Genomic DNA, 230,686 nt, shown 5'->3' on the forward strand with positions numbered 1-230,686 from the left:
TCACCCGGTGGACAATCACTGGGACAGCCTCAGCGATGAGCAGCGTCAGCGGTCGGCGCGGTCGATGGAGGTTTACGCAGCGATGGTCGAGCGCATGGACTGGAACATCGGCCGGGTCCTCGACTACCTGCGCAACCAGGGCCAGCTGGACAACACCCTGGTGCTGTTCATGTCCGACAACGGTGCCGAAGGGGCACTGCTCGAAGCCTTCCCCAAGTTCGGCCCGCACCTGGCCAGCTACCTCGACCAGCATTACGACAACAGCCTGGAAAACATTGGCCGGGCCAACTCCTACGTCTGGTATGGCCCACAGTGGGCGCAGGCCGCCACTGCGCCATCGCGGCTGTACAAAGCCTTTACCAGCGAAGGCGGCATTCGCGTGCCGGCGCTGGTGCACTACCCTGCCCTGGCCCGTCAGGGGCAGATCAGCCACCAGTTCAGCACGGTGATGGACATCACCCCGACCCTGCTCGACCTCGCCGGGGTCCGCCATCCCGGCACGCGCTGGCGTGGACGCGATGTCGCCGCCCTGCGCGGCAAGTCATGGCTGGGTTACCTGTCCGGCGAGACTGAACAGGTGCATGACGACAACACCGTCACGGGCTGGGAACTGTTCGGGCGGCGGGCGATTCGCCAGGGGCAGTGGAAGGCCGTGTACATTCCTGGACCGGTGGGCCCGGCGACCTGGCAACTGTATGACCTGGCCAGCGATCCGGGCGAAATCGACGACCTGGCCCAGGCGCAACCGGCCAGACTTCAGGCACTGCTGGGCGAATGGCAGAAGTATGTCGAGGAAACCGGGGTAATCCTCAGCGAGTCGCCGTTCCAGCCGGACTAGCCAGGGCTTGCAGACGGGCGAGGTCGAGAATCTCGATCTCGCCATAGCCCAGGCGTAGCGCGCCTTCCTGCTGCAACGACTTGAGGATCTGGTTGGTGGTCTGGCGCGACAGCGACAGCATCAGTGCCAGTTGCTCCTGAGACAGTTGCAACACACGCCGGGTGCCGTCCATCTCGCCGTAACCGGCGGCGATCTGCAGCAGCCGGTGAGCAACCCGCGGCGCGGCGGCCAGCAGGCTCTGCTGCTCCAGGGCGACGAATACCCAGCGCAGTTTCTGGCTCATCAGCAAGGCGAAGTCGCGCCAATATTCGGGTTGCTGCGCCAGCAATGACAGCAGCGCAGCCTGCGGTATCCACAACAGGCGCACCGCCCCTTCAGCCTGGGCATCATGGGTGCGCGGCTGGCCGTCGAACAGGCTGATTTCACCGAACCAGTGTGGCGCTTCGACCAGCGTCAGCAACGCCTCCTTGCCTTCGCTGCTGACCGCCCCGACGCGCATGCTGCCCGACAGCACCGCGTACAAACCGCAGGGCGCATCGCCGCGCTGGAACAGGTACTGCCCCGGCGCCAGCTCACGAAGGCGCGCCAAGCCCGGCAGGCTATCCTGAAGGGACAGGGGCAGATGCTTGAACCAGTGGCCCTGGAGCAGGGTCTGGCGCCAGGCGGGATCGCTGGTCATAACGCCTCGAAGGTCAACTCTGTCGGCTAGCCGACAGACAGCCGGAATGTCTGCAGGGCAAGCTCACGTCACCCTTCAGGAGGAACAATAATGAAAAACCTCGTCGAACACCTCAGTCAATATGCGGCCTACCACCGTGACCCGCGCAATATCGCCACGCACTTCGTCGGTATCCCGATGATCGTGGTTGCGGTGACGGTGTTGTTGTCACGTCCGGGGCTGGAGCTGGCCGGGGTGTGGCTGTCGCCGGCCTTGTTAGTGGCGCTGGCGACGGGGTGGTTCTACCTGCGCCTGGACCAGCAGTTTGGCTTGATCATGGCCCTGTTGCTCGGCCTGTGTCTGTGGGCCGGCCAGGTGCTGGCCGTGCAAAGCACGCTGGTGTGGTTGAGTGCGGGGCTGGGGCTGTTCGTGGTCGGCTGGGTGATCCAGTTTGTCGGGCACCACTATGAAGGGCGCAAGCCGGCCTTTGTCGATGATCTGAGCGGGTTGATCATCGGGCCGTTGTTCGTGGTGGCGGAACTGGGGTTTCTGCTGGGCATGCGGGCGGAGTTGAAGCAGGCCATCGAGCGTAATGCCGGACCAGTGGCGATTCGGCAGAAGAAAGCGGCGGTCTGATCCGAAAGCGCAGCGGCCTTATCGCCGGCAAGGCCGGCTCCCACAGGGCTCGGTATATGCAGTCCATGTGGGAGCCGGCCTTGCCGGCGATGGGGCCCGAAGGTCAGCCTCTGGACTCAACCCCCAACTCATCCCACACCGACTCGGCCAGGTGGAAGGTCGCATTGGCTGCCGGAATGCCGCAGTAGATCGCGCTCTGCATCAGCACTTCCTTGATCTCCTCACGGGTCACGCCATTGCTGGCGGCCGCGCGCAGGTGCAACTTCAGCTCTTCATTGCGGTTCATGCCGATCAGCATGGCGATGGTGATCAGGCTGCGGGTATGCCGTGGCAGACCCGGACGCGTCCAGATATCACCCCAGGCATGGCGGGTGATCATTTCCTGGAACTCGCTGTTGAACGCCGTCAGGTTGTTCAGGCTGCGGTCGACGTGGGCATCGCCGAGCACTGCGCGACGAACCTTCATGCCTTCTTCGTAACGTTGTTTTTCGTCCACGAATCGCTCCTCAGCGGGCCAGCAGAAAGTCGATCACCCGGCGGCTGAACGGCTCGCCGACTTCGACGTTGGACAGGTGCGCGGCATGGAACTCGGCGTATTCGGCGCCCGCCACGTTTTCCTGGATGAACAGCCCGCCCGCAGGCGGCGTCACCGCGTCGTGACTGCCGGAGATGACCAGCAACGGCGCCTTGATCTCACCCAGTTGATCACGGAAGTCGGCATCGCGTACCGCCCCACAGTTGGCCGCATAGCCTTGCGGTGAAGTGCTGGCGAGCATGTCGGTGATGCGCTTGGCCTGGCCGGGGTTGGTCGAGGAATAGCCCGGAGTGAACCAGCGCTCGATCGACGCATCGCGCAGGCCGACCATCGCGGCTTTGCCATCGCGCAAGACCATTTCGATGCGCGGGTTCCAGGTGTCCGGCGAGCCGATCTTGGCGGCGGTGTTGCAGACGATCAGGCGGTTCAAGCGTTCACCTGCATTGATCCCCAGCCACTGACCGATCAGGCCGCCCATGGACAGGCCACAGAAGTGCGCACGCTCGATCTTCAGGGCATCGAGCAACGCCAGCACGTCCTGGCCCAGCTGCTCGATGCTGTAAGGCCCCTCGGTTACCAGCGAAGCGCCATGGCCACGGGTGTCGTAGCGCAGCACGCGAAAGTGCGCAGCGAAGGCCGGCACCTGGGTATCCCACATGTGCAGGTCAGTGCCCAGGGAGTTGGACAGCACCAACACCGGCGCGCCTTCAGGGCCGTCGAGTTGATAATTGAGTGCGCCATCGGCGAGTTGTACCTGTGCCACTGCAGCCTCCTTCAGGCATTGAAACGGTGATGTTCGGCCAGCGCCCGCTCGACCCAGACACGGGCCTGACCGAGGTAATGGGCCGGATCAAGCAGGCGATCGAGTTCGTCTGCCGAGAGTTCGCCGCTCACCTGCGGATCGTCGCCGAGCACGGCGCGCAGATGGCGTTGTTCGGCTACTGCACGCTTGCAGCAGGTTTCCAGCAAATGATGCGCGGTGTCGCGACCCAGGCGCTGGGCCAGGACGATACTGACCGCTTCGGCCAGCACCAGGCCCTGGGTCAGGTCGAGGTTATCGCGCATACGCGCGGCATCGACCTGCAGGCCGTCGGCGATGATCTGCGCCTGGCGCAACGCACCGGAAACCAGGCAGCAGATTTCCGGCAGGGTCTCCCACTCGGCGTGCCACAGCCCCAGGCTACGTTCATGCTCCTGCGGCATGGCGGCAAACAGGGTCGACAGCAGCCCCGGTACCCGCGTCGCCGCCCCGATCAGCACCGCAGCGCCGACCGGGTTGCGTTTGTGCGGCATCGTCGATGAACCACCTTTGCCCGGCGCTGCGGGTTCGAATACTTCCGCTGCTTCGGTCTGCATCAACAGGCTGATATCACGCCCCATCTTGCCCAGGCTGCCGGCGACCAGAGCGAGCACCGAGGCGAACTCCACCAAACGGTCGCGCTGGGTGTGCCAGGGTTGCTCCGGCAGTTGCAGGTCGAGCTGCACCGCCAGGGCTTCGGCTACCGGCAGGGCCTGCTCACCGAGCGCCGCCAGGGTCCCCGAGGCACCGCCGAACTGCAGGGTGAGCAAGCGTGGTTTGAGTTCCTCCAGGCGCTGACGGTGGCGGGTCAAAGCACCCAGCCAACCGGCGATCTTCATGCCCAGAGTGACCGGCGTTGCATGTTGCAGCCAGGTGCGCCCGGCCAACGGCGTATCGGCATGCGCCTCGGCCTGACGCGCCAGTGAGTCGGCCAGCCGTTGCAGGTCGCTCTCAATCAGGCTCAGGGCGGCACGCAGTTGCAGGACCAGGCCGGTGTCCATCGCATCCTGGCTGGTGGCGCCCAGATGCACATATCGCTCGGCTTCCGGCACGCCACTGGCAATCACCTTGCCCAGCGCCTTGACCAGCGGAATCGCCGAATTGCCAGCAATGCCGATGGCTTCGGCCAGCGCGGCAAAGTCGTAACGCTCGGCCTGACAGGCGGCGACGATAGGCGCCACCGCCACCTGCGGAATCACCCCCACGGCCGCTTCGGCGCGCGCCAGGGCCGCTTCGAAATCAAGCATGCCCTGCACCCGGCCACGGTCGGAAAACACCTCGCGCATGGCGGGTGCAGTGAAGTAGGCATCGAACAGCTGATTGCCCGGTCGCGGGTTCATTTCCTAGTCCTTCAACAGGTCAATGATCGTGGTGCAGGTACGCCGCCTGTTTTGGCAAGCGCAGGCTGAACAGGAAGGCGATCGCCATCATGGCGGTAACGTACCAGTAAAAGGTGTTCTCCATGCCCATCGACTTCAACCCCAGGGCCACATATTCGGCCGAACCGCCAAACATCGCGTTGGCCACCGCATACGCCAGCCCCACACCCAGGGCACGCACCTGCGGCGGGAACATCTCGGCTTTGACCAGGCCACTGATCGAGGTATAGAAACTGACGATACACAGCGCCAGGGTGATCAGCACGAAAGCCAGGAACGGGCTGGTGACGGTTTTCAGCGCCATCAGGATCGGCACGGTGAACACGGTGCCCAAGGCGCCGAACAGCAGCATCGAATTACGCCGGCCGATACGGTCGGAAAGCATGCCGAAGAACGGCTGCATGCACATGTACAGAAACAGCGCGCCGGTCATGATGAAGCTGGCGGTCTTGGCACTCATGCCAGCGGTGTTCACCAGGTACTTCTGCATGTAGGTGGTGAAGGTGTAGAAAATCAGCGAGCCACCCGCGGTGTAACCCAGCACGGTGATGAAGGCTGCGGTGTGGTGGCGGAACAGCCCGGCGACACTGCCGGCCTCTTTGTCGTTACGGGTTTCGGCGCTGCTGGTCTCTTCCAGCGAGCGGCGCAGGAACAGCGAAATCACCGCCGCAACCGCACCCACCACGAACGGAATCCGCCAGCCCCAGGCGCGCAGTTCATCTTCGCTGAGCAGTTGCTGAAGAATCACCACTACCAGTACCGCCAGCAGTTGCCCGCCAATCAGCGTCACGTACTGGAACGAGGCAAAGAAACCGCGCTGACCGCGCAAGGCGACCTCGCTCATGTAGGTCGCAGTGGTGCCGTATTCGCCGCCCACCGACAGGCCCTGGAACAGCCGCGCCAGCAACAGCAGCGCCGGCGCCCAGGCGCCGATCGAGGCGTAGGTCGGCAGACAGGCGATGACCAGGGAGCCGGCACACATCATCAGCACCGAGATCATCATCGAATTCTTGCGGCCATGCCGATCGGCCACCCGGCCAAACAGCCAACCCCCAATCGGGCGCATCAGAAAACCAGCGGCAAACACCCCGGCGGTATTGAGCAACTGCACCGTCGGATCGTCAGAAGGGAAAAACGCCGGGGCAAAGTAAATGGCGCAGAAGGCATAGACATAGAAGTCGAACCATTCCACCAGGTTGCCCGAGGAGGCACCGACGATGGCGAAGATACGCTTGCTGCGCTCCTCACCAGTGTAATAGGCAGTTGTCATGGCAATTCACTCTAGGAGGGTTACTGGAGTCTAGACACAATCAGTAACACTCTCGTTCCACAAACAATCCCCCCGGCCCCGCAACCCTGCGTGGGAGCCGCGTGTCCGGGGGTATTGGCTTACACCCGCTCGATGGCCAGCGCCAGGCCCTGCCCTACCCCGACGCACATGGTCGCCAGGCCCTTGCGACCGCCGGATTTCTCCAGCTGATGCAAGGCGGTGAGGATCAGCCGCGCACCGCTCATGCCCAGCGGATGGCCCAGCGCGATGGCGCCACCATTGGGGTTGACCTGCGGCGCGTCGTCGGCCAGGCCGAGTTCGCGCAGCACCGCCAGGCCCTGGCTGGCGAAGGCTTCGTTGAGCTCGATGACATCGAAATCACTCACCGCCACACCGAGGCGCTCGGTCAGCTTGCGTACCGCCGGTACCGGACCGATGCCCATGACCCGCGGCGCAACACCGGCGCTGGCCATGCCGAGGACCCGGGCACGTGGGGTCAGGCCGTGTTTTTTCACTGCTTCAGCCGAGGCCAGGATCAATGCCGCGGCACCGTCGTTGACCCCCGAGGCATTGCCTGCGGTGACGGTCTTGTCCGGGCCATTGACCGGCTTCAGGCGGGTCAGGGCTTCCAGGGTGGTATCGGCGCGTGGATGCTCGTCGTGCTCGACAACGGTTTCGCCTTTTTTGTGGGCGATGCGCACCGGCACGATCTCTTCAGCGAAGAAACCTGCGGCCTGGGCGGCTGCGGTACGTTGCTGGCTACGCAGGGCGAAGGCGTCCTGATCGGCACGCGAGACCTGGTAATCGTCGGCGACGTTGTCGGCAGTCTGCGGCATGGCATCGACGCCGTACTGGGCTTTCATCAACGGGTTGATGAAGCGCCAGCCGATGGTGGTGTCTTCCAGTTTCATGTTGCGCGAATAGGCGTTGTCGGCCTTGCCCATGACGAACGGCGCACGCGACATCGACTCGACGCCGCCGGCAATCGCCAGCTCCATCTCGCCGCTGGCGATGGCGCGAAAGGCGGTGCCGACAGCGTCCATGCCCGAGGCGCAGAGGCGGTTCAAGGTCACACCCGGCACGCTGTCCGGCAGGCCTGCCAACAGCAGCGCCATGCGCGCGACGTTGCGGTTGTCTTCGCCGGCCTGGTTGGCGCAGCCGAGGAACACCTCGTCCAGCAGATCCCATTGCACCTGCGGGTTGCGCTCGATCAGCGCCTTGATCGGTACCGCGGCCAGGTCATCGGCGCGCACACCGGCCAGGGCGCCGCCGAAGCGGCCGATGGGGGTACGAATGGCATCGCAGATAAATACGTCACGCATCAGGCTTCTCCTGGCGCTTGGCCGTGGGCGGCGGCGGTGCGCGCTTCCAGGTCACGCAGGGCGCTGAGCTCGACTTCGCTTGGCTCGGCGGTGGTCTGCACGCTGTCGGCAAAGCGAATCGCCCAGCCCGTCGCGGCAATGATCTGCTCGCGGGTCACGCCCGGATGGATCGAGGTCACGACAAACTCGTGAGTGCCAGCTTCCGGCTCCATGATGCACAGGTCGGTGATGATCCCCACCGGCCCTTCGCCTGGCAGGCCCAGACGTTTGCGCGAATCACCGCCCTCGCCGTGGCCGACCGAGGTGATGAAGTCGAGTTTGTCGACGAAAGCGCGGTTCGACTGCTTGAGGATGATCAGCACCTGCTTGGCGGAACCGGCAATCTCCGGGGCGCCACCGGCACCGGGCAGGCGTACTTTCGGGTTGTGGTAGTCACCGACCACGGTGGTGTTGATGTTGCCGAAACGGTCGACCTGGGCGGCGCCGAGGAAGCCGACGTCGATACGCCCGCCTTGCAGCCAGTAGCGGAAAATCTCGCCGGTCGGCACCACGGTGTCGGCGGTTTCCGCCAGCTCACCGTCACCGATCGACAGCGGCAGCACGCTCGGCTTGGCACCGATCGGGCCGGATTCGTAGATCAGCACCACGTCGGGCGAGGACGTCAGACGCGCCAGGTTGGCGGCCTTGGAAGGCAGGCCGATGCCGACGAAGCACACTGCACCGTTGCGCAGACGACGGGCTGCGGCGACGGTCATCATTTCATTGGTGGAGTAGCTCATTGTGCAGCCTCCGAAGCGCTGGCCAGTTTTGCCTTGAATTCATTGAAGTCGGCGGTGCCGCGAATGTATTCGTCGATCCAGGCAGTAAAGGCTTCGCGATTGCGGGCAATCGGGTCCCAGGCCTGGTAGAAACGGTTGTCACGCTCGTAGTAGCCATGGGCGTAGGACGGATGCGCGCCGCCCGGCACCAGGCACACCGCCGACAGTGCCCAGGTAGGCAGCACGCAGGCGTTCATCGGGGCATTGAGGTCGTCGACGATTTCTTCGACGGTGACGATGCAGCGCTTGGCCGCCAGGGCCGCTTCTTTCTGCACACCGAGAATGCCCCAGAGCAGCACGTTGCCCTTGCGGTCAGCCTTCTGTGCGTGAATCACGGTGACATCCGGGCGTACCGAAGGCACGGCGGCGAGTACTTCACCGGTGAACGGGCAAGTGACGCTCTTGATCAGCGGGTTGACCTTGGGCAGGTCGGAACCGGCGTAAGCGCGCAGCACCGCAAAAGGCAGGCCCGAGGCGCCGGCAACATAGGCGTTGGCAAGGTCGGCGTGGCTGTGTTCTTCAATCTCCATGGCCTGCGGCCATTGTTTTTCCACGGCATCACGCAGGCGGTGCAGCGAGCCTACACCGGGGTTACCGCCCCAGGAGAAAATCAGTTTGCGGGCGCAACCGGCACCGATCAGCTGATCGTAGATCAGGTCAGGAGTCATACGTACCAGGGTCAGCTCTTTCTTGCCCTGACGAATGATTTCATGCCCGGCGGCAGTCGGAATCAAGTGCGTGAAGCCTTCGAGGGCGACGCTGTCACCGTCGTGGACGAACTGCTTCACGGCATCGTGGAGCGAGAGGATTTCAGCCATTGCAGACTCCTGGATATGCTGAGTCGAGGTCGGTTGCATGGCGCCTTGGGTGGCGCCGGTAGGACTTCAGATTAAGGCGGGGCTGAGGGCGGTACAATCCGATAATCGACTATCTGTTCGATTATCGAACAAATTGTTGTCTTGCTAAGCAAGGTTAGCTCGATCCTTGTGGGAGCTGGCCTTGCCAGCGATACAGACACCGCGCAGTCACAGGTAACCCGCTGATCCCATCGCCGGCAAGGCCGGCTCCCACAAGGAGTTTTCCTCAGGCCTACGACTCAGGTCGCGTCTGCGTGACTGACCATACCTTTGATCACCACCGCCACCGTAGCCAGCCCGGCCGGGATCACCAGCGCCGTCAGCACCTGCTCGAAGTTCCAGCCCAGGCCCAACAGGGTTGCGCCCATCCAGGCACCGAGAATGGCGCCGAAGCGGCCAATACCGAGCATCCACGACACGCCCGTGGCACGCCCCTGAGTCGGATAGAAACGCGCCGCCAGAGAAGGCATGGCCGACTGCGCACCGTTGACGCACATACCGGCAATCAGTACCAGAGTCGCCAGCACGGTGATGTTGCCCAGGCTCTGACCCACCGCGTAGGCAAACACCCCGGCCAACAGATAGAAAGTGCCGATTACCTTGTGCGGGTTGTAGCGGTCCATGGCCCAGCCCACCGCCACGGCGCTGAGTACCCCGCCAAACTGGAACAAGGCACCAATAAAGGCGGCCTGTTCCATGCTCGCGCCACTGTCACGCATCAGCGTCGGCAGCCAGCTGGTCAGTAGGTAGACAATCACCAGACCCATGAAATAGGTCAGCCACAGCAACAAGGTGCCGACGCTGTAGGTACCGGAAAAGATCACCGCAAAGACATTGCGTGCCTTCACCGTTTTTTGCTCCGGCACGCTGAAACTCGAGGCCTGGCCGACAATGGCAGGATCAATCGGCGCCAGGGCCTGGCGCACTTTGTCTGTGCCGCGATTGCGCACCACCAGAAAACGCGCCGACTCCGGCAACCACAGCAGCAGCACCACGGCCAGTACCAGCGGCAACACGCCACCGATCAACAGCAGGCTGTGCCAGCCGAACGCCGGGATCAGCTTGGCGGAAATGAAACCACCACCGGCCATACCCAGGTTGAAGCCACAGAACATGCTGGTGACCAGCAACGACTTGAGGCGCTCCGGGGTGTACTCGGAGAGCAGCGTGGTGGCATTGGGCATACCGGCGCCAAGACCCAGGCCGGTCAGAAAGCGCAGCACCAGCAACTGGTCGACGTTGCTGCTGTAGGCCGAGGCCAGGCTGAAGGCGCCAAACACCAGCACCGCCCCCACCAGCACCACCTTGCGCCCGAAACGGTCGGCCAAGGGTCCCGAGCCCAGGGCGCCGAAGACCATACCGATCAGCGCCGCGCTCATCACCGGGCCGAGGCTGGCGCGGTCGATCCCCCAATCCTGGGACAGCGCCGGGGCGATAAAGCCCATGGCAGCGGTATCCAGGCCATCAAGAAAGACAATCAGGAAACACAGGATCACTACGCGCCATTGATAGCGCGACAGCGGTTGCGAATTGATAAAGGACTGCACATCAAGGCAGTTCCCGACAGCAGCTTGCGGACTGTTCATTATTTTTATCCAGTTGGAGCGCGCTTATGTGCGGGGCGCGCGTGAGCAACACAATCGATCCAGGCAGATCGATCGGTGCGAAGGACATTAATAACAGGTCGAAAACTGCGCAATTCGATAAACACAACACTGTGCGTTTATCGAACAGGAACGTGCAGGCTCAGACAAACAGCTGGGCACTGAGGTCGCGGCTGGCCGCCAGCATGATCGGCAAGAAGCGTTGCTCAAGCTCGGTGCGGCTGACCCGGCCGGCATGGGTACTGACGTTCAGTGCTGCCAGCACCTGGCCGGAGGCATCGTAGACCGGCACGGCAATCGAACGCAGGCCCTGCTCCAGCTCCTGATCGACCACGCACCAGCCCTGTTGGCGGACCTGTTGCAGGCATTCGAGCAACGCCACCGGGTCGTGAATGGTGCGACTGGTCTTGGCCTGCAGGTCGGCATGCTCCAGGTATTCATGCAGGGTCGCGTCGTCCAGCGCCGCCAGAAGGATCCGCCCCATGGAAGTGCAATAGGCCGGCAACCGGCCACCTACCGAAAGGTCCACCGAGATCAGGCGCTGCACCGTGGCCGAGCGGGCTATATAAAGGATGTCATCGCCTTCCAGAGTGGCCATGTTGCAGGCCTCGTGCAACTGATCACTCATACGGTCCAGGTAGGGCTGGGCCGACACTGCCAATGGCGTGGATGACAGGTAGGCGTGACCCAGCGTCAGCACCTTGGGCAGCAGCGAATAGGTCCGCCCGTCGGTGGTGGCGTAACCCAGCTTGATCAGGGTATGCAGGCAACGGCGCACCGCAGCCCGAGGAATTTCCGTGCGGTGGCTGATCTGCGCGATGGTCAGGTGGCGCTTGCGTTCCTGAAACGCCTGGACCACCGCCAGGCCGCGGGCCAGCGAGGTCATGAAGTCAGGATCACCGGTGAAGGCCTGGATACGCCTGGCCGGTGACGCGACGATGGGCGGTGCCAGCGACGCAAACGAACTGCGCACCTGATCGTTCAATCCGGGCCCTTTGGGCGTTGTTTCTTCTGTCATGGCTCACCTCGACAACACAGTCACTGGGGCGATTATCGAACCAACGACCGATAATCGCAATTGACCGCTACCCTCAATTGCTTATACCTTTCTACCGCCACCATGTGGCTTCTTGGAGAGACTGGTCAGGTACCCACCGTAGAAGTCCCAGGCACGGCCTTGCCCACGAAGCGAGGCCGTTTTTTCTCCCTCCTTGCCTGATCAACTTCAGTTACCCATTTTGCTGAAGAACTTTGCGTCTCAAGCAGGCGCTTAAGCGAAACGCCAGGCGAACTTAACAAACCGGTAACAAAAGCCCATCTTTGTTGTCATTAGAGAAACAACAGAGTGGTACGCTGATGAAACTTGCTTGCTATAATCAAGTTCCGTTGCCGCGACCCAGCAGGCTTTTGCCGGATCCAATCCGCACGCGCCAGAAGTCGCAGGGAACGAGCCTGAAGCAAGTGGCACAAGATTGAACACCCTGTTGTTCGTATCGACTTGTCTAATCAGAATTTACTGTTGCTGCGACAGTAATCATGCTCTGGCAGCGTAGCCACGTGCACGTTGCGCGAATGCGCAACCCCACGCGTTAACGCCAGAGTTTATTCAAACCAACAGGTAGCACTGTGACGAAAGACGAACTGCGCGCGGAACTTGAGCGTCAGGAACAACGTTACAAGGAAGTTTACGGCGGGGAAGTCACCACCTACGCCGCCCAGCCCGACCCGGAGCGCAAGCCCTGGCGCAAACGGGCAAGCATTCTTGATCAGGCATTTGCCCAGGAACTGCAAAAGATCGAGAAAGAACTCAAGAGCGACGAGCCCTAGGCTACGAGCATGACGCCAGCTTGTGGCGGTCGGATGACCGGTACTTGAGAAAAGTCCGGGTGGCTGATCGTTACAGCTCCTCACGCATGTCGTAACGGTTTCTCACAAATTTCATACAAACGTTTGAATTTTTAATGTGAGCTGATGGTTGTCGTAAACCCTTATATTTTCTCGATTTTTACCGATTTTAGCCGACATTTGTTTAATCATTCCCGACACATGCCACCCCGGGAAAGCACCTCCTCGGCCAGAACCGGTCAGCGGCAGGTGCATCGATTAACAGGGATTTCTGGCATAATCGCGCCCCCTTATGACCGGGTCAGAAAACCTTCATGATCGATTTATTCAGCGGACTTGATGCCTGGGTACTGGTGAGCCTGTTGCTCGCTTTGACCTTCGTACTCGCCTTCGAGTTCATCAATGGCTTTCATGACACCGCTAACGCGGTTGCTACAGTCATTTATACCAAAGCCATGCCCCCGCACCTGGCGGTGTTCTTCTCCGGGGTGTTCAACTTCCTTGGCGTGCTGCTCGGCGGTGTCGGCGTGGCTTATGCCATCGTTCACCTGTTGCCGGTGGAGATGCTGATCAATGTGAACACCGGTCATGGATTGGCCATGGTTTTCTCCTTGCTCGCCGCCGCCATTGCCTGGAACCTGGGCACCTGGTACTTCGGCATTCCGGCGTCCAGCTCCCACACCCTGATCGGTTCGATCCTCGGGGTTGGCCTGGCCAACGCCCTGATCAGCGACATCCCGTTGGGTGAAGGGGTCAACTGGCAGAAGGCAATCGACATCGGCATGTCCCTGGTGCTCTCGCCGATGGCTGGCTTTGCCGTCGCGGCACTGGTGCTGCTGGGCCTTAAATGGTGGCGCCCGCTGTCGAAGATGCACAAGACGCCGGAACAGCGCCGCAAGCTCGACGACAAGAAGCACCCGCCGTTCTGGAACCGCCTGGTACTGGTGATGTCGGCCATGGGCGTGAGCTTCGTGCACGGCTCCAACGATGGCCAGAAAGGCATCGGCCTGATCATGCTGGTGTTGATCGGTATCGTCCCGGCACAGTTCGTACTCGACCTGAACAGCACCACCTACCAGATCGAGCGGACCCGCGACGCCACCCTGCACCTGAGCCAGTTCTACCAGCGTAACCAGGCTACCCTGGGCGAGTTCCTGGCCCTGGGCAAAGCCAAAAATGGCGACCTGCCGGAACAGTTCAGTTGCAACCCGCAGCAGACCGAGCCGACCATCAATGCCCTGCTCGACTCGCTCAAGGGCGTAACCGAGTACCGCTCGCTGACGCCAGAGAAACGCGTTGAAGTACGTCGTTACCTGCTCTGCCTGGACGACACTGCGAAGAAAGTCGGCAAGCTCCCAGGCCTGCAGCCTCGCGAGAAGGCTGACCTGGACAAACTGCGCAAAGACCTGACCGCCACCACCGAGTACGCACCGTTCTGGGTGATCCTCGCGGTTGCCCTGGCATTGGGCCTGGGTACCATGGTCGGCTGGAAGCGTGTGGTCCTGACCATCGGTGAGAAAATCGGCAAGCAGGGCATGACTTATGCCCAGGGCATGTCGGCGCAGATCACCGCAGCCTGCGCCATCGGCATGGCCAACATCTTCAGCCTGCCGGTATCGACCACCCACGTACTGTCCTCGGGTGTGGCCGGTACCATGGTCGCGAACAAGAGCGGCCTGCAAGGCGGCACCGTCAAGACCATCCTGCTGGCCTGGGTCCTGACCCTGCCGGCAACTGTGGGCCTGTCGGCCGGTTTGTTCTGGCTGGCGACCAGGTTCATTGGTTGATCCATGCTGCATTGAAAAAGGCGCCTTCGGGCGCCTTTTTTTGTAGCTGTTGTGGGAGCAACTGTCTGTCACCTGGTTAACTGTGGGAGCTGGCCTTGTCAGCGATGCAGGCGCCGCGCAACTGCAGCGACCTCATCGCCGGCAAGGCCGGCTCCCACAGGGACACTGGGAACTAAAGTATCCCTGACCTTCCAGTTACCGGCGCTTGCTACCGCCGAGCAACGAGCCCATCAAGCCACGCACCAACTGCCGTCCGAACTGGTTGGCCGCCTGACGCACCGCCGACTTGATCGCCTGCCCGGCAGCGCTCTGGAGGAATTCCCCAGCCTGGTCAGCAAAGCTTGGCTCGGCAGCTGCCGGCGCCTGTTCGGGCTGCGCTACTCCGCCTTTTCGGGCGTTAAGCATCTCATAGGCCGACTCGCGATCCACCGGCTTGTCGTAGCGCCCGGCCAACGGTGAGGCGGCAATCAGGGCGGCGCGCTCAGCGTCGCTCAACGGCCCGATGCGTGACTGCGGCGGAGCGATCAGCACCCGCTGGACCATGCCCGGCGTACCCTTGTCCTGCAGGGTACCGACCAACGCCTCACCGATGCCAAGCTCGGTCAGTACGCTCAGGGTGTCAATGTCGGGGTTGGGACGGAAACCATCGGCCACTGCCTTCAACGACTTCTGCTCTTTGGCCGTGAAGGCACGCAGGCCGTGCTGGATACGCAAACCCAGTTGCGCCAGGACATCATCCGGCAGGTCGCCCGGCGACTGGGTGACGAAATACACCCCGACTCCCTTGGAGCGAATCAACCGGACAACCTGCTCCAGGCGATCCTGCAATGCCTTCGGCGTGCCGTTGAACAGCAGGTGCGCTTCATCGAAGAACAGTGCCAGCAAGGGCTTGTCGGCATCGCCGCGCTCGGGCAACTGCTCGAACAACTCGGCCAGCAACCACAACAGGAAGGTCGCGTAGACCTTCGGCGCCTCGTGTACCAGACGGCTGGCATCCAGCAGATGGATTCGCCCGCGGCCATCGGCATCCGCACGCAGCAGATCTTCCAGCTGCAACGCCGGCTCGCCGAACAACGCCTCGGCACCCTGCTGTTCCAGGGTGGCCAGGCGCCGTAGCAGGGCCTGGCTGGAGCCGGTGGTCATCAGCGCACTGTCTTCACCGAGCAATTGCGGGTTGTCTTTGAGGTGCGCCAGCAGCGCCTTGAGGTCTTTGATATCGAGCAGCAACAGGCCTTCGCGATCGGCCACCTTGAACGCGGCGTACAACGCGGCCTGCTGACTGTCGGTCAGCTCCAGCAGGTTGCCCAGCAACAACGGGCCCATTTCACTGAGGGTGGTTCGCAATGGATGACCGGATTGTCCATGGACATCCCACAGACTGACCGGATAAGCCTGCGGCCGATGTTCAAGCCAGGGCATCCCGGCGATGCGTTCGGCGACTTTGCCCTGAGGGTTGCCCACCGCGCCCAGGCCACACAGGTCGCCTTTGACGTCGGCGGCGAATACTGCCACCCCGGCATCGCTGAACGCCTCAGCCATGTGCTGCAGGGTTACGGTCTTGCCGGTACCGGTAGCACCGGCGACCAGGCCGTGGCGGTTGGCCAGGCGCATGGCCTGGGCAACCGCTTGTCCGGCCGGATCGGCACCGAGAATGAACTGCGAAGAGTCAGGCATGTTTTTTCACCCTCTGTTTAAGCTTTGGCTCGAATCGGCCGATATCTCATGAGCGATAGACCACCAGAAAGACAGGAAAAGCCCGACAAGGAAAGGGGACCTGCACTGCTTTCAAACTGTTCTTTGTGCGAACGACCCGGATAACAAAACCTTAGCGGACCGACACGTTATGAACAAAAACCTCCGATTCAGCCACAAGATCCTTTTGGCCGCTTCTCTGATCGTCATGATCGCCTTCACGTTGTTCACTTTGTACAACGATTTCCTGCAGCGCAATGCGATTCGTGAGGATCTGGAAAGTTATCTCGCCGAGATGGGCGATACCACCTCAACCAATATTAAAAACCTGTTTGATGGACGCATCTTGTTGGTGCAAAACGTCGCACAGAACATTGCCGCGTTCCCCGCCGCTGAAAACATCGGCACCTTGCTCGGGCAACAAGCCCTGGTCTCAAGTTTCCTGACTATTTACCTGGGTGACGTCAACGGTGGTTTCACCATTCGCCCGCAAACCAAGATGCCTGACGGTTATGACCCACGCGTGCGGCCCTGGTACAAAGACGGGATGGCCGCCAACGGTCCGATCCTGACCGAACCTTATATTGACGTCAGCACCGGCAAAATGGTGATTTCGGTGGTGGCCACCGCCGCACGCAATATTGGCGTGGTCGGCGGCGATCTGGCGCTGGATGGCCTGGTGGAAATCATCAACTCGCTGAACTTCGGCGGTATGGGTTATGCCTTCCTGGTCAACGACCAAGGCAAGATTCTGGTGCACCCGGACAAAAACCTGGTGATGAAGTCGCTGTCGGACCTGTACCCACAAAATACCCCGCGCCTGAGCAAAGACCTGAGTGAAGTCCAGGTCGACGGTCAGACCCGCCTGCTGACCTTCGCCCCGGTCAAGGGCCTGCCTTCGGCCAACTGGTACATCGGCCTGTCCGTCGACAAGGACAAAGCCTTCTCGATGCTCAGCAAGTTCCGCACCTCGGCAGTGATCGCCACCCTGGTTGCCGTGGTCATCATCATCGCCCTGCTCGGCCTGTTGATCCGCGTTCTGCTGCAGCCGCTGCACACCATGACCCGGGCCATGGAAGACATCGCCGAAGGCGAAGGTGACCTGACCAAGCGTCTGACCCTGCACAGCCAGGACGAATTCGGCATCCTCGGCACCGCGTTCAACCGTTTCGTCGAACGTATTCATACCTCGATCCGCGAGGTGTCGTCGGCCACCGAGCAGGTCAACGAAGTGGCATTGCGGGTGGTGAGCGCGTCCAACTCGTCGATGGTCAACTCCGACGAACAGTCCAACCGCACCAACAGCGTCGCGGCTGCCATCAACCAGCTCGGCGCCGCGGCCCAGGAGATCGCCCATAACGCCGCCCAGGCTTCGCAACAGGCAAGCTCGGCGCGTCACCTGGCCGAAGAAGGCCAGCAAGTGGTCGATCGCAGCATTGCCGCGATGAACCGTCTGTCGGATCTGATCTGCACCTCCAGCTCGCACATCGAGACGCTCAACAGCAAGACCGTAAACATCGGCCAGATCCTCGAAGTGATCACCAGCATCTCGCAGCAGACCAACCTGCTGGCGCTCAACGCCGCGATCGAAGCCGCCCGCGCCGGTGAGGCCGGGCGCGGTTTCGCGGTGGTCGCCGATGAAGTGCGTAACCTCGCGCACCGTACCCAGGAGTCGGCACAGCAGGTGCAGAACATGATCGAGGAGCTGCAGGTCGGCGCCCGCGAGTCGGTCGACACCATGGGCCAGAGCCAGCGCCACAGCCAGGACAGCGTCGAGATCGCCAACCAGGCCGGCGAGCGCCTGGGCAGTGTGACCCTGCGCATCGGCGAGATCGACGGCATGAACCAGTCGGTGGCCACCGCCACCGAGGAGCAGACTGCCGTGGTTGACTCGATCAACATGGACATCAACGAGATCAACATGCTCAACCAGGAAGGCGTCGAAAACCTGCAATCGACCCTGCGCGCCTGCGCCGACCTGGAACAACAGGCCAGCCGCCTGAAACAGCTGGTCGGCAGCTTCCGCATCTGACTGTCAGCGGGCAGCGGCGCACGCCGCTGCCCCTCCCCTCGTTACGCGATCGAACAAACTATCCTTTATAGAGGTCAACCTTAGGGCGCGTCATCCGTTGCCAGCCAAAGCCGGATGACACACTCGCAAGACGATCTCGGAGGGATGCTGATCGTGCACATTGCCGACATCACCATGTTCTACGCCCCCGCCAGTGGCGGTGTGCGTACCTATCTTGATGCCAAACACCGCCGCCTGGGCCACACCCCCGGCGTCCGTCACAGTCTGTTGATCCCCGGCGCCAGCCGCCAACACGCCAACGGCATCTACCAGGTGCCGGCACCGGCCCTGCCGTTCGGCAATGGCTATCGCTTTCCGTTACGCCTGGCCCCCTGGCGCAATGTGCTGGAGGACCTGCAACCGGACCTGATCGAGGTCGGCGACCCTTACCTGACCGCCTGGGCGGCCCTGGAGGCACGCCGCCTGCTCGATGTACCGGTCATCGGTTTCTACCACTCCGACCTGCCGTTGCTGGTCAGCAATCGCATGGGCAACTGGTTCACCCCCAATGTCGAGGCCTACGTCAGCAGGTTGTACGGCAATTTCGACCGGGTCCTGGCGCCAAGCCTGGTGATGGCCAACAAACTGCGCCGCTTGGGTATCGGCAATGTGCATGTTCAGCGTCTTGGCGTCGATCTGAGCACCTTTCATCCGCAACACCGTGATCCGGCGTTGCGCCGGCAATTGCACATCGCCGACAACACGCACCTGCTGGTGTTTGCCGGCCGTGGCTCGCGAGAGAAAAACCTGCCGGTGCTGCTCGACTGCATGCAGCGCCTGGGCAGGCACTACCACTTGTTGCTGGTGGGCTCGCACATGCCCGGCAATGTACCGGCCAATGTCACGGTGATTAATCACTTCTGCCCGCCCCACGAAGTCGCCCGCCTGCTGGCCAGCGCCGACGCCCTGGTGCATGCGGGTGATCAGGAGACCTTTGGCCTGGTCATCCTAGAAGCCATGGCCAGTGCAATCCCGGTCGTAGCCGTCGCCGCCGGTGCTTTCGAGGAAATCCTCGACCAGCGCTTTGGCCGCCTGTGCCCGCCCAATGACGGCGCGGCAATGGCCAGGGCGGTGCGCGAAGTGTTCGAAGAAGGCGCAGCACAGCTTGGTTCGCAGGCGCGCCGGCATGTCGAGCAGCGCTACGCCTGGGACAGCGTGGTCAATGGCCTGCTGGCCCACTACCGGGCAGTGCTTGGCCATGAGCTGCCGGTACGGGCTCATGCCTGAGCCCGGCGTCACCCCATGCAGCGGGCAAAGCCTGCTGCTGGTATTGCATGACGTAGCCCCGCACACCTGGCCGGACTACCAACCATTCGTCGAGGCAGTCGATGCCCTGGGCGAGATCCCCATGACCTGGCTGGTGGTACCGGATTTCCACAAGCAGCATCCGCTGGCGTCGGCAACGGGCTTTCGGCACATGCTTGACCAGCGCCTGCGTCGTGGCGACGAGTTGGTCCTGCACGGCTATTACCATGTCGATGACAGCCCGCCGCCGCACTCGGCGCGGGATTACTTTCTCCGCCGCGTCTACACCTTCGAAGGCGAGTTCTGCAGCCTTGAGCGAGCCTGCGCGCTGGAGCGCCTGGAGGCGGGTATGGCACTGTTTCGGCGCTTCGACTGGCCGTTGGCGGGCTTCGTCGCTCCGGCCTGGCTGATGAGCGAAGGCACCCGTCAGGCGTTGAGCACCCTGTCCTTGCAGTACACCAGCGATCCGCGGCACTTCTATCGCCTGCCCGACTTTACCCCGGTCGCCGCCCCCTGCCTGGTCTGGAGCGCACGCAGTGCCTGGCGCCGGGGCCTGTCGAAGGTCGTTTGCGAACTGCAGGCTGCCCGCCTGCAACGGGCGCCGGTGATACGCCTGGGCTTGCACCCGGTGGATATGCGCCATGAGTTTTCTCGCAACTACTGGATGCAGACCTTGCAACAGTTGCTGCGCCAGGGCCGCACACCCCTGACCAAATCCGCCTGGCTGACCGACAGGCAACGGCGGTGAATCGCCTGCTCTGGCTGCTCCTGGCCCTGGTCATGGCGCTGCTGGTGCCAGCCCTGCTCGGTGGCAGCGACCTGCTGGAGCGCCTGCGCGCCTTCGCTCCCGGCCTGATGCTGGGCCTGCTGGGGATGATCCTGCTGTGCTGGATCATCAATGCCCTTCGTCTGCGTCTGCTGCTGGGCAGTCAGGGCGAACACCTCGGGCGCATGCGTAGCCTCGGCGTGATCATCGCCACCGAATTCGCCATCTGCACCACCCCCGGCGGCAGCGGCGGCCCCTTGGCGTTGATGGCATTGCTGGCACGCCACCGCATCGGACCGGCACGCAGTAGCGCGGTGTTCGCCGCCGACCAGCTCAATGACCTGCTGTTTTTCCTCTGTGCCATGCTCGGCATCGCTGGCTACGCCCTGCTGCACAGCCTCAACCGCAACCTGGAAGGCATGCTGCTGAGCAGCGCCGCGCTAATGTTCGGGGCAGTCACTGGGGTTGTCGCACTGCTGGCTTATCGGCGCCTGTTGCTCCGGCTCAGTGGTCGACTGCTACGCAGGCTCAGGATCTCCACCTCGCGGCGACGACGCTGGACACACAAGACACTGCACTTTCTTCGCGCCCTGGGCGAGACCTGGAAACTGCCCAAGCGCACGCTGGCCCTGGTGTTTGCCTTGACCTGCGTACATTGGGGATTGCGCTACAGCGTGCTGTACCTGGCCCTGCGCGGACTCGGCGTGGATGTGCAGTGGATGCTCAGCTTTCTGGTGCAGATGCTTTCGCTCAGCGCCGGGCAATTCAGCCTGCTACCCGGTGGCGCCGGTGCCGCCGAACTGACTTCGGCCGCGCTGCTGACGCCGCTGGTGGGCAGCACCACGGCCGCCGCAGCCATTCTGATCTGGCGGCTGGTGACTTATTACTTCTACCTGATTGCCGGTGGCCCGGTGTTCCTGTGCTTGCTGGGACGACCGCTACTGGAGCGCCTCAATCAGGCGCGGGCACGTCGCTAGAATGCTGCAACTGTTCCCAGAGTTCGGCGGCACCGGGGAAATCGGTACCATCCTCACTGTCCAGTGCATCAGGATCATAACGGCTCAAACACCCCTCACCGAGGGTTGGTGGGGCTTTGGAGGTTGCCTTGTCGAGGGGATCGGCCATGCTGCAACCTCCTGCCTTGAGCGTGGTTAGTTGAACACCACGGTCTTGTTGCCGTGCACCAGCACACGGTCTTCCAGGTGATAGCGCAAGCCACGCGCCAGCACCATCTTCTCGACGTCACGGCCGAATCGCACCATGTCTTCGATGCTGTCACTGTGGCTGACCCGCACCACGTCCTGCTCGATGATCGGGCCGGCGTCGAGCTCTTCGGTTACATAGTGGCACGTCGCGCCGATCAGCTTCACACCGCGCAACGAGGCCTGGTGATAAGGCTTGGCACCGACGAACGAAGGCAGGAAGCTGTGGTGAATGTTGATCACCTGCTGGGCATATTCCTGGCACAGCTGCGGTGGCAGGATCTGCATGTAACGCGCCAGCACCACGACATCGGCACCGTGTTCCTTGACCAGGCGCGAAACCTCGGCAAATGCCGGTTGCTTGTCCTGCGGATCGACCGGTACATGGAAGAACGGAATGCCATGCCACTCGACCATGCTGCGCAGATCGTTGTGGTTGGAAATCACGCAAGGAATATCGCAGTCGAGTTCCTTGGCGTGCCAGCGGTGCAACAGGTCAGCCAGGCAGTGGGACTCACGGCTGGCCATGAGCACGACGCGTTTTTTCTGGTCGGTGTCGGTAATACGCCAGACCATGGAAAATTCTTCAGCAATCGGTGCGAACGCTTCGCGAAAAGCCTCAATGCCAAATGGCAAGGTTTCTGCGCGGATTTCGTGACGCATGAAGAACCAACCGCTCTGCTCATCGGAATGATGGCTCGCTTCGTTGATCCAGCCGTTATGGGACGCCAGGAAATTACTGACTTTGGCGACGATGCCAACGCGGTCGGGGCAAGCAATCACCAGCCGGTAGGTGCGCATGAAAGGGACTCCAGATACTTCGCAAAGGCGCTTATTCTAACGAGTGCCCGGAAAAACTGCAGTAGGCAATGCACACATCCTGTCACCTGGACCCGCAGCACCTGAGAACAGGACAACGCCACGCGACACACGGCGTGGCGCCGAATTAATGTGTTCTGCCAGTCTTAGTTTGTAAATTATTTTTAATAAAATTTATCGGTTCGATTTAACCACGCCCGCATTTATTGCCAAGTTTAATGTTTACTTGGCAGTAAGCTCTGACTATTATTGCCCCACTGTCTACCTGATTCCCCCCATTTCCAAGGATCACCCAATGTCCCTGATTAACGAATACCGCGCCACCGAAGAAGCCATCAAAGAACTGCAGGCTCGCCTGGCCAACCTGTCGAATGACGACAAGCTGAAGAAAGAGCTGGAGTTCGAAGGCAAACTGCGCAACCTGATGGGCGAATATCAGAAGTCGCTGCGCGATATCATTGCACTGCTCGACCCTGAAGCAAAATCGAGCAAAACCCCACGTGGTGCTGTTAAAACCACCGGCACCAAGCGCGCGCGCAAGGTCAAGCAATACAAGAACCCGCACAACGGTGAAGTCATCGAAACCAAAGGCGGCAACCACAAAACCCTGAAAGAGTGGAAAGCCAAGTGGGGTGGCGATGTGGTTGAAGGCTGGGCAACCCTGCTGGGTTAATTGCCAGTCACTGCAACGCGTTTGCACTGATGAAAAAACGCCAGCTTGCTGGCGTTTTTTTTCGACCCGGGTTTAGCGCCGCTTATAATCCCAACTGCAACTTCAAGGCCTGGACATGCGCTTGCCACTGCCCGAGCAATTCCCGCTGGGTGGCGTCGGCCTTGGCCCAGCAGTCCTGCAGCGCCTGCTCAAAATCACCAACGGTATTCGGCGCGCCCATGTGTGGATCGCTAAGACGCTGCTGACAGAACAGCTGCCAGCGCTGCAGCTCCTGCTCATTCAAGGTTTCGATGAAGTTACGGGCGCGATAGCGAAACAGCAATTCAGGTAAACGTTCATCGTCAAACATCCAGTGTCCCTGTCCCAATTGCCGGGGCTCGACACTGCGTACTTGCTCGCACAGGCGCCGGTCGCGATCACCGATAAAGCCGTCATACAATTGCTGCTCCGGATCGTCACAAGGGGCAAACTCTTCCTCGCTGTAGAGGGTTTGCAACTTATCCTGCCAACTCGCCTGAGCGGCTATCAGGCTTGATGCCCGCGCTTGCAACAAGGACATATCCAGCCCCAGGCGTTGCTGATCCTGCACACGCAATACATTGAGCGGAGCAACCACCGGGCAACGATTGATATGCAGCAACTTCAAGGGAACCGGTAATTGCCCTTCAGGCATGTCTTCGCGCCGTGTGTATAAACGCTGGCGTAACGACTCGCCCTCCTCTTGCAGCAAAGGTTGGGGATCCATGCCCAAGTCACAGACAATCAAGGCATTACGATTACGCGGGTGCCAGGCAAGTGGCAGGACCACACCCAGATAGTTGCGCGCCGCCGAGAAGCGTCCGGAAATATGTACCAGGGGCTGCAGCAAACGGATTTGATCCAGCACTTTGTGTTTATTACGTAATTGAAACAACCAGTCATACAGCTTCGGTTGTTTCTCTCGAATCAATCGTGCAAGCGCAATAGTGGCCCGCACATCACTGAGTGCCTCATGAGCCTGGCCGTGGTCGATACCATTGGCCGCCGTCAGCAGTTCCAGGCGCAAGCTGACACGCCCCTCCTGCTGCGGCCAGACAATGCCATCCGGGCGCAGCGCATAAGCGGCGCGCACTACATCGATCAGGTCCCAGCGACTGTTGCCGCCTTGCCACTCGCGGGCGTACGGATCGAAGAAATTGCGATACAGGCTGTAGCGGGTGACTTCATCGTCAAAGCGCAGGCTGTTATAGCCCGCACCACAGGTGCCCGGACGGGCCAGCTCGGCGTGTACACGGGTCATGAATTCGGCTTCGAGCAGGCCCTTGCTGGCCAACTGCGCCGGGGTGATGCCGGTGACCAGGCAAGCCGCCGGGTGCGGCAGGATGTCATCACTGGGTTGGCAGTAGAAATTGATCGGCTCCTCGATCTCGTTGAGCTCGAGATCGGTGCGCACGCCCGCTACCTGCAAGGGCCGGTCATTGCGTGGATTGATACCGGTGGTTTCGTAGTCGTGCCAGAAAATGCTGGTGCTCACGGGGTCGTCCTGAACATAAGATCGACCAGAGTCTAGGGCTACTCGTCCACTACCACCAGCCTCAGACCGAGGCTTCCAGCGGATGAAAGCTGAAATAGTTGCGCAGGGCGCGCACCAGTTGCGCGTATTCCTGTGGTGCCTGCAACAGCATGAACCCGGAGTCGTAGTGCCCCGGCGTCTGATCTTCATGGCACCACAGGCAACTGGCGGTCAGGTTGATCAGATGCATACCGCCACTGCGGCCGACGATTTTCAATTGCAACTCGAAATCCGGGCCGACCAGCATCGGCAGCTGGCTGATCAGCATCAGGCCGTCTTCGGACACATTACCCAGGTAGCCGATCGGCTGATCGGTATGGCGGTTGAAGACTTTGAGGAAGTAAGGGAGCTGATGACGCTCGATGCGGCGCTCGTCAAACATGATCGCAATCGCTGTCGGAGACCCTTGAGCAGGGCCGCGCTAGTGCTGCTGAATTACGTATGTCTCAGCAACAAGATTAGCGCAGCCTGACCCTCGCGTCACAATCAGACCCGAATACTTTAGTATTAACGCCAAGGCGTGGTGGTGGCCGGGCGGGCAATGGCCGTCCCGCCGCTGCGGTAGTGACCCAGTTGCTCCAGGGTCTGCAGGCGGGCGCGGGCGCGGTAGGCGTATTCGTTCTGCGGGTAGCGCTCAATCAGGTACTGATAGGTCTGCGCGGCATCGACGTAGAGCTTTTGACGTTCCAGACACTGACCGCGCAGAATCGATACTTCAGGATGGATGAATGGCCGCGCGCGGCTGGTCCGGTCGACCTGCGACAGCTCGAGCATGACCTTCTCGCAGTCGCCGCGGTCATAGGCGCGGTAGGCATTGTTCAGATGATGGTCCATCGACCAACGGGTGCAGCCGACGACACTGGTCGCCAGGGCTAGAACGATCAAGGCTCGCATGGGGAATCTCCTGTATTGCGCAGCTTATCGGCATTGTCGGGGAAATCTGTAGACAGGGCCTCTCCCCGTTCAAACGCCACCCGCCCAACGGGCTAGGTAGTGCAAAGGAACAATGACTACAGCGAAATTCCAGAGTAGCCTTTCGCTGCGCTTCACTATAGGAGTCTGTGCATGACCATCCGCCGTACCAAAATCGTCGCCACCCTTGGCCCCGCCAGCAACTCGCCGGAAGTTATCGAACAACTGATTCTTGCCGGCCTGGATGTCGCTCGCCTGAACTTCTCCCACGGCACGCCCGATGAGCATAAAGCCCGCGCGCGCCTGATCCGTGAGATCGCGGCAAAGCTGGGTCGCCATGTAGCGCTGCTCGGCGACCTGCAAGGTCCGAAGATTCGTATCGCCAAATTCGCCAACAAGCGCATCGAACTGAAAGTCGGTGACCGCTTCACCTTCTCCACCGCCCACCCGCTGACCGAAGGCACCCAGGACATCGTCGGTATCGACTACCCGGACCTGGTCAAGGATTGCGGCGTCGGTGACGAGCTGCTGCTCGATGACGGCCGCGTGGTAATGCGCGTCGAAACCGCCACCAGCGATTCGCTGCACTGCTCGGTACTGATCGGCGGCCCGCTGTCCGACCACAAGGGCATCAACCGCAAAGGCGGCGGCCTGACCGCCCCGGCCTTGACCGAAAAAGACAAGGCTGACATCAAGCTGGCTGCCGAGATGGACCTGGACTACCTGGCCGTGTCGTTCCCGCGTGATGCCAGCGACATGGAGTACGCCCGTCGCCTGCGTGACGAAGCCGGCGGCAGCGCCTGGCTGGTGGCCAAGATCGAACGCGCCGAAGCCGTGGCCGACGACGAGACCCTCGACGGTCTGATCGCCGCTTCCGACGCAGTGATGGTTGCCCGTGGTGACCTGGGTGTGGAAATCGGCGATGCCGAGCTGATCGCGATCCAGAAAAAGATCATCCAGCACGCCCGTCGCAACAACAAGGCCGTGATCGTCGCTACCCAGATGATGGAGTCGATGATCCAGAACCCGATGCCGACCCGTGCCGAAGTGTCCGACGTGGCCAACGCCGTGCTCGACAACACCGACGCGGTCATGCTCTCGGCCGAGAGCGCCGCCGGTGCTTACCCGATCGAAGCGGTCCAGGCCATGGCGCGCATCTGCCTGGGTGCGGAAAAGCATCCGACCAGCCAGAAGTCCAGCCACCGTCTGCACACCACCTTCGAGCGCTGCGACGAAAGCATCGCCCTGGCGGCCATGTACACCGCCAACCACTTCCCGGGCGTCAAGGCGATCATCGCCCTCACCGAGAGTGGCTACACCCCGCTGATCATGTCGCGCCTGCGTTCCTCGGTGCCGATCTACGCCTTTTCGCCGCACCGCGCCACCCTGGCCCGCGCCGCGATGTTCCGCGGCGTGTACCCGGTGGCTTTCGATCCGGCAGCCCTGCCGGCGGAAAAAGTCAGCGAGGCGGCAGTCGACGAGCTGCTCAAACGCGAAGTGGTCGAACCAGGCGACTGGGCAATCCTGACCAAAGGCGACAGCTACCACACCATCGGTGGCACCAACGGCATGAAGATCCTGCATGTCGGTGATTCGCTGGTCTGATCCAGACCTGCAATGAAAAAACCGCAGCCTGTGCTGCGGTTTTTTTATGCGTGCCCGGTGAAGATATCGGCAAACAGCTGATTGCGCGGTAGTCCGGCCAGAAACAGCCGTCGGGAAAACTGCTCGACGCTGGCCGGCGAGCCGCAGGCCAGGGCAATCGTCTGGCGTGATTGCACACGCAGCGCGGCCAGTGCCTGGGGCAATGCCTGCGGGGTCAGCAGCTCGACCTGAAGGTGCGGATGACGCTCGGCAAGCGCGGTCAGTTCGCTGGCCAGATAGTGTTCCTGACTGTCATGGGCCAGGTGCAGCACACGAATCGGACCCTGGTGCTCCTGACGCAAGGCCTCACGCAGAATGCCCCATAAGGGCGCCAGCCCCGTGCCTGCCGCCAGCAACCACAACGGGCGCTCCTGCCAGTCGGCATCATAGTGCAACGCCCCGCCACGCAACTCGCCCAAACGCAGGGCATCGCCCAATTGCAGCTGGCGTGCCGCATCGCAGAAGGCGCCCGCCTGGCGACAGTCGAGGTGAAACTCGAGAAACCGCTCCTCGTCGGGCAAGCTGGCCAACGAATAAGGGCGTGCCACACCGCTGTTGCTCCACAACACCAGGTGCTGGCCTGCCCGATAACGCAGCCTGCGCTCGGCATGCAGGCGCAAGCGCAGCACCGTCGGGCTCAGCCAGTCGAGCCCGAGCACAGTTGCCCCGATACCGTCCTGCTGCGGGTCGAACAGGGCAACCTGCAAGTTCTCTTCGACCTGACACTGGCAGGACAATCGCCAGCCCAGCTGGCGCTGTTCCTCGCTCAGGGCGTCTGGTCGGGCATCCAGCGGTTGCCCGTGCAGACAGCGCACCAGACAGGCATGACAACTGCCGGCGCGGCAGCTGTACGGCACCGAAAAACCCGCGTCATTGAGCACATCAAGCAAATTGCTGCCCGGCGCCACCGTCCACTGCTGCTCACCTACCCGCAATTCAGGCATCAATGGTCTCCCAGGCCTTCAGGCAGTCAGTTTTGCACAAACCACCGCTACGCAAAAACAATGCCTGGCGCTTACCGACCTTCGTCAGACCACTGATACGTGTACCCAAGGCCGATGCACGCTATACTGCCGCGCCTTTTTGCGCCGCCAGCCTGACCGTCGGCGCGCCGTGAAAGGTCGTTTCGACACCTCGGCCTGTCCGCGTCGGAATACCTTATTGAATGTTCCCGTCTTTAAGAGGAGCGCGCTGCATGACCGTGATCAAGCAAGACGACCTGATTCAGAGCGTTGCCGACGCCCTGCAGTTCATTTCGTACTACCACCCCGTTGACTTCATCCAGGCCATGCACGAGGCCTATCTGCGTGAAGAGTCGCCCGCCGCGCGCGACTCCATCGCCCAGATCCTGATCAACTCGCGCATGTGCGCCACTGGCCACCGCCCGATCTGCCAGGACACCGGTATCGTTACCGTGTTCGTGCGCGTCGGTATGGATGTGCGCTGGGATGGCGCGACCATGAGCCTGGACGACATGATCAACGAAGGCGTGCGCCGCGCCTACAACCTGCCGGAAAACGTCCTGCGTGCCTCGATCCTGGCCGACCCGGCAGGCGCTCGTAAAAACACCAAGGACAACACCCCGGCGGTCATCCACTACTCCATCGTCCCGGGTAACACCGTGGAAGTGGACGTGGCAGCCAAAGGCGGCGGTTCCGAGAACAAGTCGAAGATGGCCATGCTCAACCCGTCCGACTCGATCGTTGACTGGGTGTTGAAGACCGTGCCGACCATGGGCGCTGGCTGGTGCCCGCCTGGCATGCTCGGCATCGGCATCGGCGGTACTGCCGAAAAAGCCGCAGTAATGGCCAAGGAAGTGTTGATGGAATCCATCGACATTCACGAACTCAAGGCCCGTGGCCCGCAGAACCGTATCGAAGAGATCCGTCTGGAGCTGTTCGAGAAGGTCAACCAGCTGGGCATCGGTGCTCAGGGTCTGGGCGGTCTGACCACCGTGCTCGACGTCAAGATCATGGACTACCCGACCCATGCCGCGTCCCTGCCGGTGTGCATGATCCCGAACTGCGCCGCCACCCGTCACGCGCACTTCGTGCTCGACGGTTCCGGCCCGGCCGACCTCGAAGCGCCGTCGCTCGACGCCTACCCGGAAATCGTCTGGGAAGCCGGCCCATCGGCCCGCCGTGTCGACCTCGACACCCTGACCCCGGAAGACGTGCAGAGCTGGAAGCCGGGTGAGACCATCCTGCTCAACGGCAAGATGCTCACCGGCCGCGACGCCGCGCACAAGCGCATGGTCGAAATGCTCAACCGTGGCGAAGAGCTGCCGGTCGATCTGAAAGGCCGCTTCATCTACTACGTCGGCCCGGTTGATCCGGTACGCGAAGAAGTGGTTGGCCCTGCCGGCCCGACCACCGCAACGCGGATGGACAAGTTCACCCGTCAGATCCTCGAGCAGACCGGTCTGCTGGGCATGATCGGTAAGTCCGAGCGCGGCCCGACCGCGATCGACGCGATCAAGGACAACAAGGCCGTGTACCTGATGGCTGTCGGCGGTGCCGCCTACCTGGTGGCCCAGGCGATCAAGAAGTCCAAGGTCCTGGCCTTTGCCGAACTGGGCATGGAAGCGATCTACGAGTTCGAAGTCAAGGACATGCCAGTCACCGTTGCGGTCGACAGCAATGGCGAGTCGGTGCACATCACCGGTCCTGCACTGTGGCAGAGCAAGATCGCTGAAAGTCTGGCGGTGGAGGTGAAGTGATCCACTCCCTGGCTTGATCGAGACGCCCGGCATTTGCCGGGCGTTTTTGTTTGTGCTGCGCGCCCCGCCAATGCCTGAAGGATCAGTCCAGCCACGGCAAAAACAGCTCAACGGACCATTCAATCTGCGAATCGCTTGCTTCAGCAAGGCGGCGTACCTAGTAATTTTGTCAGGTGTGCTTTTACTGTGTTGGGATTATCTTCGGGCCACTGATACTTCAGTTACCTAGAGGCCCGTAATGTGAACAGTCAGCAAACATCACCCCAGTCGTGGTTGTCCAACCTGCAAATTATCATCGGCTCCCCCATACCACTCTTACACGATAACGATAAACAACAATTCCCCATCGTACTTATCGCCGATCCCGCATCAGGGCAGGAAATAAGCCGTGAACAGCGTGATAGCCTGACACTTGTCGAGTTGACGCAGGATGGCTACAAGGCGCTTCCTACGGAACCCAATGCGCAAGGTTGGCGATACTCACTTGAACGAGACCCTCGCTTCGATTTACACCCTCACGGTCTGGATCCCGTAAGGGAAGATGCTGATTGGGCCAAACCCGATGGTCGGAAAGAAATTAAAACAGTTTATGTACACGCCGATGCACCTGCGAATCACGCCATAAGGTTAGTGGCGAAGATCACGAAGACCAATGGAGACAAAGATACCGAATATTATTCTGACCATGATGCATACCGCTCTTCGGTCATCGTGTTCGCCAGCGCCGCACCCGAGTGCCGATATCCCCAGGACTATAAATGGAAAAGAACCAAAACCGATGAACCTGATGTAAACGGAAGCTTCATAAATGAGTATTCACTTGAAGCAAATTTTCGAAAATTTGTGGCCGTCACACTCCCTGACCCAGCCTCAAAATTACTTGTGCATGAGTACTCTGGCCCAGCCAGTGGCAAGATCACCGCGCAGGTAGGCCTGCCCGATAGTTTCAAGAGCAGTGGCCTGAGACTACACCAGCCTGACATTACCGAGGGTATCGTGGTGCGCCTACAGAGCGACGGCCAACTGGCCGGTGGAGCAGCCCTCACTAATGACGAGACACCGTTTGCATTCACCGCATTGGATAATTATGGAAACGTGCATCAGATCAGCCTCCGTCTTGAACCTGATCAGCCCAACCTATTGTCCGTCACCGCCATTGCCGGCATCAATGATCATTCATTGGAAGCGTGGTTAAGTCGATTCACCATTGAAGCTGGCGCTGACGGCAATCAAGTGGACAACAACGGCGAACCGCACATAGCGATCAAGGTAATAGTCGAACCTGCGGCTGGCCAGCAAATCACCGATGAGCAGTTCGACAGCCTGGTGCTTTATGAAGTGAAACCAGACGGTGTCTATCGGCCGCTTCCTGCATCGCCGAAGGCCGAAGGCTGGCGATACTCTCATGCGATCGAAGTCGAGCCTGATGTCCAGTCTAAGTCTACTGGAGCAGCCAGGTGCAAGGAGTTCCACATTCACAGCAAAGCGCCTGCGGGTACCTTTATCGACTTGGTAGCGAGAATCAGCACAGACGAGATGACCCATCATTACTCGGATCATGCCGACTGGGGCACCAGACTGAGCGTGTACGCCAGATCCGCACCGGGGCAGTTGACGCCTGATGCCGAAACGCACCTGCAAGATTGGTTGAGTGAATTCTCGATTCACGTCACCTCTGCCAATGAGCAGCTCTACAACAATGACGAACAAAAAGCACTGATTGAGCTTTTCGTTGAAGCTAATAAAGGCGAGATAATCACCGAAGAACAACTGAACAGCTTGACGCTTGCCGAGTTGACCCCAGACGGTACCTATAGACCGCTCCTCGAAGACTCGACCGCAGCGTGGCGCTATTCTAAACCTGTAGAAAAATCAGACCTAAATAAGGCAAGCGCTTGCTGCACGGTGGCCTGTAAGAAGTTCTACGTTCATACCCAAGCTGCGGCTTACAGCAGCATCGACCTAGTGGGCAGGATCACTAAGAACAAAGACAACGTTTGTCACTCCGTGGGCAACACCTTTCATTCGATGGTTACCCTCACGGCCAAGCCTGAGCCGAAAGCCACCAAGACCACGGATACAGCGTTCACATCACTTGAATGGTTTCAAGTCAAAGGTATGGGCAGCGAGACTAACAATACCGTGTGCCCGGTCTATACCAATGGCCGACATCAAACCAGAGTGGTAGTGGTAGTAGGTGCTGTTGATGCGCGTAATCAGCCTGTGCAAATTTCCAAGGAGGAGTTAGCACGAAGAGTGGTGCTGATAGATTACGATACAGGTGTAGAGCTATCGACAAAAGGCTATGACATCTCGCCAACCAAGGGTAGATATGACGCCATTGTCGGAAGCTCAGGGCAAAAAAAATCTTCTACCCAGCAGAACTACTCCGCTGTTGAGTTCTGGGTAAGCACGCGAATCTTAAGCCAACAACAGATTGGTGCGAAAATCACTACCAAACAAGGATCGGTCACTGTTACGTTTGCCACACATCAAAAAAATCTTGCGCCTGGTGGGAAAACAGTAAACGGCCAATCCAACAGTTCGGCAACAATTTATGGAATAGCCTCACATTCACGTTTTCTTCCGGAAAGTTTCCTCTTGGTGGCGGAGCAGCATAACGTGACCCGCAACTTCAGCTATATAAATTACAGAATCAGTCTGCCGCAGGGTTACCAAATTTGTTACAGCGACCACCCTGACAATCCAAACGGCAGATTGCATGTCCGCCGCCGAAATGAAATGCCCAAAGGAGAGTGGACTCGATACCAAACCGCCTGGAGTTATGGAAAAACATGGCGTGACTACAACTCTGACTTTCATCCCGCGTGGGTCGGCCGCATACGCGCCAATCCAATTAAGGGCCAAGCCAATGCGTTTAGGTTTGCAGCCCATGTCGTTTATGGGGAACAAGGTGAATCAGTTCAGGTTACGTACCACGATACCTGTGGCGTCCTACACCCTGTTTGGGTGAGGCACCTGCGCCGAGCGATAGATTTGGACTTAAGCAGTACTGCCGGTCCCAATTGAAAGGCACACCAAGCACGCCCAATATTACGCCCTTACTCAAAGGCTAAAATTATTTAAGCACAAGAGGCAGTATGCCATGAGCAAAAACAACCCGCCGATCAGGGATTGGTTGACTGAGTTCAAAATAGAGCTTGGATCTGCCTCTAATTACCTTTATAACAACACTCGACAGCCAGTAAAAATCAACCTTACTGTCGAGGCGAAAGGCGATCTGACTTTTTTGGATGAGGAGGTGGAGAGTCTTGTAATTGTGTACATAAATAATAAGGGTGAGCACATTGAAATCCCCACTAATCCAGGTGAATTAAAATGGCATTGCACTGACTCAAAGGACCCGCTTTACGACTATTTCGAGGGTGCTGCTGAGGACAACAAAGAGAGTCTCGGCGCCGTACCTGCTGCGCTGAAGTCAATAACCAAGAGCTACTATATTTATACCGGCGATAACCATGGAGCAGTGCTCAAGCTGTACGCAAAAATAACAAAACATGAAAAAGATCCTGGCGAGACTGAACCGAAACCGAAATATACATATACCAGCGATAATACACCTTTTTCGTCGTCTGTTATTTTGGAAGCCAAGAGGCCACCAGCCTTCAATTTTCCTGATCACTATCAGTTCAACCTAGCCCACAGCGATAGTGGCGTGCCGGAAGACTTGTTTGTTCATGAGCACTCGGTATCTCTCAAGCGATTCAGATTTGTCAAGTCAGCTTTTGAGGATAATGATAAAAAAGGTATGATCCGCTGGGACCGAAAGGAGATTGGCCAAACATGGGCTACCCATGTGGGAATCGCCGGCGTAGGTGAACGAAAAGTACAATATCAAGGCTTTACGCTTGGAGACTCATTTACAGCAAGAGAGAACGTAACTTCCAGCACCCAAGATAAAGTGGTAATCCTTCTGCAAGGCGCAAATAATATCGAATATTATTATGATGGTAACCCGCCATCCGGGCGCGAAGGCCCGTGCACAATTCGCGCTTATGACAGCCAAGGCAACAAGCACACATTGAGTTTTAGATTCGAAGACGGGCAAAGGGTAAATGTGCTACTTGACGTTACCGTCAATGCAGCAGACTGAAGTCTAGTTTGCATGTCAAATGCGTTCGAGGAAAATGTTTCACTAGCGTATTGGCTGTAACGCTTGCGAGCGCTTATTACACTCATAGGGCGGTGAAGAAACATGTCTGAATCCATCGAAGCCATTAAATATTCTCCGCCCACTGCAGCTACTGCTGGAGGTATTTACTCGCAGGCAAATAACTTCCTCAGCGTTGTTCAGTCCGCCGTGGATCCTCGGACTGGGCAGTTCAACCTTGCAATCAGCTTGCCGTCCCTGCTGGCTAACAACCTCTCGGGCCCGTCACTGGCCGTCACCTGGGGCTTTAGTTCACTAAGCTCCCAGCGAGACCAAGGATACGGCTTGGGTTGGTCGATATTGCTTTCGATGTTGGTGAATGACGGCAACGTTCCTTCATTGCGCCTGACCTCAGGTGAGCAGTTCGCTATCGATGCTGAAAAATCGAATTGGGGGGTAGGCGGTGAATTGGTGTTCAGCGACCAAAAGCTCAAGGTATTAAAGGTTACGGTTCTAAGTGGGGAACGTTTCAGGGTGGAACATAAGTCCGGGGAAGTCGAGATCCTAAAGAGAGCGGGAAAAACAGGCCGCTACCTACTAGACGAACTGCGCTCCCCTGAAGGTCGCCGACTTACACTGGACTGGTTATCGACTCAAGACTCCGACATGCTACGCGAGATAAAGGATGAAACCCGCACCCTGATGAGAGTTGAAGTGGCCCAACATGAATTCGTGGTCTATCTCACACTTGACGATTTAAAAGAAACGTCGGTTCGCTTCAGTTTGTTTAATGATGTACTGGAGTCTGTCTATCTGCAAGGTATCGACAAGCCGTTCAGATTTTCGTATGAGTCACTGCCTGTCGGGCATGAGCAGCAGCTGATTTTCCCCATATCGATAACTGGGCCGCTGGGCGCAGAGGATACAATCGACTGGTCGCAATTTGGTCACGAACTTAGCGAGGGGGCGCCTTACCAATGGCTGCCGCGAGTCACAGGCTGGAGCCATCGGTCTGGCGGAGCAGATTCAACGCTTTATCGAACTTATGAATGGTTGGGTAATTCTAACTTCCTTGGATTCGGTAGCTCCGTTGGTTTCATTTGGGAAGATGGACGGGACAACCTATACCAAGTCAACAAGGACTATGAATATTCCGTCACTGAAATGCAGCAAGACCGCACAGGTCGGGTGCTGAGCACTATCACCCGAACCTGGAACAGGTTTCACCTACAGACACTCGAAACGACCGTTGCGGGTGATTGTGAGGTGAAAGTCGAAACCACATACGGCATCGACCCGGAAGAAAGCTGGGATAATCAGAAACCCTCGTGTCAGTTACCCCACGATGTCAAAACCACCTGGATCAATGGTAAAACCAAGGCTGAGCGAAGCCAGCAGGTGACATACGAATACGACGACTACGGCAACATTTTGCACACCCGCTACCCGACCGGCGTTGAGGAACGCAGTGAGTACTACCCGGTTGCAGGCGAGCCCGGTAAATGCCCGCGCGACGCTTCGGGGATGGTGCGGCGCCTGAAAAAGAAAACCGTGACCCCTTCCAGCCTGGAAAAAATCAACCAGTTAGTAGCCGACCAGGCAGACCACGGGAAGGATGCGCAACTGAAGGCGATCATCGAGCAACGCGGAGTGCACGGTGGCGCACCAACGCTCTCGACGAACTATGTCTATGTGGACCTGCCCTCGCTGATCGCAGGTGAACCTCCATTTTCCCTGGTCACCGTGGAAGAGTTGTGGGATGACACCAACCTTCTGGAAAAAACCTCCCAGGACTATGAACTCGACGCGAAAAGTCCACACTACGGCAGGCAAACCACAGCAAGCACTACTGTGGGTGGAAAAACCACTGTCACGCAATTCGACTATGAGTTTCTTGCTGCGCGGCTGCGCACAAGCGTAACCATCAAAGGCTTTGAAGCTAACGAACTGAACAGCTCGTGTACCCAGGATGAACGCTCACTGATCACCGGCCTCACTGTACTGGAACTGAGCCCCGCCGGCGTCAAGACCCAGTATGAATACGATGAGCTTGGTCGCGTCGTCCACACCAAGATTGCCCCAGACACCGACTTCAAAGCCGAGCGCACTTGTAATTACCACCTGCAGGACAGCTTCGTCGAGGACAACGCCCCGACGATCATTGGCGCCGATCCGAGCAAGCCTAGCGTCGGCCTGGAGGAACGGGACGCTACCAAACAGCGCAAGAGATCCTGGCTAGATGGCCGCGGTCGGGTCGTTCTGGTACAGATGGAAGACATCGACAACCCGCCAGAAAACCCTGCCGATCCAGCGAAATTCTTTGATGTGGCAGCCAGCGTCTACGATGCGTTGGGGCGGGAGAAGGAAAAAACCACCTGGGACTGGTGCGCGGGCCAGACCGAGCCGCTGCTGAAGCTGACCATTACCACCGATTACGACGACTGGGGCAGCGTCAAGAAACAGGTAGGCCCGACCGGTGTGATCAGCCATAGCCTCCACGACCCGATTGCGTTGCGCACTGAACAGTGGCAAGAAAGCCCAACAGGCAAACTCAGCAGCAAACAAGTCACTTTCAGCAACGTGGCAGGCAGCCCTCTGCGAGAAGAACTCTACGACGACAACGGGCGACTGGTCCGAACTACCCACTACACGCGGGATGGGCTCGACCGGGTTATCGAACAATGTGTCGAACCCACTGTGGGTGCGCAAATCAAAACAGTCTTCGAGTACGACGCCTACTCGCGCATCATTCGACGAACAATGCCCGACGGCACTGCAGTGGTCTGGAAGTATCTGGCACACAGCGATGGCGATCATCCTGAATCGATAACGGTCGAGCCGGCATCGGCTGGCGGGAAGGAGTTGTCGTGAATAGTTCAAGCTTGGCAAAACTTGCATATTTGCTGGGCAGCCAGACCTTTGACGGCCTCGGCCGTCAACTCAGCGTCGACGTTGGCGGACGGACTACGACCTTCGAGTACCAGCCCGGCCAAATGCCACCTAGCGCCAATACGCTCCCTGATGGCAAGCGCATCGACTTCACCTATGTGCCTGAACTGGACCATCAGGTAGAGAGGATCCACCCCGTCGGTGAGGCGGCCAACAGCTTCACCTACGACAAAGTTCTGGGCCTGATCGCATCCGTCAGTGGCCCGCTCGGCATGCAGAAATTGACCTACACCACCTCAGGCAAGCCCTTGAGCGACACCTGGACTGTCGACGGCAAGGACCACGCCACCACCTGGCGCCACTCCCTCGGCGGCCTACTGCTCGGCTTCGTCGATGCCAACGGCACTGACCACCAGCGCCACCACGACGCGTTGGGTCGACTGGTAAAAGTGGTAACGGGCAACGTCACCGCCGCGTTTACCTACGACGACTTCTCCCGCCCCGAGGTGCTCACCACCACCGACAGCAGCAACCGCCTGACCCTGACCCTGACCTACGACAGCCTTGGCCGCGAGCACACCCGCACCTTCGCCGCGACCGTCGGCAGTGCCACCCGGACCAGCGTACAGACCCTCACCTACACCGACCTCGATCAGCTCGAATCGCGTCATTGGCAGGACGCTACCCGCCAGGGCAAGGAAACCTTCGCCTATGACCTGCGCGGACGACTCACAACCTACACCGCCGAGCCAGGCGTGGCGCCCGAAGACCCGTTCGGCAACCGCATCATCAAACAGGTCTTCACCCTCAACCTCCTCGATGGCTACGACGAGGTGGTCAGTACCTTTGCCGACGACAGCGAAGACACCGCGCAATACACTTACAGCAACGCCAAGGATCCGACCCAGGTCAGCGCCATCAGCCACACCCATCCTACCTGGCCAAAACGCATCGAGCTGACCTACGACGCCTGCGGTCGGGTCATCGCAGACAGTCTTGGCCGCCGCATGACCTGGGACGCCCAGGACCGCCTGATCCGCGTCGACTACCTGGGCAAGGTCTGCCGTTACGCTTACGACCCCAGCGGCAACCTCAGCGACCGTGTGCTCGACGGCGACCTCAGCCGCAGCTTTTTCAGCGGTGGCCAACCGACCCATGAACAGACCGCTAACCAGGTGTTCGAGCGCATTGGCGACGGCGGTACCCTGTTCGCCTTGAACAGGATCACCAACGGCGTGCGCCAGCGCACCACCCTGCTCGGCAGCGACGCCCAGGGCAGCGTGCGTATCGAAGCCGACAGCAAGGTGCGTAGCCGCCATTACTCGGCGCATGGCGTCGAGCCCGAAGCTGAGGCCAACAGCCCCTATGGCTACACCGGCGAACGCCGCGAACCACTCAGCGGCTGGTACATTCCCGCCGGCTACCGGCCCTATGACCCGTTGCTGATGATCTTCCTCAGCCCCGACAGCGAAAGCCCGTTCGGCCGCGGCGGCCTCAACCCCTATGCCTACTGCGGGGGCGACCCGGTCAACCGCGTCGATCCAGACGGGCATGCTTGGTGGACTTGGGTGCTAGCCGGCGTCGGTACGGCCCTCGGCATTGCCGCTGTCGTCGCCAGCTTCGGTGCCGCTGCCCCGGCCTTTGCGGCGATTGCCGTTGGCAATTTCGCTGCCCTTACCGCCAGCGGCGTCATCGCCATGGGCGTCACCACCCTGGGTGCCATTTCCGCGGCCAGTGGCGCGGCCGGGGCTTTGATGGAAGCCACCGGCAAGGATGAAAAGGCTGCCAGCGCCCTAGGCTGGATTTCCTTAGGAACAGGATTGGCAGGCAGTGCACTGGAGATGGCGCCGATGGCGGTGGCGAAGCTAGCGGGGAAACTGAACAAGGTTCCCGGGCGAGGGATGTCGAAACTCAGCAAACCTGCCAAAGGCCCCCGCGGGCCTGATACAACATTCGAGAATTCCTGGGTCGCAGAGCACGTACGATTTCACGACGATTTCCTAGGCCAGAACATCGCGGCATTTGAAACCCATGGATTAAGATCGGGTAAACTAATGAGCACCAAAGGAACATATAAAAGTGCAGAAAAAGTTGCCGCGGAAAGTATCAAACCATGGCTGGACGACATAAATTACCCGCAAGACAAAGGCATCATTTTGTTGGCCTGCAGGGGAGGTACTTCGGGTGCCGCTAAACGCGTCTCCCAAGTAGTGAAACGCACAGTTCAAGGGTATGACAACTCGATATATCTTGCTAAACGGCCGTACAATACAAAACTTTCGGTATCACCCTACTATAACTCAAACACGCTACCAACCGAGCGGCTCCCTCTTTGGGACAGACTACTCGGCGCAAAAAGTCCGTTTTTTGATAAATCGAATAGGCGATATGCCACCAGCCGATTGTACTTTCACTAGCGCTTGACCGCCCCCACCTATTCTGCACCATGCCATAGATAATGGAGCTAGAAATTGAACCTGCGCATGGCTAACCAAACCCTCCACCCCTCGGCCGCCAGCCCAGTGTCGAGGGCGGCGGGCGGTAATCACTACCGGTTAGTCACGCCGATCAAGCAGATTGACCACCAGCCGATCCAGCCAGCCCCACAAACGCTGCTGCAGCCGCTTCCACAACGGCCGCGCATGCCAATGGGCCAGGTCGATGCACAGGCTCTGGGCGAAATCGCGCTCGAAGCTCGCAGCCACCGCCGCCGTCAGCGGCGGATCGAGCGCCTCAACGTTGGCTTCAAGGTTGAAGCGCAGGTTCCAGTGGTCGAAATTGCACGAACCGATGCTCACCCAGTCGTCGACCAGCACCATCTTCAGGTGCAAAAAGCACGGCTGATACTCGAAAATTTTCACTCCTGCACGCATCAGCCTCGGGTAATAGCGATGCCCGGCATAGCGCACCGAAGGATGATCGGTACGCGGGCCGGTCAGCAGCAGGCGCACATCAACACCGTTGGCAGCAGCCCGGCGCAGGGAGCGGCGGACTTTCCAGGTCGGTAAAAAGTACGGTGTGGCCAGCCAGATCCGCCGTTGCCCGCTGTTCAACGCGCGCACCAGCGATTGCAGGATATCCCGGTGCTGGCGGGCATCGGCATAGGCCACCCGGCCCATGCCCTCGCCGCTATCGGGTACATGAGGCAGGCGCGGCAGGCCAAAATGCGTCGGTGGCCGCCAGGCCGTACGCCGCAGGTTGGCGCGCCACTGACGATCGAAAAGCATCTGCCAGTCGGCCACCAGCGGCCCCTGCATCTGCACCATCACCTCGTGCCATTCGCTGATTGCCTCGTCAGGCACCCAGAACTGGTCGGTAACGCCGGTACCGCCGACCACCGCCCAGCTCTGGTCGACCACCAGCAATTTGCGGTGGTCACGGTACAGGTTGCGAAAACCCCGGCGCCAGCGCAGGCGGTTGTACCAGCGCAGTTCGATGCCAGCGGCGATCAGGCGCTGGCGCAGATTCAGGGTGAACGCCAGCGAACCGTAGTCATCGAACAGGCAGCGCACCTGCACACCGCGCCCGGCGGCCTGCACCAGCGCCTGGACCATGGCTTCGGCGCAGGCGCCGGCCTCCACCAGGTACAGCTCCAGGTCGACCTGCTGTTCGGCCCGCACAATGGCGGTGAGCATGCGCGGAAAAAATTCGGGGCCGTCGATCAATAACTCGAACCGGTTGCCATCTCGCCAGGGAAAGACCGGTCCGGCCATATCAACGCGCCGTGAAGATCAATACCGCAGACACCGGCACCGACGGGCTGATGGACTTGAGCCCGGCCAGCTTGCGCAAAGTCTCCAGGCCCGGCAGTAGATCAAAGTCTTCGGCCCGCAACATCAATGGCTCCAGGGTCACCACCTGGAAGCGTCGCTCGTCCAGACGCGTGGCCAACAGCAAGGCGCTGTAGCTATGTTCCTTGCCACGCAGCTCAACCGTCACGGGCAAGCGCAATTCGACCTGTGCACCGTTAGCCAGATCATTGATCGGCCGCAGATCGATCTGGGCACGAACCTTGGCCTCCGGATAGCCGGCAAAATCAAACAGCTCCTTGCGCATGCGCTCATCGCGCAGCGGCACGCTGCTGTTGTTCGAATCCATCTCGATCATCAGCTCGGCCGCGCCCTTGCGATCGACCTTGCCGTGTAGCACCAGGAAACGATGGACTTCGGCGGTATCGCCATTTTTGCTGGAGATGAACGACAGTCGTGACGACTCGCCATCAAGGTGCCAGTTGGCCTGGGCGGAAAAGCTCAGCAGCACGAGCAAGGCCAGGAGAAGACGGGGCAGAGAGAACATGAGAAATCCTGTAACACAGAAGCCGTCAACCTTACCCGGCTGCCTTCACGGCAGCAAGCCGCAGCCCTCACGTGCACCCTGCCAGCGCGCACGACGCTCAACGCCCAGCCCCACGGCGGTGACCTGGCGGGATTGGGCATTTTCCTCAAGCCGGCTCAGTGGCAGGTACTGGCGTACATAGGCCTGGCAGTAAGGCGCGTCGAAGCCCATGACAAAACGGCAGGAACAATACTCCTTGGCCGAATAAGCGCTGAGAATCCCGGTAAAGTCCGCCAGGGCCTGGCGCTCGTACCAGCTCCAGGCGCCCGCCAGCAACAGCAGCCCCAGCAGCAAGCGCATCATGGGCGCCCTCCGGCCTGCGCCGCCAGTATCCGCTTGAGCAGTTCGTTATGCTGGAAGCGGCCATCACGATCATCGGCGTAGCGCACCACTACCAGTTGTTCATCAGGCAGCATATACAAGGCCTGGCCCCAATGCCCCAAGGCCGCAAAGGTGTCGGCCGGCGCATCAGGCCAGGGCCGCGCTGCGCCGGGCAACGGCTGGTTGAGCCACCAATGCCCGCCGGGATTGGCCTCACCAGGTTGCGCGGCAGCCTTGGCAAACAGGCTGCGGTTGAACGCCACCCAGTCCCTGGGCAGCAGTTGCCGAGCCTGCCAGCGACCGTCGCGCAGCATCAGCAAGCCGATGCGCGCCAGGTCGCGGGCGCTCATGTAGAGATAGGAGGAGCCGACCAGCGTACCGCTGGCATCCCGCTCCCAGACCGCCGAGGTGATGCCCAACGGCGTGAACAGCGCATCCCAGGGATACTGCCGGTACCGCTCAGGCCCGACCATCGCTCGCAAGGCTGCCGCCAGGACATTGCTGTCGCCACTGGAATAGAGAAAGCGCTGGCCCGGCTCAGCCGCTGCCGGCCGGGCAGCGGTGTATGCGGCCATATCGGCGCGGCCCCGGGTGTAGAGCATGGCCACCACCGAGGAATGCAGCGGCGCGTATTCGTAGTCTTCCTGCCAGTCCAGGCCGCTGGCCCAGTGCAGCAGGTCTTGCAGACGAACCTGGGGATGGGCCTGCATGGGCGGGTAATAGCGCGCGACCGGGTCATTGAGGGCAAAGCGCGCCTCACCATGAGCTACCCCCAAAAGCGCAGCCAGCACGCTCTTGCTGATGGACCAGGCCAGGTGTGGCGTCTGTGCGGTCGTCGGAGCAGCGTAGTGCTCGTAAACAATATGCCCTGCCTTGATCACCACCAGAGCGTCGGTGCGCACACCTTCACGGCTGCTGTCGTCACGCGGAGCAAAGGCGTAGGCCTGCACCTGGCGCCAGGCCGGGTTGTTGGTATCAGCTGCGCGCGGCCAGTCTGGATCTGGCCAGGTCTCCTGACCAAGCGCCGGGACACTGGTGAAAACCAGGCTGAGCAACACCCCCAGCAGCACTTTGTTCATCCGCCGTCTCACAAGACCAAGTCTGCCCAGACTAGCTCTATTTCATGACAATCCGGCGCTGGCCCAGGCCTTGGCCAGGCGCTTGGCCCTGGCGGCGCTGGCGATCTCCAGCAGTCCCTGGTCACGCTGCCACAGCGTCGCCCACTCGCCGGAACTGTTGCTCAAAGCCTGGTTGATTTCGTCCTTGAGCGCGCTGAACTGGGCAAACAGGCCGCCGAGCAGCAAATGACACGCCGTGGAGTCGGCACATTGCCGACTGCCTTCGGCGCAGCCACCGAGCAATCCGATCAGGCGCAACTGTAAGCCCTGCGGCCAGGCGTTGTCCTGGCCGACGCCATACAACCAGGCACACAGGGCGCTGAGCACATAAAGGTCTTCAAGGGTGCGGAACGGTTTGACGTAGGCATCCCAGCCATCGCCGGCCAAACGCTCGCACAGTGCCTGGTCCAGGTGCAGGCGGGCATGAGTGACTTCCGGCATCAGCGGCAAGGCCGGTAATGGCTCCAGGCGCACGCCGGGTTCACCGGGATAGACCACCGCCAGACTCACTTGCGGCGCCTCACCCGCAGGCTCGCTGCGCGCCGCCACCAACAGCCAGTCGGCATCCAGCCCGGCGGTGACGAAATCCTTGCTGCCGGTCAGGCGCAGGTCATCCAGGCGCACCTGCATGTCGGCCGGGCGCACGCTGCGCCGCTCACTGGCGCACAAGGCACCAATACTGGCCGGGGCACTCGGCCAGAGCATGCGCAAGGCCGCCTGGTAGCCAAGCAGAAACGCCAACCCCGGGGTCGGCATGGCGCGCCCGCCGAGTACCGCCAGCTCGAACGGGCTGACCGGGCCCAGACACGCCAGCAGGCTGCTGTAGGTCTCGCCCAGATCATCTGAGAGGGGATGCCGCTGTGGGTCGTTGAGTCGTTGCAGCCAGACCATCGCCGTGCTCCTTGAGGGCTGTCATACAAGCATCACCAAAGATTCATGGGGGTGACACCGCGTCTACCTAGGCTGAGCTTGCACAACAAAGTCGACCGGCCGCAACCCCATGGCTGGCTTATGGAGACTCGTAATGACTCGGATCGCTCGCTCTAGCGACAACAGCACTGAACGCCGTCTGCAAGCCGAACGCCTGGTCGGGCCAAGCGCCCTGCAGGAAGCACAGGCCCTTCGTTTCAGCGTCTTCAGCGGTGAATTCAAGGCCAAGCTCAAGGGTGCCGAGCTGGGCCTGGACATGGATGACTACGACATTCACTGCCGTCACATCGGCGTGCGCGACCTCAATAGCGGTCGCCTGGTCGCCACCACTCGCCTGCTCGACCACCAGGCCGCCAGCAGCCTGGGGCGTTTCTACAGTGAAGAAGAGTTCAGCCTGCATGGCCTTGGCCACCTGCAGGGGCCGATCCTCGAACTGGGGCGCACCTGTGTCGACCCGGCCTACCGCAATGGCGGCACCATCGCCGTGCTCTGGGCGGAACTGGCCGAAGTGCTCAATGAAGGGCGCTACAGCTACCTGATGGGTTGCGCCAGCATTCCCATGCAGGACGGCGGCGTCCAGGCCCATGCGATCATGCAACGTCTGCGCGAACGCTACCTGTGCACCGAACACCTGCGTGCCGAACCGAAAAAGCCGCTGCCGAGCCTGGCCCTGCCCGGCAATGTCATCGCCGAAATGCCGCCGCTGCTCAAGGCCTACATGCGCCTGGGCGCGAAGATCTGCGGCGAGCCGTGCTGGGATGAAGACTTCCAGGTCGCCGACGTATTCATCCTGCTCAAGCGCGACGAACTCTGCCCGCGCTACGCCCGCCACTTCAAGGCGGCGGTCTGATGCGGGGCCTGCGCGTCTTCGCACGCGTCCTGCGGGTAGTGCTGGTGGTGCTGTTCGGCCTGGGTATGGCGGCATTGTTCAGCCTGTATGAACGCCTGCATATTCCAGCCTCGGCCGAACGCCGTCAGCGCTGGTCGCAACTGTTCATGCGCCAGTTGAGCAACGCCCTGCCCTTCAAGGTCCGGGTGCTTGGCCAGGTGCCGCACCAGCCGATGCTGTGGGTCAGCAACCATGTGTCCTGGACCGACATTCCGCTGCTGGGCATGCTCACCCCGCTGTCGTTCCTGTCCAAGGCCGAAGTGCGCAGCTGGCCGGTGGCCGGCTGGCTGGCGCTCAAGGCCGGCACGCTGTTCATCCGCCGTGGCGGCAACGACAGTCAGTTACTGCGCAAACAGATCAGCCAGCACCTGCAACAGGCCGGCGCGTTGTTGATCTTTCCGGAAGGTACCACCACCGATGGCCGCAGCCTGCGCACTTTCCACGGCCGCCTGCTGGCCAGCGCCATCGATACCCAGGTGCCGCTGCAACCGGTGGCCGTGCGTTACCTGCGCGATGGCCAGGCCGATGCAATCGCGCCGTTCATCGGTGACGACGACCTGCTCTCGCACTTGATGCGGCTGTTTGCCAATGACTGTGGCGAAGTGGAAATCAAGCTGTTGCAGCCGATCCCAAGTGCTGGCGAAGAACGCGCTGCCCTGGCGTTCAAGGCCCAGCAAGCCATTCAGGTGGCGCTGTTTGGCGCCGAGCAGCCGCTTGCTCAACCACAACGCCGGGCCAAAGCCGCCTAAACCCGAGCCAGGGCCTTGCCGGCGAAGGCCTGCAGCTCGGGATAAAAGCTGCGAAAGTCATCCATCAACGGCGCATACAGCGCATCGACCAGCTCGAGGGCGCCGTCCATCCCTTCGGGGCGTGACAAGCGCCTGGCGATGCCGCGGAACACCTGCTCCAGCACCGCAAAATCACGGTACGAACCCAGCCAGTCATCTGCCGCCATAGACGGCGCGATCTGCGCCAGCCGGCCAGGCAGGTCCGCCTGCGCCGCCAGCACCTGATAGACCCGGCCGGTGAACTGCTCCAGAGGTTGTTCGGCATAGTCCTGCCAATGGGCCGCCAGGCAATGGTCGAAGAACACATCGAGGATGATCCCGGCATAGCGCCGCCGCTCCCGCGGGAAGCGCCCGAGAGACTGCAACACCAGCGGATGGCTGTCGGTGAATACATCGATCTGCCGGTGCAGGCGGATCGCCGCTTCCAGCGGCAAGGGAAAACGCCCGGCCAACGGCCCTTTGACGAAATCCCCATAGAGGCTGCCGAGCAGTTGCTCGGGTTGTTGGCCGCCCAGGTGAAGGTGTGCGAGGTAGTTCATCCATGCAGTCTAGCACTGGCTCTGCCCATATCGTTATAACCCGATATAGCGATTTACGCGGGTCCAAGAACATCTTCATATTTGTATATCGCGAAATACCGATTTATATTTCGCTCCATCGCGATATACCGCTACACAACCATGAGCCCAACCATGCCTCTCGATCTCGACGAAATAATAAAAGCCCTGGCCCACCCAGTACGGCGAGAAATCCTCAACTGGCTGAAAGACCCGGACGTGCAATTCCCTGACCAGCACCACAGCACCGAGCACGGTGTCTGCGCCGGGCAGATCGACCAACGCTGCGGCTTGTCGCAGTCCACGGTCTCGGCCCACCTGGCTACCTTGCAACGCGCGGGGCTGATCAGCAGCCAGAAGATCGGACAGTGGCATTTTTTCAAACGCAATGAGGAAACCATCCAGGCCTTCCTCAAGCAGATGAGCCAAGAGCTCTGACAAGGACCTTGCAATGCCCCTTTCGCTAATCATCCTGGCGCTCAGCGCCTTCGCCATCGGCACCACCGAGTTCGTCATCATGGGCCTGCTGCCCGATGTCGCGGCGGACCTCGGGGTGTCGATTCCCGGTGCCGGCTGGCTGGTCACCGGTTACGCCCTGGGCGTGGCCATCGGTGCGCCATTCATGGCCCTGGCCACCTCAAAGCTGCCGCGCAAAGCCGCCCTGATCGCGCTGATGGGCGTGTTCATCGTCGGCAACCTGCTGTGTGCGGTGGCCAGCGACTACAACCTGCTGATGTTCGCCCGGGTGGTCACCGCCCTCTGTCACGGCGCCTTCTTCGGCATCGGCTCGGTGGTTGCCGCCAGCCTGGTACCGGCCAATCGCCGTGCCTCGGCGGTGGCCCTGATGTTCACCGGCCTGACCCTGGCCAACGTGCTCGGTGTACCGCTGGGCACTGCGCTGGGTCAGGAGTACGGCTGGCGTTCGACCTTCTGGGCAGTGACGGTGATCGGTGTCATCGCCCTGATCGGCCTGATCCGTTTCCTGCCGTTTCGCCATGACGAGGAAAAACTCGACATGCGCGCCGAACTGGCGGCGCTCAAGGGCGCTGGAATCTGGCTGTCGCTGTCGATGACCGTGCTGTTCTCGGCCTCGATGTTTGCCCTGTTCACCTACGTCGCACCGCTGCTCGGCGATGTCACCGGTGTTTCGCCGCGGGGCGTGACCTGGACCCTGCTGTTGATCGGCGTCGGCCTGACCCTGGGCAACATCGTTGGCGGCAAGCTGGCCGACAAGCGCCTGGGCGCCACCCTGGTGGGTGTGTTCGCCAGCATGGCGGTGGTCTCCACCGTACTGAGCTGGACCAGCGCTGCCCTGATCCCCGCCGAGATCACCCTGTTCCTCTGGGCCACGGCCGCCTTCGCCGCGGTACCGGCCCTGCAAGTCAACGTGGTGACCTTCGGCAAGGCCGCTCCGAACCTGGTGTCGACCCTGAACATCGGCGCTTTCAACCTGGGTAACGCCCTCGGCGCCTGGGTCGGCGGCACGGTCATCGCGCAAGGACTGGGCCTGACCCGCGTTCCGCTGGCCGCCGCCGCACTGGCCGTGCTGGCCCTGATCGTCACCCTGATTACCTTCAGCCAGCGCGGCAACAACGCCGAACTGGCACCTGCCACTCACTGATCAGCCTTGAGGTTTATATGACGACTATTTTCGATCCGATCACCCTCGGCGACCTCGAATTGCCGAACCGCATCATCATGGCTCCGCTGACCCGCTGCCGCGCCGATGAAGGCCGGGTACCCAACGCGTTGATGGCCGAGTACTACGTGCAACGTGCCAGCGCCGGCCTGATCCTCAGCGAAGCCACTTCGGTGACGCCAATGGGCGTCGGTTATCCGGACACTCCGGGTATCTGGTCCGATGACCAGGTGCGCGGCTGGACCAACGTCACCAAGGCCATCCATGGCGCCGGCGGGCGGATCTTCCTGCAGCTGTGGCATGTCGGACGCATCTCGCATCCGCTCTACCTCAACGGTGAGACCCCGGTGGCTCCGAGCGCAATCCAGCCTAAAGGCCACGTCAGCCTGGTCCGCCCACTGGCCGACTACCCGACGCCACGGGCCCTGGAAACGGAAGAAATCGCCGATATCGTCGAGGCCTACCGCACCGGTGCCGAGAACGCCAAGGCTGCCGGTTTTGACGGTGTCGAAGTGCATGCCGCGAACGGCTACCTGCTCGATCAGTTCCTGCAGAGCAGCACCAACCAGCGCAGCGACCAGTACGGTGGTTCGCTGGAAAACCGTGCACGGCTGCTGCTGGAAGTGACCGATGCGGTGATCGACGTGTGGGGTGCGCAACGCGTGGGCGTGCATCTGGCGCCACGTGCCGATTCCCATGACATGGGTGACGCCAATCGCGCCGAAACCTTTACTTATGTAGCCCGTGAACTGGGTAAGCGCGGAATTGCCTTTATCTGCTCGCGGGAGAAGGAAGCTGACGACAGCATCGGGCCGTTGATCAAGGAAGCCTTCGCTGGCCCTTACATCGTCAACGAACGCTTCACCAAGGCCAGTGCCAATGCTTCGCTGGCCAGCGGCCGGGCGGATGCGGTGGCCTTCGGTGTGCCGTTCATCGCCAACCCGGACCTGCCGGCCCGCCTGGCAGCGGATGCACCGTTGAACGCCGCGCATCCTGAGACCTTCTATAGCAAAGGGCCGGTCGGTTACATCGACTATCCGCGGATGTAGGAATCCTGGGGCTGCTACGCACCCCATCGCCGGCAAGGCCGGCTCCCACAGATTGTGTTGTGGGAGCCGGCCTTGCCGGCGATGGGGCGCAAAGCGGCCCTATTCAAACTCAATCAACGCTGCGCATTGATCTGCTGTTGCAGGTTCTGCACCTGGCTTTGCAAGGTATTGAGACTGCGCGTCATCTGCCGGCGAAACGCATCGAACTCGGCAACCGAGGCACCACTGGCTGCCGGCGTCGCCGGACGATTCTCCTGCTCGCTCTTGAGCACCAGCAGATCCTGTTCCAGGCGCTCGATGGCCGCACTCGGATTGCCCTGTTTCTTCAACGCGGCAACCTCGCCAGCAAGGCTGTTGATCTGGGTGTCGAGCTTGCCGCCGTCCACCTGAGCCGCCCTCAAGGCCGCCAGTTCGCTATTCACCGCTTTCAGTTGGGTCTGCAATTCAGCCTGCAGCCTGGCAGTCGCTGCCTGCTGCTCGGTGGCCTGCGCCAATACTTGCTCAAGGCGCTTGCCCAGATCCCCCGCCTGCCCGGCAACGCCCTGTTGCTGCTTGCTCTGCTCGACAAGGTTGGCCTGCAGCTGCTTGATCTGCAGCTTCAAGGCTTCGCTGCCGCTGTTGACGTTGGACTCACTGGCATCGACCTTGCCACTGATAGCCTGCAGGCGTCCCGCGGCTTCTTCGCTGATCCGGGCAAAACTCTCCTGGGTCGCTACCAGCTGCTGCTCCATCAACGACACCTGCTGGAAGCTCCACCAGCCAAGCCCGGCCAGGGCAATGAAGGACGCCCCCAACAGCGCCCACAATGGCCCGGTGCTGGCCGCCCGCGGGGCTTTGCGCGCACCACCGGCAATCAGGCCAGCGCCTGGCGGCAAGGGGTCAAAGTCATCGTCATCCCGGGTACCGGCACGCAGAGTCGGGACATTGTCGAAATCGTCTTGAGCATCGTTACGCATGAGAGCCTTCAACCGCAGTAATAGCAAATGGGCACTAGTATAAACCGCTTACACCGCGCACTGATCGACCGCAAACCCGCGTGCCGGTTCACTGTTGCAGGTCTTGAGCCTTCCACCAGCCACAGAACTCGTCCAGCGCGGTCCACAGGCTGACCGTGGGCCGGTAGTCCAATAGCTGCCGGGCGCGATTGATGTCCAGGGTGAAATCCTTGCTCATCACCTGCATACCCAGGCGCGACAAGGTCGGCTGTGGGCGCCCAGGCCAAAGCATACAGGCTCCCTCGTTGAGCGCCGCCAGGCTGTAGGCCAGGCCAAACGAGCGGTAACGGGTGACTTGCGGTAACTGCATCTGGCGCATCACATAGTTGACCACATCCCACAACGGCAGTGGATGACCGTTACTGATGTTGTAGGCCTGACCCAGCGCCTGTTCATCGGCGAACAACGCGCTCAGCAGCGCCTCGTTGAGATTCTGCACACTGGTGAAATCGACCTTGTTCAGGCCGTTGCCGATAATGGCCAGGCGGCGCTTGCGCTGCATCTGCAACAAACGCGGAAAAATACTGACGTCACCGGCCCCGGTGACGAAGCGCGGGCGCAAAGCCAGGACTTCGAGACCGAACTCCTGGGCGCCGAAGACTTTCTGTTCGGCCAGGTACTTGGTGGCCCCGTAGTGATCATAAAAGCGTCGCGGCACCTGCTCTTCATGGATGTTCTGCTGCGAACGCCCGTTGAAGTAGATCGACGGTGACGACAGGTGCACCAGGCGCCGTACATGCTCTTTAAGGCACGCTTCGACCACATTTTCAGTGACCACCACATTGCCCTGGTAGAAGTCCTGGTAGCGCCCCCAGTTACCCACGGCCCCGGCGCAGTGCACGACGGCATCGACGCCCTGACACAGGCGTCTGGCCAGTTCCGCGTCGCCAAGGTCGCCGGGGATGAACTGTGCCCCGCGCCGCACCAGGTGCTCGACCCCTTCGGCGCGCCGGCCGTTGACCCGGACCTCAAGGCCCTGCTCCAGGGCAAAGCGCGCAAAGCGCCCGCCAATGAAGCCGCTTGCGCCGGTGACCAGAATTCGCATGTACCACTCCGCCTTACCAATTTTCAGATGCTGCTGACGCTGCCAGACCTTACAACGGCACTAGCCACTGCCGGGCGGTCTGATGCAGGTGTTCGGTCAATTGCCCGAGCAGTTGTCCGCCGTTACGCCAATGATGCCAGTACAAAGGCACGTCGATGGGTTTATCCGCTGAAATTTCTACCAGACGTCCGCTGGCCAGTTGCTCACGCACCTGCAACTCCGGCACCAGTCCCCAGCCCAGACCGGCCTCGGTCATGCGCAAAAAACCCTCGGAAGAAGGGCACAGGTGATGCAGGAAGCCGTCTTCGATACCCAGCGATGCCAGATAGCGATGCTGAAGAAAATCATCCGGGCCGAACACCAGTGCCGGCGTGCGCGGCAAACGCCTGGCATCAAAGCCTTCGGCAAAGTAACGGGCCATGAACGCCGGGCTGGCCAGGGCACGGTAACGCATGGCCCCCAAAAGTATGCTGCGCGCACCGGCGACCGGACGCTCGCTACCACACAGGCACGCCGCCACCTCACCCGCCCGCATACGCTTGAGACCGACCTCCTGATCCTCGACCACCAGGTCCAGCAAAACCTGTTGGTCGGCGCAAAACCTACCGACCGCCCCTGCCCACCAGGTGGCCAGGCTGTCGGCGTTGAGGGCGATGCGCAAACGTTCGGGCATGCCCTCCTCGTCCAGCGCCGGCACCTGGCTTTGCAGATCGCGCTCCAACAGCCGCACCTGCTGTACATGGTTGAGCAGGCGCCGGCCGACATCCGTCGGGCTGGGCGGATTGGCGCGTATCAGCACCGGTTGCCCGACCCGTGCTTCGAGCAGCTTGATGCGTTGCGAAATCGCCGATTGCGACAACCCCAGCACCTGCGCCGCACGTTCGAAACCGGCCTGTTCGATGACCGCGGCGAGGGCGGCAAGCAGTTTGTAGTCGAACATTATTTTTCCTAATGCCAGATCAGGTTTATTTGTTTTTCTTATACAGATTCACCCCCCAGAATCGCCAGCATCTTTTTTGGTTTTATCCGCCAGCGCCCTGCTGGTGTCTGTGGAGCGTCTCCTATGTGGCAAAGCTACCTGAACGGCCTGCTGGTCGCCTTCGGCCTGATCATGGCGATCGGCACCCAGAACGCATTCGTCCTGGCGCAAAGCCTGCGCCGTGAACATCATTTGCCGGTAGCCGCACTTTGTGTGTTCTGCGATGCCATTCTGGTGGCGGCCGGGGTATTCGGCCTGGCCTCGGTGCTGGCGCAAAACCCGACCTTGCTGGCGGTGGCACGCTGGGGCGGCGCGGTGTTCCTGATCTGGTACGGCAGCAAGGCGTTGCTGCGCGCCTGTTCGCAACAGAGCCTACAACAGGGTGAAGGCCAGGGCCTGCGTTCGCGCCGGGCGGTGCTGCTCAGCGCCCTGGCGGTGACCCTGCTCAACCCCCATGTGTATCTGGACACGGTGTTGCTGATCGGCTCGCTGGGTGCCCAGCAGACCGAGCCCGGTGCCTACGTGGCCGGTGCGGCCAGCGCCTCGCTGCTGTGGTTCTTCACCCTCGCCCTCGGCGCCGCCTGGCTTGCGCCCTGGCTGGCACGCCCCGGCACCTGGCGTCTGCTCGACCTGATGGTGGCGGTAATGATGTTCGCCGTGGCGGCGCAGCTGATCTTCACCTGAGCACCGCTGGTCTGGCGCTGGCAAAGGCTCTGGAACCTCTTTCCCGTACACTTGTTGCGTGGTTAAGCACAGGGCCGGGTGCTATGATCCAGCCCTTGCGTCGCAAAGAGTACAAACTCCCCGACGCACACCGGCCGCCCGTGATCGGCCTTGCGCTCACCGCAACAGACCTGATTAGGAGAATCACCATGGCTTTTGAATTGCCGCCGCTGCCTTACCCACACGACGCCCTGCAGCCGCACATTTCCAAGGAAACCTTGGAGTACCACCACGACAAGCACCACAACACCTATGTCGTGAACCTGAACAACCTGGTGCCAGGCACCGAGTTTGAAGGCAAAACCCTGGAAGAGATCGTCAAGTCCTCTTCGGGCGGTATCTTCAACAACGCCGCTCAGGTCTGGAACCACACCTTCTACTGGAACTGCCTGGCGCCAAACGCCGGTGGCCAGCCTACCGGCGCCCTGGCTGATGCCATCAACGCTGCGTTCGGCTCCTTCGACAAGTTCAAGGAAGAGTTCACCAAGACTTCCGTCGGCACCTTCGGTTCCGGCTGGGGCTGGCTGGTGAAAAAGGCTGACGGTTCCCTGGCCCTGGCCAGCACCATCGGCGCCGGCTGCCCGCTGACCAGCGGCGACACCCCGCTGCTGACCTGCGACGTCTGGGAACACGCCTACTACATCGACTACCGCAACCTGCGTCCAAAATACGTCGAGGCGTTCTGGAACCTGGTCAACTGGAAGTTCGTTGCCGAGCAGTTCGAAGGCAAGACCTTCACCGCTTAAGCAAACTGCGGCAAAAAAACCCGGCTTGTCCGGGTTTTTTTTCGCCTGTCTCACGCGGTCCGGCTCTTGCCCGAAACTGATACCGCGCTAACATCAAACCTTGGGAAGTTTGCTTCCAGGATTAAAGTCGCAAGGCCGGGCAACCGATACAGTGATAGCAGCAATACCATCACCTCGCGGGTGGGGTATGTTCTGTCAGCGGCCGATAGTGGATTGCCAAGAATGATGGCAAAATGATGCCATGCGCATGGATTAAGGAAACCCCATTGAAGCTGGAACTCAAAAACAGCTTATCGGTCAAGTTGCTCAGGGTCGTACTGCTCTCGGCACTGGTGGTTGGTGTCGTTCTCAGTTGTGCGCAGATCGTCTTTGATGCCTACAAGACCCGTCAGGCAGTGGCCAGTGACGCCCAGCGAATCCTCGACATGTTCCGCGACCCTTCCACCCAGGCGGTCTATAGCCTGGACAAGGAAATGGGCATGCAGGTCATGGAGGGGTTGTTCCAGGACGAATCAGTGCGCATGGCCTCCATCGGCCATCCCAACGAAACCATGCTCGCGGAGAAATCCCGGCCATTGCAGGAGTCGAGCACGCGCTGGTTGACCGACCTGATCCTCGGCCAGGAGCGCACCTTCAACACACAACTGGTCGGCCGTGGTCCCTACAGCGAATATTACGGCGACCTGAGCATCACCCTCGACACGGCGTCCTACGGCGCAGGTTTCCTGGTCAATTCGGTAATCATCTTTATTTCCGGGGTTCTGCGCGCCCTGGCCATGGGCCTGGTGCTGTACCTGGTCTATCACTGGATGTTGACCAAGCCGCTGTCGAAGATCATTGAACACCTTACCCAGATCAATCCCGACCGCCCCAGCCAGCACCAGTTGCCGTTGATCAAGGGCCACGAGCGCAACGAACTGGGCGTGTGGGTCAATACCGCCAACCAGTTGCTGGCATCGATCGAGCGCAACACACACTTGCGTCACGAGGCCGAAAACAGCCTGCAGCGCATGGCCCAGTACGATTTCCTGACCGGCCTGCCCAATCGCCAGCAACTGCAACAGCAACTGGACAAGATCCTGGTCGATGCCGGTCGCCTGCAGCGCCGGGTCGCGGTGCTGTGCGTCGGCCTTGACGACTTCAAGGGGATCAACGAGCAATTCAGTTACCAGGCCGGCGATCAATTGCTGCTGGCCCTGGCCGATCGTCTGCGCGCCCACAGTGGACGGCTCGGCGCCCTGGCGCGCCTGGGCGGCGATCAGTTCGCCCTGGTCCAGGCCGATATCGAGCAACCGTACGAAGCGGCGGAACTGGCCCAGAGCATTCTCGACGACCTGGAAGCCCCCTTCGCCCTCGACCACCAGGAAATCCGCCTGCGCGCCACCATCGGCATCACCTTGTTCCCGGAAGACGGCGACAGCACCGAGAAGCTGCTGCAAAAAGCCGAGCAGACCATGACCCTGGCCAAGACCCGCTCGCGCAACCGCTACCAGTTCTACATCGCCAGCGTCGACAGCGAAATGCGCCGCCGCCGCGAGCTGGAAAAAGACCTGCGCGAAGCCCTGCCGCGCAATCAGCTGTACCTGGTCTACCAGCCACAGATCAGCTATCGCGACCACCGTGTGGTCGGTGTCGAAGCGTTGCTGCGCTGGCAGCATCCGGAACTGGGCATGGTCCCGCCGGACCAGTTCATCCCCCTCGCCGAGCAGAACGGCAACATCATTGCCATCGGCGAATGGGTGCTCGACCAGGCCTGTCGGCAACTGCGCGAATGGCACGACCAGGGCTTCAGCGAATTGCGCATGGCGGTCAACCTGTCGACCGTGCAACTGCACCACAATGAACTGCCGCGGGTGGTCAACAACCTGCTGCAAATCTATCGTCTGCCGCCGCGCAGCCTGGAGCTGGAGGTGACCGAAACCGGCCTGATGGAAGACATCAGCACCGCCGCCCAGCACCTGCTGAGCCTGCGTCGGTCCGGTGCGCTGATCGCCATTGACGACTTCGGTACCGGCTATTCCTCGCTCAGTTACCTGAAATCACTGCCGCTGGACAAGATCAAGATCGACAAGAGCTTTGTCCAGGACCTGCTCGATGACGACGACGATGCGACCATCGTTCGCGCCATCATCCAGCTGGGCAAGAGCCTGGGCATGCAGGTTATCGCCGAAGGCGTGGAAACCGCAGAGCAGGAGGCCTACATCATCGCCCAGGGCTGTCATGAAGGTCAGGGCTACCACTACAGCAAACCGCTACCGGCGCGCGAGCTGACGGTGTTCCTCAAGCAAGCGCAACGCAATCAGGTTTCGATTCTCTAAACCCCTGAAGACATTGAACCAAGCGGCGAAAACACGCATTTGAATATTTACGTGACTGCCTCTTTACACAAAATGCAAATCTTTCGCATTATGTTGCAGCTTTGCGTACCCCGGTACGCCTGTCCAACCTCTCGACGCAGGAATTCACCATGATTCGTATGCCTCTGGCCACCGCCAGTCTGTTGGCCATTGCCATCTCTCTCGCCGGTTGCGGCGACGACAAGGACAAGGCCGCCGCACCGCAAGCCCAGGCCCCGGCTACCAGCGCAGCAGCCCCGGCTGCGGCAGGCGCCGTCGACGAGGCCGCTGCCAAGGCGGTGGTCAAGCATTACGCCGACATGGTTCACGCCGTCTACAGCGACTCGCTGAGCACCGCCAAGACCCTGCAGACCGCTATCGACGCGTTCCTCGCCAAACCCAACGACGAAACCCTGAAAGCCGCCAAGGCTGCCTGGGTGGCCTCTCGCGTACCTTACCTGCAGAGCGAAGTGTTCCGTTTCGGCAATACCATCGTCGACGACTGGGAAGGTCAGGTGAACGCCTGGCCGCTGGACGAAGGCCTGATCGACTACGTCGACGCCAGCTACGAGCACGCCCTGGGCAACCCGGGTGCTTCGGCCAACATCATCGCCAACACCGAGATCCAGGTCGGCGAAGACAAGATCGACGTCAAGGAAATCACCCCGGAAAAACTCGCCAGCCTGAATGAGCTGGGCGGTTCCGAAGCCAACGTCGCCACCGGCTACCACGCCATCGAATTCCTGCTCTGGGGCCAGGACCTCAACGGCACCGGCCCAGGCGCTGGCGCCCGTCCGGCCTCCGACTACCTGGAAGGCAAAGGCGCCACTGGCGGTCACAACGAACGTCGCCGCGCCTACCTCAAGGCTGTGACCCAGTTGCTGGTCAAAGACCTCGAAGACATGGTCGGCAACTGGGCACCAAACGTCGCCACCAACTATCGCGCCACGCTTGAAGCCGAGCCTGTGACCGATGGCCTGCGCAAAATGCTGTTCGGCATGGGCAGCCTGTCGCTGGGTGAACTGGCGGGTGAGCGCATGAAGGTTTCCCTGGAAGCCAACTCGCCTGAAGACGAGCACGACTGCTTCAGCGACAACACCCACTACTCGCACTTCTACGACGCCAAGGGCATCCGCAACGTCTACCTCGGCGAGTACACCCGTCCTGACGGTACCAAGCTGACCGGCCCGAGCCTGTCGTCGCTGGTGGCCAAGATCGATCCGGCCACCGACGCAACCCTCAAGGCCGACCTTGAAGCCACTGAAGCGAAGATCCAGGTCATTGTCGACCACGCGCTCAAGGGCGAGCACTACGACCAGCTGATCGCTGCCGACAACACCGCCGGCAACCAGATCGTCCGCGACGCCATCGCTTCGCTGGTCAAGCAGACCGGCGCAATCGAACAGGCTGCCGGCAAGCTGGGTATTGCCAACCTCAACCCGGATACTGCTGATCACGAATTCTGATTCAGCGGCTGGGCCAAAAAAGGCGACCTGCGGGTCGCCTTTTTTTATGCGTCAATTTATCGCGGGGCCAGCAGCCGCAAACAGATTTCATCTAGCAAACGCAAATCCCTCTTATTCCATGATCCTGAGCCTGCTAAGCTTGCACGCCGGTTTTTTGCTCAAGCTCAGGATTCTTGATGTCTTCGTTGCTGCTCCGTCTCAGCCCCTTGCTTCTGGCCATGACCCTGGTCGCCTGTGACGACGCCCCGCGTTTCACCCAGGCCGAACCTGGCGAAGCCTTCGCCGGTGGCAAGACGACGGTCAACAAGCGCGACCAGAACGCCTATTCCATGCCCTCGGCCAACCTCGCGCCGAGCCGCCGCCTGGACTTCAGTGTCGGCAACAGTTTCTTTCGCAATCCTTGGGTGATCGCCCCGGCGACCACCACAGCCCGCGATGGCCTGGGGCCGCTGTTCAACGCCAACGCCTGCCAGAACTGTCATATCAAGGATGGCCGTGGCCATCCGCCCGGCCCCAGCGCCAAACATGCCGTGTCGATGATCGTGCGCCTGTCGATTCCTGACCAACCGCACTACGCCAAAGTCATCGAGCAACTGGGCATCGTGCCCGAGCCGGTCTATGGCGGTCAGTTCCAGGACATGGCCGTACCCGGCGTCACCCCCGAAGGCAAAGTCCGTGTCGAGTACACGCCGGTGCCGGTGACCTTCAAGGACGGCACCCAGGTCGAGCTGCGCCAGCCAACGCTGCAGATCAGCCAGCTCGGTTACGGTCCGATGCACCCCGATACACGTTTCTCCGCCCGTGTTGCCCCGCCGATGATCGGCCTGGGCCTGCTTGAAGCCATCCCCGAAGCGGCGATTCTGGCCAATGCCGATCCCGACGACCGCAACGGCGACGGCATCCGTGGCCGGCCCAACCAGGTCTGGGACGATGCCCTGGGCAAGACCGTCCTTGGCCGTTTCGGCTGGAAGGCCGGGCAACCGAACATCAACCAGCAGAACGTGCATGCGTTTTCCGGCGATATGGGCCTGACCAGCAGCCTGCGGCCGCTGGACGACTGCACCCCGGCACAGGTTGACTGTCTGAAAGCCCCCAATGGCAACGGTGCCAATGGCGAGCAAGAAGTCAGCGACAACATTGCCCGCCTGGTGCTGTTCTACGCCCGCAACCTGGCGGTACCGATCCGCCAGGACGTCGACTCGCCCCAGGTGCTGGCCGGCAAGAACCTGTTCCACCAGGCCGGCTGCCAGAGCTGCCATACCCCAAGCTTCACCACGGCCGCCGACGCTGCCGAGCCGGAGCTGGCCAACCAGCTGATCCGCCCGTACAGCGACTTGCTGTTGCACGACATGGGCCCGGGCCTTGCCGACAACCGCAGCGAGTTCGCCGCCAGCGGCCAGGACTGGCGCACTCCACCGCTGTGGGGCATCGGCCTGGCCCAGACCGTCAGCGCCCAAGCCGGATTCCTTCACGATGGCCGCGCCCGCAACCTGCTTGAAGCCGTGCTCTGGCACGGTGGCGAAGCCGAAGCGGCCAGGCAGCACGTCTTGACCTTCAATGCCGAGCAACGCACCGCGTTGCTGGCGTTCCTGAATTCACTTTAAGAGAGAGGAGCCGGGCATGTTCCGTCCTAAACTGTTGTTCACCAGCCTTGCCGCCCTCGCCCTCGGCGCCTGCTCGCCGCAGGACCCGCAGGCAGTGACCTCCGCCGCCATTGCCAAGCAGGTGATCCTGCCGACCTACAGCCGCTGGGTCGAAGCCGACCGCCAACTGGCCGTCAGCGCCCTGGCCTACTGCGAAGGCAAGGCCGACCTGGCAACCGCCCGCGCCGATTTCCTGCATGCACAAAAAGCCTGGGCCGAACTGCAACCGCTGCTGATCGGCCCGCTGGCTGAAGGCAACCGCGCCTGGCAGGTACAGTTCTGGCCAGACAAGAAGAACCTGGTCGGCCGTCAGGTCGAACAACTGGTCAGCGCCGACAAGCCGATCGATGCCGCGAGCCTGGCCAAGTCCAGCGTGGTAGTGCGCGGTCTGTCCGCCTACGAGTACATCCTCTTCGACAGCAAGCCAGACGTCGCCAGCGCTGAACAGAAAGCCCGTTACTGCCCACTGCTGGTGGCCATCGGCGAGCACCAGAAAGCCCTGGCCGAAGACATCCTCAAAGGCTGGAACAACACCGACGGCATGCTTGCGCAGATGACCAAGTTCCCCAACCAGCGCTACGCCGACTCCCACGAGGCGATCGCCGATTTGCTGCGGGCCCAGGTCACTGCCCTCGATACCCTGAAGAAAAAACTTGGCGCCCCCATGGGCCGCCTGAGCAAAGGTATCCCGCAGCCGCTGCAGGCCGAAGCCTGGCGTAGCCATTCCTCGCTGAAAAGCCTGGAAGCCAGCCTGACCGCAGCGCAAACCGTCTGGGTCGGTGTCGACAACCAGGGCCTGCGCGGCCTGCTGGGCAAAGACCAGAAAGCCCTGGCCGACAAGATCGATGCCGCCTACGCCAATGCCCTCAAGCTGCTGAGCGCCAATCAGAAGCCGCTGGGCGAACTGCTCGATGACGAAGCCGGACGCCAGCAGCTCAACGACATCTACGACAGCCTCAACGTCGTCCACCGCCTGCACGAAGGCGAGCTGGCCAAGGCGCTGGGCATTCAGCTGGGCTTCAATGCCAACGACGGTGACTGATCATGTTGCGACGCCAGGCTCTCAAATTCGGTAGCGTCCTGCTCAGCGCCCTGACCCTGGGCGGCTGGACCCTGTTCCGCGGCAAAGACAGCGGCCCCCTGCTGCTTTCGGCGCGCGACGACGGCGATGGCAAACACTACGCCGTCGGCTATCGCCTGGACGGCACCCAGGTGTTCGCCACCGAAGTGGCCCAGCGTTGCCACGACATCATCAACCACCCCGAGCAGCCGCTTGCCCTGTTCGTTGCCCGGCGTCCCGGTACCGAGAGTTACCTGATCGACCTGCGCGATGGTCGTTTGCTGCAGACCATCGCCTCGCAGCCGAACCGGCACTTCTATGGTCACGCGGTGATCCACAAGAGCGGCGAATGGCTGTACGCCACCGAGAACGACACCACCGATCCCGGCCGTGGCGTACTCGGTGTGTACCGCTTCGATGGCGAGCGCCTGGTTCATAGCGGCGAGATTTCCACCCACGGCATCGGTCCGCATCAGGTGTCGTGGATGCCGGATGGCGAAACCCTGGTGGTCGCCAATGGCGGCATTCGCACCGAGGCCGAGAGTCGCGTCGAGATGAACCTCGATGCCATGCAGCCAAGCCTGGTGCTGATGCAGCGCGACGGTACGCTGCTGAGCAAAGAGGTGTTGCCGCAGCAGATGAACAGCGTGCGCCACCTGGCGATTGCCAGCGATGGCACCATCGTCGCCGGGCAACAGTTCATGGGCAGCGGTGATGAAACCGCCGAACTGTTGGCGATCAAGCGGCCCGGCCAGGCTTTCCAGGCCTTCCCGGTGCCCGAACAGCAATTGCAGTCGATGGCCAACTACACCGCCAGCGTGGCCATTCATAGCGAATTGCGCCTGGTCGCCCTGACCGCGCCACGGGCCAATCGTCTGTTCATCTGGGATCTGGATAGCGCGCAAGTGCGCCTGGATGCACCGATGCCTGACTGCGCCGGCGTCGGTGCGGTGGCCGATGGTTTTGTCGTCACCTCCGGCCAGGGTCGTTGCCGTCTCTATGATTGCCGCAACAGCGAATTGATCGGCCAACCGCTACAACTGCCCTCCGGTCTGTGGGACAACCACCTGCACCTGGCCTGACGGCCTCACCTGATAAATAGCCGGGAACACAGGGTTCCCTGGCCCGGTCAAACGAGTAATATTCGGCTACAGCGCACGTGGGCAGGATCGCCCGCAGTCGTGCCAAACGAACAATAAATCGTATCCAAGGAACTGGACTATGCTGCGCCGGCGCATGCTCATCATGTTAGGTGTTGTTTTGCTGCTCGTGCTGATTCTGGGGGGCTACAAGGCGTTCTCCATCTATCAGCAGGTCCAGATGTTCTCGGCCCCCAAGCCACCGATTGCCGTGGCCGCAGCCGAGTCCAGCGAGCGCGCCTGGCAAAATCGCCTGCCTGCAGTCGGCAGTCTCACGGCCTTGCAGGGCGTCGACCTGCGGCTGGAAACCGACGGTACGGTGAAAACCCTGCAGTTCGAGTCCGGGCAGAAGGTCAGCAAGGGCCAACCGCTGCTGCAACTGGACAGCGATGTCGAGACCGCCTTGCTCGGTACCGCCCTGGCCGACCTCGGCCTTGCCCAGGTGGACTTCAATCGCGGCAGCCAGCTGGTCGGCAGCCAGGCGATTTCGCGTGGCGAGTTCGACCGTCTGAACGCGCAATACAAGCGTAACAAGGCGGTGGTCGATCAGCTCAAGGCCGCCCTGGCCAAGAAGAGCATCAGCGCGCCCTTCAGTGGCACCATCGGCATCCGTCAGGTGGACGTCGGCGACTACTTGGCCAGCGGCACGGTGATCGCTACCCTGCAGGACCTGAGCAGCCTGTATGTCGACTTCTTTGTCGCCGAACAGGCAGTGCCCAAGCTGAGCATCGGCCAGCAGGTGCTGGTCAGTGTCGCCGCCTATCCGCAACAGACCTTCCCCGGCACCATCAGCGCCATCAACCCCAAAGTCGAAGACAGCACCCGCAACGTACAGGTACGCGCCACCCTGGCCAATCCTGATGGCAAGCTGTTGCCGGGGATGTTCAGCAGCTTGCAGATCCTGCTGCCAAGCCCGCAACCCCAGGTGGTGGTGCCAGAAAGTGCGGTGACCTACACCCTTTACGGCAACTCGGTGTACGTCGCCGTGCCGAAAAAGACCGAAGACGGCCAGATAATGAAAAACGCCGAGGGTCAGCCGGAGCTGATCGCCGAACGCCGTTTTGTCGACACCGGCGAGCGCCGCGATGGCCTGGTGGTGATCAGCAAGGGACTCAAGGCCGGTGAGCAGGTGGTGACCGCAGGGCAGCTGAAACTGACCCAGGGTGCGTCAATCAGCATCAGCCCGGACAAGACCCTGCAAGCCCCAGAGAACAACCACCAGTCGCGCGCCAACTGATCGAGGATGCGTCATGGCCTTTACCGATCCGTTCATCCGCCGCCCGGTGCTGGCCAGCGTGGTCAGCCTGTTGATCGTGCTGCTGGGCTTCCAGGCCTGGAGCAAACTGCCGATCCGTCAGTATCCGCAGATGGAAAACGCCCTGATCACGGTAACCACCGCCTACCCCGGGGCCAACGCCGAAACCATCCAGGGCTACATCACCCAACCCATGCAGCAGAGCCTGGCGAGTGCCGAAGGCATCGACTACATGACCTCGGTGAGCCGGCAGAATTTTTCCGTGATCTCGATCTATGCGCGGATCGGTGCCGACAGCGACCGGCTGTTCACCGAACTGCTGGCCAAGGCCAACGAGGTCAAGAACAAGCTGCCGCAAGATGCCGAAGACCCGGTGCTGAGCAAAGAAGCCGCCGACGCTTCGGCGCTGATGTACATCAGCTTCTACAGCAGTGAATTGAGCAATCCGCAGATCACTGACTACCTGTCGCGGGTGATCCAGCCCAAACTGGCCACCCTGCCCGGCATGGCCGAAGCGGAGATCCTCGGCAACCAGCTGTTTGCCATGCGCCTGTGGATCGACCCGGTGAAACTCGCCGGCTACGGCCTGAGCGCCAATGAGGTGACCGACGCGGTACGCCGCTACAACTTCCTTTCGGCCGCCGGCGAGGTCAAGGGCGAGTACATCGTCACCAGCATCAACGCCACCACCGAACTGAAATCCGCCGAGGCCTTCGCCAACATCCCGCTAAAGACCAGCGGCGACAGCCGGGTGCTGCTTGGCGACGTGGCACGGGTCGAGATGGGCGCGGAAAACTACGACACCGTCAGTTCCTTCGATGGCACCCCTTCGGTCTACATCGGTATCAAGGCCACGCCCGGCGCCAACCCGCTGGATGTGATCAAGGAGGTGCGCAAGCTGCTGCCCGACCTGCGAAGCCAGCTGCCGCCCAACCTCAAGGCCTCGATCGCCTACGACGCCACCTTGTTTATCCAGGCGTCGATCGATGAGGTGGTGAAGACCCTGGTCGAAGCGGTGTTGATCGTCATCGTCGTGGTCTTCCTGTTCCTCGGCGCCTTGCGTTCGGTACTGATCCCGGTGATCACCATTCCGCTGTCGATGATCGGCGTACTGTTTTTCATGCAACTGATGGGCTACTCGCTCAATCTGTTGACCTTGCTGGCGATGGTCCTGGCCATCGGCCTGGTGGTGGACGATGCCATCGTCGTGGTGGAAAACATCCACCGCCATATCGAAGAAGGCAAGACGCCGTTCGACGCGGCGCTGGAAGGCGCCAGGGAGATCGCCATGCCGGTGGTGTCGATGACCATCACCCTGGCCGCGGTGTATGCCCCCATCGGCTTTCTCGAGGGCCTGACCGGCGCGCTGTTCAAGGAGTTCGCCCTGACCCTGGCCGGCGCGGTAATCATTTCCGGCATCGTCGCCCTGACCCTGTCACCGATGATGTGCGCCCTGCTTTTGCGCCATGACGCTAACCCCAGCGGCCTGGCCCATCGCCTCGACATGCTGTTCGAAGGCCTCAAGGTGCGCTACCAGAAACTCTTGCACGGCACCCTCAACACCCGGCCGGTGGTGCTGGTGTTCGCGGTGATCGTGCTGTGCCTGATCCCGGTGTTCCTGATGTTCACCAAGAGCGAACTGGCTCCGGATGAAGATCAGGGCGTGATTTTCATGATGGCCACGGCGCCACAGCCGACCAACCTTGACTACCTGAGCGCCTACACCGACGAGTTCGTTGACATCTTCAAGGCGTTTCCCGAGTACTACTCCTCGTTCCAGATCAACGGTTTCAACGGCGTGCAGTCGGGTATCGGCGGCTTCCTGCTCAAGCCTTGGAGCGAGCGTGAGCGCACCCAGATGGAACTGCTGCCGCTGGTGCAAAGCAAACTCGAAGGCATCGCCGGCCTGCAGATCTTCGGCTTCAACCTGCCCTCATTGCCGGGCACCGGTGAGGGCCTGCCGTTCCAGTTCGTGATCAACACCGCCAACGACTACGCGTCCCTGCTGGAAGTGGCCGAACGGGTCAAGGAACGCGCCCAGGCCTCAGGCAAGTTTGCCTTCCTCGACATTGACCTGGCCTTCGACAAACCCGAGGTGGTGGTCGACATCGATCGGGCCAAGGCTGCGCAGATGGGGGTGTCCATGGATGCCCTCGGTGGCACCCTGGCGACCCTGCTCGGCGAAGCGGAAATCAACCGTTTCACTATCGAAGGCCGCAGTTACAAAGTCATTGCCCAGGTCGAACGACCGTATCGCGACAACCCCGACTGGCTGAGCAATTACTACGTGAAAAACCAGCAAGGGCAGATGCTGCCGCTGGCGACCCTGATCACCATCAGCGACCGCGCCAGGCCGCGTCAGCTCAACCAGTTCCAGCAACTGAACGCCGCCATGATCCAGGGTGTGCCAATGGTCAGCATGGGCGAGGCGCTGGAGACCGTGCGCAACATCGCCCGCGAGGAAGCGCCACAAGGCTACGCCTTCGACTATGCCGGTGTCGCGCGGCAGTTCGTCCAGGAGGGCAGTGCGCTATGGGTGACCTTCGGCCTGGCCCTGGCGATCATCTTCCTGGTGCTGGCAGCGCAGTTCGAGAGTTTTCGCGACCCACTGGTGATCCTGGTGACCGTGCCGCTGTCGATCTGCGGGGCGCTGATTCCGCTGTTCCTCGGTATTTCGAGCATGAACATCTACACCCAGGTTGGCCTGGTGACGCTGATTGGCCTGATCAGCAAGCACGGCATTCTTGTTGTCGAATTCGCCAATCAGTTGCGCCTGCAAAAGGGCTTGAGCGCCCGCGAGGCGGTGGAAGAAGCCGCTGCGATCCGCCTGCGCCCGGTGTTGATGACCACGGCGGCGATGGTGTTCGGCATGGTACCGCTGATTCTGGCCAGCGGCGCCGGGGCGGTGAGTCGCTTTGACATCGGTACGGTGATTGCCACCGGCATGTCGGTGGGCACCCTGTTCACCCTGTTCGTTCTGCCGTGTGTCTATACCCTGCTGGCGCGGGCTGATGTGCCTCAGGTGCAAACACAAACGATCTGATCGCGGATAAACAAAAAGGCCTCGTCACTGACGAGGCCTTTCCGTTCATACCGTTGATGCATCAACCCGGCGCACGCCCACCCTGACTGAGACCGAACAGCAGCAACAGCAGGTCATGGTCCGGCTTGGCCTCCACCTGCGGTTTGATCAGCCGTGGCAGCGGGCACTGTGCAGCGTTGGCGGCATGGCTCAACACCTCTGGCCCGGGCTCTTCCCAAGCCGCCACAGCAGCAGTGGCCGCCGCCAGGGCAGCCACCAGAAACAAACCTCGAGCGATTTCTAGTTTCATTGCTCTAAACCTTTGACAGCGCTGCCAAACGCCATCTGGTAAAAATACAGCAGCTTTTGCCACTCTGCGTCGTTGAATGACGAGTGGCGGCGCAATTGCTTCAGGTCATTGGCTGCAGCGCGCTGACAGCTGATGCGGCGGCGGCACTTTTCCAGGTCCAGCAGCGCTACTTCGGCTCGCGCTTCGTCGCCTTCACCGATCACCTTGATGAACACATGCTTGCCGTACAGGCAGCCATGCTGCCAATGGCCACGGTGCATACGCGCCAGGTTCTCGGCCAGGTCCTGCAGCATGCGCTCATGCAGGGCCGGGCTGTAACGCTCGCGCGCACCGTTGGCGTACCAGTTGTCGCAATCCTCGAAGCCGTCCAGGGCCTCGCTGACCAGCAGGGCGCGCCACTGATGCTCGGCATCACGCTCGACCCCGCAATAAACGATATGCGGCACCCGCACGCCCAATTGCTCGAAGCTGTTGAGCGCATCATATTCACGCAACACGGTCGGGCGGCCGAACGGGTGCATCAAACTGCGGTAGATATGGCCAATCTGACGTTTGGAATACAGCACCTGACCATTTTCACCGCTCAGCCGCTGTACCCCGCTTTCCCCACCCCGGCGCTGGTTGGGAGCTTCGACCCACTCACCCTGCTGTTGCCAGAAGTGGTCGAACCGGTTGTTCCCCGTCATTGTTCCTGAGCGCTCTACCGCCATGCCCTGCTACCCCTTACGCAATACGTATACTCGCCACATGGCATAGAACGGTAAAAAGTCCAATCGTTCCTGAATGCGGAAACCGGCAGCCTGAAATTCTTCTTCGACCGTAGCAACCGGTAACACAAAACGGTTCTGATAACTGCCCTTTCCGGTCTCAGCGTAACGACGCTGTTCCAGCTTTTTCCGGCGCCAGGCTTTGAAGTTGCCGTCGACCCACAACGACAAAATCACACTGTCGCGGGTAACGCGTTGAAATTCAGAGAGAATTTCTTTGCGGTGGGCGGCCTCACCAATGTGATGCATCAGTCGCATACAGAAAATGCTATCGACCGAGTTATCCGGCAAGTCGATAGCGAAGGCTGAGGTTTGCAAGGTCCGTACCCGCTCGACGATATGCGCAGGTTGAGACTTGGTGGCAGTTTCCAGCATGGCCTCGGAGTTGTCCGCCCCGATGATCACCCGATTGGGCTTTTCCGCCAGCATCGGCCAGAAGCGACCGGCACCACACGGCAAGTCGAGTACCAGACCAGGCTCGCCGGCCAACGCCAGGGCACGCCGGGCCAGTTGTTCATCACGTTGATGAGACAAGCGCCGAGCCAGGCCGTCTTGATGCTTGAGGAAGTACTCCTGGGCATGCTGCTGGTCGTACTTTTCGGAAAATTCGAGTTTGATGGGGCTACGCATGGTGCATCTCCTGACTCCAATTTACCCACCATAAGCAGGCAAGCGTTGGCGTCAGGTCATGCGCATGTGAAAAATTCGTTAGCCGCCCCGATAAAAGTTACAAAATATTTCACTACTGCTCGAGCGGACGTTCCAGAGCACCGTTCAGGTCAACACGAAAGCGGCAGCCATGGGGCACCATCGCGGTCAGGCTAACGGCCCAGTTCTGGTCATCGCAAATCCGTTGCACCAGCGAAAGGCCCAGGCCAAGTCCCTCCCCGCGCCGCTCATCGCCGCGAACAAACGGCCGGAACATCGCTTCACGCTGCTCCTCGGGAATACCCACGCCACTGTCCTCGACCGTAAAACCCGCAGGCTCCAGGGTCAGGCGGATAAAGCCATAGTCCGTGTAATGCGCGGCATTGCGCAGCAGATTACCCATTACCGCCTGCAGGAAGGTGGCGTTGTACAACGTCGGTAATCCCCCCTTGGCGTCATAAAGCAGCGTCAGACCTTTCTGCTCGATGGTGTCGCGCCAGACACCGACCAGATCATCCGCCACCTCCTTGAGGCTCGCCTGCGAGGCCACCGCGCCTTCATCGCGCTGGGCCCTGGCCAGCATCAGGAAGGTTTTCACCAGTTCCTGCATCTCTTCCGTGGCCCTGGCGATCCGCTCGACCTGCGAGCGCGCGCGCGGGTCGATGTTCGGGTTGACCAGCAACAGCTCGCAGGAGCTGGCCAGTACCATCAAGGGCGTCCGCAATTCGTGGCTGACATCGCTGGTGAACAGGCGCTCACGCGTCAAGGCATCGCGCAAACGTCCCAGGGTATCGTCAAAGGCCATGGCCAGCTGACCCACCTCGTCGGCAGCGTAATCCGGTGCCAGTGGCGGCGCCAGGCCGAGCAACTGGTCGCGATGACGCACCTGTTGCGCCAAGCGGATCACCGGTGCCATTACCCGACGCGCCAGGACCCAGCCGAGGAACACGGCCAGGGCCAGGCTGAGCACAAAGCCCACCACGACCACGGCAAACAGCACCCGCTCACGTTCTTCGAAATCACTCTGGTCTTGCAGCAGGACATAACGCCGACCGTCCACCACTTCGACCATGGCGTGATAGGACAATTGTTCGCGGAATACTTCATGAAAACCCGGGTTAAGGTGACGCAAGTCCTTGGGCAGTTCAAAGTCGTCACGTCCGCCGCTGTAGTAGAACAGCTGGTCCGGTCGCGGACGGTGGCTCCAGTCATTGACGCTGTCCATGCGCAGCAGGCGCTGCAGGTCTCCTCCCAGCACAGCCGAGATCAAGCGCTCTTCAACCAGATGCACGGTGGCCACAATGCCGAAGGCGAAGGCGCCAGCCACCAGCGCACTCATCAAGGCAAAGGCGATGATGATCCGCTGGGCAAGGCTTTGCTTAAACTCCATCACGGCCCTCGGCAAGGCGGTAGCCGACGCCGTGGACGGTATGTAGCAGGGCCTTTTCGAACGGCTTGTCGATCACCTGACGCAGTTGATGAACGTGGCTGCGCAGACTGTCGCTGTCCGGGCAGTCATCCCCCCAGAGCGCCTCTTCCAGCACTTCACGGCGCAGTACATGGGGGCTCTTCTGCATCAGCACCGCCAGCAGTTTCAAACCCACAGGGTTGAGCTTGAGCAGTTTGCCGTCGCGGGTGACTTCCAGGGTATCGAGGTCATACACCAGATCGCTGACCTGCAAGGTCCGCCGGCCACCGCCCTGGGCCCGACGCAGTACCGCTTCGATACGCGCAGCCAGCTCCGACAGGGCAAAAGGCTTGAGCAGGTAGTCATCGGCGCCCGAACGAAAGCCTTGCAGGCGGTCATCGAGCTGATCGCGGGCAGTGAGCATGATCACCGGGGTGTCTCGCCGGGCGTCTTCGCGCAGACGCTTGCACAGGGTGTAGCCATCGATCCCCGGCAGCATGATGTCGAGCACGATCAGGTCGTAGTGTTCAGTGGCGGCCAGGTGCAATCCCGACAGTCCATCCTGGGCACAATCGACCGTATAGCCTTTGAGGCCCAGGTAGTCGGCCAGATTGGCGAGGATATCGCGGTTGTCTTCAACCAGTAGAATTCGCATGGGGGGTTCTCCCGTCCGGGGCATTTGCCTGCTTGGCAGGCGCAGCTTACGGCCATCGGTCACGCACGGCTAGGTCGGCGCGACTTTATTGCAGGCTAACGTTTTTTTCACTCAGTCTTCACGGACAGGTTATAGCCGCTACCCGAGAATTGCCGGTTGGGACTGTCCCTTCGACCTGCCTGGACCTGCCATGCCGCTAACTGCCCCTTCTCGCCCGCTCAACCTGTGGATTGCCCTCGGCATCCCCGCAGCCGCCGCACTGACACTCATCCTGCTGGAACTGACCTCACTGGACATGGACCTGGCCAAGCTGGCGTTCGACCCGGTTGCCGGCCAGTTCATCGGTCGGCATAGCTACTTCCTCGAAGACATCCTGCATGACCGCGCCAAACAAGTGGTGATCGCCCTCAGCGTAGGAGCCATTGTGGCCTTCATCGGCAGTTTCTTCTGGCAGCGCCTCAAAGGCTGGCGTCGGGAGCTGGGCTATCTGGTCCTGGCCATGGGCTTGTCGACCAGTTTCGTCACCCCGGTCAAAGCGGTTACCGCCGTGCAGTGCCCCTGGAGCCTGAAGGAGTTCGGTGGCAAGGAAACCTACAGCGAACTGCTCAGCCCTCGCCCGGCCACCGATAAACCAGGTCGTTGCTGGCCGGGCGGCCATGCAGCCACCGGTTTCACCCTGTTTGCGTTGTTCTTCGCCCTGCGTGACCGCCGCCCACGCCTGGCCCGTGCCACCCTGCTGTTCGCGTTTGCTCTGGGCACTGTGTTTTCGATAGGACGCATGCTGCAAGGCGCGCACTTTTTCTCGCACAACGTGTGGACCGCGGTGTTCTGCTGGCTGATCAGTTTAGGCTGCTATTACTGGGTGCTGTATCGCAAACCTGTGACGGTGGGAGCGGGCTTGCCCCGCGATGCGCTAGTGACTGAAAGCCGGTAATCGCGGGGCAAGTCGAATCGTCGCACCACCGGGGATGCTCCGAAAAGGCAGGCACAAAAAAGCCCCGCATAGAGCGGGGCTTTTTCTCAAGCGGGTAAGGCTGGCTTACATCATGCCGCCCATGCCGCCCATACCACCCATGCCGCCCATGTCTGGCATACCGCCGCCAGCAGAAGCTTCAACAGGTGCATCAGCAACCATGGCTTCGGTAGTGATCATCAGACCACCGATCGAAGCGGCAGCTTGCAGTGCCGAACGGGTTACTTTGGCTGGGTCCAGGATACCCATTTCGATCATGTCGCCGTACTCACCGGTAGCAGCGTTGTAACCGAAGTTGCCCGAACCTTGCTTGACCTTGTCGACCACTACGCTTGGCTCGTCGCCGGCGTTGGCAACGATCTGGCGCAGCGGCGCTTCAACAGCGCGACGCAGCAGCTGGATACCGACGTTCTGGTCTTCGTTGTCGCCTTTGAGCTCGGAGATGGCCTGCAGCGAGCGAACCAGCGCAACACCACCGCCAGGCACCACGCCTTCTTCAACGGCTGCACGGGTAGCGTGCAGGGCGTCTTCAACGCGGGCTTTCTTCTCTTTCATTTCGACTTCGGTGCCAGCACCGACCTTGATCACGGCAACACCGCCAGCCAGTTTGGCCAGACGCTCTTGCAGTTTTTCACGGTCGTAGTCCGAGGAAGTCTCGGCAACCTGAGTGCGGATCTGGGCGATACGCGCTTCGATGTCGCCTTGTACACCAGCGCCGTCGACGATGATGGTGTTTTCCTTGGACAGGGTCACGCGCTTGGCGTTACCCAGGTGCTCCAGGGTAGCGGACTCCAGGCTCAGGCCGATTTCTTCGGAGATCACGGTACCGCCGGTCAGGACAGCGATGTCCTGCAGCATGGCCTTGCGGCGGTCGCCGAAGCCAGGTGCCTTGACCGCAGCAACCTTGACGATGCCGCGCATGTTGTTGACCACCAGGGTAGCCAGCGCTTCGCCTTCAACGTCTTCAGCGACGATCAGCAGCGGACGACCGGCCTTGGCAACGGCTTCCAGAACTGGCAGCAGTTCGCGGATGTTGGAGATCTTCTTGTCAACCAGCAGCAGCAGTGGGCCATCCAGCTCGGCAACCATGGTGTCTGGCTTGTTGACGAAGTAAGGGGACAGGTAGCCACGGTCGAACTGCATGCCTTCTACGACCGACAGTTCGTTTTCCAGGCCCGAGCCTTCTTCAACGGTGATCACGCCTTCTTTACCGACTTTTTCCATGGCTTCGGCGATGATGTCACCGATGGAGTTGTCGGAGTTGGCGGAGATGGTGCCTACCTGAGCGATGGCCTTGGAATCGGCGCATGGCTTGGACAGGGACTTCAGCTCTTTGACGATGGCGATGGTGGCTTTGTCGATACCACGCTTGAGGTCCATCGGGTTCATGCCGGCAGCAACGGCTTTCAGGCCTTCGCTGACGATGGCCTGAGCCAGAACGGTGGCGGTGGTGGTGCCGTCGCCAGCTTCGTCGTTGGCCTTGGAGGCAACGTCTTTGAGCAGCTGGGCGCCCATGTTTTCGAAGGCGTCTTTGAGTTCGATTTCTTTGGCAACCGACACACCGTCTTTGGTGATGGTCGGAGCGCCGAAGCTCTTGGCCAGAACAACGTTACGGCCTTTCGGGCCCAGGGTGGCTTTTACAGCGTCAGCCAGAACGTTGACACCAACGAGCATTTTCTTGCGGGCGGAGTCGCCGAATTTTACGTCTTTAGCAGCCATGATCGTTTAATCCTTGAATACTTTGGAGTAACGGGAAACCAGCGGAATCAGCCTTCGATAACAGCGAGAATCTCGTTCTCAGCCATTACCAGCAGGTCTTCGCCGTCAACTTTCACAGTGTTGCTGCCCGAGTAAGGGCCGAAAACCACCTTGTCACCCACTTTCACGGCCAGCGCACGCACTTCACCGTTGTCCAGGATGCGACCGGTACCTACAGCGACGACTTCGCCACGGTTAGGTTTTTCAGCGGCCGAACCTGGCAGAACGATACCGCCAGCGGTTTTCGATTCTTCTTCGCTGCGACGGATAACGACGCGGTCATGCAGAGGACGAAGCTTCATTGTCGATCTCTCCTAATTGTGGTTTTCATCGGCCGGTATCGACACCGGCGGGTTGATGCTTGCGGCGTAGCCGCTCGTAGCTCGCGGTGCGAACCACGCATGTAATGTCCGGGGCATTTCCCCGGAAACCTTGCGGTAACCCCTACATGAGGTCGCCAAGATCAATTACAAGGCTTGCTGATGAAAATTTTTAGCAATCCGCCCGCGCAAAGCAGAACGGCCCCATCAGGGACCGTTCAGTCTAGCGCTTGCAGGGTTACAGATTGCGGGGGTCGCGTGGTTCACGGGGATCGTGATGCTCGTACTCGCCCTCGATCACGTTCGGCTGCCGAGGCTGGCCGCCAGGGCTGCCCGGGCGGGTCATGAACGGGTCATCGCCAAACGCCCGCTGGCGCATGGCCTGGGCTTCGGCACGCTCACGCATCTTGCGCCCGAGCAGGCGGCGGGTGAACGGCAGCAGGCAGATCAGGCCGATCACGTCACTGATAAAGCCTGGCAACAGCAGCAGGCCGCCACCGAGGGCCAGCATCAGGCCCTGGAACATGTCCTCCGCGGGCAGTTCGCCACGCTGCAGGCTCTCGCGGGCACGCAGGGCGGTGGCCAGACCGGCCACCCGCACCACCAGCACACCCAGGGCAGAGCCGGCAATGATCAGCAGCAGCGCCGGGAAGAAGCCGATCGCGGTGCTGACCTTGAAGAACACATACAGCTCCAGCACCGGAAAAATCAGAAACAGCAATAGAAAAGCACGCATCAATGGTTCCTCTGCGCAAGATGTCCTTGCAGTACACCTTTAATGGATGCGCTCAATCGCTATTTCAACCCTGAACGCTTTCACGCGCCGGCCATTGATCGGCGCGAGCCAGAAAAACCAGGGCTTCGCGCACTTGTATCGGCGTATTGCAAGGCACTGCGAAGGGCAGCCAGTACACTCCCTGGCCGATGCGCAGGTGCATGCCCTCGCTGTCGATGCCGACCATCTGCGCCGCGGTCCCCTGCGGCAGGCCGCTGAGCTGGACGTAATGCGCGATGGCATTGGCATGGTCGCTGTTCATGTGCTCGATCATGCTCAGCTCGGCCTTGCCGGCAAACGGATTGGCCAGGCTCAGGTGGTCGACCCAATGGATCGCGCCAAAGCCGCCAATATAGCGGTGGCGTACCGGCTTGAGCACCCAGAAGTCGAAATCATGCGCCTTGTGATAATTGCTCGATTCGGGGAAATAGCGGTAGTAGCGCTCGGCGGCGGCTTCGATCTGCGCCGGTTCCTCAAGCTTGTGGGCGTGGGCCAGTACGGTCAGGCGACCCACGGCCTGCACATCTTCCGCGTCACGCTCACCGACCAGCAGCGAGCACTTGGGATCTTTCTGCAGGTTGTGGGTGTGCTGGGCGATGCGGCTGATCAGGATCAGCGGGTTGCCGTCGGCATCCAGGCAGTACGGCACCACCGAACCGAAGGGAAAGCCCGGCATCGACTTGGAATGGGTCGACAGGACTCCACGGTATTCCTTGAGCAGCAGCTCCCGGGCCTGTTGTGCGACTTTAGCGCTCACTGTGTGACTCCCGACGCGAGATCGTTTTGAAGGCTGGCCGCAGGTGAAGCGCGGCCATGAAGGTAACCGTCAAAATAATCATTATCGCCGGTGGTTGCCAGCAGACTTACCAGGTCACGCCAAAGCCTGCGGTGTAACGGGTCTTGTCCAGGTCGCTGTCGTGGGTGCCACTGATGACATCCTTCTCGGCCTTGAGGTTGAGCGAAGCCCATTCGGTGACCTTGTAGCGCAGGCCGACCTCGGCATCCAGGGCATAGTTGGCCACGCCGTCCAGCGGTTTGCCGACTTCACCGTTGGTGAAGAATTCGACCCGCTTGCCGATCAGGTAACGGTTGTAGTCCCACTTCATGGCCAGGGAGTAGAAGTTGTCCTTGCCACCATCGGCATATTCATAGTCGGTACGGTTGACCAGGGAGCCCAGGGAGAAGGCACCCAGCTCATCATCCCAGAACTGGTAACCTGGGCCGGTACCCACGGTGCGCTGGCGGGCCAGGTCTTCGATGTGATCGCGCTTGTACTCGAGACGCCCTTGCCAGAACCACTTTTCGGTGAGGAAGCGGTCCAGCGCGTATTCGGCGCTCCAGTTGTTGGTGGTGGTGACGTCGTCCTTGCTCTCGCGGTTGTATTCGCCTTCGGCCTGGTGGCGCCAGCGGCCATGGCGGGCGGTGGTCTTGAAGTCGATGTCATAGTCATCGCTGTCGGACTCGGCGCGCTTGTAGTCCATGGCCAGGTCGACATTGCCCTTCCACGACAGGTCTTCGATCACAGGCTTGGGCTTCATGATCTGCTGGATGCTGGCCAGCTCGACGGTCTTGGGCGCCTCGCCATTGGCCAGGGTGACCTTGCCATCTTCGGCGGCACTCAGCGATTTGGCTTTCTCGCCGGTGTAGGCGTCCTGCTTGACCAGCAATTCCTGGTCGCTTTCCAGCGTCTTGACCTGCTTCCAGTCCAGCGCGACCGAGCCTGCGTACTCAGTCTTGAGCAACAACTTGCCACCATCAAACACGGTGATCTTGCCGCTGAGCCGGTCACCATTTTTCATCCACACCGTATCAGCTACAGCCGTGGAACAGGCGAAAACGGCGACAAGGCTCAACAAGACTCTAGAAAACATAAGCAAGGACGGACTCTGGTTTGCAAAAAAGTCGGGCATTATCCAGATACCCGCCCGTAGAGCAAGGACTGACCCACCCCATGCCAATGAGTTCAATTGCTGCTTACCCGGTAAACACACCCGTTTCGGCGCTAACGCCTGCGAGGCTGCAATGAAGCCGACGCCTGGCGATCCGACAGAAAACGCGCAAGCCCGACGAATGGCACTCTATCTGGTGCTTGGCCAAGTGCCAGCGGGCAAGGTCGTCAGCTACGGCCAGCTTGCCGAACTGGCCGGGCTGGGACGCGCAGCGCGCTGGGTCGGGCGTACCCTCAGTCAGTTGCCGGCCGACACCCAATTGCCCTGGCACCGGGTCCTGGGCGCAGGTGGACGATTGAGCCTGGCACTGGGCACACCCTCAGGCGACGAGCAGCGTGCACGCCTGCGCGCAGAAGGTGTCACTCTGCACAATAATCGTGTGGATATGTTGCGCCATGGCTGGCGCCCGATGGAGCACAGCGGTTAGAGTGCGCGCTTTGTTTTCGTAAACTTGAGGCAGATGTTGGCCCATGCCCCGTAAAACCTGGCGCGCTGCGCTCGCTGCCTATGCCAGCCCGTCTACCTTGGTGCTGTTGCTGCTTGGCTTTGCCACCGGCTTGCCCTACATGCTGGTGTTTTCGACCCTGTCGGTGTGGTTGCGTGAGGCCGGGGTGGCCCGCGAGACCATCGGTTATGCCAGCCTGATCGGCCTGGCCTATGCCTTTAAATGGGTCTGGTCGCCACTGCTCGACCAATGGCGCCTGCCGTTGCTCGGCAAGCTTGGTCGACGCCGCTCATGGTTGGTGCTGTCGCAGGTTCTGGTGGTAGTGGGACTCGTCGGCATGGGCTTTTGTGATCCGCAAAAACACCTGTCCTGGTTGATTGCCCTGGCTGTGCTGGTCGCCTTTGCCTCGGCCACCCAGGATATCGCCGTCGACGCCTACCGCCTGGAAATCGCCGACGATCAGCGCCAGGCCGCCCTCGCTGCCAGCTACATGGCCGGTTATCGGGTCGCCGCGCTGCTGGCCACCGCTGGCGCGCTGTTCTTTGCCGAGGGTTTCGGTTCTACCGGCTTCAGTTATCTGCATAGCGCCTGGACCGGCACCTACGTGCTGTTCGGCGTGCTGATGCTGCCTGCGGTGATTACCACCCTGATGATGCGTGAGCCGCCGGTCCCGCTGCGCACGCAGTTGTCGGCTGCCCGTTATGGCCTGGTGCATCAGCTGGTCTCGGTGTTCGTGCTGATCGTTCTACTGGTGTCGGTACCGGCGACCTTCACCCAGCTGTACAACACCGATTTCGCCAGCGTGCTGTTCGACGGCACCAGCCTGCTCGACCTGCTGCTCGAAGACCGCGCCTTCCTGCGCGCGATCCTCTACATCACCCTGACCGCTCTGTGCCTGTCGTCCATGGGCCGCCGTGGCCTGGCGCCGGTGCTGACGCCGGTCAACGACTTCATCCTGCGCTACCGCTGGCAGGCCCTGTTGCTGCTCGGACTGATCGCCACCTACCGGATGTCCGATACGGTCATGGGCGTGATGGCCAACGTGTTCTATATCGACCAGGGATTCACCAAGGATCAGATCGCCAGTGTCAGCAAGATCTTTGGCCTGATCATGACCCTGGTCGGTGCCGGCATGGGCGGCTTGCTGATCGTACGCTTCGGCATTTTGCCGATCCTGTTCATCGGCGGCGCGGCCTCGGCGGCCACCAATATCCTGTTCCTGATGCTGGCGGACATGGGCCCGAACCTGCAGATGCTGGTGGTGACCATCTCCCTCGACAACTTCAGTTCGGGCCTGGCCACCTCGGCATTCGTCGCCTACCTGTCGAGCCTGACCAACCTGAAGTTCTCCGCCACTCAATACGCGCTGCTGAGCTCGATCATGCTGCTCCTGCCGCGCCTGATCGGCGGCTACTCCGGGGTCATGGTGGAGAAGTTCGGCTATCACGACTTCTTCCTGATCACTGCCCTGCTCGGCGTGCCGACCCTGATCCTGATTGCCCTGCACTGGCATCAGGAAACGGGCAAGGGCAAACAGATACCGGACGACAACCCGATCGCCGAGCAGCAGCGCCCCTGAGCCTTTCTGAGGCGGTTGCCGGCGCTATTCCGGCATCGCCTCGGCTTGCTCGACGCAAGCCCCCAGAACGATCCTCAACGGCCATAGCGCCAGAATACCCGCCAGCCCCGCCGCCAGGGCGAAACTCAACAGGCTGGCACCGGCACCGAGCATCGCCAGCAAAGCGCCGCCCAGCCCCAGCAGGGCAATGGTAATCATCCCCAGCATGGCCGAAACCAGGCCCTTGCTCTGCTCGCTGGAGAACAGCGTCATGCGGTACAGCACGGCGTTGGCAATGCCCAGGCCCAGGGCGTAGACCGACAGCCCCGCCACCAGGCTGGGTACGCCGGGCACCAGCCAGGTGGCCAGCATCATGCCCAGCAGCCCCGCCAGGAAAGGCCAGAGCGCTCGCCGCACCAGGCTCTTGAGCGGGTAACGATCAGCAATGCGGTTGATGATCAGGTTGCCCAGGATCAGGCCACCAAACACCGGCAACTGCCACAGGGCATAGTCCAGGGTACTCAAGCCTTCATCGTGAATAAGCAGCACCGGCGACAGCCCGATCCAGCCGATCAATGGCAGGCCGACCAGGCCGAGGGCCGCGCTTCCCGCCACAAACTGGCGGTTGCCGAGCAATTGCACATAGCCGGCCAACAATGATTTGAGGTGGATCGGCTGGCACGCCAGGCGCGAACCATCGCGGCGCTCGACGCCCAGCGTCTCTGGCATGAAGCGGTACAGCGCCAGCCACGACAGCACTGCGCAAGCGCCGAAGATCACGAACAGCCAACGCCACGACACCCACTCCAGCAACAAAGTGCCAACCAGCGGCCCGAGCAGTGGCGAAAGCAGTGCGATATTGGCCAGTAGCGCCATCATCCGCACCGCGTCGGCTTCGCTGAAGGCCTCGTTCAAGGCCGGGTAACTGACCGTCACCACAAAGCCCAGGCCGATGCCCTGCAACAGCCGCAGCAGGTTGAACAGTTCGATGCCCTGAACCCAGAAGGCCGCCAGGCAGGTCACACAGAAAATCGCACAGCCCACCAGCAACAGCGGCCTGCGGCCATAGCGATCAGCCAGCGGACCGATCAGCCATTGCAGCAGCACACCGCCAAGCAGGTACAGGTTGAGGGCGTGGGGAATGTACGCAGGGCTGGCATCGAGATCGGCGACCACCACGGGCATGGCAGGCATCACCACATCGCTGGCGAGGTAGGTCAGCAGCTCGAAAAGCGCCAGGGTCATGGCGAAGCAGAAGGCTCGCAATGGCGTGATGTTGATCAGGGGGGTAAGCATGATAAGACCGGGCAAACAGAAATAAGCCAGCCTGTATGCCAGAAAGCCTGGGGCGCAGGTAGCGCGAAGACGTGAACAAGTGTAATGAGGGGGAAAGCATCGCGGGGCAAGCCCGCTCCCACCGGCATTCTGTGGGAGCGGGCTTGCCCCGCGATTGGCAAAGGTACTTACTGCACCGCCGCTTCCTGCACTACGCGGATCACCCGCTGCGGGAAGGGAATGTCGATACCCTCTTCCTTCAGACGATCACGCGCATGCTCGTTGAGCATGAACAGCACATCCCAGTAGTCAGCAGTGTTCACCCAGATCCGCAAGGACAGCGTGATCGAGCTGTCACCCAGCAGCGAGACCACGGCCTGTGGCGCCGGGTCCTGGTGAACGCGTGGATCTTTGGCCAGCTCCAGCAACACCTGACGGGCCTTCTGCAGATCGGCCTCGTAATTGACCCCGACATCGAACACCACCTTGCGGGTCGGCTGACGGTTGGTGTTGGTAATGATGCCGTTGGACAGGCTGCCGTTGGGCAGGATCACTGTCTTGTTGTCACCGGTACGCAGCACAGTGTGGAAGATCTGGATGCTGTCCACAGTACCGGCCACACCCTGGGCTTCGATCCAGTCACCCAGGCGGAACGGACGGAACAGCAGGATCAGCACACCACCGGCGAAGTTCGCCAGGCTGCCTTGCAGGGCCAGACCGATGGCCAGGCCGGCAGCACCGATAGCGGCGACAAACGAGGTGGTCTCGATGCCGATCATCGAGGCAACACTGACCACCAGCAGAATCTTCAGAATGATGTTCGCCAGGCTGCTGATAAAGCCTTGCAGCGCCAGGTCGGCATTACGCAAGGCAAGCAATTTGCCCAGACGGTAGGTCACCTTGTTGATCACCCACCAGCCAATGGCCAGGGTCAGCAGCGCCAGCAACAGGCGGCTGCCGTACTCCATGATCAAGGGAATCCAGCTTTGCGACGTTTTAACCAGCTGATCGACTTCAGCACTCAAATCCATAATGTTCTCCTGATGCCGAAGCAAAAACTGTAAAGATCACGCCGCAATCGTTTCAGCGGCCATAGAAACCTCGGACGCCAAAACGGCGCCAAGGTTCCCGAAATGCTTCGATCAGTCGCGGAAGTTGTTGAACTGCAGCGGCATGCCGAACTCTTTGCCACGCAGTGCGGCAATGGCTTCCTGCAGATCGTCACGCTTCTTGCCGGTGACGCGTACCTGCTCGCCCTGGATGGCGGCCTGGACCTTGAGCTTGGCATCTTTGATGTGAGCGACGATCTTCTTCGCCAGCTCCTTGTCGATGCCTTCCTTGAGGGTGGCGTCCTGCTTCATCACTTTGCCCGAAGCGTAGGCGTCCTTCACTTCCAGGCACTGCACGTCGATCTTGCGCTTGACCAGAGCCAGCTTGAGGATCTCGATCATCGCTTCGAGCTGGAATTCGGCTTCGGCAGTCAGGGTGACGGTCAGGTCCTTTTCCTTGAACTCGAAGCTGCCCTTGCCCTTGAGGTCATAGCGACGGTCCAGATCCTTGACCGCGTTTTCCACGGCGTTGGTGACTTCGTGCTTGTCCAGTTCCGATACCACGTCGAACGACGGCATACCTTCTCTCCATAAAATAAACGCACGCTCGCGGCTCTGCTGAAAGAGCGCGATGGAGCGCGCAGGGTTTGACGGTTAAAATACCGGCTCATTATAACGGTTGCGAAACGCTGATGAGCAGCACCTGGCATATTCTCGGCGCCGGCAGTCTGGGCAGCCTCTGGGCTTGCCGTCTGGCCCGTGCGGGCAAAGCGGTCCGGCTGATCCTGCGCGATGCAGAGCGCCTCAAGGCCTATGAAGCGGCGGGCGGCCTGACCCTGATCGAAAAGGACCAGGCCCAACTGCATGCGATACCGGCGCAAACCGCACACGACACCACGCCCATTCATCGCCTGCTGGTCGCCTGCAAGGCCTATGATGCCGAGCACGCCGTGGCGCAACTGGCGCCACGCCTGGTCCACGGCGCCGAACTGATCCTGCTGCAGAACGGCCTGGGTAGCCAGGACGCGGTCGCCAATCAGGTCCCTCACGCCCGCTGCATCTTCGCCTCCAGCACCGAAGGCGCGTTTCGCCAGGCCGATTGGCAGGTCAATTTCGCCGGACACGGCTTCAACTGGCTGGGTGACCAGGCCAACCCGCTGGCCCCGGAGTGGCTCGATGACCTGAGCGATGCCGGTATCCCCCATGAGTGGACGCCTGACATCCTCACCCGGCTGTGGCGCAAGCTGGCGCTCAACTGCGCAATCAACCCGCTGACCGTGTTGCACGACTGCCGCAATGGCGGCCTCGAAGCGCACCACTGTGAAGTGGCCACGCTCTGCGCCGAACTCAGCGAGCTGCTGCAATGCTGCGGCCAGCCCGAAGCCGCCGACGGCTTGAGCGAGGAAGTGGAACGGGTGATCAAGGCCACCGCCGCCAACTACTCTTCCATGTACCAGGATGTTCGCCAGGGCCGACGCACCGAAATCCACTACCTGCTTGGCCACGCCTGCCGCGTCGCCAGCCGCCACAGCCTTGAGCTGCCGCACCTGGAACGACTCTACCGGCGCCTGCTCGAACACCTGAGTGCACGCGGATTGCCCTGCGACTGAACGCAGCGTTACCCTGCCCTTTCACCCACAGACCGGGATCCCGCTATCACATGACGCTGCGCGAACGCCTGGAAAACCTGCCGGTCGGCCAGAAACTGCTGGCCGCCCTGCTGGTGCTGTTGATCACCATTTTGCTGGTGGCCAACCTGACTTTCATCAGCGCCGCTTACTGGATCTCCCAGGAGAGCATGGCGCCGCAGGCGCTACAGACCATCGGTCGACTGGTGGCCAATCCACAGCTTGCCTCACAGGCAGCCGACTCACCCGAATCCGCCAAGGCCCTGCTCAAAGAGCTCGACAGCTATACCCCGTTGCGGGCGGCCGCAGTGTACGGCAGCGATGGCAAACTGCTCGCGCAGTTGCAGCATGGTGAGCAACTGCCATTGCCTACCCGCTATCGCCATATCGAGAACTGGCGCCTGACCGAGTTTCGCAGTACCCAGTTGACCAAACTGCCCCGCCCGGGCAGCCCGCCTGGCTACCTGTTGATGGTGGCCAGCAGTGAACTGCCGATGGCCTTCTACACCGGTATTCTCACCGCCAGTCTGGGCATTCTGGTGTTCAGTATCCTGTTGTGGATGATCATCGCCCGGCAGATCAAGCGCCTGATTACCCAGCCGATCAACCAGCTCGAACAACTGTCACGCCAGGTTACCCGCGAGGAAAACTACTCCCTGCGCGCCCAACGCGGCAACGACGATGAAATCGGCAGCCTGGCCGAAGCCTTCAATACCATGCTCACGCGCATCGAAGCGCGTGAACAGCAGCTCAAACGCGCTCGTGACGAGTTTCAGGATGCCTATGACCAGGCTCAGGGCCTGGCCGAGGAAACCCGCCATACCAACCGCAAGCTCGAGCTGGAAGTCCAGGTACGCAGCAAGATCGAGAAAAAACTCACCGGCTTTCAGAACTACCTCAACAGCATCATCGACTCCATGCCCTCGGCATTGATCGCTCTCGACGAGCAACTCTACGTGACCCAGTGGAATCAGGAAGCCAGCGCCCTGTCCGGCACGCCGCTCGACGAAGCACTGAACCAGCCGATCTTCCTCGCCTTCGAGCCGCTCAAACCGTTCCTGCCGCAACTCAAGGAAAGTGTCGAGAAACACCGGGTGGCGAAAATCGAACGGGTGACCTGGACCAAAGACGACGATGCCCGGCATTACGCCCTGACCTTCTATCCACTGATGGGCGGCGGCGGACGTGGCGTGGTTATCCGTATCGACGACATCACCCAGCGCCTGTCCCTGGAAGAAATGATGGTGCAGTCGGAGAAGATGCTCTCGGTCGGCGGCCTGGCCGCTGGCATGGCCCATGAAATCAACAATCCGCTGGGAGCGATCCTGCACAACGTGCAGAACATTCGCCGGCGCCTGTCACCGGACCTGGCGAAGAACCAGGAACAGGCCAGCGAACTTGGCATCGACCTGCCCATCGTCAACCGCTACCTGGAAAGCCGCGAAGTGCCGCAGCTGCTGGACGGCATCCAGCAGGCCGGGGCCCGCGCCGCCAAGATCGTCACCCATATGCTCAGTTTCAGCCGGCGCAGCAACCGCCAGCTGGCTCCCTGCGACTTGCCGGCACTGATCGACCAGGCGGTGGAGATTGCCGGCAACGATTTCGACCTGACCATCGGCTTCGACTTCAAGGGTCAGGCAATCATCCGCCAGTTCGATCCCAACCTGGGACCGGTGCCATGCACCGCGAACGAACTCGAACAAGTGCTGCTCAACCTGCTGAAGAACGCCGCCCAGGCCATCCACCTGCGTGAAGACGACAGCGAGCCAGGGCGCATTATCCTGCGCACCCGGCTCAATCCGCCTTGGGCGGAGATCCAGGTGGAAGACAACGGTGTCGGCATGCCGGAAGCAGTGCGCAAACGCACTTTCGAACCGTTTTTCACCACCAAGGAAATCGGCCAGGGCACGGGCCTGGGCCTGTCGGTGTCGTATTTCATCATCACCAACAACCACAAGGGCCAGATGGAGGTGCAATCGGCACCGGGGCAAGGCACCTGCTTTACCTTGCGCCTGCCACTGGCCAACAGCTCGCCGACCGCGGTCGAGCCCCACAAAATGGAGTCATGAACATGGGCTTTCGCTTGTCGAAGATCTACACCCGTACCGGCGACAAAGGCGAAACCGGCCTGGGTGACGGCCGTCGGGTGCCCAAGGATCATCCGCGGATCGAGGCCATTGGTGAGGTCGACAGCCTTAACAGCCAGTTGGGGCTGCTGCTGGCCGGGTTGGCCGAGCACAAGCTGGAAGAAGTGATCGAGGTTCTGGCGCCTTGCCAACACCGCTTGTTCGATCTCGGTGGTGAGCTGGCCATGCCCAGTTATCAGGCGCTGAGCGCGGCAGAAGTGGAACGCCTGGAAGCGGCTATTGACCGCTGGAACGAGGAGCTGGGGCCGCTTGAGAATTTCATCCTGCCCAGTGGCTCGGCGCTGATTGCTCAAGCTCATGTGTGCCGCAGCCTGGCACGTAGTGCCGAGCGGCGCTGCCAGCAACTGAACAGTGTCGAGCCGTTGGCTGGGGTTGGGTTGGCGTATATCAACCGGTTGTCGGATTTGCTGTTTGTCGCGGCGCGCTTGATTGGCCGGCGACAAGGGGTTGCCGAGGTGCTATGGCAGGCTGCAGCTAAACCCTGAGGGCCTCATCGCCGGCAAGGCCGGCTCCCACAGTAGATCTGCATGCACTGCAACCCTGTGTGGGAGCCGGCCTTGCCGGCGATGGCCGCAATGCAGCCCTTGATTCAGACCTCAGGCCAAAACGCGCGAATCCCCGCCACTCCCTGAGCGCCATGCAGCCAGGCCTTCTCGCGCTCGGCAGCACCGACACCACCGAGCAGATACACTGGCTTGCTGAAGCCTTCGATCAACTGCTGTGCCTGCTCCCAGCCAAGCGGCTGCGCCTGAGGATGAGTCTGGGTCGCCTGCACCGGCGACAAGGTGACGAAATCCACCCCCATCTGTTCGGCCAGTGCCAGCTCTTCAGCGTTATGACACGACGCCGCCAACCAGCGCTCCGTCGGAAACGGCCGGCCTTTGCTGGCGTACTTGCGCAATTGTTCCGAGGTCAGGTGCCAGCCCGCAGAGGGGAAATCACCCAGCCACTCCAGCGGTCCCTTGAGCATCAGCTGCGCCTTGCCGGCGCACAGGCCTACAGCGTCCACCGCCACGTCGCGGTACTTGGGGTCGTACATGTTCGGGGCACGCAGTTGCACCAGCTTGATCCCGCCGGCAATGGCCTTCTGGATTCCGCGCAACATCTGCGGGACTTCCAGGCCTTCCGGGGTAATCAGGTATTCACCCGGCAAGCGTGCCGCGGCGACGATCGGCCGATTGGCCTCGGGGAAGTCATACTGCGGCAGTTCACGCGCCGTCACCCAGGCCAGCGGCTGGCCTTCGGCGCCATGGGGCTCACCGGTAAAACCGCTGACTTCCCAGACATCCAGCAACACCTGCTTGTCCGGGTAGTCGTGGTGGATCTTGATCAACGGCCGCGCGGCAGTGACGACAATGCCCAGCTCTTCGTTCAACTCGCGGGCCAGGGCGATATCAACCGCCTCACCATCCTCGACCTTGCCGCCCGGAAACTCCCACAGACCACCTTGATGCTGGGTATCAGCGCGACGGGCAATCAGGATTCGGCCATCCGCACCGCGAATGACCGCTGCGGCTACATGTATGCGTTTCACCCTTCACGCTCCGCCAGGCCAGCCTTCTGCCAGGCCTGGAAGGCCGGCCACTGGTAGATGGTCTCGATGTAGGCTGCCGCTTCGGCAGGCACTTCCACCCGGTAGGTACGCAGGCGTACCGCGACAGGGGCGAAGAAAGCATCCGCCAGGCTCGCCGTGCCGAACAGGAACGGACCGGTTTCTTTGGCGGCCAGACGGCATTCGGACCATAGCGCGACGATGCGGTCGATATCGACCTGCACGTCCAGCGGCATGTTCTCCAGCGCTTCATCACGAGACAGGTCGAACGGCATATTGCCGCGCAAGGCGAAGAAACCGCTGTGCATCTGCGCGCAGGCAGAGCGTGCCTGGGCACGGGCGGCAACGTCGGTCGGCCACAGGTTGGCTTGCGGATGACGCTCGGCCAGGTATTCGGCGATGGCCAGGGAGTCGGCGATGATGCCGTGCTCGCACTTGAGCAATGGCACTTTGGCCGTCGGGGAGTGCTCCAGCAGCCGCGCACGGGTGTCGGGCTGGTTGAGCTTGATCAGGGTTTCTTCATAGGTAGCGCCGGCCAGCTCAAGGGCCAGGGCGGCGCGCAGCGACCAGGAGGAGTACAGCTTGTCGCCGATGATCAGGTGGTAACTCATGGTTCGGCTCCAGAAGGTGTGGAGAGAAAGGTCCTTCGGACCTTATCGCTGGCAAGGCCAGCTCCCACAGGGTTGTACATGCCCCTTGTGGGAGCCGGCCTTGCCGGCGATCAGCCGCACAGCGGCTGCAAAGTCATCAGGTACGGTATTCGGCGTTGATCTTCACGTACTCGTGGGACAGGTCGGTAGTCCAGATGGTTTCGCTGCACTGACCTCGGCCCAGCTCGATACGGATGGTGATTTCCTCTTCGGCCATCACCGCCGCGCCTTGCGCCTCAGTGTAGGTGGCACTGCGGCCGCCTTTACTGGCGATGCAGACATCACCCAGGTAAACGTCGATCAGGCTGACGTCCAGCTCAGGCACACCGGCACGGCCGACAGCAGCCAGGATGCGGCCCCAGTTCGGGTCGGAAGCGAACAGCGCGGTCTTGATCAATGGCGAGTGAGCCACGGCGTAACCGACGTCCAGGCATTCCTGGTGGTTGCCGCCGCCATTGACTTCAACGGTAACGAATTTGGTCGCGCCTTCACCGTCACGAACGATGGCCTGGGCCACTTCCATGCACACCTCGAACACCGCTTTTTTCAGTGCTTCGAACAGTGGACCGCTGGCCTCGGTAACTTCCGCGACATCCGCTTTACCGGTGGCGATCAGCATGCAGCAATCGTTGGTCGAGGTATCGCCATCGATGGTGATGCGGTTGAACGACTTGTTGGCGCCATCGAGCATCAGGTCCTTGAGGATTGCGGGTGCAACCTTGGCGTCGGTGGCGATGTAACCGAGCATGGTCGCCATGTTCGGCCGGATCATCCCGGCGCCCTTGCTGATACCGGTGACGGTGATGGTCACGCCGTCATGCTGGAACTGACGGCTGGCGCCCTTTGGCAGGGTGTCGGTGGTCATGATGCCGGTAGCGGCGGCAGCCCAGTTGTTTTCCGACAGATCGTCCAGCGCGGCCTGCAGCGCACCTTCGATCTTCTCGACGGGCAGCGGCTCGCCAATGACACCGGTGGAGAATGGCAGTACGGCACTGGCATCGACGCCGGTCAGCTCGGCCAGCCTGGCGCAGGTGCGCTCAGCGGCAGCCAGGCCCGGTGCGCCGGTACCGGCGTTGGCATTGCCAGTGTTGGTCAGCAGGTAGCGCACGGTGCCCTGTACGCGCTGTTTGGCAAGGATCACCGGTGCTGCGCAAAAGGCATTGAGGGTGAACACACCGGCGACGCTGGAGCCTTCGGCACAGCGCATGACGACCACGTCCTTGCGCCCCGGGCGCTTGATACCCGCAGAGGCGATGCCGAGTTCAAAACCTGGAACCGGGTGCAACGTTGGCAAAGGACCAAGACCAACAGCCATGTAAGCGCTCCTAGAAAAAATACACCGGGTCGAATAGACCGGTACTTGAGATGGAACAACGCCGCGACGGTACGGGACCGGTCGCGGCGTGGTGTTCGTGAATCAGCGGACTGCCGGGCAGATGAGGTTAGTTGATCTGACCGTGGCAGTGCTTGAACTTCTTGCCCGAACCACACCAGCACAGCTCGTTGCGGCCCAGCTTCTGCTCGTTGCGCACCGGGGCAGCGGCGACGGCGACATCAGCGCCCTCCTCCTGCTCCTCGGTATGCTCCAGGCCCGGGGCTGCAGCGTGCTGGAACTGCATGCGTGCAGCCAGCTCCTCGGCCTCGCGGCGCAGACGGGCTTCTTCTTCGGCAGGATCTTCGCGACGCACCTGAACGTGCGAGAGCACGCGGATGGTATCGCGCTTGATCGAATCGAGCAGTTCCTGGAACAGGTTGAACGACTCGCGCTTGTACTCCTGCTTCGGGTTCTTCTGGGCATAGCCACGCAGGTGGATACCGTGACGCAGGTGGTCCATGGTCGACAGGTGGTCTTTCCACAGGTCGTCCAGTACGCGCAGCAGAATCTGCTTCTCGAAGGTGCGCAGGGCTTCGGCGCTGGCCTGCTCTTCCTTCTCGTTGTAGGCCGCCAGCAGCTCGGTCATGAGCTTCTCGCGCAGGGTTTCTTCGTACAGGTGATCGTCTTCGTCGAGCCACTGCTGAATCGGCAGTTTCACGCCGAAGTCACTGGCCAGCGCCGCTTCCAGACCAGCCACGTCCCACTGCTCAGGCAGCGATTGCGGTGGAATGTGCTGAGCGACGGTGGCATCGAGCACTTCCTGACGGAAGTCGGCGATGGTGTCACCAATGTTGTCGGCTGCCAGCAGGCTGTTACGCATGTGGTAGATGACTTTACGTTGCTCGTTGGCTACGTCGTCGAATTCGAGCAATTGCTTACGAATGTCGAAGTTGCGACCTTCGACCTTGCGTTGAGCTTTCTCGATGGCGTTGGTGACCATGCGGTGCTCGATGGCCTCGCCGGACTGCATGCCCAGCGCCTTCATGAAGTTCTTCACCCGATCGGAGGCGAAGATGCGCATCAGGCTGTCTTCCAGCGACAGGTAGAAACGGCTGGAACCCGGGTCACCCTGACGGCCGGCACGACCACGCAGCTGGTTGTCGATACGGCGCGATTCATGGCGCTCGGAGGCGATCACATGCAGGCCACCGGATTCGATCACCTGCTGGTGACGCTTCTGCCAGTCGGCCTTGATCTGTGCGATCTGCTCAGGCGTCGGGTTCTCCATGGCCGCGACTTCCACTTCCCAGTTACCGCCCAGGAGGATGTCGGTACCACGACCGGCCATGTTGGTAGCGATGGTCAACGCACCCGGGCGACCGGCCTGGGCGATGATCTCGGCTTCTTTTTCGTGGTACTTGGCGTTCAGTACCTTGTGATCGATGCCTTCCTGCTTGAGCAGGTTGGACATGTGCTCGGAGGTCTCGATGGTGGCCGTACCGACCAGCACCGGACGGCCCTGGGCCATGCTTTCCTTGATGTCGGCAATGATTGCGGCGTACTTCTCTTCCGCAGTCAGGTAGACCAGATCGTTGAAATCTTTCCGGGCCAGCGGCTTGTTCGGCGGAATGACCATAACGTTGAGGTTATAGATCTGGGCGAACTCGAAGGCTTCGGTGTCAGCGGTACCGGTCATGCCGGACAGCTTGTTGTACAGACGGAAGTAGTTCTGGAAGGTGGTCGACGCCAGGGTCTGGCTTTCGGCCTGGATATTCAGGTTTTCCTTCGCTTCGATGGCCTGGTGCAGGCCTTCGGACAGACGGCGGCCCGGCATGGTACGGCCGGTGTGCTCGTCGATCAGCAGAATCTGACCGTCCTGGACGATGTACTCGACGTTGCGATGGAACAGCTTGTGCGCGCGCAGGCCAGCATAGACGTGGGTCAGCAGGCCCAGGTTATGCGCCGAATAGAGGCTCTCGCCTTCGGCCAGCAGGCCGACCTGGGCAAGCATCTCTTCGATGAACTGGTGACCGGCTTCGTTGAGCTCGACCTGGCGGCTCTTCTCGTCGATCTTGAAGTGACCTTCCTGGGTGACTTCGCCTTCGACTTCCTCGATGTGCTGCTTGAGGCGCGGGATCAGCTTGTTGATTTCGATGTACAGCTTGGAGCTGTCTTCGGCCTGGCCGGAGATGATCAGCGGGGTCCGCGCTTCGTCGATGAGGATGGAGTCGACTTCGTCGATCACGGCGAAATTCAGCTCGCGCTGGAATTTCTCGTCCAGGCTGAACGCCATGTTGTCGCGCAGGTAGTCGAAACCGAATTCGTTGTTGGTGCCGTAGGTGATGTCGGCAGCATAGGCAGCGCGCTTTTCTTCCGGCGGCTGGAACGGCGTGACGACGCCGACGCTCAGACCGAGGAATTCGTACAGCGGACGCATCCAGTTGGCGTCACGGCGGGCCAGGTAGTCGTTGACCGTGACCACGTGCACGCCCTTGCCGGACAGTGCATTGAGGTACACGCCCAGGGTTGCGACCAAGGTCTTGCCTTCACCGGTGCGCATTTCTGCGATAGTGCCTTCGTGCAAGGCCATGCCGCCGATCAGCTGGACATCGAAGTGGCGCATGCCCATGACCCGCTTGCCGGCCTCACGCGCGACGGCGAAGGCCTCCGGCAGCAGCTGGTCGAGGGTCTCGCCTTTGGCCAGGCGCTCTTTGAACTCTGCGGTCTTGGCACGCAGCTGCTCGTCCGAGAGGGCCACCATCTTCTCTTCGAAGGCATTGACGGACTGCACCGCCTTGAGCAGGCGTTTGACCTCGCGCTCGTTCTTGCTTCCAAAAAGTTTTTTTAACAAAGGCGCAAACATATCGACAGGATCTTCCACACATAGGGATGGAGGGCGGCCCCGTGAGTCGCCCGTGCAGCCCTTATGGCCGCATGCGAACGAGCATTCTACCCGGAAACGACGGTGAGGAAAGTGGCGGATTTCCACGATGCTGGCACAGCGCTTTGACGGGGCTTTTTTACAATAAGGGCTTTTTTCACAACTTCAACCCATTGGCTACATGAAGTTTTGCCACAGACACCCGGATAAGGCGTGCGTCGGGGGATCTGCTAAGATGCCGCTACTGTAACTTCAGGTGTCCTTTCATGGCTTTTCGCCCCTTGCCAGCCCGCGCGCCCGCTGTACTGTTGCGCGAAGCCCGGCCGCTCAAAGCCCTGTTCAGCCAGGCCCAGCGCCTGGCACAACTGCAAAAACTGCTCGACAGCCAGCTGCAGCCTGCTGCGCGTGAACATTGCCATATCGCCTCCTGGCGCGAAGGTACCCTGCTGCTGATCGTCACCGACGGCCACTGGGCGACCCGCCTGCGCTACCAGCAAAAGCGCCTGCAGCGCCAGTTGCAGACCCTGGAAGCCTTCGCCAGCCTGACCCGGATCCTCTTCAAGGTGCAGCCACCCACCACCCAGAGCCGGGCCGCCCCGCATACCGCCGATCTGTCCACGCGTGCCGCCGAGAGCATTCAGGCGACCGCCGACGGTATCAGCGATCCGAAACTGCGCGCGGCGCTGGAACGCCTGGCCAGCCATGCGCGGGACAAGGATGAGCAACCTGGGTAGGAGCGGGCTTGCCCCGCGATGCGATGTGACTGACCGATTGCTATCGCGGGGCAAGCCCGCTCCCACAACCACGCATAAAAAAGGCCACCCGAAGGTGGCCTTAATCACTAGAGAGAGTGTTCGAACTTACACTGCCGCAACCGGACGCATGTAAGAGATCGGTGCCGTACTGGCATCTTCGAAAGTCACCACTTCCCAGGCATCTGTTTCCTCGATCAGCTTGCGCAGCAGCTGGTTGTTCAGCGCGTGTCCGGACTTGTAGCCCTTGAACTCGCCGATCAGGCTGTTGCCCAGCAGGTAGAGGTCGCCGATGGCGTCGAGAATCTTGTGCTTGACGAATTCGTCTTCGTAACGAAGGCCGTCTTCATTGAGCACGCCGTCCTTGTCGACCACGATGGCGTTTTCCACGCTGCCGCCGAGCGCGAGGTTGTGCTTGCGCAGGTACTCGATATCGCTCATGAACCCGAAGGTCCGGGCGCGGCTGACTTCCTTCACGAACGAGGTGCTGGAAAAGTCCACGCTGGCACTTTGGGTCCGGTTACGGAACACCGGGTGATCGAAATCGATCTCGAAACTCACCTTGAATCCGTCGAACGGCAGGAAAGTGGCGCGCTTGTCGCCGTCTTCCACTGTCACTTCGCGCAGGATGCGGATGAATTTCTTGGCTGCGTCCTGTTCTTCCAGGCCGGCAGATTGAATCAGGAATACGAAGGGTCCTGCGCTACCGTCCATGATCGGCACTTCGGACGCGGAGAGCTCGACGTAGGCGTTATCGATGCCCAGGCCAGCCATGGCCGAGAGCAAGTGCTCAACCGTGTCTACCTTGGTATCGCCATTGACCAGTGTCGTCGACATGGTGGTCTCGCCGACATTTGCCGCGCGGGCGGGAATTTCCACCACGGGGTCGAGGTCGGCACGGCGAAATACGATGCCGGTATCCACAGGTGCAGGTTTGAGGGTCAGGTAAACCTTTTCCCCGGAGTGCAGGCCGACACCTGTGGCACGGATAATATTCTTCAGGGTGCGTTGTTTAATCATGGCATTGGCCGCTTCAGCGCAAATTGCGAACTGGTATCAACAAAGGCTGAGGATAATACCAGACCCGGCCTTTGCTGAACACCAATCACCCTTATACCCCTGATAAATTTCATCAATCGGCCTGACGACGCAGGAAAGCTGGGATGTCCAGATAGTCCAGATCGTCTTGCGGATTGAGCTTGGCAGCAGCGGCTGCACCGGCATGCGCCTGATTGCGCATTACGGTCGGACGCTCCAGATCACGGTAGTTCACCGACGACTGTTCGTTGCGCACAGGGGCCGGAGCCGGCGTCTGCTGCTGCATCGAAGCGCTCTGCAGGGTGTTGTCGATGACCTTGACCGGCTTCTCGATCTTCGCACCCAGGCCCGTGGCAACCACGGTCACGTGCAGCTCGTCACGCATGTCCGGATCGATAACGGTACCGACCTTGACCATGGCGTGATCGGAAGCGAAGGCTTCGATGATGCTACCAACGTCCGAGTACTCACCCAGCGACAGGTCAGGACCTGCGGTGATGTTGACCAGGATGCCGCGAGCGCCCTGCAGGTTGACGTCTTCGAGCAGCGGGTTGCGGATTGCTGCTTCAGTCGCTTCACGTGCACGGTTCGGACCGCTGGCGCAGCCAGTGCCCATCATCGCCATGCCCATTTCGCTCATCACCGTCCGTACGTCGGCAAAGTCGACGTTGATCATGCCCGGACGCTTGATGATGTCGGAGATACCGCGAACGGCACCGGCCAGAACGTCGTCAGCCTTGGCGAAGGCGGACAGCAGGCTGGCGTCTTTACCGAGGATGGTCAGCAGTTTTTCGTTCGGGATGGTAATCAGCGAGTCGACGCTGTCTGCCAGTGCACGGATGCCTTCATCGGCGATCTGCATGCGCTTGCGGCCTTCGAACGGGAACGGACGGGTCACCACCGCAACGGTGAGGATACCCAGTTCCTTGGCCACTTCGGCGATGATCGGCGCAGCACCGGTACCGGTACCGCCGCCCATGCCGGTGGTGATGAACACCATGTTGGTGCCCTGCAGTACTTCGGCGATGCGCTCACGGTCTTCCAGCGCGGCCTGACGGCCGACTTCCGGATTGGCACCGGCACCCAGTCCCTTGGTGACACCAGTACCCAGTTGCAGAATGGTCCGCGCGCCGATGTTTTTCAGCGCTTGAGCATCGGTGTTGGCGCAGATGAACTCAACGCCCTCGATGTTGCTCTTGACCATGTGATTGACGGCGTTGCCACCGCCGCCACCGACGCCGATCACTTTGATGACCGGGCTTTGCGGGACGTTGTCTACGAGCTCGAACATTTTCCCTCTCCTTACAGTTCTCTAGTTTTTGCGCCTACTACTACTGCTTTGAAACTTTTAAAAGTTGCCTTTGACCCAGCGTGTGAAACGCTCGAACGCCGGTGCTTTGGGTTCATCGCCATAGTTGTTGCTGCTGGTACCGGTGAGGCTGACGCCGTCGGACTGTTTTTGCAGACCGTAGGTCAGCAAGCCCACACCAGTGGAATAAATCGGGTTGCGCACGACGTCGCTCAGGCCCCGAACGCTATGCGGTACGCCCAGGCGTACCGGCATGTGGAAAATCTCTTCGGCCAGCTCTACCGCACCTTCCATCTTCGCGGTACCACCGGTCAGGACGATGCCTGCTGGCACCAGGTCCTCGTAGCCGCTGCGGCGCAGCTCGGCCTGGATCAGGGTGAACAGCTCGTCGTAACGCGGCTCGACCACTTCGGCCAGGGCCTGGCGCGACAGCTCGCGCGGCGGGCGGTCACCGACGCTCGGCACCTTGATGGTTTCACCGGCACCGGCCAGCTTGGCCAGGGCGCAGGCGTAACGGATCTTGATCTCTTCGGCGTACTGGGTCGGGGTGCGCAGGGCCATGGCGATGTCGTTGGTCACCTGATCGCCGGCAATCGGGATCACCGCGGTGTGACGAATCGCGCCTTCGGTGAAGATGGCGATGTCAGTGGTACCGCCACCGATGTCCACCAGGCACACGCCCAGCTCTTTCTCGTCATCGGTCAGCACCGAGTAAGCCGAGGCCAGTTGCTCGAGGATGATGTCGTCGATTTCCAGGCCACAGCGGCGCACGCACTTCTCGATGTTCTGTGCGGCATTGACGGCGCAGGTGACCACGTGAACCTTGGCTTCCAGACGCACGCCGGACATGCCCAGCGGCTCGCGCACGCCTTCCTGGTTGTCGATCACGTAGTCCTGCGGCAGGGTGTGCAGGACCCGCTGGTCGGCCGGAATGGCAACTGCCTGAGCGGCGTCGAGGACGCGCTCGAGGTCAGCCGCACTGACTTCACGGTCGCGGATCGCGACGATGCCGTGGGAGTTCAGGCTGCGGATGTGATTGCCGGCGACGCCAACGAACGCCGAGTGGATCCGGCAGCCGGCCATCAGCTGGGCTTCTTCCACCGCACGCTGGATCGACTGCACGGTCGATTCGATATTGACCACCACGCCCTTCTTCAGCCCGCGCGAAGGATGGGTGCCGATACCGACGATTTCCAGGGTACCGTCGGCCGCGACTTCGCCTACCAGCGCCACTACCTTGGAGGTGCCGATATCGAGCCCGACGATCATTTTGCCGCTATGCGCATTTGCCATGGTCCTGCCTCTCTCTAATTCTTCGCAACGGCGGGTTGGGCCGTCGTCGGTGCAATCGGTTCCCGCCAGCCAACGGCCAGGCCATTGGCATAACGCAGATCGATGCGGGCGATGTTCGTGATCTGTTCTTTGAGTGTCTTGTCGTAAATGGCAATGAAACGGCGCATTTTTTCCACCAGATGGTCGCGCCCCAGCAGCAGTTCAACACCTGGCCCGGCGCTGCCGGCGCCAGTGGTCAGGAACCAGCTGCCGCGCTCGCGCACTTCCAGCCGGGCAATCGAAAAGCCCATTGGCCGCAACATCTGGCTCAGTACCTGATATTGCTGCATCACTTGTTGCTGCGCCCGCTGCGGCCCGAACAGCTGCGGGAGGTGCTCGTAGTTGGCCAGTTCGCGCGGGGTGAAGGCCTGGCCCTGGTTATTGAGCAAGGCCTCCTCGCCCCAACGCGCCACCGGCAACTGTTCTTCCAGGCGGATCACCACTTCGTCCGGCCACACCCGGCGCACTTCGGCATGGGCGATCCAGGGCATCTGCTCAAGCTCGGCGCGCATGCTCGCCAGGTCAACGGTGAAGAAGCTGGCCGCCACATAAGGGGCGATCCGCTGCTGCACCGCTTGCTGGCTGATGTAGCTGAGGTCACCCTGCACGGCGATCTTGGTGATCGGCCGGTCAGCGTATGGCATCAGCCGTTGCGCACCTTCATAGGCAGCGAAACCTGCGGCGACCAGCAGCACCGGCCAAAGCAGGCGCTTGAAGACGCTGAAATTGGCCTTGGGCAGGCGCGCCGACAGTGGCTCCTTGGCCACCATCCGGCTGGCACCACGCGGCACCGGCTTGTTGCGGCCGGTGGCGGGTTGCTGATGACGTAACATCGCGCCTTGCATGGGCTTAACCTCGCGCCTCGACGCTGGCCGCCAGGATTGCCAGCACCAATTGCTGGAAGTCCAGACCGGCCGCGCGTGCCGCCATAGGGACCAGGCTGTGATCCGTCATGCCTGGTGCGGTGTTGACTTCGAGCAGCCAGAAACGCCCCTGCTCGTCCTGCATGACGTCCAGCCGTCCCCAGCCAGCGATGCCGATGGCGTCGCAGGCACGGGCGGTCAGGTCGATCAGTTCCTGTTCCTTCTCCGCACTCAAGCCACACGGGATCCGGTACTGGGTATCGGAAGCCAGGTACTTGGCGTCGTAGTCGTAGAAAGTGTGCGGCGTGCCCAGCGCGATCGGTGGCAATACCTGGCCACGCAGGGTCGCGACGGTGAACTCCGGACCGTGAATCCATTGTTCGACCAACACTTGCGAATCGTAGGTAGCGGCGTCTTTCCAGGCGGCGATCAATTCGTCGACACCGTTCACTTTCGCCATACCGATACTGGAACCTTCATGGGCCGGTTTGACGATCAAAGGGAAGCCCAGTTCCGCACCTGCAGAAATACAGTCGGCTTCGCTGGTCAGCACGGCATGACGCGGGGTTGGAATACCCAGGCTGTGCCAGACCTGTTTGGTCCGCAGCTTGTCCATGGCCAGCGCCGAAGCGAGGATGCCACTGCCGGTGTAAGGGATGCCCAGACACTCCAGCAGGCCCTGCATGCTGCCGTCTTCACCGCCACGGCCGTGGAGGATGATGAAGGCGCGGTCGATCTTCTCGCTTTGCAGGCGATCGAGCAGGTCATCGCCCACATCGATGGCGACCACGTCGACACCGGCGCTGGTCAGCGCTTCGATGACTGCGGCCCCGGACTTCAGCGAAACTTCGCGTTCGGCACTCTTGCCGCCGTAAAGCACGGCAACGCGGCCGAAGTCTTTCGCAGCAATGGTCGAGTACAATGTGGCGTATGCGTTATCAGTCATTTCGACTTCCCCTGACTGGCAACAGCACCAGCGAACAACGGACTCTTGAGTAATTGCGGGGCCAGGCCACCGATATCACCGGCACCCTGGCACAGCAGGATGTCGCCGGCGCGCAGCAACGGCTTGACCAGCGGCGCCAGTTCGATGCCGCGCTCGATGTAGATCGGATCAAGCTGGCCGCGCTGACGGATGCTGTGGCACAGCTGACGGCTGTCGGCACCAGGAATCGGCTCTTCGCCGGCCGGGTAGACCTCCATCAGCAGCAGGACGTTGGCATCAGCCAGGACCTGGACGAAATCGTCGTACAGGTCACGGGTGCGGCTGTAACGGTGCGGCTGGTAGACCATCACCAGACGGCGCTCCGGCCAGCCACCGCGCACGGCTTTGATGACCGCGGCCACTTCGGTCGGGTGGTGACCGTAGTCGTCGACCAGCATGACGCTGCCACCGTCTACCGGCAGCTCGCCGTAGACCTGGAAGCGTCGCCCTACCCCCTGGAACCCCGACAGGCCCTGAACGATGGCTTCATCGCTGATGCCTTCGTCGGTAGCGATGGCGATGGTTGCCAGGGCGTTGAGCACATTGTGGTTGCCCGGCATGTTGACCGACACGTCCAGCGGCTCGCGGTCGCGGCGCAGCACGGTGAAGTGGGTCTGCATGCCCGACTGGCGAACATTGATCGCGCGCACGTCGGCTTCTTCGCTGAAGCCGTAGGTGACCGCCGGGCGCTTGACCTGTGGCAGGATCTCGCGCACCACCGGGTCATCCAGGCACATCACGGCCAGGCCGTAGAACGGCAGGTTGTGCAGGAACTCGACGAAGGTTTTCTTCAGCTTGTTGAAGTCGCCTTCGTAGGTCGCCATGTGGTCGGCGTCGATGTTGGTGACCACGGCCACCAGCGGCTGCAGGTGCAGGAAGCTGGCGTCGCTTTCGTCGGCTTCGGCGATCAGGTAGCGGCTGGTGCCGAGCTGGGCATTGGTACCCGCTGCATTCAGACGGCCACCGATGACAAAAGTCGGATCCAGGCCACCCGCGGCAAACACCGAAGCCAGCAGGCTGGTGGTGGTGGTCTTGCCATGGGTACCGGCGACGGCGATGCCGTGGCGGTAGCGCATCAGCTCGGCGAGCATTTCGGCGCGCGGCACTACCGGAATACGCCGTTCAAGGGCGGTGGCGACTTCCGGGTTGGCCGGGTTGATGGCACTGGAAACCACCAGCACATCGGCGCTGGCGGCGTTCTCGGCACGGTGACCGATGAAGATTTGCGCCCCGAAGGATTCCAGGCGCTGAGTAACCGCCGAAGTCTTGAGGTCCGAGCCCGATACCTGGTAACCCAGGTTCAGCAGCACTTCGGCGATTCCGCACATGCCCACGCCGCCGATACCGACGAAGTGGATGCGGCGGATACGGCGCATTTCTGGCTGTGGCATGGCTTTCTTGCTTTCAACCATGGGCCACCTCCAGGCAGATATCGACCACGGTGCGGGTGGCCGCAGGTTTAGCCAGGCGCCGGGCAGTGGCGGCCATGGCGGAGAGTTTTTCCGGTTGCATCAGCACCTCGTTCAGGCGTTCAGCGAGTTGCGCTGCGCCAGTTGTCGCTTGTGGCATCAGGAAGGCAGCGCCTTCACGGGCCAGATAATGGGCGTTGTGAGTCTGGTGATCGTCGATGGCATGGGGCAACGGCACCAGCATCGATGGCAAGCCGGCCGCAGCCAGCTCACTGACGGTCAGCGCGCCTGCGCGGCAGACCACCAGATCGGCCCAGGCGTATGCCTTGGCCATGTCCTTGATAAAGGGCTCTACCTGAGCCTCGACTCCAGCCTCGCGATAGCGCTCGGCGGTAATCTGGTCGTGCTGTTTACCCGCCTGGTGGAACACCTCGGGACGAATGTCCGCGGGCACCTGGGCCAGGGCTTGGGGCAGCAATTTGTTCAACGGTTCGGCGCCCAGGCTTCCGCCCAGCACCAGCAAGCGTGGCCGACGCGCGCCCAGGGGCTCGCGCGGGGTGTCCAGGAACAGCTCACTGCGCACCGGATTGCCGGTGGTGCGCAACTTGTCGGAAGCCGTGAAGGTCCCGGGGAAAGCTTCGCAGACTCGGCCGGCCAACGGCACCAGCAGCCGATTGGCGGTACCGGCGCGGGCATTCTGCTCGTGGACCACTACAGGTACACCACAAAGCCGCGCGGCAACGCCGCCCGGGCCGGTCACGTAACCACCGAAACCGATCACGCAGACTGGCTTGAGCTGGCGAATGATGCGCCGCGCCTGCAGTACCGCCTTGACCAGGGTAAATGGCGCCTTGAGCAGCGACAGCTTGCCCTTGCCGCGCAGGCCGCTGACTTGAATCAGGTGCAACTGCAAACCCGCCTGAGGCACCAGTTCGTTCTCGATGCCACGCGGAGTGCCCAGCCAGTGCACGGTGTAACCACGCGCCTGGAACTCATGGGCACAGGCCAGCGCCGGGAACACGTGGCCCCCGGTACCGCCTGCCATGATCAGTACATTCTTGCCGTCAGCGGCCATGATTCGGCTCCTCGGCAAAATCGCTTTCATTGAATTCGTGTTCTTCGCTACCCAGATGGGTGCGACTTTCCCACTCGATCCGCAGCAGCAGCCCGACACAGGCGCAGCAGATCACCAGCGAGCTACCGCCATAGCTGAGGAACGGCAAGGTCAGACCCTTGGTTGGCAGCAGACCGACGTTCACGCCGATGTTGATCAGGAACTGACCAATCCACAGGAACGCCAGGCCAAAGGCCACATAGGCGGCAAAGAACTGCTTGGCTTTCTCGGCCCACAAACCGATGTACAAGGCGCGTACGGTGACAAATACGAACAGCGCCACGGTAAGCAGCGAACCGACTACACCCAACTCTTCGGCCAGTACCGAAAACACGAAGTCGGTGTGCGCCTCGGGCAGGTAAAACTGCTTTTGCACGCTGTTGCCAAGGCCGACACCCAGCCACTCGCCGCGCCCGAAGGCGATCAGTGCCTGGGTCAGCTGGTAGCCGGAGCCGAACTGGTCGGACCAGGGGTCGGTAAAGGTAACAAGCCGCGCCATCCGGTAGGGCTGGGCCTGGACCAGGACGAACACTGCGCCCACCGCCAGCAGCACCATCAGGCTGAAACGAAACAACCCCACCCCGCCGAGGAAAAGCATCGCCGCCGCCGCGCCCATCATGACCACGGTGGCACCGAAGTCAGGCTCCATCAGCAATAGGCCGGCCATAGGCAACAGCACGATGAACGGCTTGAAGAAACCCATCCAGCTTTCGCGTACTTCCTTCTGGCGACGCACCAGGTAGCCGGCCAGGTAAATGACCACGAAGACCTTGGCGATTTCCGAAGGCTGGACGTTGAAGAAGCTGAAACCGATCCAGCGCATCGAACCGTTCACTTCGCGGCCGATGCCTGGCACCAGTACCAGTACCAGCAAGCCAAAGGCGCCGACCAGCATGGTGAAGCCCATTTTCTGCCAGGTGGCAATCGGCACCATCATGGTGACGATGCAGGCGAACACACCAATGGCCACGTACACCAGGTGACGGAACATGTGGTACAGCGGATTGCCCGACTGCGCCGCAGCCACTTCCGAGGACGCCGAGGTGATCATCACCAGGCCGAGACCGAGCAACGCCAGGCAACCGGCGAGCATGGCGAAATCGAGGTCGATGCCGCGACCGCTGATCAGCGGCGACGGATAGGGCTTGATGATGCCGAAGATCATGCCAGCCCTCCTACGGCCTGGGCGAACAGGCGCCCACGCTCTTCAAAATTCTTGAACATGTCGAGGCTGGCGCAGGCCGGCGACAGCAGCACGGCATCGCCAGGCTGGGCCAGCTCGGCACATTGCTGCACAGCTTCTTCGAGGGTTTTCACCCGGACCAGCGGTACGCTGTCACCCAGCGCTTCGACCAGGCGTTCGGCATCGCGTCCCAGCAGCACGACAGCGCGGCAGTGCGCCGCTACCGGAGCACGCAGAGCGCTGAAATCCGCACCTTTGCCATCGCCGCCAGCAACCAGTACCAGCTTGCCGTCGATATCGGCGCCCAGGCCTTCGATGGCGGCCAGAGCGGCACCGACGTTGGTGGCCTTGGAGTCGTCGTACCAGTTCACGCCGTCGCGTTCACGAAGCCACTGGCAACGGTGCGCCAGACCGGCGAAGGTGCGCAGGCTGGACAGCATGGCGTCCATCGGCAAGCCGACTGCATGCCCCAGGGCCAATGCCGCCAGGGCGTTGGACTGGTTGTGCGAGCCACGGATTTTCAGCTCGCGCACCGGCATCAGGTTCTGGAACTCGAACGCCAGGTACTTTTCGCCATTCTCTTCGCGCAAGCCAAAGGCCTTGAAGTCAGGCGTGTTCAGGCCGAAGGTCCACACCGGCTGGTTCTCGGCCAGCAACGGGCGACTCAGGGCGTCCTGACGATTGACCACCACTTGCCGCGCGCCACGGAAGATCCGGTGCTTGGCCAGGTGATAGGCCGGCAGGCCGCTGTAGCGGTCCATATGGTCTTCGCTGACGTTGAGCACGGTGGCGACTTCAGCGTTGAGCTGGTCGGTGGTTTCCAGCTGGAAACTCGACAGCTCCATCACATACAGCTCAACGTCATCACTGAGCAGGTCCAGCGCCGGGGTACCGAGGTTGCCGCCGACAGCCACGCGCTTACCGGCCGCTGCCGCCATTTCGCCGACCAGCGTGGTCACCGTGCTTTTCGCGTTGGAACCACTGATGGCGATGATCGGCGCCTTGGCGTTACGGGCAAACAGCTCGATATCACCGGACAGCTTCACGCCACGGGCTGCGGCTTGTTGCAGCGCAGGCGTGGCCAGGGCCAGGCCAGGGCTGACATACAGCTCGTCGGCGCGACAGAGAAACTCTACATCCAGCTCGCCACAGCGCACTTCCACCTGCGGGTAATCGCGGCGCAGGGTTTCCAGTTCCGGTGGTTGTTCACGGGTGTCGGCGACCGCAAAGGCAACGCCCCGGTTCGCCAGGAAGCGAACCAGGGACATGCCGCTCTTGCCGAGGCCGACAACGATGCGGAAGTGGTCAGAAGCGATCAGTGACACGCGTTTCTACCTCAGTTTCAGGGTGGCAAGGCCGATCAGCACCAGAATCACGGTGATAATCCAGAAACGGACGATCACCCGCGGCTCGGGCCAACCCTTGAGTTCAAAGTGGTGGTGGATCGGGGCCATGCGGAACACACGCTTGCCGGTCAGCTTGAACGAAGCCACCTGGATCACCACCGACAGGGTCTCCATGACGAACACGCCGCCCATGATGAACAGGACGATTTCCTGACGCACGATGACCGCGATGGTGCCCAGCGCCGCACCCAGTGCCAAGGCACCGACGTCGCCCATGAACACCTGGGCCGGATAGGTGTTGAACCAGAGGAAGCCCAGACCGGCACCGATCAGTGCGCCGCAGAATACGATCAGCTCACCGGCGCCCGGCACGTAAGGAATCAGCAGGTATTCGGCGAATTTCACGTTGCCCGACAGGTAGCAGAAGATACCCAGGGCGCCGCCGACCATGACCGTTGGCATGATTGCCAGGCCATCGAGGCCGTCGGTCAGGTTCACCGCGTTGCTCGAACCGACGATGACGAAGTAGGTCAGCACCACGAAACCGATACCCAGCGGGATGGTGACATCCTTGAGCATCGGCACGATCAGCGTGGTCTCGACGCTGCTCGGAGCAGTCATATACAGGAAGATCGCCGCGCCCAGGCCGAACACCGACTGCCAGAAATACTTCCAGCGGCTTGGCAGGCCACGCGAGTTCTTCTCGATCACCTTGCGGTAGTCATCGACCCAGCCGATGGCGCCGAACAGCAAGGTAACGATCAACACTACCCAGACATAACGGTTGCTCAGGTCGGCCCACAGCAAGGTGCTGATGCCGATAGCCGAAAGAATCAGGGCGCCGCCCATGGTCGGGGTGCCGGATTTGGACAGGTGCGATTGCGGGCCGTCGTTACGAACCGCTTGACCGATCTGGCGAATCTGCAGGGTACGAATCATCCAGGGGCCCAACCACAGGGCCAGCGACAACGCGGTCAGTACACCCAGAATCCCGCGCAGGGACAGGTACTGAAAGACCGCGAAGCCTTTGTAGAACTGTTGCAGATACTCAGCCAGCAGCAGCAGCATTAATGTTTCTCCCCGCTGGAACCGCACAAAGCCGCCACGACGTTTTCCATCGCAGCGCTGCGCGAACCCTTGATCAAAATAGTGGTGTTGGTGGCCTGCTCGCCGCGAACGGCGTCGATCAGGTCAGCTTGATTAGCGAAATGTCGGGCATTGGCGCCAAACGCTGCCACTGCGTGAGCCATGTTCGACCCCACCGCATACAGCGCCGATACTTTATCTTTGGCGTAGTCGCCTACCTGCCGATGCCCTTCCTCAGCCCACTGGCCCAATTCGCCGATATCCCCGAGCACCAGGACGGTGCGTCCGGAAAAGCCGGCGAGTATATCAACGGCAGCGCACATGGAGGTGGGGTTTGCATTGTAAGTGTCGTCAATCACCCGCACACCGTTCGGCGCCATCTGTACGACAGTGCGGCCCTTGACCGGTTGCACGGTATTCAAGCCCTGGACGATTCCGTCCAGCGTCAGACCAAAGGCATGTGCGGCGGCAGCGGCGGCCAGCGCGTTGCTGACGTTATGGGTACCGAGCAGATTGAGCTGGACCCGCGCCACACCCAATGGACTGTGCAGGTCGAAAGACGGGCAACCACGCTCATCCTGGGCGAGATCAGCGGCATGGAAATCTGCGCCAGCGTTGTTCAACGCGAAGGTCAGCACCTGGCGATTACCGGCGCGCTGTTTCCAGATGCCGAAGGCCTTGTCATCAAGGTTCAATACTGCCACGCCATCCTGACCCAAACCTTCGAGGATCTCGCCCTTGGCTTCGACAATCTTCTCCGGGCCGCCGAACTCGCCGACATGCGCAGTGCCGGCATTGTTGATCAACGCCACTTGTGGCTTGGTCAGAGCAACGGTGTAGGCAATCTCGCCAATGCGCGAGGCACCCAGCTCGATGACTGCCGCGGTGTGTTCCGGGGCAATTTCGAGCAGCGTCAGCGGGGCGCCGAGGTCGTTGTTCAGGTTGCCACGCGTGGCCAGGACCGGACCGCGGGTGCGCAGGATGCTGGCGAGCATTTCCTTGACCGTGGTCTTGCCGCTGGAGCCGGTGATGGCAGCGACAGGCTTGTCGAACGCGGCACGGTTCAGCGCACCCAACTGGCCCAAAGCCTGGCGGCAATCGGCAACCAGCAACTGCGGGAGGCTGGTGCCTGGCACTTCTCGTTCGACCAGGGCAGCAACAGCGCCCTTGGCCTGTACTTCATTGAGGTAATCGTGACCGTCAAAACGCGGCCCGGCCAAGGCGACAAACAGTTGCCCGGCAACGATTGCGCGACTGTCGATGCTGACGCCACTGAAGCTGGCATCAGCACCCAACAGGCGGCCTTGCAGCGGCGCGGTCAACTGGCTGAGGGTCAATGGTTTAAGCATGAGGGGCCTCCCAGACTGCAAGCGCTTTCTCGGCTTCAACCAGGTCGGAAAAGTCGTGACGCTGACCGTTGATTTCCTGATAGTCCTCGTGGCCTTTGCCAGCAAGGACGATGACATCATCAACACCGGCGCTGGCAATCAACTGGGCAATGGCAGTACCACGCCCGGCGACGAACTCGACCGCATCAACCTTGACGAAACCTGGACGGATATCAGCAAAGATCTGCTGCGGGTCTTCGCTACGTGGGTTGTCGTCGGTGACCAGCACGCGGTCGGCAAGACGCTCGGCCACTTCGGCCATCAACGGACGCTTGCCGCGATCACGATCGCCACCGCAGCCGAACAGGCACAACAACTGGCCTTTGGCGTGCGGACGCAAGGCCTGGAGCACCTGCTCCAGCGCATCGGGGGTGTGGGCGTAATCGACCACCACCAGCGGCTTACTGCCGCCACCCAGGCGCTGCATGCGGCCGATCGGGCCTTCCAGCGCCGGGGTCACGGCGAGAATTTCATCCAGCGCATAGTCCAGCGCCATCAGGGTACCGACCGCCGCCAGCATGTTGCTCAGGTTGAAGCGGCCAAGCAGGCGGCTGCGCAGGGAATGCTCTCCCTGGGCCGTGACGATCACCGCGCGCACGCCGTCGTCGTCAAAATGCGCTTCGCGGCAGTACAACGAAGCGGCAGGATCCTTGAGGCTGTAGCTGATCAGGCGCGACTCGCCCTTCTCGGCCGCCAGGCGGCGACCAAAGTCATCATCGAGGTTGACCACCCGGCAACGCAGGTTCGGCCAGGCGAACAGACGCGCCTTGGCGTCTTCGTAGGCCTGCATGCTGCCGTGGTAGTCCAGGTGATCGCGCGACAGGTTGGTCATTACCGCGATGTCGAACGCCAGCGCCGCAACCCGGCCCTGATCCAGAGCATGGGAAGAAACCTCCATGGCCACGGCCTTGGCCCCACCCTTCTTCAGGTCGTTTAGGGTCGCTTGCACGGCTATCGGATCCGGCGTGGTCAGACGACCGCTTTGCAACTCGCCATAGAAGCCAGTGCCCAGGGTGCCAATCAGGCCGCAGCGCTGGCCTAGCTTGTCCAAAGCCTGGGCCACTAACTGAGTGACACTGGTCTTGCCGTTGGTGCCAGTGACACCAACCAGATTCAGCTGACGGCTCGGCTCGCCATAAAAGCGCCCGGCAATATCCGACAACTGAGCAATCAGGCCCTTGACCGGAATAAGCGGTACTTCGGTGATCGGTAGCACCGTGGCGCCTTGTGCTTCATAGGCAACCGCAGCCGCGCCGCGCTTGAGTGCATCGGCAATGTGATCGCGACCATCGACCAACGCACCAGGCACCGCCAGGAACAGGTCACCCGGACGGATGTTACGGCTGTCCAGAGTCAGCTCGCGGATCAACGGATCGCGGCTGGCCTGGGCGAAAAGCTTACTCAATGGCATTGTCATCAACCGCGCCCTCCTTTGGCGGTCGCAGCATCAACCTGCTGCTGTGGAACCGGCGGCGGAAGGTTATCCGGCGGAATGTTCATCAGGCGCAACGTGCCGGACATGACCTTGCTGAACACCGGCGCCGAGACCAGACCACCGAAGTAGCCGCCTTTGCTCGGCTCGTCGATGACCACCACCACGGCATAACGCGGGTCGCTCATCGGGCCGAATCCGGCAAACAGCGAGCGGTAGGAATTTTCGGTGTAACCCTTGGAGCCGATCGTGGCTTTACGCGCCGTACCACTCTTGCCACCGACGTGATAGAACGGCACCTGGGCACGGAACACGCCGCGCGGCGCTTCGATAACCTGCTGGACCATGCCCTGAATGGTCTTGGCGACTTCTACCGGCACCACCTGGGTGGACTCTGGCGTTTTGTCGACTTTAAGAATGCTCAACGGCACCATCTTGCCGTCGTTGGCCAGCGCAGCATAGGCATGTACCAACTGCAGCGCGGTCACCGACAGGCCGTAGCCGTAGGACAGGGTCGCAGTTTCTGCCTTGCGCCACTCACGGTGGTTCGGCAGGTTACCGACCCGCTCACCCGGGAAGCCCAGGCCGGTGTACTGGCCCAGACCGAGCTGGGACATCACCCGGTAAATGGATTCACCGCCGATATCGAAGGCGATCTTGCTCATGCCGACGTTACTGGAGTTGATCAGAATGCCGGTCAGGTCGAGGATCGGGCCTTCGCTCTTGGACACGTCACGAATGGTGTAACGCCCCAGTTGCAAGGTGCCCGGATAAACCTCGACCTTGTCGGTCGGCTTCCAGCGCCCGCTCTGCAGCGCAGCACTCATCGACAGCGGCTTGACCGTGGAACCGGGCTCAAACACGTCGATGATCGCGCGGTTGCGCATGGCGGCCGGGAACATGCTGCGGCGGTTGTTGGGGTTGTAGGTGGGCTGGTTGACCATGGCCAGCACTTCACCAGTTTTCACATCGAGAATCACCAGGCTGCCGGCCTTGGCTTCCTGCTCGGCAATCGCGTTGCGCAGCTCACGGGTCGCCAGATATTGCAGGCGCAAGTCGATGGACAACGCCAAGGTCTTTCCGGCCTTGGCGTTTTTGGTTACCTGGATGTCTTTGATCAGCCGGCCACGCCGGTCCTTGATGACCTGGCGCTTGCCGGGCACGCCGGCCAGCCACTCATCGTAGGCCAGCTCCACCCCTTCTCGACCGTGGTCATCGAGGTCGGTAAAGCCGACCATGTGCGCGGCGACATCGCCGGCCGGGTAGAAACGACGAAATTCCTCGATGCCGTAGACACCAGGAACCTTCAGATCAAGTACCACCTGCCCCTGCTCCGGGGTCAGGCCGCGGACCAGATAAATGAATTCTTTGTTGGCCTGTTGTTCCAGGCGCTGGGTCAGTTGCTGTGGATTCTGCTTGAGCGCAGCGGCCAGTGCCGGCCAGCGCTCCTTGTAAGCCTGCATTTCCTTGGGGTTGGCCCACAGGGTGGTGACCGGAGTACTGACTGCCAGCGGTTCACCGTTGCGGTCGGTGATGAGCCCGCGGTGTGCAGGAATCGGGATATGGCGCAAGCTGCGGGCATCGCCCTGACCTTTAAGGAAGTCACGGTCAACCACCTGCAGGTCGATGATGCGCCAGGCAATCGCACCGACCATGATGGCCAGCAAGGCGATGACCACGCGAAACCGCCACGGGTAGAGTGCGCCTTCGAGTTTCATCATGGCGCCACCATCCGTACTTCGTCGGCGGCCGGAATGCGCATTTTCAGTTGTTCGCTGGCCAGGTTCTCGATACGGCTGTGCGCGGTCCAGGTGCTTTGCTCAAGGATCAACCGGCCCCACTCGGCCTGGGCCTTGTCGCGCTCGCTGAGTTCGCCGTAAAGGGTGTTGAGCAACTGACGGTTCCAGTGCGCGCTGTACGACACCGCCACCGAAGAAACGAGCACGGCAATGAACAGCAGAAGCATCAGGAAGCTTCCGCCTGGCAAAGGCTTGGCGAACAAGCGGCTCACCGCAGTTTCTCGGCAACGCGCATAACGGCACTGCGCGAACGTGGGTTGGCCTTGAGCTCGGCTTCGGAGGCGAATTGCGCCTTGCCGATCAGCTTGATCTTCGGCTCGAAATGCTTGTGCTGCACAGGCAGGTTGCGTGGCAGGTTGTCGGCTTCGCCCTTGACCAGCTTGCGCATGAAAAGTTTGACGATGCGGTCTTCCAGGGAATGGAAGCTGATCACCACCAGACGACCGCCGACTTCCAGGGCCTCGAGCGCGGCTTCCAGACCGGCCTCCAGGTCACCCAGTTCGTTGTTGACGTGAATGCGCAGCCCCTGGAAGGCACGGGTTGCCGGGTTCTTGCCCTTTTCCCAGGCAGGGTTGGCAACCTTGAGCACTTCAGCCAGGTCGGCAGTGCGCTCAAAAGGCTGAATTTCGCGGCGCGCCACAACAGCATTGGCCATGCGCTTGGCAAAACGCTCTTCGCCATATTCCTTGAACACCCGGGCGATCTCTTCGGCCGGGGCGGTGGCGATAAACTCGGCAGCGCTGATCCCGCGCGACGGGTCCATGCGCATATCCAGCGGGCCGTCGTTGAGAAAGCTGAAACCGCGCTCCGGGTCATCGAGCTGTGGCGAAGAAACGCCCAGGTCCATCAAAATACCGCTGACTTTACCGGCCAGGCCGCGTTGCGCGACTTCATCGCCCAGCTCGGCAAAACTACGCTGCACAATGACAAAGCGGCCGTCTTCGGCCGCCAGCGCTTGCCCGGTGGCAATCGCTTGAGGATCTTTGTCAAAACCCAGCAACCGTCCTTGCGGCCCGAGCTTGCTGAGTATCAAGCGGCTGTGCCCGCCGCGCCCGAAAGTGCCATCCAGATAGCAGCCATCGGCGCGTACGGCGAGAGCCTCGACGGCTTCGTCAAGCAGTACGGTGATGTGGTTAAAGCCGCTATCTATAGTCACAGGATCAAATCACGCAGTTCATCAGGCATGGCGCCCGGTTGTTGGATAGCTGCAAGGTCGGCTGCCGAAACTGCGTTCCAGGCGTCCTCGTCCCACAGCTGAAATTTGTTCAGTTGCCCCACCAGCATCGCCTTCTTGTCGAGCTTGGCGTATTCGCGCAAACGCGGAGGCACCAGGAAACGACCACTGCCATCAAGCTCCAGATCCACCGCATTGCCGATCAGCAAACGCTGCAGGCGACGGTTCTCTTCACGCAATGACGGCAAGGCGCGTAACTTGGCTTCAATCAGTTCCCACTCATCGAGCGGGTATACACACAAGCAGGGATCTACTGCATCGATAGTCACGATCAACTGCCCGGAACTACGCGAATCGAGCTCGTCACGGTACCGGCTCGGCATTGCGAGACGGCCCTTTGCGTCGAGGTTGATAGCGTTGGCTCCGCGGAACACGGCTGCGATTCCCCACTTGTTAGCTTTTTTGTGATCAGAAAACCCACTTCATGCCACTTTCTGCCACTTGCGCACACTATAGGAATCCGCCTACCACACCGTCAAGGCACGCTTATAAGGAAATCCCTTACAGATCGGAGATTTAGCGCATGGAAGGAAGATGAAAGGACAAATCGGAGAGGTTTTTGACAGAAAAAATCAAACTCATTCAGGCAAATAGAGCCCAAAGTTAAAGTGATTTATTAAGAGTAAGATTTTTTTGGTATTACCAAGACACATCTGCTATCGATTCAAGCAGGAGGGGGAAGAGGTGGAGAGTCGATCTGTAAGCCGGGTTTTGTCGAGGACAGTCATTCCTCTACGACGGCCATCACTGGACGCCTCTAGCAACCTACCCGGTTCCAACGCGGGCCGCGCCATATGGAACCCTATTTGGTCTTGCTCCGAGTGGGGTTTACCTAGCCACGAACTGTTGCCAGTCGTGCGGTGCGCTCTTACCGCACCTTTTCACCCTTACCGGCACCGAAGTGCTTAGGCGGTTGTTTTCTGTGGCACTTTCCGTAGGCTCGCGCCTCCCAGGCGTTACCTGGCACTCTGCCCTATGGAGCCCGGACTTTCCTCCCCCCTCTTTTGCGGAACAAAAGAAGGCAGCGACTGTCCGATCGACTCTCCGCCGCAAAGGTTAACGGCAGAGACGCTCAAGAACAAGCGATAAAACAAATCGTAGCACCAAGCCACTATTTGTCTTTCTGTTTTTCCAGAGCCGCCTGATACAACACATTCTTGCGCACGCCGGTAATTTCCGCCGCCAGCGCCGCGGCCCGCTTGAGCGGCATCTCTGCCAGCAACAGGTCGAGCACGCGCATGGCCTCGCTGCTCACCGCCTGCTCATCCTCCGGCGCAGTCCAGCCGGCTACCAGCACCACGCATTCACCGCGCTGCTGATTACTGTCAGCTTCGACGAACGCACGCAGCTCACCCAGCGGCAAACCCTTGAGGGTTTCAAAGGTCTTGGTCAGTTCGCGCGCCAGCAATGCAGGACGCTCGGCACCGAACACTTCCTCCATATCCTGCAGGCATTCAAGGATTCGGTGCGGCGCCTCGTAGAAGATCAGGGTACGCGGCTCTTCCTTGACCTGACTCAAGCGCGCCTTGCGTCCGACCGCCTTGGCCGGCAGAAAGCCTTCAAAGATGAAGCGGTCAGACGGCAGACCCGCAGCCGAAAGCGCTGCAATCAAGGCACAGGCGCCGGGCACCGGTACTACTGCGACCCCGGCGGCACGCGCCTGACGCACCAGGTGGTAGCCGGGGTCCGAGATCAACGGCGTACCGGCATCGGAGATCAGCGCGACGTTATCGCCAGCCAGCAGGCGCGTGAGAAAGCGACTGCCCTCTTCCCGCTCGTTGTGCTCGTGACAGGCCGCCAAGGGGGTATTGATCCCGAAATGCTGCAACAAACGAATGGAATGACGCGTGTCTTCCGCAGCGATCAGGGCCACATCGCTGAGTACTTTCAGCGCCCGCGCACTCATATCATCCAGGTTGCCGATGGGCGTAGCCACCACATAAAGCGTGCCAGCAGTGGAATGGGAAGCCCCTGGAACATCAGTCACAGCACACACCTGTCGTGTTGAACAAAGCGCCATTGTAGCCCGACTGACGGCAACAATGCGTAACCTGCACAGCCTGCAAGGCACGTTCCAGCACCTATATTGAAGGATTAACGCCAGCAACATCGCGCCCCGGCCAGTGCTTGGGTACAATTGCCAGTTAATTTGATCGAGTAACAGGACCCTTACATGATCGCTTGCCTGCGGCTGTTCACAGCCCTTTGCCTCGCCGCCCTGCTGGCAGCCTGCGCCAGCTCGCCTTCGTCGAGCCTCGGCGAACTGCCGCGCACCCCGGACGCCAGCATCGAGCAACTGCTTGAACAGGCCACCACCAGCAAGACACCAGAAGAGGCCGCCCTGCTGCGCCTGAGCGCGGCCGACCTGGCTTACCAGCAAAAAGACAACGTGCGCGCCGCGCACATTCTCGAGCAGGTACCGGTCGAGCAACTCAAACCGGCCCAACAGATCTTCGCCAGCACCCTGAGCGCGGAACTGGCCATGAGCCGCAACCAGCCCAAAGCCGCGCTGACCGCCCTGAGCCATCCAAGTCTGGCACGCCTGGGTGAACTACCGGACGAACAGCAGCGCCGCACTCGCAGCGTTCAGGCCAAGGTGCTGGAAGCCAATGGCCAGAGCCTGGCCGCCGCGCAAGCCCGTGTCGACCTGGCGCCGCTGCTCAGCGGCAACGCCGCCAGCGACAACCAGAATGCCATCTGGAACCTGGTTGCAGCCCTGCCCAGCGATCAACTGCAAAGCGCCAGCACCGGCGATAGCACCCTCGCCGGCTGGGCCAGCCTGGCCCTGGCAGTAAAAAATGCTGGCACCCTGGAACAACAACAGGCCGCCATCGAGACCTGGCGCAGCCAGCACCCGGAGCACCCGGCTGCCCTGCAATTGCCACTGGCGCTGGTCAAGCTCAAGGAAATGGCCAGCCAGCCGCTGACCAAGATTGCCCTGCTGCTGCCACAAGAAGGCCAGCTGGCGGGTGTTGCCCGCGCCCTGCGCGACGGCTTCATGGCTGCGCACTTCCAGGCTCAGCAAGCCGGACAGAAGCCACCAGCGGTCGAAGTATTCGACAGCTCGCGCATTACCTCACTGGATGACTTCTACCGCCAGGCTCAGGCCGCCGGCGTGCAACTGGTTGTTGGCCCGCTGGAAAAACCACTGGTCAAGCAACTGGCCGCACGCCCGCAACTGCCAATCACCACTCTGGCCCTGAACTACAGCGATGCCGGCCAGAGCGGCCCGGCGCAACTGTTCCAGTTCGGCCTGGCTGCCGAAGACGAAGCCCGCGAAGTCTCGCGCCGCGCCCACGCCGACGGCATGGTTCGCGCCGTGGCTCTGGTCCCTCGCGGCGAATGGGGCGATCGCGTCCTCAAGGCATTCCGTCAGGACTGGGAAGCCAAGGGCGGCACCCTGCTTGCCGCCGAGCACGTTGACCAACCCGTAGCGCTGGCCCAGCAGATCGCCGATCTGTTCCAGCTGCGCCAGAGCGAAGGCCGCGCCAAGAGCCTGCAGAACACCGTCGGCGGCAACGTCTCGGCACAGCCGTCGCGTCGCCAGGACATCGACTTCATCTTCCTCGCCGCCACTCCGCAGCAAGGCCAGCAGATCAAGCCGACCCTGAACTTCCAGTACGCGGGTGACGTTCCGGTGTATGCCACTTCACACTTGTACAGCGCCAGCGGTGACGTCAACCAGTACAACGACATGAACGGCATCCGCTTCTGTGAAACCCCGTGGCTGCTCGACACCAACAACGCCCTGCGCCAGCAGGTCGTCAGCCAGTGGCCGCAAGCCAACGGCAGCCTCGGCCGCCTGTACGCCATGGGTATCGACGCCTACAGCCTGGCGCCACGCCTGGGCCAGCTCAAGGCTCTGCCGGACAACCGTATCGAAGGCTTCTCCGGCAGCCTGAGCATGAACCCGAACCAGCGTATCGAGCGTCAGCTGCCGTGGGCCGAGTTCTCTGGCGGACAGATCGTACGCCTGCCTGACACCCCACGCTGATGCCCGACAGTTCACGCCAACACGCAGGCCAGGCCGCCGAGCGGCACGCCCTTGAGTACCTTCAAGGGCAAGGCCTGCGCCTGTTGGCGCAGAACTGGCGATGCAAACGTGGCGAGCTTGATCTGGTCATGCTCGACAGCGATACAGTAGTATTCGTCGAAGTTCGCTATCGGTTGCATGCGGACTTTGGCGGCGCGCTCGGCAGTATCGACGGGCGCAAGCAGGACAAACTGGTGCTCGCCGCCGAGTCTTTTCTGCACAAGGAAACACGCTGGGCCAACCATCCCTGCCGTTTCGATGTGATCGCCGTGCAAGGCAGAGGCCACTCGGGGCAAGCGCTGCAATGGCTGAAGAACGCCTTTGGATGCTGAGCCCGCCCTGACCCTGCACGTTTACCCTTACAACTTTTTTGCTCTTTGCTTCGCGGGCTGCACAGTCATGTGCCGGGACCTTTTCTGTACACTCCCGACACGCCCGGCCAGCCGCCCTACTTAAGGTCTCACTGATGGACATGCAATCCCGAATTCGCCAGCTTTTCCAGGCCAGCATCAACACCAAGCAACAGGCGATGGAAGTCCTTGCACCACACATCGAGCAAGCCAGTCAGGTCATGGTCAACGCGCTGCTCAACGAGGGCAAGATGCTCGCCTGCGGCAACGGCGGCTCGGCCGGCGATGCCCAGCACTTCTCCTCCGAACTGCTCAACCGCTTCGAACGCGAGCGCCCGAGCCTGCCAGCCATCGCCCTGACCACTGACAGCTCGACCATCACCTCGATCGCCAACGACTACAGCTACAACGAAATTTTCTCCAAGCAGATTCGCGCCCTGGGTCAACCCGGTGACGTTCTACTGGCAATTTCGACCAGCGGTAACTCGGCAAACATAATTCAGGCGATCCAGGCCGCACATGATCGCGAAATGATTGTCGTAGCTCTGACCGGACGCGACGGCGGCGGCATGGCCTCGCTGTTGCTGCCTGAAGACGTCGAGATTCGCGTGCCGGCCAACGTCACCGCACGTATCCAGGAAGTCCACCTGCTGGCGATCCACTGCCTCTGCGATCTGATCGACAGCCAATTGTTCGGGAGTGAAGAATGACCCCTAAACGCATCGGCCTGATGGCCCTGACCCTGTGCCTGAGCCTTAGCGGCTGCAGCTCGGTTCTCACCGCCACCCGCGACAAGCCGATCGAAGATGACCGCGGCACCCGCACCTTCGGCAGCAAGATCGATGACTCGCTGATCGAGACCAAGGTAGCGGTCAACGTTGCCAAGGCAAGCCCTGATCTGGACAAGAACTCGCACATCGTTGTCAGCAGCTTCAACGGCATCGTCCTGCTCGCCGGGCAAACCCCGCGCGCCGACCTCAAGAGCATGGCCGAACAGGCCGCAGGCCAGGTCCAGCGGGTGAAAAAGGTGCATAACGAACTGCAGGTACTGCCGCCCTCCTCGATCCTGGCGCGCAACAACGACGCCTGGCTGACCACCAAGATCAAGGCGCAGATGCTCACCGACAGCAACATTCCCGGTTCGCGCATCAAGGTGATCACCGAGAACGGCATTGTTTACATGCTCGGCCTGCTGACCCAACAGGAAGCCACCCGCGCCACCAACCTGGTGCAGGGCGTGTCGGGCGTGCAGAAGATCGTCAAGTTGTTCGAGTACATCGACTGATTTTTTATCCTTTTAAGGAAGTACCCATGAAAAACGGCCTGCTGCCTACCCTGCTGATTGGCGCCTTCGCCACCCTGGCCGGCTGCTCCAGCCCTAGCCTGATCACCCTCAACGACGGCCGCGAGTTCCAGGCAGTCGATGCCCCTCGCTTTGAGCGCAGCTCCGGCTTCTACGAGTTCGAACAGCTGGATGGCAAAGTGACCCGCGTCAACAAGGACCAGATTCGCACCATCACCGAGCTGTAACGCGAATCACGCATACAAAAAAGGCGATCCACCAGGATCGCCTTTTTTGTTACTTCACCACCTTCAGACTCGGACGCCCACTTGGCCGTGGCGGCTGCCCACCAGCAGGCGGGCCGTCGTCGTCCGGCTCGACACCTTCGTCCTCTTCATATTCATCATCCTCAAGCACCGGCGGCTCGAGTTCGAAGACCATGCCCTGACCATTTTCCCGGGCATAAATACCGAGAATCGCACCCGCAGGCACGAACAGGGTATGAGCAACGCCACCAAAGCGCCCCTCGAAGCTCACAGCGTCGTTATCCATGTGCAGGTGACGTACGGCATTGGGTGAGATATTCAGGACGATCTGACCATCACTGGCGAAGCCCTGGGGCACCTGCACCTTCGGGTACTCGGCGTTTACCAGCATGTGCGGGGTGCAGTCGTTATCCACGATCCACTCATAGAGTGCACGTACCAAATAGGGGCGACTGGAGTTCATCGACAGCTCCTTAAAACCTAGCGCATTTCACGTTCAGCAGCGGACAGGCTTGCCTGGAAAGCTTCGCGGGCAAACTGTCGCTCCATGTAATCGAGCAACGGCTTGGCCGGCCGCGGCAGTTCAATACCCAACACTGGCAAGCGCCAGAGTATGGGCAGTAGACAACAATCAACCAGACTTTGCTCCTCACTGAGGAAACACGGCTTGTCGGCAAACAATGGCGACACACCGGTCAGGCTTTCACGCAATTCTTTACGGGCCTGGACGCGAGCGGCTTCCTTGCTGCGCGGATCGAGAATCAGGTCAACCAGCGCACACCAGTCGCGCTGGATACGATGAATCAACAGCCGGCTGTTGGCCCGGGCCACCGGGTAAACCGGCAACAACGGCGGGTGCGGGTAACGTTCGTCGAGGTATTCCATCACCACCGTCGACTCGTACAGCGCCAGGTCACGATCGACCAGGGTCGGCACGCCGCCATAGGGGTTCACTTCGACCAGCTTGGGCGGCAAGCGTCCGGGATCGACATTGATGATCTCGACGCTGACACCCTTCTCGGCGAGAACGATGCGCACCCGATGAGAATAATGGTCAGCGGGGTCGGAGTAGCAGGCTAACCGGTTGGTCACGCCCATAGTGGTCCTCCTCGCAGATGAAATTATAGAAGCTGCAAATGCAAACGCGCCCTGCGGGAACCTCCGTTATCCAGAGGCCCCCCAGGGCGCGTTCAACTACCAGAAACTACTGCGTGATCAGTGCACGTCCTTCCAGTATTCGCGCTTGAGCAGATAAGCGAATATGAAGAAGAAGGCCAGGTACAGCAGCACGTAAGTACCGATGCGCTGACTTTCCAGTTTGACCGGGTTGGCCGAATAGGCCAGGAAGGTCACCAGGTTCTTGACCTTCTCGTCGAACTGCTCTGCGGTCAGGGTACCGGATTTCGGCTCCACGGTCAGCTGGTCACATGCTTCATGGGTCAATGGCGACCCTGTCAGCGGGTCGAATTGCTTCTTGCCGTCGACGACAGTCTGCACCTGCTTGCAGCCAATGACCTGGTTGCCCTGCAGGCCGACCAGCACGTTAGGCATGCCGACGTTCGGGAAAACCTTGTTGTTCACCCCGTACGGACGCGACTTGTCTTCGTAGAAGCTGCGCAGGTAGCTGTACAGCCAGTCGGTGCCACGCACCCGGGCAACCAGGGTCAGGTCAGGCGGCGCGGCGCCAAACCAGGTCTTGGCGTCTTCAGGCTTCATGCCGATCTTCATGTGGTCGCCAATCTTGGCACCAGTGAACACCAGCTTCTCGAGCATCAGCTCGTGAGGGATACCCAGGTCGTCAGCCACCCGCTCATAGCGCTGGAACTTGGCGCTGTGGCAACCCATGCAATAGTTGGCAAAGGTGCGCGCGCCGTCCTGCATGGCGGCCTTGTCGGTCAGATCGATATCAACCTTGTCCAGCTCCAGACCGTGCTCGGCCGCGAAGGTCAACGAGGGCATCACTGCCAGAATCAATACTGCAAATAGCTTTTTCATCAGCCAGTCACCCTTTCCGGAACCGGTTTGGTCTTCTCGAGCCGGGTGTAGAACGGCATCAGAAGGAAGTAGGCGAAATACAGGAAGGTGCATACCTGCGACAGCAGCGTGCGGCCCGGGGTTGGTGCCAGTACGCCAAGCACGCCGAGGATCACGAACGAGATGCAGAACACCACCAGCCACGCTTTGCTCATCCAGCCTTTGTAGCGCATGGACTTGACCGGACTGCGGTCGAGCCATGGCAGGACGAACAGCACGGCAATCGCGGCGCCCATGGCGATAACGCCGAGGAGCTTGTCCGGAACCGCCCGCAGGATCGCGTAGAACGGAGTGAAGTACCAGACCGGGGCAATGTGCTCAGGGGTCTTAAAGGCGTTAGCCTGCTCGAAGTTCGGTTTTTCCAGGAAGTAACCGCCCATTTCCGGGAAGAAGAACACCACTGCACAGAACACGAAGAGGAACACGACGACGCCGACGATATCCTTGACGGTGTAGTACGGGTGGAAGGCGATGCCATCGAGCGGCACACCGTTCTCGTCCTTGTGCTTCTTGATATCAACGCCATCCGGGTTGTTCGAACCCACTTCGTGCAGCGCCAGGATGTGCAGCACCACCAGGCCGAGAATCACGATCGGCAGGGCCACAACGTGCAGGGCGAAGAAGCGGTTCAGGGTGATGCCGGAGATCAGGTAGTCACCACGGATCCACTGGGTCAGGTCATCGCCGATCACCGGAATCGCACCGAACAGCGAGATGATCACCTGGGCACCCCAGTACGACATCTGGCCCCATGGCAGCAGGTAGCCCATGAAGGCTTCGGCCATCAGCGCCAGGTAGATCAGCATGCCGAACACCCAGACCAGTTCACGCGGCTTCTGGTACGAGCCGTAGAGCAGACCGCGGAACATGTGCAGGTAGACGACAATGAAGAACGCCGAAGCGCCGGTGGAGTGCAGATAGCGCAGGATCCAGCCGTACTCGACGTCACGCATGATGTACTCGACCGAGGCGAATGCCTCTTCGGCCGACGGCGTGAAGCTCATGGTCAGCCAGACGCCGGTGACGATCTGGTTGACCAGCACCAGCAGTGCCAGGGAGCCGAAAAAGTAGAAGAAGTTGAAGTTCTTCGGTGCGTAATACTTGCTGAGATGGTCTTCCCACATCTTGGTCGCGGGGAAGCGGGCGTCAACCCAATCCATGAACTTACTCATCACGCGTTCTCCTGATCGACGCCGACGACAATGATGTCGTCCGACTCATAAGAGTGCGGCGGCACTGGCAGATTGAGCGGCGCCGGCTGGGACTTGTAGACGCGGCCAGCCAGGTCGTAGTGGGAACCGTGGCACGGGCAGAAATAACCGCCGACCCACTTGGGCCCCAGGTCGACCGGGGCGACTTCAGGGCGGAAGGTCGGCGAGCAGCCCAGGTGGGTGCACAGACCGACCAGCACCAGGATCTCCGGCTTGATCGCACGGTTTTCCGGGTTGACGTAGGTCGGTTGAACCGATGCCTTGGATTCAGGGTCGGAGAGGTCACCGGCGATCTTCTTGAGGTTGCCAAGGATCTCTTCGGTGCGGCGGACGATGAAGACCGGCTGGCCACGCCATTCAGCAATCATCTGCTGACCTGGCTCTACCTTGGCGATATTGACCTTCACCGGTGCACCTGCGGCTTTCGCCTTGGCACTGGGGAACCATGACCCCACAAACGGGACCGCAGCCCCCACCGCTCCTGCAGCACCCACAACAGATGTGGCTGCTACGAGGAAGCGACGCCGGCCTGCATTGACGCCGTCATTGCTCATTCAGTCCTCTCCCATCAGCTTTATGGCCTGTTACAACAGGCATCTACTAAGTAATTTCTGACCTGCTAAAAACATTTGCTGAACTGCTAAAAATTTGCCGCATGGTAATGAAAAGACCCTTCTCTGACAAGGTGATTAGCCCGCAGCCAAGGCGCAATCCCTTGTAGCTCTTGACCTGCGTCTATGCGGCAAGTTGTCACAGTAAAGAACAGCATAGTTATTCAAGACATAAAAAAAGCCCGGTTCCACCAGGAACCGGGCTTTTTTTTGAACGCCGAAGCGAAATTAACGCTTGGAGTACTGAGGACGCTTACGTGCTTTACGCAGACCCACTTTCTTACGCTCAACTTCACGAGCGTCGCGGGTAACGAAGCCAGCTTTGCGCAGAGCGCTACGCAGGGTTTCGTCGTAGTCCATCAGTGCACGGGTGATACCGTGACGGATTGCACCGGCCTGGCCGCTGACACCACCACCGATAACGGTGACGTAGATGTCGAACTTCTCGGTGGTCTCGGTCAGTTCCAGCGGCTGGCGTACTACCATGCGCGCGGTTTCACGACCGAAGAACACGTCCAGAGAACGGTTGTTGATGGAGATGTTACCGGTACCTGGACGCAGGAAAACGCGAGCGGTTGCGGTCTTGCGACGGCCAGTGCCGTAATTTTGAGTCGCCGACATAATGAACTATTCCGTTAAATCTTCAGTTCTTGGGGCTGCTGAGCAGTATGAGGGTGAGTAGCGCCCGCATAGACTTTCAGCTTACGGTACATGTCGCGACCCAGTGGGTTTTTAGGCAGCATGCCTTTAACCGCGGTCTCGATCACGCGCTCAGGGGCCTTGGCGATCAACTTCTCGAAGTTGATTTCCTTGATACCGCCCGGGAAGCCGGAGTGGGAGTAGTACATTTTGTCCGAAGTCTTGGCACCAGTGACACGGATCTGCTCGGCGTTGATGACGACGATGTAGTCGCCGGTGTCAACGTGAGGAGTGTATTCTGGTTTGTGCTTGCCACGCAGACGGCTAGCGATTTCGGTAGCCAGACGACCCAGGGTCTGACCAGCGGCGTCAACTACGAACCAGTCGCGCTTTACTGTTTCCGGTTTAGCAGTAAAAGTTTTCATTCTTTATAGCCTCAGGGGCCGCCCAAGCGAAAATAAGACGGCGGATCTTACTGGATAGTGCGCACCTTGACAAGTCAAGGACACAGCCGCACACGGACGCTATCGGGGGCTCGGGTCAGCGCGTCCAATATTCGGCAGGGTTCTTCTGTGAGCGGGGCATCACTCCCACCACACCGAGAGGGGCTGAATTATCCAGATTGCGAAAAAAAATTCAACCTGCTTTTATGCTTCTTTTGCCAGGGAGAAGCCGATGGACTATCGCCAGCTGGGCCGCACCGACCTCAACGTCAGCACGTTATGCCTGGGCACCATGACCTGGGGCGAGCAGAATGACCAGGCCGAGGCGTTCACCCAGATCGAACGCGCCAAGGCTGCCGGGATCAATTTCATCGATACCGCCGAGATGTATCCGGTACCGCCGCGCCCGGAAACCTACGCCGCCACCGAGCGCATCATCGGCAACTGGTTCAAGGCCCGCGGTGATCGTGCCGAGTGGATCCTGGCCAGCAAGGTGGCCGGCCCGGGCAATGGCATCAGCCACATCCGCGACGGCCAGCTCAAGCACAACCGCCAGCACATCGTCGCCGCCTTGGACGCTAGCCTCAAGCGCCTGCAGACCGATTGGATCGACCTCTACCAGTTGCACTGGCCCGAACGCAGCACCAACTTCTTCGGCAAGCTGGGTTACCAACACCTGCCCCAGGATCACTTCACGCCGCTGGAAGAAACCCTGGAAGTGCTCGACGAGCAGGTCAAGGCCGGCAAGATCCGCCATATCGGCCTGTCCAACGAAACGCCCTGGGGCACCATGAAGTTCCTGCAGCTCGCTGAAAGCCGGGGCTGGAGCCGCGCCGTGTCGATCCAGAACCCCTACAACCTGCTCAACCGCAGCTTCGAAGTGGGCCTGGCGGAAATTGCAATTCGTGAACAATGCGGTTTGCTCGCCTACTCACCGCTGGCCTTTGGCATGCTCTCGGGTAAATACGAAAACGGTGCACGCCCCGCCAAGGGTCGCCTGACCCTGTTCAGCCGCTTCTCGCGCTACTCCAACCCGCAGACCGTCGCCGCCTGCAGCCGCTACGTGCAGCTGGCCCGCGAGCATGGCCTGGACCCGGCCCAGATGGCCCTGGCGTTTGTCACCCGCCAGCCATTCGTGACCAGCAACATCATCGGCGCAACCACCCTGGAGCAACTCGACAGCAACCTTGCCAGCCTCGACCTCAAGCTCTCTGACGAGCTGCTGGCAGCTATCGAAGCCATTCATCAGGACCAGCCCAACCCGGCGCCATAAGCCTTGTGGGAGCCAGCCTTGCTGGCGATGCCCGGCATAGCCGGGCCAGGAGCGCTATGCGCCCCATCGCCGGCAATGCCGGCCCCCACAGGAACCGAGGGTAGACACAACGGCCAAAAAATAAGACGATCCAGCCGGTGATTGACCACTCTACCCTATAAGAATAACGAAAATGATGTTTACCCAACCCACCGCGTCCTTGCGGCGCGTCAGTATCCTGGCCATCGATAACGTCTTTGCTTCGACAGTGATGCAGGCCAAGGACTTCTTCCACCTGGCCAGCCTGCGCTATGGCAAGCAACTGGGCCTGGGCTTGCAACCGATGTTCGAGACCCGCCTGGTCAGCCCTGACGGGCAGCCTGTGCGCACGTTCAGCGATGTCCTGCTACCGGTGGACAGTGGCCTGGAGCAGGCCGATGTGATCATCCTGCCGGCCTTCTGGGACGATTTCGACGCCCTCTGCCAGCGCTACCCCCAGGTCCTGCCCTGGCTGCGTGAACAGCATGCGCGCGGCGCCGTGCTCTGTGGCGAGGCCAGTGGCGTGTTCTGGCTGGCCGAGTCCGGCTTGCTCGATGGCAAGGAGGCGACCACTTACTGGCGCTTCTTCAACCAGTTCGCCGAACGCTTCCCCAAGGTCAGCCTGAATCAGGACAAGCACCTGACCGACGCCGACAACCTCTACTGCGCCGGCGGCACTACCTCGGCCTGCGACCTGTACATCTATCTGATCGAACGTTTCTGCGGCGCCAACGTCGCCCAGGCGGTCGCCCGCGACATCCTCTACGAGGTGCAGCGCAACTACACCCCAGGGCGCATGGGCTTTGGCGGACAGAAACTGCACCAGGACCTGATCATCCTGCAGATCCAGCAGTGGCTTGAAGAGCACTTTGCCGACAAGTTCCGCTTCGAAGACGTGGCACGCAACCATGGCATGAGCATCCGCAACTTCATGCGCCGCTTTCAGACGGCGACCGGCGACAAGCCGCTGCACTATCTGCAACGGCTACGGATCGAGACGGCCAAAGGCTTGTTGTCGGGCACGCGCAAGAGCATCAAGACCATCAGTTATGAGGTCGGCTATGACGATGCGAGTTTCTTTGCGCGGCTGTTCAGGCAACACACGGAGTTGTCGCCGAACCAGTATCGGCAGCAGTTCATGCAGGAGGCTTGAGGGCCTCATCGCCGGCAAGGCCGGCTCCCACAGGGTATGTACCCGACAATCATTGTGGGAGCTGGCCTTGCCAGCGATGGCAGCGACGCGTTTTAAGGCTTGTGCGCGCGCGCCAGGAATTCGTGGGACTGCATTTCCAGCAAACGGCTGAGGGTACGCTGGAATTCGAAGGTCAGACGACCACCGGTGTACAGATCCTTGAGCTCAACCTCGGCCGAGATGATCAGCTTGACGTTGCGGTCATAGAACTCGTCGACCATGTTGATAAAGCGCCGGGCGATGTCGTCAGTGGCCACACTCATCTGCTCGACGTCGCTGAGCAGCACGGCATGGAAAATCTTGCCCAGTTCAATGTAATCGTTCTGGCTGCGCGGGCCATCGCACAGTTCGCGGAAGTCGAACCAGGCCACGTCGTCACAGGTGCGCAACGCGCGAATCTCGCGGTTTTCGATCATCAGTACGTCGTTTTCCACCGCCTGGGTGCACTCCGGCGTCAGCGCGCGGAAGCTCTTGCGCAGGCTTTCGTGAGCCGCTTCGTCCAGTGGGAAGTGGAACAGCTCGGCTTGCTCCAGATGACGCAAGCGATAGTCGACGCCGCTGTCGACGTTGACGATCTCGGTGTTCTGCTTGATCAGGGCGATGGCCGGCAGGAAGCGCGCACGCTGCAGACCGTCCTTGTACAGACCATCCGGGACGATGTTGGAGGTGGCCACCAGGGTCACACCGTTCTTGAACAGCTCCTCCATCAGGGTGCCGAGGATCATCGCGTCGGTAATATCGGAAACGAAGAACTCGTCGAAGCAGATCACCCGCGCCTCATCGGAGAAACGCTTGGCGATGACCGTCAGCGGGTTCTTCTCACCCTTGAGGGTTTTCATTTCTTCGTGCACGCGCTTCATGAAGCGGTGGAAGTGCGTACGCACCTTCTGCTTGAACGGCAGTGCCTCGAAGAATGTATCGACCAGGTAGGTCTTGCCGCGCCCTACCCCACCCCAGAAGTACAAGCCCTTGACCGGTGCCTGCTCCTTCTTGCCGAACAGCTTGCCGAACACACCCGGCTTGTTGTTCTGCGCCGCGATCAGATCGTCGTACAGGCGCTGCAGATGACGCACCGCAGTTTCCTGCGCCGCATCATGGAAGAATTCGGGACGTTTCAGATCTGCTTGATATCGTTCTAGGGGCGTCATAATTCGTTAGCAAGGTAACAAAAACGGGCCGTCACTGTAGCGACGGCCCTGGATAATGGCAATCAGACTTGCGTCAGACCGTTCAGTCCTGCTGCGGTTGCAAGGCCGCGCGCAGGCTCTCGATCGCGGCATCGCGTGCCGCTTCGTCGGCCAGCTGCGGCCCGTCGGCAACGCACTCACCTTCCAGCCACAGGCTGAAGCCCAGGCCTTCAGTGCGTACGTCCAGCTCGCCGCCCTGCTGCAGTTGCTTGCTCACCGCACCTGCGGTCTTGCCGTCGGCGAAGTTGCGCGACAGCAGCAGTTGCTCACCGTCGGCCGCCAGCAGACGGAAACGGAAACTGCCGTCGTCTTCACGAAAGCTCACAAAGCGTGCGGCCTTGGCGGCCTTCTTCTTGACCTGGGCAGTACCCTGCTCGATGCTGCGGAACGAGCGCAGGCCAACGGCCTCACGCAGCTGTTCGAGGAACGGGGTGGCCACTTTGCGGGCTTTCTGCGCACCGGCCAGCAAGATGTCTTCGAGGTCTGCCGGACGGCTGATCAACTGGTGGTAGCGCTCGCGCGGCTCGCTCAACTGGCCATCGAGCAGTTGGAACAGACGCTGCTTGGCTTCACCCCAACCCAGGCCCTGCAGCAGCTCGCTGCGGAACTCGTCGGCTTGTGCTGGCGTAGCGAAGGCCTGGAACAGAGTGAACAGGTGCGAATTGTCCGGGTCCTTGGCTTCGCCCGGAGCGCGGGAGTCGGTGACGATGCGCGAGATCGCGTCCTTCATGTCCTTGGCGCTGGTGAACAACGGAATGGTGTTGTCATAGCTCTTGGACATCTTGCGGCCATCCAGGCCCGGCAAAGTCGCCACACTTTCTTCGATCAGCGCTTCGGGCATGGCAAAGAATTCCTTGCCCTGACCGAACAGGTGGTTGAAACGCTGGCCGATATCACGGGCCATTTCCACGTGCTGGATCTGGTCGCGGCCGACCGGCACCTTGTTGGCGTTGAACATCAGGATGTCGGCGGCCATCAGTACCGGATAGCTGTACAGGCCCATGCTGATGCCGGCATCCGGGTCTTCACCGTTCTCCAGGTTCTTGTCCACCGAGGCCTTGTAGGCATGCGCGCGGTTGAGCAGGCCCTTGGCCGCCACGCAGGTCAGCAGCCAGGTCAGCTCGGGGATTTCCGGGATGTCGGACTGGCGGTAGAAGGTCACGCGTTCCGGGTCCAGGCCACCGGCCAGCCAGGTCGCGGCGATTTCCAGACGCGAGCGCTGGATGCGCTGCGGGTCATCACATTTGATCAGGGCGTGGTAGTCGGCGAGGAAGTAGAACGAGTCGACACCTGGCTCACGGCTGGCGAGGATCGCCGGGCGGATGGCACCGGCATAGTTGCCCAGGTGAGGCGTGCCCGTGGTGGTGATACCGGTAAGGATGCGCGTAGTCATGGGTAATCGCTTATCAGGCTTGTATCAATTCGAAAGGCGCGGCAGCACCAGTTCCTTGAGGTCGGTGAGCTTGCCATGGAAAAAGTGTCCGCATTCTGCCACTTTCAGCAGCTCATGGGGGCGTGTGAGTGTGTCGGACCAGTCGTAGACCAGCTGCGGATCGATCACTTCGTCGGTTTCCGGCTGGATCACGCTCAGCGCGCAGGCTTGTGGCAAGCTGTCGTGATCCTGCAAGCGCATGACCGCTGGCGCAACCATGAACAGGTGCTTGAGCTTGATGCCCTGTGCTTCCAGACGCCCGCCGAGGCTGGCCGCAACAAAGCCGCCGAATGAAAAACCCATCAGGGTCAGGGGCAGCTGTGGATGCTTTTCCAGCAGCCAGGTCGCCGCTGCCTGGGCGTCATCGACTTCGCCACTGCCCATGTCATGGCTGCCAGCGCTGGCGCCGACGCCACGGTAGTTGAAACGCAGAGTAATGTAACCGGCATCGCGGGCGGTGCGCTGCAGCATCGACACCACCTTGTTGGTCATGGTCCCGCCCTGCACCGGGTTAGGGTGACACAGCAACACCACGCCACGGGCGTCGGCAACATCAAGGTACAAGGCTTCCAGTTGGCCGACCGGGCCATCGATGAATACGGGGGTTTCGCGGATAAGCAAGGATAAACTCCGTGACCTCGGAAAGGGTCGACTCGTCTAGCTGAATGATTCTGTCTGAGATATTTGCGATCGTTCGCGGTATACAGCGCAGGTCCGAGCCGTTAACGTAAAGCAAAGCCGTTTATAGAGGAAGGACTCGTGGAACTCTCGCTCTTAGTTTGGTTGTTGCCGACCCTGGCCCTCGTCGTGGGCGTTGTCGTTGGTTTCCTGGTCGCCCGCCTGCTGCCCAATGCCGCCCCGAGCAGCACTCAGCGCCAGCTGGATGATATCCAGGAACGTTTCGACAGCTACCAGAACGAGGTGGTTACTCACTTCAACAGTACGGCTGCGCTGGTCAAGAAACTGACCCAAAGTTACCAGGAAGTTCAGGACCACCTGGCCGATGGCGCCAACCGCCTGGCCCTGGACGAACTGACCCGCCAGCGCCTGCTGGCCTCTCTGCACTCGGAAGCCGTACAGGCCCCGCGTGATCGCCTGACACCACCAAAGGATACCGAAGTACCGCGTGACTACGCGCCGAAAGCGCCGAACGCACCGGGCATGCTCGATGAGCACTACGGGCTCAAGCGTAACTGACAAAAAGCCCCGCCGATTGGCGGGGCTTTTTATTGGAGATTCGGTGTCGCCCATCGCGGGGCAAGCCCGCTCCCACCAGTGGGAGCGGGCTTGCCCCGCGATAGCTATCTTCAGTTGTACCAGGGAGCCGCCCGCGAGCCGTGCCCATAGCGCTCCAGTGCCTGATCCAGCACCTGGCGCTCCACACTCCCCTGGCGCACCAGACTGTGCAAACTGGCCAACACGATACTGAAGCGATCAACTTCGAAAAACCGTCTTAGCTGCTGCCGTGTGTCGCTGCGGCCAAAGCCATCAGTGCCCAAGGTCACGTAGGGTGCCTGCACATACTCGGCAATCAGCTGCGGCCAGGCCCGCACATAATCGCTGGCGGCGATCACCGGCTCACTGCCTTGCAGGCAACGCTGCAGGTGACTGACACCCGCACCGTCCTGCCCCAGGCGACTGGCGCGATCCATATCCCGCGCCTCGCGCGCCAGCTCGCTGAAGCTGGTGACGCTGAACACCTCGCTCGCAATCTGCCAATCGCGGGCCAGCAGTTCACTGGCAGCGATGACCTCGCGCAGGATCGCCCCGGAACCCAGCAGGCGCACGCGCCCCTGCGCCGCAGCTACGCGTTGTTCGACATAGCGGTACATGCCGCGCAAAACCTCTTCATGCACCTGCGCTGGCAGCGAAGGTTGTGGATAGTTTTCGTTCATCACCGCCACGTAATGGAACTCGTCGCGTTGCTCGCTGAGCATGCGCCGCGCCGCATATTCGAGAATCACCGCCAGCTCACCGGCAAAGCAGGGTTCCCAGGCCCGGCAGTTGGGCACCATCGAGGCCATCACCAGACTCGAACCGTCCTGGTGCTGCAAACCTTCTCCACCCAGGGTCGTGCGACCGGCAGTAGCCCCCAGCAACAGACCACGGGCACGCTGGTCGGCGGCAGCCCAGATCAGATCGCCGACGCGCTGGAAACCGAACATCGAGTAGTAGATGTACACCGGCAGCATCGGTTCGCCGTGCACCGCATAAGACGTTGCCGCCGCCACCCAGGAGGAAATCGCCCCGGCTTCGGTGATCCCCTCCTCCAGCAGTTGACCGTCACGGGCTTCCTTGTAAGACAGCAACGAGCCGGCATCCTCGGGCTCATAGCACTGCCCCTGAGGTGAATAGATGCCGATCTGGCGGAACAGGCTGGCCATGCCGAAGGTGCGCGCCTCATCGGCGACGATCGGCACCACACGCGGCCCCAGCTCCGGGGCTTTGAGCCAGGCACTGAGCATGCGTACCGCCGCCATGGTGGTAGACATTTCCTTGCCGTCAGCCTGCAAGGCAAAACCACCCATGGCTTCCAGCGCGGGCACCGTTATCGGGCGCACGTCGCTGCGCCGTGCGGGTAATGGTCCGCCGAGCGCGGCGCGGCGCTCGCGCAGGTAGCGCAACTCAGCGCTGTCCTCTGCCGGGCGATAGAACTGCAACTGCTCGACCTGAATGTCGCTGAGCGGCAGGTGAAAGCGATCGCGGAAAGCCAGCAAGGCCTGGACATCGAGCTTCTTCGCTTGGTGCGCAGTCATGCGTGACTCACCCGCAGCACTCATCCCGTAGCCTTTCTTGGTTTTCGCCAGGATCACGCTCGGCCGCCCTTTGCAGGCCCTGGCCGCGGCAAAGGCGGCGTACAACTTGCGAAAATCGTGGCCGCCACGCTTGAGCGCGTTAATCTCCTCGGAGCTCATGTGCTCGACCAGTTTCTGCAGGGCCGGTTGCTGGTTGAAGAAGTGTTCAAGGTTGTAGGTGCCGTCTTTGGCCCCCAGGTTCTGGAACTGACCATCCGGGGTAGCCGCCAGCTGACGCAGCAGAACGTGTTCGCTGTCGCGCGCAAACAGGGCGTCCCACTCCGAGCCCCAGAGCACCTTGATCACGTTCCAGCCGGCACCACGGAACAGCGCTTCCAGCTCCTGGATGATCTGGCCATTACCGCGCACCGGCCCATCCAGGCGCTGCAGGTTGCAGTTGACCACAAAGGTGAGGTTATCCAGTTGCTCGCGCGCGGCCAGGGTCAGGCCGGCGATGGACTCTGGCTCGTCCATCTCGCCATCGCCGAACACACCCCAGACATGCCGGGCGCCGGTGTCGAGCAGCTGGCGATTGTGCAGGTAGCGCATGAAGCGCGCCTGGTAGATCGCATTGAGCGGACCGATACCCATGGAACCGGTGGGAAACTGCCAGAAGTCGGGCATCAGCCAGGGGTGTGGATAGGAGCACAAACCATTGCCCGCGACCTCCTGACGGTAGCTGGCCAGTTGCTCTTCACTCAGTCGCCCTTCGAGAAACGCCCGGGCATAGATGCCAGGCGCTGAATGCGGCTGGAAAAACACCAGGTCGGCGCTGCGTTGCTCAGCGCCGGACTCGCCACGAAAGAAGTGCTGGAAACCGACTTCGAAGATTTCCGCTGCCGAGGCGTAACTGGCGATATGCCCGCCCAGGTCGCCATAGGCATGATTGGCCCGTACCACCATGGCCAGCGCGTTCCAGCGCAGCAGGCTGGTGATCCGCTCTTCCAGTTCCAGATCCCCCGGATAGGCCCCCTGCTGCTCTACCGACAAGGTATTGCGGTAGGCCGAGAAGGCCTGGACGCCTTGCTCCAGGCCCAGCTCACGGGCATGCGCCTGCAGTTGCTCAAGGAGAAACCGCGCACGCTGCGGACCACAGTGCTGCAGGGTCGAATCCAGCGCATCGAGCCACTCGGCGGTTTCGCCCGGATCGCTGTCGGCTTGTGGATCATCACCCAGGCGGCGCGGCACACCTTCACCGGGCACAAGGCTCATCATTGCCACCATTGCATTGGCCTCATCCTTGATGGTTTCAGGCGCAGGCCTTCAGTGCCTGCTCGATATCGGCCAGCAGGTCGTCGATATCTTCAAGCCCGACCGACAGCCGCACCAGCCCCTCCGAGATGCCGTACCGGGCACGCTCCTCAGGGGTATAGCTGGAATGGGTCATGCTTGCCGGGTGCTGGGCCAGGGATTCGGCATCGCCCAGACTGACGGCGCGACTGAACAATTGCAGGGCATTCATGAAGCGACGTCCGGCACTGATCCCGCCCTTGAGTTCAAAGGCGATCATGCCGCCGGGCAAACGCATCTGCCGCTGGGCCAGTTCGTACTGAGTAAAGCCAGGCAAGCCGGGATAGTTGATCAACTCCACGGCCGGATGCTGCTGCAGGTACTCGGCGATGGTCTGGGCATTGCTACAATGACGCTCCATGCGCAGGTTCAGGGTCTTCATACCGCGCATCAGCAAGGCGGCATCCTGGGGCGACATTACCGCGCCGGTCATGTCCTTGAGGCCTTCAAGCCGAACCCGGCTCACCAGTGCCTTGCGCCCGACCACCAGGCCAGCGGTGATATCACCATGGCCGCTCAGGTACTTGGTCGCCGAATGCACCACCAGGTCCGCCCCCAGTTCCAGCGGTCGTTGCAGGTACGGTGTGCAGTAGGTGTTATCGACCACCACGGTGATTGCGTGCTTGTGCGCAAGCGTTGCCACGGCAGCGATATCGGCCATCTGCATGTTCGGGTTGGCCGGTGTTTCGAAGTAGATCACCTTGGTTTTCCCGCTGATCGCCGCTTCAAGCGCCTGCAGGTCAGTCATGTCGACATGGCGGACCTTGACCCCGAACTCACCGATGCCGTGGTGCAGAAAGGCAAAGGTGCAGCCGTACAAAGTACGCCCTACCAACACCTCATCACCTGGCCGCAGCAGGGTCCACAAGGTCGCGGTGATTGCGCCCATCCCTGAGGCCAGGGCCAACCCCGCCTCACCGCCTTCAAGCGAGGCCATGCGCTCTTCCAGCAGGGCCAGGGTGGGGTTGGAAATGCGTGTATAGAAATGTCCGCCCTCTTCCCCGGCAAAGCAGGCGGCGCCGTACTCAACCGTAGGAAACGCAAACGTGGCGGTCTGGTAGACCGGTGGCACCAGAGAACCCTGGTGGGCCAATGGGTCGTAACCGTGGTGGATGGCACGGGTAGCGAAACCTGAATCCTTGGTAGAGCCGCTCATGACAACAGCCTCTTGTGGTTTGTTATAAGCTTATGCCACTGAGGTGCTGATTTTTTTCCAAATATGACCACTGCTGACTGTGGTTATTAACAAAAAAACAATGAATTCAGGCTACGGAGGGCAAATCATGCCTACCGCCATCGACCGTACCGACCGCGCCCTGCTCGCCGCCCTGCAGGACAACGCGCGACTGACCATTTCCGAGTTGGCCGACAACGTCGCGCTGACCACCTCGCCGTGCTGGCGACGGGTCAAGCTGCTGGAAGAGAACGGCTACATCACCGGCTACCAGGCCATCCTTTCCCCCAAGGCGCTGGGCTTTGGCGTGACTGCTTTTGTCAGCATCATGATGGACTCGCACTCCAAGGAAATGGCCCGGGCCTTCGAGCAGCGGCTGATGGAGATTCCCGAGATCGTTGCCTGTCACAACATCTCCGGGCGCTATGACTTCCTGCTGGAGATTCTGGCGCGGGATTTGGAGTCGTTTGGCGAGTTCGCGCGGGAGGTGCTGCAGAGATTGCCGGGAGTGAAGGAGATCTATTCGAGCTTTTCGTTCAAGGCGGTGAAGGAGAAGCGGGTGATTCCGGTGTCGGAGAAGCATATCTGACACCGGGGTGAAGCCAATCGCCGGCAATGCCAGCTCCCACAAGGGGCCAATTGTGGGAGCTGGCATTGCCAGCGATGGCTGCAAGCAACAAAAAACCCCACCTGAGTGGGGTTTCTTGTTCATCCGCAATGCTTAGATCGCACCACGCTTACGCAGCAGCTCCAGCACTTGCTTGACGCCGTCTTCCAGGCTGACGTTCTGGGTATCGACCACCAGGTCGGCATCCAGCGGCACGTCGTACGGGAAGCTTTCGCCCGGGATGTTGTCGCCAGCGGCAGCATACAGGCCCTGCGGGTCACGCTCGCGGCAAGCCATTGGCGAGGCCTGGACGTAAACGGTGAGCAAGCGCTCCTTGCCGATCAGCGCCTTGGCCTGTTCACGGCCTTCGGCATCCGGGGCAACGAAGGCTGCCAGGGTCAGCAAGCCGGCTTCGTTGAACTGACGCGCCACATGCGCGGCACGACGCCAGTTCTCGGTACGCCCGGCGCGGTCCTGTGGCAGGCCTTTGTTCAGGTCGTGACGCAGGTTCTGGCCATCGAGCACATAGACCGCACGGCCCATGTCGAACAGCTTGCGCTCCACGGCGTAGGCCAGCGTACTTTTGCCTGCGCCCGACAGGCCGCTGAACAACACGGTCGCTGGCTGCTGACCAAAACGCAGGGCGCGCTCTGCAGTGTCGACGTGAGCCAATTTGCCATGCTGACCGATGGTGCCGTGCGGCACGACCGGCGGCGCGATGATCATGCCGGCGCCAACAGTGCCGTTGGTCAAGCGGTCGATGACGATAAAGGCACCGGTGGTGCGGTTGCTGTCATAGCCGTCGAGGGCAATCGGCGCGTCGAGGCTGACCTTGACCTTGCCGATTTCATTCAACTGCAAAGCACTGGCAGCGCCCTGCTCGAGGGTGTTGACATCGACCTTGTGGGCAATGCTGGCAATCGAGCCCGGCACGTAGCTGGTGGCACGCTTGATGTCGTATTTCTTGCCCGGCAGCATTGGCTCTTCGGCCATCCACACGAGCATGGCGTCGAACTGGTCGGTTACCGGTGGAACGTTGTCGGCATGTACCAGCAGGTCGCCACGGGAGATGTCGATCTCGTCTTCCATGGTCAGGGTCACGGCCTGGCCGGGGCCAGCGTTCTCCAGCTCACCTTCGAAAGTGACGATGGACTTGACCCGGCTGCTCTTGCCCGACGGCAGCACGACGATTTCATCGCCCTTGTGCACCACGCCGCTGGCCAGGGTACCGGCAAAGCCACGGAAGTTCAGGTTCGGCCGGTTGACGTACTGCACCGGGAAGCGCAGGTCGGTGAAGTTGCGGTCGGCCGCCACTTCCACGGTTTCAAGGATTTCCATCAGCGCAGGGCCGGTGTACCACGGCGAACGCTCGCTGCGGTTGACCACGTTGTCGCCCTTGAGCGCCGACATTGGCACGAAGTGCAGGCTGCTCGGGGCCATGTTGATGGCTTCGGCAAACTGCAGATAGTCGGCCTTGATGCTCTCGAACACGCCCTCATCGAAGCCTTTGAGGTCCATCTTGTTGACGGCGACGACGATGTGCTTGATGCCCAGCAAGGAGGCGATGTAGCTGTGGCGACGGGTTTGGGTCTGCACGCCGTAACGGGCATCGACGAGGATGATCGCCAGGTCGCAGGTGGACGCACCGGTGGCCATGTTGCGGGTGTACTGCTCGTGGCCCGGGGTGTCGGCGATGATGAACTTGCGCTTGGCGGTGGAGAAGTAGCGGTAGGCGACATCGATGGTGATGCCCTGCTCGCGCTCGGCCTGCAGGCCGTCAACCAGCAACGCCAGGTCGATGTCGTCGCCAGTGGTGCCGACTTTCTTCGAATCGCGGGTGATGGCTTCCAGATGGTCTTCGTAGATCATCTTCGAGTCGTGCAGCAGGCGCCCGATCAGGGTGCTCTTGCCGTCATCGACGTTACCGCAGGTCAAAAAGCGCAGCAGTTCTTTACGTTCGTGCTGGGCCAGGTAAGCGAGGATGTCCTCGCTGATCAATTCGGATTGGTGCGACATGGTCTGACCCTAACTTAGAAATAGCCTTGACGTTTCTTGTCTTCCATCGAGCCTGCACCATCGTGGTCGATGACGCGGCCCTGGCGCTCGGAAGTGCGCGTCAGGAGCATTTCCTGAATGATGTCGGTCAGGGTTTCAGCCTCAGACTCGACAGCGCCCGTCAGCGGGTAGCAGCCAAGGGTACGGAAACGTACTTTCTTTTTGACGATGCGAGCCTTTTCTTCATCCGAGAGGTGCTCGAGGATGCGCTCGTCATCGATCATGATCAGGGTGCCGTTCTTCTCGATCACATCGCGTTCGGCGGCGAAGTACAGCGGCACGATCGGGATGCCTTCAAGGTAGATGTACTGCCAGATGTCCAGCTCGGTCCAGTTCGACAGCGGGAACACGCGAATCGATTCGCCTTTGTTGACCTTGCCGTTGTAAACGTTCCACAGCTCCGGACGCTGGTTCTTCGGGTCCCAGCGGTGCTTGCTGTCACGGAACGAGTAGACACGTTCCTTGGCCCGCGACTTCTCTTCGTCGCGGCGCGCGCCGCCGAAGGCGGCATCGAAGCCATGCTTGTCGAGTGCCTGTTTGAGGCCCTCGGTCTTCATGATGTCGGTGTGCTTGGCACTGCCGTGGGTGAACGGGTTGATGCCCTGGGCGACGCCGTCCGGGTTGACGTGAGTGATCAGCTCCAGGCCCATTTCCTCGACCATCTTGTCGCGGAAGCTGTACATCTCCTGGAATTTCCACTGGGTGTCGACATGCATCACCGGAAACGGCAATTTGCCCGGGAAGAAGGCTTTGCGCGCCAGATGCAGCATCACGGCCGAATCCTTGCCGATCGAGTACAGCATCACCGGGTTATCGAACTCGGCGGCCACCTCACGAATGATGTGGATGCTTTCCGCCTCCAACTGTTTCAAATGCGTCAGTTTGTCGACCATGGCTACTCACGGAAATACGATCTTATGGACGGCCAGCGGGCCGTGTTCGAGCGGGCCACTTTATCACAGCACTCGATTCTATTTAGGCGCCCGACTAGATCGAAACAGTATAAGAATATGCCTTGCCGTTTTAGTCTCAGATCGGGTTCGGACAGTCGATGAACAGGTGCTCCAGGGCGAAGCGCCGCGCCAGGTAATCACCCAGTGCCTGCACGCCGTAACGCTCGGTGGCATGGTGGCCGGCGGCGATGAAACTGATGCCGTTCTCGCGGGCGCTGTGGAAGGTCTGTTCAGACGCCTCACCACTGAGGAACAGGTCGACACCTGCGGCAATTGCCTGGTCGATGTAACCCTGGCCACCGCCGGTACACCAGCCGACCCGGCGAATGATCTGCTCACCCTCGATCACCAGTGGCTCGCGGCCCATGACCTCCTGCACCTTGCGGGCAAAGTCGCGCGCCGACATGGGCTCGGCCAGCGAACCGACCAGACCGACCACCCGCGGGTTGTCCGGGTCCAGCGGACCTTCGACGGTAATGTCGAGCTGACGGGCCAGCTGCACGTTGTTGCCGACTTCAGGATGCAGGTCCAGTGGCAGGTGGTAGGCGAGCAAGCTCAGGTCATTCTTCAGCAAAGTTTTCAGCCGGCGCTGCTTCATCCCGGTGATGCACGGGTTCTCGCCTTTCCAGAAATAACCGTGGTGCACCAGCACCAGGTCGGCTTCGGCCTCGACTGCCGCGTCCAGCAACGCCTGGCTGGCAGTAACGCCGCTGACGATGCGGGTCACCTGCGGACGCCCTTCAACCTGCAGGCCGTTGGGGCAGTAATCCTGGATTTTTGCGCTGCCAAGGTAGCGTTCGGCTTCCTCGACCAGGGTACTCAGGGCAACAGCCATGAAAAGACTCCTCAATTCAGCAGTTCAGCGCGGCGCAAGGCCCCGTATAATGACCGCCATTATGGGCCGTCGCCGGGTTTGGGGAAACCGACGGCGGTTGCCTGGGGGCCTGCACGCTGTATCCACGGCTCGACTGCGATTTAACAGTTCCTGCACCGCTTCGGTGGCAGTATGATCGCGCGCGCTCGCTCCCACGCAGTTAAGCGGCCCTCTGCCCACTCCCAGGATTCGTTCAATGTTCAAGGCTTTGCGTTACTTTGCCTGGCCGCTGCTGGTCGGCGTGCTGATCGCCCTGCTGATCATCCAGCGCTTTCCACAATGGGTCGGCCTGCCCAGCCAGGACGTCAACCTGCAGCAGGCCCCGCAAACCACGCGGATCATGCAGGGGCCGGTGTCCTACGCCGACGCCGTGAGCATTGCCGCACCGGCGGTGGCCAACCTGTACACCACAAAAGTGGTCAACAAGACCGCGCACCCGCTGTTCGAAGACCCGCAGTTCCGCCGTTTCTTCGGCGACAACCTGCCCAAGCAACGGCGCTGGGAGTCGAGCCTGGGCTCGGCGGTGATCATGAGCCCGGAAGGCTACCTGCTGACCAACAACCACGTGACTTCCGGTGCCGATCAGATCGTGGTGGCCCTCAAGGACGGCCGCGAAACCCTGGCGCGGGTCATCGGCAGCGATCCGGAAACCGATCTGGCGGTGCTCAAGATCGACCTGAAGAACCTGCCGTCGATCACCATCGGCCGCTCCGACAGCATTCACATCGGCGACGTCGCCCTGGCCATCGGCAACCCTTTCGGCGTCGGCCAGACCGTCACCATGGGTATCATCAGTGCCACCGGCCGCAACCAGCTGGGCCTGAACAACTACGAAGACTTCATCCAGACTGACGCGGCGATCAACCCGGGCAACTCCGGTGGCGCCTTGGTCGACGCCAACGGCAACCTGACCGGCATCAACACGGCGATCTTCTCCAAGTCCGGTGGTTCCCAAGGCATCGGCTTCGCTATCCCGACCAAGCTGGCGCTGGAGGTGATGAAGGCGATCATCGAGCACGGTCAGGTGATTCGTGGCTGGCTGGGTATCGAAGTGCAGCCGCTGAGCCAGGAGCTGGCGGAGTCGTTCGGCATGCAGGGGCGTCCGGGGATCGTGGTCGCAGGCATCTTCCGCGACGGTCCGGCGCAAAAGGCCGGCCTGCAACTGGGTGACGTGATCCTCAGTATCAATGGCGAGCCAGCGGGTGACGGTCGTCGCTCGATGAACCAGGTGGCGCGGATCAAGCCCAACGACAAGGTGGCGATCCAGGTGATGCGTAACGGCAAGGAATTGAAGCTGACTGCCGAAATCGGCTTGCGTCCGCCGCCGGCACCGGCAGCCAAAGAAGAAAACTGACCCTCTGCCCTGTTTGTATAGGGCAGCCCCATCGCCGGCAAGGCCGGCTCCCACACGGGTTAAGGGTGAATGCCCTGTCTGTGGGAGCCGGCCTTGCCGGCGAAGCTTTTAGTGCAGAATCTGACTCAGGAACAGTTTGGTCCGCTCATTCTGCGGCCGGTCGAAGAAGTCGTCCGGTGCCGCCTGCTCGACAATCTCCCCCTTGTCCATGAAGATCACCCGGTTCGCCACCGTGCGGGCAAAGCCCATCTCGTGGGTCACGCAGAGCATGGTCATGCCGTCTTCCGCCAGGCTGACCATGGTGTCGAGCACTTCCTTGACCATCTCCGGATCGAGCGCCGAGGTAGGTTCGTCGAACAGCATGATCTTCGGCTTCATGCACAGCGCACGGGCAATCGCCACCCGCTGCTGCTGACCACCGGACAATTGCCCCGGATACTTGTTGGCTTGCTCCGGAATCCGCACCCGCTCCAGGTAGTGCATGGCGATTTCCTCGGCCTTGCGCTTGGGCAGCTTGCGCACCCACATCGGCGCCAGGGTGCAGTTCTGCAGGATGGTCAGGTGCGGGAACAGGTTGAAATGCTGGAACACCATGCCGACTTCACGGCGGATCGCTTCGATCTGCTTGAGGTCGTTGGTCAACTCCACGCCATCGACCACGATGCGGCCCTGCTGGTGCTCTTCCAGACGGTTGAGGCAACGGATGGTGGTGGACTTGCCCGAGCCCGACGGCCCGCACAGGACGATACGCTCGCCCTGGCGCACATTCAGGTTAATGTCCTTGAGCACGTGGAACTGGCCGTACCACTTGTTCACGCCCTGCATCTGAATAATGCCTTCAGGGCTCACAGGCTGTTTGATCGCTTCACTCATGGGAACACTCCTAACGCTTGTGGCCTGTATCCAGCTTGCGCTCCAGATGCATGGAGTAGCGGGACATACCGAAACAGAAAATCCAGAAAACCAGGGCGGCAAACACGTAACCCTCGGTCGCCATGCCCAGCCAGGTCGGGTCGGCAGCGGCCTGCTTGACGCTGTTGAGCAGGTCGAACAGGCCGATGATGATCACCAGGCTGGTGTCCTTGAACAGGGCAATGAAGGTGTTGACGATGCCGGGAATCACCAGCTTTAGGGCTTGCGGCAGGATCACCAGGCCCATTGCGCGCCAGTAACCCAGGCCCATCGCCGCAGCGGCTTCGTACTGGCCTTTTGGGATGGCCTGCAGGCCACCACGCACCACTTCGGCGATATACGCCGACTGGAACAGAATGACCCCGATCATCGCCCGCAGCAGCTTGTCGAAGCTCATGCCCTCAGGCAGGAACAGCGGCAGCATCACCGACGACATGAACAGCACAGTGATCAACGGCACACCGCGCCAGAACTCGATGAAGGTCACGCAGACCACCTTCACCGCCGGCATGTTCGAACGTCGTCCCAGCGCCAGCAGGATGCCCAGCGGCAAGGCACCGACGATGCCCACGGTGGCGATCACCAGGGTCAGCATCAGCCCGCCCCACTGGTTGGTCGGCACCGTACTCAGGCCCAGGTAGCCGCCATGCAGCAAGGTGAAGGCAATGAGCGGATACAGCACCAAAAAGCTCAGACCGTAGATCGCTTTGCGCGGGAAGCGCGCGATAAACAGCGGCGCCGCGCCGATCACCGCCAGCCACACGGTCAGGTCGACGCGCCAGCGCAGTTCGGTCGGATAGTAGCCGTACATGAACTGGCCAAAACGCTGCTGGATGAACACCCAGCAGGCGCCGTCCTTGGTGCAGTCGGCACGGGTGGTGCCAACCCAGTTGGCGTCGAAGATCGACCACTGCAGCAGCGGCGGCACGATCAGCCACACCAGGTACAGGGCAAACAGCGTGAGCAGGGTGTTGAGCCAGCTGGAGAACAGGTTGGCGCGCATCCAGGCCAGCACGCCGACGGTTTTCACCGGCGGCGGCATATCAGGTTTGAAAACATGGGTAGTCATGCGCGTATCCTCACCGCTCGATCAGCGCAATGCGCTTGTTGTACCAGTTCATCAGCAGGGAAATGCTGATGCTGATGGCCAGATAGACGCTCATGGTGATGGCGATCACCTCGATGGCCTGGCCGGTCTGGTTGAGCACGGTGCCGGCGAACAACGAGACCATTTCCGGATAGCCGATACCGGCCGCCAGCGAGGAGTTCTTCGCCAGGTTCAGGTACTGGCTGGTCAGCGGTGGAATGATCACCCGCAACGCCTGGGGAATGATCACCTTGCGCAGGGTCGGGCCTTCGCGCAGCCCCAGGGAGCGGGCCGCTTCGGTCTGGCCGTAGCTGACCGAGCGAATACCCGAACGCACGATTTCGGCGATGAACGCCGCGGTATAGATGGTCAACGCCAGGGTCAGGGCCAGCAATTCGGGGATCAGCACCCAGCCGCCAACGAAGTTGAAACCCTTGAGCTGCGGCATTTCCCAGTGCAGCGGGCTGCCCGCCAGCAACACGCTGAGCGCCGGAATGCCGAAGAACAGGAACAGACCGACCCAGAACTTGTGAAACGGCTCGCCAGTGGCTTCGAAGCGCCGGTTGGCCAGGCGCACCATCACCACAATGGCAACGATGGCCAGCACCAGGCTGACGACGAATGGCCAGAATCCTTCGGCCACAGAAGCACCGGGCATGTTCAGGCCCCGGTTGCTGATAAAGAAGGCGTCGTTGATGTTGATACTGCCCCGCGGTCCCGGCAGGGTCAGGAACACCGCGAAGTACCAGAACAGGATCTGCAACAGCGGCGGAATGTTACGGAAAGTCTCGACATACACGGTGGCCAGCTTGTTGATCATCCAGTTCGGTGACAACCGCGCCACACCGATGATGAACCCCAGCAGGGTCGCCAGAATGATGCCGATAAAGGTCACCAGCAGCGTATTGAGCAAGCCGATGACGAAAACCCGGGCATAACTGTCCTGTTCGGTGTAGGGAATCAGGTGCTGGGCGATGCCGAAACCGGCACTGCGCTCGAGAAAGTCAAAGCCCGAAGTGATCCCGCGATGTTGCAGGTTGGTCTGGGTGTTGTGAAACAGGTACCAGCCCAGAGCCAGCACCGCGACCACGGTGATGATCTGGAACAGCCACGCACGCACACGTGGATCGTTAAGGGATAGCCCCTTAGGTGCGCCGATTTGATTTTGCATGTAATGCCCCGCAAGGAAGGGATGCGAACAGCCTGCGGCGGCATGGGCCGCCGCAGGCCGCAACCGTCAGCGCACTGGTGGCGCGTACTGGATGCCGCCGTTGTTCCACAGGGCGTTCAGGCCGCGGTCGATTTGCAGTGGGGTTTCCTTGCCCAGGTTCTTCTCGAACACTTCACCGTAGTTGCCGACCTGTTTGACGATCTGCACCACCCAGTCCTTCGGCAGTTTCAGGTCCTTGCCGTATTCGCCGTCGGCGCCGAGCATACGGGCCACGTCAGGGTTCTTGGTGGCTTTGGCTTCAGCTTCGACGTTCTTCGAGTTGATGCCCATTTCTTCGGCATTGAGCATGGCGAACAGGGTCCACTTGACGATGCTGAACCACTCTTCATCGCCTTTGCGCACCACTGGGCCCAGCGGTTCCTTGGAAATGGTTTCCGGCAGCACTACGTAATCGGCCGGGGCGGCCAGCTTGGAGCGCTGTGCGTAGAGCTGCGACTTGTCCGAGGTCAGCACGTCGCAACGGCCGGACTCCAGCGACTTGGCGCTTTCGTCGGAGGTGTCGAAGGTGATCGGGGTGTACTTCAGGCCATTGGCGCGGAAGTAGTCGGAGACGTTGAGTTCGGTGGTGGTACCGGCCTGGATGCAGATGGTTGCACCGTCCAGTTCCTTGGCGCTGGAAACACCGAGCTTCTTGTTGACCAGGAAACCGATGCCGTCGTAATAGGTAACACCGGCGAACACCAGGCCCATGCCGGCGTCACGCGAACTGGTCCAGGTGGTGTTACGCGACAGCACGTCGACTTCGCCGGACTGCAGCGCAGTGAAGCGCTCCTTGGCGTTGAGCTGGCTGAACTTGACCTTCTTGGCATCGCCGAACACGGCTGCGGCCACTGCGCGGCAGACGTCTGCGTCGATACCGACGATGTTGCCCTTGGCATCCGGAACCGAGAAGCCCGGCAAGCCGTCACTGACACCACACTGAACGAAGCCCTTCTTCTGCACGGCGTCCAGGGTCGCACCTGCCTGTGCGATACCGCTGATACCGAGCACGGTAGCAGCGGTAACCACTGCCAGGGTGGATTTCAACATCTTCATTCAAACCTCCAGTTTTGCTCTTATTGTGTTGAGCCGGGATTGCACCGCACCCTTATGAGGCGCATCCGACCCGTGTTGGCTTGTTTTTGGGTCAATTGGCGCAATGCGCTGTTCTGTGACAGCCTTGGGGACCGCTAACGGGTGTTACCGTCCAAAACGTGTAACCTCGCATCAGGAGTTTCATAGCAAAGCGCGTACCACACTGAGCGGCTAAAGCGTTTCAGTTAACGTCAATAGGAAAACTTGCAACGTTGCGACAGGTTTTTCCCGGATTTACCCGACGCGCCTTCATTTCATGCACGCAAACAAGAGCGCGCGCACACTTTCGGAGCAGTCATGAGCCACCCGTTGATTCTCGAACCACAAAAAACCGCAGACGCCTGTGTGATCTGGTTGCACGGCCTGGGGGCCGATCGTTACGACTTCATGCCGGTGGCCGAAGCCTTGCAGGAAGTTCTGCTGACCACCCGCTTCGTCATGCCCCAGGCGCCCACCCGTCCGGTGACCATCAACGGTGGCTATGAAATGCCCAGCTGGTACGACATCAAGGCCATGACCCCGGCGCGGGCGATCGATGAAGATCAACTGAAGGCTTCGGCCGAGCAGGTGATCGAGCTGATCAAGGCCGAACAGGCCAAAGGCATCGACCTGGCCCGTATCGTTCTTGCCGGTTTCTCCCAGGGCGGCGCGGTGGTGCTGCACACTGCTTATATAAAGTGGCAGGAAGCCCTGGGCGGGGTGATCGCCCTGTCGACCTATGCGCCGACCTTTACCCAGGAACGTGAACTGAGCGCTTGCCAGCAACGCACCCCGGCCCTGTGCCTGCACGGTGTCTACGACCCGGTGGTGCTACCGGCCATGGGCCGCAGCGCTTATGAACACCTCAAGCACTGGGGCATCAACGTTGAGTGGAAGGAATACCCCATGGAGCACGAAGTGCTGAACGAGGAAATCCGCGATATCGCTGTCTGGCTTACCGAACGCCTGCGTTAAAAGAAGACTTCCCTGTAGTTGTCGGTGCAATCCACTACGCCGCGCCCGATTCTTGCATTACACTGGCCGGCGTACATTCCTTAACCAATTGATGAGATGACCGTGCTCAAAGCACTCAAGAAGATGTTCGGCAAGAGCGAGGTTGAGCAACTCGCCACCGAAAGCGCTGCCCCCGTGATGCAGCCGCCCGCAGCACCCAAGGCCCCTGCCCCGGCCGCCCCGCTCAAGACCGAAGCCGAGGCTGCCCAACCGGCACGCGCCGAAAAGCCGGCCGAGCCCAAACCGCGCCGTGAGCGCAAGCCAAAACCTGCAGCCTCCACCTGGAAGCTGGAAGATTTCGTGGTCGAGCCGCAAGAAGGCAAGACCCGGTTCCATGATTTCAAGCTCTCGCCCGAGCTGATGCATGCGATCCACGACCTGGGCTTTCCTTACTGCACGCCGATCCAGGCACAAGTGCTGGGTCATACCCTGCGCGGCAAGGACGCCATTGGCCGCGCCCAGACCGGCACCGGCAAGACTGCCGCCTTCCTGATCTCGATCATTTCCCAGCTGCAGCAGACCCCGCCGCCGAAAGAGCGCTACATGGGCGAGCCACGGGCACTGATCATCGCCCCGACCCGCGAACTGGTGGTGCAGATCGCCAAGGACGCCGCGGCGCTGACCAAGTACACCGGCCTGAACGTGATGACCTTCGTTGGCGGCATGGACTTCGACAAGCAGCTCAAGGCCCTCGAAGCGCGCCACTGCGACATTCTCGTGGCTACCCCCGGCCGTCTGCTGGACTTCAACCAACGCGGTGAAGCCCACCTGGACATGGTCGAAGTGCTGGTACTGGACGAAGCCGACCGCATGCTCGACATGGGCTTCATCCCGCAGGTACGGCAGATCATCCGCCAGACCCCGCCGAAGAGCGAACGCCAGACCCTGCTGTTCTCCGCGACCTTCACCGAAGACGTGATGAACCTGGCCAAGCAGTGGACCACCGACCCGTCGATCGTCGAGATCGAGCCGGAGAACGTTGCCAGCGAAACCGTCGAACAGCACGTTTATGCCGTAGCCGGCAGCGACAAGTACAAGCTGCTGTACAACCTGGTGACCGAGAACAAGTGGGAACGGGTGATGGTCTTCGCCAACCGCAAGGATGAAGTGCGGCGCATCGAAGAACGCCTGGTACGCGATGGCGTCAACGCCGCCCAGCTGTCGGGGGACGTGCCCCAGCACAAGCGCATCAAGACCCTGGAAAACTTCCGCGAAGGCCGTATTACTGTGCTGGTCGCGACCGACGTCGCCGGTCGCGGTATCCACATCGACGGCATCAGCCATGTGATCAACTTCACCTTGCCGGAAGATCCGGACGATTACGTACACCGTATCGGCCGTACCGGTCGAGCTGGCACCAGCGGTGTGTCGATCAGCTTCGCCGGCGAGGATGACTCCTACCAGCTGCCTGCCATCGAAGAGCTGCTGGGTCGCAAGATCAGCTGCGAGATGCCGCCGACCGAACTGCTCAAGCCAGTGCCGCGCAAGCATCACTGAGTACTGACAGTCGTCTGAAAACGCAGCCCTGGCTGCGTTTTTTTATGTCGCTGATATTGTCCAAATAAACAAAGAGTCCATAATAGACAAAATAGTTTAATTGGAGACTCGTATGTCCACGCCTCTCGTCATCGATCAACAGCTCGCTCGCCAACTGCTGACCCAGGTGGATGTCCCGCAGATCCTGCGCAGCCTGTTCCGTGACCTGGCGGCCGGGCAAGCCGTGCAGCCGCCGCAACAGCTGGTGGAGTTCCCTGCCGGCCAGGGTGACTTCATCAACTACGGCGGGGTACTGGCGCAGGAACGTGTCTACGGTGTGAAAACCTCGCCTTACATCGTTCGCGAGCAAGGCCCGCTGGTCACCGCCTGGACCCTGCTGATGTCCATGGACAGCGGCCAGCCGCTGCTGCTGTGCGATGCTGGCGAACTGACCACCGCGCGTACCGCCGCCACCACCGCTGTCGCGGTCGATGCCCTGGCCGCCGCCAGTGCCCGGCGCCTGACAGTGATCGGCAGCGGCCCGATCGCCCGCGCCCACCTCCACTATGTTCGCGGCCTGCGCGAGTGGCAGGACATTCGCCTGTTCTCACCCAGCCTGGCCGGGCAAAGCGCCGAACAGCGCCAGGCGCTGCTTGACCTCGATCCACGCCTGACGCTCAGCGACAGCCTCGACCAGGCGCTGGAGGATGCCGATGTGATCATGCTGTGCACCTCCTCGGCCAGCCCGGTTATCGACCCGGCCACCTTGAGCAAACCGGCGCTGATCACCTCGATCAGCACCAATGCCGTGCGCGCCCATGAAGTACCGCCCGCCAGCCTCGGCGCCATGGATGTGTATTGCGACTACCGGGTAACCACCCCGGGCAGCGCTGGCGAAATGCGTATCGCGGCGGAGCAACATGGTTGGCAACCGGAAGGCATCGTCGGTGATCTGGCGCAGTTGTTGAGCAACCAGGCCCCTGCCCCGACTTACCAGCGCCACGCGTTCTTCCGTTCCATCGGTCTGGGCCTGGAAGACATCGCCCTGGCCAACGCCCTGTACCGCCTGCAGCGCGCCGACTGAGGAGATATCCATGCAACAGGCTGACTACATCATCATTGGTGCCGGTATCGCGGGCGCTTCCACCGGCTACTGGCTGGCCGCTCACGGCCGGGTGTTGCTGCTCGAACGCGAGTCGCAGCCGGGCTATCACTCCACCGGGCGTTCGGCCGCGCTGTATACCGCTGCTTATGGAACGCCGCAGGTGCGTGCCCTGACCCTGGCCAGCCGGGCGTTTTTCGATCATCCGCCGGCAGGCTTTGCCGAGCATCCGCTGCTCAGTCCGCGCGGGGAGATGACCGTCGACCTCACTGGCGATCCTGAAGAGCTGCAGCGTCAGTATCAAAGCGCCAAGGCCTGTGTGCCGGAAGTCGAACTGCTCAGCGCCGACCAGGCCTGCGCCCGCCTGCCGGTGCTGCGCCGCGACAAAGTCCACGGCGCCCTTTACGACCCGAGCGCCAGCGACATCGACACCGATGCCCTGCACCAGGGCTACCTGCGCGGTATCCGCCGTCAGCAGGGTGAAGTGCACAGCGATTGCGAGGTCCAGCAACTGAGCCGCGACGACAAGGGGCTCTGGCAGGTGCAGACCAACCGTGGCAGCTTCAGCGCACCGGTGCTGATCAACGCCGCTGGCGCCTGGGCCGACCACATCGGTGTACTGGCTGGTGCGCAAGCGCTTGGCCTGCAGCCCAAACGTCGCGCGGCCTTCATCTTCGCCGGCCCCGAGGGCGTCGACAGCCACGCCTGGCCGATGCTGGTCAGTCTCGACGAATCGTTCTACATGAAGCCCGACGCCGGCATGCTGCTCGGCTCGCCCGCCAATGCCGACCCGGTCGAACCCCATGACGTGCAGGCCGAAGAGCTGGACATTGCCATGGGCATCTACCAGATCGAAGAAGCCACCACCCTGAGCATTCGCCGGCCCACCCGCACCTGGGCCGGCCTGCGCAGCTTCGTTACCGACGGTGATCTGGTGGCCGGTTTCGACCCGCAGGTGCCCGGCCTGTTCTGGGTAGCGGCACAAGGTGGTTACGGCATCCAGACCTCGCCCGCCATGGGCCAGGCCAGCGCCGCCCTGGTGCGTGGCGAAGACCTGCCCGAGGCCCTCAAGGGTTTTGGCCTGAACGCCGCGATGCTTTCCCCGCGCCGCCTGCAGGGATGACGCGCCGCCGCGATTGCGGCACACTCGCAGCGCCCTTGTGCCAAGGGCGCTGACACCGCCTGGAGCCTGCCTGAATGTCGACCTCTCGCCCCGACCCTGTCCTGGACAACTACCGGGCCATCGCCGATGCCATTGCCACGCTGTTCTTCCCCCACGCCGAGGTGGTGCTGCACGACCTGCGCAGCCAGAAGATCGACTACATCGCCAACAACCTGTCGAAACGCGAGATCGGTGATGATGCCGCGCTGGAAGACCTGCTCGAGACCGGCACCGATGAAACCAATATCGGCCCCTACGAGAAGCTCAACTGGGACGGGCAGAAGATCCGCTCGCTGAGCACCGTATTGCGCAATGAAGCCGGCACGCCGCTGGCGGTGCTGTGCATCAACCTGAACATTTCCCTGTTCGAAAACGCCAGGGCCGCGCTGGACCTGTTCCTGTCGCCGAGCAAGCTGATTCCCCAGCCCGACGCGCTGTTTCGCGACGACTGGCAGGAGCGTATCAATACCTTCCTCAACAGCTGGCTACGCCAGCGCCAGTTGAGCCTGAACGTACTGACTCGCGAGCATAAACGCGAGCTGGTCCTGGCCCTGCACGCCGAAGGCGCGTTCAAGGGCAAGAGTGCGGCCAACTACGTGGCCAATGTGCTGGGGATGGGACGGGCGACAGTGTACAAGCACCTGAAGGAACTCAAGGCCTGAAGGGCTTCAGGCCTTGAGCGCGGCGATCAATCGCCGTAGATGTCGGTCTTGAAGTACTTCGACTGGATCTTCTGGTACTCGCCGTTGGCGCGGATGTCGTCGATGGCTTTGTTGAGTTTGCTCACCAGCGCCTCGTTACCTTTGCGCACCGCGATCCCGGCGCCTTCACCAACGTATTTCGGGTCCTTCAGCTCTGGACCGACGAAGGCATAGTCAGCCCCGCGCGGCATCGACAGGAAATCATCCAGGGGGATGGTGTCGGCGAAAATCGCATCGACACGCCCGGATGCCAGGTCCATGTAGATCTCTTCGTTATTGCTGTAACGCTTGATGATGATGCCCTTGGGCTCCAGCACTTCGGTGGCGTAGCGATCGGTGGTGGTGGCGCGCTGCACACCTACGGTCTTGCCCTTGAGGCTGGCGTACTGGTCATCGACCGTGGCGCCCTTCTTCATCACCAGCCGCGATGAGGTGAAGTAGTACTTGTGGGTAAAGTCGACCGACTTCTTGCGCTCGTCGGTGATGGTCATCGAAGACAGCGCGGCGTCGATCTTCTTCACTTTCAGCGAAGGTATCAGGCCGTCGAACTCCACCTCGTTCCACACGCATTTGACCTGCATCTGCGCGCACAAGGCATTGCCGATGTCGTAGTCGAAGCCGACGATCTCGCCTTTGTCGTTCTTCGAGGCAAAGGGTGGGTAAGCGGCTTCGATGCCGATGCGCAAGGTGTCTTCGGCGGCGAACAGGCTGCCGGCCATCAGGCTCAGGGCCAGACCACTGATCAGGGTGAAGTTCTTCATGCTGGGTCTCTCTCGCTCGTTATTGGAGGTGTGTTGCAAGACAGAGGGAAAGGGGGGCAGGCACGCGACGGCCTGGAATTATTTTGTACTTATAATTCCATACTGGACTTTATTGTATAAAAACTCAACAGGCAAAAAGCATGTGGGAGCCGGCATTGCCGGCGAGGGGCCAGTATTACCAACAACAAACGGTAAGCAGGTTCTGCGACCGCTTCGCGCTCGATCGCAGGCTACGCCAGCTCCCACAGGGATTCCACCAAGACCTGCAATGCCGCAGGCTACCAACGCCCCGCCGCGTCTTCATCACTCTGCTTGCCCTCGACCCAGCGCGGGCCGTCACCGGTCTGTTCTTTCTTCCAGAACGGTGCGCGGGTCTTGAGGTAGTCCATGATGAAATTGCAGGCATCGAACGCAGCCTGGCGATGAGCACTGGCCACGCCAACGAAGACGATCGGTTCGCCCGGCTCGAGCGCGCCGATGCGATGCAGAACCTCGACCTTGAGCAGCGGCCAGCGCTGCTCGGCCTCAACGACGATCTTGGCCAGGGCCTTTTCGGTCATGCCTGGATAGTGCTCCAGAAACATGCCCGCCACTTCCTGGCCGTCATTGAAGTCGCGCACGTAGCCAACAAAGCCGACCACCGCGCCAACACCGACATTGGCGGCATGCATGGCGTTGACTTCGACGCCCGGATCAAAGGCTGCGGTCTGGACACGAATGCTCATTTCAGCCTCCGGTCACGGGGGGAAAGAACGCCACTTCGTCGCCGTCTGTCACTGGCTCGTCAAGCTTGCACAGCTCTTCGTTACGCGCGCACATCAAGTTCTGTTCGCCCAGAACCTCATGCTTGCCACCCTTGGCGACCAACGCCTTGCGCACGTCGTCCAGGGTAGCGAACGCACCTTCGAGCTTCTCGCTATCGACGCCCAGCGCTTCGCGGTAACGCGCGAAATACATCACCTTGATGCTCATTTCACGTCATCCGCCTGGTAATGGCCGCTCTTGCCGCCGAGCTTTTCCAGCACCCGCACACCGTCGATGATCATGCCGCGGTCAACCGCTTTGCACATGTCGTAGATGGTCAGAGCGGCGACGCTGGCGGCGGTCAGGGCTTCCATTTCCACGCCGGTCTGCCCGGCCAGTTTGCAGCGCGCGACGATATAGACAGTGTCGTTGCCTTCGGCGCTGAGCTCGACCTTGACGCTGGTCAGCATCAGCGGATGGCACAACGGGATCAGGTCGCTGGTCTTCTTCGCCGCCTGGATACCGGCAATGCGGGCCACGGCGAAGACATCACCCTTGGGGTGCTCACCATCGACAATCATCTGCAGGGTTTGCGGGAGCATGCGTACCCGCGCTTCGGCCACAGCCTCACGCGAGGTCACGGCTTTATCGGTAACGTCGACCATAGTGGCCCGACCTTGGGAATCGAGATGAGTCAGCACAGCCTTCCTCCTGTTCAGGAGTAAAGAGTGTAAACCCAAGGGTGCGGATATCGCAGCGAAAAAAACCGGGCGGCAAGGCCGCCCGGTGGTTGTCGGTTACAGGTGCGTTTCGGCGTATTCGGCCAGAATCGAGCGCGGTACGCCCTGCAGGGTGATGTGCACGCCGTTGGGGAAGTCTTTGAAACGCTCGGTCAGGTAGGTCAGGCCCGAGCTGGTAGCGGACAGGTAAGGGGTGTCGATCTGCGCCAGGTTACCCAGGCAGATCACCTTCGAACCGGTACCGGCACGGGTGATGATGGTTTTCATCTGGTGCGGGGTAAGGTTCTGGCATTCGTCAATCAGGATCAGGCTCTGCTGGAAGCTGCGGCCGCGAATGTAGTTCAGCGATTTGAACTGCAGCGGCACCCGTTCAAGGATGTAGTCGACACTGCCATGGGTGTTTTCATCATCCATGTGCAGCGCTTCGAGGTTGTCGGTGATCGCCCCGAGCCATGGCTCCATTTTCTCGGCTTCGGTGCCCGGCAAAAAGCCGATCTCCTGGTCCAGCCCCTGTACGCTGCGGGTGGCGATGATGCGCCGGTAACGCTTGCTGACCATGGTCTGCTCGATGGCCGCGGCCAGGGCGAGGATGGTTTTACCGGAACCGGCGGCACCGGTCAGGTTGACCAGGTGAATGTCCGGATCAAGCAGCGCGAACAAGGCCAGGCTCTGATGGATGTCACGCGGTTTCAGGCCCCAGGCTTCCTGGTGCAGCAGAGGCTCCTGGTGCAGGTCGAGCAACAGCAGCTCGTCGTCCTTGATGCCCTTGATCCAGCCAACGAAACCCTGCTCGTCAATGATGAACTCGTTGATGTGCACCGCCGGCAGGTTGTCGATCATTTGCACCCGGTGCCAGGTGCGGCCACGCTCCTGACGGGTCTCGACCTTGCTGACCCGGTCCCAGAACGACCCGGTGACACTGTGATAGCCCTTGGACAACAGGGACACGTCGTCAACCAGCTGGTCGGTGCTGTAGTCCTCGGCCGCGATCCCACAGGCGCGGGCCTTGAGGCGCATGTTGATGTCTTTGGTCACCAGCACCACATCCATGTCCTTGCGCCGGCTACGCAGCTCAAGCAACTGGTTGATGATGATGTTGTCGTTGAGGGTTTCCGGCAGCAGGCGGTTGGGCTCGTTGCGCGGGCTCATCAGGATGGACAGAAAGCCCTTGGGCCCGCTCTTGCCACGCTGGATTGGCACGCCCTGTTCAACGTCAGCTGGCGTGGCATCGCCCAGGGTCTGGTCGATCAGGCGGATGGCCTGGCGACATTCAGCGGCGATGGTGTGCTTTCCGGTCTTGAGTTTGTCGAGCTCCTCCAGCACCGTCATCGGTATGGCGACGTGGTGCTCCTCGAAATTGAGCAATGCGTTTGGATCGTGGATCAGTACATTGGTATCGAGCACATAAAGGATTGGCTGGTTGGAGGAAGTGGTGCGTCCTTGATCATCCATACTCGGTCACCTTTGTGGAAGCCATACAACGCAATACCTGAACGGTGCTGCGCCGTGAAGTGGCCGCCGGTTCTCCCCTGGTCCGCGTCGTTACGGGTGGGAAGCTGCCCTCACAGAAAATGGTGCCCAATGACGCCACCTGTGATGCAGGGTTCGGCGGTCTGTCTTCTTGATACCGCAAAACCCATGACCGGAAAAAGCATTTTTACGTATTTTTGAAGTTTATTTTTCGTGATGACACTTAGCCCTTGGCGCGGGGTCAAAGCACCGCTACAGTCATAAATCAGGCCCAGTGAATTGCGTGTAACATTTTCTTGCTGGACGCACAGTTCTCACCCTGATTTCAGCTTTTTCCGGCAAAATGCCGGCAATCTTCCCAACCAATACCGCTTTGTGCCGTCTGCTTGAGCAGCCAGGCCACGGCCTCCTGCGCTTTGGGTTGGGCGTCGTGAAACTGGATCAGCCCGCGACGCCAGAGCAGCATCAGGGTCAGCACCCGTTGTGCCGACTGTTCGCCACTCAAGGCGCTCTGGTCCTGGCCATCGATGTTCCACAACACCACCTGTAACCCCTGGCTGGCGAAGAAGTCCTGGCTGTCGGCCCGGCGCTGGCCATAGGGTGGCCTGAACAGCGGCACATACTGATCGGGCAGGTCCGCCTGCACCCGGGCCTGACTGCGCAGCACCGATTGCTGCCAGTCCTGCCATTGCCCGTGGGAGCGGTACTGCCAGCCTTGAATCCCCACGCACTGGCCTTTGTAGAGGGCGCGCAGGTCGGTCAGCGAGGTCTTGTCGCGGCGCATTTGCAGGCTGTTGCCGAGCACAAAGAAGGTGGCGCCGAGTTTCTGCCGGCGCAGGTACTCGGTCAGGCCATCGGTGCCACCGCCGACTGTGCCGGGGCCAGCGTCGAAGGTCAGCATGAACAAGCGGTCATTGAGTTCAGCGCCGTTGCGCTCCAGCGCCGAGTAACGCTCGATCTCGCTGGCGATCTGCGGAAACAGCGCGGCTTTGCGCAACAACTCGTCCAGGTAGCGCTGATGGAACTCGCGGCTCGGTTCAGCCCAGCCGGCATAGAAGGAATCGCTGGCCACGGTGAACTTCGCTGCCTGCTGGCGCAGCTCGGCCTGCCCGTCGATGGCATAACAGAACGAGGCATCCTGTTCGCAACTTTGCTGGGCCAGGTCATAGTTGCGCCACAATTGCTGCCACAGGCGCGCGCGCACCTGGTTGATCGACAGCAGATTGATCTGCTTGAGGCCCAGGCGGGCTGCCAGCGCCGGTTCGTCGAGCGCTTCGCTGGCCGCAAGGGCCTGGGAAAAGCCAAGAATCTCGGCCCGCGAGGCGACATCGAACAGCGCCGGGCTGTCGAGTTGCTCTGGCCAGTGGCTACGGTCGAAGGTTGTCGGCGCCACAGGCGCGGCTTGCACCGCAGCAGCCAACAGTCCGGTCAGTAGTAGAAAAGCAATGCGCACGATCGAGCTCCCCGATTTCCTCGCCGCGCACTATAGCGTCAAGCGTCGGGATGGTCTGTGGCTATCAACGTCATAGCTGGAGATCAGCGCCCCCGCCCCGTAGAATCGGCGCCACGATTTCAGGAGCCCGACCGATGCTGACGGTGATTTCCCCCGCCAAGACCCTCGACTACGACACCCCGCCGGTGACCCAGCGCTACACCCAGCCGCAGTACCTGGATGACTCCCAGGAGCTGATCGTGCAGCTGCGCGAGCTGTCACCCGCGCAGATCAGCGAGCTGATGCACCTCTCCGACAAACTCGCTGGCCTCAATGCCGCGCGCTTCGGCAGCTGGACTCCGGCCTTCACCCCGGAAAACGCCAAGCAGGCGCTGCTGGCCTTCAAGGGTGATGTGTACACCGGGCTGGACGCCGAAAGCCTGAGCGAAGACGACTTCAGCTACGCCCAGGATCACCTGCGCATGCTCTCGGGGCTGTACGGTCTGCTGCGGCCGCTGGACCTGATGCAACCTTACCGCCTGGAAATGGGCACCAAGCTGGCCAATGCCCGCGGCAAGGACCTGTATGCCTTCTGGGGCACGCGCATCAGCGAATGGCTGAACCAGGCCCTGGCCGAGCAAGGCGACGACCTGCTGCTCAACCTTGCCAGCAACGAGTACTTCAGCGCGGTCAAACGCAATGCGCTCAAGGCACGGATCATCAACACCGAGTTCCGCGACTTCAAGAACGGCCAGTACAAGATCATCAGCTTCTACGCCAAGAAAGCCCGCGGGATGATGAGCCGCTTCGTGATCCAGGAACGCATCAACGATCCCGAGCAGCTCAAGCAGTTCGATGTGCAGGGCTACTACTACAGTGCCGAGCAATCGAAGCCGGACAATCTGGTGTTTCTACGCGATCACCCGGACGAGTAAAAGCATCGCGGGGCAAGCCCGCTCCCACAGTAATTATATTGCCCCGGTGGGAGCGGGCTTGCCCCGCGATAACGCCAATATTGCAAAACGCCACCAAGACCATTCGTAATTTTTTGACGAAATTCAAAAAATATTTCCCGATACTGGCAATAAAACATCCCTCCCCGAGTTCGCCCTTTATATACAGGGACGAAACTGCCCAGTGCTATCAAATTGAAAGTAATGGCACTTCAATAATTATTTAAAAATCTTTCACGCTCAGCGAACTGCCCTCGGAACTTATCCCCTCGCCCATCGCTCATAGCACCGGTAACGATTCTCGAGCATCGTGTAAGAGATGACCTACAACGAACCCAGGAGATCCGCGCCCTACAAAACTCGTCCCAGTGGTTGATTTCAAAGGATTTTATCCGCTTGAAAGAGCAAGCACTGCAGTATCCGGACACGGAACTGCAATAAAGACGGCTGCATTTAAGGGCACGTCCATAACTATTGGCCATTGGCTGCCAACTTTGAGTGCAGATTATTTTGCACTCCACATTTATATGCCTGCGCACGGTGAAGTGACATCTTTTTGCCACAACTTCGTTCGCCCGGACATTGCTGGTTAATCAACCCGGCCTGGCTCCGAAAGTTGAGCCGGCATGATAAACACATGAGGTGATAGCGATGCGTATCAGTATCTTTGGTTTGGGTTATGTGGGTGCAGTCTGTGCTGGCTGTCTGTCCGCACGGGGTCATGAAGTGATTGGCGTGGATGTTTCCAGTACCAAGATCGACCTGATCAACCAGGGCAAATCGCCAATTGTCGAACCCGGGCTTGAAGCCCTCTTGCAACAGGGCATCGACACCGGCCGCCTGCGTGGCACCACCGACTTTGCCGCGGCGATCCGCGACAGCGACCTGTCGATGATCTGCGTCGGTACGCCGAGCAAGAAGAACGGTGATCTGGGCCTGGAATACATCGAGTCGGTGTGCCGCGAAATCGGCTTCGTGCTGCGCGAAAAAGCCAGCCGCCACACCATCGTGGTACGCAGCACCGTGCTGCCGGGCACGGTGAAAAACGTGGTGATCCCGATTCTCGAAGACTGCTCCGGGAAAAAAGCCGGCGTCGATTTCGGCGTGGCAGTCAACCCTGAGTTCCTGCGAGAAAGCACCGCAATCAAGGATTACGACCAGCCACCGATGACGGTCATCGGCGAGCTGGACAAGGCCAGCGGCGACGTTCTGCAGTCGCTGTATGAAGAGCTCGACGCACCGATCATCCGCAAGGACATCGAAGTGGCCGAGATGATCAAGTACACCTGCAACGTCTGGCACGCGGCGAAAGTGACCTTCGCCAACGAGATCGGCAACATCGCCAAGGCGGTCGGTGTCGATGGCCGCGAAGTGATGGACGTGGTCTGCCAGGACAAAGCCCTGAACCTGTCGCAGTACTACATGCGCCCGGGCTTTGCCTTCGGCGGTTCGTGCCTGCCCAAGGATGTGCGCGCCCTGACCTACCGCGCCAGCAGCCTGGACGTGAAGGCGCCGCTGCTCAACTCGCTGATGACCAGCAACGAGTCCCAGGTGCAGAACGCCTTCGACATCATCGAAAGCCATGACAAGCGCAAGGTCGCCCTGCTCGGTCTGAGCTTCAAGGCCGGCACCGACGATCTGCGCGAAAGCCCGCTGGTGGAGCTGGCCGAGCGCCTGATCGGCAAGGGCTACGAGCTGAACATCTACGACAGCAACGTTGAGTACGCCCGCGTCCACGGGGCGAACAAGGACTACATCGAGTCGAAGATCCCGCACGTCTCCTCCTTGCTCAACGCCGACTTCGACCAGGTCATCCACCACGCCGACGTGATCGTCCTGGGCAACCGCGACGAGAAGTTCCGCGCCCTCGCCCAGCAAGCGCCGGAAGGCAAACAGGTCATCGACCTGGTCGGGTTCATGAACAAGGCCAGCTCGCCGGCCACCCGCACCGAAGGTATCTGCTGGTAACCCGGCAGGTTGCGCAGGGCCTTCGGGCCTTGCGCACCACCCTATTCCCCTCTCTGGATACGGATGCAGAACATGCAAAGGCTCAAGCACGGCCTGCTACAGGTCGCCGGTTGGCTGTTCTACGTGAGCCTGCTCATGTTGATCGCCCTGGCCTTGCCCAACTCCATTTTCGACCCCGACTCGAAGGACTTCATTTTCCTCGTCGGTGCCGTCGGTATCTGGCGCTATTCCATGGGTGCCACGCACTTTGTGCGCGGCATGCTGTTTCTCTATGTGGTCTATCCGCTGCTGCGGCGCAAGGTGCGCAAGCTCGGCAGCGCCGCTGATCCCTCGCATGTCTACCTGATGGTCACCAGCTTTCGCATCGACGCCCTGACCACCGCCCAGGTCTACAGCTCGGTGATCCGCGAGGCGATCGACTGCGGCTACCCGACCACGGTGGTCTGCTCGCTGGTGGAAATGTCCGACGAGCTGCTGGTGAAAAGCCTCTGGGAAAAATTCAATCCGCCAGACCGTGTCACCCTGGACTTCGTGCGTATCGCCGGGACCGGCAAGCGTGACGGCCTGGCCTACGGTTTTCGTGCCATCTCCCGCCACTTGCCGGACGAGAATGCCGTGGTCGCGGTGATCGACGGCGACACCGTGCTCGGTGAAGGCGTAGTGCGCAAGACCGTGCCGTGGTTCAAGCTGTTCGGCAATGTCGGCGGCCTGACCACCAACGAGTTCTGCGAAGTGCGCGGCGGCTACATCATGAGCGAGTGGCACAAGCTGCGCTTCGCCCAGCGCCACATCAACATGTGTTCGATGGCCCTGTCCAAGCGCGTGCTGACCATGACCGGGCGCATGTCGGTGTTCCGCGCCGCGGTGGTCACCAACCCCGAATTCATCGCCGACGTCGAAAACGACTCGCTGCAGCACTGGCGCCTTGGCCGCTTCAAGTTCCTCACCGGTGACGACAAGTCCAGCTGGTTCAGCCTCATGCGCCTGGGCTACGACACCTTCTACGTACCGGACGCGGCGATCAACACGGTCGAGCACCCGCCGGAAAAAAGCTTCATCAAGGCCAGCCGCAAGCTGATGTACCGCTGGTACGGCAACAACCTGCGGCAGAACTCGCGGGCCCTGGGCCTGGGGATCCGTCGCCTGGGCCTGTTCACCAGCGTGGTGCTGTTCGACCAGCGCGTGTCGATGTGGACCAGTTTGCTTGGCCTGACCGTTGCGCTGATTGCCAGCCTGAAATTCGGCCCGGCGTTCCTGTTGGTGTACCTGCTGTGGATCGGCATCACCCGCCTGATCCTGACGTTCATGCTGCTGTGCTCGGGCCACAACATCGGTCCGGCCTACCCGCTGATCCTTTATTACAACCAGATCGTCGGCGCGATCATGAAGATCTACGTGTTCTTCCGCCTCGACAAGCAGTCCTGGACGCGCCAGCCAACTGCCCTCAAACGCGACCTCGCGAGCTTTCAACAATGGTTCAACACCTGGTCCTCCCGGACCATGACCTTCTCGGCGGCCAGCATCTTCATTGCTGTGCTGTTCATGGTCGTGTGAGCCGGAAACCGATTGGATTAAACAGGAACAAATCGCCATGAATACCGCCGTGAACATCAATGTCGTGCATGAGTCCGAAGCCCAGCGCCAGCACGCCCGGGTGCGTATCCCGGCCAAGTTGCGTTACCTGGGCAGCAGCCGCGAAACCCTGGAAGTGAAGGTCGACGACCTGTCCGCCGGGGGCCTGAGCTTCCATGCCAAGCAGCCGTTGAAAGTCGGCGAGGTGTCACGCGGGCGCTTGCAGTTCACCGTCGACAAGCTCGGCCTGGCCATGGACATCGAGTTCCAGGTGCGCTCCTTCGACCCGTCCAGCGGCCGTACCGGCGTGCAGTTCCAGAACCTTGAGCCGCGCGACATCGCCACCCTGCGCCACATCATCACTTCGCACTTGTCGGGCGAGCTGATCACCGTTGGCGATGTGCTCAGCACCCTGCAACGCGACAACTTCACCAAGGCGCGCAAACACAAAGATGCCAACGGCGGCATGAGCGCCCTTGGCCGCCTGCGTGCGGTGACCTTCAGCCTCGGCGTGTTCGTGGTTGGCGTGGCGGCGTTTGGCTTCATCGCCAAGTCGGTGTACGGCCTGTACTTCGTCAGCCATGCCCAGGCCGGTGTGGTCAGCGTGCCAACCACCAACGTCACCATGCCTCGCGACGGCACCGTGCAAGGCCTGGTCGAGAGTGGTGGGCAGATCGTCAAAGGTGCGCCGCTGGCGTCGTTCAGCACCAGCATGCTGGACATGCTCAAGGGCCACCTGGACGACCAGCAGCTTGAACCGAGCAAGGTCGAAGAGCTGTTCGGCAAACAGATGAGCGGCACCCTGACCAGTCCTTGCGATTGCGTGGTCGCCCACCAACTGGTGGATGACGGCCAGTACGCGAGCAAAGGCCAGGTGATCTTCCAGCTGATTCCGCGCACGGTTAATCCGAGCGTCGAGGCGCGCTTCAGCTATCGCCAGTTCGATGACGTCCAGCCAGGTACCCGGGTCAACTTCCAGATCGCTGGCGAAGACGAATGGCGCACGGGCCAGATCGTCAGCAGCACCAGCCTGAACAGCGAAGACCTGTCTTCGGACATTCGCGTGCAGATCAAACCCGAAGGCGCACTGCCCAGCGAACTGGCTGGCCGCCCGGTGGCAGTGGACAGCAACCGTGGCCCGTCGCTGGACTGGCTGATCGACAAAGCCGTGGCCCGTGGGCTTTAAGGGAGACATTCCGGTGAACGCCAAAATTGCCTCCATCCCCGTGGGAGCCGGCCTTGCCGGCGATGGGTTGCGCAGCAGCCCCAATGGGCAAGGCTACGCCTTGCTTCGCCGGCAAGGCCGGCTCCCACAAAGGACCAGCTATATCCTGAATTTGTGCAGCCTGGCCTTGGCCATCAGCCTGACCGGTTGCGCCGGCCTGCCCGACCAGCGCCTGGCCAACGAAGCCCTCAAGCGCGGCGACACCGCCCTGGCCGAACAGAACTACCGGCAGCTGGCCGACCTCGGTTACAGCGAGGCCCAGGTCGGTCTGGCCGATATCCAGGTGGAAACCCGCGACCCGGCCAAACTCAAGCAAGCCGAAGCGACCTACCGCGCCGCCGCCGATATCTCGCCGCGTGCCCAGGCCCGCCTCGGTCGCCTGCTGGCGGCCAAGCCGGACGCCACCGAAGCCGAGCGCCAGGAAGCCGAAGCCCTGCTCAAGAAAGCCTTCGCCAATGGCGAAGGCAACACCCTGATCCCGCTGGCGATGCTCTACCTGCAATATCCGCAGAGTTTCCCCGGCACCAATGCGCAACAGCAGATCGATCAGTGGCGCACCGCAGGCTACCCGGAAGCGGGCCTGGCCCAGGTGCTGCTGTATCGCACCCAGAACACCTACGACCAGCACCTGGCAGACGTCGAGCGGATCTGCAAAGCCGCGCTGACGACCACCGACATCTGCTACGTCGAGCTGGCCACCGTATACCAGAAACGCGGCCAGGCTGATCAACAAGCCGCGCTGCTCGAACAGCTGAAAAGCGCTTACCAGCGCGGTGCGATTCCGGCCACGCGGGTCGACAGCACGGCCCGCGTACTGGCTGACCGCAGCCTGGGCCAGACCGACGAAAAAACCGCGCAAGCCTTGCTGGAGCAGGTCGCACCGGTCAATCCCGGCTCCTGGGTCAGCCTCGCGCAACTGCTCTATGACTTCCCCGAGCTGGGCGACACCGACAAGCTGATGGCGTACATCGACAAGGGCCGCGCCGCTGAACAGCCTCGCGCCGAACTGTTGCTCGGTCGCCTGTACTACGAAGGCAAGACCGTTCCCACTGATGCACAGCAGGCCGAAACCCACCTGCTCAGCGCCGCCAATGCCGGCGAGATCAGTGCCCATTACTACCTCGGCCAGCTCTATCGCCGTGGTTACCTGGGCAACGTCGATCCGCAGAAAGCCGTCGACCACCTGCTCCGCGCCGCCCGCGGCGGCCAGCTCAGCGCCGACTATGCCCTCGCCCAGTTGTTCAGCGAAGGCCATGGCATCCGCCAGGACCTGGTCAATGCCTGGGTCTTCAGTCAGCTGGCGCAAGCCAACCCCAGCGACCAATCGCGTGAGCTGGCCGCCCAGCTCGACCAGCAACTCACCCCAGCGCAGAAGGCCCAGGCCGAGCGCCTGTTGCAGCAAGAGTGCCAGGCCCGTGGCGCCATTGGCCAGGACGCAGGTGCCCTGGCTTTGCAGGCTGTGCAACAACCCGTAGAAGGCGAGGACTTCCTATGACACTCAACCCGTGGATGAAAGCCGGCCTCGGCCTTGGCTTCGCCCTGCTCTGGTCGTGCCCGACCCTGGCGGCGATGACCGCTGAAAAGAACTTCGGCCTGGACGTGAAAATCACCGCCCAGTCCGAAGACGACCGCGACCTCGGCACCCGCTCCGGCGGTGACGTCAACGGCATGGGTCTGGACCTGCGCCCCTGGGTCTATGGCGAGCGCGGCAACTGGAGCGCCTTCGCCATGGGCCAGGCGGTAGCCGCTACCGACATCATCGAGACCGACACCCTGCGCCAGTCCGGTGACGAAGCCGAATCTGACAACAGCAGTGCCGATGGCCGCGAAGCCGACAAGAGCTACCTGGCGATGCGTGAGTTCTGGGTCGGCTACAGCGGCCTGACCGCCTACCCCGGCGAACAGCTGCGTTTCGGTCGCCAGCGCCTGCGCAACGACGACGGCATGTGGCGCGACACCAACATCGAAGCGCTGAACTGGACCTTCGACACCACCCTGCTGCGCGCCAACCTGGGCGTCGCCGAGCGCTTCAGTGAGTACCGCACCGACCTCACCGAGCTGGCCCCGGAAGACAAGGACCGCCTGCACGTCTACGGCGATGTCGCCAGCCAGTGGACGCCTGGGCACTGGGTCGGTCTGCGCGCCCATCACACCCATGACGACGGCAACCTGAAAAGCCCCGGCAAAACCGTCGATGCGCTGGACAAGACCCGCACCGGCGACCTCACCTGGCTGGGCCTTGAGGCCAACAGCGACGCCTACAACTGGCGCAACCAGAACCGCGTCAACTATTGGGGCAGCGTGACCTGGCTGACCGGCGATCGCGACAGCCTCAACACCACCACCGTCAACGGTGAACAGGTCGCCAGCGGCAAGCAGAGCGGCGACGTCAACGCCTGGGCCACCGACCTCGGTATCCGCTTGCGCCTTGATCCCAACTGGCAAGTCGGCGCCGCCTATGCGCGTGGCAGCGGCGGTGGCGGCAGCGACGGTTCGGGCAATTACGAGCAGACCGGCCTGGAAAGCAACCGCTCCAACTTCACCGGCACCCGCTCGCGCGTGCATCGCTTCGGCGAGGCCTTCCGTGGCGAGCTGGGCAACCTCCAGGCCGCGACCCTGTTCACTTCCTGGCAGCTGCGCGACGACTACGACGCCAGCCTGATCTACCACAAATTCTGGCGCGTCGATGGCGACCAGAACATCGGCAGCAGCGGCATCAACGCGGTGGTCGAGGACAACGGCATCAACCGTCCGCTGATCCAGGGAGAGAAAGACCTCGGCCAGGAAATGGACGTGGTGGTCACCAAGTACTTCAAGCAGGGTCTGTTGCCCGCCTCCTTGAGCCAGTCGGTCGACGAGCCGTCGGCGCTGGTGCGTTTGCGTGCCGGGGTGTTCAAGCCGGGAGATGCCTATGGCAAGGACACCGACTCGTACATGCACCGCGCCTTCGTCGACGTGGTCTGGCGCTTCTGATGCCTGGAGTGCACTGATATGAGCCTTCAATCGAACACCCTGCACGGCTTGCTGGCCGGCACTCTGCTGCTGGCCAGCAGCATCGCCCTGGCCAACAGCCAGGCCCCGGTGCCGGTGGCCAAAGGACTGCAACAAGCCAAGACCTACACGGTCAGCAGTGCGCCGATCGAACCGCTGCAGATTCCGCCGCCGACCCTGCCCGACCTGTCCGGCTATACCGCAGAAGCCGTGCAGAAGAAAATCGAACGCACGCACAAGGGCAAAGTCTCGGTGCGGCGCATGCTGCAGGAAAATGCGCTCAAGGAGTTCATCGGCGGCGACAACAAGATGGCCGAGTGGGTGGCGCGTCAACACGGTATCCCTCAGGCGATCTTCATCGATGACGGCCATGTCGATTTCACCGAGCTGAGCAAGCGCGTGCCCAAGCAGTACCTGAGCGAAACCTCACCAGGCGTGTACCTGGCGCGCCTGCCGATCGTGGTCGGTGCCAAGGGCGTGCTGGAGATCGACGCCAAGGTCAAGGAACTGCGCCTGTCCCAGGAAGGCGGCTCCTTCATCGTCAACGACGGCAAACTGTTCGTCACCGATACCAAAGTGACCGGCTGGCGCGAGAAGGACAACGGTCCGGCGACGTTCCGTTCGCCCAACGAGTTCCGCCCGTTCCTGCTGTCCTGGGGCGGCACCGAGACTTATATCGTCAACAGCCAGATGGCCAGCTTCGGCTACGCCAAGAGCAAGTCCTACGGGGTGAGCATTTCCCAGTACACGCCGAACATGGCCAAGCAGATGGGCCGCGCCGAACCCACCGGCTGGATCATCGGGTCAGAGTTCAGCGACATGTGGTACGGCTTCTACTGCTACGAAACCAGCGACTTCGTGGTCAAGGACAGCACCTACCGCGACAACATCGTCTACGGCATCGACCCGCACGACCGTTCGCATCGGCTGATCATCGCCGGCAACACCGTGTACGGCACCAAGAAAAAGCACGGGATCATCGTCTCCCGCGAGGTCAACGACAGCTGGATCATCAACAACAAGAGCTATGACAACAAGCTCTCGGGCGTGGTGATCGACCGTAACAGCGTCAACAACCTGATCGCCTACAACGAGATTTACCGCAACCACACCGACGGCATCACCCTGTACGAGAGCGGCGACAACCTGATCTGGGGCAACAAGCTGATCAACAACCGCCGCCACGGCATTCGCGTGCGCAACAGCGTCAACATCCGCCTCTACGAAAACGTCGCCATGGCCAACGGCCTGGTCGGGGTGTACGGGCACATCAAGGACCTCTCCGACACCGACCGCGACATTGCCCTCGACCCGTTCGACACCAAGGTCTCGCTGATCGTCGTCGGTGGCGAACTGGCGGCCAACGGCAGCGGCCCGTTGTCGATCGACTCGCCGTTGAGCGTGGAACTGTACCGGGTCTCGATGCTGGCCCCGAGCAAGGCCAGCGGCATCAGCTTTTCCGGGGTGCTGGGTGAGCGTCAGGACGAGATCCTCGACCTGATGGTGCGCCAGCAGAAAGCCGTATTGATCGACCCGGTCGAGCGCCAGACCGAAATGGCGGATTAAGGAAGCCACGACATGACTCCACATCTGATGAAACTGCTTGGCCTGAGCGCTGCCTTACTGGCGATCAACAACAGCGCGCATGCCGACACCGTACAAGCGCCGACCTTCAGCGCCGAACCCTGCTGCCAGTTGTGCCCCGAAGCGCACGACGCCAGCCGCTACACCACGCGCTATCAGCAGAACTTCACCACCCTGGTGCAGGCCCAGGGTGACTGGCTGTTCCGTACCCGCGAAGATCTGCGCACCGAATTCCAGACCACCCCCGCTGGCTACAAACGCCTGCAACAGCTGCATGACGCCTTCAAGGCACGCGGCATCGAATTGGTGGTGGTCTACCAGCCGACCCGTGGCCTGGTGAACCGCAACATGCTCAAGCCAGCCGAGAAAGCCGCGTTCAACTACGAGAAAGCCCTGGGCAACTACCAGGCGATGCTCGCCCGCTTCAGCAAGATGGGCTACAACGTGCCCGACCTGTCGCCGCTGACCAACGAACAACTGGCCGCCGCCGACCAGGGCAAGGACTTCTACTTCCGTGGTGACCAGCACTGGACGCCCTATGGCGCCGAGCGTGCGGCGAAGATCGTCGCCGACACCGTGCACAACATGCCGGCCTTCGCCGACATCCCCCGGCGCGAATTCGAGAGCCACAAGTCCGGACGCATGGGCAAGACCGGCACCCTGCACAACGTCGCCGGGCAACTGTGCGGTACCAGTTATGCGGTGCAGTACATGGACCAGTTCGTCACCGAGCCCAAAGGCGAGAGTGGCAGCGACGACCTGTTCGGCGATTCCGCCAATCCAAAAATCACCCTGGTCGGCACCAGCCACAGCGGCAAGAACTACAACTTCTCCGGTTTCCTCGAACAGTACATCGGTGCCGACGTACTCAACGTCGCCTTCCCTGGCGGTGGCCTGGAAGGCTCGATGATCCAGTACCTGGGCAGCGACGACTTCAAGAACAACCCGCCGAAGATCCTCATCTGGGAGTTCTCGCCGCTGTATCGCCTGGACCAGGAAACCATCTGGCGGCAGATGCTCGCCCTGCTCGACAACGGCTGCGAAGGCAAGCCGGCGCAGTTGCATGCCAGTGCCACGCTCAAGCCGGGCAAGAACGAACTGATGGTCAACGGCAAGGGCGGCGTGATCAAGGACCTGACCAATGGCCGTCACCAGCTGGACTTCAAGTTCGAAGACACCTCGGTCAAGGTGCTGCAGGCCACGCTCTGGTACCTGAACGGCCGTCATGAAGACGTGAAAATCGAAAAGCCGGAAACCTCCGACACCGATGGCCGCTTCGCTTTCCAGCTGCGCGAAGACGAGGACTGGGCCAGCCAGACCCTGCTCGCAGTGGAAGTCCAGGGCCCGGAGAGCGGCACCCAGAAAGTCGAAGCGACGCTCTGCAAACGCAACAACTTCGCCGCTGCGCAACGTACTGCGCAGGCCGGGCAGTGAGGCACACCATGCACATCAGCAAACTGACGGCTCCAGCCCTGCTCGCCCTGGCCCTGTTCGGCCCGGCCGCGCAGGCCGCCGGCCTGGTTCCACCGCAGGGTTACTACGCCGGGATCGAAAAACTCAAGACCGGCCCCAGCGACTACAAGTGCGAGGCCATCCCCAAGCCTTATACCGGCAAGCTGCAATTTCGCAGCAAGTACGAAGGTTCGGACAGCGCTCGCGCAACCTTGAACAAAGCCTCGGAAAAAGCCTTCCGCGACTCCACCGCGAGCATAACCACGCTTGAGCGCGGGGTCAGCAAACAGGTCATGCAATACATGCGCGACGGCCGTCCGCAGCAGCTCGATTGCACCCTGGAATGGTTGAGCAGCTGGGCCCGCGCCGATGCGTTGATGTCGACCGACTACAACCACACCGGCAAGTCCATGCGCAAATGGGCGCTGGGCAGCCTGAGTTCGTCGTGGCTGCACTTGAAATTTTCCAACTCCCAACCCCTGGCCGCGCATCAGCAGGAAGCCGAACTGATCGAAAAATGGTTCGCGCGCCTGGCCGATCAGGTGGTCAAGGACTGGAGCGATCTGCCGCTGGAAAAGATCAACAACCACTCCTACTGGGCCGCCTGGTCGGTGATGGCCACTGCCGTGGCGACCGACCGCCGCGACCTGTTCAACTGGTCGGTGAAGGAATACCGGGTGGCGGCTAACCAGATCGACGCGCAGGGTTTCCTGCCCAACGAGCTCAAGCGCAAGCAACGCGCCCTGGCCTACCACAACTACGCCCTGCCGCCACTGGCGATGATCGCCAGCTTTGCCCAGGCCAATGGTGTCGATGTGCGTCCCGAAAACAACGGCGCACTTGAACGCTTGGGTAAACGAGTGCTGTCCGGGGCGAAAGACCCGAGCCCGTTCAAGGCCAAGAGCGGTGAGAAACAAGCCATGGGCGACCTCAAGGTCGACAGCAAATACGCCTGGCTCGAACCCTGGTGCAGCCTTTACCGCTGCGGTGCCGATGCGCTGAAGAAAAAGCACGACATGCAGCCATTCAGGAATTTCCGCCTCGGCGGTGACCTGACCCGGGTCTACGACCCGCAGGCCGAGCAGAAAAAATAGCGAGCGACGCTAGTCCCTGTGGGAGCTGGCGAAGCCGGCGATGCAAGGCACAGCCTTGCTGGTTTGTGGGGCTGCTGTGCAGCCCATCGCCTGCTCCGCCAGCTCCCACAGTTTAGGTTTCCCCGACGATGTTGCGTGGGGGGTTTGGGGGGCTGCTGCCCCGATTGTGGATAACGACAAGGAGAGATCGGGATGGTGTTCTCGTCCAATGTGTTCCTGTTCCTGTTCCTGCCGATCTTTCTCGGCTTGTACTACTTGAGCGGGCAACGCTATCGCAACGCACTGCTGCTGCTGGCCAGCTACCTGTTCTATGCCTGGTGGCGGGTGGACTTTCTCGCCCTGTTCGCCGGGGTCACCCTGTGGAACTACTGGATCGGCCTGAAAGTCGGCGCCGCCGGCGTGCGCACCCAGTCAGCGCAGCGCTGGCTACTGCTCGGGGTGGTGGTCGACCTGTGCATCCTCGGCTATTTCAAATACGCCAACTTCGGTGTCGACAGCCTCAACGCGATCATGACCTCGTTCGGTCTTGAGCCGTTCATCCTCACCCACGTGCTGTTGCCGATCGGTATCTCGTTCTACATTTTCGAGTCGATCAGCTACATCATCGACGTCTACCGCGGCGACACCCCGGCCACCCGCAACCTGATCGACTTCGCCGCCTTCGTCGCGATCTTCCCGCACCTGATCGCCGGCCCGGTGCTGCGCTTCAAGGACCTGGCCGACCAGTTCAACCACCGCACCCACACCCTCGACAAGTTTTCCGAAGGCTGCACACGGTTCATGCAGGGCTTCATCAAGAAAGTGTTCATCGCCGACACCCTGGCGGTGGTCGCCGACCATTGCTTCGCCCTGCAGAACCCGACCACCGGCGACGCCTGGCTCGGTGCCCTGGCCTACACCGCGCAGCTGTACTTCGACTTCTCCGGCTACAGCGACATGGCCATCGGCCTGGGCCTGATGATGGGTTTCCGCTTCATGGAAAACTTCAAGCAGCCCTACATCAGCCAGTCGATCACCGAGTTCTGGCGGCGCTGGCACATCAGCCTGTCGACCTGGCTGCGCGACTACCTGTACATCACCCTCGGCGGCAACCGCGGCGGCACCTTCGCCACCTACCGCAACCTGTTCCTGACCATGTTGCTGGGCGGCCTGTGGCACGGCGCCAACTTCACTTACATCATCTGGGGTGCGTGGCACGGCATGTGGCTGGCCATCGAGCGAGCCCTGGGCCTGGACACCAACCCACAGCGCTTCAACCCGGTGAAATGGGCCTTCACCTTCCTGCTGGTAGTGATCGGCTGGGTGATCTTCCGCGCCGAAAACCTCGACGTCGCCGCGCGCATGTACGGCGCCATGTTCAGCTTCGCTGACTGGCAGCTGTCCGAGCTCAACCGCGCCAACCTTACCGGCCTGCAAGTGGCAACCCTGCTGGTGGCCTACGCGACCCTGGCGTTCTTCGGCCTGCGCGACTTCTACCGCAACGCCAGACCTGTACCCAAGGCCAGCCCGGTGGCCGTGCAGGCCGACGGCAGCCTGAGCCTGGACTGGGGCCTGTATGCCACCCGCGCGCTGGTGCTGCTGCTGTTTATCGCCTCGATCCTGAAACTCTCGGCGCAAAGCTACTCGCCGTTTCTCTACTTCCAGTTCTGAGTGAGCCGACCATGACCCGATCATTACGCAAACTCTATTCCGTGCTGTTCCTCGCCCTGCTCCTGGGCCTGGGTATCTGGTCGCTGGGCGGCTTGGGCAGCTTCCAGCGCAGCGCGCAGATGAGCGTGCTCGACGGCAAGCTGGCCAAAGCCGCCGAGACCCATTACGACGAGCAGTTCCCGCTCAAGCGCATCGGCACCAACCTGTGGGCGGCGCTGGATTTCAAACTGTTCAACGAAGGCCGCCCCGGCGTGGTGCTGGGGCGCGAGCAGTGGCTGTTCAGCGACGAGGAATTCAAACCGGTCGCCAACAGCGATCAGTTCGAACAGGAAAACCTGGCGCTGATCCGCGGCGTACGCGACACCCTGCAACAGCGCGGCGTGCAGTTGGTGCTGGCGATCGTGCCGGCCAAGGCGCGGCTGTATAGCGAGTACCTCGGCGATCAGACCCCGGCCAGCCTGCACGCTGACCTGTACAACGAGTTCCATGCCCAGGCTCGTCAGGCCGGGGTCTTCGCTCCCGACCTGCTGACCCCGTTGCAGAGCGCCAAGGCCCGTGGCCAGGTGTTCCTGCGCACCGACACGCACTGGACGCCACTGGGCGCCGAAGTGGCGGCCCAGCACCTGGCCGAAGCCGTCAGCCGCCAGAACCTGCTCAACGGCGAACCGCAGCAGTTCATCACCGAACAGCGCCAGAGCGCGCCCTACAAAGGCGACCTGACCAACTTCCTGCCGCTCGACCCGCTGTTCAGCAACCTGCTACCAGCGCCGGACACCCTGCAAAAGCGCAGCACCCGCCCGGCTGCAGCCGAGGGCGAAAGTGGCGACGCCTTGTTCGCCGACAACGAAATCCCGGTGGCGCTGATAGGCACCAGCTACAGCGCCAACCCCAACTGGAACTTCCTCGGCGCGCTGCAGCAGGCCCTGCGCAGTGACGTGGTCAATTACGCCGAAGACGGCCATGGCCCGCTGCTGCCGATGCTCAAGTACCTGCAGAGCGAGGCCTTCAAGGACAGCGCCCCGCAAGTGCTGATCTGGGAGTTCCCGGAACGCTATCTGCCAATGAAAAACGACCTCAGCGACTTCGATCCGCAGTGGATCGCCCAGCTGAAGAAAACCCGTAACGCCAATCATGACCTGGCCCTGTCGTCCAATCGGACGCAACACTGAGAGGTAACGCACATGACCACCAAGCACCGTATTGCCAAAGCCTTTGCCCTGATCGCTGGCATGAGCCTGCTTTCGCTGCAGGCCTGGGCCGGCGCCGATGCCGCCCTGTACGGCCCGAGTGCGCCGAAAGGCTCGACCTTCGTGCGCATCTACAACGCCGGCAACCAGGCGGTCAGCGCCAGTGTCGGCAACACCCAGATCAACGACGTGGCGGCCCAGGCCAGCAGCGATTTCAGCTTCATGCCGCAGGGCGACTACAGCGCCAAACTCGGCAGCCACAGCCTGCCGGTCAAGCTCGCCTCCGACCATTACTACACCCTGGTCAACAACGCCTCGGGCGCCCCGCAACTGGTTGAGGAACCGCCGTTCAAGAACAAGCAGAAATCCCTGGTACGAGTACAGAACCTCAGCGACCAGGCCCTGACCCTGAAAACCGCCGACGGCAAGACCGAAGTGGTCAAGCCGGTGGCCGCCAAGGCCCGCGGCGAGCGCGAGATCAACCCGGTCAAGGTCAGCCTGGCCCTGTATGAAGGCGACAAGAAAGTCAGCGATCTGAAGCCGGTGGCTCTGGAGCGCGGCGAAGCAGCGGTGCTCTACGTCACCGGATCCGGCAGCAACCTGTCGCCGGTCTGGGTCAAGCGCCCGGTATCGACCCGTTAATCAACTGCCCCTTTCAAATTTCGGAGAACACTCATGATTCCAGTCATCCTGTCCGGCGGTAGCGGTTCGCGTCTGTGGCCGCTGTCGCGCAAACAGTTCCCCAAGCAGTTCCTGGCCCTGACCGGTGAACACACCTTGTTCCAGCAAACCCTGTCGCGCCTGGTGTTCGAAGGCATGGACACGCCGATGGTGGTGTGCAACAAGGACCACAAGTTCATCGTCAACGAACAACTGAGCAGCCTGAAACTGCAAACCCAGGCGATCCTCCTCGAACCGTTCGGTCGCAACACCGCACCGGCGGTGGCGCTGGCGGCGATGAAGCTGGTCAATGAAGGCCGTGACGAGCTGATGCTGGTGCTGCCGGCCGATCACGTGATCGACGACCAGAAAGCCCTGCAACGCGCCCTGGCCCTGGCCACGGTGGCTGCCGAGCGTGGCGAGATGGTGTTGTTCGGTGTGCCGGCGACCAAGCCGGAAACCGGTTACGGCTACATCAGGTCGAGCCAGGACGCACTGCTGCCCGAAGGTATCAGCCGGGTCGCCCAGTTCGTCGAAAAGCCGGACGAGAAACGTGCCAACGAATTCGTCCAGGCGGGTGGTTACTTCTGGAACAGCGGCATGTTCCTGTTCCGTGCCAGCCGCTTCCTCGAAGAGCTGAAAAAGCATGACCCGGACATCTACGACACCTGCCTGCTGACCCTGGAGCGCAGCGAGGAAGATGGCGACGAGCTGAGCATCGATGACGCCACCTTTGCCTGCTGCCCGGACAACTCCATCGACTACGCGGTGATGGAAAAAACCCAGCGCGCCTGCGTGGTGCCGCTCAGTGCCGGCTGGAGCGATGTCGGCTGCTGGTCGTCGCTGTGGGACGTGCACGAGAAAGACAGCAACGGCAACGTCACCAAGGGCGACGTCGTCGTCCAGGACAGCCGCAACTGCATGATTCACGGCAACGGCAAGCTGGTGTCGGTGATTGGCCTTGAGAACATCGTCGTGGTCGAGACCAAGGACGCGATGATGATTGCCCACAAAGACAAGGTCCAGGGCGTCAAACAGCTGGTCAACACCCTCAACGAACAGGGCCGCAGCGAAACCCAGAACCACTGCGAAGTGTACCGGCCATGGGGTTCCTATGACTCGGTGGACATGGGCGGGCGTTTCCAGGTCAAGCACATCACCGTCAAGCCGGGCGCTTGCCTGTCGTTGCAGATGCACCACCACCGCGCCGAACACTGGATCGTGGTGTCGGGCACGGCCGAGGTGACCTGCGACGAAAACGTGTTCCTGCTCACCGAAAACCAGTCCACCTACATCCCGATCGCCTCGGTGCACCGCCTGCGCAACCCGGGCAAGATTCCGCTGGAGATCATCGAGGTGCAATCGGGCAGTTACCTGGGTGAAGACGATATCGAGCGTTTTGAAGATATCTATGGGCGCTCGACGCCGATCGAGCGCGGGATTTCGGTGAAGACCATCGCGCAGTAACACCGGGGCTGTTTTAAAGCCCATCGCCGGCAAGGCCGGCTCCCACAGGTTCTGAGTCCGGTTCAGCATTTGAGTCTGACTAAGATCACTGTGGGAGCCGGCCTTGCCGGCGATGCTTTTTGAGGGTGGGCATTTTTGCGGTTAGGATGAAAGCACACCCGCACACAAGGTTTGCTCCATGATCATCGGCGCCCTGCTCGTCCTCACCTGGCTGGTCCTGCTGCTGCGCTACCCGGCCAAGGCCCTGCCGATTTCCCTGTCGGCGCTGTTCGGCCTGGGGCTGGTGGCGCTGTGGGTGGTCTGGCAGGACAACCGTGAAACCCGGCAACTGGCCCGCCTGGACCTGCGTCTGACCTACGCCCCCGAAAGCTGCCCGGCCGACCGCCCCCTGCGCGTGCAGATGAAAAACAGCAACGACGTGCCCCTGCTGACATTGCGCTGGCGAGTAGCGGCTTACGCGCCAGGCGACAGCGTCAACCTCAGCGAAAACACTTACAGCGCTCCACGTTACCGTGGCCCAGGCGAACTGCAGCCGGGAGCGCAATGGAGTGACTGCCTGCCCTTGCCACCCTTGCGCCCGGGTTATCGCCCGCAGTCTGTGGAGTTCAGGGCCGAACAGCTGCGCGGCAGCTTTTCCAACTAACGTTTCGGTGTGCTGGCGAGCTGGGTATGATCGGCCTTCCTTACCCTGTGTCGCGAAGGATCGTCCATGCCCATCGTTCTCATCACCGGTTGTTCCAGCGGCATCGGCCGCGCCCTGGCAGACAGCTTCAAAAAGGCTGGTTATGAGGTCTGGGCCACAGCACGCAAGGCCGAAGATGTAACCCGCCTCGACGCGGCTGGCTTCAAAGGGCGACAGCTTGACGTCAACGACGCGCAAGCCTTGCAACGCTTGAGCGCGGAAATCGAGTCAGCCCATGGCGGTCTCGACATTCTCGTCAACAATGCCGGCTACGGCGCCATGGGCCCGCTGCTCGATGGCGGCGTCGAGGCCATGCAGCGCCAGTTTGAAACCAATGTGTTTGCGCTGGTCGGTGTCACCCGCGCGCTGTTTCCGGCGTTGCGGCGCAGCAAGGGGCTGGTGGTCAACATCGGCAGCGTCTCCGGTGTGCTGGTCACGCCCTTTGCCGGTGCCTACTGCGCCTCCAAAGCCGCCGTGCATGCCCTCAGCGATGCCCTGCGCCTGGAACTGGCGCCGATGGGCATCCGGGTCATGGAGGTCCAGCCGGGGGCGATTGCCACGCAGTTTGCCGACAACGCCCAGACCCAGGCCGAACAGGTGCTGGCTGCCGATTCGCCGTGGTGGCCGTTGCGCGAACAGATACACGCCCGCGCCCGCGCTTCCCAGGACCACCCGACTTCCGCCAGCGACTTCGCCCAAGGCCTGTTGGCTGCTGTGCAAAAGCAGCCTGTGCCGTCCTTGGTGCGCCTGGGCAACGGCAGCCGCGCGCTGCCGCTGCTGGCGCGCTGGTTGCCTCGTGCACTGCTGGATACGGTCCTGAAGAAGCGCTTCGGCCTTAGCCGCCCGCTGTAACCGCAACACTCATGGCCGGGTCGAAAGCCTGCCAGCCTCCCCCCAGCGCCTTGTACAAACCAACCAGGGCTTGAGACACCGCCGCCGAGCTTTCGACCCACTGCTCCTGGCTGGCCAGCAAGGCGCCCTGCACGCTGAGCACATTGAGGAAGTCCACCGCGCCTTCCTCGTATTGTTGCTGCGCAGTCTGCAAGGCAATGCGGTTCTGGCGCACCGCTTCGGCCAGCAGGTCGCGACGCAATTGACTGGCGTTGTACAGGAGCAGCACATCATCGATTTCATGCCAGGCGCGCAGCACTACCTGCTGATAGTGCAAGGCAGCTTCCTGCTGCTGGGCCTCACGCAGTTCGAGCACGCCACGCAAGCGTCCACCTTCAAAGATCGGCAGGCTCAATTGCGGACCGATGCCAAAGCGCCGCGAATCCCAAGCGCCGAAATCAGACAACTGCATCGATTGAAAACCGACATTGCCCGACAAGCGAATGCTCGGGTAGAAATCGGCTTTGGCTACACCAATGCTGGCCGTGGCGGCATGCAGTTGGGCCGAGGCCTGAAGGATGTCCGGGCGACGCTCAGCCAACTCCGAAGGTACGCCAATGGCAAAGCGCTGCTGCGGCGTCGGCATCGCGGCGGGCGCCAGCAGTTCGGCCTGCAGGCTGCGCGGTGGTTCGGCCAGTAACAGGCTCAGGGCGTTGATCAGTTGCGCCTGGCGCTCCTCCAGGGTCGGCAGGCGCGCCTCGATCGAGGCGACCTGAGCACTGGCCTGGGCCACGTCCAGGGCAGTGGCGACACCATCGCGCAAACGCATTTGCGACAGGCGCAGGCTATGCCGCGAGACCTCAAGGTTTTCCCGGGTCACGGCCAGGGTGCTCTGCACCGACCGCAGCTGGATGTAATTGCCGGCCGTCTCGGCCAGCAACGACAACAGCACGCCACGGCGGTCGTTCTCGGCAACTTCAACCACGGCATCGGCGGCTTCGACCTGACGCCGTACCCGGCCCCACAAGTCCAGCTCCCAACTGGCGGTCAGATCGCCCTGCCAGAGATTGAAGGCCGACTTGCCGCCCTTGCCGGATGGGTCACTGAGACCTTCAGCGCTGTTGCGCGCGCGGCTGTAGCCGGCGTCGAGATCGACCGCCGGGGTTTGTTCGGAAGCGATGCTGGTACGCAACGCGCGGCTTTGCAGCAGCCGCGCACTGGCGATCTGCAAGTCGAGGTTACGCTGACTGGCGCGCTCGATCAGGGCACTGAGCCTGGCGTCATCAAAGCTCTGCCACCAGCGTTGCTCGATCGGTTCGGCCAGGGCCTGGCTCGGCGCTGGCGCTTCCTGCAACGGCGCCCAGCTTGCCGGTGCCTGGCTGGAAGGCTGGTGAAAGTCCGGGCCCAGGGTGCAGCCGGCCAGCAGGCCGAGCAACAAAGGGCATAAGGCGAGTGCAGATTTCATCGGGCGCTGACCTCTTTGCCGGAGGTGAGCCTGGCCTCGGTATCGATCTTCGCTACCACCGACATGCCTACCCGCAGACGCTGCAGCAAGGGCTGGTCGGCATCGAAGACAATCTTCACCGGAATGCGCTGTACCACCTTGGTGAAGTTGCCGGTGGCATTGTCCGGCTTGACCGCCGCGAAGGTGACCCCGGTAGCCGGCGCAATACTTTCGACCCGGCCATGCAGGTACTCATCGGCGAAGGTATCGACGCGGATCTGCACCGGTTGCCCGGGCTGCACATGGGTCAGCTGGGTTTCCTGAAAGTTGCCGATCACATAGGCGTGCTCCAGCGGCACCACCGACAGCAGCCGGGCGCCCGGATTGACGTAAGCACCAATACGCACCGCGCGCTCGCCAACCATACCGTCGATGGGCGCAACGATACGGGTATAGGACAGATCCAGCTGAGCCCGCTCAAGGCTCGCCTGGGCATGTTTGAGCCCCCCTTCGGCGCTGTCGACTTGCGCGCTGAGGATATCCACCTGCTTGCGCGCTGCGGCCAGCGCCGCCTGTGAGTTGGCCAGGCGGGCACTGGCCTGATCGACCCGGCTGCGCGCCTGCTGGGCATTTTGCACGGTACCGGCGCCCTGCTCGGCCAGACGGCTGTGGCGGGTCAGCTCATGGTTGGCGAACGCCAGCTCGGCCTGGTCGGCATTCACCGCAGCCTGGGCCTGGGCGATCAGCGATGCCTGGCGCTCGAGCGTTGCCCGCGCATTGTGCTGCTGCGCGGTCGACACCAGCAGTTGCGCCTGCGCCGCCGCCAGGGCCGCCTGATAGTCACGGTCGTCGATCAACGCCAGCACCTGGCCAGCCTTGACCTGCTGGTTGTCTTCGACCAGCACTTGTTTGATAAAGCCCGCCACCTTGGGCGCAATCACCGTGTAATCCGCTGACACATAGGCATCGTTGGTGCTCTGTTCGCCGTTGCTGCCCAGCAGCATCGGGCCAAAGACTCCGGCCAGGCCCGCCAGCACCAAGGCGGCAACGATCAAGGCGGTTTTTCGGTGGGTCGTTATTGTCGTCATGTCGTTCTCTCAGAACCGCAACCTAAGCCACCGCGCGCGGTGGATAGATCCGTGTAGGTACAAAAGGAATCAGCAGGATCAGCGCCGCAGCCAGCACCGCCATGCACAGGTAGAGGTCAGCCGAGGCCAGCACCAGCGCCTGCTCGTGAATACGCTTGGCCAGGCCCGGCACCTGGCCGTCGGCCAGCGGCGAGTTGCCCAGGTTGTCGACCAGGGTGTTGGAATGAAAATGCCGGCGCAGGGTGGTCAGCGCCTCCAGCACCCCGGTGGCGACCACCGAGGCCAGGCCCTTGACGGTGTTGAACCAGGCCGAGGCGAACGGGCCGTCCTGCGGGGTCATGCCGCCGGTGGCGAGCATCAGCAACGGCAACACGGCCATCGGTTGACCGAAGATATGCAGCATCTGCAGCAGGTAGAAGTTGTCGCGAATCCACACGCTGGTGAGCTGGCTACCGAGCACGCAGGACAACGCCAGCATGCCCAGGCCCATGGCCAGAACCCAGCGGCAGTCCACTGCGCGGATATTGCACAGCGCTGCGGTCAACGGCAGCGCGAGTAGCTGCGGCAAGGCCACCAGCAGCAACAATGGCGCGGTCTGCGCGGGGCGGTAACCCTGGATCTGGGCGAGGTAACTGGAGGGGATGAGGATCGCCGCGGTCAGTACGATCAGCACACCAAACAAGGTGACCAGCGCGTGCGTCAGGTTGCGGGTCTTGAGCATCTGCAGCTTGAAGAACGGCAACGGCTCGGACCACTCGTTAAGCAGGAACAACACCAGCAACACCAGGCCACCCCCCAGCAGCCAGCAGATCAATGGCGAGCTGAACCAGCCCATGCGATCGCCCAGGGTCAGGCCGATCACCAGCGCACAGATCGCCGGTAAACCCAGCAGCAGGCCACGCCAGTCGAACTGTTTGAATCGTTCCAGGCGCAGCGGATCCTGAGGCAGGCCCCAGGCCACGCAGGCCATGGCCAGCAATGAAGGCAGGATGATCTGCCAGAACGCCCACTGCCATCCGACATACTCGGTCCACAGGCCTGCCAGCGGTGTGCCCATGTTCGGCCCGAAGGTCGCGGTCAGGGCATAACCGGCAAGGCCATAGACCTTGATCCCCGGTGGCAGAAAGCGCAATGCGACACTCATCAGCATCGGCGGCAAGGCGCCCGAGGCCAACCCTTGCAGGGTACGCAGCACCATCAGGCTGGCGAGGTTCGGGGCATAGGGTTGCAACAGCCCGAGCACGGCGAAGACGCTGATGGCGCAGAGGGTAAAGCGACGCAGGGAAAAGGTCGCGGCCAGCCACGGTGAAAAGGCCATGGCTGAAACCGACGCTGCCGCATACACGGCAATCAGCCAGGCACCTTCATCGGCACCGATAAACATGCCGCCACGGATGTCGGCCAGCGAGGCCTTGGTGACCATCTCGTTGAGGCCGGCACAGAGTACCGCCAGTAACACGCCGAGCAGCCCGACAACGATGCGCGGGGCAAGCCCGCTCCCACCGGGGCTGGCCACAGGCTTGGGCGCGACAGCTGTGGGCAGCGCAGTCAACGAACTCATTAAAAGACATCTCCGGGGGTGAACAACTACCGGCAGAAGTCTATGAAGCGGCAATGATGACGAAAACTGACATATTGGCAGTTTACTAGTGCAGCAAACGCATTCCGCTAATCAAGCGCTCTCGCTGCAACACGCCTTGAGGGTCTGGCGTAGCCAGCGGTGGGCCGGATCGTTGTCGAAACGCGGGTGCCAGGCTTGCATCACCGTCACCCGCTCCATCGGCAGCGGAATGCGGAACGAACGTAACGGCAGCCCCAGCTTGGTCACGCTGGAGAGGATATTGGCCGGCATCGGCAGCAGCAGGTCGGAGTCCGGCAGGGAGAACATCGCCGAGTGAAAACTCGGGGTGATCAGGGCGACACGGCGCTGCACCTTGTAGTTGGCCAGCTCGATATCAATCGGCCCATTGGCGCGGCCACGACGCGACACGCTGATCTGCGGGTAAGCGGCAAAGCGCTCGGGGGTGATCGGCGCATCGAAGATCGGGTGATCCTGGCGGGCCAGGCCGACATAGATAGTGTTGAACAGGCTCTGCACCTTGATCTCGGGGCCCAGGTCAATGGTCGAGCTGACGAGCAAGTCGGTGCGCCCGTCGCGCAGCACCGCATCGTCATCGCCACCGCTTTCCGGGACAAAGCGCAACACGGTACGCGGCGCCTGTTCGTGCATCATGCGCAGCAACTGCGCGCCATACAGGGCGATGAACAGGTCATTAGTGCGAATGTTGAACGCCCGGTCGAGCGTGGCCAGGTCGACCTCCTCACGGCTGCGGAACACCAGCCCGGCCTGCTCGACCAGCGCCCGCACCTGGTCATGCAAGGCCAGCGCCCGGGGTGTCGGCACCAGGCCGCGACCGGCGCGGACCAGAATCGGATCGCCAATCGCCTCGCGGATCCGCCCCAGGGTCCGGCTCATGGCCGCAGGGCTCAGGTTCATGCGCCGTGCAGCGCCGACCACACTGCCCTCATCGAGCAACGCATCGAGGGCGACCAACAGGTTCATATCCGGAATCTGCATTGCCAGGTTTCCATGGGGTAAAAGACATTGATGTTAACAGCTCGGCAGCGAGCACCGGGTTGCGTTGCACACAACTACACAGTGCACGCCGGGCCATGTATCTGCGCCTGGCCTTGGCCAACAATAGTCGGCTCGAAACTGGCCCAGTGGAGCCGTGCATGCTCAGTCCCGTCTTGATCGCCATCGATGGCTCCAGTGCCTCTCACGGTTTGCTGGAGCTTGCGCAACAATACTGTCAGCCCGGCCGCCAGCGCCTGCATGTACTGCTGGCCATCGACAGTGCGTTTTCCTTGAGCGATGGCCCCGGGGCGATCAGCCTGTACGAGCAACAGGAGTATCCGGCTGCCACTGACGAGCAGCGCCATGCCGTTGCTGCCGTGCAACAGGCGCTGCGACGGTTGCGGGAGTTGGGCTTCGAGAGCGAAGGCAAGCTGGCTCAGGATGATCCGGTGACGGCGATTGTCAGCGAAGCCCAGCGGCTCGATTGCGCGTTGATCATCATCGGGCACCGGCACCTGAATCGCTTGGGGCGCTTGCTGGATCCGTCGATCAGCAACAAGGTCATCGATCAGGTGAAATGCCCTGTGCTGGTGGATTCGCGGCAAGCCTGAAGAGCATCGCCGGCAAGGCCGGCTCCCACAGAGTAACGTGCAGCACCAACTTTTGTGGGAGCCGGCCTTGCCGGCGATGGGGTCAACGCTAGCCTTGGTCTTTCGCCGGCTTGACCACCACCGTACAGGTCGTCCCCGCCGCCAGCAAAAAGCCCTCCGGCACTTCATCGATATGAATCCGCACCGGCACCCGCTGGGCCAGGCGCACCCAGTTGAAGGTCGGGTTGACGTCGGCGATCAGCTCACGGCTTTCCGGGTTGTCGCGGTCGTAGATGCCGCGGGAAATACTCTCCACATGGCCCTTGAGCACTTCACCGCTCATCATCTGCAGGTCAGCCTGGTCCCCGACTTTCACATGCGGCAGCTTGGTCTCTTCAAAGAAGCCGTAAACCCAGAACGAATCCTTGTCGACCACTGCCATCTTCGGCTCACCGGTGCGCGCATAGTCGCCGCGGTGCACGTTGAGGTTGGTCACGTAGCCATCGACGGTGGCGAGGATCCTGGTCCGTTTGAGGTCCAGCTCAGCCGCTGCCAGTTGTGCCTGCGCATGCTGATAGTCGGCCAGTGCCGAGTTGGCGATGTTGCTGGCGTCGTCGCGGTTCTCACGGGAGATCACCAGGTTGTCCATGTCCGCACGCCGGTGGGCGTTGACCTTGCGCATTTCCCAGGTGGCCTTGCGTGAGGCGACCAGGGCCTGGGCCTGTTTGACTGCGACTTCATAGTGCTCAGGGTCAATCTGCAGCAACAGGTCGCCCTTTTTCACCAACTGGTTGTCGCGCACCGGTACATCGACCACGTAACCCGGAACATCGGCGGCAACGTTGATGATATCGGCACGCACCCGCCCGTCCCGGGTCCAGGGCGTGTTCATGTAATGCACCCAGAGCTGGCGGCCGATCACCACGGCAGCAGCCAGCACGAGCAAGGTGGCGATCAGGCTGAAAAACTTTTTCATCAACAGGGGTCTCAACGGTAGAGAGTCAGGGCCATGGAACCGAACAAACAGATAAACAGGCACAGGCGCAGCAGCGCCGGGTGCCAGAAAAACCGGTAGCCGTCATAACTTGCGATAAAGCGATCCAGGCCCCAGGCGAGCCCGGCGGCGAACAGGAACATCAGGGTCATGGTCGGCATGTAGACGCCATGGAAGGCGATTTCACGAGGCATGGGGCAGTCCTTGGGCCGGGGCCAGTGCGGCCAGCGGCGACTGGGGGTCGAGCAGCGAAGTACGGATGAAATGCAGGTAGCTCTGCACCCGGCGCAGGGCCGAGGTATCAAAGTGCCGGGCAAAGGGTTCGTCGGTGGCCTGCACGCGGCTGATGGCGTGGTCCACAGCGACCAGGGCGCGCTCGTGGTTGCTCGCGCTCGGCTGCAGGAACAAGCGCGCCAGGGCCCGGCCCATGACCCGGATCGCCTGGCGCCAGGGTTGCGATTCGGCATAACACGGGTGCACCGGCAGGATCGCCTGCTCTTTGCGCAGCTCGATGATCGCGTGCCCGACCTCCAGCACCAGGAACATCCAGCGCAGCAGGTTGCTCTGTACCTGCGGTTTACCGGCGGCCAGACCATAAGCCTGGTGCAGCAGATCGCGGGTGCGGCTTTCAAAGCCCGATCCCAGGCCACGCAAGCGGCCGCTGATGGCGAACAGCACCTGGCTGCGCAAGTCCTGCTCCAGGCGGCTCCACAACCAGCGGCTGTTCGGCGGCAGGATGATCGCCCCGGCCGCGGCACACACCAGCATGCCGATGACCATGGCGATGTAGTCGTTGATGAAGTTGTAAGGGTTGTAGACCGTCAGGTTATCCGGCACGGAACCGGTGGCAAAGAAGATCAGCAGGCCCAGACCGACACCGGCATACGCTGGCCGCGACGCCAGGAATGCGCCCAGCACGAACACCGGCGCCAGCACCAGGCAGAGCAAAGGGAAGCCGTCGATCCAGGGGAACACGAAGAAGGTTTCAAAGAAGCCGATGAACGCCCCGATCAAGGTCCCGCAGGCCATCTGGAACGACATCCGCTTGGGGTTCGGCGAGGCCGCCGACAAGCCCACGGTGGCGGCGGCGATCAAGGTCATCATCGCCCCGCTCGGCCAGGCCGTGAGGATCCAGAAGCTGCCCAGCACCAGCAGGATGAACGAAGCACGCAGCCCTGCCGCCAGCGATACCATCCAGTTGGTCTGCGCCACATAGGGCTCGTCCCACTGCTCACGGGCATGGTTGTGCTCGGCCAGCGAGGCGTGCGTCAGGGCGTAGTTGTGCAGGTCGTCGACAAAGCGGTACAGCAGTTCGTAGGCGGTATGGAAGTCGAGCAGATCGGCATCGCTCGGCCCGGTCTCGACATAGGCGGCGCGCAGGCTGCGCACCCGCTCCGGCAGGCCTTCCTTGTAGGCCGTCAGTTGCTCGGCCAGGCGCGCGGCATCGGCACTGGTCAGCGCCCGCCCGGCATAGGCATCGAGCAGCTCGGTCAAGGCCTTGAGGCCGGGTTCGATCGCCGTGACGATCTGCAACGGGCCGCGCAGGCGCAGGCGCTCAAGCAACTGGTGCAAGGCGTTGAAGCGCGTGGTGATGGCCATGAACTCGCTGTTCATGCGCCCCAGCCGGCCATTGCGTCGGCGCATGTGCGGGTCTTCGAAAGCAGTGACATTGCGCAGGCTTTCCAGGCCAACCGCTTCAGCGACAAAACGTACGTTGCTGCTTTCGAAGCGATCGCGCTGGCTGTCGCCACGCAGGCCTTCGACGACAAAACCGGCGAACACCCCGAAGCGCTGGTACAGGGCATTGCGCATCGCCGCACTGGCCGACTGCGGCAGGATCGCGGCGCTGACCAGGGTCGACACCAGAATCCCCAGGGAGATTTCCAGTACCCGCCAGACTGCCGCCATGAACGCGCCGTCCGGGTGTTCCAGAGCGGGTAACCCGACCATCGCCGCGGTGTAGCCGGCCAGCACGAAACCGTAGGCCTGAAAGGTCCGATAGCGCATGGCACCGGCCGAGCACAGGCCCACCCAGATCGCCAAGCTCGGCAGGAACAGTTCGGTGTTCTGCGGAAACAGGGCGATCAAGGTGACCATCATCGACGAGCCGGCCAAGGTCCCGAGCAAGCGCCAGAAGCTCTTGGCAAACACGTGCCCGCTCTGCGGCTGCATGACGATGAACACGGTGATCATCGCCGTGCGCGGCTGCGGCAACTCCAGGCGCATGGCCAGCCACAGGGTCAGGAACGCGGCGCTGAGGACCTTGATGATGTAGACCCAGGTCACCCCGTCGGTGCGTGCCCACTCAAAGAAACCACGACGCCATTCAAGACTTGCCAACCAGCGAAACGGCAGGGTCAGTGCGCTCATTCGGCACGGTCCGGCTTGTCGAAGATGGCCAGTGTCGCCGGGGTTTTCGGCGCCTGTTGTTTGTCTTCATCCGGTACATCGTTGCCAGCGCCGAGGCCGCCACCCAGGGCGGTGACCAGCTCGGCATGCGCGGTCAGGCGGGCGGCCTGGACCTGCTGCTGGATCTGCTGCTGGCGGAAGAGCAAGGTCTGGGCGTTGAGCACATTGAGGTAATCGGTCAGGCCACGCTGGAAGGCGATCATGGCAATGTCGTAGGTCTTCTGCGCCGACGCCACCGACTCTGCAGCAAAATGCTGCTGCTCGTTCATCGACTCGCGGCGAATCAGCTGATCGGAGATGCCCTTGAGGGCCTCGACCACGGTCTGGTTGTAGCGCGCCACGGCGATGTCATAACCGGCTGAGGCGACACCCAGTTGCGAGCGCAGGCGGCCGCCGTCGAACACCGGCAGGCTGATGGCGGGACCGACGTTGTAATTGAACTTGCGCCCGGTCAGGAACTCCAGCGGACCACCGCCGGTGGCCATGAAGCCGAGCCCGCCAACCAGGTCGACGTTAGGGAAAAAGCCGGCGTGGGCGACGTCGATACCACGCGCCTGGGCCGCGACCTGCCAGCGGCTGGCAACCACGTCCGGACGCTGGCCGACCAGCTCGGCAGGCAACGCCGACGGCAGTTTCAACGCAGCACCAAGGGCCAGTTGCGGACGCTGCAGCTGCGCGCCCTCGCCCGGGCCTTTACCGGCCAACGCCGCCAGCTGGTTACGCGCCAGGGCGATTTCTTCATTCAGCGCATCGAGCTGACGATGGGTTTCTGGCAGCGGCGTCTGCGCCTGGCTGACTTCGAAATGGGTGCCGATACCACCGGCCAGGCGCCGTTCGGCCAGGGCCAGGATCTGCTCCTGCTGTTCGAGTTCGGCCTTGACGATATCGCGCTGGGCGAAATGCAGGGATAGCTGGATGTACACCTTGACGATGTTGTTCTGCAGTTCCAGCTGCGCCTGGCGCAACTGCGCCGCGCTCATGTGGGCCATGTCCACGGCCTGCTCGCTGGCATTGCGCTCGCGACCCCAGAGGTCCAGCGCATAACTGAAGCCAAGGGCAGCGTTGTTGTCCCAGGTGTTGGCCCCGGACAAGGCCCCCGGGCCGTAAAACTGGTCTTCCGGCCAGTTATGGCGTTTGAGCGTCGACTCGCCGTTGACCTGCAGTTTTTCGGCAGACTCGACCACCCCGGCCATGGCTTTGGCCTCACGCACTCGCGCAGCGGCCATGGCCATGCTCGGGCTGTCGTTGACCGCCAGGGCGATCCAGCGGTCCAGTTGTGGGTCGCCATAGGCGCGCCACCACTGCTGGTCAGGCCAGTGGGCATCACGGGCGGCCTCGCGGATCGCCTCGTCGGTGGTCAGGGTATTGGCTTGCAGCGTCTTGCTTTGCGGGGCAATGCCCCAGGTTCCGATACAGCCGCTCAAGGTCAAGCTAAGGGCACAGACACTGAGCGCATTCAGCGCTCTGATGATGCGACGCGGCACAGCTGCGAATTCCCGACGTAGAAGGTGGATGACGCTTGGAGACGCAATTCTAGGGGGCCGCCGCACTGGCGATAAGCGTGTATTACTGCGAATCTTTGTTACGAAAACAGCGATAATCCGGCTTTAGTCTGAAGACCGCCTCGGTTACTTCATGTCACAATTTGTCGTCTACTTTGAGAGCGACCCATGGACACCCTGCAAAACATGCGTGCTTTTAGTTGCGTAGCCCAGGTCGGCAGCTTTACTGCCGCGGCTGTGCACCTGGATACGACCACCGCCAACGTCTCGCGGGCGGTCTCCAATCTTGAAGCCCATCTGCAAACCCGCCTGCTCAACCGCACCACCCGGCGCATTGCCCTGACCGAGGCCGGCAAGCGTTATTTGATGCGTTGCGAACAGATCCTCACCTACGTCGAGGAAGCCGAAGCCGAGGCCAGCGACGCGCATGCTCGTCCGGCCGGGCAGCTGAAGGTGCATTCGATGACCGGCGTCGGCCAGCATTTCGTCATCGATGCCATCGCCCGCTACCGCGAAACCCACCCGGACGTGACCTTCGACCTGACCATGGCCAACCGCGTGCCGGACCTGCTCGACGAGGGCTACGACGTGTCCATCGTGCTGGCCAGCGAGCTGCCGGATTCGGGCTTCGTGTCCCAGCGCCTGGGCATCACCTACAGCATCGTCTGCGCCTCGCCCGACTACGTGAAACGCCACGGCATCGCACACAAGCCCAGCGATCTGCTCAACCATGCCTGCCTGCGCATGGTCAGCCCGGTGATCCCGCTGGAAAAATGGCTGTTCGACGGCCCGGAAGGCCAGGAAGTGGTGAACATCACCCAGGCGCCGTTCCAGGTGAACTCGGCGGATGCGATGAAAACTGCGATCCGCAGTGGCATGGGCGTCGGTGTCTTGCCGATCTACTCGGCCATCGACGGGCTGCGTGACGGCTCGCTGGTACGGGTGATGCCCGATTACCGTTTGCAGGAGCTGAACCTGTACGCGATCTATCCGTCCCGCCAATATCTGGATGCCAAGATCAAGACCTGGGTCGAATACCTGCGCAACTCGTTGCCGGAAATCCTCGCCGCCCATGAGGCGGACCTCAAGACCCACGAGCTGCTGATCGCCAACTGAAATCTTGCTGCACACAGGCGGTGGAGAATGATAGCGTGCTACCCATTCTCCACCGCCCGCAGAGATTTCGCCGATGAAAAAGACCGTCCTTGCCTTCAGCCGCATCACGCCGGCGATGGTCGAACGCCTGCAGCAAGACTTCAACGTGATCGTGCCGAACCCCAAGCTCGGCGATATCAGTGCCCAGTTCAACCAAGCCCTGCCCGAGGCCCACGGCCTGATCGGTGTGGGTCGCAAGCTTGGTGAGGCGCAGCTGGCCAACGCCGGTAAACTGGAAGTGGTGTCGAGTGTGTCGGTGGGCTACGACAACTACGATCTGAACTACTTCAATGCGCGTGGCATTGCCCTGACCAACACCCCTGACGTACTGACCGAAAGCACTGCCGACCTGGGCTTCGCCCTGCTCATGGGCAGCGCCCGCCGCGTCGCCGAGCTCGATGCCTGGACCAAGGCCGGGCAATGGCAGGCCACCGTCGGCCCGGCACAGTTCGGTAGCGATGTGCACGGCAAAACCCTGGGGATCGTTGGCCTGGGCAACATCGGCGCGGCCATTGCCCGTCGTGGGCGCTTCGGCTTCAACATGTCGGTCATCTATAGCGGCAACTCGCGCAAGACTGCGCTGGAGCAGGAGCTCGGCGCCCAGTTCCGCAGCCTGGATGAATTGCTGGCTGAAGCCGATTTCGTCTGCCTGGTGGTGCCGCTTGGCGCCCAGACCAAACATTTGATCAGCAGCCGTGAACTGCAGCTGATGAAACCCAGCGCCTTCCTGATCAACGTATCGCGTGGGCCGGTGGTGGATGAGGCGGCGCTGGTGGAGGCCCTGCGCAATGGCACCATTCGTGGCGCCGGGCTGGACGTGTATGAGAAGGAACCGCTGACTGAATCCCCCCTCTTCCAGCTGCCCAACGCCCTGACCCTGCCGCATGTCGGTTCGGCCACCGCCGAAACCCGCGACGCCATGGCCAACCGGGCCATCGATAACCTGCGCAGTGCCCTGCTCGGTGAGCGACCGAAGGACCTGGTGAATCCGCAGGTGTGGAAGTAATCCTGCTGTTACTACCGGCCTCATCGCCGGCAAGGCCGGCTCCCACAGAGCCAGTGCAAACCCTGTGGGAGCCGGCCTTGCCGGCGATGAGGCCATAACAAACAACCGCTACCTCAAGACTACAGCCGGTGTAGCCACCTTGGCCTTGGGCTTCCTGAACACCAGCACATTCCCCAGCATCACCAGCACCAGTCCAGACAGCGCAGGCGCCGTCCACTGATAGCCCTCGTAGAACGCCGACACATTCAACGCCACCAGCGGGAACAACACCGTGCAATACGCCGCACGCTCCGGTCCCATGCGCCCGACCAGGGTCAGGTAGGCGGTAAAGCCGATCACCGAGCCCGGAACCACCAGATACAGTAGCGAGCCGATGTAGCGCGCATTCCATTCCATATCGAAAGGAATGCCGCTGAACAGGCAGTACGCCGCAAGCATCCCGGCACCATAAAGCATGCCCCAGGCATTGGTGGTCATAGGCCGCAGACCGGCCTTTTGCTGCAAGCTGGAGAGCATATTGCCCGCCGAAAAACACAAGGTGCCCAGCAGCGCCAACGCCAGGCCAATCAGGGTTTCACGGCTCGCCGCATGGCCCGACAGTTCCGGCCAGAACAGCAGGCCCAGCCCGCACAAGCCCAGCGCACCGCCACCAAGGACATTGGCGGCGATCCTCTGGCCGAAGAACACCCGGGCATTCAGCGCGTTCCACAAGGTTGCAGTGGAGAACACCACGGCGATAAGACCGCTGGGGATCCATTGGCTGGCTGTGAGGAAACACATGAAGTTGACGCAGAACAGACAAAAGCCCTGGGCCAGGCAGATGCCATGACCGCGCCGGTTCATCGGTTGCAGGCGACGGCTGAGCAGCAGAATGGCGAACAGGATCAGCCCGGCCAACGCAAAGCGATAGACAATCGACACCGGAATGGCGACCACGCCCAGTTGCAGTTTCAGGGCGATCCAGGTGGTGCCCCAGATCAATACGGTCAGCAGGTACAACGACAGGTTCATGGCAGCGCTCCTCGCATCCAGGCCGCCAGTCTCCGGGCGAACGGGCCGAGCGCGCTTGCAGATTCTTGCGCTTTTGCTGCGCCTGCTGCTGTCAGCCGTTGTGCAGCGGAGTAGGATGACGGCCAGAGGTAGCGCACATGAACGCGTTGGACCAGCTGCAAGTTTTCAAAGCCATGCACGACTCACCCCATGCCCGTCTGGAGCACAGCGCGCACCTGGGTGACGGCCTGGCAGCAGCCTTGTGGAACAACCGTCACGACGCCCGCGACTACGAAGCACCGACCCACCACACCCTGTCCTGCTACATCGCCGACGGCACCGGCACCTTCCGCCGTGACCAGCCCAGCCACAAAGGCGCGCCCGACAAACTGTGCATCATGCCTGCAGGGTCGGCGTCGCATTGGGTGGTCAATGGCTCGATCCGTTTGGCGCACCTGTATATCAGCCAGGAGCAGTTCGCCCTCGGTTGCATCAGCCTGCTCGACCGCGAACCGCGTGAACTGCAATTGCAGGAAGCAACGTTCCTCGACGACCCCGAGCAAGCGCGCCGCTTTCGCCAATTGATCGCAATGGACTGGGACGAGCCGGGGGAACGTTTGCTGACCAGCACGCTGGCGCATGAAATTCTCGACCACGCCGTCCTCAGCCAGGTCGGCCTGCGTCAGGGCTTGCGCCTCAAAGGTGGCCTGGCTGCGCATCAGCGCCGACAGTTGAGCGACTACATCGAAGGGCATCTGGATCAGGCCATAAGCCTGGGTGAACTGGCTGCTCTGTGCAATTTGTCCGAGTACCACTTCGCGCGGATGTTCCGCGAAAGCTTCGGCTTGCCACCGCACCAATACCTGCTGGCCCGGCGCCTGGCCACGGCACGTAAACTACTGCGCTTTGGCGAACTGCCTTTGGGCGAAGTCGCCTTGCAGTGCGGTTTTGCCAGCGCCAGCCACTTCAGCAACCGCTTTCGCCAGGCATTGGGGGCGACGCCCGGTGCCTACCGGGCGGCCTTCAGGTGCTAAATCAGCCTAGCCGGGCAACATCAACAACACTGGCCCCAGTACCAGGCTAAGCCCAAGCAGCCCAAGCAACAGCCGTGGTTGATAAGGCAGCAGGAACACCCAAAGGGTAACGCCCGCCATCAGCACCGCAATCAGCTCGACCAGGCCCATGGCCCAGCCACTGTTATGCACGGCCAGGGACAGCGCCAGCAACTGCAACAACCAGCCAGCGATTCGCAGGATGCGCAAACGCGCCGCGCTGGGCGCGCTGCCGAGCAGGTCCTTGTAGTGTTTCTCCATGGCCAGGCACAGGCAGGCGAAGCCGGCAAAACCAAACAGGGTAACGGCCAGCATCAGCTCACCTCACTTTCGATCAGGTTGGCGCTGGCTGCTTTCGCCGCCTTCGGCGCACGCTTGGCGACCACCACCGGCGGGCGCCACATCTTGCGCGCGCCCCAGGCGAAGAACAGGCCGCAGCCCAGCGCCGTCAGGTCGAATCCGGCCATGGCCCAGTCACCGGCCGTAATCGAATGAATCAACCCCTGCCCTGTGGTCAATTGATTGAGCAGCGGCAAGCCGGCCCACAACAGTGCAGCCAGTCCCAGTTGCTCGGCCCAGGCGCGACGCCCCGGCCGCAGCATGGCGTGCATCAGCGACAGCGCCCAGAGCAGGAAGAAACTGTTCACTTCCCACCCGGCGCGGCCTTCCAGACCCACCGGCAGCAAGCGGTTGGCCCAGAAGAAGGCCGCCACACCCAGCAACAAACCGCTCATGCTGGCGATGTTCAACACCTCCACCAGACGAAGCTCGAAGGGCTGTGTGCCGCTCTTGGCGTGTTTGAGCTGACGCTTGCCCAGCCACAGCACCAGACCGGTACCGATCACCGCCGTGCCGGCGACGCCGAAGAAGAAGTACAGCCAGCGCAGCCAGGGGCCGGCGAACATGCCCATGTGCAGGCCGTACATACCGCCGGCAATCACCACCGGGACAGCTTCGGTTTTGCTGTCGTTTTGCAGCGTGCCATTGACGCCATCGAACACCCAGCCACCACCACGCTGATAGGCAATGCCATCACCGCCATGCCGGGAGAAACGCACGCGGGCATTCTGATCACCCGGGTTTTGCACTTCGATCCAGCCGTGGCGGCTGCCCGGCGCCTGTTCCTGGAACGCCTGGTAAAGCGCCGGCAGCGGCAGCAACGGCGCGGCAACACCGGCCACCTTGACCTCTTCGGACGCACCGAACAGATCATTGAAGTAAGCCCGGGTGTTATCGCCATAGCTGGCAATGATGCTGGCCGGCATCACCAGCGACATGAAGATCACCAGGCTGCTGTAGCTGATCATCAAGTGAAACGGCAACACCAGCACACCGATGGCATTGTGGCCATCCAGCCAGGAGCGCTGGCCTTTGCCTGGGCGGAAAGTGAAGAACTCCTTGAAGATCTTCTTGTGGGTAATGATGCCGGTCACCAGCCCCAGGAGCATGATGAACGCGGCGAAAGTCGACAGCCAGCGGCCCCAGGGATGAGGCATCTCCAGCTGAAAGTGGAAGCGGTAGAAGAAATCGCCGCCGCGAGTCTCGCGGGCCTGGACCTCTGCGCCAGTGGCAGGGTCGAGGTTTTTTTCAATGAAGCCTCGGCGCCCGGCGCCCTCTGCCCGCCAGCCGACACTCAGGCCCGGCTCGCGTGCTTCCGGCAGGCGAATGAACCAGCTGCCGGCATTGGGTGCGTGCTCCTGCAGGTAGTTCTGCGCCAGCGTCAGGCTGGCCAGCGGATCATGCGCTCGAACCGGTACCTCGGGCTGGGCCCAGTGATTGATCTCCTCCTTGAAGTAGGACATGGTCCCGGTGAGGAAAATCGCAAACAACAGCCAGCCGAAGATCAGCCCGGTCCAGGTGTGCAGCCAGGCCATGGCCTGGCGAAAGCCCTCTTTCATCAGTTTTTCATCCAGTAGGCCAGTCCATTGATCACGCCCAGCACCAGGCTCGGCAGCAACACACCCAGCCAGGCCTGCCAGGCGCTACGACTGGCAAAGCACCAGAGAAAGGCCACCAGGTAGAACAGAAACGACAGCATCATGCCGCTGACCACCGCTTCAGCCTTGGGCATCGGCGCCAGCAGGGTGATACAAACGCTGGCCATCGCCGCCAGCAGATAGCCACCGAATACGGCGGCCAGGCAACGTGAGGTCACGGCCAGGCGATAACTGAGGGGCAGCCCGGCGGCTTTGCTTTTCATGGCATCCATTCCTGGTGAAGAGCCACCAATAGTAATGATTTATATTCTCATAGGCAAAGCCGCTGGCCTCATCCTCAGAACGACAGGTCGACGCCCACGGTGTAGCGGCGGCCATCCAGCACGGTCTGGTAGTTCTCGTAGTCGACTTCCTTGTTGAACACGTTGTAGACACCGGCCAGTAGTTTCACGTTCTTGGTCACCCGGTAGGTGCCGCCGAGGTCGACGAAGGTGTAGGACGGCGTGCCATCGGACATGGTGGTGCGACCCAGGTAGTCAGAGGTCTTGCCGCGGTAGTTCAGGCGCGCCCAGGTACCCAGTTGGTCGGTGGTCTGCCAGTCCAGGGTGGCGTTGACCATGTGCCGTGGCATCTGGTTCAGGGCCTTGCCCTTTTGCGGGCCGCTCTTCTGTTCGGAGTCGGTGAAGGTGTAGTTGGTGGCAAGCTTCAGGGCCTGGGTAATTTCCCAGTCCAGGGTCGCTTCAATACCACGCATCTGCGCTTCATCAACGTTCACCCGGTCACTGATGAACTTGTACGAGGTGCCGCCGATCTGGCACTGACCCGAGGCTCCGCCAGTGCTGTCGGTGCAGCGACGGGTTTCGGTGATCTTGTCTTTGAAGTCGGTGTTGAACACAGTCAGACCGGTGGAGACCCCTTCCAGGCTGTCCCAGATCACGCCGATCTCCTGACTGACGCTCTTCTCCGGCTTGAGATTGGAGTTACCGACGATGATCGCCGGGTCACCACCGCCACCGGTGATCTGGCCCCAGTCATTCACTGCGGCACGGATGTCCGGCGAACGGTAGCCAGTGGAGACACCACCTTTGACGGTCCAGTGCTCGGTCGGGTGGTACACGCCGTACAAGCGTGGCGACCAATGCGTACCGTAGTTTTCGTCTTCGTCCATGCGAATACCGCCGGTCAAAGCGAAGGACTCGGTCAGGCGCCATTCATCTTCGGCAAACAGTGCCCACGACCAGCGCGTCAGCTGGTTAACGTCGGACGCCGCAGCCAACTGGTTACCTTCATCGCTCAGGTCTTCGTATTTATACGAGCCGCCAATGGTGGTGATGTGCGAATCGCTGAAGAACGACACCTGCGAGTTGAGCACGGTGTTTTCCAGCTCCATACGTCGGCCCGGGTTTTCGATTTTCTCGCGCTGGATGTAGGTGTCAGTGGTGATGGTTTCCCAACGCCCGGAGTGGCTGATCGCGAAGTTGGTGCGCTCATAGTCACTGAAGCTGTCGGAAGATCGCGCCGACTTGCCTTTGTGGGCGTAACGGTCCTGCTCGGACTTGCCTGCCTCGAAGGTGATGTCGTTGTGCTCATCAGGCGTAAACGACAGCTTGGCCGTACCACTGTCGGTGTGTTGTTCGTTGAAGCCGTTGGTAAAGTCGTCTTCGTCACGATTCGACGTTTGCCCATAGAGCTGCAAGCCGACCAGGTTCTCGATCAGCGGCCCGGAGACGAAGGCGCTGGTACTGTTGTAGTCGCCCGAATCGGAGCGGTCCTGGAAGGTCGCTTCGCTGCGCACGCCGCCATACCAGTTGGGGGTCACTTTGCGGGTGATGATGTTGATCACCCCGCCCATGGCGTCGGAGCCGTACAGCGACGACATTGGCCCACGGACCACCTCAATGCGTTCGATCGCCTCAAGCGGCGGCATCCAGCCTTGCTCGATCCCGGCACCGTCACTGTTCGGACGGGTCGCCCGCGAGTCCTGGCGCTTGCCGTCGACCAGCATCAGCGTGTACTTGGAGGCCATGCCGCGGATGCTGATGTCGCTGGAACTGGCGCCACCGGTCACCACTACACCCGGCACATCCTTCAGGGCATCGGTCACATCACGGTAGGACTTGTTCTCGATCTGCTCGCGGGTAATCACCGAAATCGACGCCGGGGCATCCTTGATCTGCTGGGAGAAACCCGAGGCGGTAACCACCACGTTGTCCAGCTCCATGGGCTTCTGGCCTTCGGCACTGGCCTGGGCGGAGTACAACGAGCAGAGGGTAATGGCGAGGCAGGATCGAGTAAAAAGCGGGGACACGTAGAGCTCTCCCTGAGAAATGTAAAGGTTTGGTAAACCACTTAGGGAGCGAATGCTATTTATTCTCAAATGAGAGTACAGTTTATTTACGTTATTTACATTTTCCGTCCTGCGCTTTTGCCGTCAGTCAGCGCCTGATTGCCGAACAGCCCGCGAAAACACTACAATGAGAACAATTCTTATTCTGTTGCGCATTCTGGCGCCGGAGTGTTCACGGTGCCCAGTGCCTCTTCTTCCTCGCTCGAAGGCCTCTACCACGCCCATCACAACTGGTTGACCGGTTGGCTGCGGCGGCGCCTGGGCTGCCCGGACAACGCCGCCGACCTGGCCCAGGACACCTTCATGCGCTTGCTGCAGGCCCGCGAAACACCGGTGCTCAACGAGCCGCGGGCGTTCCTCACCACCGTGGCCAAGCGGGTGCTGTGCAACCACTACCGGCGTCAGGACCTGGAGCGCGCCTACTACCAGGCGCTGGCGCAATTGCCGGAAGAACTGGCGCCTTCGGAAGAACACCGAGCAATCATCTTCGAGACCCTGCTGGAGCTTGACCGCCTGCTCGATGGCCTGGCACCGTTGGTCAAGCGCGCGTTCCTGCTGGCTCAGGTCGACGGACTGAGCTACGGCGAAATCGCCGCGCAGCTGAACATCTCCCTGGCCACGGTCAAGCGCTACCTGAACAAGGCGGCCATGCGCTGTTACTTCGCCCTGTGAACAGCGCCCATCAGGAATTCTCGCCGCAGGTGGCCGAACAGGCCGTGCACTGGCTGATCGAACTGCAAGGCGGCGCACTCGATCCGCGCCAGCAGCAGGCCATGCAGCAATGGCTGCAAGCCCATGAAGAACATCGCCGGGCCTGGGAGCATATCCAGCGGGTCAACCAGCGTTTGCGCGGGTTGTCTTCGCCACTGGCCCATGCGGCGTTGCAGGCACCGCGTTCGGCCAGCCGCCGGCGGGCACTGAAGACCTTGCTGATTCTCGGTGTCGGCGGCGCTGCCGGCCTGACCCTGCAACCGCACAATCCGCTGCCCAGCCTGCTTGCCGACTACCGCAGCCGGGTGGGCGAACGGCGGCGTCAGCAACTGGACGATGGCAGCCAGCTGCACCTGAACACCCGCAGCGCCGCCGATGTGCGCTTCGATGCCGAGCAACGTCTGGTGCGCCTGCTCGAAGGGGAAATCCAGCTCACCGTCGCCGAGGATGCCCGACCTCTGCGTTTGCTCAGCGATTTCGGCCTGCTGCAACTGAGCGGTGGTCGTTACAACCTGCGTCAGTTCGAGCACTACAGCCTGCTCAGCGTCCATCAAGGCAGCGCCAGCCTGGCCGGCAACAGCCTGGCCGCTGGCCTGCAAGCACGCTTCAATGGCCCGCAGTGGCAGGCCAGCCAACTGCTCGACAGCAATGCCGGGGCCTGGGTCGATGGCATGCTGGTGGCTGCGCACATGCGCCTTGGTGACTTTCTCGATGAGCTGGGCCGCTATCGCCGAGGTCAGCTCAATTGCGCCCCCGAAGTCGCCGAGCTGCTGATTTCCGGCAGTTATCCACTGGCCGACAGCGAACGCATCCTCGACCTGCTCGAGATTGCCTTGCCGGTACGGGTTCGGCGCTTTACCCGCTACTGGGTCAGTGTCGAAGCACGGGCCTGAAAAATTTTCAAAATACCTGAGCCGTTTTTTCATCTCGCGTGACAGAGAAGGCAGAACCCTTTGCTTTGACCTTCTCAAGGACCCCTTGCATGCCCCTTCGCCCGAGCCCACTTGCCCAAGCCCTTCGTGCATTCCTGTTCGGCGCTGGCCTGAGCGTTGCCGCCGTCCCAGCCCTGGCTGACGCGCCTGCAGCACGCAGCTACCACATCGCGCCGATGTCGCTGGAAAGCGCCCTGAACCAGTTCGGCCGGGAAAGCGGCGTGCTGATCTCGTTCGGCTCCCAGGTCACCAGCGGTGTGCAGAGCCCGGGCCTGGACGGCCAGTACAGCCCGCAACAGGCACTGGATATCCTGCTCCAGGGCAGCGGCCTGCAGGCCCGTGCCGAAGGTGAAAACGCCTTCAGCCTGCAACCGGCAGCCACTGCCAACGCGCCTGTAGAGCTGGGTACGTCGACCGTGGTCGGCGACTGGCTGGGGGCAGCTGAACAGGACAATGTCTTCGAGCATCCCGGTGCCCGCGATGTCATCCGTCGCGAAGAATTCGAACGTCAAGGCGCCACTACCGCCCGAGAAGTGCTCAACCGCATTCCCGGGGTCAACGCCCCGGAAAACAACGGCACCGGCAGCCATGACATGGCGCTGAACTTCGGCATCCGCGGCCTCAATCCGCGTCTGGCATCGCGCTCCACGGTATTGATGGACGGCATCCCGGTGCCCTTCGCACCCTATGGTCAGCCACAGCTGTCGTTCGCCCCGATCAGCATGGGCAACATGGATGCGGTAGACGTCGTGCGCGGCGGCGGTGCGGTGCGCTACGGCCCGCAGAACGTCGGCGGTATCGTCAACTTCGTGACCCGCGCGATTCCTGATGAGCCGACGGTCAAAGCCGGCTTCCAGACCCAGACCAGCCCGTCGTCCAGCCAAGACGGCTTCAAGACCAGCGCCAACCTGCTCGCCGGTGGCACCAACGACAACGGCCTGGGCGGCGCGCTGCTCTACTCCGGCACCCGCGGTGGCGACTGGCGCGAGCACAGCGACACACAGATCGACGACCTGATCCTCAAGGGCAAACTGCAGCTCGACGACGCCAACAGCCTGCACGCCATGGCCCAGTACTACGAGGGTGAAGCGCAGATGCCCGGCGGCCTGAACGTCGCCGATTACGATGCCGATCCGTATCAGTCGACCCGCTTGCAGGACAAGTTCTGGGGCCGCCGGACGATGTTCAACTTCGGTTACGACTACAAGGAAGATGCCCGTCAGTTCAGCGTCAACAGCTTCTTCACCAAGACCCTGCGCAGCGGCTATCTGGACCAGGGCAGCTTCGTTTCGCTGTCGCCGCGTGAATACTGGGTACGCGGGATCGAAACGCGCTTCTCCCAGGGCTTCGCGCTCGGTGAGAGTTGGCATGAAGTCGGCGTCGGCTACCGCTACATCAACGAAGCCGGCCACGAGCTGCGCTACCGCGAACCGATCAGCGCCAACCAGCTGCCAACCACCGCCAGCCGCAACGACCGCGACACCCGCGGCAGCACCGAAGCCCATGCGTTGTTCCTCGATGACCGCATCGACATCGGCCAGTGGACCATCACCCCGGGCATCCGCTACGAGATGATCGATTCCGAGCAGAACAACAACCTCACTGGCCAGCACTACCAGGGCGACTACAACACCGCCCTGCCGGCGTTGAACGTGATGTATCACCTGACCGACAGCTGGAACCTGTATGCCAACACCGAAGGTTCCTTCGGCAGTGTGCAGTACAGCCAGATGCCCAACCGCGTCAGCAGCGGCGAAGTCAAACCGGAAAAAGCCCGGACCTGGGAGCTGGGTACGCGCTATGACGATGGCCTGCTGCAGGCCGAGATCGGTGCATTCCTGATCAACTTCGACAACCAGTACGAAAGCAACCAGACCAACGACTCGGTGATTGCCCGCGGCGAAACCCGCCACCAGGGTATCGAGACCAGCGTCAAGTATGCCCTCGAGGGCCTGAACCCTGCCCTGGCCGGTTTCGACGTGTATGCAACCTACGCGTTTGTTGATGCGAAAATCCGCGAAGACGGGCCGAACAAGGGTAATCGTGTACCCTTCTCGTCACGTCACAAAGGCACCCTCGGCGTTGCCTACACCGAAGGCCGGTGGCAGCTGAACCTGGACAGCACCTATCAGAGCGACCAGTACGCCGACAACGCCAATACCTCCAGCGAAAGTGCCGATGGCAGCACCGGACGCATCCCTGGCTACATGCTGTTCAGCAGCCGCGCGGCCTATGATTTCGGCCCGCAACTGTCGAACCTGAACGTCGCCGTCGGGGTGAAAAACATCTTCAATCACCAGTACTACACGCGCTCCTTTGATGACAACAACAAGGGCAAGTACGTCGGTGAACCTCTTACGGTATACCTGCAGACCTCCGTCGCGTTTTGATCCAGCGCATGCAAAAGCCCGGCCGAAGCCGGGCTTTTTGCAACAAGAAATTTATCTTTCAAAAGGACTTGAAATGTTGCGCCAAGTGCCTGACCTTGTAGTCAAGAGGCGATGGTTTCCACAGGCCGCAAAGGCCCCATCGATTCTCTTGCGAGCTAGCTGAATAAGGGATTGAACTATGCAAATCCAAGTCAATAGCGACAACCATATTCAAGGCAACATTCGACTGGAAGAGTGGGTCCGCAGCACCGTAGAAAGCACGCTCGAACGATTTGATGAAGACCTCACCCGCGTCGAGGTCCACTTGCGCGACGAGAATGGCGACAAGCCAGGTCCGCACGACAAACGCTGCCAGATGGAGGCACGCCCAAAAGGCCATCAACCGATTTCCGTGAGCCACAAATCCGCGTCCCTCGACCAGGCTGTCGAGGGTGCCGCGATCAAGCTCAACCACGCCCTGGAGCACTTCTACGGCAAGCTGCGCAGCAAACGTGCGGTGACCCAGCAAAGCGTTGACGGCGCCCAGAACGACGGTTTGCTACAGGAAGAATTTCTGGAGAACGAGCAAGCTCGCAGTATTAGCTGAATGACATAACGCAGACGGTAAAAAGGCGAGCCCGGTGGGCTCGCCTTTTTTATTGCAACAACTGCCTTGAAACCAGACCCGGTGGGAGCGGGCTTGCCCCGCGATTGCAGTGTTTCAGTCACATCGCATCGCGGGGCAAGCCCGCTCCCACAGACCGCCACCCCACCGGATGTTACTTGCTTTCTTCGATCTCTTTGCCGCTCGCATCAATAGCCTTGGTCGAGGGGTATTGGTACGAGGCATAACGCACCACCAGAATCGCAAACGCCAACAGCAAAATCCCGCCACACACATACAGCAAACCGACATCCGGCGCTTTATGGTGCGAGACGTCGCCGATCAGCAGGCGCGTCAGTGCGGTGATCGCTACATAAAGCAGGAAGCGGATCGGCATGTGGTTGGTCTTGAAGTAGATCCCCACCATCGCCCCCAGCTCGAGGTAGATGAACAGCAGCAGGATGTCATCGACGCTGACACCGCCCTTGCCGAGCATATCGATGAAGGTCGCCACCGCCGCATAGGCAGTAATCGCACCGATGCCGAACAGGGCCAGGTAGTGAAATGCTTCGACGCAGAGGTTGCCCAGCGAGTCCGCCGAGCCATGCAGGCCTTTGCGCAGTTTGTCTGCCCATTTGATGTTCACGATTTCGCTTTCCTTGATACGGCTGGGAGGATGATGCGCCACACGCATGACGCTTTTTCTGCATGCAGTAAAAAGGCCAGGGGCTGTGTTTGAGAAGGCGACCAAACGCCGCAAGGCACAGCCATCGCTGGCTGTGCCTTGTGCTTTCAACCGTAGGTTGGAAAAACCGTGTTATTCCAGTGCCGAAGCCGGGCCGAAGAACTCGTAGCGGCTCTGCTTCTCAGGAACGCCGAGGCCCTTGAGGTGCCCCTTGACCGTGGCCATGAAGCCTTTCGGGCCGAGGAAGTAGGCATCCAGGTCACGCTCCTGCGGCAGCCATTCGTTCAACTGGTCGGCAGTCAGCAGGCCAACGGCATCGGCAGGTTCACTGACACCATCGTCTTCGGCATAGCAGTAGAAGCGTTTGACCTGCGGGTAACGCGCCGCCAGACCATCGACCCAGTCACGGAACGCGTGCACCGCACCGTTGCGTGCACAGTGGATGAAGTGCACCAGACGCCCGCTTTCCAGCGCCGCTTCCAGCATCGCCAAGGTCGGGGTGATGCCGACGCCGCCGCTGATCAGCACCAGCGGCTTGTCGCTGGCACTCAAGGTGAATTCGCCCGATGGCGGGAACAGCTTGATGGTGTCGCCCACGGCCAGTTGCTCGTGCAGGTAGTTGGAAACCTTGCCACCGGCCTCGCGCTTGACGCTGATGCGGTACTGACCGGCATTGCTCAGGGCCGACAGCGAATAGTTACGGCGCTGTTCCACGCCGTCGATGAACAGCTGCAGGCCGATGTACTGACCGGGTTCGGCGCTGAGAATCGCACCACCATCGAGCGGAGCGAAGTAGAAGGAAACGATCTCGCTGCTTTCGTCGACGCGCTGCACCAGTTTGAAGTCGCGCGCACCACGCCAGCCACCCGGAGCGGCGGCTTTCTGAGCATAGATGTCGGCTTCGGCACCGATGAGGATATCGGCCAGTTGCTGGTAAGCAGCGCCCCAGGCAGCAATCACTTCAGGGGTGGCGATTTCCTTGCCGAGCACTTCTTCGATGGCGCGCAGCAGGCAGCTACCGACGATCGGGTAATGTTCCGGAAGGATCTGCAAGGCCACATGCTTGTTGATGATCTGGCCGACCAGGCCACCGAGCTGTTCGAGCTGGTCGATGTGCCGAGCATACATCAGTACACCGTTGGCCAGGGCCCGAGGCTGGTCGCCGCTGGCCTGGTGCGCCTGGTTGAACAGCGGGCGCACCTCTGGGTATTCGCTGAGCATCAGTTTGTAGAAGTGAGTGGTCAGCGCCTCACCGCCGCTTTCCAGCAGGGGAACAGTGGCTTTGACGATTGCACGATCCTGGGCATTGAGCATGAATGACTCCTGAGCCTGTGGCTTCTTGATGAATGCGTTGGTTAATTCAGTTTCCATGCCAACTTTAAAATCGTTATAAATCAACGAGTTATATTTTATAGAGTCATAAAGACCATGAATGCGATATAGTCAATAAGACCAACAGGAGTCTTTATGACCGCAAAATCCCTGCTCACCGCCCTACTGCCGCTGGTCAGCGACCTGGCCCGCGACCTGCCCGAACGCGAACGCTACCGACGCCTGCTCGAAGCCATGCGCAGCCTGTTGCCCTGCGACGCTGCCGCGCTGCTGCGTCTGGACGGTGACTGGCTGGTGCCGCTGGCGGTCGATGGCTTGAGTACCGACACCCTTGGGCGGCGCTTCAAGGTCAACGAACATCCGCGCTTCGAGGCAATTCTCGGCAACAGCGCGCCCACCCGCTTTGCCAGCGACAGCGAACTGCCCGACCCTTACGACGGCCTGGTCGAAGGCCTGCACCAGCATCTGGAAGTCCACGACTGCATGGGCTGCCCGCTGTATGTCGATGAGCAGCCCTGGGGCCTGATCACCCTCGATGCGCTGGACCCGGAGCAGTTCCAGCAGGTCGAACTCGATGCCCTGCAAGCCTTTGCCAGCCTGGCAGAAGCCACGGTCAACGTCGCCGAACGCATCGAGCGTCTGGCGTTACGCGCCGAGGATGAGCATGAACGCGCCGAGGTGTATCGCCAGGCCAGCGGCCAGCAGCACAAGGAACTGATCGGTCAGAGCAAAGCGCACAAGCGCCTGCTGGAGGAAATCCAGCTGGTCGGCAGCAGCGACCTGACCGTGCTGATCACCGGTGAAACCGGGGTCGGCAAAGAGCTGGTGGCCCAGGCCATCCATCAGACCTCAAGCCGTGCCGACAAACCGATGATCAGCCTCAACTGCGCAGCCTTGCCCGACACCCTGGTAGAGAGCGAGCTGTTCGGCCATGTGCGCGGCGCCTTTACCGGCGCCGTCGGTGAACGCCGCGGCAAGTTCGAACTGGCCAACGGCGGTACGCTGTTTCTCGACGAAGTCGGCGAGCTGTCGCTGACCGTACAGGCCAAGCTGTTGCGCGTGCTGCAGAGCGGGCAATTGCAGCGACTGGGTTCAGACCAGGAACACCGCGTCGATGTACGTCTGATCGCCGCCACCAACCGCGACCTGGCCGATGAAGTACGCAGCGGACGTTATCGCGCCGACTTCTATCACCGCCTGAGTGTCTACCCGCTGCTGGTGCCGCCGCTGCGCGAACGTGGGCGCGATGTGCTGCTGCTCAGCGGCTACTTTCTCGAACAGAATCGCTCGCGCATGGGCCTGGGCAGCCTGCGCCTGAGCGCTGAAGCCCAGGCCGCGCTGCTGGCCTACGACTGGCCGGGCAACGTGCGTGAACTGGAGCACCTGATCGGCCGCTCGGCGCTCAAGGCCCTCGGCCAGCACCGCCAGCGCCCGAAGATTCTGACCCTGGATGCTGCCGACCTGGACCTGAGACCTGTCGAGCCTGTAACCAATCACAGCCAGGCACCGCTACCTGCCGAAGTACCCCTGCCTGCTGGCGACCTGCGCCAGGCCCTCGATGATTACCAGCGCCAGCTGATCCAGGCCTGCCTTGAGCGCCATCAGCACAACTGGGCCAGCAGCGCCCGCGAACTGGGCCTGGACCGCGCCAATCTCGGTCGCCTGGCCAAGCGCCTGGGTCTACGCTGATTTGTGCAAGCGATTAAAGCCACGGACTGGCGGGTCGATAACCCGGCATCTCCCCATTTCAATCTGTCCTGAAGGTGCCTATGGCCTCGCAAAATGCCCGCGCGGACTCGCTGTCGTTGCTGCTGTTCACTCTGCGCAGTGGCAAGCTGATGGCGATCAACCTGCTCAAGGTCAGTGAAATCATTCCCTGCCCGCCGCTGACCAAACTGCCGGAGTCGCACCCCCACGTCAAAGGCGTGGCCACCCTGCGTGGCAACTCGCTGTCGGTGATCGACCTGTCCCGCGCCATTGGCGAACGGCCACTGGAAGATCCTCAGGGCGGTTGCCTGATCGTCACCGACATCAGCCGTTCCAAGCAGGGCCTGCATGTGCAGGCGGTGAGCAAGATCGTGCATTGCCTGAGCACCGACATCAAACCGCCGCCCTATGGCTCGGGCAGCAAGTCGTTCATCACCGGCGTCACCCGGGTCGACAACACCCTGGTGCAGGTGCTGGATATCGAAAAAGTCATCCATGGCATCGCCCCGCCTGCTCACGAAGTGCTCACCAGCGAGTTGAGCGCGGATGATGCGTCGCTGCTGGCCGCCACCAATATACTGGTGGTCGATGACAGCCAGGTCGCCCTGCAGCAATCGGTGCACACCCTGCGCAGCCTCGGGATCGAATGCCACACCGCGCGCAGTGCCAAGGATGCGATCAACACCCTGCTGGAGCTGCAAGGCACCGAGCAGGAAATCAACGTGGTGGTCTCGGATATCGAAATGTCCGAAATGGACGGCTACGCCTTCACCCGCACCCTGCGCGACACCCCGGACTTCAAGCACCTCTATGTACTGCTGCATACCTCTCTGGACAGTGCCATGAACAGCGAAAAAGCCAGGCTCGCCGGGGCCAATGCGGTGCTGACCAAGTTCTCCTCACCGGACCTGACCGATTGCCTGATCGTCGCCGCCCGCGCCGTGGCTTTCGCAGAAGGCTGACACCCAAGCGCTGAGGGTTGTGCTTGAAAGTGCCTGAACCTCAGGCACAATCGAGTCCATTGTCTATCGAGTCCCCGCTAAACCGTGAACACTGCCCAAACTGGCGATATCCGCTTCGACTGCACCGGCTGCGGCAAATGCTGCACTGGCCACCACGTCCCCCTGACCCTGAGCGAAGCCCGCCAATGGACGAGCTCCGGCGGCCAGGTCATCGTCCTGGTCGAAGCCTTCCTGGCCAACGGCCTGGGTTTGCCAGCCGATCAGCGCGAACATGCCTTGCGTCGTTCCTGGCCGGTGCCGTGCGGTAGCACCGAGGCGCATGTGGCGATCACCTTCGCCGCCTTCAACCCCGAACGCTGCCGCAATCTGGATGCCGATGACCGTTGCACCATCTACGAAATCCGGCCACTGGTGTGCCGCATCTATCCGATGGAAATCAACCCGCACATTCCCTTGCGCCCCGAAGCCAAGGACTGCCCCGGCGAAGCCTGGCAAAGCGGCCCGCCGTTGATCCACGGCCAGCACCTGGTCGACCGGCGCCTGGCCGAATTGATCGAACGCTCGCGCCAGGCCGACCGCGACGATATCCGTGGCAAAGTCGCCATCTGCCAGGCACTGGGCATTGATACCAGCGCCGTGAAAGGTAACGGCTTCACCGCCTATTTGCCTGACACCCAGGCCCTGGCCCGGGCACTGCAAGAAGTCCGCCCCGAGGGACAGATCGCGCCCTGGACCCTGCATGTGCTTGACCCGCAGCTGTGCGAACAACTCGAGGCCTGCGGTGCCCGGTTCCGCAGTGAAGCGGCCGGGCACTACAGCTTCATCGGTTTTTGATCAGCCTCAATGGCAGCGCCGCCAGAACTCGGCGGCCAGGCGCCGCAAATCCTCGGCCAGTGCGGCCACGTCGCTGGCGCTGAGGTGGCTCTGCTGACCGACCTGCACCGTTGACTCGCTGGCCTGGCGAATACTGATGATGTTGCAGTTGATGCTCTCGCTGACCTGACTCTGCTGTTCCACCGCCGCCGCAATCTGCACACTCATCTCGCTGATCTGTTTGACCCGCAGGCTGATGCCGTCCAGCGCGCTGGCCGCACGCCGGGCCTGATCGACGCTGTGCCCGGCATGCTCGCTGCTCTGCTGCATCACCTGCACCGCATCGCGAGCACCGACCTGCAGGACACTGATCATGCGCTGAATCTCGTGGGTTGATTGCGCTGTACGCTGCGCCAGGCTACGCACCTCATCGGCGACCACGGCAAAACCACGGCCCTGATCCCCCGCCCGAGCCGCCTCGATAGCGGCGTTGAGTGCCAGCAGGTTGGTCTGCTCGGCGATCCCGCGAATCACCTCCACCACCCCGGTGATCTCACTGCTGTGGTTCTGCAGGGTGTGGATAACCTCGGTGGCAGCATCCAGCGAGCTGGCCAGTTCCTGGATCGCGCTACGGTTGAGGTCGACCAGCTGATGCCCGGCACGGGTTTCGCCTTCGGCCTGATCGGCGGCCTGGGAGGCTTGCTGGGCATTGCTGGCGACCTGGGCGACGCTGGCGGCCATCTGGTTGATTGCGGTAGCGATCTGGTCGGCCTCGCCCTGCTGCTCGAGGCTGTTGCTGTGACTGCTTTGCAGCGATTGCGCCAGCGAGCCGCTGTGTCCGGCCAGGCGCCGGGAAGTGTCACCGATGCGCCCGACCACCGCACCGAGCTGGCCCTTGAGCATACGCAGGGCGAAATCGATCTGGCCAATGCCATCGCGTCGGCCGGTATACAACTGCTGGCTCAGCGGGTTATCGGCGATGGTCAGGGCTTCGGCACACAGACGCTGAAACGGCTTGAGCACGGCAAGAATCACCAACGCACTCAAAGCACTGGCCAGCAGCACCTCCAGCACGCCTTGCCAGGGCAATACCGGCAGCAACCAGCGCGTGAGCGCCGAGGCCAGCACCACCCCAAGTGTCACCCCTGCCCACAGTTGCCAGCCAAGCCCCAGCACCGGTAAACGTTGCCACCAGGCCTGGCGCCCACTGCGCAGCTGTGCATAACAGCGCTCGGCAGCCTCGATCTGCTCGGCGCTGGGTTTGGTCCGTACCGATTGATACTCCACCGTATGACCCTGACTGGCGATGGGCGAAACGAAAGCGCTGACCCAGTAGTGATCGCCACTCTTGCAACGGTTCTTCACCAGCCCCATCCACGACTGGCCGCGTTTGAGCGTCTGCCACATCTGTTCGAATGCCTGTGACGGCATATCCGGATGGCGCACGATATGGTGCGCGCTGCCCATCAGTTCTTCACGGCTGAAACCGCTGATCTTGACGAAGTCGTCATTGGCGTAGGTGATTACACTGGAGAGATCAGTGGTGGAAAGGATATTGGCGTCACCGGGATAATCCACATTGCGACCGGTCACAGGCATATTGCTCTTCATCGGAGGCACTCGTTGTTATTGGGAGAATCGGCAGGGCGTACGACTCTAGTGACAAATTGGCCCGATTTATTGATCCAGCTCAGGATAATTGGCAATTGGCCATTACCCTCCCCTACAAGCTGTCCGCGCTGTCAGTTAGCCGTCACGCTGCTGACCTGATCGAGCCGCTATAAACTAGGCATGACCCCTCTGCCAGCGGTGCCCGGCAAGCATGCGAATCAACTCCCGTACCCTTGTGATCTGCACCCTCCTCCTCGCCCTGGCAGGTGCTGCCCTGTGGTTGTCCAGTCGTTCGGGCAGTGAAAAGCCGGCCGGGGTTGCGGCCATACCGGTTCGGGTGGTCAGCGTCAAACAGCAGGATGTACCGCGCTTTGTCAGCGGTATCGGATCGGTGCTGTCGCTGCACAGCGTGGTCATCCGTCCGCAGGTCGAAGGGGTGCTGACCCGACTGCTGGTCAAGGAGGGGCAGTGGGTCAAGCAAGGCGATCTGCTGGCGACCATCGACGACCGCGCCATCCGCGCCAGCCTGGAGCAGGCCAAGGCGCAGCTGGGTCAGAGTCAGGCGCAGTTGCAGGTCGCCGGTGTCGACCTCAAGCGTTACAGGTTGCTCAGTACAGACAATGGCGTATCGCGCCAGACCCTGGACCAGCAGCAAGCGCTGTTCAATCAGTTGCAAGCCACCGTGCTGGGCAATCAGGCCGCGATTGCCGCCGCTCAGGTGCAATTGTCCTACACCCAGATTCTTTCACCGGTGACCGGCAGGGTCGGTATCCGCAATGTCGATGAAGGCAACTTCCTGCGCGTGGCCGATACCCAGGGACTGTTCAGCGTCACCCAGATCGACCCGATCGGGGTCGAGTTCTCTTTGCCGCAACACATGTTGCCGACCTTGCAGGGGCTGCTCAAAGCGCAGCCCCCGGCGGTGGTCCAGGCCTACCTGGAAGGCGATGGCGACAGCAGCGGCACGTTGCTGGCCGAGGGTCATCTGACTCTGATCGACAATCAGGTGGCCGCCAACACCGGGACCATCCGGGTCAAGGCCGAGTTCGCCAACCCCGACGCCCGCCTCTGGCCTGGTCAGCTGGTGACCCTGAAGCTGCAGACCGCACTGGAGCAGAACGCCCTGGTGGTACCTCCCCAGGTGGTGCAGCGCGGCATTGACGGGCACTACGTGTACCGGCTGGCCGGCAACAAAGTCGAAAGCGTGCCGGTCAAGGTGCTGTATCAGGACAGCGCCCTGAACATCATCGCCGGGGTCAGCCGAGACGATAAACTGGTCTCCGACGGCCAGTCCCGGCTCAAGCCCGGAGCCACCGTCGAAGTGGCCGCCGAAACGGCCGCACCTGAAGACGTGGCCGCCGGCCAGGTGCAGCCATGAACGCCCGCGGTTCGCTATCGCGCTGGTGTATCGACCGCCCGATCGCCACACTGCTGCTGACATTCGCGCTGGTGCTGCTCGGGGTCATCGCCTTTCCCCGCCTGCCGGTCGCGCCCTTGCCCGAGGCCGATTTTCCGACGATCCAGGTCACCGCCCAGTTGCCCGGCGCCAGCCCCGAGACCATGGCCTCGTCGGTGGCCACGCCGCTGGAAGTGCAGTTCAGTGCCATCCCCGGCATGACCCAGATGACCTCCAGCAGCGCCCTGGGTTCGACCAACCTGATCCTGCAGTTCAGCCTGGAAAAAAGCATCGACACCGCCGCCCAGGAAGTCCAGGCCGCAATCAACACCGCCACCGCGCGCCTGCCCCAGGACATGCCCAGCCCGCCGACCTGGCGCAAGGTCAACCCGGCGGACAGCCCGGTGCTGATCCTCACCGTCAGCTCGGCGCAGATGCCGGCCAACGAACTGAGCGACTACGCCGAAACCCTGCTGGCCAGGCAGCTGAGCCAGATCGAAGGCGTCGGCCTGATCAACATCACCGGCCAGTTGCGCCCGGCCATCCGTGTTCAGGCCCAGCCGGAAAAACTCGCCGCCCTGGGGCTGACCCTCGCCGACCTGCGCCAGGCCATCCAGCAAACCAGCCTGAACCTGGCCAAAGGTGCGCTGTATGGCGAAAGCAGCGTCTCGACCCTGGCCACCAACGACCAGCTGTTCCACCCCGAGGAATACGCCCAGCTGATCGTCTCCTACCGCGACGGCGCGCCGGTGCACCTGAAGGATGTCGCCAAGGTCATCAACGGCGCCGAAAATGCCTACGTCAAAGCCTGGTCCGGCGAGCAGCAGGGCCTGAACCTGGTGGTGTTCCGCCAACCGGGCGCGAACATCGTCGAGACTGTCGACGGGGTCATGGAGGCCTTGCCGCGGCTCGAACAGATGCTCCCGGCGGCGGTCCAGGTCTCGGTGCTCAACGACCGCACGCAGACCATCCGCGCTTCCCTGCACGAAGTGGAAATCACCCTGATGATCGCGGTGATCCTGGTGATCGGGGTGATGGCGCTGTTCCTGCGGCAATGGTCGGCGACCTTGATCGTATCCAGCGTGCTCGGCGTGTCGCTGATCGCCAGCTTTGCCCTGATGTACCTGTTCGGCTTCAGCCTGAACAACCTGACCCTGGTGGCCATCGTCATCGCCGTGGGCTTTGTGGTCGATGACGCGATCGTGGTGGTGGAGAACATCCACCGTCACCTGGAAGCCGGCGACAGCAAGCGCGAGGCGGCGATCAAGGGTGCCGGAGAGATCGGTTTTACCGTGGTCTCGATCAGTTTTTCGCTGGTGGCGGCGTTCATTCCGCTGCTGTTCATGGGCGGTGTGGTTGGCCGTCTGTTCAAGGAATTCGCCCTCACCGCAACCTCGACCATCCTCATATCGGTGGTGGTGTCGCTGACCCTGGCACCGACTTTATGCGCCCTGTTCATGGAGCGCCCCGAACACAAAGACCAACACAAGGTCACCTTCGGCGAACGCCTGCTGGCCTGGTACGAGCGCGTGCTGGTCAAGGCCCTGGCGCATCAGCGACTGATGATGGGGATCTTCGGCGTCACCCTGGCGCTGGCGGTGGTCGGCTATGTTGCCATTCCCAAAGGCTTCTTCCCGGTCCAGGACACCGGCTTCATCCTCGGCACCTCGGAAGGCGCTGCGGATATCTCCTACCCGGACATGATCAAAAAGCACCAGGCACTGGCCAAGGTCATCGAAGCCGACCCGGCAGTGCGCGCGTTCTCCCATGCGGTCGGGGTCACCGGCAGCAACCAGACCATCGCCAACGGCCGCTTCTGGATTGCCCTCAAGGACCGTGGTGATCGCGACGTCTCGGCCAGCGAGTTCATCGATCGCCTGCGCCCGAAACTGGCCAAGGTACCCGGCGTGGTCCTCTACCTGCGCGCCGGCCAGGACATCAACCTCAGCTCCGGCCCCACCCGCAGCCAGTACCAGTACGTGCTCAAAAGCAACGACGGCGCGGCGCTGAACCTGTGGACCCAGCGCCTGACCGAACGCCTGAAGGCCAACCCGGCCTTTCGCGACCTGTCCAACGACCTGCAGCTGGGCGCCAGCGTCACCCGCATCGATATCGACCGCCGCGCCGCGGCACGCTTCGGCCTGACCACCACCGACATCGACCAGGCGCTCTATGACGCCTTCGGCCAGCGCCAGATCAGCGAATTCCAGACCGAAACCAACCAGTACAAGGTGATCCTCGAGCTCGACGCCCGCCAGCGCGGCAAGGCCGAAAGCCTGAATTACTTCTACCTGCGCTCACCGCTGACCGGCGAAATGGTACCGCTGTCGGTGCTGGCCAAGGTCGCACCGCCGAGTACAGGGCCGTTGTCGATCAGCCATGACGGTCTTTTCCCGGCGGCCAACCTGTCGTTCAACCTGGCCTCCGGTGTGGCACTGGGTGATGCGGTACAGATCCTCGAACGCACCCAACGCGAACTGGGCATGCCCGACTCGATCATCGGCAATTTCCAGGGTGCCGCGCAGGCCTTCCAGAGTTCGCTGTCGAGCCAGCCGTGGCTGATCCTCGCCGCGCTGGTGGCGGTGTACATCATTCTCGGCGTGCTCTACGAGAGCTTCGTCCATCCGCTGACCATCATCTCCACCCTGCCCTCCGCCGGGCTTGGCGCGTTGGCGCTGCTGTGGCTGTCGGGCCAGGACTTCAGCATCATGGGCCTGATCGGCATTGTGCTGCTGATCGGTATCGTCAAGAAAAACGGCATCCTGCTCATCGACTTTGCCCTGGATGCCCAGCGCAACCTGGGCCTGAGCCCCGAGCAGGCGATCCACCAGGCCTGCCTGACGCGCTTTCGGCCGATCATGATGACCACCCTCGCCGCCCTGCTCGGTGCCGTGCCGTTGATGTTCGGCATGGGCGCTGGCGCCGAACTGCGCCAGCCGCTGGGGATTGCCGTGGTCGGCGGCTTGCTGGTCAGCCAGGCGCTGACACTGTTCACCACGCCAATCATATACTTGGCCCTGGAACGCTTGTTCCATCGGCGTCAGGCGTCGCAAAGCGCGGCGCAGCCCAATGCCAGTTGAGAACCGAACATGCGTGTGCTGATTATCGAAGATGAAGAAAAGACCGCCGACTACCTGCACCGCGGCCTGACCGAGCAAGGTTTCACCGTGGACCTGGCCCGCGACGGCATCGACGGCCTGCACCTGGCCCTGGAAGGCGATTACGCGGTGATCGTGCTCGACGTCATGCTCCCCGGCCTCGACGGTTATGGCGTGCTGCGCGCCCTGCGCGCACGCAAGCAGACGCCGGTGATCATGCTCACCGCCCGCGAGCGGGTCGAGGACCGCATTCATGGCCTGCGCGAGGGCGCCGATGACTACCTCGGCAAGCCGTTCTCCTTCCTCGAACTGGTCGCTCGCCTGCAAGCCCTGACCCGCCGTAGCGGCAGCCACGAACCGGTGCAGATCCAGGTCGCCGACCTCTGGGTCGACCTGATCAGCCGCAAGGCCAGCCGCGCCGGACAACGCCTGGACCTGACCGCCAAGGAGTTCTCGCTGCTCAGTGTGCTGGCCCGGCGCCAGGGCGAAATCCTCTCCAAGACCGCCATTGCCGAACTGGTCTGGGACATCAACTTCGACAGCGATGCCAACGTCGTCGAAGTGGCGATCAAGCGCCTGCGCGCCAAGCTCGACGGCCCCTTTGAAACCAAGCTGCTGCATACCATTCGAGGCATGGGCTATGTTCTGGAAAACCGTGCCGGCTAACTCCATCGCCCTGCGCCTGAGCGCGCTGTTTACCCTGGTCGCACTGGGTGTGTTCCTGTTGATCGGCAGCGCCTTGTACAAGCAGGTGGACCGCAGCCTGGACCTGCTGCCAGTGGCGGAACTGGAGGCGCGCTTCAGTGTGCTGGAGTCGTCGCTGACCCGCTACGACACCACCGAGCACTGGGCGAAGATCACCAACAAGCTCAACCTGCTGGGCGAAGAAGATCGCCGTATCCGCTTCTGGGTGGTCAGTGGCAACAGCACGTTCGAGTACGGCCATCCCGATGCCGGCATCCGCGCCTTCGCCCAAGGGGCACTGGGGATGCGCGACCTGCGCCTGAGCGATAGCCCCTACCCGTACAAAGTGCTGGTCAGTGAATTGCCGGCCATGGGCGCGCGCCCGCCGTTGCGCTTTCTGATCGCCATCAACACCGAAACCTTCTGGGAGACACAACACACCTTGCTGGTGGCGATTATCAGCCTGTCGGTGTTCGGCGTCTTCCTCGCCTCATTGCTCGGTTACTGGGTGGCGCGGGTCGGGCTCAAGCCGCTGGGCACGCTCTCGGCAGAAGCGCAAAAACTTGCGCCGCCTCGCTTGAGCGGTCGCCTGCAGTTATCCGACCTGCCACCGGAAGTGGCGCAGTTCGCCAGCGCCTTCAACTCCACCCTGGAGCGGGTAGACCTGGCCTATACCCGCCTTGAAGCCTTCAATGCCGACGTTGCCCATGAACTGCGCTCACCGCTGACCAACCTGATCGGCCAGACCCAGGTGGCGCTGACGCGGGGGCGCAGTGCCGAGCATTACTTCGAGGTGCTGCAATCGAACCTGGAAGAACTCGAACGCCTGCGCACCATCATCAACGACATGCTGTTCCTCGCCAGTGCCGACCAGGGCAGTAAGGCCACGGCCCTGACCTGCAGCTCGCTGGCCGAAGAAGTGGCGGCGACCCTCGATTACCTCGACTACATCCTCGAGGACGCCCGGGTACGCGTCGAGGTCAGTGGCGACGCCCAGGCGCACATCGAAAAGGCCCAGTTGCGCCGGGCCCTGATCAACCTGCTGAACAACGCCGTGCAACACACCGCAGCCCAGCAGGTCATCCAGGTGCGCATCGAACAGGTCGATGGACAGATCAGCATCGCGGTGAGCAACCCGGGGCCGGCGATTGCCGAGGAACATCTACCGATGCTGTTCGAGCGCTTCTACCGGGTCGATGCCGCGCGCACCAGTGGTGCTGGCAATCATGGATTGGGGCTGGCGATCGTCAAGGCAATTGCCCTGATGCATGGTGGCAGCGTGTTCGTGCGCAGCCAGGCGGGGGCCAATACCTTCGGGATCCTGTTACCGGCTTGAGGGCCCTATCGCTGGCAAAGCCAGCTCCCACAAGAACTGTGCATATATGTCCCTGTGGGAGCTGGCCTTGCCAGCGATGCCTGCAACGACTATTACCCTGGACGCAATAGTACTTCTCGAAAAAGTCACTGTTTCTTGCCGGTGTTTCCGACTAATTTAGTCGGACCTACTTAACACTTGCACCGCAAGAAGGCTGTTTCAAAATGTCCAACAGTATGGGTGTTGCCAGCGTATTCGTCCTGTCTTCCCTGTTATTGTCTCCTCTGGCCATGGCCGAGGAATCCCAGGCGTTCATCGCTCGCAATGCCGAGCTGGCTGTCGTCCACGAACAGGCTCGCGAGGCCTTCGCCGCCCAGTCCGAGCAAGGGTCAAAGCCCGCAGAACAGACCGCTTCCAAGGTTTCTTCGAGTGACGCAGCCGAGAGCTGATCAGCACGCCGTATCTCCCTTCGACTCCTTGGGTAATCGCACAGGTGACTTGAGCGCCTGTGCGGTTGTCTTTCAAAGCCACTGATGATCAGCGGCTTTTTTTTCGTGTGTCGAAAAGTGCCAGTCAGCTGGCTCGTTTGCTCATAAAAAGATCAACTTTCGCACCACCGAAATTGCCTTACTTTCACCTCAAGGAGTCCACCCCGGTGAACACTGCTTTACGCTTCAGCCCCCTGTTCGTTGCACTGACTGCAACGATCCCCTTCAACGCCCAGGCCAACGAGGAACAGGCCGAAGGCTTTATCGAAGGGTCCAGCCTCAACGTGCATGCGCGCAACTACTACCTCAACCGCAATCAGCTGAATCGCGGCGAGCATGACAATCGGGAGTGGGGACAGGGTTTTCTCGGTAAGTTCGAATCGGGCTACACCCCGGGCACCGTCGGCTTCGGCCTGGATGTACATGGCATGCTCGGCCTGAAACTCGATGGCGGCGCCGGCACCTCCGGCAGCAGCATCCTGCCAATCAATACCCAGGGCGACGGCGAGCCGGGCAAGGCCCACGACTCGTTCTCGACCGCCGGTGCGGCAGTCAAACTCAAGGCCTTCGACACCGAACTCAAGGCCGGTGATCTGTTTCTGACCAACCCGGTAATCGCCGGTGGTGAGTCGCGCATGCTGCCGCAGACCTTCCGCGGCGTCAGCCTGACCAACAACAGCTTCGCAGGCCTGATGCTCGAAGCCGGCCAGGCCAGCTTCACCAAGCCCTACAACCAGAGCGGCCACCGCCGCATCGACACCTTCTACGGCGCCTTGCCGGATGATCGCCAGAGCCGTCACCTGAACTGGGCCGGCATGGCCTGGAGCGGCGTACCGAACCTGACCTCGAGCCTGTATGCCTCCGAGCTCAAGGACATCTGGAACCAGTACTACTTCGACCTCGACTACACCTACAAGGTCAACGACCTGGTCAGCCTCAACCCGGGCCTGCACTACTACCACACCCAGGACACCGGCCAGGCGCTGCTCGGCAACATCGACAACAACACCTACAGCCTGCACTTCACCGTCAATGTCGGCTACAACAGCCTCACCGCGGTGTACCAGCGGGTCAATGGCAACACCCCGTTCGACTACATCAACCAGGGCGACAGCGTCTACCTGGACAACTCGCAGATCTATTCGGACTTCAACGGCCCCAACGAGCGCTCGTGGAAGCTCAAATATGCCTACGACTTCACCGGCCAGGGCATTCCCGGCCTGACCTCGATCGTCTCCTACTCGCGCGGTGAACTGGACCTGACCAAGGTCGATCCCAACAGCGTCGGTTATGGCGAATACTGGTACAACCCCGAAGGCGAGAACGCCCGCCACTGGGAGCGCGATATCGACCTGCAGTATGTGTTCCAGCAAGGCACCCTCAAGGACCTCTCGGTCCTGCTGCGCTGGGCCAGCCACCGTGGCAGCCAGGGCTACCCGCAGACCGGCAGCGATGCCGACGAGTACCGGGTAATCGTCGACTACCCACTGAACATCTTCTGACCCTGCGCGAACAAGAGCTGGCGCTCTAGCCAGCTCTTTCCGTCGGCTCGCTAGCAAAGTTCTTGTTCGACAATCCTGTGGCCCCTAGAATACCGCGCCGTCGCGTAACCACGCCGCGACTCTTCTGACGGTGTTCGGCTACAGCGACCATGACTTTGCCCTCCCGATCCCAGCGATCCGCCCTGTACAAGTCTCATCCGGAGCTGATCCTGAACCTGGGCAGTTGCCTTGCAGTGCTCGCTATCGTGGCCATCGTCAGCTACCTGGTGCTGCGCGAACGCATTAACGTCGAGCAGAGCGCCAGCCGTGCGGCGAGCAATATCGTCCAGCTGATCGAAAGTGACATCCAGCGCAACGTCGAACTCTACGACCTGTCCCTGCGCAGCTTGATCTGGGCCGTACAACAGCCCGATCTGAAATCCCTGTCACCGACCCTGCGGCAAAAGATCCTGTTCAACCAGGCCTTCGCCATGCCGGTACGCGGCGACTTGCTCTGGCTTGATGCGCAGGGCAATGTACTGGCCGACTCCACCAGTGTTCCCCCGCGCCAGGCCAACTTCGCCGACAGCAAAGTGTTCCAGGCCCATCGCCAGAATGCCGATCTGGGCATGGTCATCAGCCCGCCGTTCAAAGCGCGCCTGGGCGACCTGGACTGGTGCATCAGTTTCAGCCGGCGCATTTCCGCTGCCAACGGCGAGTTTGCCGGGGTGGCCGCCGGCGCCCTGCGCCTGTCGTACTTCACCGATCTGTTCAAGCGCCTGGATATCGGTAGCGACAGCAGCATCAACCTGATGAACACCGACGGCGTTTTGCTCGCCCGGCAATCGAACATCGCCGAAGACGCGCTGATCGGCGCCAACTTCGCCGACCGCCCCAACTTCAAGCGTCTGATGGCCGATGGCAACGGTAGTTTCGCCGGCTACTCCGGGCGTACCGGCAAAGCCAGGCTGTACACCTTCGCGCGGGTCGCCGACCTGCCGCTGATCGTCGTCGTGGCGCGCTCAAGCGATGAAGTATTCGAGTCCTGGCGACGCACGGCGTTGCTGGTCAGCTGCGCCACTGGCGTGCTGTGCATCGGTATCCTCTGGCTGACGCTGCTGCTGGGCCGTGAGCTACGCCGTCGGCAATCTGCCGAGCAGGATCTGGCCGAGCTTGCCGCCACCGACAGCCTCACCGGCCTTGCCAACCGCCGCCAGCTCGATCAGGTGCTGCGCCGCGAATGGTCACGGGCCCAGCGCAACCACCGCCCGCTGGCGGTATTGATGGTCGATGTCGATCACTTCAAGGCGTTCAACGAACGTCATGGTCATCAGGGCGGCGATGAAGCCTTGCGCAAGGTCGCCGCCGCCATTGCCCGCAGCATTCGCCGCCCCGCCGATCTGGCGGCGCGCTACGGTGGCGAGGAGTTTCTGGTGGTCCTGCCCGAGACCGAGCGGCACGGCGCCCAGGTGCTGGCTGAACGCATTCGCCGCAGCGTCGAGGCGCTGCCGCCGTTCGGTGATGACACCCAGCCGGTTACGGTGAGTATCGGTATCGGCTGCTACACGCCAGACGCCCAGCACGATCTGGCGACCTTGCTGGGCAGTGCTGACGATGCGCTCTACAGCGCCAAGCGCAACGGTCGCAACCGCGTCGAAACCGCAGACTAGGAACGGGCGCGGGCAGCGTTGCGCAGTGCCTTGACCTGGTCATGGTTGCGTTGCACGCCATGGTATTGGCGCTCGACCATGGGAATGACTTCGCTTCCAGCGGCCAACGGCAGCTTGGCCAGTTTTTCCAGGGCATCCTTGTAGGCTTTCAGCGCGTGGTCCTCACCGCGCTCGACTTCATTGAGCACCGCCTCTTCATCCTTGCCGGTAAGCATCGACTTGAGATTGACCCAGCCACGGTGCAGGTCACCGCTGACGCTGGTGGAAGTTTCCGGATCGCCGCCCAGGGCACGCACTTGCTGCTGCAGCTCGGCAGCTGCGGTAGCGCATTCGCCGGCGCGCTGCACAAAGTAGCTTTTCAGCTCGGGATTCTTCACATCCTCGGCAGAGGTTTTGAAACCTTTCTCGCCATCCTTGCTGAACTCGATCAGTTCATTGAGTACCGAGATAACATCTTTGTGGGGACTGGTCATGACACTACTCCTTTGCATGAGGGAAGATGCAGTAACCCGAGCAGTGTTCGTGCCAGCCTGAATTTGAAAAATATTTTAATAATTTTCAATAGCTTACGATTAATTGAACTCTTCAGGCTCCAGCGTTCTGCATGAACTGTCCTTTGGCCTTCATGCAGATTGCATGTATGTTCGACAGGTCCCTTTACAGAATCACATTGCATGAATCCCGAGACACTTGAACTGCTGGTCACCCGCGAAATGCCATTCGGCAAATACCAGGGCCGGCTGATCGCCGACCTGCCGGGTCATTACCTGGCCTGGTTCGCCCGCCAGGGTTTTCCCAAAGGGGAACTCGGCGGGCTACTGGCCTTGATGCACGAGATCGACCACAACGGCCTGGGCGAGCTGTTGGTGCCCCTGCGCAAGAAGCACCCGCGCCGCCGTCCCTGATCAGGCCTTGACCGGCTGCACCGTCAGCTCCACCACTTCACTGCGCTTGAGCACGGCGTAGGCCAGCGCCGTCAGCAAGCTACCCGCAAGGATCGCCAGCAGGTACAGCAACGCGTGGTTGATGGCGTTGGGAATCAGCATGACGAACAGCCCGCCATGCGGCGCCATCAGCTTGCAGCCGAAGTACATCGACAGGGCGCCGGTCAACGCACCACCGGCGATACTCGCCGGAATCACCCGCAACGGATCCTTGGCTGCAAACGGGATCGCCCCCTCCGAGATGAAGCACAGACCCAGCACAAAGGCCGCCTTGCCGGCTTCGCGCTCGCTTTGGGCAAACTTGCGCCGGGCAATGAAACTGGCGATGCCCAGGCCAATCGGCGGCACCATGCCGGCGGCCATGGTGGCGGCCATCGGGGCATAGCTCTGCGACGCCAGTAAGCCCACCGAGAAGGCATAGGCAGCCTTGTTGATCGGGCCACCGAGGTCCACGCACATCATCCCGCCGAGCAGCACACCGAGGAGGATCGCGTTGGTGGTGCCCATGCTGTCGAGAAAATGCGTCAGCCCTTCGAGCATCCCGGCCACCGGTTTGCCGACCACATAAATCATCACCAGACCGGTGAACAGGCTGGCCAGCAACGGAATGATCAGGATCGGTTTGAGCGCCTCGAGGCTGTTGGGCAAACGCACCCAGCGGCTGATCGCCTTGGCGCTGTAACCGGCGAGAAAACCGGCGACGATGCCACCGATAAACCCGGCGCCCAGGGTACTGGCCAGCAAGCCACCGATCATCCCCGGCGCCAGCCCGGGACGGTCGGCAATCGAGTAGGCGATGTAACCGGCGAGCAACGGCACCATCAGTTTGAACGCCGCTTCGCCACCGATCTGCATCAGCGCGGCCGGCAAGGTGCCCGGCTCCTTGAAGGCCTCAATCCCGAACACGAAGGACAAGGCGATCAGCAAACCGCCCGCCACCACCATCGGCAGCATGAAAGAGACCCCGGTGAGCAGGTGCTTGTACACCCCGGTTTTCTCGCTGCGGGTCGTACTGGTATTGGCGCTTTGCGCAGTTGATTCCTCGCGGCCTTCGGCCAGGGCCTTGTTCAAGGTGGCCTGGGCCTGTTTCAACGCCACGCCGGTACCGCAGCGATAGATGCGTTTACCGGCAAAGCGCTCGGTAGGCACCTCGATGTCGGCGGCCAGCAGCACCACGTCGGCCTCGACAATCGCGGCAGGCGTCAGTGGATTGCGCGCACCGACCGAGCCCTGGGTCTCGACAGTGAGTTGATGGCCCAGTTGCTGCGCCGCCTGCTGCAACGCCTCGGCGGCCATAAAGGTATGTGCGACCCCGGTCGGACAGGCAGTGATGGCGACGATCCTGGCGCTGCGCTCGACAGGGGTCGATGGCGCTTCTGCGACCGGCTGATAAACCTCAGCCTGTTCCGCCGCCTGACAGAGAAAGTGCTGGATATCGCTCAAGGCCTGGGCCGGCGAGCTCTGGAACAGGCGCTTACCGGCAAAACGCTGCAAGTCCAGCGGGCCGCTGCTGACCACCAGCACCCAGTCGGCGGCAGCGATCACCGCCGCCGACAATTGCCCCTGGGGTTGCCGCGGATCATGCACTTCAACACTGGTGCTCCAGCCCAGACGTTGCGCGGCGGCGTCCAGCAGGCGCGCACTGAGCACACTGGAAACCTGGCCGTTGGGGCAGGCGGTGACGATGGCAATGTTCATCTGCAACCCTCTTGTTGTTCTTCGCCCAGGCGCACGTCGTGCTGCAGTTGCGCCAGCTGCGCGCGGTCGTTGATGCCAAAACCGATCTGGGTCACCGCCTGGGCGGCGATCGCCGTGGCCAGGCGCAAGGTCTGCTCCGCTGAATCGGCGCCGAGCAGGCCATGGACCATGCCTGCCAGCAACGAGTCACCGGCACCCACCGTGCTGGCCACCTTGACCGTTGGCGGCACGGCCGTGAGCACGCGGCTGTGCTGGAACCAATTGACCCCATGCTCGCCCTGGGACACCACCACATGTTCGACGCCTTGGGCGATCAGTTGGCGGGCGGCCAGTTGTTGTTCAGCAAAACTGTGCACGCTGCTACCGAGCACTTCGCCGAGCTCGTCGGTGTTGGGTTTGACCAGCCAGGGCGCACTTTGCAGCCCGGCGCGCAGGGCTTCGCCGCTGCTGTCCAGAGCGACCTTCAGGCCCATGGCCTTGAGCTGTTCCAGCAGTTGCCGCAACCATTGCGGGCTGAGGCCACGCGGCAGACTGCCGGCCACCACCACCGCATCATGGCCCGGCGCGATATGCGTTAGCTTGGCCAGCAGTTGTTCACAGGCCTGTTCGCTCACCTCCGGCCCCGGCCCGTTGATGTCGGTCACGCGGCCATCGGCTTCCACCAGCTTGATGTTGCAGCGGGTCTCGCCCGGTACGCGAACAAAGCAGTCGGCAAAGCCACGCCGGGCAATCAGATCCTCGAAAGGCTGCAGATTGCCGGCGCCGAGAAAACCACCGACAGTGACGTTATGGCCAAGGTCCGCCAGCACTTGCGCAACATTCAGGCCCTTGCCCGCCGCATGGCTGTGCTGGGCCTGGCTGCGGTTGACCTGGCCGCTGCGCAGGGTATCGAGGCTGACAGTCAGGTCCAGCGCCGGGTTGAGGGTCAGGGTGAGTATCTTGGCCATTCAATCGTTCTCCACCAGCGCCCGTACGGCGCTGGCACTGCCCTGCAGCAGGGCTTGCTGAGCAAGCTGCCGGGCGTGTTCATAATTCAGTTCGCGGACCAGGGCCTTGACCTCGGCAATGCTGCGCGCCGCAACGCTCAGCTCATCGACGCCCAGCCCCAGCAGCACGGCAACCGCCTGCGGGTCAGCCGCCAGCTCGCCGCACACGCCCACCCACTTGCCATGGGCATGGGCGGCACGCACGGTCATGTCGATCAGTTGCAGCACCGCCGGGTGCAGGCCGTCGGCCTGGGCCGACAGGCTCGGATGGCCACGGTCGATGGCCAGGGTGTATTGAGTCAGGTCGTTGGTGCCGATGCTGAAGAAATCCACTTCGCGGGCCAGCACCGGGGCGAGCAAGGCCGCCGAAGGCACCTCGATCATGATCCCCAGTTGCAGGTCGCTGACGCTGATTTCTTCGCGCAGGCGTTCGACCATCGCCCGTGCCTGTTGCCATTCTTCAAGCTGGCCGACCATGGGGAACATGATCCGCAACGGACGATCACCCGCCGCACGCAGCAAGGCGCGCAACTGAGTCTCCATCACCTGCGGACGCTGCAGGGTCAGGCGAATACCGCGCACGCCGAGGAAGGGGTTCTCTTCCTTGGCGATCGGCCAGTAAGGCAGCGGCTTGTCACCGCCCACATCCAGAGTACGCACCACCAGTGGCCGACCGCCGAGACCGTCGAGGACACGGCGGTACTCGGCCTCTTGCAGCGCTTCGTCGGGGGCCTGCTGGTGGGCCATGAAAATCAGCTCGGTACGTAGCAGGCCGACACCTTCGGCGCCATGCTCGACCACCGCCTCGATGCCCTTGCTGTCGCCAATGTTGGCGAACACTTCGATGGCATGCCCGTCACGGGTCAACGCCGGTTCCAGGCGATGGGCACGGGCCAGTTGCAGGCGTTGCTCACGGCGATCGCGTTCGGCCAGGGCGCGCTGCAGCTCATCGGCAGGCGGCGCGACGTGCAGGCGACCACGCTGACCATCGAGCAACAGTGCAGTACCTGAAGCGATCAGCAATACCGCATCGCCCGCGCCGACCACTGCCGGAATACCCAGGGCGCGGGCGACGATGGCACTGTGCGCCGTCGCGCCGCCACGGGCGGTGAGAATTCCGGCGACACGTGCCGGGTCCAGGCGCGCCACATCCGACGGGCCGACCTCCTCCATCACCAGCACATAGGGTTGCTCCGGCGCCGGGATGTCCGCCTCGCCACACAGCTGGGCCAGCACCCGACGACCGATGTCGCGCAAGTCGGCAGCACGCTCGGCGAGCAAGACATCGTGCAACGCCTCCTGCTGGCGCGCCGCGTTGTCGATCACCGCCATCCACGCCGCCGGGGCGCTTTCGCCCTGGCGCAGACGCTGATCGACTTCGTCACTCAGGTCGGGGTCGGCGAGCATTTCCTGGTGGGTGATGAAAATTTCGCCGATGGCCTTGGCCTGGCTGCGCTGGATCAGCGCGCCGATCTCGGCATTGACCGCCGCCAGCGCCTGCTGCAGGCGCTGGCGCTCGATGGGCAGCGACTCACCGCGCAGCGGATAATCGAACTCACGCAGCACCTGAATATGCGCCGGGCCGCTGGCAATCCCTGGCGCGGCCGCCACGCCGTGGATCACCGCACCCGGCGATGGCGCCTGAAGCTCAGGCTCCGGGAGCATTTCAGGCGCGGCTTCGGCCACCACGTCCAGTGCCTCGACGTCCTCGCCCAGCCCCGCTTCAATCGCCGCCAGCAAGGCCGGCAGCGCATCGGCGGCCACATTAGGCTCAGCAATGATTTCCAGCACCTGGCCGCGCCGGGCACCGAGGCTGAGCAGCTTGCTCAGGCTCTTGGCCGAAACGGCCGCCTGGCCGCTGTCGACCACACGCACACGAATTTCACCGTCAAACGCCTTGGCCAGTTGCGCCAGCTCCTTGGCCGGCCGCGCATGCAAGCCATGGGCATTGGCCAGGCCGATGCGCGCACAGGGCCAATCCGCCGGCACTTCACCGCCCAGCACTTCGAGCACCGCGCGGCTATTGGTGGCGCGGCACAGTTCCTGGCCGCGGCCTTCGATCAACAGCGTGCACAAGCGCTCAAGCAAAGCCTGATGGGCTTCGCCCAGGCTAGCGAGGCAAAACACCCCGTGCAGAGGTTGGTCGCGATAACGCAGCGGTTGCTGTGGGGTGACAAAGGCCAACCCGGGCTGACGCACGGCCTGCTGGCTGTGCAGCCACCACAGGCCTTCGCCCAGCGGCAGCGGCTCGACCTGCTGCAGCACCCCGGCAAAACCAGCGCTGACACAGTCGGCGCGGTGTAACAGACGTGCAGCACGCCAGACCAACTCGTCGAAATCTTCGGCCGTCACGCCCAGGCCGATCATCTGCGCATCCAGCGCCAGCTCCTGCGGAGCACCTTGCAGCAACTTGAGCAGTGCCTCGGCAGAACTGGCCCGACGCAGCGCCTCGGCCAGGTCGGTTTCACCCAGAGCGCGGGTCAGCAGTTGCAGCAAGCGCAGGTGTTCATCGGAGCGTGCGGCGATACCGATGGCCAGGTACACCTTATGGCCATCGCCCCAGTCCACGCCCTCGGGGAACTGCAACAGACGCACGCCGGTGGTAAACACCTGATCGCGGGTTTCCGGGGTGCCATGGGGGATCGCAATACCCTGGCCCAGAAAGGTCGAACCCTGCGCCTCGCGGGCCTGCAGGCCCGCCAGGTAGCCGTCGGCAACCAGGCCATCGCTGACCAGGTGCTCGGCCATAAGCTGCAGCGCCGCCGACTTATCCACAGCCGACTGGCCCATGGATATCTGCTCTACAGTGAGCTCGAGCATGACCTTCTCCTTTGCAGCACCCGGCGGGTGCTGAGGTATTGTTGTGAATTTTTCAGCATAGGGCCAGTTGCTATCAGCCCTCGGCAGGCGGTGGTTCGGCAGAAAAATCGCCTGCTGAAACGTTTAATCTGGAATTGTGAGCACGTTACTCGATAATCTTCGATCAATGAAGCCCCATCTTGTCGGACAATTGCGACAATGGTCGTCTGCGCCCTGATCAAAGAATCGGCGACAATTCCCGGTCAGGCTGTGCAAGCAGCCCCGGTATAACAAGGAATTTGCGGTGAAACTCAGCGATATCGCCCGACTGGCCGGTGTGTCCGTAACGACTGCCAGCTATGTCATCAACGGCAAGGCCGAACAGCAACGCATCAGCAGCAGCACGGTGGAGCGTGTGCGTGCGGTGGTCGAAGCCCATGGCTTCACCCCCAACCCGCAGGCTGCCGGCTTGCGTAGCCGTCACACCAAGACCCTGGGGTTCATTCTCCCGGATCTGGAAAACCCCAGCTATGCACGCATTGCCAAACAACTGGAACAAGGCGCCCGGGCCAAGGGTTACCAACTGCTGATTGCCAGCAGCGACGACCAGCCCGAAAGCGAACGCCAGTTGCAGCAGCTGTTCCGTGCCCGCCGCTGCGATGCGCTGTTTGTCGCCAGCTGCCTGCCGGCCGGTGACGACAGCTATCGCCAGCTGCAAGCCAAAGGCCTGCCGATCATCGCCATCGACCGTAGCCTGGACCCGGCGCATTTCTGCTCCGTGGTCAGCGACGACCGCAACGCCAGCCTGCAACTGACCCGCAGCCTGCTCGCCACCAAGCCCGCGCACATCGCCCTGATCGGTGCGCGGCCAGAGCTCAGCGTCAGCCAGGCGCGGGCCGGTGGTTTCGATGAAGCGCTGCAAGACTTTACCGGCAAAGTCAGCCGCTACCAGGGCGAAGCCTTCAGCCGCGAGTGCGGCCAGCGCCTGATGAACGAACTGATCGCCGAACTCGGCGGCTTGCCGGATGCCCTGGTCACCACCTCCTACGTGCTGCTGCAAGGCGTGTTCGACGTCCTGCAGGCGCGCCCGGCCGACTCGCGCAGCCTGCAACTGGGCACCTTCGGTGATAACCAGCTGCTCGACTTTTTGCCACTGCCGGTCAATGCCATGGCCCAGCAACACGGCGTCATGGCTGAAATCGCCCTGAAACTGGCCCTGGCTGCGGTTGAAGAAAAACACTACGAACCTGGCGTACACGCCGTCGGTCGAACCTTCAAACAGCGAATCATCAAGGCCTGAGCATGCGCCTGATCGACACCCACACCCATCTGGATTTTCCGGATTTCGACCCTGACCGTACGGCCCTGCTGGCCAACGCCAGGGCCGCGGGTGTCGAGCGCATGGTGGTGCTCGGTGTGTATCAGGACAACTGGCAGCGGGTGTGGGACCTGGTGCGCAGCGACCCGCACCTGTATGCCGCCTTCGGCCTGCACCCGGTCTATCTCGACCAGCACCGCCCGGAGCACTTGCGTGAACTGGGCGACTGGCTAAGCCGCCTGCGTGGCGAGCGCCAGCTGTGTGCAGTAGGTGAATTCGGCCTCGACTACTACCTGCCGGAACTGGATCGCGAACGCCAGCAGCACTGGTTCGAAGCCCAGCTGCAACTGGCCGTCGACTTCAACCTGCCCGCCCTGCTGCATGTGCGCCGTAGTCATGCCGCGGTGATTGCCACGCTCAAGCGTTACAAACTTGCGCGTGGTGGCATCATTCACGCATTTGCGGGGAGCTTTGAAGAAGCCCGCGAATATCACAAGCTCGGGTTCAAACTGGGCCTTGGCGGCGCCGCCACCTGGCCGCAAGCACTGCGCTTGCACAAGGTGCTGCCGCAGTTGCCGCTTGAGAGTCTGGTGCTGGAAACCGATGCGCCGGATATGGCGCCGGTTATGTATGCCGGGATGCGCAACAGTCCTGAGCATTTGCCGCAGATTGCTACCGCGCTGGCAGCGGTGATCGGGATTGAAGTGGAGCGGTTGGCTGAGGTGAGTACGCGCAATGCGTGCGAATTGTTTGGTTGGCCAAGTAAAGGCTGACGACAAACTTACAAGCCAGCCTTAGCCGTGCGGGCCGGTGGTCGCGCACCGCGTTTCTTGATGACCGCACGATCCTCTGCGGGAATGATCGGCATATTGATGAGTGAGCCAAGGGTCATCCTCATTCCGAAGATGCGCAGAATGCCGTTAAGCGTATTGATGGTCGGATTACCCTTGTCAGTTTCCAGCTGGTAAAGCGCTTTCGTCGACATTTTGCACATAGCAGCAAAGGTTGCCTGATCAAGGCCGGTCACCTCGACACGCAAGCGGCGAATCGTGGTACCAAGGGTCTCCTGGCCAGCCACATTTTTCAGCTTGATGTCTTCAATGAGCTTTCGGCGCTCTTCAATCGAGATCAACTTCATTGCAGGCCCCACTCCGCCAAACGGACATCCAGATTGTTCAAGGGAATCGATTGTGCCCTGCGCACGCCTTCAGGCAACTCGCTCAAAAGCTCGGGAAGTGCCCGAAACTCTTGCGCCGCCTGCTTCAACCTACGCATCAACTGGTTCGTATCAAGCACACCATCGAAAGAGGCGCACACTGCAGCCCAGTCTGGTGAACCTGCTCGCTCACTCTGCCACTTGGTCACTCGCGTTACCCCCTCTGGATCGAGCACCATCGGCGCCAGGTCATAGATAGGTGCCAACTGCAGCCGTCCTTGGTGACGGAAGATCGAGGTGTTGCGGCCATGATTATCCGAGTTACCCAGGATGCGGTTGAGCAGATCACGGCGTACGTACTCGAACACCAGGTCATCGATTTCATCAACTTGCTGGTTTGCTTTCCACAGATGGACCAGTCGCTGCACCACCTCTTCATGCCGCATCGCCGAGCCGGGCACCGTGTTTGCGCAGACTGAATAGATCGACTCCATCGCAATACGCTCTACCCTGCCGCCGTCTGCGCGCCTATCGAAACGTGGCATCCAGAGGCTCGGCTTTTCCGCTTCCTCCAGCGCCAACCCTTCTACCGCCACGGTATCGAGCCCAAGTGCGGCGATCGCCCGGTAATAAAGAAACTCGGCACGCAGGATATCTTTATCGCGTTCAGTCACCTTGTTACGCGCAAACTTCACCAGCCAATGGCGGAGTGCCTGGTCATCGGCGAGCACTGCATCGGCATGTAAACCGCCGTTGGCATCCTCGGTCATCAGCAACTTCGGCGCCTCTCCCTGCGCACCGGTTGCGCCCCCCATGGCGGCGCCGAGCTCATAGGCGTATTCAAGGAAATCGTTAGACCGCTCAATAACGTCTTGCCGTGAGAAAGCGATGTCCCTGGCGGGATCGATATGCTCGCTCGACTCTTTGACTCGCAGGTGTCCAGCAGGGGCTGGCGTGCAGCGTTTGAGCAGGAACAGCTCCATATCCATCCCTTCGGGCTTCTCGTGCCCGAAACGGACCTCAAGGGATTTACGCGCCGCACCGGCGGGAACGATGTCGTAGACAAAGGCGGGATACCCGACGGTATCCGTCGCGGTCCAGCTCAACGGCAAATTCACACTGACAGCAGGCTCGAAAGCAGACCCCATGCTTTCGATGAATTCCAACAGATAACCTTGGCTATAGGCAGTAGAACAGGCACTGTCAGCTACCCGCCGCTCATTTTGAACGGTAAGTACCAACGCGTCGTGCCATTGGCCTTCCACGAAGGCCTGCAGAGTGAGTTGCTCAGCCATCACGCCCTCGTAAATCGGAACTTTAATGCTGCAAAATATAGCTCCGCCAAGGGTAATCGGCAATAAAATTCTTGTTAGCAACAATCCCAGAGATAAATCAGCACTTTAGTACTGATTAAATTTCCGGCGCGCCGACATGCGCCAGGAGGCCTGGCGTCGGTCGAGGATTCGAGGATTTCGGTTGAACTGCGCTTACTGCTGCAATATGAAAGCTGCCATAGCCTGCAGATCATCCTGGCTCAATTGCGCAAACGGCGGCATTGGAACACTCCCCCATCTCCCCGTACCGCCCTGCTGAATGCTCAACGTCACCTTGACCAATGCCTGCGCATCGTTGGCGTACTTGGCCGCCACATCGCGGTACGCCGGCCCTACCACCTTGTGATCAAGGGCATGACAAGACAGGCAAGCATTGTTCTGCAACAAGGCCATGGCATCGATCTTTGCCCCCTGCGCTGACGAGGGTTTGCCCGGCGCCGGATACGATGCCGCCTGCACGTCGGCATCGCTCGCCTCGGCACTGCCATAGGTCGCTGCCAGGTAAGCACCGATGATGCTCACATCCTGATCGCTGATCGGCGCGCCATACACCTTCTGCATCTTGCCGGCTTCGGCCGTCCATTGCGCCAGGCTCATGCCCGGCGGCTGGAAGCTGATGTAATCGGCAGAATGGCAGGTGGAACATTTCTGCTGGGCCAAGGCGTAGCCCGGTAGTCCATTGGCCTTGAACACCGCCGTTTCCGCCGGCAAGGTGATCGACAGCGGCGCGGCCTCAAGCATCGCGACCCAACAAACCTGAACCGCGCACAGTAACGTGGTCATGCGTTTCATCTGGCTCATGCAGGCTTCCTCAGGCGACGGTCACGTGGGTGGTTTCGACAACGTGACGGCGATAGCCGCCGGGGTTCCAGTCGGCTCGTAACGGCTGGGTCTCGCTCGCAGCGTTACTGGCGCGCACCATCAGTTGAGTGGCGCCTTGGCTGCCGAAGCTGATCGCCAGCGTCCACTCGCGAAAGGAGAATCGCCCCAGATCCTCACCCAGTGTGGCCTCACGCCAATGCCGACCACCGTCAATCGAAACCTCCACCTTGTTGACGCCGGCACCACCGTCGAAGGCGATGCCCTTGAGCAACACACGCTGGTTAAGTGGCAACACATCGCCATGTTTGACGCTGGTAATGAAGCTGCGCACCGGCAATGTGGAAATCGGCCGGGTTTTCGCCGCCGTGGTGCCGGGCGCGATACACAAACAATCGTTATCCGGAACCTGGTATCCCTTGGCCATGAAAAAGCCGTCGTAGGTGTGGTCGAGCACCTCGATCTCACTCAGGTGCTTGACCCAGTACGTGCCGAAGTATCCCGGTACCACCAGACGGATCGGATAACCGTTGAGAAATGGCAGATCGGTGCCATTCATTGCCCAGGCGATCATCGGCTCGCCGTTCATGGCATGGCTGATGTCCAGGGCCTTGATGAATTCCGGCGTGCTCGCCAGTACCGGCTTGTCGAGGCCACGGAAGGTCACTTGCCGGGCCGCAGCGTTCACCCCGGCCTTTTCCAGTACCGCCTTGAGCGGTACCCCCAGCCAGCGTGCATTGCCCATCGAGCCATTGCCCAGCTGCGCGCCGAACACCCGCGGCATCGAGAAGCCACGGCTGTTGCCTGAACACTGATTGACCGCCACCACCTCGACGGGGTCGCTGAGAGCCTTGAGTTCATTCAGCGACAATGACAGCGGTGTACCGACCGAGCCCTTGACCGTCAGCCTGTAGCTGTCCGGGTCGATGCTGGTAGGGAAATTAGCCAGATGGTAGCGGACAAAAAACGCGTCATTGGGCGTGATCGGTCCTTCGTTGAACACCGCGAATGGCGTTTCAAGGTGCGGCGGGCGGGTGCTCACCAGGGTCAGTGGGCGCTTCTGTGGGTATTGCACCAGCGGCCGTGGGCCGGCGGCGAAGGTCACCCCTTCAGCGCTTTCGTCAGCCTTGGCCAGGTTCGCCAACGGCGAAGCTGCCACCGCCAGGGCAAAGGCATCGCGCAGAACACGTCGACGGCCAAGGTTGTTGCTACCTAAAAAGCTGAACTTCATGCCGCGCTCCCTGTGATGGCGTTCCTGAAAGGCAACTGACAGCGCCCTGTCAGTTTTTCTAGCGCCTTTCAGTATCGTCACCGGCAGATTCGCTGCTTTTCATTGAGCGTCAGCGGCTTGGCAATTGATGACAGTCTGGAGGTCAGATCAGAACCAGCCGGTGTCTTCCTCCAGCTCTGCGCGGCACTGCTTGAGCTGCGCACCATAGACCTTCGACTGCTGCTCGACCTTGCGTGCCACCTGCATCAGCCACGGCTTGCTGCGATAGGTCCCACGACTGAAACCACCGCGCCCCTCGTGGTAAGCCAGGTACTGGTTGTAGGTATCCCACTTGGAGATCCCCAGCTGTTTTTGCGTGCCGTCGGTATACCAACCAATGAACATCATCGCGTCATCAAAGTTGTCCCGCGAGCCGCCATTGCCGGTGCCGTCCTTGTACTCGCCCCAGACCGGGTCCTGGGCTTGTGCATAACCATAGGCCGAGCTCACGCGCCCCCAGGGAATTACCCACAACAGGTAATCACGCGGCGGCAGTGCATCGTGAATGAAGCTGCTTTCCTGCTTCATGATCGCCATCGCCACGTGTTGCGGCGTGCCGTACTTTTCCTGCATCTCCAGCGAATCTTCGTACCAGTCAGGGTATTGGCGGAAGATATTGCAGAGATTGTTCTGATCCCTGGGCGGCGCGGTGGCGCAGCCAGTCAAGATCACACACATCAGCATCAGTGCCCAAACCAGCCCTTGTTTCATCCATCGCCCCAGCAAAAAAATGAGGGCATTGGTTGCCCTTCGTATGTAACGCAGAATTCTATGATGGCCTGCGCCCTGGCAGGGTCACCTGCATCAGCGCAACGAATCTTCAGAATTTCCCGATTCCATGTAGTCCATTTCCGAATCATACTTTTGCGGCTTTCAAGCCATTGCAGTGGTCCCGCGAGGGGCCTAGTCTCGACCGGTCGTTGTCAATTTCAACGATCGGTTTTGACAGGCCGGCAACATCGTGAGACATGTGCAAGTCTTTATGGCAATTGTACGTGGGGCACCTTCGTGTGCGCCGAGTTCTCCGATCGGTCTGTCAACCCGCGTACAGTTGCCACCCATTTGTTTGACAGCAGATGCGTGGCGGCTCCACTTACTCGGAGACACCATGTTAAAAATCGTCCCTGATCCACCGCTCCACACAAACCAATCCCTCGAAGACATCCTCGTCCAGATCTCTGAATACCTGGTCTGTGCCATGACCGTGGCGCAACAGACCGTCCTCCTCCATTCCAGCTCCCCAGGTCAGATCCTGACCTTGTCCACCATGCATGAAATCGACAACGCCCGAAGTTTGGTTGAAGTGGCGTTGAGCAGAGTTCAGTTACAGCACTGAAGTATCTACAGGTGAGCGCCAGCGTTGCCGACGCAAAGCTGGCCGCTTAGGGCGTAGCGCATACCGGGAGAAGGTGGATGAACGAGGATTCGCTTGCAGGCCGCACTTCAGGCCTCAAAACAATAGGCATCGGCGTGTTCGGTGAAGGCGAGAACGGTTCTCCCGTTGAAGACCTGTTCCGGATTGAACCTGGGCACAATGCGGATTATGTTCTGGAACAGGCAGCGCTGTTGATGAGCTACGTGAATAAACTGACGCATCATTTGTTGTTCGAACAGGATGAAGCCATGATTGGCGCCGCCCATTACCTGAGCGGGATGGCCAAGGCGATGGTTCAGGACGTCGCGCATGGGGTGCTGGTGAGGTGACGAAGTGACAATGGAAATTATAGCTGCCAGTGGCTCTGGATATGAGCGGGACTTGCAGGTCCTGCTTGATGGCGTGGTGATATATTGCACGACGACAATAGTTAATAAATACATGGACAAGCCATGTATTGACAATGACTTGCTAAACGCAACCATAAAAGAAAACTCATTTTCTCTAGCATATTCTGTGTTGTGTCGCGATTCGAAAGTCTTATTTGACCAGCCTTTTCCCCGCTCACCAAGTTCCGTGCTGAACGGAATATGTATAGCGATAAAAGAAGAAGATTCTTTTGTTATCAGGAACAGTGTATTGGGGGCTGTCTTTGTATCTTTTGAGAACGCCGTGAAGCTGTCACTAGGGCAAACGGTTTTTGTCCGCGGCGAATTACATGTCGATAGTGCGTTTATTAACCTGGAGGGCTTTGCAGGGTGATACTCGAATGCGGTCTTGGCCTTTGAATTCCAGCAACACAGAAGCAGCGCGCCGGACGTACTAACCTACTGTACTTCGGCCGGCGTTTTGTGAAAGTCTGCGCGTCCTTTGCCGGTCGACTTTCAATCAATGCTGGCGCAATTGCCGTGGGCTCGCGTTCAACAGCCGGCGCATCAGACGTCGGAGTGCAGTTGCATCCTGGTATCCGACTTGCTCCGCAACCGCTTCCACGGAGTATTTACTGGATTCGAGCAGCGCCCGGGCCTTGTTCAACTGCACTCGCTGGATGAGCTGTCGGGTGGAGTGGCCTGTGGCCTTGTGGACGTGACGCGACAAGGTCCGCTCGGACATGCCGGCCTGCGCCGCCAGCGCCTTGACGCCGGGCAGTTGCGGCAAGGACGCTTCGATCTGCGCGGTCAGGTTCGAGATCAGGGCGTTGCCCTGCGCCATCATCGCCGGGACCACGAAGGGCGACTGCAAATGCCGACGATCGAGCAGCAAGGCTTTGCCAACCGCGTCGGCAATCCCGGGCGACAGACGTCGGCGTAGCAGGTGCAGCATGAGATCGGTTTGGGCGAAAGCGGCACCCGCCGTGGTCAACGGAGGATCAGCCAGCACCATGACGTCCGGATCAACGCAGCAGCGCGGCGAAATCCTCTGCAAGTGCGGCGCCAGCCACCAGGAGGTGGTCACCTTGCGGCCATCCAGCAGCCCTGCGGCATGCAGCAGAAACACGGCCGAGCATGACGCGGCAATCTCTTTGCCGTTCGACAGGTGGGCGTTCAGTGCACAGAGCAAGGGCGCGACCCAGGCCTCCTCCAAGCGCCGTTCAAGCATGTCGACGTCACTGACGCCAATACCCGGTATGACCCAGCAAGAGCTGTCCGCGGCGCTATTCTCGAGCGGCTCGACGTGCAGTTGCAGGCCATGGCCGAGCGTCACCGGTCCTGGTTGGAGGCCGCACACCCGCCAGCGCGGTGTCGCCTCGCCGTGACGTTCAGCGACAGTTGCAGCGGTGGCGAGAATGTCCAGGGTGGCGCTCACACTGGAGGCGAATGCCCCCGGTACGACCAGAATAGTGAAATCGTGCATTGTCCGATTATGCCCGAAAGAAGACGGATCGGTCACTTATGCGCAATTGGAGGGAGCTGGTCCAATAGCACCTCCACTTTCGCCAAGGTTTTCAGCCATGCCTAACATCCTGATCAAGGTACCCACCGGGGCTTTCAACAACCAACAACGAGCGCGCCTGTTGATGCGTGTCAGCGAGGCAGCCATTGCGCACGAGCATATAGGCGACAACCCACGCCAACGCAGCCTGTGCTGGGTGCTTATCGAAGAAGTTCGCTCGACCGATTGGCTATGTGGCGGCGTGAACCCGCATGCCCAGGCCATTCCCTGCATCGTCATTGTCAAGGTGCCTGCCGGTGTGCTTGACGAGCCCATGCGCAGGGACTACATCCAGGGCCTGCATCAGGCAGTCGCACTGTGCCAGGAACCGGACGACCAGCGCTTGCTGATGACCTCGATACAACTGCTGGATGTTACCGATGGCACCTGGGGCGCGAACGGGAGTCTCTGGCATCTTGCCGACTTCACCCGCGCCGCCGGTTATGCACATCTCACCTCTCAAGAGGCTCCAGGCCACTGACAGCTACCTGCCGCCCGCGCTTGAGATCGACGCTGGCCAGGATCAGCAGGCCGACAACGAAATAGCTGCCGGTAATCAGCATTGCCAGGCGGTGATCGCCTGCGGTCAGCCAACTGGTCAGGCCGTAAGTCATCGGGCCGAGGATTGCCGAGAGTTTGACCGCTAGCCCCCAGAGGCCGAAGAACTCCGCCAGCCGCGTCGGTGGCGCCAGCAGGCCGACTATCGCGCGGCCGGCCGATTGGCTGGCGCCCATGCACAGACCGGCGAGGTTGGCCGCCAGCCAGAACAACCCCGGCCCCTGCGCGCCCCAGACCAGCCCGACCATACCGAGCCAGCCCAGCAAGGTCAGCGTCAGCGTGAGTCGATGGCCGAGGCGGTCTTGCAGCCAACCGAACAGCACGGCGCCGATGGACGCCGTGATGTTCACCACCAGGATCAGCAGCAGCGTGTCTTGGGTACTGAAGCCCATGACCTGATTGGCATAGATGGCAGCAAGGGTGATCACTGCCGAGATACCGGCCTGGTAGCAGACGGTGCAGGCAAGAAAGCGCAGCAGGTCACGATAGCGCCCGGCATCGCGCAGGGTTTGCGCGAAGCGCGCCAGCACCGCTTGCGCAATAGGCGTGTCGCCGTGCGACGACTGCGGCTGGCTGCGCTCGCGCAGGTACAGGAAGGTCGGCAAGCTGGCGACGAGGAACAAGACCGCGGTGATCAGCATGCACACCGGCACGAACTGTGCCGCAGTCTGGCCCTGCGCTTGAGCCCAGCTGACGAAGGCCAGGCAGGCGCCCAGGCTGACCAGCCCGCCGATATAGCCGAATCCCCAGCCCCAGCCGGACACCTTGCCCAAGGCATCCGTTCGGGCGAGTTCGGGCAGGAAGGCGGCGATCAGGTTCTCGCCGCTGCCGAAGCAGAAGTTCGATAGCACAATGAAAAGGATCGCGACACCAAGCTCCCCCGGCCCGGCCAGCGCAAGCCCAGCGGTAAACACGACGCAACCGAGCGTACTGAACAGCAGCAGGCGCTTCTTGCAGGCGAAGGCGTCGGCATAGGCGCCAAGCAGCGGCGCGGTCAGGATGATCAGGGCATAGGAGAAGGCTATGGCACTGGTCCAGGCCAGCGTACCCCAGGCTTCGTCCTTGGCGACGACAGCGACGAAGTAGGCGTTGAATACGGCGGTGATCACTACTGTCGTGTAGCCGGAGTTGGCGAAATCGAACATCGCCCAGGCCCAGATTTCTCGGCGTGTCACTCCGGGGGCAAGGCTGGCTGGCATGGTGATTTCCCTGCAGGCACTGCGTCCTGAGAGCCTAGCCCCGGCTCACTCATCCTGCGAGCGCTTGCGTTCATGATGGCATTCCCAGCCACCGCCATAGGCGCATAATAGAAGTCGAGCGTCCTGTCATGAGGGGCCTCTGATGTCTCATCCGCCTTTAGAGACTCGCGCCGTTCCCCGCGCCAGTGGGGATGCGGAAAAATTGCTCGAAATTGTCCAGCGCACCGTGGTCGAGCTGCGTCCGCAGGCAGAAGGTTTATCCGTTACCTTGCACAGTGTGCTGGATCGGGACCTGGGCATAGACAGTCTGGCCCGGGTCGAACTGTGGTCACGCATCGAGCATGAGTTCGGTGTACACCTACCGGAAAACCTGTTCGCCTCGGCAGACACCCCCGCCGACGTACTGTACGTGCTGCACAGCAGACATGGCGCCGAGGCCATACGTCCGTTGCCCTCCAGCGACGCCATCGAGGCCCTGACAACAACAGCGCAGACGCCGGACGCAGCGCAAACCTTGATCGAAGTACTGGACTGGCAAGTACGCCAGCAGCCGCAGCGTCTCCACGTGCGCCTGCTGGGCGAAAATGACCAGCAGGACGATATCAGCTATGGCGCCTTGCACCAGGGCGCCCTGGCCGTTGCCGCCGGGCTGCAACGCTGTGGCTTGCTCGCCGGTCAGACCGTGGCGCTGATGCTGCCCACCGGCCGCGATTTTCTCCATGGCTTTTTCGGCATCCTGTTGGCCGGTGGTGTGCCGGTGCCCATCTACCCACCGCTACGCCTGTCGCAGATAGAGGATCATCTGCAGCGTCAGGCCGGCATCCTGCGCAACGCCGAAGCCAAAGTGCTGATTACCGTGACGCAAGCCAAGCTGCTTGCCCGGCTGCTCCAACCACAGGTTCCGAGCCTGACTCACATCGCCAGCGTGGCCGAGCTGACAGCCGAGGGCGGCGAGTGCCGCACTCCGCCACGGCAAGCGAATGACATTGCCTTCCTGCAGTACACCTCGGGCAGCACCGGCCAGCCCAAAGGCGTGATGGTCAGCCACGCCAATCTGCTGGCCAACCTGCGCAGCATGGGTGGGGTGCTGAAAGTGGGGCCGCAGGACGTGTTCGTCAGCTGGCTGCCGATGTACCACGACATGGGCCTGATCGGCGCCTGGCTGGGCAGCCTGTATTACGGCTACAGCCTGGTGCTGATGTCGCCGCTGGCTTTCCTGGCGCGACCGGCGCGTTGGTTATGGGCCATTGATCGCTTGCACGGTACGTTGTCGGCGGCGCCCAACTTCGCCTACGAACTGTGCCTGAGCAAACTTGCCGACAAAGACCTCGAGGGCCTGGACCTGAGCCATTGGCGCATAGCCTTCAACGGTGCCGAGCCGGTCAGCCCGGAGACCTTGCAGCGATTCACCGAACGTTTCGCGCGCTACGGCTTTGCACCTGCTGCGATGGCCCCCGTCTACGGCTTGGCCGAGGCCACGTTGGGTGTGGCCTTTCCGCCCTTGGGCCGAGGGCCGTTGATCGACCGGGTGCAGCGCGAGGCGTTTCAGCTCCACGGCACAGCACTGCCTGCGGCGGCGGATGCCAGCGCAGTGCTGCGCTTTGTCTCCAGCGGCCGGCCGCTGCCGGGCCATCAGATTCGCATCGTCGACAGCAGCGCAGTCGAACTCCCCGAACGCAACGAAGGCCACCTGCAATTTCGCGGGCCATCCACCACCGATGGCTACTACCGAAACCCTGAAGAGACTGGCCGGGTACTGCGCGATGGCTGGTTCGACTCACTCGATTTCGCCTACATGGCCGGCGGAGAGGTCTACCTGACCGGCCGCGCCAAGGATCTGATCATCCGTGCCGGGCGCAATATCTATCCCTACGATGTCGAAGCGGCGGTCGGCAATTTGCCCGGTCTGCGCAAAGGTTGCATTGCGGTGTTCGGCAGTCCCGACCTGGCCACCGGCACCGAGCGCCTGGTGGTGTTGGCGGAAAGCTACGAAAAAGACGCTGCCGTGCGGCAACAGCTGCAGCAGGAGGTCAACCGCATTGTGGTCGATCTCACCGGTGTGTCGCCCGATGATATTGTTCTGGCACCACCGCACAGCGTACTGAAGACCTCCAGCGGCAAGATTCGCCGTGCTGCCAGTCGCGAACTGTATGAGCGTGGCGAGCTGGGGCGGCCACATCTCGCCGTGTGGCGCCAGCTTCTGCGCCTTGTGGTGCAGGCCGTACGCCGGCATATCGGTCGGCGCTGGCGGGCCTGCCGCGCGGCGCTGTATGCCGCTTACATCTGGCTGCTGTTCTGCCTGGTCACACCCCTGACCTGGCTGGGCGTCGCGGTCCTGCCGCGCCAGCGTTGGTGCCGCAGCTTTACCCGTATGGCCGCACGGCTGTTCGTGGGCTTGACGGGTGTGCCGTTCAGCGTCACCGGGCTGGAGCACCTGCCTGAAGCTGGAGCGAGCGTACTGGCCGCGAACCATGCCAGCTATCTGGACGGTGTCATACTCTGCGCGGCCCTACCGCCGCAGTTCAGCTTTGTTGCCAAGCGCGAGCTGGCTGACCAGTGGATCGCCGGCCGCTTCCTGCGCAAGCTCGGTGCACACTTCGTCGAACGCTTCGACCTGCAACGCAGCGCCGCAGACGCCGCGCCCCTGGCCGAGGCGCTAGAGGCTGGCCAGTCCCTGGTGTTCTTCCCCGAGGGAACCTTCACCCGCGAACCAGGCTTGCGAACCTTCCATATGGGTGCCTTCGTGCTCGCCGCGCGTGTCGGCGTGCCGCTGCTGCCGGTCGCAATCTGCGGCACGCGCAGGGTGCTGCGCGACGGTCAGTGGTTCCCGCGCTACGGTGCAATCCACGTCAATGTCTGCCCCCCGCTGTTGGCGCAAGGGCCGGACTGGCTACAGGCAATCAAGCTGCGGGATACGACGATAGCGATGCTGCTGGAGCACCTGGATGAATCGGAGCGCGCCCAGCGCGCAGGCTAGGCGACTGCTTTGATATCGACTCTAACGCGATGTTTCGACTTTCAACACTTCTGTGTAAATAGCGTCGACCGTTTGACCGGGCTCAAGGTCCGTTAAGTGCGCCTGCACTTTTGGGTCTTTGACAATAACGACCTGCTCTTTTCCATCCGGACGCAGCAGGGTCACTTCGTTTTTCAGCCTATCGACGTGGGTGATCTTCGAAGTAACTCTGGCCGTGCGATACACCTCACCACCCGGCGCGCTGTCATCGGTGGCGCGATTGATCCAGGCATCATTGGTGACACCCGGCGTACCACCCACGTTGGTATCGAGTACGTAGTCGATCGATCGAGTTACGTTGATGTCGACCTTGTCGCCGACCTTCAGGTTGCGCAGCGCCTTGGCCTGGTCGGTGAGCTGGATGGGAACCGGGCGTTTATCAAGGCCTTCGATGGTGACCTGATAGTTTGCCGGATCAACGGCCAGTACCTGGGTTTCAAAGTATTCATTCTCGGCCTCGCTGTTCAACAGTACTTCGGCCGCACGGGCGGCAAAGCTGGCAGTGGCTACAAGCGAAACGAGGGCAACAGCATGGACGACAGAGCGAAGTGATTTCATAGGGCTGCTTTACATTGGATGGTTGACCGAGCAGCGCCGGAAATACCAAATCCGAGCACGCTGCTCGTGCGCCAAAGCATGGCGATTCAAACGCACAAATCCGTGGCGTTGATCAGTGTGATGAGCCAAGACGAACGTTGCCGCGCGGGCCGGCCAACGCCCAGATGATCAGACCGAGCACCGGAAGAAATGCAACAAGCGCTACCCAGAGCACTTTCTTCAGGGTTTCGCTATTGCTCCTCACCACATTGATAATCGCCCAGATATCCAGGACAAAAATGATGAAGGCGATAAAGTTGTACAAGATAGAGCCCATGAACACACTCCAGCTGCGATGAGATTGCCGGTCAGAATAGCAAAGGTTCCGGGAAACACGGCCCGCCAGCCTAAAGTGGCGTCTGGGTGAGCGCTATAGGGAAATACCTAAAAGTAAAAACAAGGCAGCAGGAAACAACAAAACCCTCAGCAGATGGGCTTTGCATGATTTTA

Annotated in this window: 205 protein-coding genes, 1 other RNA gene and 3 pseudogenes (1 of these 209 running past the window's edge); 93 read left to right on the forward strand and 116 right to left on the reverse strand. The window is 61.4% G+C overall.

Annotation, left to right across the window (positions count from 1 at the left end; genetic code table 11):
* Positions 1–838, forward strand: partial view of an arylsulfatase gene (locus AC07OF_RS06715; RefSeq protein ID WP_495072687.1) — the 3' portion only. Its footprint begins 764 nt before the window's first position; 838 of the gene's 1,602 nt are visible here — the last part of the coding sequence; its start codon lies off the left edge, out of view; its stop codon occupies positions 836–838.
* On the opposite strand, the gene AC07OF_RS06720 is transcribed toward AC07OF_RS06715, so the two are convergent.
* The gene (locus AC07OF_RS06720; RefSeq protein WP_157191298.1) at positions 810–1,517 is read right to left on the reverse strand and encodes a Crp/Fnr family transcriptional regulator; all 708 of its coding nucleotides are present in this window, start codon (positions 1,515–1,517) and stop codon (positions 810–812) included. The two genes, AC07OF_RS06715 and AC07OF_RS06720, sit on opposite strands and share 29 nt — an antisense overlap.
* 90 nt (positions 1,518–1,607) lie before the next feature.
* On the opposite strand from AC07OF_RS06720, the gene AC07OF_RS06725 reads away from it, so the two are divergent.
* Positions 1,608–2,132 (forward strand): Mpo1 family 2-hydroxy fatty acid dioxygenase, encoded by a 525-nt coding sequence (locus tag AC07OF_RS06725; protein ID WP_157191297.1) that lies wholly within the window; start codon positions 1,608–1,610, stop codon positions 2,130–2,132.
* A gap of 103 nt (positions 2,133–2,235) precedes the next feature.
* On the opposite strand, the gene pcaC is transcribed toward AC07OF_RS06725, so the two are convergent.
* The 9 genes from pcaC to pcaR all read right to left on the reverse strand — a co-directional run bounded on the left by pcaC (position 2,236) and on the right by pcaR (position 11,734).
* On the reverse strand, positions 2,236–2,628 hold the full coding sequence (gene pcaC, locus AC07OF_RS06730; RefSeq protein ID WP_038607433.1) for a 4-carboxymuconolactone decarboxylase: 393 nt from the start codon (positions 2,626–2,628) through the stop codon (positions 2,236–2,238).
* 10 nt (positions 2,629–2,638) lie between these two features.
* A complete protein-coding gene (pcaD, locus tag AC07OF_RS06735; RefSeq protein ID WP_157191296.1) occupies positions 2,639–3,430 on the reverse strand; it encodes a 3-oxoadipate enol-lactonase in 792 nt (263 codons plus the stop codon).
* 11 nt (positions 3,431–3,441) lie between these two features.
* Positions 3,442–4,806 (reverse strand): 3-carboxy-cis,cis-muconate cycloisomerase, encoded by a 1,365-nt coding sequence (locus AC07OF_RS06740; protein ID WP_157191295.1) that lies wholly within the window; start codon positions 4,804–4,806, stop codon positions 3,442–3,444.
* Positions 4,807–4,825: 19 nt separating this feature from the next.
* Entirely contained in the window at positions 4,826–6,115 is a 1,290-nt protein-coding gene (locus AC07OF_RS06745) for an MFS family transporter (protein ID WP_157191294.1), read from the reverse strand.
* 119 nt (positions 6,116–6,234) lie between these two features.
* Positions 6,235–7,440: a 3-oxoadipyl-CoA thiolase gene (gene pcaF / locus AC07OF_RS06750; RefSeq protein WP_191831157.1), complete on the reverse strand. Its 1,206-nt coding sequence runs from the start codon at positions 7,438–7,440 to the stop codon at positions 6,235–6,237.
* A complete protein-coding gene (locus AC07OF_RS06755; protein ID WP_157191292.1) occupies positions 7,437–8,216 on the reverse strand; it encodes a CoA-transferase subunit beta in 780 nt (259 codons plus the stop codon). The genes pcaF and AC07OF_RS06755 overlap by 4 nt, the downstream gene beginning before the upstream one ends.
* On the reverse strand, positions 8,213–9,073 hold the full coding sequence (locus AC07OF_RS06760; protein ID WP_038607417.1) for a CoA transferase subunit A: 861 nt from the start codon (positions 9,071–9,073) through the stop codon (positions 8,213–8,215). Before AC07OF_RS06760 ends, AC07OF_RS06755 begins: the two co-directional genes overlap by 4 nt.
* Before the next feature lie 278 nt (positions 9,074–9,351).
* On the reverse strand, positions 9,352–10,698 hold the full coding sequence (pcaK, locus tag AC07OF_RS06765) for a 4-hydroxybenzoate transporter PcaK (protein ID WP_157191291.1): 1,347 nt from the start codon (positions 10,696–10,698) through the stop codon (positions 9,352–9,354).
* A gap of 160 nt (positions 10,699–10,858) precedes the next feature.
* A complete protein-coding gene (gene pcaR, locus AC07OF_RS06770) occupies positions 10,859–11,734 on the reverse strand; it encodes an IclR family transcriptional regulator (RefSeq protein WP_198325400.1) in 876 nt (291 codons plus the stop codon).
* Positions 11,735–12,342: 608 nt separating this feature from the next.
* Between pcaR and AC07OF_RS06775 the strand changes: the two genes are divergently transcribed.
* Positions 12,343–12,543, forward strand: a complete 201-nt coding sequence (locus AC07OF_RS06775) for a hypothetical protein (protein WP_038607407.1) — start codon at positions 12,343–12,345, stop codon at positions 12,541–12,543.
* 332 nt (positions 12,544–12,875) lie between these two features.
* The gene (locus AC07OF_RS06780; RefSeq protein ID WP_157191290.1) at positions 12,876–14,348 is read left to right on the forward strand and encodes an inorganic phosphate transporter; all 1,473 of its coding nucleotides are present in this window, start codon (positions 12,876–12,878) and stop codon (positions 14,346–14,348) included.
* A 195-nt stretch (positions 14,349–14,543) separates the two neighbouring features.
* On the opposite strand, the gene AC07OF_RS06785 is transcribed toward AC07OF_RS06780, so the two are convergent.
* On the reverse strand, positions 14,544–16,022 hold the full coding sequence (locus AC07OF_RS06785; RefSeq protein WP_157191289.1) for a helicase HerA-like domain-containing protein: 1,479 nt from the start codon (positions 16,020–16,022) through the stop codon (positions 14,544–14,546).
* Between the two features lie 313 nt (positions 16,023–16,335).
* On the opposite strand from AC07OF_RS06785, the pseudogene AC07OF_RS06790 reads away from it, so the two are divergent.
* From AC07OF_RS06790 to gpgF, 5 genes and pseudogenes are all read left to right on the forward strand, one after another.
* A pseudogene (locus tag AC07OF_RS06790) lies at positions 16,336–17,214 on the forward strand (HAMP domain-containing protein); the annotation flags it as partial.
* 261 nt (positions 17,215–17,475) lie between these two features.
* A pseudogene (locus AC07OF_RS06795) lies at positions 17,476–18,072 on the forward strand (methyl-accepting chemotaxis protein); the annotation flags it as partial.
* A gap of 144 nt (positions 18,073–18,216) precedes the next feature.
* Entirely contained in the window at positions 18,217–19,338 is a 1,122-nt protein-coding gene (gene gpgS / locus AC07OF_RS06800; protein ID WP_157191287.1) for an N-acetylglucosaminyl phosphatidylglycerol synthase, read from the forward strand.
* The gene (gene gpgD, locus AC07OF_RS06805) at positions 19,331–20,104 is read left to right on the forward strand and encodes an N-acetylglucosaminyl phosphatidylglycerol deacetylase (RefSeq protein ID WP_495072688.1); all 774 of its coding nucleotides are present in this window, start codon (positions 19,331–19,333) and stop codon (positions 20,102–20,104) included. Before gpgS ends, gpgD begins: the two co-directional genes overlap by 8 nt.
* Entirely contained in the window at positions 20,101–21,099 is a 999-nt protein-coding gene (gene gpgF / locus AC07OF_RS06810) for a glucosaminyl phosphatidylglycerol flippase (RefSeq protein ID WP_157191285.1), read from the forward strand. Before gpgD ends, gpgF begins: the two co-directional genes overlap by 4 nt.
* On the opposite strand, the gene AC07OF_RS06815 is transcribed toward gpgF, so the two are convergent.
* Together AC07OF_RS06815 and purU are read right to left on the reverse strand one after the other, a co-directional pair.
* Positions 21,074–21,247, reverse strand: a complete 174-nt coding sequence (locus AC07OF_RS06815) for a hypothetical protein (RefSeq protein WP_167335109.1) — start codon at positions 21,245–21,247, stop codon at positions 21,074–21,076. The two genes, gpgF and AC07OF_RS06815, sit on opposite strands and share 26 nt — an antisense overlap.
* Before the next feature lie 26 nt (positions 21,248–21,273).
* Positions 21,274–22,125, reverse strand: a complete 852-nt coding sequence (gene purU / locus AC07OF_RS06820) for a formyltetrahydrofolate deformylase (RefSeq protein WP_157191284.1) — start codon at positions 22,123–22,125, stop codon at positions 21,274–21,276.
* A gap of 313 nt (positions 22,126–22,438) precedes the next feature.
* Here purU and mvaT point away from each other — a divergent pair, with 313 nt between their 5' ends.
* Positions 22,439–22,816 carry a histone-like nucleoid-structuring protein MvaT gene (gene mvaT, locus AC07OF_RS06825; protein ID WP_157191283.1) on the forward strand — a complete coding sequence of 126 codons (378 nt, stop codon included), beginning with the start codon at positions 22,439–22,441 and terminating at the stop codon, positions 22,814–22,816.
* Positions 22,817–22,898: 82 nt separating this feature from the next.
* On the opposite strand, the gene sbcB is transcribed toward mvaT, so the two are convergent.
* The 3 genes from sbcB to AC07OF_RS06840 all read right to left on the reverse strand — a co-directional run bounded on the left by sbcB (position 22,899) and on the right by AC07OF_RS06840 (position 25,262).
* The gene (sbcB, locus tag AC07OF_RS06830; RefSeq protein ID WP_157191282.1) at positions 22,899–24,329 is read right to left on the reverse strand and encodes an exodeoxyribonuclease I; all 1,431 of its coding nucleotides are present in this window, start codon (positions 24,327–24,329) and stop codon (positions 22,899–22,901) included.
* A gap of 61 nt (positions 24,330–24,390) precedes the next feature.
* On the reverse strand, positions 24,391–24,750 hold the full coding sequence (locus AC07OF_RS06835) for a PilZ domain-containing protein (RefSeq protein ID WP_157191281.1): 360 nt from the start codon (positions 24,748–24,750) through the stop codon (positions 24,391–24,393).
* Positions 24,751–24,875: 125 nt separating this feature from the next.
* Positions 24,876–25,262: a tetratricopeptide repeat protein gene (locus tag AC07OF_RS06840; RefSeq protein ID WP_495072689.1), complete on the reverse strand. Its 387-nt coding sequence runs from the start codon at positions 25,260–25,262 to the stop codon at positions 24,876–24,878.
* Positions 25,263–25,433: 171 nt separating this feature from the next.
* Here AC07OF_RS06840 and pyk point away from each other — a divergent pair, with 171 nt between their 5' ends.
* Positions 25,434–26,885, forward strand: a complete 1,452-nt coding sequence (gene pyk, locus AC07OF_RS06845) for a pyruvate kinase (protein ID WP_038607373.1) — start codon at positions 25,434–25,436, stop codon at positions 26,883–26,885.
* A gap of 44 nt (positions 26,886–26,929) precedes the next feature.
* Here the strand turns inward: pyk and AC07OF_RS06850 are convergent, their stop codons facing one another.
* Positions 26,930–27,868, reverse strand: a complete 939-nt coding sequence (locus tag AC07OF_RS06850; RefSeq protein ID WP_476446577.1) for an iron-sulfur-binding ferredoxin reductase — start codon at positions 27,866–27,868, stop codon at positions 26,930–26,932.
* Positions 27,869–28,119: 251 nt separating this feature from the next.
* On the opposite strand from AC07OF_RS06850, the gene AC07OF_RS06855 reads away from it, so the two are divergent.
* The 5 genes from AC07OF_RS06855 to AC07OF_RS06875 all read left to right on the forward strand — a co-directional run bounded on the left by AC07OF_RS06855 (position 28,120) and on the right by AC07OF_RS06875 (position 39,060).
* On the forward strand, positions 28,120–29,643 hold the full coding sequence (locus AC07OF_RS06855) for a fumarate hydratase (RefSeq protein ID WP_107026360.1): 1,524 nt from the start codon (positions 28,120–28,122) through the stop codon (positions 29,641–29,643).
* 240 nt (positions 29,644–29,883) lie between these two features.
* On the forward strand, positions 29,884–32,673 hold the full coding sequence (locus AC07OF_RS06860; protein WP_495072690.1) for a hypothetical protein: 2,790 nt from the start codon (positions 29,884–29,886) through the stop codon (positions 32,671–32,673).
* Between the two features lie 76 nt (positions 32,674–32,749).
* Complete coding sequence (locus tag AC07OF_RS06865; protein WP_495072691.1) at positions 32,750–33,757, forward strand: hypothetical protein; 1,008 nt, start codon at positions 32,750–32,752, stop codon at positions 33,755–33,757.
* Positions 33,758–33,859: 102 nt separating this feature from the next.
* Entirely contained in the window at positions 33,860–36,625 is a 2,766-nt protein-coding gene (locus AC07OF_RS06870) for an RHS repeat domain-containing protein (protein WP_157191276.1), read from the forward strand.
* A gap of 29 nt (positions 36,626–36,654) precedes the next feature.
* Complete coding sequence (locus AC07OF_RS06875) at positions 36,655–39,060, forward strand: RHS repeat domain-containing protein (RefSeq protein WP_157191275.1); 2,406 nt, start codon at positions 36,655–36,657, stop codon at positions 39,058–39,060.
* Positions 39,061–39,198: 138 nt separating this feature from the next.
* Here the strand turns inward: AC07OF_RS06875 and AC07OF_RS06880 are convergent, their stop codons facing one another.
* Genes AC07OF_RS06880 through AC07OF_RS06900 form a run of 5 tightly spaced genes read right to left on the reverse strand, consistent with a single transcriptional unit; the run spans position 39,199 to position 43,308 of the window.
* Positions 39,199–40,356: a phospholipase D-like domain-containing protein gene (locus tag AC07OF_RS06880; RefSeq protein WP_157191274.1), complete on the reverse strand. Its 1,158-nt coding sequence runs from the start codon at positions 40,354–40,356 to the stop codon at positions 39,199–39,201.
* 1 nt (position 40,357) lies between these two features.
* Complete coding sequence (locus AC07OF_RS06885; RefSeq protein WP_038607365.1) at positions 40,358–40,939, reverse strand: YceI family protein; 582 nt, start codon at positions 40,937–40,939, stop codon at positions 40,358–40,360.
* A gap of 45 nt (positions 40,940–40,984) precedes the next feature.
* Positions 40,985–41,281, reverse strand: coding sequence for an amidase (locus tag AC07OF_RS06890; protein ID WP_157191273.1), 297 nt, complete (start codon positions 41,279–41,281; stop codon positions 40,985–40,987).
* The gene (locus tag AC07OF_RS06895; RefSeq protein WP_157191272.1) at positions 41,278–42,378 is read right to left on the reverse strand and encodes a serine hydrolase domain-containing protein; all 1,101 of its coding nucleotides are present in this window, start codon (positions 42,376–42,378) and stop codon (positions 41,278–41,280) included. The genes AC07OF_RS06890 and AC07OF_RS06895 overlap by 4 nt, the downstream gene beginning before the upstream one ends.
* Before the next feature lie 42 nt (positions 42,379–42,420).
* Positions 42,421–43,308, reverse strand: coding sequence for an acyl-CoA dehydrogenase middle domain-containing protein (locus AC07OF_RS06900; protein ID WP_157191271.1), 888 nt, complete (start codon positions 43,306–43,308; stop codon positions 42,421–42,423).
* Positions 43,309–43,441: 133 nt separating this feature from the next.
* Here AC07OF_RS06900 and olsB point away from each other — a divergent pair, with 133 nt between their 5' ends.
* Together olsB and AC07OF_RS06910 are read left to right on the forward strand one after the other, a co-directional pair.
* A complete protein-coding gene (gene olsB, locus AC07OF_RS06905; RefSeq protein WP_038607354.1) occupies positions 43,442–44,197 on the forward strand; it encodes an L-ornithine N(alpha)-acyltransferase in 756 nt (251 codons plus the stop codon).
* A complete protein-coding gene (locus AC07OF_RS06910; protein WP_476446573.1) occupies positions 44,197–44,985 on the forward strand; it encodes a lysophospholipid acyltransferase family protein in 789 nt (262 codons plus the stop codon). The genes olsB and AC07OF_RS06910 overlap by 1 nt, the downstream gene beginning before the upstream one ends.
* Here AC07OF_RS06910 and AC07OF_RS06915 read toward each other — a convergent pair.
* On the reverse strand, positions 44,982–45,563 hold the full coding sequence (locus AC07OF_RS06915) for an acyl carrier protein phosphodiesterase (RefSeq protein ID WP_157191269.1): 582 nt from the start codon (positions 45,561–45,563) through the stop codon (positions 44,982–44,984). The two genes, AC07OF_RS06910 and AC07OF_RS06915, sit on opposite strands and share 4 nt — an antisense overlap.
* Before the next feature lie 153 nt (positions 45,564–45,716).
* On the opposite strand from AC07OF_RS06915, the gene AC07OF_RS06920 reads away from it, so the two are divergent.
* The 3 genes from AC07OF_RS06920 to AC07OF_RS06930 are packed head-to-tail and all read left to right on the forward strand — an operon-like array spanning position 45,717 to position 48,269.
* Entirely contained in the window at positions 45,717–46,019 is a 303-nt protein-coding gene (locus tag AC07OF_RS06920; RefSeq protein ID WP_038607345.1) for an ArsR/SmtB family transcription factor, read from the forward strand.
* 13 nt (positions 46,020–46,032) lie between these two features.
* Complete coding sequence (locus AC07OF_RS06925; RefSeq protein ID WP_157191268.1) at positions 46,033–47,202, forward strand: MFS transporter; 1,170 nt, start codon at positions 46,033–46,035, stop codon at positions 47,200–47,202.
* A 17-nt stretch (positions 47,203–47,219) separates the two neighbouring features.
* A complete protein-coding gene (locus tag AC07OF_RS06930) occupies positions 47,220–48,269 on the forward strand; it encodes an alkene reductase (protein ID WP_157191267.1) in 1,050 nt (349 codons plus the stop codon).
* Positions 48,270–48,382: 113 nt separating this feature from the next.
* Here AC07OF_RS06930 and AC07OF_RS06935 read toward each other — a convergent pair whose 3' ends face one another.
* The 3 genes from AC07OF_RS06935 to AC07OF_RS06945 all read right to left on the reverse strand — a co-directional run bounded on the left by AC07OF_RS06935 (position 48,383) and on the right by AC07OF_RS06945 (position 51,249).
* Positions 48,383–49,225, reverse strand: coding sequence for an ATPase (locus AC07OF_RS06935; RefSeq protein ID WP_157191266.1), 843 nt, complete (start codon positions 49,223–49,225; stop codon positions 48,383–48,385).
* A gap of 88 nt (positions 49,226–49,313) precedes the next feature.
* Positions 49,314–50,309: an NAD-dependent epimerase/dehydratase family protein gene (locus AC07OF_RS06940; protein ID WP_157191265.1), complete on the reverse strand. Its 996-nt coding sequence runs from the start codon at positions 50,307–50,309 to the stop codon at positions 49,314–49,316.
* A 49-nt stretch (positions 50,310–50,358) separates the two neighbouring features.
* On the reverse strand, positions 50,359–51,249 hold the full coding sequence (locus AC07OF_RS06945) for a LysR family transcriptional regulator ArgP (protein ID WP_157191264.1): 891 nt from the start codon (positions 51,247–51,249) through the stop codon (positions 50,359–50,361).
* A gap of 123 nt (positions 51,250–51,372) precedes the next feature.
* Between AC07OF_RS06945 and AC07OF_RS06950 the strand changes: the two genes are divergently transcribed.
* The 9 genes from AC07OF_RS06950 (at position 51,373) to AC07OF_RS06990 (ending at position 64,699) form a co-directional block, all read left to right on the forward strand.
* Positions 51,373–51,972 carry a LysE/ArgO family amino acid transporter gene (locus tag AC07OF_RS06950; protein WP_038607328.1) on the forward strand — a complete coding sequence of 200 codons (600 nt, stop codon included), beginning with the start codon at positions 51,373–51,375 and terminating at the stop codon, positions 51,970–51,972.
* Positions 51,973–52,160: 188 nt separating this feature from the next.
* Positions 52,161–52,757, forward strand: coding sequence for a superoxide dismutase (locus AC07OF_RS06955; protein WP_038607326.1), 597 nt, complete (start codon positions 52,161–52,163; stop codon positions 52,755–52,757).
* Between the two features lie 236 nt (positions 52,758–52,993).
* Positions 52,994–55,075 (forward strand): putative bifunctional diguanylate cyclase/phosphodiesterase, encoded by a 2,082-nt coding sequence (locus AC07OF_RS06960; RefSeq protein ID WP_425313495.1) that lies wholly within the window; start codon positions 52,994–52,996, stop codon positions 55,073–55,075.
* 149 nt (positions 55,076–55,224) lie between these two features.
* Positions 55,225–56,559 (forward strand): imelysin family protein, encoded by a 1,335-nt coding sequence (locus AC07OF_RS06965; protein ID WP_495072692.1) that lies wholly within the window; start codon positions 55,225–55,227, stop codon positions 56,557–56,559.
* A 176-nt stretch (positions 56,560–56,735) separates the two neighbouring features.
* Positions 56,736–58,163 carry a di-heme oxidoreductase family protein gene (locus AC07OF_RS06970; RefSeq protein ID WP_495072693.1) on the forward strand — a complete coding sequence of 476 codons (1,428 nt, stop codon included), beginning with the start codon at positions 56,736–56,738 and terminating at the stop codon, positions 58,161–58,163.
* 16 nt (positions 58,164–58,179) lie between these two features.
* A complete protein-coding gene (locus AC07OF_RS06975; RefSeq protein WP_476446569.1) occupies positions 58,180–59,244 on the forward strand; it encodes an imelysin family protein in 1,065 nt (354 codons plus the stop codon).
* 2 nt (positions 59,245–59,246) lie between these two features.
* Entirely contained in the window at positions 59,247–60,344 is a 1,098-nt protein-coding gene (locus tag AC07OF_RS06980; protein ID WP_157191259.1) for a DUF1513 domain-containing protein, read from the forward strand.
* A 139-nt stretch (positions 60,345–60,483) separates the two neighbouring features.
* Positions 60,484–61,638, forward strand: a complete 1,155-nt coding sequence (locus tag AC07OF_RS06985; RefSeq protein ID WP_495072694.1) for an efflux RND transporter periplasmic adaptor subunit — start codon at positions 60,484–60,486, stop codon at positions 61,636–61,638.
* Between the two features lie 13 nt (positions 61,639–61,651).
* Entirely contained in the window at positions 61,652–64,699 is a 3,048-nt protein-coding gene (locus tag AC07OF_RS06990; RefSeq protein ID WP_476446567.1) for a multidrug efflux RND transporter permease subunit, read from the forward strand.
* A gap of 61 nt (positions 64,700–64,760) precedes the next feature.
* Here the strand turns inward: AC07OF_RS06990 and AC07OF_RS06995 are convergent, their stop codons facing one another.
* The 5 genes from AC07OF_RS06995 to colR form a co-directional block, all read right to left on the reverse strand.
* A complete protein-coding gene (locus AC07OF_RS06995) occupies positions 64,761–64,988 on the reverse strand; it encodes a hypothetical protein (protein ID WP_038607308.1) in 228 nt (75 codons plus the stop codon).
* Positions 64,985–65,698 (reverse strand): lipopolysaccharide kinase InaA family protein, encoded by a 714-nt coding sequence (locus tag AC07OF_RS07000; RefSeq protein ID WP_157191256.1) that lies wholly within the window; start codon positions 65,696–65,698, stop codon positions 64,985–64,987. The genes AC07OF_RS06995 and AC07OF_RS07000 overlap by 4 nt, the downstream gene beginning before the upstream one ends.
* Positions 65,699–65,704: 6 nt before the next feature.
* A complete protein-coding gene (locus AC07OF_RS07005) occupies positions 65,705–66,385 on the reverse strand; it encodes a class I SAM-dependent methyltransferase (protein WP_038607302.1) in 681 nt (226 codons plus the stop codon).
* A 112-nt stretch (positions 66,386–66,497) separates the two neighbouring features.
* The gene (locus tag AC07OF_RS07010; RefSeq protein WP_476446566.1) at positions 66,498–67,793 is read right to left on the reverse strand and encodes a sensor histidine kinase; all 1,296 of its coding nucleotides are present in this window, start codon (positions 67,791–67,793) and stop codon (positions 66,498–66,500) included.
* Entirely contained in the window at positions 67,783–68,466 is a 684-nt protein-coding gene (gene colR, locus AC07OF_RS07015; RefSeq protein ID WP_038607297.1) for a two-component system response regulator ColR, read from the reverse strand. Before colR ends, AC07OF_RS07010 begins: the two co-directional genes overlap by 11 nt.
* 190 nt (positions 68,467–68,656) lie before the next feature.
* Between colR and AC07OF_RS07020 the strand changes: the two genes are divergently transcribed.
* Entirely contained in the window at positions 68,657–69,400 is a 744-nt protein-coding gene (locus AC07OF_RS07020) for a phosphatase PAP2 family protein (protein ID WP_157191253.1), read from the forward strand.
* Between the two features lie 105 nt (positions 69,401–69,505).
* On the opposite strand, the gene groL is transcribed toward AC07OF_RS07020, so the two are convergent.
* From groL to AC07OF_RS07045, 5 genes are all read right to left on the reverse strand, one after another.
* A complete protein-coding gene (gene groL, locus AC07OF_RS07025) occupies positions 69,506–71,158 on the reverse strand; it encodes a chaperonin GroEL (protein WP_107026663.1) in 1,653 nt (550 codons plus the stop codon).
* A 47-nt stretch (positions 71,159–71,205) separates the two neighbouring features.
* A complete protein-coding gene (locus AC07OF_RS07030; protein ID WP_003260750.1) occupies positions 71,206–71,499 on the reverse strand; it encodes a co-chaperone GroES in 294 nt (97 codons plus the stop codon).
* Positions 71,500–71,755: 256 nt separating this feature from the next.
* Positions 71,756–72,253 carry an FxsA family protein gene (locus AC07OF_RS07035; protein ID WP_038607289.1) on the reverse strand — a complete coding sequence of 166 codons (498 nt, stop codon included), beginning with the start codon at positions 72,251–72,253 and terminating at the stop codon, positions 71,756–71,758.
* Between the two features lie 64 nt (positions 72,254–72,317).
* A complete protein-coding gene (locus tag AC07OF_RS07040) occupies positions 72,318–73,049 on the reverse strand; it encodes a HugZ family pyridoxamine 5'-phosphate oxidase (RefSeq protein WP_157191252.1) in 732 nt (243 codons plus the stop codon).
* Between the two features lie 106 nt (positions 73,050–73,155).
* On the reverse strand, positions 73,156–74,163 hold the full coding sequence (locus AC07OF_RS07045; RefSeq protein ID WP_157191251.1) for a DUF481 domain-containing protein: 1,008 nt from the start codon (positions 74,161–74,163) through the stop codon (positions 73,156–73,158).
* 151 nt (positions 74,164–74,314) lie between these two features.
* Between AC07OF_RS07045 and AC07OF_RS07050 the strand changes: the two genes are divergently transcribed.
* Together AC07OF_RS07050 and AC07OF_RS07055 are read left to right on the forward strand one after the other, a co-directional pair.
* The gene (locus tag AC07OF_RS07050) at positions 74,315–74,668 is read left to right on the forward strand and encodes an MGMT family protein (RefSeq protein WP_038607282.1); all 354 of its coding nucleotides are present in this window, start codon (positions 74,315–74,317) and stop codon (positions 74,666–74,668) included.
* 43 nt (positions 74,669–74,711) lie between these two features.
* Positions 74,712–76,265, forward strand: a complete 1,554-nt coding sequence (locus tag AC07OF_RS07055; protein WP_157191250.1) for an AmpG family muropeptide MFS transporter — start codon at positions 74,712–74,714, stop codon at positions 76,263–76,265.
* Positions 76,266–76,289: 24 nt separating this feature from the next.
* On the opposite strand, the gene AC07OF_RS07060 is transcribed toward AC07OF_RS07055, so the two are convergent.
* From AC07OF_RS07060 to AC07OF_RS07070, 3 genes are all read right to left on the reverse strand, one after another.
* On the reverse strand, positions 76,290–77,540 hold the full coding sequence (locus AC07OF_RS07060; protein WP_157191249.1) for an MFS transporter: 1,251 nt from the start codon (positions 77,538–77,540) through the stop codon (positions 76,290–76,292).
* A gap of 167 nt (positions 77,541–77,707) precedes the next feature.
* A complete protein-coding gene (locus AC07OF_RS07065; protein ID WP_157191248.1) occupies positions 77,708–78,550 on the reverse strand; it encodes a mechanosensitive ion channel family protein in 843 nt (280 codons plus the stop codon).
* 111 nt (positions 78,551–78,661) lie between these two features.
* Positions 78,662–79,147, reverse strand: coding sequence for a YajQ family cyclic di-GMP-binding protein (locus AC07OF_RS07070; RefSeq protein ID WP_157191247.1), 486 nt, complete (start codon positions 79,145–79,147; stop codon positions 78,662–78,664).
* Positions 79,148–79,260: 113 nt separating this feature from the next.
* Between AC07OF_RS07070 and AC07OF_RS07075 the strand changes: the two genes are divergently transcribed.
* Genes AC07OF_RS07075 through AC07OF_RS07085 form a run of 3 tightly spaced genes read left to right on the forward strand, consistent with a single transcriptional unit; the run spans position 79,261 to position 82,828 of the window.
* Positions 79,261–80,178 carry a putative 2-dehydropantoate 2-reductase gene (locus tag AC07OF_RS07075; RefSeq protein ID WP_476446563.1) on the forward strand — a complete coding sequence of 306 codons (918 nt, stop codon included), beginning with the start codon at positions 79,261–79,263 and terminating at the stop codon, positions 80,176–80,178.
* A gap of 50 nt (positions 80,179–80,228) precedes the next feature.
* Entirely contained in the window at positions 80,229–82,265 is a 2,037-nt protein-coding gene (locus AC07OF_RS07080) for a sensor histidine kinase (protein WP_476446562.1), read from the forward strand.
* A 2-nt stretch (positions 82,266–82,267) separates the two neighbouring features.
* Complete coding sequence (locus AC07OF_RS07085) at positions 82,268–82,828, forward strand: cob(I)yrinic acid a,c-diamide adenosyltransferase (RefSeq protein ID WP_476446561.1); 561 nt, start codon at positions 82,268–82,270, stop codon at positions 82,826–82,828.
* 104 nt (positions 82,829–82,932) lie between these two features.
* Here the strand turns inward: AC07OF_RS07085 and AC07OF_RS07090 are convergent, their stop codons facing one another.
* From AC07OF_RS07090 to secA, 4 genes are all read right to left on the reverse strand, one after another.
* A complete protein-coding gene (locus AC07OF_RS07090; protein WP_191831033.1) occupies positions 82,933–83,877 on the reverse strand; it encodes a Nudix family hydrolase in 945 nt (314 codons plus the stop codon).
* Entirely contained in the window at positions 83,874–84,506 is a 633-nt protein-coding gene (locus AC07OF_RS07095; RefSeq protein ID WP_476446560.1) for a glutathione S-transferase, read from the reverse strand. The genes AC07OF_RS07090 and AC07OF_RS07095 overlap by 4 nt, the downstream gene beginning before the upstream one ends.
* A gap of 136 nt (positions 84,507–84,642) precedes the next feature.
* Positions 84,643–85,860: a bifunctional glutamate N-acetyltransferase/amino-acid acetyltransferase ArgJ gene (gene argJ, locus AC07OF_RS07100; RefSeq protein WP_157191242.1), complete on the reverse strand. Its 1,218-nt coding sequence runs from the start codon at positions 85,858–85,860 to the stop codon at positions 84,643–84,645.
* A gap of 127 nt (positions 85,861–85,987) precedes the next feature.
* Entirely contained in the window at positions 85,988–88,723 is a 2,736-nt protein-coding gene (secA, locus tag AC07OF_RS07105; RefSeq protein WP_157191241.1) for a preprotein translocase subunit SecA, read from the reverse strand.
* Positions 88,724–89,007: 284 nt separating this feature from the next.
* Here secA and AC07OF_RS07110 point away from each other — a divergent pair, with 284 nt between their 5' ends.
* The gene (locus AC07OF_RS07110; RefSeq protein ID WP_157191240.1) at positions 89,008–89,475 is read left to right on the forward strand and encodes a DUF721 domain-containing protein; all 468 of its coding nucleotides are present in this window, start codon (positions 89,008–89,010) and stop codon (positions 89,473–89,475) included.
* 126 nt (positions 89,476–89,601) lie between these two features.
* Here the strand turns inward: AC07OF_RS07110 and lpxC are convergent, their stop codons facing one another.
* The 18 genes from lpxC to rsmI all read right to left on the reverse strand — a co-directional run bounded on the left by lpxC (position 89,602) and on the right by rsmI (position 108,998).
* Positions 89,602–90,513, reverse strand: coding sequence for a UDP-3-O-acyl-N-acetylglucosamine deacetylase (lpxC, locus tag AC07OF_RS07115; protein WP_028943297.1), 912 nt, complete (start codon positions 90,511–90,513; stop codon positions 89,602–89,604).
* A 112-nt stretch (positions 90,514–90,625) separates the two neighbouring features.
* Positions 90,626–91,822 carry a cell division protein FtsZ gene (gene ftsZ, locus AC07OF_RS07120; RefSeq protein WP_038607246.1) on the reverse strand — a complete coding sequence of 399 codons (1,197 nt, stop codon included), beginning with the start codon at positions 91,820–91,822 and terminating at the stop codon, positions 90,626–90,628.
* Between the two features lie 57 nt (positions 91,823–91,879).
* Positions 91,880–93,133, reverse strand: a complete 1,254-nt coding sequence (gene ftsA / locus AC07OF_RS07125; RefSeq protein WP_038607245.1) for a cell division protein FtsA — start codon at positions 93,131–93,133, stop codon at positions 91,880–91,882.
* A gap of 14 nt (positions 93,134–93,147) precedes the next feature.
* Positions 93,148–94,017, reverse strand: coding sequence for a cell division protein FtsQ/DivIB (locus AC07OF_RS07130; RefSeq protein WP_038607243.1), 870 nt, complete (start codon positions 94,015–94,017; stop codon positions 93,148–93,150).
* 4 nt (positions 94,018–94,021) lie between these two features.
* The gene (locus tag AC07OF_RS07135; protein ID WP_495072695.1) at positions 94,022–94,981 is read right to left on the reverse strand and encodes a D-alanine--D-alanine ligase; all 960 of its coding nucleotides are present in this window, start codon (positions 94,979–94,981) and stop codon (positions 94,022–94,024) included.
* Positions 94,978–96,432 (reverse strand): UDP-N-acetylmuramate--L-alanine ligase, encoded by a 1,455-nt coding sequence (gene murC / locus AC07OF_RS07140; protein ID WP_038607236.1) that lies wholly within the window; start codon positions 96,430–96,432, stop codon positions 94,978–94,980. The genes AC07OF_RS07135 and murC overlap by 4 nt, the downstream gene beginning before the upstream one ends.
* Positions 96,425–97,504: an undecaprenyldiphospho-muramoylpentapeptide beta-N-acetylglucosaminyltransferase gene (gene murG, locus AC07OF_RS07145; protein WP_495072696.1), complete on the reverse strand. Its 1,080-nt coding sequence runs from the start codon at positions 97,502–97,504 to the stop codon at positions 96,425–96,427. The genes murC and murG overlap by 8 nt, the downstream gene beginning before the upstream one ends.
* Positions 97,494–98,708 (reverse strand): putative lipid II flippase FtsW, encoded by a 1,215-nt coding sequence (ftsW, locus tag AC07OF_RS07150; protein WP_038607232.1) that lies wholly within the window; start codon positions 98,706–98,708, stop codon positions 97,494–97,496. The genes murG and ftsW overlap by 11 nt, the downstream gene beginning before the upstream one ends.
* Entirely contained in the window at positions 98,705–100,051 is a 1,347-nt protein-coding gene (gene murD, locus AC07OF_RS07155; protein WP_495072697.1) for a UDP-N-acetylmuramoyl-L-alanine--D-glutamate ligase, read from the reverse strand. The genes ftsW and murD overlap by 4 nt, the downstream gene beginning before the upstream one ends.
* A gap of 6 nt (positions 100,052–100,057) precedes the next feature.
* Positions 100,058–101,140 carry a phospho-N-acetylmuramoyl-pentapeptide-transferase gene (gene mraY, locus AC07OF_RS07160; RefSeq protein WP_157191235.1) on the reverse strand — a complete coding sequence of 361 codons (1,083 nt, stop codon included), beginning with the start codon at positions 101,138–101,140 and terminating at the stop codon, positions 100,058–100,060.
* Positions 101,140–102,507: a UDP-N-acetylmuramoyl-tripeptide--D-alanyl-D-alanine ligase gene (locus tag AC07OF_RS07165; protein ID WP_157191234.1), complete on the reverse strand. Its 1,368-nt coding sequence runs from the start codon at positions 102,505–102,507 to the stop codon at positions 101,140–101,142. The genes mraY and AC07OF_RS07165 overlap by 1 nt, the downstream gene beginning before the upstream one ends.
* The gene (locus AC07OF_RS07170; RefSeq protein WP_157191233.1) at positions 102,500–103,963 is read right to left on the reverse strand and encodes a UDP-N-acetylmuramoyl-L-alanyl-D-glutamate--2,6-diaminopimelate ligase; all 1,464 of its coding nucleotides are present in this window, start codon (positions 103,961–103,963) and stop codon (positions 102,500–102,502) included. Before AC07OF_RS07170 ends, AC07OF_RS07165 begins: the two co-directional genes overlap by 8 nt.
* Positions 103,963–105,696 (reverse strand): peptidoglycan D,D-transpeptidase FtsI family protein, encoded by a 1,734-nt coding sequence (locus tag AC07OF_RS07175; RefSeq protein ID WP_198325423.1) that lies wholly within the window; start codon positions 105,694–105,696, stop codon positions 103,963–103,965. The genes AC07OF_RS07170 and AC07OF_RS07175 overlap by 1 nt, the downstream gene beginning before the upstream one ends.
* A complete protein-coding gene (gene ftsL, locus AC07OF_RS07180; protein WP_028943284.1) occupies positions 105,696–105,989 on the reverse strand; it encodes a cell division protein FtsL in 294 nt (97 codons plus the stop codon). Before ftsL ends, AC07OF_RS07175 begins: the two co-directional genes overlap by 1 nt.
* Positions 105,986–106,933 carry a 16S rRNA (cytosine(1402)-N(4))-methyltransferase RsmH gene (gene rsmH, locus AC07OF_RS07185; RefSeq protein ID WP_038607217.1) on the reverse strand — a complete coding sequence of 316 codons (948 nt, stop codon included), beginning with the start codon at positions 106,931–106,933 and terminating at the stop codon, positions 105,986–105,988. The genes ftsL and rsmH overlap by 4 nt, the downstream gene beginning before the upstream one ends.
* Positions 106,930–107,385 carry a division/cell wall cluster transcriptional repressor MraZ gene (gene mraZ / locus AC07OF_RS07190; RefSeq protein ID WP_010220775.1) on the reverse strand — a complete coding sequence of 152 codons (456 nt, stop codon included), beginning with the start codon at positions 107,383–107,385 and terminating at the stop codon, positions 106,930–106,932. The genes rsmH and mraZ overlap by 4 nt, the downstream gene beginning before the upstream one ends.
* A gap of 310 nt (positions 107,386–107,695) precedes the next feature.
* Positions 107,696–108,055, reverse strand: an RNA gene (rnpB, locus tag AC07OF_RS07195) — RNase P RNA component class A.
* A gap of 67 nt (positions 108,056–108,122) precedes the next feature.
* Positions 108,123–108,998 (reverse strand): 16S rRNA (cytidine(1402)-2'-O)-methyltransferase, encoded by an 876-nt coding sequence (rsmI, locus tag AC07OF_RS07200; RefSeq protein WP_269769838.1) that lies wholly within the window; start codon positions 108,996–108,998, stop codon positions 108,123–108,125.
* 186 nt (positions 108,999–109,184) lie between these two features.
* Here rsmI and AC07OF_RS07205 point away from each other — a divergent pair, with 186 nt between their 5' ends.
* The 5 genes from AC07OF_RS07205 (at position 109,185) to AC07OF_RS07225 (ending at position 112,924) form a co-directional block, all read left to right on the forward strand.
* Positions 109,185–111,005, forward strand: coding sequence for a penicillin-binding protein activator (locus tag AC07OF_RS07205; RefSeq protein WP_495072698.1), 1,821 nt, complete (start codon positions 109,185–109,187; stop codon positions 111,003–111,005).
* Positions 111,005–111,376 (forward strand): YraN family protein, encoded by a 372-nt coding sequence (locus AC07OF_RS07210; protein ID WP_157191229.1) that lies wholly within the window; start codon positions 111,005–111,007, stop codon positions 111,374–111,376. The genes AC07OF_RS07205 and AC07OF_RS07210 overlap by 1 nt, the downstream gene beginning before the upstream one ends.
* A 134-nt stretch (positions 111,377–111,510) precedes the next feature.
* Positions 111,511–112,104, forward strand: coding sequence for a phosphoheptose isomerase (locus AC07OF_RS07215; protein ID WP_026001179.1), 594 nt, complete (start codon positions 111,511–111,513; stop codon positions 112,102–112,104).
* Entirely contained in the window at positions 112,101–112,679 is a 579-nt protein-coding gene (locus tag AC07OF_RS07220; RefSeq protein ID WP_157191228.1) for a BON domain-containing protein, read from the forward strand. Before AC07OF_RS07215 ends, AC07OF_RS07220 begins: the two co-directional genes overlap by 4 nt.
* Before the next feature lie 26 nt (positions 112,680–112,705).
* Entirely contained in the window at positions 112,706–112,924 is a 219-nt protein-coding gene (locus tag AC07OF_RS07225; protein ID WP_157191227.1) for a YgdI/YgdR family lipoprotein, read from the forward strand.
* A gap of 49 nt (positions 112,925–112,973) precedes the next feature.
* Here AC07OF_RS07225 and AC07OF_RS07230 read toward each other — a convergent pair whose 3' ends face one another.
* From AC07OF_RS07230 to rplM, 7 genes are all read right to left on the reverse strand, one after another.
* Positions 112,974–113,405, reverse strand: a complete 432-nt coding sequence (locus tag AC07OF_RS07230) for a ClpXP protease specificity-enhancing factor (protein WP_157191226.1) — start codon at positions 113,403–113,405, stop codon at positions 112,974–112,976.
* Between the two features lie 17 nt (positions 113,406–113,422).
* Positions 113,423–114,040 carry a glutathione S-transferase N-terminal domain-containing protein gene (locus AC07OF_RS07235; RefSeq protein WP_038607195.1) on the reverse strand — a complete coding sequence of 206 codons (618 nt, stop codon included), beginning with the start codon at positions 114,038–114,040 and terminating at the stop codon, positions 113,423–113,425.
* Between the two features lie 117 nt (positions 114,041–114,157).
* Positions 114,158–114,937, reverse strand: a complete 780-nt coding sequence (locus AC07OF_RS07240) for a cytochrome c1 (RefSeq protein WP_157191225.1) — start codon at positions 114,935–114,937, stop codon at positions 114,158–114,160.
* Positions 114,937–116,148 carry a cytochrome b gene (locus AC07OF_RS07245; protein ID WP_038607190.1) on the reverse strand — a complete coding sequence of 404 codons (1,212 nt, stop codon included), beginning with the start codon at positions 116,146–116,148 and terminating at the stop codon, positions 114,937–114,939. Before AC07OF_RS07245 ends, AC07OF_RS07240 begins: the two co-directional genes overlap by 1 nt.
* Positions 116,148–116,741, reverse strand: coding sequence for a ubiquinol-cytochrome c reductase iron-sulfur subunit (petA, locus tag AC07OF_RS07250; RefSeq protein WP_107025092.1), 594 nt, complete (start codon positions 116,739–116,741; stop codon positions 116,148–116,150). Before petA ends, AC07OF_RS07245 begins: the two co-directional genes overlap by 1 nt.
* Positions 116,742–117,026: 285 nt before the next feature.
* The gene (gene rpsI, locus AC07OF_RS07255) at positions 117,027–117,419 is read right to left on the reverse strand and encodes a 30S ribosomal protein S9 (protein WP_038607185.1); all 393 of its coding nucleotides are present in this window, start codon (positions 117,417–117,419) and stop codon (positions 117,027–117,029) included.
* A gap of 14 nt (positions 117,420–117,433) precedes the next feature.
* Complete coding sequence (rplM, locus tag AC07OF_RS07260) at positions 117,434–117,862, reverse strand: 50S ribosomal protein L13 (RefSeq protein ID WP_038607182.1); 429 nt, start codon at positions 117,860–117,862, stop codon at positions 117,434–117,436.
* 250 nt (positions 117,863–118,112) lie between these two features.
* Between rplM and AC07OF_RS07265 the strand changes: the two genes are divergently transcribed.
* Positions 118,113–119,153, forward strand: a complete 1,041-nt coding sequence (locus tag AC07OF_RS07265) for an NADP(H)-dependent aldo-keto reductase (protein ID WP_157191224.1) — start codon at positions 118,113–118,115, stop codon at positions 119,151–119,153.
* 274 nt (positions 119,154–119,427) lie between these two features.
* Entirely contained in the window at positions 119,428–120,324 is an 897-nt protein-coding gene (locus AC07OF_RS07270) for a GlxA family transcriptional regulator (protein WP_167335136.1), read from the forward strand.
* A gap of 92 nt (positions 120,325–120,416) precedes the next feature.
* Here AC07OF_RS07270 and zapE read toward each other — a convergent pair whose 3' ends face one another.
* The 3 genes from zapE to AC07OF_RS07285 all read right to left on the reverse strand — a co-directional run bounded on the left by zapE (position 120,417) and on the right by AC07OF_RS07285 (position 123,603).
* On the reverse strand, positions 120,417–121,511 hold the full coding sequence (gene zapE, locus AC07OF_RS07275) for a cell division protein ZapE (protein WP_038607176.1): 1,095 nt from the start codon (positions 121,509–121,511) through the stop codon (positions 120,417–120,419).
* An 82-nt stretch (positions 121,512–121,593) separates the two neighbouring features.
* Positions 121,594–122,943, reverse strand: coding sequence for a tryptophan--tRNA ligase (locus AC07OF_RS07280; protein ID WP_038607173.1), 1,350 nt, complete (start codon positions 122,941–122,943; stop codon positions 121,594–121,596).
* A 24-nt stretch (positions 122,944–122,967) separates the two neighbouring features.
* On the reverse strand, positions 122,968–123,603 hold the full coding sequence (locus tag AC07OF_RS07285; RefSeq protein WP_495072699.1) for an alpha/beta hydrolase: 636 nt from the start codon (positions 123,601–123,603) through the stop codon (positions 122,968–122,970).
* Positions 123,604–123,741: 138 nt separating this feature from the next.
* Between AC07OF_RS07285 and AC07OF_RS07290 the strand changes: the two genes are divergently transcribed.
* Complete coding sequence (locus AC07OF_RS07290) at positions 123,742–124,179, forward strand: Z-ring associated ZapG family protein (RefSeq protein WP_038607167.1); 438 nt, start codon at positions 123,742–123,744, stop codon at positions 124,177–124,179.
* Positions 124,180–124,289: 110 nt separating this feature from the next.
* On the opposite strand, the gene mdeB is transcribed toward AC07OF_RS07290, so the two are convergent.
* Both mdeB and AC07OF_RS07300 read right to left on the reverse strand, forming a co-directional pair.
* Positions 124,290–126,989: an alpha-ketoglutarate dehydrogenase gene (gene mdeB / locus AC07OF_RS07295; protein ID WP_157191221.1), complete on the reverse strand. Its 2,700-nt coding sequence runs from the start codon at positions 126,987–126,989 to the stop codon at positions 124,290–124,292.
* 37 nt (positions 126,990–127,026) lie between these two features.
* Positions 127,027–128,223 (reverse strand): methionine gamma-lyase, encoded by a 1,197-nt coding sequence (locus AC07OF_RS07300; RefSeq protein ID WP_495072700.1) that lies wholly within the window; start codon positions 128,221–128,223, stop codon positions 127,027–127,029.
* Positions 128,224–128,350: 127 nt separating this feature from the next.
* Here AC07OF_RS07300 and AC07OF_RS07305 point away from each other — a divergent pair, with 127 nt between their 5' ends.
* Positions 128,351–128,830, forward strand: a complete 480-nt coding sequence (locus tag AC07OF_RS07305; protein WP_157191219.1) for an Lrp/AsnC family transcriptional regulator — start codon at positions 128,351–128,353, stop codon at positions 128,828–128,830.
* Between the two features lie 132 nt (positions 128,831–128,962).
* On the opposite strand, the gene cysN is transcribed toward AC07OF_RS07305, so the two are convergent.
* The 3 genes from cysN to AC07OF_RS07320 form a co-directional block, all read right to left on the reverse strand.
* Positions 128,963–130,864, reverse strand: coding sequence for a sulfate adenylyltransferase subunit CysN (gene cysN, locus AC07OF_RS07310; RefSeq protein ID WP_157191218.1), 1,902 nt, complete (start codon positions 130,862–130,864; stop codon positions 128,963–128,965).
* Between the two features lie 14 nt (positions 130,865–130,878).
* A complete protein-coding gene (gene cysD / locus AC07OF_RS07315; protein WP_191831053.1) occupies positions 130,879–131,796 on the reverse strand; it encodes a sulfate adenylyltransferase subunit CysD in 918 nt (305 codons plus the stop codon).
* 136 nt (positions 131,797–131,932) lie between these two features.
* A complete protein-coding gene (locus AC07OF_RS07320) occupies positions 131,933–132,691 on the reverse strand; it encodes a Nif3-like dinuclear metal center hexameric protein (protein WP_038607153.1) in 759 nt (252 codons plus the stop codon).
* A 235-nt stretch (positions 132,692–132,926) separates the two neighbouring features.
* Here AC07OF_RS07320 and algW point away from each other — a divergent pair, with 235 nt between their 5' ends.
* Entirely contained in the window at positions 132,927–134,084 is a 1,158-nt protein-coding gene (gene algW / locus AC07OF_RS07325) for a Do family serine endopeptidase AlgW (RefSeq protein ID WP_038607151.1), read from the forward strand.
* Positions 134,085–134,192: 108 nt separating this feature from the next.
* On the opposite strand, the gene AC07OF_RS07330 is transcribed toward algW, so the two are convergent.
* From AC07OF_RS07330 to AC07OF_RS07345, 4 genes are all read right to left on the reverse strand, one after another.
* Positions 134,193–134,957: an amino acid ABC transporter ATP-binding protein gene (locus AC07OF_RS07330; protein WP_038607148.1), complete on the reverse strand. Its 765-nt coding sequence runs from the start codon at positions 134,955–134,957 to the stop codon at positions 134,193–134,195.
* A gap of 10 nt (positions 134,958–134,967) precedes the next feature.
* Entirely contained in the window at positions 134,968–136,065 is a 1,098-nt protein-coding gene (locus AC07OF_RS07335) for an amino acid ABC transporter permease (protein WP_038607145.1), read from the reverse strand.
* 10 nt (positions 136,066–136,075) lie between these two features.
* Positions 136,076–137,254 carry an amino acid ABC transporter permease gene (locus AC07OF_RS07340; RefSeq protein WP_038607142.1) on the reverse strand — a complete coding sequence of 393 codons (1,179 nt, stop codon included), beginning with the start codon at positions 137,252–137,254 and terminating at the stop codon, positions 136,076–136,078.
* Positions 137,255–137,320: 66 nt separating this feature from the next.
* The gene (locus AC07OF_RS07345) at positions 137,321–138,349 is read right to left on the reverse strand and encodes an amino acid ABC transporter substrate-binding protein (protein ID WP_038607138.1); all 1,029 of its coding nucleotides are present in this window, start codon (positions 138,347–138,349) and stop codon (positions 137,321–137,323) included.
* Positions 138,350–138,685: 336 nt separating this feature from the next.
* On the opposite strand from AC07OF_RS07345, the gene AC07OF_RS07350 reads away from it, so the two are divergent.
* The 5 genes from AC07OF_RS07350 (at position 138,686) to AC07OF_RS07370 (ending at position 143,783) form a co-directional block, all read left to right on the forward strand.
* Positions 138,686–139,342: an alpha/beta hydrolase gene (locus AC07OF_RS07350; RefSeq protein ID WP_476446553.1), complete on the forward strand. Its 657-nt coding sequence runs from the start codon at positions 138,686–138,688 to the stop codon at positions 139,340–139,342.
* A 102-nt stretch (positions 139,343–139,444) separates the two neighbouring features.
* A complete protein-coding gene (rhlB, locus tag AC07OF_RS07355) occupies positions 139,445–140,878 on the forward strand; it encodes an ATP-dependent RNA helicase RhlB (protein ID WP_232478235.1) in 1,434 nt (477 codons plus the stop codon).
* 112 nt (positions 140,879–140,990) lie between these two features.
* Positions 140,991–141,941: an ornithine cyclodeaminase family protein gene (locus AC07OF_RS07360; RefSeq protein ID WP_495072701.1), complete on the forward strand. Its 951-nt coding sequence runs from the start codon at positions 140,991–140,993 to the stop codon at positions 141,939–141,941.
* 10 nt (positions 141,942–141,951) lie between these two features.
* The gene (locus AC07OF_RS07365) at positions 141,952–143,082 is read left to right on the forward strand and encodes an NAD(P)/FAD-dependent oxidoreductase (protein WP_495072702.1); all 1,131 of its coding nucleotides are present in this window, start codon (positions 141,952–141,954) and stop codon (positions 143,080–143,082) included.
* A gap of 74 nt (positions 143,083–143,156) precedes the next feature.
* A complete protein-coding gene (locus AC07OF_RS07370; protein WP_495072703.1) occupies positions 143,157–143,783 on the forward strand; it encodes a helix-turn-helix transcriptional regulator in 627 nt (208 codons plus the stop codon).
* Positions 143,784–143,809: 26 nt separating this feature from the next.
* Here AC07OF_RS07370 and AC07OF_RS07375 read toward each other — a convergent pair whose 3' ends face one another.
* The 6 genes from AC07OF_RS07375 to AC07OF_RS07400 form a co-directional block, all read right to left on the reverse strand.
* On the reverse strand, positions 143,810–144,583 hold the full coding sequence (locus tag AC07OF_RS07375) for an ABC transporter substrate-binding protein (RefSeq protein ID WP_157191211.1): 774 nt from the start codon (positions 144,581–144,583) through the stop codon (positions 143,810–143,812).
* Positions 144,584–144,861: 278 nt separating this feature from the next.
* Positions 144,862–145,308: a molybdopterin synthase catalytic subunit MoaE gene (gene moaE / locus AC07OF_RS07380; RefSeq protein WP_461530579.1), complete on the reverse strand. Its 447-nt coding sequence runs from the start codon at positions 145,306–145,308 to the stop codon at positions 144,862–144,864.
* Position 145,309: 1 nt separating this feature from the next.
* On the reverse strand, positions 145,310–145,555 hold the full coding sequence (gene moaD, locus AC07OF_RS07385) for a molybdopterin converting factor subunit 1 (protein ID WP_107025070.1): 246 nt from the start codon (positions 145,553–145,555) through the stop codon (positions 145,310–145,312).
* Positions 145,552–146,028, reverse strand: a complete 477-nt coding sequence (gene moaC / locus AC07OF_RS07390; protein ID WP_038607116.1) for a cyclic pyranopterin monophosphate synthase MoaC — start codon at positions 146,026–146,028, stop codon at positions 145,552–145,554. The genes moaD and moaC overlap by 4 nt, the downstream gene beginning before the upstream one ends.
* 96 nt (positions 146,029–146,124) lie before the next feature.
* The gene (locus AC07OF_RS07395; protein ID WP_038607114.1) at positions 146,125–147,519 is read right to left on the reverse strand and encodes a PhoH family protein; all 1,395 of its coding nucleotides are present in this window, start codon (positions 147,517–147,519) and stop codon (positions 146,125–146,127) included.
* Between the two features lie 343 nt (positions 147,520–147,862).
* Entirely contained in the window at positions 147,863–148,990 is a 1,128-nt protein-coding gene (locus AC07OF_RS07400) for a polysaccharide deacetylase family protein (protein ID WP_495072704.1), read from the reverse strand.
* 134 nt (positions 148,991–149,124) lie between these two features.
* Here AC07OF_RS07400 and yaaA point away from each other — a divergent pair, with 134 nt between their 5' ends.
* The 15 genes from yaaA to AC07OF_RS07475 all read left to right on the forward strand — a co-directional run bounded on the left by yaaA (position 149,125) and on the right by AC07OF_RS07475 (position 168,306).
* Complete coding sequence (gene yaaA / locus AC07OF_RS07405) at positions 149,125–149,904, forward strand: peroxide stress protein YaaA (RefSeq protein ID WP_038607110.1); 780 nt, start codon at positions 149,125–149,127, stop codon at positions 149,902–149,904.
* A 669-nt stretch (positions 149,905–150,573) separates the two neighbouring features.
* On the forward strand, positions 150,574–151,890 hold the full coding sequence (gene algD, locus AC07OF_RS07410) for a GDP-mannose 6-dehydrogenase (RefSeq protein WP_157191208.1): 1,317 nt from the start codon (positions 150,574–150,576) through the stop codon (positions 151,888–151,890).
* A 63-nt stretch (positions 151,891–151,953) separates the two neighbouring features.
* Positions 151,954–153,444 carry a mannuronan synthase gene (gene alg8 / locus AC07OF_RS07415; protein WP_191831060.1) on the forward strand — a complete coding sequence of 497 codons (1,491 nt, stop codon included), beginning with the start codon at positions 151,954–151,956 and terminating at the stop codon, positions 153,442–153,444.
* Positions 153,445–153,481: 37 nt separating this feature from the next.
* Positions 153,482–154,648, forward strand: coding sequence for a PilZ domain-containing protein (locus AC07OF_RS07420; RefSeq protein WP_495072705.1), 1,167 nt, complete (start codon positions 153,482–153,484; stop codon positions 154,646–154,648).
* A 100-nt stretch (positions 154,649–154,748) separates the two neighbouring features.
* Complete coding sequence (algK, locus tag AC07OF_RS07425; protein WP_495072736.1) at positions 154,749–156,182, forward strand: alginate biosynthesis TPR repeat lipoprotein AlgK; 1,434 nt, start codon at positions 154,749–154,751, stop codon at positions 156,180–156,182.
* Entirely contained in the window at positions 156,179–157,660 is a 1,482-nt protein-coding gene (locus AC07OF_RS07430) for an alginate export family protein (protein WP_495072706.1), read from the forward strand. The genes algK and AC07OF_RS07430 overlap by 4 nt, the downstream gene beginning before the upstream one ends.
* A gap of 18 nt (positions 157,661–157,678) precedes the next feature.
* Positions 157,679–159,244, forward strand: coding sequence for a mannuronan 5-epimerase AlgG (algG, locus tag AC07OF_RS07435; RefSeq protein WP_157191204.1), 1,566 nt, complete (start codon positions 157,679–157,681; stop codon positions 159,242–159,244).
* A 12-nt stretch (positions 159,245–159,256) separates the two neighbouring features.
* Positions 159,257–160,696, forward strand: a complete 1,440-nt coding sequence (locus AC07OF_RS07440) for an alginate O-acetyltransferase (protein ID WP_495072707.1) — start codon at positions 159,257–159,259, stop codon at positions 160,694–160,696.
* 8 nt (positions 160,697–160,704) lie between these two features.
* Positions 160,705–161,808 (forward strand): mannuronate-specific alginate lyase, encoded by a 1,104-nt coding sequence (locus AC07OF_RS07445; RefSeq protein ID WP_476446545.1) that lies wholly within the window; start codon positions 160,705–160,707, stop codon positions 161,806–161,808.
* A 192-nt stretch (positions 161,809–162,000) separates the two neighbouring features.
* Positions 162,001–163,458: an MBOAT family O-acyltransferase gene (locus AC07OF_RS07450; protein WP_157191201.1), complete on the forward strand. Its 1,458-nt coding sequence runs from the start codon at positions 162,001–162,003 to the stop codon at positions 163,456–163,458.
* Positions 163,459–163,469: 11 nt separating this feature from the next.
* On the forward strand, positions 163,470–164,627 hold the full coding sequence (locus AC07OF_RS07455; protein WP_495072708.1) for an alginate O-acetyltransferase: 1,158 nt from the start codon (positions 163,470–163,472) through the stop codon (positions 164,625–164,627).
* Positions 164,628–164,639: 12 nt separating this feature from the next.
* Positions 164,640–165,287 (forward strand): alginate O-acetyltransferase AlgF, encoded by a 648-nt coding sequence (locus AC07OF_RS07460; RefSeq protein WP_495072709.1) that lies wholly within the window; start codon positions 164,640–164,642, stop codon positions 165,285–165,287.
* 33 nt (positions 165,288–165,320) lie between these two features.
* Complete coding sequence (locus AC07OF_RS07465) at positions 165,321–166,772, forward strand: mannose-1-phosphate guanylyltransferase/mannose-6-phosphate isomerase (protein WP_157191198.1); 1,452 nt, start codon at positions 165,321–165,323, stop codon at positions 166,770–166,772.
* Between the two features lie 178 nt (positions 166,773–166,950).
* A complete protein-coding gene (locus AC07OF_RS07470) occupies positions 166,951–167,415 on the forward strand; it encodes a multidrug transporter (protein WP_157191197.1) in 465 nt (154 codons plus the stop codon).
* Between the two features lie 66 nt (positions 167,416–167,481).
* Positions 167,482–168,306, forward strand: coding sequence for an SDR family oxidoreductase (locus tag AC07OF_RS07475; RefSeq protein ID WP_495072710.1), 825 nt, complete (start codon positions 167,482–167,484; stop codon positions 168,304–168,306).
* On the opposite strand, the gene AC07OF_RS07480 is transcribed toward AC07OF_RS07475, so the two are convergent.
* The 4 genes from AC07OF_RS07480 to AC07OF_RS07495 form a co-directional block, all read right to left on the reverse strand.
* Entirely contained in the window at positions 168,290–169,750 is a 1,461-nt protein-coding gene (locus AC07OF_RS07480) for an efflux transporter outer membrane subunit (RefSeq protein WP_495072711.1), read from the reverse strand. The two genes, AC07OF_RS07475 and AC07OF_RS07480, sit on opposite strands and share 17 nt — an antisense overlap.
* Complete coding sequence (locus AC07OF_RS07485; protein WP_157194689.1) at positions 169,747–170,808, reverse strand: HlyD family secretion protein; 1,062 nt, start codon at positions 170,806–170,808, stop codon at positions 169,747–169,749. Before AC07OF_RS07485 ends, AC07OF_RS07480 begins: the two co-directional genes overlap by 4 nt.
* A gap of 31 nt (positions 170,809–170,839) precedes the next feature.
* Positions 170,840–172,378 (reverse strand): MFS transporter, encoded by a 1,539-nt coding sequence (locus AC07OF_RS07490; protein WP_495072712.1) that lies wholly within the window; start codon positions 172,376–172,378, stop codon positions 170,840–170,842.
* 111 nt (positions 172,379–172,489) lie between these two features.
* Positions 172,490–173,395 (reverse strand): LysR family transcriptional regulator, encoded by a 906-nt coding sequence (locus tag AC07OF_RS07495; protein ID WP_461530560.1) that lies wholly within the window; start codon positions 173,393–173,395, stop codon positions 172,490–172,492.
* Between the two features lie 158 nt (positions 173,396–173,553).
* Between AC07OF_RS07495 and AC07OF_RS07500 the strand changes: the two genes are divergently transcribed.
* Positions 173,554–174,006: a universal stress protein gene (locus AC07OF_RS07500; RefSeq protein ID WP_495072713.1), complete on the forward strand. Its 453-nt coding sequence runs from the start codon at positions 173,554–173,556 to the stop codon at positions 174,004–174,006.
* Between the two features lie 88 nt (positions 174,007–174,094).
* Here AC07OF_RS07500 and AC07OF_RS07505 read toward each other — a convergent pair whose 3' ends face one another.
* From AC07OF_RS07505 to AC07OF_RS07520, 4 genes are read right to left on the reverse strand one after another with little or no spacing between them, the layout of a single operon-like run.
* Complete coding sequence (locus tag AC07OF_RS07505) at positions 174,095–174,961, reverse strand: efflux RND transporter periplasmic adaptor subunit (RefSeq protein ID WP_495072714.1); 867 nt, start codon at positions 174,959–174,961, stop codon at positions 174,095–174,097.
* 11 nt (positions 174,962–174,972) lie between these two features.
* A complete protein-coding gene (locus tag AC07OF_RS07510) occupies positions 174,973–175,173 on the reverse strand; it encodes a DUF1656 domain-containing protein (protein WP_038607063.1) in 201 nt (66 codons plus the stop codon).
* Positions 175,163–177,349, reverse strand: a complete 2,187-nt coding sequence (locus AC07OF_RS07515; protein WP_157191191.1) for an FUSC family protein — start codon at positions 177,347–177,349, stop codon at positions 175,163–175,165. Before AC07OF_RS07515 ends, AC07OF_RS07510 begins: the two co-directional genes overlap by 11 nt.
* Positions 177,346–178,872, reverse strand: a complete 1,527-nt coding sequence (locus AC07OF_RS07520; protein ID WP_038607058.1) for an efflux transporter outer membrane subunit — start codon at positions 178,870–178,872, stop codon at positions 177,346–177,348. The genes AC07OF_RS07515 and AC07OF_RS07520 overlap by 4 nt, the downstream gene beginning before the upstream one ends.
* 186 nt (positions 178,873–179,058) lie before the next feature.
* Between AC07OF_RS07520 and AC07OF_RS07525 the strand changes: the two genes are divergently transcribed.
* Positions 179,059–180,006: a LysR family transcriptional regulator gene (locus AC07OF_RS07525; protein ID WP_157191190.1), complete on the forward strand. Its 948-nt coding sequence runs from the start codon at positions 179,059–179,061 to the stop codon at positions 180,004–180,006.
* A 73-nt stretch (positions 180,007–180,079) separates the two neighbouring features.
* Positions 180,080–181,051: a 2-hydroxyacid dehydrogenase gene (locus AC07OF_RS07530; protein WP_157191189.1), complete on the forward strand. Its 972-nt coding sequence runs from the start codon at positions 180,080–180,082 to the stop codon at positions 181,049–181,051.
* A 108-nt stretch (positions 181,052–181,159) separates the two neighbouring features.
* Here AC07OF_RS07530 and AC07OF_RS07535 read toward each other — a convergent pair whose 3' ends face one another.
* Complete coding sequence (locus tag AC07OF_RS07535) at positions 181,160–182,062, reverse strand: DMT family transporter (RefSeq protein ID WP_476446537.1); 903 nt, start codon at positions 182,060–182,062, stop codon at positions 181,160–181,162.
* Positions 182,063–182,199: 137 nt separating this feature from the next.
* Between AC07OF_RS07535 and AC07OF_RS07540 the strand changes: the two genes are divergently transcribed.
* Entirely contained in the window at positions 182,200–183,075 is an 876-nt protein-coding gene (locus AC07OF_RS07540; RefSeq protein ID WP_157191187.1) for a helix-turn-helix domain-containing protein, read from the forward strand.
* 6 nt (positions 183,076–183,081) lie between these two features.
* On the opposite strand, the gene AC07OF_RS07545 is transcribed toward AC07OF_RS07540, so the two are convergent.
* The 4 genes from AC07OF_RS07545 to AC07OF_RS07560 all read right to left on the reverse strand — a co-directional run bounded on the left by AC07OF_RS07545 (position 183,082) and on the right by AC07OF_RS07560 (position 187,338).
* Positions 183,082–183,408 (reverse strand): DUF3325 domain-containing protein, encoded by a 327-nt coding sequence (locus AC07OF_RS07545; RefSeq protein WP_495072715.1) that lies wholly within the window; start codon positions 183,406–183,408, stop codon positions 183,082–183,084.
* Positions 183,408–184,991, reverse strand: a complete 1,584-nt coding sequence (locus tag AC07OF_RS07550) for a PepSY-associated TM helix domain-containing protein (protein WP_157191185.1) — start codon at positions 184,989–184,991, stop codon at positions 183,408–183,410. Before AC07OF_RS07550 ends, AC07OF_RS07545 begins: the two co-directional genes overlap by 1 nt.
* Positions 184,991–185,293: a DUF3649 domain-containing protein gene (locus AC07OF_RS07555; RefSeq protein WP_191831083.1), complete on the reverse strand. Its 303-nt coding sequence runs from the start codon at positions 185,291–185,293 to the stop codon at positions 184,991–184,993. Before AC07OF_RS07555 ends, AC07OF_RS07550 begins: the two co-directional genes overlap by 1 nt.
* A 74-nt stretch (positions 185,294–185,367) precedes the next feature.
* The gene (locus AC07OF_RS07560; protein ID WP_461530553.1) at positions 185,368–187,338 is read right to left on the reverse strand and encodes a ligand-gated channel protein; all 1,971 of its coding nucleotides are present in this window, start codon (positions 187,336–187,338) and stop codon (positions 185,368–185,370) included.
* Positions 187,339–187,554: 216 nt separating this feature from the next.
* Here AC07OF_RS07560 and AC07OF_RS07565 point away from each other — a divergent pair, with 216 nt between their 5' ends.
* From AC07OF_RS07565 to AC07OF_RS07580, 4 genes are all read left to right on the forward strand, one after another.
* Positions 187,555–188,049 carry a sigma-70 family RNA polymerase sigma factor gene (locus AC07OF_RS07565; RefSeq protein ID WP_038607031.1) on the forward strand — a complete coding sequence of 165 codons (495 nt, stop codon included), beginning with the start codon at positions 187,555–187,557 and terminating at the stop codon, positions 188,047–188,049.
* Positions 188,046–188,981, forward strand: a complete 936-nt coding sequence (locus AC07OF_RS07570) for a DUF4880 domain-containing protein (RefSeq protein ID WP_495072716.1) — start codon at positions 188,046–188,048, stop codon at positions 188,979–188,981. The genes AC07OF_RS07565 and AC07OF_RS07570 overlap by 4 nt, the downstream gene beginning before the upstream one ends.
* Before the next feature lie 89 nt (positions 188,982–189,070).
* Positions 189,071–191,410, forward strand: a complete 2,340-nt coding sequence (gene fecA / locus AC07OF_RS07575; RefSeq protein WP_495072717.1) for a TonB-dependent Fe(3+) dicitrate receptor FecA — start codon at positions 189,071–189,073, stop codon at positions 191,408–191,410.
* 178 nt (positions 191,411–191,588) lie between these two features.
* Complete coding sequence (locus tag AC07OF_RS07580; RefSeq protein ID WP_038607024.1) at positions 191,589–191,996, forward strand: HPF/RaiA family ribosome-associated protein; 408 nt, start codon at positions 191,589–191,591, stop codon at positions 191,994–191,996.
* A gap of 172 nt (positions 191,997–192,168) precedes the next feature.
* Here the strand turns inward: AC07OF_RS07580 and AC07OF_RS07585 are convergent, their stop codons facing one another.
* Together AC07OF_RS07585 and hmpA are read right to left on the reverse strand one after the other, a co-directional pair.
* On the reverse strand, positions 192,169–192,639 hold the full coding sequence (locus AC07OF_RS07585) for a phosphate-starvation-inducible protein PsiE (RefSeq protein ID WP_157191180.1): 471 nt from the start codon (positions 192,637–192,639) through the stop codon (positions 192,169–192,171).
* Positions 192,640–192,810: 171 nt separating this feature from the next.
* The gene (gene hmpA, locus AC07OF_RS07590; RefSeq protein ID WP_495072737.1) at positions 192,811–193,992 is read right to left on the reverse strand and encodes an NO-inducible flavohemoprotein; all 1,182 of its coding nucleotides are present in this window, start codon (positions 193,990–193,992) and stop codon (positions 192,811–192,813) included.
* A 153-nt stretch (positions 193,993–194,145) separates the two neighbouring features.
* Between hmpA and norR the strand changes: the two genes are divergently transcribed.
* The 3 genes from norR (at position 194,146) to AC07OF_RS07605 (ending at position 197,513) form a co-directional block, all read left to right on the forward strand.
* Positions 194,146–195,699, forward strand: coding sequence for a nitric oxide reductase transcriptional regulator NorR (gene norR / locus AC07OF_RS07595; RefSeq protein ID WP_157191179.1), 1,554 nt, complete (start codon positions 194,146–194,148; stop codon positions 195,697–195,699).
* Between the two features lie 80 nt (positions 195,700–195,779).
* A complete protein-coding gene (locus tag AC07OF_RS07600) occupies positions 195,780–196,679 on the forward strand; it encodes a chemotaxis protein (protein ID WP_038607019.1) in 900 nt (299 codons plus the stop codon).
* Positions 196,680–196,763: 84 nt separating this feature from the next.
* Positions 196,764–197,513 carry a YkgJ family cysteine cluster protein gene (locus tag AC07OF_RS07605; protein WP_157191178.1) on the forward strand — a complete coding sequence of 250 codons (750 nt, stop codon included), beginning with the start codon at positions 196,764–196,766 and terminating at the stop codon, positions 197,511–197,513.
* A gap of 6 nt (positions 197,514–197,519) precedes the next feature.
* On the opposite strand, the gene AC07OF_RS07610 is transcribed toward AC07OF_RS07605, so the two are convergent.
* Entirely contained in the window at positions 197,520–198,593 is a 1,074-nt protein-coding gene (locus AC07OF_RS07610) for a methyl-accepting chemotaxis protein (protein ID WP_408635417.1), read from the reverse strand.
* A 228-nt stretch (positions 198,594–198,821) separates the two neighbouring features.
* A pseudogene (locus AC07OF_RS07615) lies at positions 198,822–199,103 on the reverse strand (PAS domain-containing protein); the annotation flags it as partial.
* 211 nt (positions 199,104–199,314) lie between these two features.
* Here AC07OF_RS07615 and AC07OF_RS07620 point away from each other — a divergent pair.
* The 7 genes from AC07OF_RS07620 to AC07OF_RS07650 all read left to right on the forward strand — a co-directional run bounded on the left by AC07OF_RS07620 (position 199,315) and on the right by AC07OF_RS07650 (position 209,235).
* Positions 199,315–200,481, forward strand: coding sequence for an efflux RND transporter periplasmic adaptor subunit (locus AC07OF_RS07620; RefSeq protein ID WP_476446530.1), 1,167 nt, complete (start codon positions 199,315–199,317; stop codon positions 200,479–200,481).
* Complete coding sequence (locus AC07OF_RS07625; protein ID WP_476446529.1) at positions 200,478–203,579, forward strand: multidrug efflux RND transporter permease subunit; 3,102 nt, start codon at positions 200,478–200,480, stop codon at positions 203,577–203,579. Before AC07OF_RS07620 ends, AC07OF_RS07625 begins: the two co-directional genes overlap by 4 nt.
* Positions 203,580–203,588: 9 nt before the next feature.
* The gene (locus tag AC07OF_RS07630) at positions 203,589–204,263 is read left to right on the forward strand and encodes a heavy metal response regulator transcription factor (RefSeq protein WP_038607006.1); all 675 of its coding nucleotides are present in this window, start codon (positions 203,589–203,591) and stop codon (positions 204,261–204,263) included.
* Complete coding sequence (locus AC07OF_RS07635; RefSeq protein ID WP_495072718.1) at positions 204,238–205,617, forward strand: heavy metal sensor histidine kinase; 1,380 nt, start codon at positions 204,238–204,240, stop codon at positions 205,615–205,617. Before AC07OF_RS07630 ends, AC07OF_RS07635 begins: the two co-directional genes overlap by 26 nt.
* Positions 205,618–205,820: 203 nt before the next feature.
* Entirely contained in the window at positions 205,821–206,045 is a 225-nt protein-coding gene (locus tag AC07OF_RS07640; RefSeq protein WP_495072719.1) for a hypothetical protein, read from the forward strand.
* A gap of 206 nt (positions 206,046–206,251) precedes the next feature.
* Positions 206,252–207,586, forward strand: a complete 1,335-nt coding sequence (locus AC07OF_RS07645; protein WP_191831100.1) for an OprD family porin — start codon at positions 206,252–206,254, stop codon at positions 207,584–207,586.
* A gap of 155 nt (positions 207,587–207,741) precedes the next feature.
* Positions 207,742–209,235: a GGDEF domain-containing protein gene (locus tag AC07OF_RS07650; RefSeq protein ID WP_157194687.1), complete on the forward strand. Its 1,494-nt coding sequence runs from the start codon at positions 207,742–207,744 to the stop codon at positions 209,233–209,235.
* On the opposite strand, the gene AC07OF_RS07655 is transcribed toward AC07OF_RS07650, so the two are convergent.
* Positions 209,232–209,708 carry a PA2169 family four-helix-bundle protein gene (locus tag AC07OF_RS07655; RefSeq protein WP_495072720.1) on the reverse strand — a complete coding sequence of 159 codons (477 nt, stop codon included), beginning with the start codon at positions 209,706–209,708 and terminating at the stop codon, positions 209,232–209,234. The two genes, AC07OF_RS07650 and AC07OF_RS07655, sit on opposite strands and share 4 nt — an antisense overlap.
* A 201-nt stretch (positions 209,709–209,909) precedes the next feature.
* On the opposite strand from AC07OF_RS07655, the gene AC07OF_RS07660 reads away from it, so the two are divergent.
* Positions 209,910–210,140 carry a DUF3820 family protein gene (locus AC07OF_RS07660; protein WP_157191170.1) on the forward strand — a complete coding sequence of 77 codons (231 nt, stop codon included), beginning with the start codon at positions 209,910–209,912 and terminating at the stop codon, positions 210,138–210,140.
* On the opposite strand, the gene AC07OF_RS07665 is transcribed toward AC07OF_RS07660, so the two are convergent.
* The 3 genes from AC07OF_RS07665 to ptsP are packed head-to-tail and all read right to left on the reverse strand — an operon-like array spanning position 210,141 to position 215,683.
* Positions 210,141–211,877: a PTS fructose-like transporter subunit IIB gene (locus AC07OF_RS07665; protein ID WP_495072721.1), complete on the reverse strand. Its 1,737-nt coding sequence runs from the start codon at positions 211,875–211,877 to the stop codon at positions 210,141–210,143.
* A complete protein-coding gene (gene pfkB, locus AC07OF_RS07670) occupies positions 211,874–212,824 on the reverse strand; it encodes a 1-phosphofructokinase (RefSeq protein WP_157191168.1) in 951 nt (316 codons plus the stop codon). Before pfkB ends, AC07OF_RS07665 begins: the two co-directional genes overlap by 4 nt.
* Entirely contained in the window at positions 212,825–215,683 is a 2,859-nt protein-coding gene (gene ptsP, locus AC07OF_RS07675; protein ID WP_495072722.1) for a phosphoenolpyruvate--protein phosphotransferase, read from the reverse strand. It abuts the gene before it with no gap.
* Positions 215,684–215,966: 283 nt separating this feature from the next.
* Between ptsP and cra the strand changes: the two genes are divergently transcribed.
* A complete protein-coding gene (gene cra, locus AC07OF_RS07680) occupies positions 215,967–216,962 on the forward strand; it encodes a catabolite repressor/activator (RefSeq protein ID WP_157191166.1) in 996 nt (331 codons plus the stop codon).
* 2 nt (positions 216,963–216,964) lie between these two features.
* Positions 216,965–217,753 carry a TatD family hydrolase gene (locus AC07OF_RS07685; RefSeq protein ID WP_157191165.1) on the forward strand — a complete coding sequence of 263 codons (789 nt, stop codon included), beginning with the start codon at positions 216,965–216,967 and terminating at the stop codon, positions 217,751–217,753.
* A gap of 8 nt (positions 217,754–217,761) precedes the next feature.
* On the opposite strand, the gene AC07OF_RS07690 is transcribed toward AC07OF_RS07685, so the two are convergent.
* The 5 genes from AC07OF_RS07690 to AC07OF_RS07710 form a co-directional block, all read right to left on the reverse strand.
* Positions 217,762–218,118 carry a helix-turn-helix domain-containing protein gene (locus AC07OF_RS07690; RefSeq protein WP_495072723.1) on the reverse strand — a complete coding sequence of 119 codons (357 nt, stop codon included), beginning with the start codon at positions 218,116–218,118 and terminating at the stop codon, positions 217,762–217,764.
* Entirely contained in the window at positions 218,115–219,431 is a 1,317-nt protein-coding gene (locus AC07OF_RS07695) for a type II toxin-antitoxin system HipA family toxin (RefSeq protein WP_495072724.1), read from the reverse strand. Before AC07OF_RS07695 ends, AC07OF_RS07690 begins: the two co-directional genes overlap by 4 nt.
* 192 nt (positions 219,432–219,623) lie before the next feature.
* Positions 219,624–220,271 (reverse strand): SorB family sulfite dehydrogenase c-type cytochrome subunit, encoded by a 648-nt coding sequence (sorB, locus tag AC07OF_RS07700; protein ID WP_495072725.1) that lies wholly within the window; start codon positions 220,269–220,271, stop codon positions 219,624–219,626.
* A 10-nt stretch (positions 220,272–220,281) separates the two neighbouring features.
* On the reverse strand, positions 220,282–221,520 hold the full coding sequence (sorA, locus tag AC07OF_RS07705; protein WP_495072726.1) for a SorA family sulfite dehydrogenase catalytic subunit: 1,239 nt from the start codon (positions 221,518–221,520) through the stop codon (positions 220,282–220,284).
* A gap of 147 nt (positions 221,521–221,667) precedes the next feature.
* The gene (locus AC07OF_RS07710; RefSeq protein WP_157191161.1) at positions 221,668–222,270 is read right to left on the reverse strand and encodes a transglycosylase SLT domain-containing protein; all 603 of its coding nucleotides are present in this window, start codon (positions 222,268–222,270) and stop codon (positions 221,668–221,670) included.
* 397 nt (positions 222,271–222,667) lie between these two features.
* Between AC07OF_RS07710 and AC07OF_RS07715 the strand changes: the two genes are divergently transcribed.
* The 3 genes from AC07OF_RS07715 to AC07OF_RS07725 all read left to right on the forward strand — a co-directional run bounded on the left by AC07OF_RS07715 (position 222,668) and on the right by AC07OF_RS07725 (position 223,696).
* Positions 222,668–222,895 (forward strand): hypothetical protein, encoded by a 228-nt coding sequence (locus AC07OF_RS07715; RefSeq protein ID WP_495072727.1) that lies wholly within the window; start codon positions 222,668–222,670, stop codon positions 222,893–222,895.
* A 77-nt stretch (positions 222,896–222,972) separates the two neighbouring features.
* The gene (locus AC07OF_RS07720) at positions 222,973–223,263 is read left to right on the forward strand and encodes a DUF3077 domain-containing protein (protein ID WP_495072728.1); all 291 of its coding nucleotides are present in this window, start codon (positions 222,973–222,975) and stop codon (positions 223,261–223,263) included.
* Between the two features lie 10 nt (positions 223,264–223,273).
* Positions 223,274–223,696 carry a hypothetical protein gene (locus AC07OF_RS07725; RefSeq protein WP_495072729.1) on the forward strand — a complete coding sequence of 141 codons (423 nt, stop codon included), beginning with the start codon at positions 223,274–223,276 and terminating at the stop codon, positions 223,694–223,696.
* Positions 223,697–223,822: 126 nt separating this feature from the next.
* On the opposite strand, the gene AC07OF_RS07730 is transcribed toward AC07OF_RS07725, so the two are convergent.
* Positions 223,823–224,788, reverse strand: coding sequence for a GlxA family transcriptional regulator (locus AC07OF_RS07730; protein WP_191831118.1), 966 nt, complete (start codon positions 224,786–224,788; stop codon positions 223,823–223,825).
* Between the two features lie 97 nt (positions 224,789–224,885).
* Here AC07OF_RS07730 and AC07OF_RS07735 point away from each other — a divergent pair, with 97 nt between their 5' ends.
* The gene (locus tag AC07OF_RS07735) at positions 224,886–225,347 is read left to right on the forward strand and encodes a tautomerase family protein (protein ID WP_495072730.1); all 462 of its coding nucleotides are present in this window, start codon (positions 224,886–224,888) and stop codon (positions 225,345–225,347) included.
* Here the strand turns inward: AC07OF_RS07735 and AC07OF_RS07740 are convergent.
* Positions 225,319–226,623, reverse strand: coding sequence for an MFS transporter (locus AC07OF_RS07740; protein WP_495072731.1), 1,305 nt, complete (start codon positions 226,621–226,623; stop codon positions 225,319–225,321). The two genes, AC07OF_RS07735 and AC07OF_RS07740, sit on opposite strands and share 29 nt — an antisense overlap.
* Before the next feature lie 142 nt (positions 226,624–226,765).
* On the opposite strand from AC07OF_RS07740, the gene AC07OF_RS07745 reads away from it, so the two are divergent.
* Positions 226,766–229,600 (forward strand): AMP-binding protein, encoded by a 2,835-nt coding sequence (locus AC07OF_RS07745; RefSeq protein WP_495072732.1) that lies wholly within the window; start codon positions 226,766–226,768, stop codon positions 229,598–229,600.
* Between the two features lie 21 nt (positions 229,601–229,621).
* Here the strand turns inward: AC07OF_RS07745 and AC07OF_RS07750 are convergent, their stop codons facing one another.
* Together AC07OF_RS07750 and AC07OF_RS07755 are read right to left on the reverse strand one after the other, a co-directional pair.
* The gene (locus AC07OF_RS07750; protein WP_495072733.1) at positions 229,622–230,197 is read right to left on the reverse strand and encodes a hypothetical protein; all 576 of its coding nucleotides are present in this window, start codon (positions 230,195–230,197) and stop codon (positions 229,622–229,624) included.
* 112 nt (positions 230,198–230,309) lie between these two features.
* Positions 230,310–230,513: a PLD nuclease N-terminal domain-containing protein gene (locus tag AC07OF_RS07755; RefSeq protein WP_157191153.1), complete on the reverse strand. Its 204-nt coding sequence runs from the start codon at positions 230,511–230,513 to the stop codon at positions 230,310–230,312.
* Positions 230,514–230,686: the final 173 nt, after the last annotated feature.

The organism is Pseudomonas sp. GW821-FHT10B02 (assembly GCF_059415665.1).

Bases quoted from the DNA above. Each gene is read 5' to 3' on its own strand.
- AC07OF_RS07500 (WP_495072713.1), top strand. From the start codon at position 173,554: ATGCTCAGTCCCGTCTTGATCGCCATCGATGGCTCCAGTGCCTCTCAC.
- AC07OF_RS06725 (WP_157191297.1), top strand. From the start codon at position 1,608: ATGAAAAACCTCGTCGAACACCTCAGTCAATATGCGGCCTACCACCGT.
- petA (WP_107025092.1), bottom strand. From the start codon at position 116,741: ATGAGCAATGACGGCGTCAATGCAGGCCGGCGTCGCTTCCTCGTAGCA.
- AC07OF_RS07715 (WP_495072727.1), top strand. From the start codon at position 222,668: ATGTTAAAAATCGTCCCTGATCCACCGCTCCACACAAACCAATCCCTC.
- purU (WP_157191284.1), bottom strand. From the start codon at position 22,125: ATGCGCACCTACCGGCTGGTGATTGCTTGCCCCGACCGCGTTGGCATC.
- AC07OF_RS07655 (WP_495072720.1), bottom strand. From the start codon at position 209,708: ATGACCAGTCCCCACAAAGATGTTATCTCGGTACTCAATGAACTGATC.
- algD (WP_157191208.1), top strand. From the start codon at position 150,574: ATGCGTATCAGTATCTTTGGTTTGGGTTATGTGGGTGCAGTCTGTGCT.
- AC07OF_RS07640 (WP_495072719.1), top strand. From the start codon at position 205,821: ATGTCCAACAGTATGGGTGTTGCCAGCGTATTCGTCCTGTCTTCCCTG.
- AC07OF_RS06930 (WP_157191267.1), top strand. From the start codon at position 47,220: ATGACGACTATTTTCGATCCGATCACCCTCGGCGACCTCGAATTGCCG.
- AC07OF_RS07000 (WP_157191256.1), bottom strand. From the start codon at position 65,698: ATGGCGGTAGAGCGCTCAGGAACAATGACGGGGAACAACCGGTTCGAC.
- AC07OF_RS07215 (WP_026001179.1), top strand. From the start codon at position 111,511: ATGGACATGCAATCCCGAATTCGCCAGCTTTTCCAGGCCAGCATCAAC.
- AC07OF_RS07245 (WP_038607190.1), bottom strand. From the start codon at position 116,148: ATGAGTAAGTTCATGGATTGGGTTGACGCCCGCTTCCCCGCGACCAAG.
- AC07OF_RS07735 (WP_495072730.1), top strand. From the start codon at position 224,886: ATGCCTAACATCCTGATCAAGGTACCCACCGGGGCTTTCAACAACCAA.
- AC07OF_RS07365 (WP_495072702.1), top strand. From the start codon at position 141,952: ATGCAACAGGCTGACTACATCATCATTGGTGCCGGTATCGCGGGCGCT.
- AC07OF_RS07300 (WP_495072700.1), bottom strand. From the start codon at position 128,223: ATGAGCGGCTCTACCAAGGATTCAGGTTTCGCTACCCGTGCCATCCAC.
- AC07OF_RS07320 (WP_038607153.1), bottom strand. From the start codon at position 132,691: ATGGCTGTTGCCCTGAGTACCCTGGTCGAGGAAGCCGAACGCTACCTT.
- AC07OF_RS06935 (WP_157191266.1), bottom strand. From the start codon at position 49,225: ATGCGTAACGATGCTCAAGACGATTTCGACAATGTCCCGACTCTGCGT.
- AC07OF_RS07110 (WP_157191240.1), top strand. From the start codon at position 89,008: ATGGCTTTTCGCCCCTTGCCAGCCCGCGCGCCCGCTGTACTGTTGCGC.
- AC07OF_RS07690 (WP_495072723.1), bottom strand. From the start codon at position 218,118: ATGAAGTTGATCTCGATTGAAGAGCGCCGAAAGCTCATTGAAGACATC.
- pcaK (WP_157191291.1), bottom strand. From the start codon at position 10,698: ATGAACAGTCCGCAAGCTGCTGTCGGGAACTGCCTTGATGTGCAGTCC.
- AC07OF_RS07530 (WP_157191189.1), top strand. From the start codon at position 180,080: ATGAAAAAGACCGTCCTTGCCTTCAGCCGCATCACGCCGGCGATGGTC.
- AC07OF_RS07420 (WP_495072705.1), top strand. From the start codon at position 153,482: ATGAATACCGCCGTGAACATCAATGTCGTGCATGAGTCCGAAGCCCAG.
- AC07OF_RS06720 (WP_157191298.1), bottom strand. From the start codon at position 1,517: ATGACCAGCGATCCCGCCTGGCGCCAGACCCTGCTCCAGGGCCACTGG.
- murG (WP_495072696.1), bottom strand. From the start codon at position 97,504: ATGGCCGCTGACGGCAAGAATGTACTGATCATGGCAGGCGGTACCGGG.
- AC07OF_RS07030 (WP_003260750.1), bottom strand. From the start codon at position 71,499: ATGAAGCTTCGTCCTCTGCATGACCGCGTCGTTATCCGTCGCAGCGAA.
- gpgD (WP_495072688.1), top strand. From the start codon at position 19,331: ATGCCTGAGCCCGGCGTCACCCCATGCAGCGGGCAAAGCCTGCTGCTG.
- AC07OF_RS06835 (WP_157191281.1), bottom strand. From the start codon at position 24,750: ATGTTTGACGAGCGCCGCATCGAGCGTCATCAGCTCCCTTACTTCCTC.
- murC (WP_038607236.1), bottom strand. From the start codon at position 96,432: ATGGTTGAAAGCAAGAAAGCCATGCCACAGCCAGAAATGCGCCGTATC.
- argJ (WP_157191242.1), bottom strand. From the start codon at position 85,860: ATGGCTGTTGGTCTTGGTCCTTTGCCAACGTTGCACCCGGTTCCAGGT.
- AC07OF_RS06955 (WP_038607326.1), top strand. From the start codon at position 52,161: ATGGCTTTTGAATTGCCGCCGCTGCCTTACCCACACGACGCCCTGCAG.
- AC07OF_RS07440 (WP_495072707.1), top strand. From the start codon at position 159,257: ATGACTCCACATCTGATGAAACTGCTTGGCCTGAGCGCTGCCTTACTG.
- ftsW (WP_038607232.1), bottom strand. From the start codon at position 98,708: ATGATCTTCGGCATCATCAAGCCCTATCCGTCGCCGCTGATCAGCGGT.
- AC07OF_RS06965 (WP_495072692.1), top strand. From the start codon at position 55,225: ATGATTCGTATGCCTCTGGCCACCGCCAGTCTGTTGGCCATTGCCATC.
- sorB (WP_495072725.1), bottom strand. From the start codon at position 220,271: ATGAGCCAGATGAAACGCATGACCACGTTACTGTGCGCGGTTCAGGTT.
- AC07OF_RS07750 (WP_495072733.1), bottom strand. From the start codon at position 230,197: ATGAAATCACTTCGCTCTGTCGTCCATGCTGTTGCCCTCGTTTCGCTT.
- AC07OF_RS06740 (WP_157191295.1), bottom strand. From the start codon at position 4,806: ATGAACCCGCGACCGGGCAATCAGCTGTTCGATGCCTACTTCACTGCA.
- AC07OF_RS07755 (WP_157191153.1), bottom strand. From the start codon at position 230,513: ATGGGCTCTATCTTGTACAACTTTATCGCCTTCATCATTTTTGTCCTG.
- AC07OF_RS07375 (WP_157191211.1), bottom strand. From the start codon at position 144,583: ATGAAGAACTTCACCCTGATCAGTGGTCTGGCCCTGAGCCTGATGGCC.
- AC07OF_RS06990 (WP_476446567.1), top strand. From the start codon at position 61,652: ATGGCCTTTACCGATCCGTTCATCCGCCGCCCGGTGCTGGCCAGCGTG.
- AC07OF_RS07600 (WP_038607019.1), top strand. From the start codon at position 195,780: ATGGCCTCGCAAAATGCCCGCGCGGACTCGCTGTCGTTGCTGCTGTTC.
- AC07OF_RS06960 (WP_425313495.1), top strand. From the start codon at position 52,994: ATGCCATGCGCATGGATTAAGGAAACCCCATTGAAGCTGGAACTCAAA.
- AC07OF_RS07445 (WP_476446545.1), top strand. From the start codon at position 160,705: ATGCACATCAGCAAACTGACGGCTCCAGCCCTGCTCGCCCTGGCCCTG.
- AC07OF_RS07495 (WP_461530560.1), bottom strand. From the start codon at position 173,395: ATGCAGATTCCGGATATGAACCTGTTGGTCGCCCTCGATGCGTTGCTC.
- AC07OF_RS07480 (WP_495072711.1), bottom strand. From the start codon at position 169,750: ATGAAATCTGCACTCGCCTTATGCCCTTTGTTGCTCGGCCTGCTGGCC.
- AC07OF_RS06895 (WP_157191272.1), bottom strand. From the start codon at position 42,378: ATGAACAAAGTGCTGCTGGGGGTGTTGCTCAGCCTGGTTTTCACCAGT.
- AC07OF_RS06970 (WP_495072693.1), top strand. From the start codon at position 56,736: ATGTCTTCGTTGCTGCTCCGTCTCAGCCCCTTGCTTCTGGCCATGACC.
- AC07OF_RS07685 (WP_157191165.1), top strand. From the start codon at position 216,965: ATGCGCCTGATCGACACCCACACCCATCTGGATTTTCCGGATTTCGAC.
- AC07OF_RS07660 (WP_157191170.1), top strand. From the start codon at position 209,910: ATGAATCCCGAGACACTTGAACTGCTGGTCACCCGCGAAATGCCATTC.
- pcaR (WP_198325400.1), bottom strand. From the start codon at position 11,734: ATGACAGAAGAAACAACGCCCAAAGGGCCCGGATTGAACGATCAGGTG.
- AC07OF_RS06920 (WP_038607345.1), top strand. From the start codon at position 45,717: ATGCCTCTCGATCTCGACGAAATAATAAAAGCCCTGGCCCACCCAGTA.
- AC07OF_RS07395 (WP_038607114.1), bottom strand. From the start codon at position 147,519: ATGGATGATCAAGGACGCACCACTTCCTCCAACCAGCCAATCCTTTAT.
- AC07OF_RS07345 (WP_038607138.1), bottom strand. From the start codon at position 138,349: ATGAAGATGTTGAAATCCACCCTGGCAGTGGTTACCGCTGCTACCGTG.
- AC07OF_RS06925 (WP_157191268.1), top strand. From the start codon at position 46,033: ATGCCCCTTTCGCTAATCATCCTGGCGCTCAGCGCCTTCGCCATCGGC.
- AC07OF_RS06890 (WP_157191273.1), bottom strand. From the start codon at position 41,281: ATGATGCGCTTGCTGCTGGGGCTGCTGTTGCTGGCGGGCGCCTGGAGC.
- AC07OF_RS07635 (WP_495072718.1), top strand. From the start codon at position 204,238: ATGTTCTGGAAAACCGTGCCGGCTAACTCCATCGCCCTGCGCCTGAGC.
- AC07OF_RS07475 (WP_495072710.1), top strand. From the start codon at position 167,482: ATGCCCATCGTTCTCATCACCGGTTGTTCCAGCGGCATCGGCCGCGCC.
- olsB (WP_038607354.1), top strand. From the start codon at position 43,442: ATGACTCGGATCGCTCGCTCTAGCGACAACAGCACTGAACGCCGTCTG.
- AC07OF_RS07060 (WP_157191249.1), bottom strand. From the start codon at position 77,540: ATGCTTACCCCCCTGATCAACATCACGCCATTGCGAGCCTTCTGCTTC.
- algG (WP_157191204.1), top strand. From the start codon at position 157,679: ATGAGCCTTCAATCGAACACCCTGCACGGCTTGCTGGCCGGCACTCTG.
- AC07OF_RS07550 (WP_157191185.1), bottom strand. From the start codon at position 184,991: ATGAAAGAGGGCTTTCGCCAGGCCATGGCCTGGCTGCACACCTGGACC.
- AC07OF_RS07370 (WP_495072703.1), top strand. From the start codon at position 143,157: ATGTCGACCTCTCGCCCCGACCCTGTCCTGGACAACTACCGGGCCATC.
- groL (WP_107026663.1), bottom strand. From the start codon at position 71,158: ATGGCTGCTAAAGACGTAAAATTCGGCGACTCCGCCCGCAAGAAAATG.
- pfkB (WP_157191168.1), bottom strand. From the start codon at position 212,824: ATGGCCAAGATACTCACCCTGACCCTCAACCCGGCGCTGGACCTGACT.
- AC07OF_RS07205 (WP_495072698.1), top strand. From the start codon at position 109,185: ATGATCGCTTGCCTGCGGCTGTTCACAGCCCTTTGCCTCGCCGCCCTG.
- AC07OF_RS07540 (WP_157191187.1), top strand. From the start codon at position 182,200: ATGAACGCGTTGGACCAGCTGCAAGTTTTCAAAGCCATGCACGACTCA.
- AC07OF_RS07020 (WP_157191253.1), top strand. From the start codon at position 68,657: ATGCCGCTAACTGCCCCTTCTCGCCCGCTCAACCTGTGGATTGCCCTC.
- AC07OF_RS07010 (WP_476446566.1), bottom strand. From the start codon at position 67,793: ATGGAGTTTAAGCAAAGCCTTGCCCAGCGGATCATCATCGCCTTTGCC.
- AC07OF_RS07450 (WP_157191201.1), top strand. From the start codon at position 162,001: ATGGTGTTCTCGTCCAATGTGTTCCTGTTCCTGTTCCTGCCGATCTTT.
- AC07OF_RS07465 (WP_157191198.1), top strand. From the start codon at position 165,321: ATGATTCCAGTCATCCTGTCCGGCGGTAGCGGTTCGCGTCTGTGGCCG.
- AC07OF_RS07230 (WP_157191226.1), bottom strand. From the start codon at position 113,405: ATGAACTCCAGTCGCCCCTATTTGGTACGTGCACTCTATGAGTGGATC.
- AC07OF_RS07330 (WP_038607148.1), bottom strand. From the start codon at position 134,957: ATGAGTGAAGCGATCAAACAGCCTGTGAGCCCTGAAGGCATTATTCAG.
- AC07OF_RS07460 (WP_495072709.1), top strand. From the start codon at position 164,640: ATGACCACCAAGCACCGTATTGCCAAAGCCTTTGCCCTGATCGCTGGC.
- AC07OF_RS06885 (WP_038607365.1), bottom strand. From the start codon at position 40,939: ATGTTCTCTCTGCCCCGTCTTCTCCTGGCCTTGCTCGTGCTGCTGAGC.
- mraY (WP_157191235.1), bottom strand. From the start codon at position 101,140: ATGCTGCTGCTGCTGGCTGAGTATCTGCAACAGTTCTACAAAGGCTTC.
- AC07OF_RS06755 (WP_157191292.1), bottom strand. From the start codon at position 8,216: ATGAGCTACTCCACCAATGAAATGATGACCGTCGCCGCAGCCCGTCGT.
- AC07OF_RS06870 (WP_157191276.1), top strand. From the start codon at position 33,860: ATGTCTGAATCCATCGAAGCCATTAAATATTCTCCGCCCACTGCAGCT.
- rplM (WP_038607182.1), bottom strand. From the start codon at position 117,862: ATGAAAACTTTTACTGCTAAACCGGAAACAGTAAAGCGCGACTGGTTC.
- AC07OF_RS07535 (WP_476446537.1), bottom strand. From the start codon at position 182,062: ATGAACCTGTCGTTGTACCTGCTGACCGTATTGATCTGGGGCACCACC.
- rpsI (WP_038607185.1), bottom strand. From the start codon at position 117,419: ATGTCGGCGACTCAAAATTACGGCACTGGCCGTCGCAAGACCGCAACC.
- AC07OF_RS07545 (WP_495072715.1), bottom strand. From the start codon at position 183,408: ATGCTGGCCGTTACCCTGTTTGGTTTTGCCGGCTTCGCCTGCCTGTGC.
- AC07OF_RS06910 (WP_476446573.1), top strand. From the start codon at position 44,197: ATGCGGGGCCTGCGCGTCTTCGCACGCGTCCTGCGGGTAGTGCTGGTG.
- AC07OF_RS07720 (WP_495072728.1), top strand. From the start codon at position 222,973: ATGAACGAGGATTCGCTTGCAGGCCGCACTTCAGGCCTCAAAACAATA.
- AC07OF_RS06940 (WP_157191265.1), bottom strand. From the start codon at position 50,309: ATGCGAATTCTGGTCACCGGCGCAAGCGGCTTCATTGGCGGGCGCTTT.
- colR (WP_038607297.1), bottom strand. From the start codon at position 68,466: ATGCGAATTCTACTGGTTGAAGACAACCGCGATATCCTCGCCAATCTG.
- AC07OF_RS07005 (WP_038607302.1), bottom strand. From the start codon at position 66,385: ATGCGTAGCCCCATCAAACTCGAATTTTCCGAAAAGTACGACCAGCAG.
- AC07OF_RS07455 (WP_495072708.1), top strand. From the start codon at position 163,470: ATGACCCGATCATTACGCAAACTCTATTCCGTGCTGTTCCTCGCCCTG.
- cysD (WP_191831053.1), bottom strand. From the start codon at position 131,796: ATGGTCGACAAACTGACGCATTTGAAACAGTTGGAGGCGGAAAGCATC.
- AC07OF_RS07165 (WP_157191234.1), bottom strand. From the start codon at position 102,507: ATGCTTAAACCATTGACCCTCAGCCAGTTGACCGCGCCGCTGCAAGGC.
- yaaA (WP_038607110.1), top strand. From the start codon at position 149,125: ATGCTGACGGTGATTTCCCCCGCCAAGACCCTCGACTACGACACCCCG.
- AC07OF_RS07350 (WP_476446553.1), top strand. From the start codon at position 138,686: ATGAGCCACCCGTTGATTCTCGAACCACAAAAAACCGCAGACGCCTGT.
- AC07OF_RS07470 (WP_157191197.1), top strand. From the start codon at position 166,951: ATGATCATCGGCGCCCTGCTCGTCCTCACCTGGCTGGTCCTGCTGCTG.
- fecA (WP_495072717.1), top strand. From the start codon at position 189,071: ATGCCCCTTCGCCCGAGCCCACTTGCCCAAGCCCTTCGTGCATTCCTG.
- ftsZ (WP_038607246.1), bottom strand. From the start codon at position 91,822: ATGTTCGAGCTCGTAGACAACGTCCCGCAAAGCCCGGTCATCAAAGTG.
- AC07OF_RS06850 (WP_476446577.1), bottom strand. From the start codon at position 27,868: ATGCCTGAATTGCGGGTAGGTGAGCAGCAGTGGACGGTGGCGCCGGGC.
- moaD (WP_107025070.1), bottom strand. From the start codon at position 145,555: ATGAGCATCAAGGTGATGTATTTCGCGCGTTACCGCGAAGCGCTGGGC.
- AC07OF_RS07340 (WP_038607142.1), bottom strand. From the start codon at position 137,254: ATGCAAAATCAAATCGGCGCACCTAAGGGGCTATCCCTTAACGATCCA.
- AC07OF_RS07580 (WP_038607024.1), top strand. From the start codon at position 191,589: ATGCAAATCCAAGTCAATAGCGACAACCATATTCAAGGCAACATTCGA.
- AC07OF_RS06760 (WP_038607417.1), bottom strand. From the start codon at position 9,073: ATGGCTGAAATCCTCTCGCTCCACGATGCCGTGAAGCAGTTCGTCCAC.
- alg8 (WP_191831060.1), top strand. From the start codon at position 151,954: ATGCAGAACATGCAAAGGCTCAAGCACGGCCTGCTACAGGTCGCCGGT.
- AC07OF_RS07210 (WP_157191229.1), top strand. From the start codon at position 111,005: ATGCCCGACAGTTCACGCCAACACGCAGGCCAGGCCGCCGAGCGGCAC.
- AC07OF_RS07130 (WP_038607243.1), bottom strand. From the start codon at position 94,017: ATGCAAGGCGCGATGTTACGTCATCAGCAACCCGCCACCGGCCGCAAC.
- AC07OF_RS07630 (WP_038607006.1), top strand. From the start codon at position 203,589: ATGCGTGTGCTGATTATCGAAGATGAAGAAAAGACCGCCGACTACCTG.
- lpxC (WP_028943297.1), bottom strand. From the start codon at position 90,513: ATGATTAAACAACGCACCCTGAAGAATATTATCCGTGCCACAGGTGTC.
- ftsA (WP_038607245.1), bottom strand. From the start codon at position 93,133: ATGGCAAATGCGCATAGCGGCAAAATGATCGTCGGGCTCGATATCGGC.
- AC07OF_RS07055 (WP_157191250.1), top strand. From the start codon at position 74,712: ATGCCCCGTAAAACCTGGCGCGCTGCGCTCGCTGCCTATGCCAGCCCG.
- AC07OF_RS06950 (WP_038607328.1), top strand. From the start codon at position 51,373: ATGTGGCAAAGCTACCTGAACGGCCTGCTGGTCGCCTTCGGCCTGATC.
- AC07OF_RS07095 (WP_476446560.1), bottom strand. From the start codon at position 84,506: ATGAGTTACCACCTGATCATCGGCGACAAGCTGTACTCCTCCTGGTCG.
- AC07OF_RS07045 (WP_157191251.1), bottom strand. From the start codon at position 74,163: ATGTTTTCTAGAGTCTTGTTGAGCCTTGTCGCCGTTTTCGCCTGTTCC.
- AC07OF_RS06985 (WP_495072694.1), top strand. From the start codon at position 60,484: ATGCTGCGCCGGCGCATGCTCATCATGTTAGGTGTTGTTTTGCTGCTC.
- AC07OF_RS06785 (WP_157191289.1), bottom strand. From the start codon at position 16,022: ATGCCTGACTCTTCGCAGTTCATTCTCGGTGCCGATCCGGCCGGACAA.
- AC07OF_RS07085 (WP_476446561.1), top strand. From the start codon at position 82,268: ATGGGCTTTCGCTTGTCGAAGATCTACACCCGTACCGGCGACAAAGGC.
- moaE (WP_461530579.1), bottom strand. From the start codon at position 145,308: ATGAGCATTCGTGTCCAGACCGCAGCCTTTGATCCGGGCGTCGAAGTC.
- AC07OF_RS07360 (WP_495072701.1), top strand. From the start codon at position 140,991: ATGTCCACGCCTCTCGTCATCGATCAACAGCTCGCTCGCCAACTGCTG.
- AC07OF_RS07730 (WP_191831118.1), bottom strand. From the start codon at position 224,788: ATGCACGATTTCACTATTCTGGTCGTACCGGGGGCATTCGCCTCCAGT.
- gpgS (WP_157191287.1), top strand. From the start codon at position 18,217: ATGCTGATCGTGCACATTGCCGACATCACCATGTTCTACGCCCCCGCC.
- AC07OF_RS07740 (WP_495072731.1), bottom strand. From the start codon at position 226,623: ATGCCAGCCAGCCTTGCCCCCGGAGTGACACGCCGAGAAATCTGGGCC.
- zapE (WP_038607176.1), bottom strand. From the start codon at position 121,511: ATGACGCCCCTAGAACGATATCAAGCAGATCTGAAACGTCCCGAATTC.
- AC07OF_RS07430 (WP_495072706.1), top strand. From the start codon at position 156,179: ATGACACTCAACCCGTGGATGAAAGCCGGCCTCGGCCTTGGCTTCGCC.
- AC07OF_RS06900 (WP_157191271.1), bottom strand. From the start codon at position 43,308: ATGGTCTGGCTGCAACGACTCAACGACCCACAGCGGCATCCCCTCTCA.
- AC07OF_RS07335 (WP_038607145.1), bottom strand. From the start codon at position 136,065: ATGACTACCCATGTTTTCAAACCTGATATGCCGCCGCCGGTGAAAACC.
- mvaT (WP_157191283.1), top strand. From the start codon at position 22,439: ATGTCCCTGATTAACGAATACCGCGCCACCGAAGAAGCCATCAAAGAA.
- AC07OF_RS07220 (WP_157191228.1), top strand. From the start codon at position 112,101: ATGACCCCTAAACGCATCGGCCTGATGGCCCTGACCCTGTGCCTGAGC.
- AC07OF_RS07225 (WP_157191227.1), top strand. From the start codon at position 112,706: ATGAAAAACGGCCTGCTGCCTACCCTGCTGATTGGCGCCTTCGCCACC.
- AC07OF_RS07305 (WP_157191219.1), top strand. From the start codon at position 128,351: ATGCCTACCGCCATCGACCGTACCGACCGCGCCCTGCTCGCCGCCCTG.
- AC07OF_RS07665 (WP_495072721.1), bottom strand. From the start codon at position 211,877: ATGAACATTGCCATCGTCACCGCCTGCCCCAACGGCCAGGTTTCCAGT.
- AC07OF_RS07070 (WP_157191247.1), bottom strand. From the start codon at position 79,147: ATGCCGTCGTTCGACGTGGTATCGGAACTGGACAAGCACGAAGTCACC.
- AC07OF_RS07505 (WP_495072714.1), bottom strand. From the start codon at position 174,961: ATGAAAAAGTTTTTCAGCCTGATCGCCACCTTGCTCGTGCTGGCTGCT.
- AC07OF_RS07265 (WP_157191224.1), top strand. From the start codon at position 118,113: ATGGACTATCGCCAGCTGGGCCGCACCGACCTCAACGTCAGCACGTTA.
- AC07OF_RS06995 (WP_038607308.1), bottom strand. From the start codon at position 64,988: ATGAAACTAGAAATCGCTCGAGGTTTGTTTCTGGTGGCTGCCCTGGCG.
- AC07OF_RS07240 (WP_157191225.1), bottom strand. From the start codon at position 114,937: ATGAAAAAGCTATTTGCAGTATTGATTCTGGCAGTGATGCCCTCGTTG.
- AC07OF_RS07075 (WP_476446563.1), top strand. From the start codon at position 79,261: ATGAGCAGCACCTGGCATATTCTCGGCGCCGGCAGTCTGGGCAGCCTC.
- secA (WP_157191241.1), bottom strand. From the start codon at position 88,723: ATGTTTGCGCCTTTGTTAAAAAAACTTTTTGGAAGCAAGAACGAGCGC.
- mdeB (WP_157191221.1), bottom strand. From the start codon at position 126,989: ATGAGCCTTGTGCCCGGTGAAGGTGTGCCGCGCCGCCTGGGTGATGAT.
- AC07OF_RS07625 (WP_476446529.1), top strand. From the start codon at position 200,478: ATGAACGCCCGCGGTTCGCTATCGCGCTGGTGTATCGACCGCCCGATC.
- AC07OF_RS07235 (WP_038607195.1), bottom strand. From the start codon at position 114,040: ATGGGCGTGACCAACCGGTTAGCCTGCTACTCCGACCCCGCTGACCAT.
- AC07OF_RS07490 (WP_495072712.1), bottom strand. From the start codon at position 172,378: ATGAGTTCGTTGACTGCGCTGCCCACAGCTGTCGCGCCCAAGCCTGTG.
- AC07OF_RS06815 (WP_167335109.1), bottom strand. From the start codon at position 21,247: ATGGCCGATCCCCTCGACAAGGCAACCTCCAAAGCCCCACCAACCCTC.
- AC07OF_RS06745 (WP_157191294.1), bottom strand. From the start codon at position 6,115: ATGACAACTGCCTATTACACTGGTGAGGAGCGCAGCAAGCGTATCTTC.
- AC07OF_RS06780 (WP_157191290.1), top strand. From the start codon at position 12,876: ATGATCGATTTATTCAGCGGACTTGATGCCTGGGTACTGGTGAGCCTG.
- AC07OF_RS06945 (WP_157191264.1), bottom strand. From the start codon at position 51,249: ATGTTCGACTACAAACTGCTTGCCGCCCTCGCCGCGGTCATCGAACAG.
- algW (WP_038607151.1), top strand. From the start codon at position 132,927: ATGTTCAAGGCTTTGCGTTACTTTGCCTGGCCGCTGCTGGTCGGCGTG.
- AC07OF_RS07175 (WP_198325423.1), bottom strand. From the start codon at position 105,696: ATGAAACTCGAAGGCGCACTCTACCCGTGGCGGTTTCGCGTGGTCATC.
- AC07OF_RS07050 (WP_038607282.1), top strand. From the start codon at position 74,315: ATGAAGCCGACGCCTGGCGATCCGACAGAAAACGCGCAAGCCCGACGA.
- AC07OF_RS06980 (WP_157191259.1), top strand. From the start codon at position 59,247: ATGTTGCGACGCCAGGCTCTCAAATTCGGTAGCGTCCTGCTCAGCGCC.
- AC07OF_RS07555 (WP_191831083.1), bottom strand. From the start codon at position 185,293: ATGAAAAGCAAAGCCGCCGGGCTGCCCCTCAGTTATCGCCTGGCCGTG.
- norR (WP_157191179.1), top strand. From the start codon at position 194,146: ATGACCGCAAAATCCCTGCTCACCGCCCTACTGCCGCTGGTCAGCGAC.
- AC07OF_RS07080 (WP_476446562.1), top strand. From the start codon at position 80,229: ATGACGCTGCGCGAACGCCTGGAAAACCTGCCGGTCGGCCAGAAACTG.
- cysN (WP_157191218.1), bottom strand. From the start codon at position 130,864: ATGTCGCACCAATCCGAATTGATCAGCGAGGACATCCTCGCTTACCTG.
- AC07OF_RS07710 (WP_157191161.1), bottom strand. From the start codon at position 222,270: ATGAAACAAGGGCTGGTTTGGGCACTGATGCTGATGTGTGTGATCTTG.
- AC07OF_RS06975 (WP_476446569.1), top strand. From the start codon at position 58,180: ATGTTCCGTCCTAAACTGTTGTTCACCAGCCTTGCCGCCCTCGCCCTC.
- AC07OF_RS07620 (WP_476446530.1), top strand. From the start codon at position 199,315: ATGCGAATCAACTCCCGTACCCTTGTGATCTGCACCCTCCTCCTCGCC.
- hmpA (WP_495072737.1), bottom strand. From the start codon at position 193,992: ATGCTCAATGCCCAGGATCGTGCAATCGTCAAAGCCACTGTTCCCCTG.
- ptsP (WP_495072722.1), bottom strand. From the start codon at position 215,683: ATGCTCGAGCTCACTGTAGAGCAGATATCCATGGGCCAGTCGGCTGTG.
- AC07OF_RS07745 (WP_495072732.1), top strand. From the start codon at position 226,766: ATGTCTCATCCGCCTTTAGAGACTCGCGCCGTTCCCCGCGCCAGTGGG.
- AC07OF_RS07135 (WP_495072695.1), bottom strand. From the start codon at position 94,981: ATGACTGATAACGCATACGCCACATTGTACTCGACCATTGCTGCGAAA.
- AC07OF_RS06865 (WP_495072691.1), top strand. From the start codon at position 32,750: ATGAGCAAAAACAACCCGCCGATCAGGGATTGGTTGACTGAGTTCAAA.
- AC07OF_RS07525 (WP_157191190.1), top strand. From the start codon at position 179,059: ATGGACACCCTGCAAAACATGCGTGCTTTTAGTTGCGTAGCCCAGGTC.
- AC07OF_RS07035 (WP_038607289.1), bottom strand. From the start codon at position 72,253: ATGCGTGCTTTTCTATTGCTGTTTCTGATTTTTCCGGTGCTGGAGCTG.
- AC07OF_RS07725 (WP_495072729.1), top strand. From the start codon at position 223,274: ATGGAAATTATAGCTGCCAGTGGCTCTGGATATGAGCGGGACTTGCAG.
- AC07OF_RS06915 (WP_157191269.1), bottom strand. From the start codon at position 45,563: ATGAACTACCTCGCACACCTTCACCTGGGCGGCCAACAACCCGAGCAA.
- AC07OF_RS07280 (WP_038607173.1), bottom strand. From the start codon at position 122,943: ATGACTACGCGCATCCTTACCGGTATCACCACCACGGGCACGCCTCAC.
- AC07OF_RS07515 (WP_157191191.1), bottom strand. From the start codon at position 177,349: ATGAGCGCACTGACCCTGCCGTTTCGCTGGTTGGCAAGTCTTGAATGG.
- AC07OF_RS07065 (WP_157191248.1), bottom strand. From the start codon at position 78,550: ATGGATTTGAGTGCTGAAGTCGATCAGCTGGTTAAAACGTCGCAAAGC.
- AC07OF_RS07695 (WP_495072724.1), bottom strand. From the start codon at position 219,431: ATGGCTGAGCAACTCACTCTGCAGGCCTTCGTGGAAGGCCAATGGCAC.
- AC07OF_RS06855 (WP_107026360.1), top strand. From the start codon at position 28,120: ATGACCGTGATCAAGCAAGACGACCTGATTCAGAGCGTTGCCGACGCC.
- AC07OF_RS06840 (WP_495072689.1), bottom strand. From the start codon at position 25,262: ATGCGAGCCTTGATCGTTCTAGCCCTGGCGACCAGTGTCGTCGGCTGC.
- AC07OF_RS07170 (WP_157191233.1), bottom strand. From the start codon at position 103,963: ATGACAATGCCATTGAGTAAGCTTTTCGCCCAGGCCAGCCGCGATCCG.
- AC07OF_RS06880 (WP_157191274.1), bottom strand. From the start codon at position 40,356: ATGGCCGGACCGGTCTTTCCCTGGCGAGATGGCAACCGGTTCGAGTTA.
- pyk (WP_038607373.1), top strand. From the start codon at position 25,434: ATGACCATCCGCCGTACCAAAATCGTCGCCACCCTTGGCCCCGCCAGC.
- sorA (WP_495072726.1), bottom strand. From the start codon at position 221,520: ATGAAGTTCAGCTTTTTAGGTAGCAACAACCTTGGCCGTCGACGTGTT.
- AC07OF_RS07510 (WP_038607063.1), bottom strand. From the start codon at position 175,173: ATGCCTCGTGAAATCGCCTTCCATGGCGTCTACATGCCGACCATGACC.